Source organism: Sphingomonas gei (assembly GCF_004792685.1).
GTDB classification, from domain to species: domain Bacteria; phylum Pseudomonadota; class Alphaproteobacteria; order Sphingomonadales; family Sphingomonadaceae; genus Sphingomonas; species Sphingomonas gei.
Window position 1 is genome coordinate 1 of the sequence record NZ_SRXT01000003.1, and the last position, 230,686, is coordinate 230,686.

The following is a 230,686-nucleotide window of genomic DNA, read 5'->3' on the forward strand; positions in this document are numbered from 1 at the left end:
GGATGTGGAAGTACGGTAACGTATGGAGCTAACCAGTACTAATTGTCCTATTCGCGCTTGAGAGTTCCACCATCAATGACAATCCTGGGTAACCACCCGGCATTGCATATGGTCGGATGATTCAATCGCAGCTGATATTCATTCCGTGTGCACGGTATCGATTTGAACCCAAATTTAGCGCGTCGGGGTTCCCGCAAAGGTTTACTTTGTGGGGATCCCTTGCACGGGCTCCATTGCCTGGTGGCTATGGCGTCTGTGAACCACCCGATCCCATCCCGAACTCGGCCGTGAAACCAGACAGCGCCGATGGTACTATCGCTCAAGCGATGGAAGAGTAGGTCGCCGCCAGGCATTGCAGCCCGTGCAGCCGCGCTAAACACAAAGTTCCCAGGAAAAACCCATTCACAACGTCAGATTGACCAAACGGAGGCGCAAGCCTCCGCAAGGCCGAACGGCCGCCCGACCCCGGATCCAGTCCGGGGGAGGAAAGCCAAGGCAGCGGATGCTGCCGCCGGCACTTGAGGCCTACAGACATGTCGCGGGATGGAGCAGCCCGGTAGCTCGTCAGGCTCATAACCTGAAGGTCGTAGGTTCAAATCCTACTCCCGCAACCACAAAAGCCCGCAGGCAAAAGCCTGCGGGCTTTTTGCTGTCCAGGCCACATCGATCGTGCCCGCACGGGACCGCGCATCTCCATTCGTCGCACAAAACGTCCGATCCCGGCACAAGTCGGTTGAGCGGCGCAACTTGGCTGTCATGATCGCCGCCTAGCCAGAAGTCAGTACCAGAGTCTCCCGTATCGCGTTGCTTACGTCCGGTGTCCCCGGTTCCGCGATTGCCGACCAGCAGAGGATCGATCATGGCTGCCAATGTCTTCATCAACGAGATCCATTACGACAATGCCGGCGCCGACAGCGGCGAGTTCGTCGAGATCGCAGGCGCCGCAGGCACCGATCTCACCGGGTGGAAGATCATCCTCTACAACGGCGCGAACGGCCAGAGCTACAGCACCGTCACGCTGACCGGGGCCCTCGCCAACCAGCAGAACGGTTTCGGCACGCGCGGCATTACGTATCCCGTAGACGGGGTCCAGAACGGCTCCCCCGACGCGATCGCTCTGGTCGATCCCAACGGCGTGGTCGTGCAGTTCCTCAGCTATGAGGGCGTGTTCACCGCAACCAACGGCCCCGCTGCGGGCCTGACCAGCGTCGATATCGGCGTGTCGGAGGGCAGCACCGCCCCGGTCGGCGGCTCGCTCGGCCTCGTCGGCAGCGGCACGACCTATGCGGACTTCCATTGGGCTGCGATCGGCGATGACACCGTCGGCGGCGTCAATGTCGGCCAGACCTTCGGCAGCGCTGCGCCCCAGCCGGGCACGCTCAGCATCGCCGACGCAGCGGTCGCCGAGGGGAATGCCGGCACGCACGATATCGTCTTTACCGTTACCCGGGCCGATGGCAGCGCCGGCGCGGTCTCCGCCACCTGGACGGTTAGCCTGGGCAGCGCCACTGCCGGCGACTTCGGCGCCGCCTTCGCCGCCACCGGCACGGTGAGCTTTGCCGACGGGGCGACTACCGCCGAGGTGCGCCTGCCAGTGCAGGGCGATACCATCTTCGAGGCCGACGAGAGCTTCACCGTCACGCTCAGCGCGCCGCAGGGTGGGGTGGCGCTCGCCGATGCCGTCGCCATCGGCACGATCACCAATGACGATGCCGCGCCGCCCGCGCCCGTCGCCAACGTGTTCATCAACGAGATCCACTACGACAATGTCGGCACCGACGTCGGCGAGGCGATTGAGATCGCCGGCGCGGCAGGCACCGATCTCAGCGGCTACAAGCTTGTCCTCTACAATGGCAGCAACACCCCCGAAGCTGCCCCGACCTACACGACCACCAACCTCACCGGCGTGATCGACGACGAAGGTGCCGGCTTCGGCGCGGTGTCCTTCGCCTACCCTGTCAACGGTCTTCAGAACGGTGCCGCCGACGGCGTCGCGCTGATCGCCCCCGACGGCACGGTGATCCAGTTGCTGTCGTACGAGGGTATTTTCACTGCGGCAGCGGGCACCCCGGCGGCGGGGGTCACCAGCACCGACATTGGCGTCAGCGAAGAGCCGGCACCGGGCATCGGCCTGTCGCTCCAACTCACCGGCAACGGCTCGAGCGCGGCCGACTTCACTTGGTCGGCCGCGTCGGACGACAGCTTCGGCACGCTCAACAGCGGCCAGACCTTCCTTCCCGCCAACGGCCCGAGCCACATCCGCATCGGCGACGCGCAGGTCGCCGAAGGCAATAGCGGCGCCACCAACCTGGTCTTCACGGTCAATCGCGCCGGCGGCACTGCCAATTCCGCGAGTGTCGCCTACACCGTCAATCTCGACGGAACCGCCACCACGGACGACCTTGCCCCCGGCTCCGTCCTATCCGGCACGGTCAGCTTCGCGGCCGGCGAAACCTCGAAGCAGATCGTCGTCGCCGTGCAGGGCGATCTGGTCGGCGAAGCCAATGAGACGCTGTCGGTGAGCCTCGGCACCACCACCGGCAATGTCGTGATCGACGACGCCTCGGCGACCGGCACGATCACCAACGACGATCCGATCGCGCTGACGATCAGCCAGATCCAGGGCGAAGGCCATGTCTCGGCCTATGTCGGCCAGACCATCGCCACCACCGGCATCGTCACCGCGGTCGACACCAACGGCTTCTACGTCCAGTCGGCGGTCGGCGACGGCAATGCCCGCACTTCGGACGCGGTGTTCGTCTTCACCAGCAACGCGCCGGGCGTCGCGGTGGGCGACGGCGTGACGGTGCGCGGTTCGGTCGCCGAGTTCGCCGGCAGCACTGCCAGCCTCAGCGTCACCGAGATCACTGCGCCAATCGTCACCGTAGAGACGCACGGCAACGCACTTCCCAACGCAGTGCTGATCGGCGCGAATGGCGTGCTGCCGCCGGCCGAAGCGATCGATAATGACGGCCTCACCAGCTACGACCCCGCGCAGGACGGGATCGACTTCTGGGAATCGCTCGAGGGCATGCGCGTCACGATCGACACGCCGCAGGCAGTGTCGAACACCAACGAGTTCGGCGAGACCGACGTCGTCGCCTCGCACGGCACCGGTGCCACCGGGGTCAACGATCGCGGCGGCATCACCATCTCGCCGGGCAGCGAAGGCGTTCCCGACTATAATCCCGAAAAGATCCAGATCGACGACGATAGCGGCATCTTCGCCGGTTTCACCCCGGGCTATACGATCGGCGACCAATTGAGCAGCGTCACCGGCGTGGTGAACTATGCCTTCGATAATTACGAAGTGCTGGTCACCGAGGCTGTCACCACCACCAAGGACACGACGCTCGCGCGCGAGACCACGACGCTCCACGGCGACGCCAACAACCTCTCGATCGCGACCTACAACCTCGAAAATCTCGACGCGTCGGACAACAAGTTCGACATTCTCGCGCATGACATCGTCTACAATCTCGGCGCGCCCGACATCATCGCCGCGCAGGAGATCCAGGACGCCGATGGCGCCGGCTCGGGGGCGAACCTGTCGGGCACCGTCACCGCGCAGGGCCTGATCAACGCGATCTTCGCCACGTCGGGCAAGCATTATGCCTATGTCGAGATCGCGCCGACCACCGCGGGCTCGACCGGCGGCGAGCCTGGCGGCAATATCCGCAACGGCTATTTCTACAACATCGACCGCGTCTCTTATGTCGCCGGCAGCGCCGAGCTGATCGACGGTGCGGCCTATAACGGCACGCGCAAGCCGCTGGTCGCGCAATTCGCGTTCGCCGGGCAGACGATCACCACGATCAACGTCCATCTCACCTCGCGTCTCGGCAGCGAGCCTTTGTGGGGCGATCACCAGCCGGCCAGCGATGCCGGCGATGCCGCGCGCACTGCGCAGGCGGCGGGGGTCAAGGCGTGGGTGCAGGACCATCTCGCCGACGATCCGTCGCTCAACATCGCATTGCTCGGCGACTGGAACGGCTTCTATTTCGAGCAGGCGCAGACCCAGCTCACCGATCCGGCGCAGGGCGGGGTGTTCACCAATCTCAACACGCTGCTGCCCGAGCAGGAGCGCTACAGCTACATGTTTGGCGGCAACGCCCAGCAGATCGACAACATCCTCGTCACCGGCGGGCTGGTCACCAACGCGCAATATGACGCGGTGCATCTAAATGCCGAATTCGGCGGCAGCCGCCCGACCGATCATGACCCGCAAATCGCATTGCTCCGCCTCGGTGCGGCGCCGCACGATGTGTCGCTGAGCAATGCCAGCGTCGCCGAGAATCTGCCCGCAGGCACCGTGGTCGGCACCGTTTCGGCGAGCGACACTGCCGGAGATACGCTCAGCTACGCGCTGGTCGACAATGCCGGCGGGCTGTTCGCGATCGACGCCGCGACGGGGGTGATCACCACTACCGCGCCGCTCAACCACGAGGCCGTCGCGGCCTATTCGGTGACCGCCAAGGTTACCGACAGCGGCGGGCTCAGCGCGCAGCAGAATTTCTCGATCGCAGTCGGCGACGTCAACGAAGCGCCGGTTGCGGCCAATGACTCGGTCGCGGTCAACGAGGACGCCACCACCGCGAACCTGTGGTCGACCCTGCTCGGCAATGACAGCGATCCGGATGCCGGTCAGACGCCGACGATCAAGGCGGTGGACACCAGCGCCACGCTCGGCAGCGTGATCTTCGACGCTGACACCCAGACGCTCAAATATGTCGCCGACAACGATGCGTTCGATGCCCTGGCGCCGGGCGCCACCCAGGTCGATCACTTCAGCTACACGGTGACCGACGCCGCCGGGCTGACCAGCACGGCAACGGTGAGCGTGACTGTCACCGGCATCGCCGACGGAGTCGTCCGCAACGGCACCTTCTTCACCGAGACGATCAACGGCACTGCGGGCGAGGACCGGCTGTGGGGCGGCGGGCTCGGCAACGACACGCTGAACGGACTCGGTGGCCATGACTGGCTTTCGGGCGGGCTCGGCAACGATAAGCTCGACGGCGGCGACGGCAACGACGTGCTGTTCGCCAGCCTCGGCGACGACACTTTGCTCGGCGGCAACGGCAAGGATGTGCTGTTCGGCAGCTACGGCAACGACAAGCTCTGGGGTGGTGCCGGTGCCGACAGCTTCCACTTCGGCGCAAACTTCGGCGACGACATTGTCTACGACTTCAACACCGCCGAAGATCAGATCATCCTCGACGACGGCGTCAAGGTAACCCGCACCAAGGTGCAGGACGTCAATGGCGACGGCGCCAAGGATCTGGTCCTCACGCTGAGCGTCGGGAGCGTCACCTTGCTCGGGGTCAGCAATGCCGCCCAAGTCAAATATGCCGCGCCCGATTATTATTCGAACCACCAGCCCGGTCTCGACGGCGCGCTCGATGCCGTTGTCGACACCGTGGGCCGGCTGATCCATGAAGTGACGCTGGGCCACGGGTTCTGACTATTTGCCTAAGCTGAAGATCAACGCCAAAGTCGTGCCCCGTGACCTGATCGGTCGCGGGGCACTGCCCATTACGGAACCTCTCAATGCGCGTTGAACGCCCCCTGAGTACGTTGCGCGCCGCACTTGCCCTGTGCCGGCGGCACTTCATGTCTGCCGCCGTGTTCAGCGCGCTGATCAACCTGCTCTACATCGTTCCGACGCTCTACATGCTCCAGGTCTATGATCGCGTCGTGCCGACCCAGGGCGTCCAGACGCTCGTCTTCCTGACGATGGTATTGCTGTTCGCGCTGGCGACTTTGTCGCTGCTCGATCGCGTCCGCACCCGGCTGCTGGTGCGCGCCGGCGTACAGCTCGATGCCACGCTTGCGCCGCTGATTCTCGATGCCACCCTCGGCCGTCCCGATCTGCCTGGCGCGCGGCAGGCGCTTCGCGAATTCGACGTTATGCGCGGCACGCTGACCGGCGCCGGCATCCTCGCCTTGTTCGATGCGCCCTGGGTGCCGATCTACATCCTCGTCTGCTTCCTCGTGCATCCCTGGATCGGGGTGATCGCGATTGTCGGCTGCGCGATCCTGCCGCTCATCGCCTGGGCCAATGAGCGTGCGACCCGCAGCCGGCTCGATCGCGCGCAGATGATCGCGAGCACTTCCTATGCCAATCAGGACGCCTTGCTCGCTTCCAGCGACAGCATCCGCGCGCTCGGCATGCGCCGTGCGATGGTCGCGCGCCAGCTGCGCCAGCGCGAGGCGATGCTGGTCGCGCAGACCGAGGCGAGCTTCGCCGCCGGAAGCTATCTCACCGCCACCAAGTTCACCCGCCTCGCGCTCCAGTCGCTCGCTTTGGGGCTCGGCGCGCTGCTTGCGGTCGACAATCTGATTTCGGGGGGCGCGATCTTCGCTGCTTCGTTCCTGATCGCGCGCGCGCTGGCACCGATCGAGCAATTGATCGGCACGTGGAAGACGATCGTCCAGGCGCAGCAGAGCTATCAGAGCCTCAACACCTTGCTCGAAGGCAAGATCGCCCAGCCCGAACCGACTCGCCTGCCGCCGCCACAGGGCGCGATCCTGCTCGAAGGCGTGACCGTGCTCAACGAAGCGCGCGACGGCGCGATCCTGAGCGCGGTGTCGCTGCGGATCGAGCCCGGTGAAGTGGTCGCGATCGTCGGCCCCAGCGGCGCCGGCAAGTCGACCCTGGCACGCACGATCGCCGGTGCGCTGGCGCCCGATCGCGGCACGATCCGGTTGGACGGCGCCGACACGCGCGACTGGGATCCCGAGCAGCTCGCCCGCCATATCGGCTATCTGCCGCAGGATTCGGCGCTGTTCGCCGGATCGGTCGCCGAGAATATCGCGCGCTTCGCCGGCGAGATCGGCGAGGATCGCGCCACGATCGATGCAGGCGTGATCGCCGCGGCGGGCAAGGTCGGCGCCGACCCGCTGATCCGGGGACTGCCGAACGGCTATGATCATCAGCTCAAGCTCGGCGGGCGCGGCGTGTCGGCCGGGCAGGCACAGCGCATCGCGCTTGCCCGCGCAATCTATGGCGATCCGCGCATCCTGATCCTCGACGAACCCAACGCCCATCTCGATACCGATGGCGATGCAGCATTGGTCGCCGCGCTCGGCGTGCTCAAGGCCGAGGGACACACGATCCTGATCGTCTCGCACAAGCTCGGCATCCTCCCGGTGGTCGACAAGATGCTGGTGCTGCGCGAGGGCAGGGCAGAAATCTACGGACCGCGCGACGAAGTGCTGCCCAAGATCGCGCCGCCCAATCTTCGGCGAGTCACGCCCCCCACGGCAAAGGCGAGCGGATGAGCGCCCCCATTCTCCTGTCGCCCACGGGCGCTGCGCCGCTGGTCGTTCCGCCACCGGTCGCGGACCCACGCGGCGAAATCCGCACCGGTGCGATCATCGCCGCCTTGTTCTTTGTCGTGTTCCTCGGCTGGGCGGCGTTCGCCCGGCTCGACGCCGCCGCTTATGCGCCGGGCACGCTTGTCGTGTCCGGGCAGCGCCAGTCGGTCCAGCATCGCGACGGCGGGGTTGTCGGTCGGATCTATGTGCGCGAAGGTCAGCGTGTCGAGCGTGGGCAATTGCTCGTCCAGCTCGCCGCCGCCGAGGTGCAGGCGCAGGAACGCGCACTTGCCTCGCAGGCGATCCGATTGCTCGCCCAGCGCGCGCGGCTCGAGTCGGAGCAACTCGGCCGCAGCCAGATCGTCCAGCCGCGCGAGTTCGCCGCGCTTTCGCCCGAAGACAGCGCCGAGGCCGCCGCAGCCATGCGCGCCCAGCAGAACGAACTCCAGGTACGCAGCTCGGTGCTCGCCGCGCAACGCGGCGCGCTCGGCCAGCGCGTCGTCCAATCGGGCCAGCAGGGCCGGGGTTATGGCGAGCAAGTGGTCTCGTCCGCCGAGCAGCTCCGCCTGATCGAAGAACAGATCGACGCGCTCCGGCCAGTCGCCGAAAAAGGCTTCGTCTCGCAGACCCGGATGCGCGAGCTCGAGCGCGCCCGCGCCGAGCTGATCGGCCAGCGCGGCCAGTATAGCGCCAGCGTCGCGCAGACCCGCGGCGCCGCACGCGAGAGCGAGATCCAGGCGCTCGAAGCGGAACGCAGTTTCCACGAGCGCAGCGCCGCTGATCTGCGCGACGTCGACAACCGGCTCGGCGACATCCTGCCGCGGTGGACCGCCGCGCGCGACCAGCTCGAACGCACTGCGATCCGCGCGCCCGCCACTGGCGCGGTCGTCGGCGTCACGGTGTTCACGCCGGGCGGCGTCGTCGCGCCCGGCCAGAAGCTGATGGATATCGTCCCCGAGCGCACACCGCTGCGGATTCAGGCGCGGATTTCGCCCGAGGACGCCGACGATCTCGTCGTCGGCCAGCGCACGCTGGTAAAATTCTCTGGGCTCCACGAGCGCACTTTGCCCAATCTCGAAGGCAAGCTCACGCGCCTCTCGGCCGACAGCTTCACCGACGAGAAAAGCGGGATGAGCTATTTCACCGGGGAAATCACCGTCCCGCTAGACCAGCTCCGCCTGATCCAGGACGTGCGCGGCAGCGCCTTCGCGTTACGGGCCGGAATGCCGGTGCAGGTGCTGATCCCGCTGCGCAAGCGCACTGCGCTCGATTACGCGCTCGAACCCTTGCTCGGCAGCTTCTGGTCGTCGTTCCGTGAGCATTGAGCCGGTCAGCTGACCGCGCGCACCCGCCGTACCAGCGCGCGATGCGTGCGCACTTCGCGTGCGACCACGCCGGCGGTGAACCGCTCGATGATTCCGCGCGTGCGCTTCAGCGGCCCGGCCGAGTCGCTGCGCGATCCCGCGATCACGCCGCTGCCCCAGCCGTCCGCCAGGGCACGCACCCGCGATGCGACCAGCGAGCGCTTGTCGTCGCGGCCGAGCACGATCGAGGGAAAGGGCAGGTGCGTACGCGGCGAGGCGAAGGTGTCGAGCAGGTTCTCCACGCTCTCGCCTTCGTCCTCGATCGGATCGAAGAACAAGGCGCCTGCCACTCGCGAGACATAGGTCGCCGGCGAAAGCCGTGCCCACCACGCCGTCGCGAAACAGCCGGCGCCTTCGGCGACCAGCAGCACTGCACCTTCCGCGCGAGTCACCGCCGAATCGAGCCGTGCCCCCAACAAATTGCGTTCCGAAAGCGTGCCGGCGCGATAGGGAACATGCTCCTGCGCGGGCGCCGCGAACAGATCGCGCCACGGTGCCGAAGCAGCCGCCGAGATTTCGACGAGCGAGAGATTCGCAGGGAGAGTCAGCGCAGTCGCCACGGCGTACTCCTTCAGCTAACGAATCAGTCTACACCGCCGCCGAACCCCTCGCCAGCGGATTCCTATCCGCCGGGTGGAGATTCGACGCGAATGCCGCTCAGGCCAGCGTGTGGCTCAGCGTGACTTCGGCATTGAGCAGCTTCGACACCGGGCAATTGGCCTTGGCGCCGGCCGCGAGTTCGTCGAACTGCTGCGGGGAGATGCCGGGCACTTCGGCCTTGAGCGTCAGGTCCGAACGCGTGATCGCGAAGCCGTCGCCCTGCTGCTCGAGCTTGACTGCGGCGGTGGTCTCGAGACTGCCTTCGCTGAATCCGGCCTTGGCCAGCGCGAAGCTCAGTGCCATGGTGAAACAGCCGGCATGCGCCGCCGCGATCAGCTCTTCGGGGTTGGTGCCCTTCTCGTCGCCGAAGCGGGTATTGTAGCTATAGGGCGTTGCATCGAGCACGCCCGAGGGGCTGTCGAGCTTGCCCTTGCCGTCCTTGCCGAAGCCTTCGTAGCGGGCAGTCGCAATACGCGTGGTCATTCGATTTTCCCCTCGGTGGGTGCTGCACGATGCGGCGACAGCATGCCGCCGCATCGTGACAAGTCAACGGCAGCGAACGTCCTTGTTCGAGCCGCGATCCACCGCTGAGCCGGCCGCGGCACCCGCCGCCGCGCCGAGCACGGTGCCGAGGACTTCCGAACCGCCCGGTGCGATGATGTTGCCGAGGATCCCGCCGGCGACGCCGCCGACGATCAGCCCGGTGGTGCCGTCCGAACGGCGGCAATAATAGCGCCCGTCCTGCCCGCGATAGACGCGTTCGTCGCGCGCCAGCCGGCGCTCGCGGCGGCTCCGGTCCTCGCGATAATAGCGATCGGCATTATAGCCGCCGTACGACGGATCGGGCCGGTTCCAGTCATAGTTGCGATAGCCGTCGTTACCCGACATGCGCGACCCGTAGCCGGTGTCTGCACAACCCGAAACGGCAGTCGCCGCCAGCAATCCAATCAGGATGGCACGCATTTTCACTCTCCAATCAACGTCTGATGACAGGGGAATGCCCGGCGCAGGGGAAGGTTGCGTCAGGCGATCCACGGGCAGCGTCAGAAGCAACGCGTCCTAGCGCGCCTCGTCCTTGACGAGAGCCGGCGCCGACGCTCCGGCCAATGCCGGGCGGAACGCGTCGCGCTCGCTCGCGGGGATCGGCGCGGTCGGATCGGGGCGGAACGCTTCGATCGCACGATCCTCGGGGCCTGGATGCTCGTCGCCCATCAGGTCGGTAGGGACATGCTCAGCAGTAGCTGCAGCCTTGGCCGCCTCAGGAGCGTTCGCCGGCGTCAACGAAGAACCCGATAGCGGCTTGCCAGCCACATAGGTCTGCTTGCCGCCCTTGAGCAGGCCGAACGCCGCCGCGACGATCGCGCCGACCACGGCGCCGACCGACAACGTTCCGAGCGCCAGCGCCCGCTTGCTGCTGCCTTTGTCCGCGCTGCGCGCCTGATTCTTCGCCGGAGTCTTTATCTTGCCAGTGCTGTTTGCCATTCTGCTTCCCTTTCCAGGTTCGCGGCTTCAACGGGCATGGCCGAACGGTGTTCCTCAATCCTTGAGCGGGTCGTGCCCCCAGTTCATCAGCGAGGAGCGCCAGCGCGAGCCGGGAACCTTGTGCTCCTGGTGCGGCCCCTGCGCGAGATGCCGGCGCACGAAGCCGACGACCTTGCGCATATGCGCATAGTCGCCGCCATCCAGTTCCGCCTCGGGCGTGCGCAGGATCTGCACGATCCGCCGGCCCGAAGCATGGCCGACGCTCTCGCCGCCATCGCGCTTGAAGCCGACCGCGCGGCTTTCCGCCGTGTCGAGCCATTCCTCGATCTCGCTCGGGCTCATGTTCACTGCGTCGTGAAAGCGCGCATAGACATGCGCATGATCGTCCTGTTTCGCCATCAACGCCTCAGTGCCGCAGCGAGCGAAACGTTCCGCTTCAGCTGCCGTACAAGGCGGCCTCGGCAGCGCGGCGCTTGGTGAGCCCGGCAAGAACTTTGCCTGCCGCTTTGTTCCACCGTCCGAATTGCTGCTGTGCGCCGGCAAAGTCCTTCGCCTTGTGCAGCTTGAGCAAGGTGCTGCTGGAAAGATTGCCGACGCCGACATTATAGGCGAAGCTCACCAGCGCATCGAACTGGTGCTGGCTTGTCTGCGCCGCGCCGAGCACTGCCGATACCTTGGAGGCGAAGCTGGTGAGGTCTTTCGTCAGCCGATCGTCACATTGCTGTTGAGTCCAGACCACGCCCGGCTTGACGTCGGCGCCGGTGGTGCCCCAACCGATCGTCCATGGGTCGGCGCCCGTCCCCGGATCGGGATAGGCGATGAAGCTGCCATCTGTCTGTTTCTTCGCGCAACCTTCGAATTGCTGGATCAGTGCGACACATGCCGGACCTGGCGTCATGATTAACCTCCCCCGAAGTTGAGCGTGACTTGTGCCGCACTTGGCCGTTCTTGGCTATCGTCTTTATGTCCGGAGCGGTTGCAGCATCGGCAAAGCCACGCCAAAGCGGCGCGCATGGCCAAACAACGCGCCGATCAGATGCTCGTCGACCGGGGACTGGTCGAAAGCCGCACCCGCGCGCAGGCGCTGATCATGGCCGGACTGGTCTTTGCCGGCGATCGCAAGATCGACAAGCCCGGCCAGCAACTGCCCGAGGACGCGGCGCTCGACGTGAAAGGCCGCGATCATCCCTGGGTGTCGCGGGGCGGGGTCAAGCTCGCGCACGCGCTCGACCATTTCGGCTGGGACGTGATGGGCGCAGTGGCGATCGACGTCGGCTCCTCGACCGGCGGCTTCACCGACGTGCTGCTCAGCCGAGGCGCGGCGCGCGTCCATGCGGTCGACAGCGGCACCAACCAGCTTGCCTGGAAGCTCCGCCAGGACCCCCGCGTCATCGTCCACGAACAGACCAGCGCGCGCATCCTCACCGAGGCGCACATCCCCGAACCGATCGACCTGATCGTCTGCGACGCCAGCTTCATCGGCCTCGCCAAAGTGCTCGAAACCCCCTTACGCTTCGCCAAGCCGCACGCCCGGCTGGCCGCTTTGATCAAGCCGCAATTCGAGGCCGGGCGCGGTGAAGTCGGGAAGGGCGGGGTGGTGCGCGACTCGGAAGTGCATGACCGCGTCTGCCGCGAAGTCGCCGACTGGGTCGCCGCGCAAGGCTGGATGGTACTTGGCATCACCCGGAGCCCGATCACCGGGCCGGAGGGCAATGTCGAATTCCTGATCGGCGCGGAGCGGGGCGATGGCTGACCGGATTGGCGGACACCAAAGCCGCCAGTCCGCTGACGACCCGGCGCTTCGGGAAGCGTGAATGCAGCGCGCTGGCATATGGTGCCTCACTGCACCGATGGCGGCAATCGCTTCTCCCGCTTTGCTCCCTTGTCCGCCACCGCGGGCGGCAGCGCGAAATTCTCGCCGATTTTCCCGAGAAGTCCCGGATCCGAGCCGAAGATGTCGCAGTCGCTGTCCTTCTTGGAACCGCCGAATTTGGGCAGCCGGGGGAGCTTCAATCCGCGAGAGGATGTCTCGCCGGTGATGAGCAGTTCGCTGAACTTGCCGCCAAAGTCGCCGGCCAGCGCATAGGCATCGCCTACTTCCGAAACTCTGGCCGAGCTCATGATCGAGTCGGCACCGCGCGCCCAGATGAGTGCGGCGTCTTGCATGCCATCCCGGTCCAGAGCTTCGGCCTCGACGGTGAGACTTCCTAGACCAACGGGTACCCTGGGACTGAGCAGCGGGATGCTACTCAATGCAGAGGGAATGAAGCCGATGACCGCCGATGCTCCGGCCGCGATCCTGCTGGTGGTTCCCATATGGGTGATCGTGGTCTGCACGTTCAGATCGGCGGGCTCGCTGGTAGTGACGATGTCGAAGCGCTTGCTCAGCTTGCGGCAGAGCGAACGATCGAGCGCATTGGCTACCAGGTTTCGGTTCTTCTCCGTCACGTCGGCGCCGACGCCATCGGCGAACCGCGCCGGCAATATCCGCACCGTCTTTGCGGCAAGGACATCCTGTTTGCTGACCCGCGCCTGCGAGTCTGTGGTGCGCCCCTTGTGACGCACCAGATCGCCATAAGACGAAAGCGCGCCGCTTCGAGTCATCGGCGGTGTCGCGCACGCGGCCAACGAAGCCAGCGCGAGGCACGCCGCTGCGCGCGCCAGCGGCGATTCGGCTGCGCTGCGGCGGGCATTGATGAGGACGCCGGCGGATACCTCGCCAACGAACGGATAGACTGACACGGATGAGGCTCCCAATTCTCTGTTGCCCGAAAGCAGCGACGGGCGCCCACGAGGAGGTGAGCGCACGTCGAAATTGCCCTCTTTCCCTGGCGTTCGCGCGGAAGCGTTTCGCTTCTTTCATCCTCAGACACCGCGGCGGACGCGGACCCTCACCAGAAAAGCATCGGCAGCTTTTGGGATTCCCAGCACCGATCGCATCTTTGCGACCGCGCAGACTTTGGACTAGTGGATCGTTCCGGGGACGAGGCGTGTTTTCCACGCGTCGGCATGGGGAGAACCGGGTTGAGAGAGATCGCGTCCAAAGGTCAGTTGCGCCTCGCTTATTTTCGCTGGGCGATGGTGACGGTCCCGCTCATGCTGCTGCTCGGTTTCGCCTCGGGCAAGCTTGCCCCCAGCGGCGATGAGAATCCGTGGTTCGTCCAGCTCGCAAAGCCCGAGATCATGCCCCCCGGCTGGGCGTTTCCCGTCGCCTGGTCGATCCTCTACGTGATGATGGGCCTCGCGCTCGCGCTGGTGATCAACGCGCGCGGTTCGCGCGGCCGCGCGCTCGCTTTGCTCGCCTTCGTCGTCCAGCTCGCCGTCAATCTCGCCTGGACGCCGGTGTTCTTCGGGCTGCACAAGGTCGATACGGCATTGGTGATGATCGCCGCGTTGCTCGTGCTGGTGCTGATCACCATCCTGCTGTTCTGGCAGGTGCGCCGCGGCGCGGGCCTGTTGCTGGTGCCCTATCTCGCCTGGCTGAGCTTCGCCTTCGTTCTGCTCTGGCAGATCGATGCGCTCAATCCGAACGCCGAGTCCCTTGTACCTTCGCGCGCGGTTGACCAGATAGAGATTCGCTGAAGTTCGTTTAGGAAGCTCGAGATGCAGACCGACAACCGCCTGTTCGACGATTTCGTCAAGTTCATGAACGGCGCGGCGGGCACCGTCGCCGGCATGGCGCGCGAAGCCGAAGGCGCGACGCGTGAACGTGCCCGCGAGTGGATCGGCGGGCTCGACTTCGTTTCGCGCGACGAGTTCGAAGTGGTCAAGGCGATGGCCGTCGCCGCGCGGGACGAGAATGATGCGCTCAAGGGCCGTCTGGCCACACTGGAGGCGCAGCTCTCCGCGCAGGCCAGCCCGGCACCGATCGCACCGCAGGCTGCTTCTTGAGCGCACCGGTTAAGAACCGCTTGTCCACAGCTTTTAGACAGGGTTGCGCACCGCGCGCTTGTGCGCTCGGAACACGATTGGCAGGATTTTGTTCGGCCAATCACGGCGCGCGGAGTTAGGAATGTTGGACGAGGCCGAATTCGACCGCGACGACGCCGCGCCGATCGACATGCTCGAAAATTACTTCGCGGCGCATGGCTGGTCCTATGAGCGCGAGGACGACGAGATCGTCGCCAAGTTCAAGGGCAGCTGGACCGAATATGAGCTGCGCGCGATCTGGCGCGAGGATGACGGCGTGCTCCAGTTCCTCGGCTTCCCGGATATCCGCGTCGCCGACGATCGCCGCGCGGCGGTCTACGAGACGATCGGGCTGGTCAACGAGCAATTGTGGATCGGCCATTTCGAACTCTGGTCGGCCAGCGGCATCCTGCTGTTCCGTCACGCCGCGATGATCGATGGCGCGGGCGACAAGACGCTGACGCTCGATCAGGCCGAGTTGCTGGTCGAAAGCGCGATCGACGAGTGCGAGCGCTTCTATCCCGTATTCCAGTTCGTATTGTGGGGCGGCAAGACTCCGCAGGATGCGCTCGCCTCGGCACTGATCGAGACGCAGGGCGAAGCATGACCGGCGCCGCGCCGCCGCTGCAGCTATGGCTGCTGGGCTGCGGCAATATGGCGGGGGCGATGCTCCACCAGTGGATCGCCAGCGGCGTGGTCGCGCCGGAGAACGTCTTCGTCGTCAATCGCCACGATCGCGAACTCCCCGTCGGCGTGCGGCAGGGCAGGGCGTTCCCCGACGAGCCTGCCCCGGATTTCATCCAGCTCGGCATGAAGCCCCAGCAAATCCACGATGTCGCGCCCCTGATTCCCGCGAGCGGCACCCCGCTAATCTCGATCCTCGCCGGCGCCGAAGTCGCGACCCTCAGGGAACGCTTCCCTGGCCACCCGATCGTCCGCGCGATGCCCAATCTGCCGGTTGCGCTCGGCAAGGGCGTCGTCGGGCTCCACGGAGACCGCATTCCCGGCGTCGACGCGCTGATGGCACCGTTCGGCCTGGTCGAGTGGATCGACGACGAGAATCTTTTCGAAGCGGTCACCACGCTGTCGGGCTGCGGCCCGGCCTTCGTCTATCGCTTCATCGACGCGCTGGCCGAAGCGGGCGCGGCGCTCGGCCTGCAGCCGGATCAGGCGCAGCGGCTGGCGATCGCGACGGTAGAGGGTTCCGGCCTGCTCGCCGCGCGGGCCGATGTCGCCCCCGGCGTGCTCGCCGATCGCGTCGCCAGCCCAGGCGGCTCGACTCGCCAGGGCCTCAACGTGCTCGACCGCGGCGATGCACTCAACGCGTTGCTCCGCGAGACGCTCGCCGCCTCGCAGCGCCGCAACGCCGAAATGGCCGCCGAAGCGCGCCGCTAACTTCCCGGCAGGGACGGAACGCCCGCCGTCCAAAATTGTTGTGCTCCCGACTCATCTATCAACGGAGGCGGGAAATGGTAACGGACACGGCCACGCGCGACAGCAAGGGACGTTTCAAAGGATCGGCTTCGGCGAAAGGCGGCGAAGGCAAGTCGAGCAATTTCGGAATGGTCGCGGGTGCAGTCGCCGGCGGCGCCGCGCTCGGGATCCTCGCGATGTTCGGCCGCAAGGCGGCGGTGCAGGCGCCGACCGCGCTCGCCGGCAATTGGGACGAAGCGCTCGTCCTCGAGCATCAGGCGACGCTCAAGGTGTTCGACGCGATCGAGGCGACCGACGAGCACAACACCGTCAAGCGCTCGATGCTGCTCTCGCACCTCAAGCATGCGTTGCTCAAGCATGCGGTCGAGGAAGAGAATGTCATCTATCCGGCGCTGCGCGAAATCGGCCAGCGCGACGCTGCCGACGAGCTCACCAAAGAGCACGGCTATGTGAAGCAATATCTCTACGAGCTGGAGAATATTCCCAACGCCTCGCCGGCCTGGATCACCAAGGTTCGCGAATTCCGCGCCGACATCGAGAAGCACATGCAGGAGGAGGAGATGCAGCTTTTCCCGATGCTGCGCGCCCAGCTCTCCGAAGAGAAGAACAAGGCGCTGACGCTGACGATGAACAAGGAAGGCTTCAAGGTCGCCTGACGGAAGCGGGGAGAGGGCGACCTCTCCCCGTTCGTGCTGAGCTGGTCGAAGCACAGGCCCGCGCGCCACGGCCTTCGACAGGCTCAGGGCGAACGGTGCCGGATTACCGCCCCGAAACGCTGTTTCGCTCGCTCTCGGGCATCAGCCCTTCGAGTACCGCCCAGAACCCGCCGACCGCGCCCTGCCCGGCGCTCGAATAGGCGGTCGACATCTTCTCGCGCAGCGCTTCGAACAGCTCCGCCTCGAGCGCCGCGCCCGTGGGTGTGAGCCGCAGCAGCCGCTGTCGCCGGTCGCGCTCGCCCGTCCGCGTCTCGACCATCCCGCGCTCGGCCAGCTCGCCCAGCACCCGCCCGAGCGATTGCTTGGTGATTCCCAAGATCGCCAGCAGCGCGCTCACCGTCAAATCGGGTTCGCGCGCAATGAAATAGAGCGCACGATGGTGCGCGCGCCCCAGTCCCTGCTTGGCCAGCCCCGCGTCGATCGAGTGCGTGAGGTTGGCGTAACCGAAATAGAGCAGCTCGATGCCGCGGCGGATTTCGGGCTCGCGCAGGAACAAGGGGGACGCGGGAATTGGGGCAGCCATGTTGACCATTCTAGCCCCGCGGCCTAGTCCTCCGCAACCCGGTCAGGTGTACGGCCGGCACAGTCGGGAAGGGTGCAATGGCAGACGCGACGGTTCTTGATTTCGAGTTTGAGGCGCATGCCAGCCCGGTGGCCGATGCCGATCGCGCCGCGCTGCTCGCCAATCCAGGCTTCGGCAAGATCTTCACCGACCACATGGCGGTGATCCATTATACGGCGGACAGAGGCTGGCACGACGCCCGCATCGAACCGCGCCGCCCGATCCAGCTCGATCCCGCCTGCGCGGTGCTCCATTATGCGCAGGAGATTTTCGAGGGCCTCAAGGCCTATCGCATGCCCGACGGCGGCGCGACCTTGTTTCGCGCCGACGCCAATGCTGCGCGCTTCGCCGAATCGGCGCGCCGGATGGCCATGCCCGAGCTGCCGGAGGATTTGTTCCTCTCGTCGATCCGCGAACTGGTCAGCACCGACCGCGACTGGATCCCTGAGGGCGACGGCGCCTCGCTCTATCTGCGCCCCTTCATGTTCGCCAGCGAGACCTTCCTCGGGGTGCGACCGGCGCAGGAATATCTCTATCTGGTGATCGCTTCGCCGGCGGGTGCCTATTTCAAGGGCGGCGCGCCTTCGGTCACGCTCTGGGTTTCGGAGCATTACACCCGCGCCGCGCCCGGCGGAACCGGCGCCGCCAAATGTGGCGGCAATTACGCCGCCAGCCTCGTCGCTCAGGCCGAGGCGATCGGCCATGACTGCGACCAGGTCGTCTTCCTTGATGCGGCCGAGAACCGCTATGTCGAGGAATTGGGGGGGATGAACGTCTTCTTCGTGTTCGAAGACGGCTCGATCCGGACGCCGCCGCTGACCGGCACGATCCTGCCCGGAATCACCCGTGATTCGCTGCTGGCGCTGGCGCGTGCGGAGGGAATCACGGTGCGCGAGGAGCCCTACAGCCTCGACGAATGGAAAGCCGATGCCGCGAGCGGACACTTACGCGAAGCCTTCGCCTGCGGCACCGCCGCCGTCGTCACCCCGATCGGCCGGGTGAAGGGGCGCGGCTTCGACTTCACCATTGGAAACGGTGGTCCCGGCCTGCTCACCGAGCAGCTCCGTCAGCAACTCGTGTCGATTCAGCGGGGAACCGCGCCCGATCCGCACGGCTGGGTTGAACGTCTCTTCTGAGGCCCTATAAGCCCGCTTCCCGGTGGGGCGTCGCCAAGTGGTAAGGCAGCGGCTTTTGATGCCGCCATTCGCAGGTTCGAATCCTGCCGCCCCAGCCAGTTCTTGCTTAAGATACTGATTCTACACGTAGTCGTGATCCGGCCGCGATTTGCGTCGCACCCGAAACTAGTCGACTGTCGCCCTCGCCGATGAGAGCGCTTTTGCCGCCAGGTCCGCGGCGACGTCGAAGCGTAGTCCGGCGGCCCTCCGTTCGGAGTAGCGATCGACAAGCTGGCCGGCATGCGGACGCAGCAGCACGGTAAACCGCACCAGTTCCTCCATCACATCGACGATCCGGTCGTAATAGCTGGACGGTTTCATGCGTCCGGCCTCGTCGAACTCCTTGTACGCCATTGCTATCGAAGACTGATTCGGCACGGTGAACATCCGCATCCAGCGACCGAGCAGCCGCAGCGTGTTGACCGCGTTGAACGACTGCGATCCGCCGGACACCTGCATCACCGCGAGCGTACGGCCCTGTGTGGGGCGCATTCCGTTCATCTCCAGCGGCAGGTGATCGATCTGGGCCTTCATGATGCCGGAGATCTGGCCATGACGCTCGGGGCTGCACCAGACCTGGCCCTCCGACCACATCGAGAGCGTGCGAAGCGCGTGCACTGCCGGGTGATCGTCGTCCGCAATCTGGTCGGGAAGCGGGAGGTCCGAGGGATCGAAAATACGCGTCTCGGCGCCGAACAGCTGCAGCAGGCGCGCCGCTTCCTCGACGGCGAGACGGGAGAAAGAACGCTCGCGCAGCGAGCCGTACAGCAACAGGATCCGCGGCGGTGGCTGGTCGTCGCCGAGACCGGTTGCGGGTCGTCGACGCGCATAGGCCGGATCGAGCGCAGGAAGCACCTCCGGGTCGCCGAGAGTACGCAGGCGGCTCATACAATTTCCTCGGAGAAGCAGGTGGCGGAAACCATCATCCGCGTATTCCAGCCTCATACCAGAGACGGGTACGCTTCACGATCGACACGACCGACAACATGACGGGGACCTCGACGAGTACGCCGACGACGGTCGCGAGCGCGGCGCCAGACTTCAGTCCGAACAGCGAAATCGCGGCGGCTACGGCGAGCTCGAAGAAGTTTGACGCGCCGATCAGCGCGGAGGGTGCCGCAACGCACCATGCCACCCCGAACCGGCGGCTCAGCCAATAAGCCAGCCCGGCATTGCAATAGACCTGAATGAGGATCGGTACGGCAATCAGCGCGATCACTAGCGGGTGCGCGATGATGGCCTCCCCCTGGAACCCGAACAGCAGGACCAGCGTCGTCAGCAGCGCGAACAGCGACGTGGGCCCAAGCCGGCCGAGCAACCGATCGAGGCCGGGCTGCCCCACGGCCGACAAGACGGCGCGGCGGATGAACTGGGCGGCGATCACCGGCACCACGATGTACAGCGCGACCGAGATCAGGAGCGTGTCCCACGGAACCGCGATCGATGCGACGCCGAGCAGCATCGCGACCAACGGCGCAAACGCGAACACCATGATGATGTCGTTCAGCGCGACCTGGCTCAGCGTATAGGTAGGATCGCCGTCGCAGAGGTTGGACCAGACGAACACCATGGCAGTGCATGGAGCCGCGGCGAGCAGGATCAGGCCGGCGATGTAGGAGCTGATGTCGCTTTCCGGCAGGAGCGGCCGGAAGAGATAACCCAGTAAAAACGCTCCCAGCAGGGTCATCGAGAACGGCTTCACCGCCCAGTTGATGAAGAGCGTTACGCCGACGCCTTTCCAATGCTGCCGGACCGAGCCGAGGGCGGCCAGGTCGATCTTGAGCAGCATCGGGATGATCATCAGCCAGATCAGCACCGCGACGAACAGGTTGACCTTCGCGACCTCCACCGACGCGATCGCCGCAAACAGTCCGGGCAATGCGTAGCCGAGCCCGATCCCCGCGACGATGCACAGTGCAACCCAGACGCTGAGATAGCGTTCGAAGGTGGCCATCGCGGCCTTCTCGCCGGTGCTCAATGCGCTGCCGGGCTGGTGGAAGACCCGGCCCCCAGGGCGGTTTGCATATAGACGCTGTCCCGCCAGCGACCTGCCTTCCAGCCCATGGCAGGAAGACGGCCGGCATGCTCGAAGCCGAATGCCGAATGCAGCGCAATCGAGGCCGGTTCGGCGCCGCCGATCACGGCGACCATCTGCCGGAACCCCTGATCCGTCGCTGCAGTCAGCAGTGCGGCCAGCAGAGCACGGCCAATCCCCCGCCGCGCATGGTCGACAGACACATAGATGCTATCTTCGCACGAATACGCGTAAGCCGGGCGATCACGGAACTGGGTCGCGTAGCAATAGCCAACGAGCGCCTCACCCTCGCACGCGACGAGGAATGGCCAGTCCTTCGCGGTGATGTGCTCGATCTTCTCTCGCGTGGCTGCAACCGAAGGCGGCACCGTCTCATAGGTCGCCGTGCCATGCAGCACGTGGTGCGCGTATATGCCTGCGATAGCTGCTGCGTCTTCAAGCGCGACGGGGCGGATCGCGACGGTCATCGCGACGCCGGCTCCAACCTGGTCGTCTTCCTTGATGAATGGGGCGCGCTGCGGCGAGTCGAGCAAGTCCAGCACAGCCTCGGACGGACGGCAAAGTTTCACCCCCAGCGGTGAAACCACGATCGGGCGATTGATCAGGATCGGGTGTTCCATCATCGCGTCGATGAGTTGGTCGTTGCCGAGCAGGGGATTTCCAAGGCCGAGTTGGGCGAAGGGTGTATCCTTTTCGCGCAGCAACGCGCGAGGCGTGGTCCCCATGCGCTCGATAAGCGAGATGATCATTTGCCGCGACGGCGGGGTCTTCAGATATTCGACCACGTGCGGCTCGATCCCTGCATTGCGGATCATTGCCAGCGTGTTGCGCGACGTTCCGCACGCCGGGTTATGGTAGATCACGATGTCGCTCATTGAAGCGGACCCGGCTGGCAGCAGGCGGCCTGGGTCACGATATCCGCAAGCGGCGCACAGATCTCCGGCTTCCCCGCGCAGCAATCTTCCATGAGGAAGCCGAGCAGGCTGGTCATATGGTTGTACGCGGCGGTGTAGATGATCGAGCGGCCTTCGCGACGCGAAGTGACGAGGCCGGCGTGACCGAGGATCGTCAAATTGCCCGACAGGGTCTGGGGCACGTGCCCCGTCGCACGAGCGATCTCGCCGGAGGCCATGCCCTCTTCACCCGCGCGGACAAGCAGACGGAAGATGTCGAGACGTCCGGGATGGGCGAGCGCCGACAGCGCTATGACCGCGGCGTTGGCGTCCATCAGCAGAGCACGTCCGTGGCGGCGGTGTTGGCCGTAGCACAGCGGGCCTTGGCGGTCGGTGTCGTCGGAACCCCGCCTTCGTTCAGATGCGTGCGCTTCACGGCCCGTCCCCGGTGACTCTATGATATTACCGGTATATCCGTAATATCATAGAGTCAAGGTGCCCTGTGGATGATTTGATGGTGTCGAGCGCTATCGGTTACCGGGCGCCATCCGGCTTCCAGCCCCACGCCTGCATCATGACGTCGAACAAATAAGTGTTCGGGAAATAGCCGCGGACGCGCTCGGCTCCTGCGCCGATCGCCAGCGCGGGCACTTCCTCGCCGGTGTGCGTGTCGTTGACGAGTACGTTCTTCAGGCGAACCATCGGGTTTTTGCTGTTGGTCGCTTTCCAGGCATCATAGCCTTCCAGAAGTTCGCCGCCGCGGCGCCCGCCATCCACTTGAAGCCCGAAACTATGATCGGCGGTGAACAGCAACAGCGTGTCTTTCAGGTCGACGCGCTTCTCGACCTCGGCAACCAGTCTGTCGAAATCCACGACATGCTGCAGCCCCTCCTGAGGATCATCGGTGTGCGCGTCCCATTCGACGACCAGCAGATATCCCTTGGGTGAGCGTTGCAGGATGTCGAGTGCCTTGAGCGTCGCGGCGCGCGCATCCATGTCTTCCCCCACCACGACGGGGCGCTTCTCGGCAGCACCCACGTCGGCGAGCTTTTCGTGGATCGGGCGGCCGATGCTCCGGCCGATCTGCTCGAAACTGGTGCCCGCCGCGGTCAATTGCGCGCCGATCTTCTTGCGGCCGGCGCCGAAAAGCACGTCGACGCCATCGCCGAACCGTGGCGCAAACGCCTGCGGGAAAATCTCGCCCCATTTCTGGCGATCGTTGGAGTGGGCATAGGTTGCGGCCGGCGTGGCGTCCGCGATCGACTGGGTGGTGACCACGCCGGTGAGCAGCCCGTGTTCCTCGGCATATTCCAGCACGGTCTTGGTCGGCGCCCCGTCGCGCGTTCCGCGGGCGCCGTCGGCGGCCTGGCTGATCACGCCGTTGTGGGTCTTCACGCCCGTCACGATCGCCGACATGCCGTTGGCCGAATCGGAGACGAACGCATCCACCGGCGAGGTTTCGCTAAGCCCGAGATGGGGCCAATGCTGGATCCGCAGCCTGAGTGGCTCGCCATAGCCGTGCAGGCTGGCAGCGTTGATCACCGGCACGCCGCCAGCGTCGGCAAGGAACAGGATGACGTTCTTCGCTTTCCGCGAAGGCGGGGCCTGAACGTTCGCCTCGGGCGGCTGCGGTTGCGATCGCGCTTCCTCTCTGGCCGTGTCGGGCGCGGCGTGACCGGGAACCGCCGCGGCGGACGACGCCGCGAGCGACAGGCAAAGCAGGTGCAGCAGGGAATTTGCCATGGGTTCGTTTCCTTTGATCAAAACGTGAATTCGAGACCGAAGCGGTACTTGCGGCCGGTCAGGCTCGCATCCTCCACGAACTGGCGGTATCCCGAATAGGAGACCTGGGGCTCGTCGGTCAGGTTTGTAACCGAGGCGTAGGCGCGGACATTCCTGGTGACCGCATAAGCGGCGCGCACGTCCACGCGCTTCTCGGCGGCATAGAATTCGTCGGATTCGATGCTGTCGCCGAGCCCTTCCACATAGTCGTCGCGGAAGATGTAGTCGCCGCGCAGCTCGAAGCCGCGCCACGCCCATTCGAGCGAGGCGTTGAACAGGAACTTGGAGAATCCGGGCAACGGCAATTTGCGATCGTCGTCGCGGTTGGGATAGGAAGCCTCGCTGTCCGAGAAGGTTGCGCTGACGCTGGCGCTCAGTCCGCGCAGCGCGCCGGGCAGGAAGGTGAGACGCTGGCGCGCGATCAACTCGATGCCGTAATTCTTCGCGGCCGATCCATTCAGCGGGACCTCATATTCGAAATCGCCTTCGGGATCGAAGATCGGGACGCCGTTCGCGTCGAGATTGGTGAAGTTGTAGATCTGCGTATACGAGAAGTTGCGGACGTTCTTGTAGAACAGGGCGACGCTGTAGAGCCCGCCACTCTTGGTGTAATACTCGACCTGCGCGTCGAAATTGTCGGACAGCGCCGGCTTCAGTCGCGCATTGCCGTCCGCGATATCGCCGTCCTCGTTGACGAAGCGCCCCGCGGTGAGCTCGCTCAGCCGCGGCCGGCCGTAGCTGCGATTGTAGCTCTCGCGCATGATCAGGTTGGGGGCGAGCTCATGGCGGAAATGGAGGCTCGGCAGCCAATGGCCATAGGAATCGCCCTGCTCGGCCTTGGTGAAGCCGGCTTTCTCGTCGAGATAGCTTACCTGATAATTGGTGTTGTTCCATTTGACGTGCTCGTAGCGGACGCCGCCGAGGATGGTGTGGCTCCCGATGCGCCACGTCCCCATGACGTATCCCGCGGCGGTTTGCTCGGTCGCGTCGTAATCCTCGAAATAGCTGTCCTCGAGCGAGTCTGCCTCCTCATAGCGGAACAGGCCGGGATTGCTGCGCAACAGCCGGACACCAGCCGCCGGATTGACGTCGAAATACTTGGTTCCGCCGAGGATGACCTCGTTATTGGGCGTGACGACATCCGCGTAGGGGAAGGCGTCATCCATCGAATACACGTCCGCCACCTGATCGAAGCGCGGCTCGCTGCGATAATATTTCGCGCCGGTCTTGAGCGAGAAGACGCCCGATCCAAGGCTGAAGCTGCGTTCGAAATCGGCGCGGGCGCTGTAGACGTTCTCGGTGCGGACCGAATTGTTGAGGATCAGCTCGCCTTCGGTGACGGCCGACAGGTCGGTCGGGTTGCGGCCGCTCAACTCGTTGATGATCACTTCGCCGCGCGACACGTCGACGAGATGATATTCGAACTGCAGCCAGGGATCGTCGGGCTCCATCACGAAATTGAGCTCGTTGTCGTTGGTGGTGGTCTGCTTGTTCCGCGAATAGAACAGGTCGTAGGTCAGCAGGCTGTTGGGGCTTTCATGGCGGCCGCCCAGATTGATCGAGTAGAGATCGGTCTTGCGATCATCCTCGGTGCCGATCCAGCCGCGCGACCCGCGCGAACCGCTGCTGCCGGTCGTGCCGCGGCCATAGTCGGGAGTCAGCTCGGCATAGGTCTTGCGGCCGCCCACGGCATCCTGGAAGCGAGTGTCGATGTCGATGTCGGTCTCGTACTTCACGCCGTGGCGATTGGCGTTGCTGTAAAGGAAGCGGGTGTAGAAGGAATTGAACGGATCCGTCCGAAAATCCAGGTTCAGGTTCGCGGTGGTCGTCTTGGTGACGCGCGTATCATATTCCCAGTGCGACGCTTCCATGAACCAGACCGGTTTCGCATATTGGGCCAGATTGAGCTGCGGGTTGTTGGCGGGCGTGACCTGGACCCAGTCCATGTCGCGGTTGAGCGAATAGCGATCGGTCTGATAGCTGCTGATCGTTCCGCTGACGCCCAGATTCCGGTCGCCGCCGGCCACGCTGAAGATGTTCGAATATTGCGCGGTAAGCGCATGGCCGAACTTCTCGGGAAGGTCGCTATAGATCCCGCCGACATCGAGCTTGATCTGCTGGCCGCTGCGCTGGAAGGCGCTGCGCGTCACGACGTTGACGATGCCGCCGATCGCGTCGCCGTCGCGATCGGGGGTCGGCGCCTTGATCACTTCGATGTTGGTGATCCCGTCGCCCGAGAATTGTGTGAGCGCGATGCCGCGTCCGCCGCCCGAGGTCGGCACGCGGTTGCCGTCGACCTGGAACGAATTATAGTCCCCTTCGATGCCGCGGATGTTGATCCCGGTGGGCGAACCGTCCTGATCGGTGTCGACGCTCAGGCCCGGCAGGCGTTGAAGCGCGTAGCCGATATTGCCGTCCGGCATCGGCCCGAACGTCTCTTCGGACACGATGTTGACGATGCCGCTTGCCGTCTTCTGCTGGTTGATCGCCAGCGCCTGCCCTGTGGCGGCGGCGCGAATGACCACCGTCTCTCCGCTCAGCGCCTTGCTCGTCAGCGCGACATCCGCCTCGGCATTGCCGCCGCGCGGGATGCGGACGCTGACCGTGGCGGTATCGAGGCCGACATAATCGACCTCGAGCGTGACCGGCCCGGCAGGGGCGGCGACCTGGAAGCGTCCATCCTCGGCCGTATAGTCCTGCGCGTTGCTGCCGACCACGCGAACCACGGCTCCGCGCAGCGACTGCCCTGTCGCCTCGTCATAGACCCGGCCGGTAACGGTGCCATCGGCACGCTCCGCGCTGCTCGTCGCCGGCGTCGCTGTGCTTTGTGCGTGCGCGGTGCCGGCGGCCAGCGCGATGATTGCAGTAGAGGCCAGCATGGTGAGTGGTTTTGCGACCGAGATTGTCTTCATCTAACGTCCCCCAAAAATATCAATAGACGTCAATAAAACGCTCATCCGGAAAGATGAGCGCGCGCCTCCTCGCTCAGGATCGACATGAAGATCCAGAGTTTCTAAGATTAGCTCGAAAGTTTGATCACCTATTCGGTGATGTTATTCATGTATCGATCGTGAATTGCATCGAATCCAGAAGTGGATGCATTACAATCCAGTTATGTCCGATGGCGCTATCGGCCATTCGGCAATACTGTCTCCTGTGAAACGGGCAGCTAGGTTCCAACGGTGACAGAGGTGTTACGCACTCGGAGAATCGCCGGTTAAAAATTCTTAATGTTCGGCCTGTCACAGAAACGTCGTAGCCGGCCGATAGCTGGGGCCAGTGACAAGCAGGCTGGAGGTTGACGCGGCATCCGGATCGCCGAGTGGCGGTTTGGCCGGCGAAAGGCCGGACTGCGAGCACCGCTGGCGCAGGATACTCCTCGTCGAAGACGACGTCGCCACCGCCAGCTTCCTCGAGGCCGAACTCGCCGGCAACGGCTATGCCGTCGAATGGGCCTCGGACGGTCTGGCGGGACTTGCCCGGGCCCGCAGCGGTGACTTCGACGTCCTGGTGCTGGATCGGATGCTCCCGCGGATGGACGGGCTGACGCTGCTCGAGACGCTACGCGCGGAGGGTATCGGGACACCGGTGATCTTCCTGTCGGCGATAGGCTCTACCGACGAGCGCGTACGCGGGCTACGCGCCGGATCGGACGATTATCTGGTGAAGCCGTTCGCGATGAGCGAGTTGCTCGCGCGTCTCGAGGTCTCGCACCGCCGAAGCGCCGCCGCTTCCACGCCGGCCACGCGGCTCGAGTGCGGTGATCTCACGCTGGACTTGCTTGCTTCCCGCGCCGATCGGGCTGGGAAGCCGTTGCTGTTGCAGTCGCGCGCGCTCCAGTTGCTCGAGTTCCTGATGCGAAATCAGGGGCGGGTGGTCACCCGGTCGATGATCTTCGAAAAGGTCTGGAGCCTGGATTTCGATCCGGGCACGAACGTGATCGACGTTTATGTCAGCAATCTCCGGCGGGAGATCGACCGACCTGGACTGGCACCGCTGCTGCACACGGTCCGCGGCGCAGGCTATCGCCTCGGAACGTCGGCATGAATGCGTTCACGCGGTTTGCCGGGCCAGGCAGCGAAGCCGGCGGGCTCCAGCGCCAGACCGCGCTGAGTGCATTGTCGCCGCGACGGCGGTCGTTCTGGCGCTCCACCAGCGGGCGCTTCGCGCTGTTTCAATTCTTGCTCAGCCTGGTCTGCACCCTGCCGATCCTGTTCTATGTCTATTACAAGGTGGACGCGATCCTCGTCGCGGACTTCACCCGGCCGCTGGAGTTTCGGCAAAGCAACCTCGAGAAGCATTATCGCCACGGCGGTATCCGCGAATTGCGCGCCGCAGTGTCGAGCCGTGCCGAGCGCGCGCATCGCGACCAGACCGCCATCCTCTTGGTCGACGCGACCGGACGCAAACTCGCGGGCAACCTTGCCGCATGGCCAGATGGGCTTGCCGCCCCACAAGCCTGGACGCCAGAAACCTTGCATCGCGACGGCGTGGCGCATGCCGAGGCGTTCCTCGTCCGCAGCGTACGCCTGTCCTCCGGGCACCGGTTGTTGCTGGGCGGATTGCTCGACAATCGCAGCGATATGCACGCGGCGCTGCTGCTCGCGCTCGCCGCCGCGTTCGCGCTTGCCTTGCCGATCGGATTATTGGGCAGCTTCGCGATGGTGCGCGAGATGAACCGGATGGTCGCCGCGATCGCCGACATCGGTCATCATATCGGTGCCGGCGACCTTCGCCGACGCGCCGAAACCGATGGAAGCGGCGATCCGATGGATCGGCTGAAGATCACGCTCAACCTCATGCTCGATCGCATCGAGGCGCTGGTGCAGGAGCATCGCACCCTGACCGACGCGCTCGCCCATGATCTCCGGTCGCCGCTGGCCCGCATCCATATGCAGCTGGCCATGCTGGCGCACCCGCCCCAGGGCCGCGAACCCGCCGCGGGCGTCGCCGTCGTTTCGCGTGAACTCGATGGCGTGCTGCACATCCTCGAAAGCGCGCTCGAAATCAGCCGCGCGGAAGCGGGGATCGGGCGGGGCGGCTTCGAGACGGTCGATGTCGGGGCGATGCTGCGCGATCTGCTGGAGATATTTCAACCGCTGGCGACGACCGTCGGCGTGGAGATAGCGCTGCGATGCCCGCCCGGGATCTTCCTGCAGGGCGACCGCGTGCTGTTGGCGCGGGCGGTTTCCAACCTCATCGACAATGGCTTGAAATACGGTGCCGAGGGCGGTGCGATCCTGCTCGAGGCAAGCCGCCGGGGAGGCGACGTGGAGCTCTCGGTTTCCGATCGCGCGGGCGGGATTCCCGGGCACCGTCGACAGGATGCGCTTCGCAAGTTCGGCCGGCTCGACGATGCGCGCAGTACGCCGGGGAGCGGGTTGGGACTCACCCTGGTGAGCGCAGTCGCATCACTGCACGGCGGGAGCTTCGAATTGCAGGACAATGGCCCGGGCCTGCGAGCAACATTGATGCTTCCTATGCACCTCTGAGCTGACGGGCGCCTCCTGCCGGCCTCCCACCACTATTGCTGCCCGAATCGGACGGGCACAAACGGCCGCGTCACGCCTTTCAGCCCTCCTCAGTTTTGCGTCCAAGTTCATACTACTTACGCCAAGCCGTAACGCACGCGTCATGCAGCGCGCCTAGCCGCATGGCCGTCCGCAGGTCGGGTCGCCACAAACTCCATAGGGGTATTCATGAAGCTTCTGTTCGGCAGCGCGATGATCGCGCTGCAATTCGCGTGCATGCCTGTCGCCTGGGCGCAGACCGAGACGGTAAATACTCAGGAAAGCCAAGCTTCGGAGGATGAGGGGCCGATCGTCGTCACCGGCACGCGCGATCGCGCGCGCACTCAGTTCGATACCCTGGCCCCGGTCGATGTGCTCTCGAAGGCGGCGGTGGCATCCAGCGTCTCCGGCGACCTCGACGATGTGCTCGCCCAATTGCTGCCTTCGTTCAACGTCCAGCGCCTTCCGGCGGCCGACGGCCAGGCCTTTGTCCGTCCGGCGACGCTCCGCGGGCTCTCGGCCGATCAGACGCTCGTCCTGGTGAACGGCAAGCGCTATCATCGCTCGGCCCTGCTCGGCTCGCGGGGCGCGCAGGCCCCCGATCTCGCCAGCATCCCGACCGCCGGCATCGGCCGCGTCGAAGTGCTGCGCGACGGCGCCTCGGCGCAATATGGCTCGGACGCGATTGCCGGAGTGATCAACATCCTCCTCGATGAGGCACCGGGGATGGACGCCTACGGCCAGGTCTCGCGTTATTACGCCAAGGACGGCAGCGAATATCAGTGGGGCATGCATGCCGGGATCGCACTGGGGGACCGCGGCGCCATCGCCTTTACCGGCCAGTTCGATCGCCAGGAGGCGACCTCGCGCACGCGCCAGCGGCCCGACGCGATTGCGTTCCAGGCCGCCAATCCGCAGCTTCGCGTGCCCGATCCGGTACAACGCTGGGGTCAGCCGGACCAGGAGCGCATCAGCGGCGCGGTGAACGGTCATTACGACCTTGCCGATGCGGCGACCTTCTACGTGTTCGGCACGCTCCAGCAGGGCGACGGCGTAACCGACTTCAACTGGCGCAACCCGGCGGGGACCGCCAGCGTCTATGGCGCGAGTGCGGCGTTTCCGGGCTTCTCGTTCAATACGCTCTATCCCACCGGCTTCACGCCGCGCTTCGGCACCAAGTTCAACGACTATCAGACGGCAGGCGGGCTTCGCGGCGACCTCGGCGATCGCCTCCACTATGATCTCAGCGCCTCGCTCGGCCGCAGCCGGATCGAATATACGCTGGGCGAGAGCCTCAACGCGTCGCTCGGGCCGAACAGCCCGACGAGCTTCTATCTCGGCCGGCTCGAGCAGCGCGAATTCAACCTCAACGCCGATTTCGTCTATCGTCTGCCGGTGGGAACGGCCGAGCCGGTGAACGTCGCGTTCGGTGTCGAGCGCCGCGTCGAGACCTATGCAGTTTCGCCGGGCGATCCCGCCTCCTATGCCGTCGGCCCCGGTGCCGCGACCGGACTGGCGCCCAATTCGAATGGCTTTCCCGGCTTCGGGCCGGCCCAATCGGGCGAGTGGGACCAGCGCAGCTATGCCGGCTATATGGATCTCGAATGGAAGCCGGTGGAGATGCTGACGCTCGGCGCCGCTGGCCGCTACGAGGACTTCTCGGAGTTCGGCGACACCTTCATCTACAAGTTCGCCGGCCGCATCGAGCCGGTCCATGGCCTCGCCGCGCGCGTCACCTATTCCACCGGGTTCCGGGCCCCCACGCCCGCGCAGCTCAACACCCGCCAGGTCACGCAGGGGCTCGACACCCGCACGCTGCAGATCTTCAACCAGGGCCGCCTCTCGCCCAATGATCCGATCGCGATCGCACTGGGCGCCAAGCCGCTAACCCCCGAGGAATCGCGCACGCTCACCGCCGGCATGACCGCGCAGACCGGTTTCGGCCTCAGCGCCAGCGTCGATCTGTACCAGATCGACCTCACCGATCGCTTCGGCCAGTCGGCGACCTTCACCGTGCCGGCGGCGTTTCCGAACCCGGACCGCTTCACTTCGGTCAGCTATTTCACCAATGATTTCGACACCCGCACCCGCGGCATCGACGTGGTCCTCGGCTATGTCCGCCAGCTCGGCACCGGCCGCGCCAATCTGAGCCTCGCTTATAATTACAACCAGACCCGCGTCCGCAGCGGCAACACCGCCGCGATCCCCAACGTCACCCAGCGGCGCATCTTCGAGGAGCGGCTGCCGCAGCACAATGCCACCGGCACGTTGGGCTATGATATCGGTGCGGTCGGTCTGATGGTCCGCGGCCGCTATTACGGGTCGTGGACCGACGTCACCGGCAATGCCACCGGCGAGCTGTTCCAGCGCTTCGGCTCCACGGTGTTGTTCGATGCTTCGATCGCGTACAAGCTCAGCGAGAACCTGTCGCTGCGCGTGGGAGCCGAGAATATCTTCGACAGCTATCCCGCCGAAGCCACCAACCAGGCCAATCGCGGGCTGATCTATTCGCGCAATGCCCCCTACGATACCGATGGCGGGCAATATTATGCGCGGATCGGGCTGCGCTTCTGATGGCCGGCATCGATCGCCGGTCGGTGCTCGCGGGCGGCCTTGCGCTGCCCGCGGTCGCCGCCGCCCGTGCCGCGGTTCCGGCGGACGCGGAGGGCGAAGCCTATTGGCGATCGATCGCCGCCGAATATGGTCCGCCCGAGGGGGTGGTCCAGCTCGAGAACGGCAATTGGGGGATGATGCCCCGGCCGGTGCTCCAGGCCTATCAGGCGATGGTCGCGCGGGTGAACCGCGATACCAGTTTCTATGCTCGCCGCGGCATGACCCGTGACCTGATCGCGGCGCGCGACCAGGCCGCCGCGGCAATGGGCGTCAAGCCGCAGGAGCTCGCCTTTACCCGCAACGCGACCGAGGCGCTGGAAACGCTGATCCTCGGCTATAATCGGCTCCGGCCGGGTGACACGGTGCTCTATGCCGATCTCGATTATGACAGCATGCAGGATTGCATGGAGAGCCTGCGCGGGCGTCGCGGCGTTCAGGTCGTGCGGATCGCGTTGCCCGAGCCTGCCAGCCACGAGACACTGATCCAGGCCTATGCCGAGGCGATCGCCGCGAATCCGCGCCTGCGCCTGATCCTGCTCACCCATCTCAGCCACCGCACCGGGCTGGTGCTCCCGGTCCGCGAGATTGCCGCGCTGGCGCGGGCGAAAGGTATCGACGTCATCGTCGACGCGGCGCACAGCTGGTGCCAGCTCGACTTCGACCTGGCGGACCTCGATTGCGATTTTGTCGGCGTCAACGGCCATAAATGGCTCGGCGCGCCGCTCGGCGTGGGGTTCCTGCATATCCGCGAGGGCGCGCTGGACCGCATGGACCGACACCCGGCAAATCCAGCGACCGGCCGCGACGATATTTCGAGCCGCGTGCATCTCGGCACCTATGATTTCGCCGCCAGCCTCACCGTTCCCGCCGCGCTGGCCTTCCAGCAGGCGATCGGCAGCAGGCGGCGGGCAGACCGGCTGAGCGCGCTGCGCAACCGCTGGGTTGCGGCCGCGCGCCGCGTCGCCGGGATCGAGGTGCTGACGCCGGACGATTCGCGGTTGCACGGCGGCATCACCTCTTTTCGCGTGAAAGGCCTGACCGATGTCGCGGCCAATATGCGGATCGCGCAGCATCTGCTCGAGCGTCATCGCATCTTCACCGTCCATCGCGATGGAATCGCCGGCGGCGCCTGCGTGCGTGTCACCCCCGCGCTGTTCACGCGGCCGGAGGATGTGGATCGGCTGGCCCGGGCGTTACCGGACATTGTCTCGAGTGCCAGACGCGGATAAGGGATCGGCGAAGGCAGGCTGGCACCCGGTCACCATGCCGATGGGGAACAGCCTGCTAGGCAAATACCCCGACCACCGCCTTGACCTCGAGGAATTCGGCGAGCCCGAACTTGCCGTGCTCGCGGCCGTTGCCCGATTGCTTGTATCCGCCGAAGGGCAAATTGGGGTCGGGCTGGCCGCCATTGACATAGACCATACCCGCGCGCAGCCGCGGCGCGACGCGGCGGACGCTCTCGGCATCACCGAACACCACTGCCGACAGGCCGTAATCGGTGTCGTTGGCGATGCGGATCGCGTCTTCCTCATCGTCATAGGGAATGATCGTGACGACGGGGCCGAAAATCTCCTCGCGCGCGATCGTCATGTCGTTGCGAACGCTGGAGAACAAAGTCGGCTTGACGAAATAGCCGGTCTCGATGCCGTCGGGCCGGCCGGGACCGCCGGCCTCGAGCGTTGCGCCTTCCGCAAGCCCCTTGGCGATAAGTCCCTGGATCTTGTCCCACTGCGTCTTGTTGACCACCGGGCCGATATGGCGCCCCTCTTCCGATGGCTCGCCGCACTGCGTCGCCTTCATCATATCGGCGGCGATCGCCGCGACCTGCTCCTGCAGATGACGGGGCACCAGCAGACGGGCAGGGGCGATGCAGCTCTGCCCCGAATTCATCAGCACGCTGAACAAAGTCACCGGTATCGCCTTGGCGAGATCGGCGCTCTCCAGCACTACCGCAGGCGATTTGCCGCCGAGTTCCTGATGGACGCGCTTGACGGTGTCGGCGGCGTTCTTGGCGACGAGCACCCCGGCGCGGGTCGATCCGGTGAAGCTCACCATGTCGACGTCGCGATGCCTCGACAGCGCCGTACCGACGCCGGGGCCGTCGCCATTGACAAGGTTGAACACACCCGCAGGCACACCCGCCGCATCCATCACTTCGGCGAAGATCGCCGCGCAGCTCGGCGCTTCCTCGGAAGGCTTGAGTATCATCGTGCAGCCCGCGGCGAGCGCGGGAGCGACCTTGGAGACGATCTGGTTGAGCGGCCAGTTCCACGGCGTGATCAACGCGACCACCCCTACGGGCTCGTGGACAACCAGGCTGTTGCCGATCTGCTCTTCGAACTGGAACTCCCCGAGCGCGCGGATCGCCGACATCAGGTGACCGATCCCGGAGCCGACCTGCGCGGTCTTCGCGAGGCTCAGCGGCGCCCCCATTTCGAGGCTGATCGCCTCCGCCATATCGGCAGCACGCGCCTTATACGCCCCGATCACGCGCTCAATCAGAGCGATGCGTTCGCTGACTGTCGTTCTTGAGAAGCTTTCGAACGCCCGCTTTGCCGCGGCAACGGCCTTGTCGACGTCCGCCGCCGAGCCGAGGGTGATCTCGCTGACGGCCGCTTCGGTAGCGGGGTTGATCACTGCATGACGCGTGCCCCCGTCGCTCTCGACCCACGCGCCGTCGATATAATGCTTCAGACTGCTGCGCATCCCGCCTCTCCCGATTCGAACTTCCGGTATGGCGTTTAGATGGCGGCCCGCCGCGAGCGTTGCAAGCTTCGCATCGCCTATCTCACGTCAGCCCTGAGTGGACTGCCACCAAGCGCAGTCCGGGAAGTCGCGCTTGTCGAAGTTGATCATCAGCGGATCGGTGCGCAGCGCCAGTTCGCGACGGGCGAGCTCGACCAGCCGGTCATATCCGACATAGGCGCATTTCGAATTGCCGCGCTTGATCTGATCGGTGTGCAGCGCAGTGCGGATATCCTGTTGCAGGCCCCGATAGAGCCGGAAGAAGGTTCCCGAAAAATAGGAGCGATAAGCGTCGATGGTGCCATCGACCTTGTTGAGCCGATCGAGGATCGCCGCGCGTTCGGCGGCGTCCCCGGCTGCGTCGGACCCTTCTTCCTTGCGCTGGAGCGCGGCCATCCGGTGCAGCATGCCGTAGATTTCGGGCCCCACCTTGTCCCAGATCTCGATGCGCTTTTCGAGGATGCGCGAGAGGCGTGCCAGCTCGAGCGTCTCGCGCCGCGCGGCCACGTCGCGGGCCTCGGCGTCGCGGATGTGCGCTTCCTCGCGTGCGACGGCATCGCCGCGAAGGGCATCATCGCGGTCCTCGGCCGCCTCGCGCAGCCCGTCCTCGCGCTGGATGCCCGCCAGGCGCAGCGTCTCCTCGCGGTTCGCGGCGTCGTCCCGGGCTTGTTTCTGGGACCGCCATTCGCGGGCACGTTCCTGCCGTTCGCGTGCGGCCGCGACCTGACTCGCCTGACTGCTCAGGCCGTAGCCGACGAGCAACACCGCGAGGGGCGTCACCAGCGAGACCAGGATCTTGGCGACCTCGAGCGAATTCCAGACCGGCTTCGCCGGTACGGGCACCGTCGGGCCGTCCGCCGGCACCGCTGGTACGCTTACGCTTTTGGGATCACCCATCGCCGCCCCCTTCGCCCAGCGGGAGCGTGCAGCAAAAAGGGCGCCCGGCGCAATGCCGGACACCCTTCAAGCACCCATGGCCGGGAGAATTACGAGCTGTAGTACATGTCGTATTCGACTGGGCTCGGCGTCATCTCCCAGCGCGCGACTTCGCCGCGCTTGATCTCGACATAGGCCGCGATCTGATCGCGAGTGAACACGTCGCCCTTGAGCAGATAGTCCTGATCGGCCTCGAGGCTATCGAGCGCTTCGCGCAAGCTACCGCAGACGGTGGGAACCTGCTCGAGCTCCGCCGGCGGCAGGTCGTACAGGTTCTTATCCATCGGATCGCCCGGATGGATCTTGTTCTGGATGCCGTCGAGGCCGGCCATCAGCAGCGCGGCATACGCCAGATACGGGTTGGCCAGCGCGTCCGGGAAACGGAATTCGACGCGCTTGGCCTTGCTGCCGGCGCCGTAAGGGATGCGGCACGAAGCCGAGCGGTTGCGGCTCGAATATGCGAGCAGCACCGGCGCTTCATAGCCCGGGACCAGCCGCTTGTAGCTGTTGGTCGACGGATTGGTGAAGGCGTTGAGCGACTTGGCATGCTTGATCACGCCGCCGATGAAATAGAGGCACATGTCGCTCAGCCCCGCATAGCCGTTGCCGGCGAACAGCGGGTTGCCCTTGTCCCAGATCGAAATATGGGTGTGCATGCCGCTGCCATTATCTTCCTTGATCGGCTTGGGCATGAAGGTCGCGGTCTTGCCATAGGCATGCGCGACCTGGTGGACGACATACTTGTAGATCTGCATGCGGTCGGCGGTCTCGACCAGCGTGCCATAGGTCAGGCCGAGCTCGTGCTGTGCGGCGGCGACTTCGTGGTGATGCTTGTCGCACGGCAGGCCCATTTCGAGCATCGTCGCGACCATCTCGCCGCGGATGTCGACGGCGCTGTCGACCGGCGCGACGGGGAAATACCCCCCCTTGGCGCGGGGGCGGTGACCCAGGTTGCCGCCTTCATATTCCTTGCCCGAATTGCCGGGAAGCTCGATGTCGTCGATCGCGTAATAGCTGGTCGAATAGCTGTTCTCGAAGCGGACGTCGTCGAACATGAAGAATTCGGCCTCGGGGCCGACATAGACGGTGTCGCCGATGCCGAGTGTCTTGAGATAGGCCTCCGAACGCTTCGCGGTCGAGCGCGGGTCGCGGCTGTAGAGCTCGCCGGTCGAAGGTTCGACCACGTCGCACACGAGGATCAGCATCGGGGTCGCCGAGAACGGATCGATCCACACCGCGTCGAGATCGGGCTTGAGGATCATGTCGGATTCGTTGATCGCCTTCCATCCCTCGATCGACGAACCGTCGAACATCAGGCCGTCGGTCAGTTCGTCCTCGCCGAGGATCTTGGCGACCATGGTCAGGTGCTGCCACTTGCCCTTGGGATCGGTGAAGCGGAGGTCGATCCACTCGATCTCGTGCTCCTTCACCATCTTCAGGATGTCATTGGCTGAATTCGCCATCGTTATAGCCCTTTCGCTCTCGTTCGTGCGCCCGACGAATCGGGCAATTAAATTAGCAACCCGAAGGAAGCTTTGGCACAATGCTGCGCCGCGTCAAATGACCACTCGCGCGAAGCGCATTACTCGAAATGCCGTATCGACAAGCCGAGATCGTCCTCACCGAGCCATTGCAGCGGCGGGCGGCGCGTCGGCGTGCCGTCTCCGACATATTGGAGCGCCTGCATCGCGCCTGCGAAAGCGAGGAGCAGCGCCTGTATGCTGTCGATCCCGACGGAATAGCTCCGCTTCGTTTCGCCGTCGGGAAACGCGATCGTGTAGAAGCATCGCCAGGGCGGATCGTCGGGGTCGGCATCGAGCTCGGGGTCCGGGTAAGGCCCTGGCTTGTGGAACGACAGCGAGACCTTGCCGTCCTCCCGATCGAAAATCCTGCTGGCAACGATGTCGCCGACATCAGATGGCGTTTTCATTGCGCTCGCCGGTGCGGATGCGCAGCGCGGTCTCGACCGGGATGACGAAGATCTTGCCGTCGCCGATCCGCCCGGTCTGCGCCGCCGCAGCGATCGCCTCGACGACGCGGTCGGCGAGGCTGTCCTCGACCACCACTTCGAGCTTCACCTTGGGGAGGAAGTCCACGACATATTCGGCGCCGCGATAGAGTTCGGTATGGCCCTTCTGGCGGCCGAAGCCCTTGGCCTCGGTGACGGTGATCCCGCTGACGCCGACTTCGTGCAGCGCCTCCTTCACTTCATCGAGCTTGAACGGCTTGATGATCGCTTCGATCTTTTTCACGTGTTCCCCCAAAGGAGTGAGGCAGTTCCCCTAAGCGCGCGTCTGGCAACAACCGTGCCAGAGGCGGAGCCAAGGATGCCCCTCGGGTGGCACGCCGCGCAAGGGTTAACAAGTGCCTGTCAAACGGGCAGCGGACGAGCGCTGCCTTATTCGAGGGCAGGCGTCGGGGCGCCGCAGGTGTGTCAATAGTCGCAAAGCCTAATGGGGCGCCAAATCAGGGGCTCGCCACGAAACCGGATCCGTATTAGCGAATGCCACGCCGCGTCGGGGGGACTGCCGCGGATCCGCGAACAGATCGAGAGAGCTAAAGATGAAGATCCGCACGATTCTGGGCGCCGCGCTCGCGGCTGCGCTCGCGCTGGGCGCCACGCCCGCTGCGGCGCAGTTCGGGGGTCTCGGCAGCCTTGCCAAAAAGGCCGGGATCGGCCTGCCCAGCCTGCAGAAGGCGCCGATCAGCACCAGCCTGTCCGACGCCAAATGGAGCGCGCCCGACCAGGACGGTTTCACCCCACGCGACCCCAAGCGCAGCCTGGCCCAATTGCAGCGCACCCCCAATGGCGGGTTCGTTCTGCAGCCGGGCTATTACGAGTTTCACGATCAGAGCTATTGCCTGCATGCCGGCACGCATGGGCCGGGCGGCGGCGACGGCTATCTCTTCGGGCCGACCAAGGGCTCCGCCCAGGACGCCGTGATGTCGATCGTCCGCAATTCGGTGAGCCATCCCGAAATCGATCAGCACGACATCCAGACCCTGCTCTGGGCGATCGTCGCCCGCGCCAGGTTCGAGGATCTCTCGACCGAGCACAAGGCGATTGCCGCACGCCTGCTCACCCCGCGTCAGCTCGCGTCGCTCAACCGCAACGCGCTGGACCTGCTGACCACCGGGCCGCTCGCGAACAACCTGCCGAGCGGACTACGCCAGGTGCTCCAGGCCGAGGCGGATCTCCGCCGGATGCTGACCTCGCCCGGCACCAGCTTCGCCGAGCTCGAGCGGGTCGCCGTGCTCGCCGGCGCGGCGGGAATCGGCCCCGGCAGCCAGGACGTGCCTTCAGGCCGCTGGAGCCTGCATCCGGACGGCTATTACATCCGCTATCTGCCGCAGAGCTACAGCAACACCGTGGTCAACATCTGGGTGCCGCAGGGCAGCGCGGGGGTTGGCAAGGAATATGATCCCGCCACGCACATCGCGGTTCCGGGCAATACCAACCGCCAGCGGCTGATCCAGTCGGGGCGGGCGTATCGGAACCAGTGACGACGGCATTCCCTCTCCCGTCGGGAGAGGGTTGCGCAGACTTGGGGCCGCTTCTTCAGCGGGTCTAGTCGGAGCTGGGTGAGGGGATCGCGTTCTCGATCGCGGGGAAACCCTCACCTAGCGCCGCTAGAGGCAGCAAGCTGCCAAGCTCTGCTACCTCTCCCACAGGGAGAGGAAGATTTAGTAAGGCGGCCGGTCCAGCCCCTTGGGGCTCGTCGTGAAGATCTCGCAGCCGGTTTCGGTGATTCCGATCGAATGCTCGAACTGCGCCGAGAGCGAGCGGTCGCGGGTGACCGCGGTCCAGCCGTCGTCGAGCAGCTTCACGTCGGGGCGGCCGATGTTGATCATCGGCTCGACGGTGAAGAACATCCCCGGGCGCAGCTCGGGCCCGGTGCCGGGGCGGCCGACATGGACCACTTCAGGCGCGTCGTGGAAGATCTGGCCAAGCCCGTGCCCGCAGAAATCGCGCACCACGCCGTAGCGATGTTTCTCGGCATGCTGCTGGATCGCATGGCTGATATCGCCGAGATGGTTGCCCGGTCTGGCCTGTTCGAGCCCGAGCATCAGGCACTCATAGGTGATGTCGACCAGCCGGCGCGCCTTGATCGGCACGTCGCCGGCAAGGTACATCCGGCTGGTGTCGCCGTGCCAGCCGCCGAGCATCGGGGTGACGTCGATATTGACGATGTCGCCGTCCTTGAGCGTGCGATCCGACGGGATGCCGTGGCAGACGACATGGTTGATCGAGATGCAGCAGCTGTGCGTGTAGCCGCGATAGCCCAGCGTCGCGGGAACGCCGCCCGCGGCGATCGTCATGTCGCGGACGATATCGTCGAGCTCGTCGGTGCGCACGCCGGGGACGACATGCGGCACCAATGCGTCGAGGATCTCTGCGGCGAGGCGCCCGGCCCTGCGCATGCCTTCGAAGCCCGCGGGTCCGTGGAGCTTGATCGCGCCGTCGCGCGCCTGCGGCATGTCTTCGGTGACGGTGACATATTCGGTCATGCGCGGCGATATAGGCGTTTGCGTGCCGCTTTGCGAGGCTCTAGGCCGGGCAAATGAGCGAGCGCATCTGGACCGCGGCATTGGTGGTGATCGGCGACGAGATCCTCTCGGGCCGAACACAGGACAAGAATGTCGCCCAGCTCGCCAGCTGGCTCAACGTCCAGGGCATCCGGCTCGCCGAAGTGCGGATCGTCCCCGATGTCGAAGCCGCGATCGTCGAGGCGGTCAATGCGCTGCGGGTACGCAACGACTATCTGTTCACCACCGGCGGGATCGGCCCGACGCACGACGACATCACCGTCGACGCAATCGCCGCGGCGCTGGGCGTATCCGTGGTGGTGCATCCCGAAGCACGCGCGGTGCTCGAAGACCATTACCAAAGCCGCGGCGGGCTGACCGATTCTCGGCTGCGGATGGCGCGGGTGCCCGAGGGGGCCAGCCTGATTCCCAACCGGATGTCGGGCGCACCGGGGATCCGCTTCGGCAACGTCTTCATCCTCGCCGGGGTGCCGCACATCACCGCGGGGATGCTCGACGCGCTGACCGGCACGCTCGAAGGCGGGCTGCCGGTATTGTCGCGGACGGTCGGCGCGTGGGTCGCCGAAAGCGAGATCGCCGATCTGCTGCGCGAGACCGAGCGGGCGCATGCGGGCGTGTCGATCGGCAGCTATCCGTTCTTCCGCGACGGGCGAACCGGCGCCAATTTCGTCGTGCGGGCGACCGAGCAGGTGCTGGTGGATACCACGATCGCGGCGTTGGCGGAGGGGTTGCTGGCGGCGGGCAGGGAGGCCGTCGAGGGCGGGATATAGCGGACTACGCTTGCCGTTCGAGCAAGCCAGTTCCCCTGCGAAAGCAGCGGCCCAGAGCCCAGAACGCCCCGCCTGTGGGCCTGGACCCCTGCTTTCGCAGGGGAACGGGGCAAATCGAGGGAACTGACCCCGACCCTATTTCGCCAGCTCGGTGATCACCCGCTTGTAGAAGGTCACCGCCGGCGCGATCTCGCCGACCGGAATCCGCTCGTTCAGCCCGTGCGCGAAGCTGTCGGTCGATTTCATGAACAACGGGCTCACCCCATAGCTCGGCACGCCGCGCCCGCGGAACCACATACTGTCGGTCGCGCCGGCGGACATCACCGGTACCACGGGCACGTCGGGGAAGCGGGCGTGCACGGCCTTGGCGATCACCTTGATCAATTCGGGGCGCAACGGCGAGGCATCGCTCGGCACCGAGCCGCTCTCGACCTTGGTCGTCTTGACCGCGGGATCGGCGACCAAGGCGGCGAGCTTTGCCTGGACGTCGGCGATCGGCGTGCCGGGGAAGATCCGGCAATTGATGTTGGCGGTGGCGCGCTGGGGCAGCGCGTTGGTCGCGTGGCCGGCATTGGCCATCGTCGCGACGCAGGTCGTGCCGGTCTGGCCGACATAGCCGGGATCGGCGCGCAACGTGGCACGCGCCTCGAGATCCTCGGGGTTGGCGGCGAAGCGGCGCATCGCGTCGGCGAGCTTGGCGTCGGGCGTCCGCGTCGCAGTCGCCAGCCAGCTCGCCTTGGTGATCTCGTTGACCTGGCCGGGGAATTCATACGCCTCGATCTTCTGCAGCGCCGCGGCGAGCTGGTAGATCGCATTGGGCTTGCGGGGCGCGCTAGAATGGCCGCCCGCGCTGGTCACGCTGAGCTCGAAATCGGCATAGGTCTTCTCGGCGCCCTGCACCCCGAACATCACCGGCTTGCCGGCTTCGTCCATGTCGCCGCCGCCGCCGTCGATGTTGAGCAGCAATTCGGCGTCGTGATATTGCTCGGCAAGCGCCGCGGTGGTCTTCATGTTGGTCTCCTCGTCGCCCGAGAGGAGCAGGATCACGTCGCGGCCGGGCTTGAAGCCCTCGCGCTTCAACTGGATCAGCGACGCGACGAAGGTCGACACGTCGAACTTGTTGTCGCTCGATCCGCGGCCGAACAGATAGCCGTTCTCGACCACCGGAGTGAACGGATCGCGCTCCCAATCGGCGGGTTTGGCCTCGACCACGTCCATATGCCCCGAGATGAGGATCGGCTTGGCCTTGCCGGTTCCGCGATAGCGCGCGACCAGATAGGCAGTGTCGCCGAGCTTCTCGACGCGGACATCGGCATCGGAGAACCCGCCGGCGACGAGCTGCGCCTTGAGCCAGGTGGCATAATCGAAGGTCTGGTTGCCCGGTCCCGCCACGGTGCGGAAGGCGATTCCGCGCTTGAGCAGTTCGAGCGCCTGCGCCTCGCCGGGCGAGCCGGTCTGTGCCTGCGCCGGCATGGCGGCGAGCGCCCCTGCGAGAAGGATCGCTAGGTGGCGCATAAGGCGGGCTCCGTTTTGGAAGGGGAGTGGAGCGGGTGAAGGGAATCGAACCCTCGTCACTTGCTTGGGAAGCAAAAGCTCTACCATTGAGCTACACCCGCGTCGCAGCCCGGTTGCCACAGCGCGGGGGCGGCGGTCAATCGGCGAATCAGGTCGCCGCGCACAGGCCCGTGGCTTGACGGCGCCGGCTACGGCAGCGGATGAAGAGCCATGATCCGCTGGCTCGCTTCGCTCCTGCTGCTCGCCGCAGCCCCCGCCGCCGCGCAGATGCCGCATCTGAAGGGCGATCAGCTGATCGTCGACGGCAAGCCGTTTCTCGTGCTTGGCGGCGAGCTCGGCAATTCGAGCGCGTCGGACCGCGCATGGCTCGAGCCGCATTGGCCGCGGCTGCGGGCGATGCATCTCAATACCGTGCTCGCGCCGGTGAGCTGGGAGCTGATCGAGCCCGAGGAAGGCGGTTTCGACTTCGCGACCGTCGACTGGCTGATCGCAGATGCCCGCGCGAACGACTTGCGGCTGGTGCTGCTGTGGTTCGGCAGCTGGAAGAATTCGATGTCGACCTATGTGCCGGCCTGGGTGAAGCGCGACGCGCGGCGTTTCCCGCGGACGATCGGGCCCGACGGTAAGGCGCAGGAAATATTGTCGGCGTTCGGCGCGGCGACACGCGATGCCGATGCGGGGGCGTTCGCGGCGCTGATGCGCCACCTCAAACAGATCGATGGCGATCGGCATACCGTCATCATGATCCAGGTCGAGAACGAGATTGGCTTCCTGCCTACGGCGCGGGAGCATGGGCCGGTCGCCGATGCCGCCTTTGCGAAGTTCAAGGGTTCGGAAGAGGCATTCACCGCCGATGCCTATGCCCGGTTCACCGAGGCGGTGACGCGCGCGGGCAAGCGCGAATATCCGCTGCCGATGTACGTCAATGGCGCGCAGGGGCGGCCAGGCAAGCTGCCGGGCGAATATCCGAGCGGCGGGCCGCTCGCGCATCTGTTAGATATTTGGCGCAAGGCGGCGCCTTCGATCGATTTCCTCGCACCCGACATCTATTTCCCGAGCTTTGCCGGAATCGTCGCGGGCTATGCGCGGCCGGGCAATCCGCTGTTCGTGCCCGAGGCCAACAACGCCGGCGATCCGCGTGCGGCGGCAAATGCCTTCGGCGTGATCGCGCGCCATCGCGGCATCGGCTTCAGCCCGTTCTCGATCGAAGCGATCGATGGCGCGGACGCAACCAAGCTGGCCGCGCTATACGGACTGCTCGACAGCATGGCGCCGGAAATTCTTCGCGCACAGTCTAGTGACCGCATCCTCGGCTTCTCGCCGCCAGTGACATTCGAAGGCGCGGTGGACGACAAGCCGCAGGTTGAAACGCTCGGCGGCTATCGCTTCACGGTGAGCTTCGTCGACCCGTGGACCGCGAAGGACAAGCAGGTGCCCGCCGAACATGGCGGCATGATCCTGTGGCTGGGGGGCGAGGATTATCTGATCGCCGGGAGCGGGATCACCGTCACGGCCGAGTCCGCGGACGGAAAGGGGCAGGCGGGACTCGATCGAGTCGAGGAGGGCGCGTTCGTCGAAGGCCGCTGGATCCCCGGTCGCGTGCTCAACGGCGACCAGACGCATCAGGGGCGCCATGTCCGGCTGCCGCCCGACACGCAGGGTGTTCAACGCGTCCGGCTATATCGTTACGGCTGAGAAGCGACCAAACGCCCGTTCGCGCGTTGCGGGCGGCATGGAAAAACTCTGGTTCATCACCAATCCCGATTCCGGCACCACCAATCGCGCCAAATGCGAAGCGCTGGAGGCGGTTTTCCAAGAGAGCGGACTCGATCTCGCCGGCCGAACCGAGTTTCCGGCGCAGAAACTGCCCAAGCCCGAGGATCTGGACAAGGCGGGGGTCGACACCGTCGTGCTGTTCGCCGGCGACGGGACGATCAACGCGGCGCTTTCCACGCTGGAGAAATGGCAAGGCGCTTTCCTGATCCTGCCGGGCGGCACGATGAACCTGCTCGCCAAGGGGCTGCACAGCGAAACCGACCCGCACAAGATCCTCCACGCCGCGCGCCAGAGCGAGCGCCGCGTGGCGCTCCCTTATATTATCGCGGGCGAGCATCGTGCGTTTGTCGGGCTGATCCTCGGCCCGGCAGCGGCATGGGGCCGCGCGCGCGAGGCGGTGCGCAAGGCGAAGCTCGGGCGGTTCGTCGGGGCTGCCAAGGCGGCATGGCGCAAGACGTTTCACCAGAGCGGTATCCGCGTCGAAGGCGCGCCGGGGCTCGGCGATGCCTATCAGGCAGTGTTCGTCACGCCGGACCTGCACGGGCTCGAAGTCGCGGCGGTCGATGCGCGCGACTGGGGTGCTATCGCGCAGCTCGGCTGGGACTGGCTGACCGGCGACTGGGTTGCCGCGCACGCGGTGAGCGAGGGCTGGACGCAGGAGCTTCGCATCCGCGGCCGCAAGCCGGCAATGGCATTGTTCGACGGCGAGCCGGTGACGCTCCAGCCGTACGAAAAGATCCGCGCGGGCAAGAGCCTCGAGACGTTCATCGCCACGCGCACCGACGAGGAGGTACCCGCGACATGACTCGGCTGTTCCACGTCAGCGACGTCCATTTCGGCCGCGAGGATCGCGAGGCGATCGACTGGTTCGGGCGGAAAGTGCTGGAGGAGCAGCCCGATGCGGTGATCATGACCGGCGACCTGACGATGCGCGCGCGGGCCAGCGAATTCGCCGCGGCGGGCAAGTGGCTGGAGAGCCTCGGGCGGCCGGTGACGGTCGAGGTCGGCAATCACGATCTGCCTTATTTCAACCTGTGGGCGCGGTTCGTGACGCCGTACAAGCGCTACCAGGCGATCGAGCGGATGATCGAGAAGCCGCTCGACGTGAAGGGCGTCAGCGTGGTGCCGCTCAAGACCACCGCACGGTTCCAGTTCCGCACCAATTGGTCGAAGGGCTATGTCAGCACGCGCTCGCTGCAGGAATCGCTGGCATTGGTCGAGGCGGTGCCGAAGGACGACCTGATCTTCGTCGCCGCGCATCACCCGCTGATCGAGGCGGGTACCAAGGCGACGTCGCAGACCCGGCGGGGACGGGCGGCGCTCGATGCGCTGTCGACCGCCGGCGTCCACGCAGTGCTCACCGGCCATGTCCATGATCCGTTCGACGTTGCGCACGAGGTCGAGGGCCGGACGGTGCGGCTGATCGGGGCGGGCACGCTGTCCGAACGCGTGCGGAGCCAGCCACCTTCGTTCAACGAGATCCGGGTGAACGGCAGCAGCTTCGAGACGATAGCGCGCTTCAAAGGCGAGGGCAGCGTGGTGCTGTAAACCTCCGTTCGCCCTGAGCTTGTCGAAGGGCTGCGAGCCGCGAACGATGCGTCTGTAGAGAGTTGTGCTTCGACAAGCTCAGCACGAACGGTTCTGGATCGGCCGAGTGCTAACCCCGCGTCAGATCCTGCCCGAACACCAGCAAATTCCCATCCGGCGCCACGACCATCAATTCGCGCTGGCCGTAGATCTGGTCGATCGGGCCATAGATGTCGCCATCGTTGAGCAGCGACGCCTTGGGCGCTAGCTCCGCGGCGATCGCGGCGACGTCGCGAACATCGACATAATAACAGAAGCGGCGATTGCCGGGCGGGGCGCCATCGTCTCCGGAATTCTCGACCAGCCGGAACGCGGCGGCCTCGCGCTGGACATAGGCGTAGCTGCCTTGGCGATAGCGGCATTCGAAGCTGAGGATATCCGTGAAGAAATTCACCGCCGCCGCGATATCCGGTACGTGCATGAACGGCGTGACGCGATACAGGTTCGACACGGGGCCCGTTCCCGTATCCACCGTATCCGACGCCGCGAGGCCGCGATACTCCAGTTCCATGCCTTGCTCCCTCCATCACGCAATAGCTGCGCGATATGGAAGGACTATGGAAGAACGCCGTTAAGCGCGGAACAACCCTAACGGGCCGCGGCCGCCGGTGCTCCAGTTCGACCAATTTGGGAAGACATAGGGCATGTCGGCGTCGCTCACGCCGTGCCAGCGGGCGATCGCGCCGATATATTCCTCCTGCGCGACGGCGGGGACGAAGCGGCCCTCGTTGCTGACGTCGTTCGCGCCGCCGATCACAGGATCGGGATAGGCGCCGAAGATCCCGCCGGGGGCGACGTTGCCGCCGACGACGAGATGGTTGCTGCCCCAGGCATGGTCGGTGCCGTTCTGGGCATTGCCTTTGAAGGTGCGGCCAAAGTCGCTCATCGTGAACGCGGTCACGTTCTCGGCCATGCCCAGCGACTGCATCGCGCGGTGGAAAGCCGCGAGCGCCATCGCGAGTTCGCCGAGCAGATTGGCATGCGTGCCGCCATCGTTGTTGCCGCCGCCCACCTGGCCCGAATGATTGTCGAACCCGCCCTGGCTGACCATGAAGGTCTGGCGATCATGGCCGAGCGTCGAGCGCGCTGCGATCATTCGGGCGACCCGCATCAGCTGGCGCGCCACGTCGCTGGTAAGCGCGGCGCCGGTGGTCGGATTGACGAAATAACCGTCGAGCGCGCCGGTCGCGCTGATGATCGTATTGGCAGTGATTGCCTGGCCATAAGCGCCGGCGACGTCGCGCGCAGTCGCATCGGTCATCGCGCCATAGGCGCTGCCGCTGGCGAAGGCGTCGACACCGGCATTCTTGGCCTGGTTGGCAGCGCTGCCGCCGGCGCTGTAGCCGGTGCGGCCGAGCGTGCCGGTCGAAGGGAGCACCAGCGCCGAGCTGGTCCGGCCGATCGTCGCGAGGTTCGAGCCGGCGAGCGAGATCATCGACGGCGTCGAGGACGCGGCCATGCGATCGGTCATCCGGCCCATGAAGCCGTCGATGCTGACGTCGCGCGCGCGCAGCCCCTGCCAATGCGCCTGTTCGTCGGCGTGGCTCATCAGATTGGTCGGGCGCAGATCGGGGCGCGACTGATAGGTCGCCTTGGTCAGCGGCGCGAACAAGGTGCCCGCATTGAGCACCAGCGCCAAACTGCCTTCGTCCCACAGCGGGCGCAGCGCGGCCATCGACGGGTGGAGCGCATAAGCGGCGTTGGTCAACGGAGTCAGCGCCGGCGCCTTGATGCCGACCGAGCCGCGCGCGGCGAGGTAGGCGGCGTGACGCGCGTCGGTGGGGATCACCATGTTCCAGCCGTCATTGCCGCCGAACAGGAATATGCCGACCATCGCGCGGTAGGTCCCGCTGGGCGCGGCCATCGCGCTGGTGCGGCCGAGCTGGCCCATGGCGGCCACCGCACCGGTACCGGCGACGAGGCGAACGAAATCACGGCGGGACAAGGTCATCGGGTTTTCCCTTACCGGTCGACGAGGAAGAGCGGGCTCGATGCCGCGACATAGAGCATCATCTGGGCGCGTTTCCGCGCCTGGATCAGCGGATCGGCGTTGGTGACTGCCGTGGCCGCGGCCTTGAGCGCGTCTTTCTGCGCCGTCGTCAGCGTGTTGGCGAACATCAGCAGGTCGATGCGGGCGACCATCGAATCCAGGTCGGTGCCGAACGCCTCCCACCCGCTCCACAGCGGCTGGGTCAGCGACGAATTGGGCATGCCCGAAGCGACGCTGAATTCCGCGCGCGTGGCGTCGCCGCCGACGGTCCAGTCATAGACGAAATTGTGCCAGCGCAGCACATTCGAGGTGTTGAGCAGCTTCGATGCCGGGCTCTTGAGCGTGAGGCTGCCCGGCAGCGGATAATCAATCGGGTAGAAGTTGAACACCGACGGCGCGCGCATCACCGGCTGGCCCATGCCGGTGTCGCGATTGACAAAGGCATAGCCGTCGGTGGTGAAGCCGATCACGCGGGCCAGCCCGGCCATCAGCAGCACCGGCTCCTTGACCTTGCCCGAGGCGGCACCGGGCGCGGCGCGGGCCTCGCCGTCGGTCAGGATCGCGCGGACGACGGCCTTGAGGTCGCCGCGGACGCCGCTGCCATTGTTGGCGAACACCGCGGCGACGCGGCCGACATAGGCCGGCGCCGGGTTCGGAGTGACGAGATGGGTGATCAGGAACTTCGATACGAACGGCGCGGTCGAGGGATTGTTGAACGCCGCGTCGACGACGGCTGCGACGCTCGCTTCCTGCGTCGCGCCCGCGCCCACCGAAGTGCCGAGGAACGACTTGGCGGTCGCATCGTAGCGAGCGGCGTTGGCGATCATCGGCTGCGAGTAATCGCGCGCATTGCCGTCGGTGATCGCCGCGCCGCCGACTCGGGCATAGGTCCAGCCAGTGAGCGCGCGGGCGACGCCGCGAATGTCTTCGGGGGTGTAATTGGGCTGGCGCGCGCCGCTTGCGTCGAGCTTGGGCGTGCCGTCCATGTTGAGCTGGTCGGGACCCATCGAGAAGAGCTGGAGGAACTCGCGGGCGTAATTCTCCGACGGTGCCGACTTGTTGCTGTCGGCCATGTCGAGATAGTCGCCCATGAAGCCGAGCATCGTCGCGCGGGCGAGTATGTCGCGGAAATTGCCGAAGGCGTTGTCGACGAATATCTGATTGAGGGCGGCGATGCCCGCGGCCGAATTCACTTCCTGCTCCGACGCAACGATCATCTGGCCGAGCGCGAAGGCGACTCGCTGACGGAGCTGATCGGGCGCCATCACGGCGTCGGCATAGAAGCGCATCGCGACGGGGGTGCGCGAGAAATGCTGGCGGCTGCATACCGTGTCGCCGCTGGTGCAGAAGTCGCGGCGGACCTCGACGGCGAGGTCGGTATAGGTGCTGCCGGTCGCGGCGAACTGCTCGTCGAGCCACGCGTTGACGCCCACTTCCTTGATTCGCGAGACCAGAGCGGGCGTCGGGCCGAAGCTCGCTTGCTTGGCGAGGCGCGCGGCGTCGCCTTCGGTAAAGCTTGGTGTGGGGGTGGGTGCGGGCGTCACCGAGACGACCCCGCCCCCGGCAGGTGCGCCGGTGCCGCTGCTCCCGCCGCTGTCGCAGCCCGAAAGCACCGTGAGGATTGCTACGCCGAACGCAGCCGATACGCGTGGTCTGAACACTGGACGATCCCCCGGCCGCGCCCGCGCGCAACCTGCATTTCTATGCATAGAGGGGCCTCGTTAACCCTACAACATGTGGAAATCCCTAAGAAATTTGTAACTAAACTTTTACGATTTGCGGCATGGGCCGCGATTCTTCGGAGGCTCTTTCGCGCCCCCGGAGCCACTCGCCCAACTTCGTCATCCCCCGAAAGCGGGGGTGACGACATATGGTGTGCGCGTGAGGCGGGAAACGAAAAAGGGCGGCCCGTTGCCGGACCGCCCTCTCGTCGTTCTGCGTAGAAAGCTTAGCGCTTCGAGAACTGGAAGCTGCGGCGGGCCTTGGCCTTGCCGTACTTCTTGCGCTCGACCGTGCGGCTGTCGCGGGTCAGGAACCCGGCTGCCTTGACCGGCGCGCGGAGCACCGGCTCGTAGCGCGTCAGTGCCTGGCTGATGCCGTGCTTGACTGCGCCGGCCTGGCCCGAAAGCCCGCCGCCCTTGACGGTGCAGATCACGTCATACTGGCCGGTGCGCTCGGCGACGCCGAACGGCTGGTTGATGACGAGACGCAGCGTCGGACGCGCGAAATAGACTTCCTGATCGCGGCCGTTGATCGTGATCTTGCCGCTGCCGGGCTTGATCCAGACGCGGGCGACGGCGTCCTTGCGGCGGCCGGTCGCATAGGAACGGCCGAGGCTGTCGATGATCTTCTCGCGCAACGGCATGGTCGGCGCTGGCGGCGCCGGCGGTGCGTTCAGATACTCGTCGGCGCTTGCGGGCACGGCCGCAGGTGCTTCACCGGCGGCGATGGCGCCGAGATCGGAGAGGGACTGGCGGTTGTCGGACATTATGCGCCCACCTTGTTCTTGCGGTTCATCGACGCGATGTCGAGGACTTCGGGGTTCTGCGCGGCATGCGGATGCTCGGTGCCGGCGAAGATGCGCAGATTGCGCATCTGCTGGCGGCCGAGCGGGCCGCGCGGGATCATCCGCTCCACGGCCTTTTCGAGCACGCGCTCCGGGAAACGACCCTCGAGCACCTTGGCCGCGGTGATTTCCTTGATGCCGCCGGCATAGCCGGTGTGCTTGTAATAGACCTTGTTCGCCAGCTTCTTGCCGGTGAAACGGATCTTGTCGGCGTTGATCACGACGACATTGTCGCCGCAATCGACGTGCGGAGTGAAGCTCGTCTTGTGCTTGCCGCGCAGGACGTTGGCAATGATCGACGCCGCGCGACCGACCACCAGGCCGTCGGCATCGACGATATGCCACTTCTTTTCCACTTCGGCCGGCTTCACCGACTTGGTGGTCTTCATCAGCGCCTTCATGGCCTGTGACCTTTTTTCGAGTATGAAATGCAAGCGCGCCAGCCTCTCGGCCAGCGCGGTTGAGTGGGCGTTTGGCTGAGACACCCGCGAAAGTCAAGCAAATCGGCGCGTTTGCTGACGGGTACTATGATACCACGAGCTAATTCGGCCAATCGGATGGCCCGGCGCGTTCGACGCTGAGGCGCGTGACGAGCAGTGTTTCGCGGCCGGCCGGTCCGGACCTGGTCACGTGGCGCGTGGTGTCCAGGCCGGACGTGATCAAGCCCGTCCGCGGGTCGAAGGTGCGGACCCGCTCGAGCGAAACCGTGCCGGAGGTTCCGGGCGCATCGCCCTGGGCAAGCAGCGCAACCGTCGCTGAAGCAATCGTCGTCGTGCGCAGGAGGCCGTTTTCGGCAGCCACCGTGCGGCGTGTGCCGTCGAGGGTCACCGGCGCTCCGAAGGGCGAAGTCCCGGGGAGTTTGACCGATGTAACGGTCCCGACCGAGTCGAGCGGTTCGGTGGAGACGATCGCCGTCACCAGCGTCGCGAGCAGGGCGCGCTGGCGCTCGGGCGGCAATGCGCGCAGCGTTGCCGCCAGTTTCGCGGCGAGCCCCGTCCCCTCGGGTTGGGCGGCGGCGGCATCGGCCACGCCCCGGCAGACGCGCTCCCACAGTGCGGCCATGTCATCGATGGCGACTATCTGGGCCTTCGCATCGAGGTGAAACACGATGCGGCCGCCCTCCAGCGTGGCCAAGCCCCGCTCGACGAGATTGCCCAAAGCCTGCGGCGCGTCGCTGGTGCTGCCGAGCACCAGCACCTCCGCACGGTAGCCGGTGGCTTCGCGGCTGAAGCGCACCAGCCGCTGAAGGCGATAATGCCGCTTGTCGGCCGAGGTCTCGGTACGGTCGGTGACGATGCGCAACGGCGCGTCGGTGGGCGGCGCGAAGGTCGATGCGGCGAGGCTGGCCTGGAAGAGGACGGCCGCCAGCAGCATCAGCCGGTTTCCACCGCGACCCAGCGGCTCACCGCAGCGCCCGCCGCCACCGGCCAGGTTTCGACTACCGGCAGTTCATAGGGATGCAGCGCCTGAATGCGGGTACGAAGGCGCCCGCCAAGCTGAAGGCTCGTCTTGAACAGCGCGGGCACTTCTTCGCTGCGCTCGATCGCGCCTTGCCAACGATAGATCGACGTGCACGGCGCGAGGATATTGACGCAGGCGGCGAGCCGCTCGGACAATACCGTGTCCGCGATGCGTGCGGCTTCAGCCTGGCTCGGAAAAGTGGCGTAGAGCAACGCGATGTCGCTCACCGGCGACGACCAACCGTATGTGCGCCCCAGACTGTCGCGATGACGAGCAAGGCGCCGGTGAGCTGGTGGAGCGCGGCGAGGGTGATGTTCATCCCCGACATCACCGTGGCGATGCCGAGCAGGATCTGCAGCCCGAACGCGCTGTGGATCGCGACCGAAACGCGGCGATCCACGCCGCGGGCGGCGCGCGCCAGCACGATCAAGGCGACGACGACGACCCATGCCCACCAGCGATGGACGAAATGGACAATCGCCGGATCGTTGAACAAGGCGTCGAACAACGGGCGCCCCTCGACTGTCGCGCCAGGGAAGAAGCGGCCGTTCATCAGCGGCCATTGGTCGGTGACGAGTCCCGCATTGAGTCCGGCAACCAGGGCGCCGAACAGCAATTGCACGAACAGGATCGCGCCGGCGAACGCACCGAGTGCGGTCAGATGCGCTGGACGGCCCCGGGGCTTGCGGATCAGGGTGCGCAGGTCGAGCGCGGTCCAGACGATCCCGGCCAGCGTAAAGAGTGCGACGAGCAAGTGCACCGCGAGACGGATGTGGCTGACATCGGTGCGGACGGTGAGGCCGGACTTGACCATCCACCAGCCGATCGCCCCCTGCAGCGCGCCGAGCGCGAGCAAGGCGACCAGCCGCCAGCCATAGCCGCGCGGGATCTGCCGGCGCAGCGCGAACCAGAGCAGCGGCAGCGCGAAGGCGACGCCGATCAGGCGGCCGAGCAGCCGATGCAGATATTCCCAGAAGAAGATCGACTGGAACCCGGCGAGCGTCATGCCCTGGTTGAGCTGCTGATATTCGGGGATGCGCTTGTAGTTGGCGAACTCGGCCTGCCACTGTGCGTCCGTGAGCGGCGGGATGATCCCCGAGATCGGCTTCCACTGGGTGATCGACAGCCCGGATTCGGTGAGCCGGGTGATGCCGCCGATCACCACCATCAGCACGATCAGCGCGGCGACGAAGAACAGCCAGTTGGCGAGGGCGCGCGGACGCGTAGCGGAGGGGAAGAAGGTCTTCTGTAGCACGGGGCTGGGTTTAGGCGCTGCTCTGCCCAAAAGCTAGGCGCGCGTCCCTTCACTTGCGCGGTTGCAGCCGAGTCTGATTCACTCCTTGCAATGTAGGATTTCGTTTGCTGGAATGGATGTGCTGCCGTCCGGCGGCCGCTCTTTGACAATATGGATGCCGACCGGAACCCGAGGTGCGTATTGGCCGGACCTGGGTGAATCCCGGCATGGCCCGTCTGTCGCAGAACATGCGCGATAGTGTGACCCTGGTGTGACCTTCGGTCCGTGAGACGCACATGCGATCGCGCTCATCTTGATCGCGCGGCTTTCAATTGAGTCCCTGACCCTAGCTCTCGGGCAGCTGGAGCGGCGGCGGGGCGGGGCGGCGCTTCATGGCGATGTCGAGCAGCGTCTCGAGTTGGATCAGCCGTTCGCGCGTCTCCTGCGAGTCACGGCGCGCTTCCTCGGCGACCTTGAGTGCCTGCTCCACCTTGTACTGGAGCAACGTGACCTGCTGGAGCGCACGGAGCGCATCGCTCCAGAAACTCATGGGCGCGCATCAGCCGTCAGTGCCTCGCCGAGCGCGTTCCAGTCGATATCGGTGCGCGCCAGCAATTGCTCGCGGACCTGCGTGCGATAAGCGTCTTCGTCGAAATTGGCGGCGCGCGCCTGCTGCGTTTTGAGCGCGGCGAATGCCTTTTCGGTGCTGGTATTGGCCGCTTCGAGTTGGGTGAGCAACTCGCGCATCAGCATCTGCTCGGCTTCACTCGGTTCCGAATAGCGTTCGGCGGCGGTGCGCATATAGTCGCTGACCGTCATGTCGGCCGCGGCCGCACTGTCGGCAATGCGCTGCTTCTCGGCCGGGGAAACCAGGATGACGAGGCGACTCGAACGTGGGTGCTGAAGCTGCGTAGCCATGCACATGTACATGTCATGTGCATGTTCGATTTTCAAGTGGTCCGGTCAGGCGCGCGCGTCAACCGCCGCGGCTTCGTTGTAGCGCAGCGCCTTGAGCACCGTGTCGACGATGTGTTCGGCGTTGAGGCCGGCTTCGTCATATTGCTTGTCGGGCTTGTCCTGGTCCTGAAAGACATCGGGCAGGCGCATCGTGCGCAGCTTGAGCCCGCCGTCGAGCAGGCCCTGGTCGCTCGCCATCGTCAGGACGTGCGCGCCGAGGCCGCCGACCGCGCCTTCCTCGACCGTCACTGCGACTTCGTGGCTGGTGAGCAGCTTGCGGATCAGTGCCTCGTCGAGCGGCTTGGCGAAGCGCAGGTCGGCCACGGTGGTGGAGAGGCCGCGCGCCTCGAGTGCATCGGCCGCCTTGAGCGCTTCGCCGAGGCGCGTGCCGAGCGAGAGGATCGCTACGGTCTTGCCCTCGCGGACAATACGGCCCTTGCCGATCGCGAGGCGCTGCGGAACTTCGGGCAAATCGATGCCGACGCCGTTGCCGCGCGGATAGCGCAGCGCGATCGGCCCCGAATCGTGCTCGGCGGCGGTATAGGTCATGTGGACGAGTTCGGCTTCGTCGGCTGGCGCCATCACGACGAAGTTGGGAAGCGCCGCAAGATAGGTGACGTCGAAGCTGCCGGCATGCGTCGCCCCATCGGCGCCGACCAGCCCGGCGCGGTCGATCGCGAAGCGGACGGGGAGATTCTGGATCGCGACGTCGTGGACGACTTGGTCGTAGGCGCGTTGTAGAAATGTCGAATAGATCGCGCAGAACGGGCGCATGCCTTGCGCGGCGAGGCCGGCGGCGAAGGTGACCGCATGCTGCTCGGCGATGCCGACGTCGAACGCGCGAGCCGGATGCGCCTGGGCGAACTTGTCGACTCCGGTACCGCCGGGCATCGCCGCAGTGATCGCGACGATGCGCGGATCGGTCTCGGCGAGCTTCGCCAGCGTCTCGCCGAAGACGTTCTGGTACGAAGGCGGCCCCGGAGGTGCCTTGTCCTGGGTGCCGGTGATCACGTCGAACTTCTGGACGCCGTGATATTTGTCGTCGGATTCCTCGGCCGGGGCATAGCCCTTGCCCTTCTTGGTGACGACATGGACGAGGATCGGGCCATGCTCGCTGTCGCGGACATTTTCGAGCACCGGAATCAGATGATCGAGATTGTGCCCGTCGATCGGGCCGACATAATAGAAGCCGAGTTCCTCGAACAACGTGCCGCCGGTCGCCATGCCGCGGGCGAATTCCTCGGCCTTTTCGGCGGCGTTCGCGGCGCGCTTGGAGATACGGCGGATCGCGCGCTTGGCGAAGTTGCGCAGGCCGAGATAGTTGGACGAGGACACGGTGCGCGCCAGATAGGCCGAGAGCCCGCCGACCGGCGGCGCGATCGACATGTCATTGTCGTTGAGAATGACGACGAGGCGATTGCCCGCCGCCTCGGCATTGTTCATCGCCTCATAGGCCATGCCCGCGCTCATCGCGCCGTCGCCGATCACGGCGATCGCCATGCCCGGCCGGTCGTTGAGCTTGTTGGCGATCGCGAAGCCGAGCGCGGCAGAGATGGAGGTCGAGCTGTGCGCGGCGCCGAACGGATCGTATTCGCTCTCGCTGCGCTTGGTGAAGCCCGACAGCCCGCCGCCCTGGCGCAAGGTCCGGATCCGCGCGCGGCGGCCGGTGAGGATCTTGTGCGGATAGCATTGGTGCCCGACGTCCCAGATCAACCGGTCGCGCGGGGTATCGAAAACATAGTGGATCGCCGTGGTCAGCTCGACCACGCCGAGCCCCGAGCCGAGATGCCCGCCGGTGGTGCCCACTGCCGAAATCGTCTCGGCGCGCAGCTCGTCGGCGAGCTGGCGGAGGTCGGCAGGCTTGAGCTTGCGGAGGTCGGCGGGCGTGTCGACAGTGTCGAGCAACGGCGTGCTGGGAAGGTCGGCCATTGGAGCGCCTTACTCCAGCGCTTGTCGCAAGTCGAACGCTCGAATCATTGAAATGCCGTGGAGTTTCGGTGCAGGCCTAATCGCAGTCGGCACATTTCCCGCGCACTTCGATCACCGGGCGCACCGGCGAGAAGCCCGCTGTCTTCGCCGCGGACCTTACGTTCTTGGTGATCGTATCGTCGTCGAGATGCGTGGTCTGTCCGCAACTGTCGCAGACCAAAAAGATGCAGTCGTGCAGGCAATCGGGATGCGTGTTCGCCATATAGGCATTGGCGCTTTCGACTCGCCGGGCGAGGTTCGAGCCGACGAACAGATCGAGGATGCGATAGACGCTGTTGGCGGCGACGCGGCGGCCCTCGGCCTTCGAGACGGCTTCGGCGATGTCATAGGCCGAAGCAGGCTTGTCGAACCCGGCCAGTGCCTCGAACACGCGTTCGCGCATCGCGGTCCATTGCTCGCCCGATTTCTCGAGCGTCGCCTGCGCGGCCTGAGTCAGGTCGCGGCCGTGATGCTCGTGATGATCGTGGGTGGGCATGGCATCAATTTAGGGTGGCGGAGGCCCCCCGGCAAGCTGCGTCAATAGGTAGCGCGGCGGTTGAGGTCGTGGCCGAGCGCGACAAGGCTCACGCCGATCAGCGTCCAGAACATCTCGAAGCCGCCATGCGGCAGCGAAAGCGCGCCCGCCATGATGCCGATCCCGAACGCCCCGACCAGAGCCGGCGCCATATAACCGTGCGAGAGCACGCCCTTGCCCAGCGCGATGATGCCGAAGCCGATCGCGAGGGTGAGCCCGACTTCGTGGATCGCCGGGTGCACCAATGCCCCCGCCGACGACAAGATCGTCAGCAATACGGTCGTCGCGACGCAATGAACGAGGCACAGCCCGCTGAGCCCGATCGCGATCCGATCGAAGCTTGCGTCGATACCGCCCCAGAAGCGGGATATCGGGAGACTCACCTGCATGGGCGCCGATATAGGCCCGAAAGGATGAAGGTACAATATATCATCGTCGAGTCGTGAAGTGCTGCGACGAATCGAGTGGCGGCCCGCGAGTCGGAGATCAAGAGTGCGGACGTAGGCCGAGTGACGCTCTAGGGTACGTCACCCGGCCACGCCCGCTACAAACCTATCTGGGTGCGCCGCGGGTCGTTTTCCACCCCGGCTGCGCCGATGCGGATCGCCGCTGCGCCGAGGCGAACGGCGTCATGCGCGGGCGCCGTAATAATGTGCCTGTGCGGCTTCGGTGGCGCTAACGGCCAGAAGCGAGCGCGCTTCGTTGGCCGAGCGCACCTTGCCGGTGCCGTCGGATGCTGCGTCGAGCACGCGATCGAGCAGCGACTGGCCTTCCTCCCACCAGCCGATGCCGCTCGAGGCGTTGAGATGGCCCTGCGGCCCGGCGTCGACGAAGAAGCTGCCCCAGCTGCCAGCGAGCGCGCGCGCCTTTTCGGGATGGATCCAAGGATCGTCGCTGCTCGCGACGACGATCGAGGGGAAGGGTAGAGGCTTGGCCGGAGTCGGCCGGAAGGCGGCGAGTTCGGGGCGCACATCGTCGCGGTCGACATCGGCCGGGGCGACCAGCAATGCGCCGGCCACCGGCCAGCCAAAGGGTTGCCCGGCAAGCTCGGCCCACCAAGCGACGGCGAGGCACCCGAGGCTATGCGCGGCGAGCACGACCGGTGCCTGCGCGGTGCGGATCGCCTGGTCGAGTTTGGTCACCCAGGTGTTGCGGTGCGGCGAATCCCACATGCCGAGCTCGACTCGGTGGGTGTCGGGACGCGATTGCTCCCACAAGGTCTGCCAGTGCGAAGGCCCCGAGCCGCCGAGCCCGGGGACAGTGAGGATGATCGGCGAACTGTCGTCGAGAGGCGAAAAGATGGACATATTCCAACTCCACCCGGAGGAAGGCCGGAGCTCGGATATATATCCTATCTAATTAGGGGACAATAATGCTGCGCCGGATGGGCGTGGGCTTGCGGCGAGGCGATTTCGGTTATTTTTCCTCCCTCGCGCAGCGGGGGGGGTGGCACGCGCAGCGTGACGGAGGGGGCCTCTCCGCGAGTGTCGCTCGTGGAAACGCCCCTCCGTCGCCTTCGGCGCCACCTCCCCCGCTTCGCGAGGGAGGATTAAATCAGATCAGATATGCAGTGCCCGCCCATAGGCGCCGAGCACGCTCTCGTGCATCATCTCGCTCAGCGTCGGGTGCGGGAACACGGTTTCCATCAGCTCGGCCTCGGTGGTCTCTAGCGTCTTGCCGATCGTATAGCCCTGGATCAGCTCGGTGACTTCGGCGCCGATCATGTGCGCGCCGAGCAATTCGCCGGTCCTGGCGTCGAATACCGTCTTGATGAAGCCTTCGGCCTCGCCGAGCGCGATCGCCTTGCCGTTGCCGATGAAGGGGAAGTTGCCGACCTTGACCTCGTAGCCTGCTTCCTTGGCCTTCGCCTCGGTCAGGCCGACGCTGGCGATCTGGGGGTGGCAATAGGTGCAGCCCGGGATGTTGCGCGGGTCCATTGCGTGCGGATGATTTCCGGCGATTGCTTCCACGGCGATGACGCCCTCGTGGCTGGCCTTGTGCGCAAGCCAGGGCGGAGCGGTGATGTCGCCGATCGCGTAGACGCCGTCGACATTGGTCTTGCAGGCGGGGTCGGTCTTGAGGAAGCCGCGATCGTCCATGGCGACGCCGAGTTCCTTGAGGCCGATATTCTCGGTGTTCGGGACGATGCCGATCGCGACGATGACGTGGCTGAATTCGCCATCGGTCGCCTTGCCGTCCTTTCCGGTGATCCTGGCCTTCACGCCATTTGCATCAGCGGCGATCTTGTCGATCTTCGCGCCGGTCAGGATGTTCATGCCCTGCTTCTTGAGCGCCTTTTCGAGGAAGGCCGACACGTCGGCATCCTCGACGGGCACGATCCGGTCGAGCATCTCGACCACGGTCACTTCGGCGCCCATGTCGTTGTAGAAGCTGGCGAATTCGATGCCGATCGCGCCCGATCCGATCACCAGCAGCTTGGTCGGCATCTCCGGCGGCGTCATCGCATGGCGATAGGTCCACACACGCTTGCCGTCGGTCGGAAGATTGGGAAGGTCGCGCGCCCGTGCGCCAGTCGCGACGATGATGTTCTTCGCGGTCAACTCTTCGGTCTTGCCGTCCCTGGTGACGCTGAGCTTGCCTTGGCCGGTGAGCTTGCCGTCGCCGAAATGCACGGCGATCTTGTTCTTCTTCATCAGGTGCGTGACGCCCTGGTTGAGCTGCTTGGCGACGCCGCGCGAGCGCTTGACCACGGCTTCGATGTCGGCGCTGATCCCCTGCGCGACCAGGCCGTAATCCTTGGCGTGCTGCATATAGTGATAGATCTCGGCCGAGCGGAGCAATGCCTTGGTCGGGATGCAGCCCCAGTTGAGGCAGATGCCGCCGAGCAATTCGCGCTCGACGATCGCGACCTTGAGGCCGAGCTGCGCGCCGCGAATGGCAGCGACATAGCCGCCGGGTCCCGAGCCGAGGACGATGAGGTCGTAGGATTCAGCCATTTTGTGCGCCTTGCTTGGATCGTGGGCGAGATAGGAAGTTCAAGACGCCGTAACAGCGGGCGCCTCGACAGGGCGCGGGTGGCGATGTTCGTCGATCGCGACGAAGACGAACTGCGCCTGGGTGACCAGGCAGCTTTCCTCGGAATGGCGCGCGCGGCGCCAGGCCTGGACGTCGATCGTCATCGAGGTGCGGCCGACCTTGACCAGTTCGGCGAACACCGAGACTTCGTCGCCGACCGCGACCGGCGCATGAAACTTCATCCCCTCGACCGCGATCGTAACGGCGCGGCCGTGCGAATGGCGCGAGGCGACGAGGCCGGCGGCCATGTCCATCTGGCTCATCAGCCAGCCGCCGAATATGTCGCCATAGGGATTGGCGTCGGCGGGCATGGTGGTGACGCGGATCGCGGGCTGGCGATCGGGCGGGCTGTCAGCCATTGGCATTATCCTTGGGTTTGCCGCCGAGCCTGGCGCGGTCGATCGCATAAGCGCGGCGGATCGGGCCGATCCCCATCAGGATGACCAATATCATCGCGACGAAGGTGACCAGCCAGATGTCGTCGGTGGCGCGCGGATAGGACCATGCCGCGGCCGCGGCGATCAGCGCCGCGGCGATCAGTCCGATCACTATGTGGACCGTCTCGATGAGGACGCGCATCGCCCGGCCCCGGTCAGGCGATCATGCCCATCGGGGCTTCGACCAGTTCCTTGAAGGTCTTCATCAGCTGGGCGCCGTCGGCGCCGTCGATCGCGCGGTGATCGAAGCTGCCGGTGGCGCTCATGATCGTCGCGATCTGGAGCGAATCGTCGATCACGTACGGGCGCTTCTCACCCGCGCCGATCGCCATGATCATGCCCTGGGGCGGATTGATCACTGCCTCGAACTGCTTGATCCCGAACATCCCCATGTTGGACAGGCTGGCGGTGCCGCCCTGATATTCCTGCGGCTGGAGCTTGCCTTCCTTGGCACGGCCGGCGAGGTCCTTCATCTGCGTCGAGATCGACGAGACGCTGACATTCGCCGCGTCGCGGATGATCGGGGTGATCAGCCCGGTGGGCGTGGAGACCGCGACCGACACGTCGGCACGGCTGTATTTGACCAATTTGTCGCCGGTATAAGTGACGTTGCACTTGGGCGTCTGGATCAACGCCACACCCAATGCCTTGATCAGCAGATCGTTGACCGACAGCTTCACGCCGCGCGGCTCGAGCGCCTTGTTGAGCTCGCCGCGCAGCTTGAGCAGCGCATCGAGGCGGATGTCGAGCGTGAGATAGATGTGCGGGATCGTCTGCTTCGACTCGGTGAGGCGGCGGGCGATCGTCTTGCGGATGTTGGAGAGCTTCTCTTCCTCGTGCGGAATCGATTCATCCCACCAGACCGGCTTGTGCTCGGCGGGCGCGGCTGCCGGGGCAGGGGCCGAGGGAGTCGGCGTTGTCGCCGCAGGCTGCGCCGCCGGCGCGGTGCCGGGCTTGGCGCCTTCGAGGTCGGCCTTGACGATGCGGCCGTTCGGGCCCGAGCCGCTCAGCGAAGCGAGGTCGACGCCCTTCTCGGCGGCGAGGCGCCTGGCGAGCGGGCTGGCCTTGATCCGTTCTTCCCCTCTCCCACCGGGAGAGGGGGGAGCCGCGTCAGCGGCGACGGGTGAGGGTGCGGGGGTCGGAGTCGCGGTCTTTTCCCGCTCACCCTCACCCCGCGGCGCTGGCGCGCCTTGCCCCTCTCCCGGTGGGAGAGGGGTAGAAGCAGGCGCTGGAGTCGGGGCGGGCGCGGCGGCTGCGGAAACATCCTCGCCTTCGCCGGCCATTACGGCGATCACCGTGCCGACCTTCACATTGTCGGTGCCCTCGGGGACGGTGATCTTGCCGATCACGCCTTCGTCGACGGCTTCGAATTCCATCGTCGCCTTGTCGGTCTCGATCTCGGCGAGGAGATCGCCCGACTTTACCGTGTCGCCTTCCTTCACCAGCCATTTGGCGAGGGTGCCCTCCTCCATCGTGGGGGAAAGCGCAGGCATCTTGATTTCGATCGACATGGAGGTTCCCGTCGTTGGTCCCTGGGGTAGGCGCGTTCTCCCTTTGCCGCCGCTACGGCGCTGGTCAAGAGCTTGGGCTTGCGCGGCGCCGATTGAGCGGGCAGTCAACGCGCTGGGACGAGGAATGCAGCCATGCGCACCTATCTGGTGGTGATAGACGAAACGCCGGAGTCCGAGATTGCTCTGCGCTTCGCCGCGCGGCGCGCGGTGAAGACCGGCGGCAGCGTCGAGATCCTCGCGCTGACGCCGACGCCCGAGTTCGTCCAATGGGGCGGGGTGATGGCGACGATCGAGGAAGAGGCGCGGCAGCACGCCGAAGCGCTGGTCATGCGCGCGGCGGGGACCTTGTTCACCGAGTCGGGACTAAAGCCGTCGCTCACGGTGCGCGAGGGCGATGGCGCCAAGGTGGTGCGCGAGATGATCGCGGCGAATGCCGACATCGCCGCGCTGGTGCTCGGCGCCGCGGCGAGCGGGCCGCCGGGGACCCTGGTCAGCCACTTCACCGGGGCCGATGCGGGGACGCTCAGCGTGCCGGTGATGATCATTCCGGGATCGCTCGACGCGGCGGCGATCGATCGGCTGAGCTGAGGCTGCGCGAAGATCCTCCCCCTGGCGGGGGAGGATTGAAGGGCTTGAGCGGCAAGCTTTTTCCCGCCACGCTGCTCTGATGCGCATCCTCCCCCTGATCCCGCTCGCCCTCCTCACCACGCCCGCCGCGGCGCAGACCCAGCCCAGTCCGGCGCGGCTTAAGGCCGATGTCGAGAAGCTCGTCAGCTTCGGCACGCGCCATACCCTCTCGGATCCAGATCACCCGACCCGCGGGATCGGCGCGGCGCGACGCTGGTTCGCGGGCGAGCTGGGGCGGATCGGCGAGGCGTGCGGCGGCTGCATCGAAGTGGCGAATGTCGCGCGCACCTTCACCAACGATCGGGCGCCCAAGGGAGTCGAGATCGTCGACGTGCTCGGCTTCCAGCCGGGCCGCGACCCCAAGCGCGTGGTCATCGTGATGGGGCATATCGACAGCCGCGTCACCGACGTGATGAACGCGACGTCGGACGCGCCCGGCGCCAATGACGACGCCTCGGGGGTCGCTCTGGTGCTTGAGGCGGCGCGGATCCTTTCCAGGGAGAAGTTCGACGCGACGATCGTCTATGCCGCGCTGTCGGGCGAGGAGCAGGGGCTGTTCGGCGGAACCTTGCTCGCCGAGACCGCGAGGGAGCGCGGCTGGACGGTCAGTGCGGTGCTCAACAACGATATCGTCGGCAATACGGTCGGGCAGGACGGTCGACGAGTCGCCGATCGGGTGCGCGTGTTCTCCGAAGGGATCCGCGAAGTCGAGCCGCTGCCCGGCCAATTGGCGCGGCGTGCCGATGGCGGCGAGGATGACGGCCCGTCGCGGGCGCTGGCCAAGGCAGTCGACGGCGTCGCGGGCAAGCTGCCGCGCGGGCTCGACGTGTTCGTGGTGCGGCGCTTCGACCGGTTCGGGCGCGGCGGCGACCATTCGCCGTTCCTCAAGCTCGGCTATCCCGCGGTGCGGTTCAGCGTCGGCGTCGAGAATTACGACCAGCAGCACCAGGACCTGCGCAGCGCAGACGGCAAGGTCTATGGCGACACCGTCGACAAGATGGACTTCGCCTATCTGGCGAAGGTGACGGCGATCAACGTCGCGACTTTGCGCCGGCTGGCCACGGCACCGGCGGCGCCGGCGAGCGTGACGATCGGCGGCGCGCTGGCGACCGATACTTCCGTGAAATGGGCGCCGGTGCCGGGCGCTTCGGGCTATCGCGTGCACTGGCGGCGCGCGGATGCGCAGGACTGGCAGCAGCATGTCGACGTCAAGGACGCGCAGGCGACGATCGAGGGCGTGATCGTCGACGACACTTTCGTCGGCGTCTCGGCGCTGGCGGCGGATGGGACGGAGAGCCTCGTCACCTTCGGTGGGCGCGAGCGGCGGTAACGTCGCCGGGGCTCAGCGGCAGCCGCAGCTCGGCCGGTATTTCCGCATTAGCCGCTTGGTAGGTCGCCGCGCGTAGCTGCGTTCGACATATTCGGTGACCGTGGTGGTGGTCGTCGTCGCGGCGGGGATGACGACGACGGTGGTCGTGCCCCCCGCATAGGCGCCGTAGCTGCCGACCCATGCGCCGTTCTGCCACGCCATTCCCGCAGGATAAGGCGCGGGGCAGGCCTGGGGGCAGGGGGGTGGGGCGCCGTAGGTCACCGGCGGCGGCGGGCCGTAATTTTCCGGTGTACCGCGATAGGGGCCGGGCTCGTAGGGCGGCGGAGGGCCGTCGTCGCGATCGTCGCGATCGTAATAGTCGTTGGGGTCGACCGGTTCGATCCGCGGCGGGGGATAGCCGGCACCCGCGCGGCTGTCGGCATAAGCGACGCCAGCATCCGCGCTTGCCGCGGCAACCGCGCCGCCCCAGCCGATCCCGTCGATCGAATCCCAGACGCGGTCGTCGCGATCGACGAGCACGGCGTCGTCATAATAACGCACCCAGGAATAGCCCGGCTGCGGGGCGGCGAGGCCAAAGCTCAGATAGTCGTGCACCCGAAAATCGTTGCCGCGCCAATAGCCCGGCAGGCTGTTGCCGCGATGCAGCCGGCGGTAGCTGTTCCAGCCGCCCGGTGCGCGCCAGCCGCCTTCCCAGCGGCCGTCGCGCATTGCCCAGCGGTGCGGGTTGGTGCGCATCACGATGGGCGCCGAATGCCGCGGCATCACCACCCAGCGGTTGTTCTGCCACACACGCTGCGCCGTCGCGGGCGTCGCGCCTGCCACTCCGGCGATCACCGCCGCTGCCAACCAATAGCTGCGCACTTTTCGACTCCTCAGATGCAAGCCTCCGCTCGCGCTTGACCGAGAAATAACCGTTACGCCGCCCGCACGAAATCGCGGGTGCGGATCAAACCTGTCCCAATGCGGGGCAGCGTCTCATCCTGAGATTCTGGGGGCGAGGATGCGCATCAACGCCTCGCAGCCCGCGGCGTCGCCGGCGTCGAAGCGGCTGGCCAGCGGGCTGTCGAGATCGAGCACGCCGAGCAGTTCTCCCTGATAGAGGATCGGCACGACCAGTTCGGAGCGGCTGTCGGCGTCGCAGGCGATGTGGCCGGGAAACGCATGGACGTCGTCGACCAATTGCGTCTCGCGAGTCGCCGCCGCGGCGCCGCACACGCCTTTGCCGAACGGGATGCGAATGCACGCCGCCTTGCCCTGGAAGGGGCCGAGGACGAGTTCGCCGCCGACATTGCGGTAGAAGCCCGACCAGTTGAGATCGGGGAGATACTGGCCGATCAGCGCCGAGACATTGGCCATGTTGGCGATCGCGTCGGGCTCGGCGGCGGTAAGCGAGTCGAGCGCGGCGGCGAGGTCGCGATAGAGTTCGGACTTGGAGCCGGCGGCGATGTCGAAGGTGAACATGGGATCCATGTAGTGACTGACCGGCAGCGTGTGGAGGGGCAACCCTTGGCGCGGCGCCGCACGCCGGCTACATTGCCGGCATGAGCAAGGGACGCATCAATTCCGAAGGCTCGATGCTCACCGCGTCGCGGACCTTCCGCTTCGCCGGGTGCAGCTGGGCCGCAGTGGAGCGGGCGGCGCATCGCAACGAGGACGGCGTCTATGTCGTGCGCCTCAGCGAGCTGGCGCGCGAACGCAACGGGCACACCCACGCGCAGCCGCGCTGACCGGCCGATCCGATGGGGCTGACGCTCGTCGCGATCTTCACCGCTGCTGCTGCTTCCTGGAATCATCGCCGCCCGCGCATTCTATTTCGCCGGACAGACCCGCGAAGTCGAAGTGCCGATTCCCTCGCTTTCCACTCCCGAGGGGATTTTCCCGCTGTGACGTGGGCGCAAATATCAAATGGGATACCTTGTCCGTATTCACGGGGCATCCCGCCTATATTCCGTCGTTGAGCCGCTGGTGGATTTGATGGAGCAACGGTCCAAGGTCGACCTCGAAGAGCGCTTCGCTCGACGGCGATATTCACCCGATTGAGTTAGTAAAAACGGCCCTGTCGTGTGAGCACGCGAGGGAAATAGAGTGCTAGACGAGTTTCTTCGCCGGACGAGATAATCGCAGGCGAGGAGTCCTTTAAATCGTGCGAGCGTATTCCCGTCCTTCAGCAATCGCTGTCGGTGATTAACGTATCGTGCGCGCAAAGGACGTAACTGCGGCTGGAGTTTTTACTCGATTGCCGAGCTTAATATGGCGAGGCAAGTCATTGGTCGCTGATTGAAGCGTATGCATTTCGTTTTCAATTAACGCCTCGTTGGGGCTTTGATAAGGAGATTTTGCCATGCGTAATTTCGCACTGTTCATGGCGCTACTATATCTAGGTGTGTCCGCTGCACAAGCACAAGAACGCGACAGAATGATCACCGTTCAAAATCATGTCGGCGATACCATCGTCGAGCTTTACGGAAGCAGGGTCGCCACCGGAAGTTGGGAGAACGACCTCCTTGGAGACGGCGTGATGGACGACGCATCACATCGGCAAATAAACATGTATGACGGGACCGAAGCCTGCCGGTTTGACTTTAAAGCTGTTCTTGCAGACGGCTCAAAGCAATATCGCTGGGATCAGGATGTCTGCGTGATCTCCACGCTGACGTTCGGGCCCCTTCGCCACGGAGCGGAAAACTAGAAGCATTGACGCCGCCGCCGCGCCTTCCGATTGCTCCGATCTTTGCTTCGGACCTGGCGGGGATAGCCGTGCACAACTCTATCCGCTGTTCGCAATCGGAGCGTCGGACACGCGCGAAGTGTCTACTATTTCGGAACTTTCGTAACTGTAAGGCTAGGGCGCAACTCGCAATGGGACGGGCCCGGCTCTCTAAGCAATGTTCGCGCGCGGAGGGCGGGCGTTAACTTGAGCATCTTGGACGCTTCGCCGTGCCGCTGCTACCAAGCGATTAGAGGCCCTTGGCAATGCCGGGTGCCCATGTAGAATGCCGGGATGAGCATTCTCAAGTTTGTGCATCAGAAGAACTTGACGATCTTGATGAGGATCATCGGGTCGCATTCATGCAGATTGTCAATATAGCTCAGCGCCGACTTGACGAGCGAATGACCAGGATTGACCCTGAAGATCAGTATGGCTTGGCGGGCAATGAACACCCTCCAGAACAGCTTCATGAATGTGATTCTGGCCGCCGCAAAACGATATGAGGTTGAGCCGTTTTACTCGATGAGCGTGCCTCGCCGTGGCGACTTCAAGGACGACGAATACGATCAGTTCGTGTTCGATCTTGAGCACTACATAACGCAGCTTGTCCTCGATAACAGCTTGCGATCGCGGCGAGATTCGGTGGAAATCCTACCAAAATCCAAGGATGCGCTGCGGAGCTACGTGCACAGCCTTCGCAATTGCATCGAAACGTCGCAGCTTACCGACGCGAAGCGCGAAGCCCTTCTGAAAAAACTGGATTCCTTCGAAGCGGAGTTGGAGAAAAAGCGGCTTGGTCTGCTTTCGGTAGCCAAGGTGACATTCGAAGTCCTCGCAATCCCCGGCGCGCTGTGGGCCTCGGGGGACATGACTGTGAAGTTGGTCACGAACGTCATGCAGGTTGTCGCGGAAGCGCGGGCAGCCGAGCATGAAGCTAAGCCACTTCCGAGCACCGAACCATTCAAAGCGCTGATGCCGCCGCGCCCGACGAAAGCTGCGCCCCAATTTGGCGGCGGTTTCCCGGACGATCTTGATGACGATGTTCCCTTCTGAAGTGAAGCTGGGCAGCAAGGCTCCCGGTCGATAATGCGAGAGTATGGCAGCGATCCAAGTTACCCGCTCGATCTCAATCGATGACAGCGAGCTAATCGAGAGCACCACGCGGGCGGGTGGTCCGGGTGGTCAGCACGTCAACACGACTGATAGCGCAGTCATTCTGCGTTTCGATGTGGCGAACTCGCAGAGCCTCCCCGAAGCCGTAAAGAATCGTCTGGTAGCATTGGCAGGTTCGCGAATGACCCGAGAGGGCGTGCTCGTCCTTCGGTCGGATGGCTCGCGATCTCAGGTGATGAACCGCGAGGAAGTCCGCGCTCGGCTCATCGATCTCATTCACGAAGCCACTATCGTCCCGAAAAAGCGGCGACCGACTAAGCCGAGTAAGGCCGCGAAGGCGCGGCGCGTGGATAGCAAAGTGAAGCGATCAGCGGTGAAAGCGGGGCGCGGCAGAGTCCGAGAGTGACGGTTTTCCGTTGGGGGAGACTCTTGACACCTTGTTGACATTCTGCCCGCCGGGGCCCGAGGCGGCGAGGAACTTCTCCTCGACGATCGCCTCCTCCAGGTCAGTCACGGCCGAAACCGATATTGCCGAAGCGCGCCGGCAGCGGCGCCTCGGCCTCGATGTCGGGCTTGCCCTCGCGCGGGACGATCAGCGCGGCGGCGTGAAGCATCACTGCCGGGCCGCCTTTGCCATAGACCGGGTCGCCGAGGATCGGCAGGCCGAGCCCTTCGGCGGCGTGGACGCGGATCTGGTGGGTGCGGCCGGTCTCGGGGAAGAAAGCGAGCATCGCCTTGCCGCCGATGCGCTCGACGACTTCCCAGCGGGTGCGCGCGGATTTACCGCTCGGATCGCCGGTCATCCGCCAGCCGCTCTCCTCGGTCGAGACCTTGATCAGCGGCAAGTCGATCTCGCCGCTGTCTTCGGTCGGTTCGCCGTCGAGGATGGCAAGGTAGCGCTTGGTGACGGTGCCCGCCTCGAAAGCCTGGCCGAAGCGCTTGTGCGCCTTGGGGTTGCGCGCGAGCAGCAGGCAGCCGCTGGTGTCGCGGTCGAGCCGGTGAACGGGCAAGGGCAGCCGCTGGAAGCCGAAGGTGAGCTGGCCGAGCATGTCCTCGAGGCTTTCGGAGCGGTCGCGCGGGCGATCGACCGGCAGGCCCGCGGGCTTGTCGATCACGATCGCTTCGCCGTCGATGAAGAGTACGCGGTCCTTGAACATGCGGCTGCATATAGACGAGTACGCCCAAACGGAAAGCGGCGGCCGGGCTTTCGCCTGGCCGCCGCTCCGTCGAGACCGCGTGGAAGGGGGGTTACGCGGTCTCGGTCTCGCGGGCGGGGGCAGGCGCCGCGATCTTGTTGGCCAGTTCGGCGATGCGGCGGCCCTGGTAGCGGGCGCCGTCGAGCTCGACTGCGCTCGGCATACGGCTGCCGTCGCCGTCGGCGATCGTCGTCGCGCCGTAGGGCGAGCCGCCCTTGACTTCGTCGACCCCCATCTGCCCCTGGAAGCCGTAATCGAGCCCGACGATGGTCAGGCCGAAATGCAGCAAATTGGTGATGATCGAGAACAAGGTCGCTTCCTGACCGCCATGCTGCGAGGCGGTCGACGTGAACGCGCCGCCGACCTTGCCGTTTAGGGCGCCCTGGAACCAGATGCCGCCGGCGCGGTCCCAGAAGCTCGCCATCTGGCTCGACATCCGGCCGAAGCGCGTCGGCGCGCCGACGATGATGCCGTCGTAGTTGGCGAGATCGTTGACGTCCTTGAGCACCGGGTGGGTCGAGTCGGCGGCGAAGCCCGCGGCGGCGACGACTTCGGCGGGGGCGGTCTCCGGGACGCGGCGGACATCGACGTCGGCGCCGGCGCTGCGTGCGCCCTCGGCGACTGCGTCGGCCATCCTGGCGAGGTGGCCGTAGGACGAATAATAGAGGACGAGGATCTTGGACATGGAGACTTCCTTCTTGCTCCCCTCCCGCGAGCGGGAGGGGAGAGTTGCGGTTATTCGGCGTCGACCAGGACGATCTCCGAGTCTTCGAGCGCCTTGATCGTGACGGTCTGGCCGCCCGAGAGCGCCGCGCCGTCGCGTGCTTCGAAGCGTTGCCCGTCGATCTCGACTGCGCCGGCGGCGAGGACGAGATAGGCGTGGCGCCCGTCGCCGACGCTGTGGTCGACGCTCTCGCCGGCCTTGAGCGTCGCGCCCAGCACCCGGGCATCGGCGCGGATCGGCAGCGCTTCGTCGTCACCGGCGAAGCCCGATGCCAAGGTCACGAAGCGGCCCGAACGGTCGCCCTTGGGGAAGGGCTTGGCGCCCCAGCTCGGCTGGCCGCCGGTCGCGCGGGGCTGGATCCAGATCTGGAAGATCCGGCTGGTCTCGGGCTCGAGATTATATTCGGCATGCTGGACGCCGGTACCGGCGCTCATCACCTGGACGTCGCCGGCGCCGGTACGGCCCTTATTGCCCATCGAATCCTGATGAGTGATCGCGCCCTGGCGAACATAGGTGATGATCTCCATGTCCTTGTGCGGGTGCGCCGGGAAGCCCGAATTGGCGGCGATCTCGTCGTCGTTCCACACGCGGATCGCGCCCCAGCCCATCCGGGCAGGGTCGTAATAATTGGCGAAGCTGAAATGGTGCTTCGCATTGAGCCAGCCATGGTCGGCATGGCCGAGGCTTTCGAAGGAGCGTTTTTCGATCATCGCTGATCTCCCTATTTGTTGCTGCCAAGATAGGGAGTGCGATCATGCGGTAAATGGAAACGTTGGAAACGGATTGTTTCTAGGATATGCTTTGCTCCTCCCTCGCGAAGCGGGGGAGGGGGGCCAGCGAAGCTGGTGGAGGGGGCGAGGCCACAAGCGCGTCGCCTGCGGAGGCGCCCCTCCGTCAGGCTGCGCCTGCCACCTCCCCCGCTTCGCGAGGGAGGATTTATGAAGCTACCCGATTTCGAGGCCTGGGCGATCTTCGCGAGCGTCGTCGAGCATCGCTCGTTCAGTGGCGCCGCCGACGCGCTGGCGGTTTCCAAGGCGACCGTCTCGAAGGCGATCACCCGGCTGGAGGCGCGGCTCGGCACCTCTTTGTTCCACCGCACCTCGCGGCGGCTGACCTTGACCGACAGCGGCCGCGCGCTTGCCGACCACGCCCAGCGCATCCTTTCCGAAGGACAGACCGCCGAGGAGGCGGCGTTCGAATCGGCCAGCGCGCCGGTCGGGCTGGTGCGGCTCGCGGCGCCGCTGACCTTCGGGATCCGCCATCTCGCCCCGACGCTCGCCGAGTTCATGGCGCTCCATCCGGGGATCAAGATCGACCTGCGGCTGTCGGACGCGTTCGTCGACATCGTCGGCGAGGGGATCGACATCGCGATTCGCATCGCCGAATTGCCCGACAGCTCGCTGCGCGCCCGCCGCCTGGGGCCAGTCAATGTGCACATCGTCGCATCGCCGGCCTATTTCGACCGGGTCGGGCGGCCGCGCCACCCGGCCGATCTCGCGCACCATGCCTGCTTCGTCTACACCAACACCGCGACGCCCGACGTCTGGCGATTCCGCCGCCCGGGCGGGGAGGAAGCTGCGGTCCGCATCGACGGACCGATCCGCACCGACAATGGCGACGCGATGCTGCCGGCATTGCGGGCCGGGCTCGGCGTCGCCCGGCTGCCCGACTTTCTGGTGGCCGAGGAGCTGGCCGCCGGGCGGCTCGAATCGGTGCTCGACGATTGGGCGATCGGTGCGCCGGGGCTACATCTGCTCACGCCACCAGGCACATTGCGTCCCGCCCGCGTGGAAGCGCTGATCGATTTCCTCAGCGATCGGCTCAAGCGGATATGCGGAGAAGTGCATTTTTGACTCGACAGCGAAACGCGTTCGATTCCGCCGATACGTAGATTCCCTACGACTCGTGGAACAAGGCCGGTTAGGCGGAAATTAACCTTTTGCCTTCAGATGTGCTTAGGTTAATGAATTCGTCCAACGCGGCGGCCGTAGGGGTTCGTAGCGCGTGCTTGGGACAGGGGAACCGACGATGCGCGTGTTGCTGATCGAGGACGAGCCTTCGACTGCCAAGGCGATCGAGCTGATGCTCTCGACCGAAGGGTTCAACGTCTACACCACCGATCTCGGCGAAGAGGGCTTGGACCTCGCCAAGCTCTATGATTACGACATCATCCTGCTCGATCTCAACCTTCCCGACATGCACGGTTACGACGTGCTCAAGAAGGTCCGCGTCGCCCGCGTGCAGACGCCGGTGCTGATCCTGTCGGGCATCAACGAAATGGATTCGAAGGTGCGCAGCTTCGGCTTCGGCGCCGACGATTACGTCACCAAGCCGTTCCACCGCGAAGAGCTGGTCGCGCGCATTCACGCCGTCGTCCGCCGCTCGAAGGGCCACAGCCAGTCGGTGATCCGCACCGGCAAGCTCGCGGTCAATCTCGACGCCAAGACCGTCGAAGTCGATGGCAGCCGCGTGCATCTGACCGGCAAAGAATATGCGATGCTGGAGCTGCTCTCGCTCCGCAAGGGCACCACGCTCACCAAGGAAATGTTCCTCAACCACCTTTATGGCGGGATGGACGAGCCCGAGCTCAAGATCATCGACGTGTTCATCTGCAAGCTGCGCAAGAAGCTGAGCATGGCGTGCGAAGGCGAGAATTACATCGAGACCGTCTGGGGCCGCGGCTATGTGCTGCGCGAACCCGAGGGCGGCGAGGGGACCGAGGGCGCCGAAGCGATTTCCGCGGTCGCCTGATACGAGATACATGGGGTTACCGAAGCCGCGGTCCGCAAGGGCCGCGGCTTTTTGGTTGTGCCCGATCAGGACGAGCCGCTCGGATCGGTGACGGTGCCCAGTTCGCGCGGATCGGGCGCGCGAGAGGTGGGAAGCGAGCCGGTCTGGCGCTCGATCCGACGATGCACCACGGGCTCGCCGTCGCCGATGCGCAATTGCCGCAGTGCCTCGCTATTGGCGTCGTCGGCATGGGTGCGGCGGTGGTTGTGGCGGACATAATCGAGCCAGGTCGCGACATGGTAGCGCTCGATCCACAGCTCCGCATCGCCAAGGTCGCGCAGCAGCGCCCAGTGCTGCGCACCATCGCGGCGGCGAATGCGGCGGCGCTCGCTCATCGCCGCCAGGAACGCAGGGACGCTGGCTTCGGCGATGCGATGCTCGATGGTGATGACGATCGGGCCACTGCGCGGCTCGACCGGGACTGCGGTTTGCGGTTCCTGCCAGCTGTCGCGTGGATCCAAGTTGAGCTGGCTGATCGCCGGCAACCGCCATACCAGCCCGGCGACGACACTGAGCATCTGCAACGCCGCGGCGGCGAGCAGGGCAGTCTCCACCCCGCGCCCGTCGGCGATGATGCCGAATACCCAGCTGCCCCCGGCCATGCCGCCGAACGCGGCCATCTGGTAGAGCGCCAGCGCGCGCCCGACCACCCATCGCGGCGACGCCATCTGGACGCTCACGTTGAAGGTCGACAGCGCCACTACCCAGCCGGCGCCGCACAATGCCAGCGCGACGAGCGTCAGCGGCATCCAATTGGTCGCCGCAACCGCCGCCGCGCCCACGGCGAGCGCAGGCGCCGCGACGCGGACGAGGTTCTCGGTCGACAGCCGCTCGCGCAGCCAGTTGCTGCCGAGCGCGCCGCCCACCGCGCCGAGCCCGAACCCGCCGAGCAGCAGGCCGTAGGTGAGCGGACCGCCGCGAATGATGTCGCGCGCGACCAGCGGCATCAACGCGGGCACCGCGCTGGCGGCAAAGCCGAACAGCGCCGCGCGGATCAGGACCGTGCGGATCGGCGGCGAGAGCCGGACGTAGCGGATCCCCGCCGCCATCGCGACGCCGATCCGCTCGCGCGGCAGCCGCGCCGCGGGCAGATCGGGCTGCCAGCGCAGCAGCACCGCGATCAGCCCGACATAGCTGATGGCGTTGATCAGGAAAGCCGCCGCCGCGCCGGCCGCCGCGACGATGACGCCGCCGATCGCCGGGCCGAGGCTGCGCGCGACGTTGAACCCCATGCTGTTGAGCGCCACGGCATTGGGCAGCATCGTCCGCGGCACCATGTCGCCGACCGAGGCCTGCCACGCGGGCCCGTTGAGCGCGGTACCGCAGCCGATCAGGAAGGTGAAGGCAAGCAGCAGCCACGGCGTGAGCAGGCCGGCCCAGCCACCGATCGCGAGCAGCGCCGAGACGATCAGCATGAACGCCTGCGCCGCCAGCATCACCTTGCGGCGATCGAGATTGTCGGCAACCGCGCCGGCCCAGAGCGAGAGCAGCATGATCGGCAGGCTGACCGACGCCTGGACCAATGCGATCATCTGCGGCGAACCGCTGAGGCTGGTCATCATCCACGACGCGCCGACCGACTGGATCAGCCCGCCGAAGTTGGAGGCAAGGCTGGCGATCCACACGGCGCGGAACAGGGGAAGGTCGAAGGGGGAGCGCGATTCGCGGCGGACGTCCATCCTGCCTCAATCCCTCAATCCGCGCGGCGATCCAAGACGCATGCGATTGGCGGGGTAAGCCTCAGGATTGCTTGACGCGGAACGGGCACGCGGCACCGGAACGAACGCTGACGGGAGCCACGGCTCCCGTCAGCAGATGGGATAGCCCGCTCAGCGCAGGTTGAAGCGGATCCCGACGCGGAACTGCCGGCCGAGCATGTCCGAATAGGTGCTGTTCGCGGCGAGACCCGTCTCGGGCACCAGCAGCGGCCAGCGATTGAACAGGTTCGTCACGTTGAAGAACATCTCCGCCTGCGAGCTGCCACCGGAATTGATCTTCTGGGTGAAGTTCAGGTCGGCGTAAAACAGCCCCGAGACATGGTTGTTGTCATAGGTCGGGAACTGGGTGGTCGAGACCGGGCAGCCACTGGTGCATTCGATGCCGCTGGCGACGTACTTGCCCGCGCTGATGCCGCGGCCCACTACCGTCGCTGAGAAGCTCGGTGAATCGTATGTCAGGCTGCCGCGGAAGATCCAGGTAGGCGTGCTGGCTTGCCCGCCATTCGCGCCGACGGTGTCGACCGGCACGACCCCGGTGATGCCGGTGTTGATGGTGTTGTCGATATATCGCGAGGCTACGCCGCGCAGCAGGAAGCTGTCCTCGGCACCCAGTTGCAGCCGGTAGGAGGCATCCAAATCGACGCCGCGCACCAATTGGGTAGTGAAATTGTACGGCCGCGTCGTGAACAGCAGGCGCGTGGCGTTGTTCGGGTCCTGCTGGATCTGCGCGCAGAAATCCGCGGCCCCTTCAAAGCAGCGATTGATGATCTGCTGCGCGCTGAAGGTACCGATGGCGTCCTTCATCTCGATGCGGAAATAGTCCGCCGAGAAGTTGAAGCCCGGCAGGAACGTCGGCGAGAAGACTGCACCGATATTCCAGGAATCGGCACGCTCGGGAACCAGAGCCAAATTGCCCAAGGTCGTCCCCGTGTAGCCGACGCCGGTCGCGGCGTAGCTTCCTCCATTCGGTCCAGAGCCCGCACCAAAGGGATTGGTCACCGAGTCGCTGTTCTGCGCGACCTGATACAGGTCGGCGAGGTTTGGCGCGCGGATGTCGCGCGAGCGCGTGACACGCAGCCGGATGTCCTCGATCGGCGCCCAGGTGGCGCCCGCCTTCCAAGTGGTGACGTAGCCGGACGACGAATAGTCCGTCGCACGCACCGCGCCGTTGAACTCAAGGCCCAGCCCCAGCGGGATCACCGTTTCGAGATAGGCTTCCTTCACATCATATTGGCCCGCGGTCGGCACGTAATTGCCCACCGACCAGCGGGTGGTGACCAAGTTGTTCGCGACGATCGGCTGGAACTCGGCGGGCACCGTGCCGCGGATCTTTTCCTTGCGATACTCCGCGCCCACCGAAACACTGACGTCGCCAGCCCAGGTCGCGAACGGCGTCACCGCCAAGTTCACGCCGGCGACGTACTGTTCGACCGTCTCGTCGCGATACGGATTGCCAAGTGCGTAAGCGACTGCGGCCGGATCGGCCACGCCGACGCCGAGGCGGTTTAGCGGACGACAGGCAGGATCGTCGTTGGTAGTAGAAGCGTCGACGTTGATCGCGCACTGGATCGATCCCGCAGCATAGCCACCCGTATTACCCGCCGGTGCGAACACGGCGTTGGTCGCTGCCGCCAGGCGGGCGGTATTCTGGATGTTCTGCAGTTCTTCGTGCAGCTCGGCGCGGCCATATTGTGCGTAGACATCCCAGCGTGCCGGCTTCCCGAACGCCTCGAACTGCCCCTCGGCACCGACGAGATAGCGCTGCACCTTGCGCTCGTTTTCGACCGCGCGGAACGGCAAGTCGGCGCTCGTCGTCGCGACGGTTACAGTGCTCAGGTTGGGGGTGCTCAGGGCCGCAGCGCCAAGCGCGTTATAGAGGTAAGCGTTGCAGGTAATTGGCACCGGAGTGACATTGCAATTCTGCGCGGCAAGCTGAATCCCGGTCTGCAGGTTCGGCCCCGCGTTGAAGTATACGCGCTGCCGATTGTACGACCCTTCCGCAAACAATTCGATACCGTCGCCAATTTCGTAGCTCAGGCGCCCGAACACGCCCCACCGATCATCCTCCGGATCCAAGCCGATACGCCGACCTGAGTCGTTGACCTGCCAGCTTCCGCCTTGGGTCAGCGACGGAGCAGTGGTGCCAGTGATCGCCGGAAAGGTAAGCGCGCCATACTGATACTGAAGCACCTGGCCATTCTGCCCGAAATAGTTGCCACGCAGTCCGGTAGTTGTGACATTGGTCGGGACGCCATTGATCAGTACCCGATTCACCGAACCGGTAATCAGGCCTCCCGGGGTCGAGTTCGATGCGCCGATCTGGCGACGCGTGGTGATATATTGCGGGGTCGTGCTGGCCGCAGTCCAGGTTGGATCCTGGATACGGACGTACCCGGTGTGGTTCCACTTGCGATCGACGGCATCGACTTCGAATATGCCGTCGCGATGGGCGATCTCGGCGTTGAACAGCACGTGGCCGCGACCGCTTGCGAACGAAGTGCCGCCGGCGATGCTGCCCGAATAGTTGGAGCCGTCGCCATACGTGGTGATGCCGCTGTCGGCGGTGACGCGCAGGCCCTCGAACTTCTTGTTGAGCACGAAGTTGACGACCCCCGCGACGGCATCCGAACCGTAAGCCGACGAAGCGCCGCCGGTCGAGACTTCGACGCGCTCGATCAGCGCCTGCGGGATCGTATTGATGTCCACCACGCCGTTGACCGCCGAGCCGACCGAGCGGCGGCCATCGACCAGCACGAGCGTTCGTGTCTCGCCGAGATTGCGCAGGTTGAGCGCATTGATACCTGCCTGGCCGCTCGACAGGTTGAGCCGCGAATTGGCCGGCTTGGTCGAGCCGGCGAGCTGCGGCAGCTGGTTGACGAAATCGGCGATGTTGTTCGACGGCGAGCCGTTGTCGATGTCGTCGCGCGTCAGCACGGTCAGCGGCGTCGGCGCCTGGAAGCCGTCGCGGAGGATGCGCGTGCCGGTGACTACCACTTCGCCGTCCTCGGCCGCGGCCCGAGGTGTCTCCTCCTGCGCTACTGTTGGTTCAGACCCGGTGGTCTGCGCCGCAGCGGGCAGCGCCGCCAGGGTGGCGAGGGCCAGCGCGGCCATGCTCGAGAAACTTGCAAGATCCGATTGCCGGCGTGGATTCGTCATTAGACCCCCCTTTGGGATAAACCTTCGGGACCGGCGAACCGGCCTGCGCGAATGCCCTCCGCGGCAACGCACGGCACATTTGCTGCCGCCTCTAACGGGCTGGCATGCAATCATACTGTAACGAAGGTGCGCCGCGGTTTCGCTTAGCGTCAACCGGGCCTGGGCTTCTATGCGTTTATCACGCCATAGCCTCAGCCTATGGCTTCGCCCCATAGCCTGACTCTATGGGCGGCGCAGGCCTTGCCATGCGACGCCGCGGCACGCGGCGCTAGCCTTATGCGACTGCGACAACAGGAAGATTTGCCGATGCTCGACCGCCGTTCCTTCCTGCTCGGCTCCGCTGCGACCTTGGCGCTGGCGCCGGGCGCGGTGGCGCAAGTCGGGGCGGGCGCGCGTGCCGCCGTCCGTGGTGCGGATGCGCCGATCGAGATCGTCGACGATGCGTTCGGCGTGCCGCATATCCGCGCGGCGTCGATCTCCGACGCGTTCTTCGGGCAGGGCTATGTCGTCGCGCGCGACCGGCTGTTCCAGATCGACTTGTCGCACCGGCGCGAAATGGGGCGACTGGCCGAAATATTCGGCATGGATTTCGCCAAGCATGACGCGACGGCACGGCTGTTCCATTATCGCGGCAACCTCGATGCCGAGCTGCGCGCGGTGCCGCCCCACGTACTGGCCTGCGCGCGGGCCTATGTCGCCGGGATCAATGCCCGGATCGACGAAGTCCTCGCCGATCGGGCGCTGTTGCCGCTCGAATATGCCATCCTCGGCGTCGCCCCTTTGCGCTGGGACGTGCGCGACCTGGTGCTGGCGCGCGGCGCATCGATCGACAATGCCGATGACGAAGTGCGCCGCGCCCAGCTTGCCGCGCTCGGGCTGCTCGATCTCGACGCGATCATCGCGCCACTGCGCCCGAGCTTCACGATGCGCGTGCCCGAGGGGCTCGATGCGGCGGCGGTGTCGGAGGCCGATCTCGGGATGCTCCGGCTCGGAGGACTCCCGTTCGGGCCGGAGACGCCGGTCGCCGATCCGGCCGCGGGGCCGGAGGCGCGCGCGAATGCCGGCAGCAATGCCTGGACGGTGGCGCCGTCGCGCAGCGCGACCGGGCGGCCGATCCTCGCCAACGATCCGCATCTCGGCATCGGCGGCTTCGGCCCGCGCCACGTCGCGCATCTCAGCGCGCCCGGGCTCGACGTGATCGGCGGCGGATCGCCGGGGCTGCCGGGAATCATGCAGGGGCACACCGATCGCTTCGCCTTCGGGCGGACCAATTTCCATATCGACCAGCTCGACCTGTTCGTGCTCGAGCTGCATCCCGAGGACTCCGAACGCTATCGCCATGAAGGCGGCTGGAAGGCTTTCCGCCGCGTCGACACCGCGATCGCGGTCAAGGGCGGCGCGCCCACTGTCACGACGCTGCGCTATACCGTGCAGGGGCCGGTGGTGTCGCACGATCCGGCGCGGCGGCGCGCCACCGCGGTGGCGTCGATCGGGATGCAGCCGGGCGGGCATGGCGCATTCGCGATGATCGCGATCAATCTGGCCACGGACTGGAAGAGCCTTCGCAAAGCGTTCCCGCTCCATCCGTCGCCGACCAATTTCCATTATGCCGACATGGACGGGAATACCGGCTGGCAAGTGATCGGCTTCGCGCCGGTACGCAGGAAGGGCGAGGGGCTGCTCCCCGTCCCCGGCGATGGCCGTTACGATTGGACGGGGATGCGCGACTTCGCTTCGCTGCCGAGCGAATACAACCCCGCCAAGGGCTGGTTCGCCTCGGCCAACCAGAACAATCTGCCCGCCGACTGGCCGCGCGACCGCATCCCGGCTTTCTCGTTCCGCGATCCCTATCGCTACGAACGGATCGCCGACGTGCTGGCGGGACAGCCACGCCACAGCCTCGCCGACAGCGTCGCGTTGCAGCACGATACGCTGTCGACTCCGGCGCGGCAGTTGCTTGCGATCCTTCCCGAGCGCCCGTCACCCGGCGCGGCAGCCGCGGTTGCGATGCTGCGCGGCTGGGACGCGCGAATCGACGCAGGCAGCGGCGCAGCGGCGTTGTTCGAGATCCTGTGGCGCGACCTCGGCCAGCGTATGCTCGCGGCGATCGTGCCTGCCCGCGCAAGGCACCTCGTCAAAGAGATCGCGCCCTCGGTCCTGCTCGGGCTGCTCGCCAACCCTGACGATCGCCTAGGGGCGGACCCGATCGCGGCGCGCGACGCGATGCTCGACCGCGCGCTGACCGCCGCATGGGGAGCCGCGCGCGCCTTGCTCGATGCCGATCCCGCGAAATGGCGCTGGGACACGCTGCATGGCGTCCGCATCCAGCATCCGCTGTCGCGCATTCCGGCGATCGCCAGGGCATTTCCGCCGATCGAGGGCGAGGGATCGGGCGGCGATGGCTATACGGTGATGGCGCGGTGGCTGGGCAGCAGCGGCCCTGGCTGGCGTACCGGCGGCGGTGCCAGCTATCTCCAGGTGATCGACGTCGGCGCGTGGGACAATTCGCTGATGCTCAATCTGCCGGGCCAGTCGAACGACCCGCGCTCGCCGCATCACCGGGACCAATATGCGCCGTGGATCCATGGCGGGATGCAGCCGATGCTGTTCAGCCGGGCGGCGGTGGATGCGCGGGCGGAAGGGCGGACGGTGCTGGAGCCGAAATCTAGATAGGCCAGGTGCGATCCTTTCCTCTCCCGGTGGCAGAGGTAGCGCAGCTTGGCGGCTTGCCGCCTAGCGGAGCCAGGTGAGAGTTTCCTGCCATCGGGAGGGTGACCCCTCACCCAGCTCCGCCTAAGGTCCGCTGAAGAAGCGGACCCAAGTCTGCGCAACCCTCCCCCGACGGGAGAGGGAAGAAGCGGCTAGCCATGCAAGTTGAGCAGCGAATCCATCAGCCCGTCCTCGGCGCTCGAGCACACGCCGAGCACCACCGCCTCGTCGCAGCCGTCGCCAGTGACATAGGCATGGCCCATGTTCGAATCGATGTAGATCGATTCGCCCGCTTCCAGGGTCACCGGATCGTAGAATTCGGTGTGGACGACGATGCGGCCGCTGACGATGTAGATGAATTCCTCGCCCGAATGGTGGACGAGGTCGCCGAATTCCTCGACCGATTTGGCGCGCACGCGAGTGATCACCGGGATCATCCGCTTTCGGCGCAGCTCGGTGCAGAGGTAATAATAGTCGTAATTCGCCGTGTTCACCCGCACCGCGCGATCGAGATCGCCGATGCTCCGCCGCGCGGTGACCGGCGGCTCGGCGACCGAATCATTCTCGGCAAACAGCTCGGACATGCGGATGTTGAGCCGCTGGCTGAGCTGGAGTAATTTGTCGTAGGTCAGCGTCAGCCGGTCATGCTCGACTTTCGACAGGGTCGATATCGGAATGCCGCTGCGCAGGCTCATCTCCTTCAGCGTCCAGCTGTTCCGGGCCCGCAGTGCGCGGAGCAGCGCACCCAATGTCGGTTGCTCCGGTTTCAGCCGCGTGGCCATTTGGCACCCCAGTTTGACATTTCTCTGAACAGGCTCATTATGTCTCAATCAGGCGTAACAAGTTCGTATAGAGACACAGCCTAACCGCAGACGCAAACCGGCGCAATCGACATGGCCGGAGCAAGCGGGGACAAAGGGGAAAAGCGCGATGTGGAAACGTTCGCTCACGATGCTGGCAGCAGGATTGCTCGGCCTCGTAGTCGGTGTACCGGCCTTCACGCAGGCGCCCGCGCCACTGACGCCGGTGGCGCAGACCCCGCCGGCCGCACCCGCAACGCCGGCCGGTTCGGCCACGCTGACCAAGACCGATGCCGACGCCTGGCTCGACGGCTTCCTGCCCTATGCGCTCGCGCGCGGTGACATCGCCGGTGCGGTGGTGGTCGTGGTCAAGGATGGTCAGGTCGTGACTCAGCGCGGCTTCGGCTATGCCGATGTCGCCAAGCGCAAGCCGGTCGACCCCGCGACCACCCTGTTCCGCCCGGGCTCGACTTCCAAACTCTATACCTGGACATCGGTGATGCAGCTCGTCGAGGCGGGCAAGCTCGACCTCGACGCCGACGTCAACCGCTATCTCGACTTCAAGATCCCGCCCTATCAGGGCAAGCCGATCACGCTGCGCAACATCATGACGCACACCGCCGGCTTCGAGGAGATCATCAAGGGCCTGCTGACGTTCGACAAGCCCGTCCCCTCGCTTGGGGATGTCGTCAAGCATCGCATCCCCGAGCGGATCTACGCGCCCGGCACCACCCCGGCATATTCGAACTATGCCACTGCGCTGGCCGGCTACATCGTCGAGCGCGTCTCGGGGGTGCCGTTCGACGACTATGTCGAGAAGAACATCTTCGGCCGCCTCGGCATGCAATATGCCAGCTTCCGCCAGCCGCTGCCGGCACGGCTCAAGCCGTTCATGTCGCAGGGCTATCTGCTGGGCTCGGGTCCGGCGCAGAAATACGAGCTGATCGGCATGGCGCCCGCGGGTTCCTCGGCGATCAGCGGCGGCGACATGGCCAAGTTCATGATCGCGCACCTGGCTGAAGGCGGCCCACTGCTCAGCCCCGCCACCGCCAAGCTGATGCACGCCCCCCAGCCCAGCGCGATCCCTGCAGTCAACACGATGGCGCTCGGCTTCTACGAACAGCGCATCAATGGCCACCGCGCGATCGCGCATGGCGGCGACACGGTCTATTTCCACAGCGATCTGTGGATCTTCCCCGAAGACAATGTCGGGTTGTACATTTCGATGAACAGCGACGGCAAGGAAGGCGTCACGCGCGTCCTGCGCGGCGCGCTGTTCGACCAATTTGCCGACCGTTATCTGCCCGATCCGAACAAGGCCGCCCCGGTCGAGCTCCCCACCGCGAAGGAGCATGCCAAGCTGCTGGTCGGCACCTGGACCAACAGCCGCCGGATCGACTCGAGCTTCGCCAAGGTCATCGGGCTGATCGGCGACACCAAGGTGAGCCTCGACGCCGATGGCCGTCCGGTCATCCCGGCTCTGACCAGCCCCGGCGGCGCTCCGCGCAAGCTGATCGAAGTCGCGCCGTTCGTATGGCAGGACGCCTATGGCCATGAGCGGCTCGCCGCGCAGGTGGTCGACGGCAAGGTCGTGCGGTGGAGCTTCGGCGAAGTCTCGCCGTTCATGATCTGGTACCGCACGCCAGCCGCGCTCGACAGCGCTTGGCTGATGCCGGCCTTGCTGTTCGGGATCGGCGTGGTGTTCCTCACCGCACTCGCCTGGCCGATCGGCTGGTTCAACCGCCGCCGCTACGCAGCACAGCTCGCGCTGCAGGGCGAGAGCCTGCGCACCTTCCGCGCAGTCCGCGGCTTCGCCTGGCTGGTGCTGGCGGTGCTGGTCGGCTGGATGGTGGTGATCACCGGGCTCGAGAATTTCGAGAGCCACGGCTCGACCGACTGGCTGATCCTGCTGCTCCAGGTTGTCGGCACGCTCGCCTTCTTCGGGCTGTTCGGGCTGGCGATCTGGAACACCTGGCTGACCTGGAAGGAAAAGCGCGGCTGGTTCGGCCGGGTGTGGAGCGTGCTGCTGGTGCTCGGCGCTTTCTTCATCCTGTACACCGCTCTGGTCTACAAGCTGATCTCCTTCGGCACGGAGTTCTGAAGCCGATGGTGCAGCGACTCTCACTCGACGTGGCCGTGGAACGGCTTCCTTTCGCCAAGCCGTTCCACATCTCCGGCCATGTGTTCAGCGAGTCCGCGGTGGTGGTCGTCACCTTGAGTGACGGCCTCCACACCGGGCGCGGCGAGGCAAGCGGAGTCTATTATCTCGGCGATGACGAAGCCGCGATGACCGCCGCGCTGGAGACGATACGCGACGGCCTGAGCCAGGGCATGAGCCGCGCCGATCTCCAGCAGGCGCTGCCCGCTGGCGGCGCGCGCAACGCGGCGGATTGCGCATTGTGGGAGCTCGATGCCAAGCGCGCCGGCGTCCCAGTGTGGAAGCTGGCGGGCCTGCCCGAGCCGAAACCATTGCTCACCACGTTCACGCTCGGCGCCGACGATCCCGCAGTGATGGCCGAAGCCGCGCTGGCGCTTCCCGACGCGCGTGCGCTCAAGCTGAAGCTTACCGGCGATCTCGACCTCGACATTGCCCGGGTTCGCGCGGTGCGCGCCGCGCGCGGCGATTGCTGGATCGGCGTCGACGCCAATCAGGGTTTCCAAATCAACGAACTCGAAGCGCTCGTCGCGGTGCTGGTCGAAGCCAGGGTCGCGTTGCTCGAACAGCCGCTCGCCCGCGGACGCGAAGCCGATCTCGACGGATTCGATTCGCCCATCCCGATCGCCGCCGACGAGAGCGCGCTCGGCCTCGCCGATGTCGACGGCCTCGTCGGCCGCTTCGACACGGTCAACATCAAGCTCGACAAATGCGGCGGCCTCACCGAGGCGGTCGCGATCGCCAGGCGGGCGCGGCTGCTGGGGCTCGACGTGATGGTCGGCAACATGGTCGGCTCCAGCCTCGCAATGGCCCCGGCATATTTGCTCGGTCAGCTCTGCGACGTGGTCGACCTCGACGGCCCGACCTTTCTCGCTGCGGATCGACAGCCCGGCATTCGCTACGAGGACGGCTATATTCATTGCCCCGAAATCGTCTGGGGTCATCGCGGCCTCGCGACGGTGAGCGCGTGACGCATAGTTGCAATAATAGTTGACACTTCTCCAATCAGGATCATACCATCCTGATTAGATAATCGTATAGGGAGCGCGGCAATGCAGTCATTGCCCAGGGTCTCGCGTCGCCGTTTGCTCGGCGGCGCGACCGCCGTCGCGGCCACGGGGTTCCCGATGGTCAATAGCGGCCAGTTCCGGCTGTACGCTGCCTCGCCCGTCACCTATTCGCGCCGCGCGGTCGATCTGGTCCGCGGCTCGCTGGTCATCGACATGCTCGGCGCGCTCAAGATCAATGAGAGCCCGCAATTCTACGGCGACCCGCTGAGCGCGCAGGACGAAGCCGATTGGCGCGCCTGCGGGATCGCCGGCATCCATCACGCCAGCGGCATGGGCGGCCCCAATGCGCGCGAAGAAACGCTCGAATGGATCGCGCTGAGCCAGGGCTATATCGGCCGCGCGTCGCACCTGTTCTCTTTGGTCGACAAGGCTGCCGACCTCGATCGCGCGCGCAAGCAGGGCAAGATCGCAGTCATCCTCGGCCTGCAGAACAGCGAGCATTTCCGCACCGTCGCCGACGTCAAGCTGTTCCACCAGATCGGCCAGCGCTGCTCACAATTGACCTACAACACGCAGAACCTGCTCGGCTCGGGCTCGACCGAGCGCGTCGACGGTGGCGTCACCGATTTCGGCGCCGAGATCGTCAAGGCGATGAACGACGTGGGCATGCTGGTCGACGTCTCGCACAGCGGCGACCGCACCACGCTCGACGCGATCGAGATATCATCCAAGCCGATCGCCATCACCCACAGCAATTGCCGCGCGCTGGTCAACCACCCGCGGCTCAAGACCGACGAAGCGATCAAGGCGCTGGCGGCGAAAGGCGGGGTGATGGGCGTAACCGGCGTGCGCATGTTCGTGCGCGCCAGCGAGCCCACCGCGGTGCCGCACATCGTCGATCATATCGACCATATCGTGAAGCTGGTAGGCGTGGACCATGTCGGCATCGGCTCGGACTCCGATCTGAACGGCTATGACGACATGCCGCCCGCGCTGCTCGCCGAGATGAAGGCGGCGTACAAGGCGAGCTACGCCTTTCGCGACAAGGTCGACACCGACGGTTTCGATCATCCTCGCAAGGTCTACGACCTGACCGAGGAACTGATCCGGCGAAACTATTCCAACGAGAACATCGCGGCCATTCTGGGCGGCAATTTCCGCCGCCTGCTCGGCCAGGTCTGGGGCGGATAATCCGACATTCTAGGGGAAGAACATGAAGCGCTTTGCACCATCGGTTCGCACATTGCTCGGCTTCACTGCAGCCACGGGCGCATTGGCGGTCGCCGCGCCGGCGTTCGCGCAGGATAGCCAGTCCTCGATCGCGCCGAACGAGGAGATCGTGGTGACCGCGCAGAAGCGCGAGCAGACCTTGCTCGAAATCCCGCAGTCGATCTCGGTGGTCAGTGCCGAACGGCTTGAGCGCCAGCAGGCGACGAGCTTCGTCGATTACGCCGCGCTCGTGCCCGGGCTCAGCCTGCAGCAGGGCAACCCCGGCGAGACCCGCGTCGTGCTGCGCGGCATCAATACTGGCGGCGCCAGCCCGACCACGGCAATCTATATTGACGAAACGCCGTTCGGCGCGAGCACCGGCCAGGCCAATGGCGCGGTGCTGGCGGGCGATATCGACCCGTTCGATCTCGAGCGAGTCGAAGTGCTTCGCGGCCCGCAGGGCACGCTCTATGGTGCGAACTCGCTGGGCGGCGTGATCAAGTTCATCACCGTGGCGCCGCGCCTCGGCGAATTTGAAGGCAAGGTCCAGGCCGGCGTCGAGACCGTCACCGACGGCGACATGGGCTGGAACGGCAATGCCGTGATCAACGTGCCGATCGCCAGTATCGCCGCGCTGCGCGTCAGCGGCTTCTATCGCGAGCAGGGCGGGTTCATCGACACCCTGGGCATCGCCCGCGAAAAGGCCAACGACGTCACCAGTTATGGCGGGCGCGCCTCGCTGCTCGTCAAGCCGAGCGACAATTTCTCGGTACGCCTGACCGCGATCGCACAGAATATCCGCGCCAATTCGCGCGCCGCTTTCGATGCCGACCCGATCACGCTCAAGCCGCAGGCGACCGACCCGACGACCGGCGCCTCGACCGAGGGGCGGCTGACCCGCGCGCAATATTATCCCGACCAGAACGATGTCGATTATCGCAATTATAACGGCACGATCGACTGGGACCTGGGCTTCGCATCGCTCGTGTCCGCCACCAGCTACAGCAAGACCATCCAGCATGAAGTGACCGATGCCAGCTATCAGCTCGCCGGGATCGGCGACGCATTCTTCGGCGGGGTGGGTACGCCCGGCCCGCGCGGCATCACGCTGCCGGCGACGGTCTCCACCAAGAAGTTCACGCAGGAAGTCCGGCTGGCATCGCCGTCCAGCACGACCGTGGAATGGCTGGTCGGCGGCTATTATACGCGCGAGGAGGGCCGCATCTTCCAGCGTTATTTGCCCTTCGCGCTGGACAGCGGCGAAGCGGTCGATCCGACGCTGACGCTGCCGGTCGGCGCAGGCGGCGCCGACGTCACTTTCCCCGAGTTCCTGCGCGCCGAGCTCGATTCGGTCTATCGCGAATATGCCGGCTTCGGCAGCGTTACCGCGCATTTCGGGCCGCGTTTCGATATCACCGCCGGCGCGCGGTACAGTCATAACGAACAGCGCACGCGCCAGCTGCTCGACGGATCGCTGCTGGTGTTGTCCGGCTCGCCGGTCGGGCCCGACATCACCAACGGCAAATCGGACGAGAACGTGTTCACCTGGTCGGTGTCGCCGCGGTTCGAGCTCAGCGACCATGCCTCGCTCTATGCCCGCGTTGCCAAGGGCTATCGTCCCGGCGGCCCTAACGTCGTGCCGCCGGGGGCCGGGTCGGCGTTCCCGGGCTTTTTCGAAGCGGACACGCTGATCAGCTATGAGGCCGGCATCCGGGCCGAGACCGCCGACCGCAGCTTCGCCTTCGACGCCTCGCTTTATTATCTCGACTGGAGCAATATCCAGGTGCTGGTGACCTACCAGACCGGGATCGGGCCGATCGGCGCCGACGGCAATGGCGATTCGGCGCGCAGCCAGGGTGCCGAGATCACCGCCACGGTGCGCCCGACCAAGGGTTTCGACGTGGTGATGAACGTCGCCTATAACGACGCCGCGCTGCGGGACGATCTGCCCGCGGGCAATGGCGGCTTTGCCGGCGACCGCCTGCCTTATGCCCCCGAATGGACCGCCAATCTCTCCGCCGATTACGAATGGGGCATCGGCGGCGGCACGACGGCGTTCGTCGGCGGCAATGTGCGGCTGGTGAGCGACCAGCAGACCGATTTCGACGATGCCTATCAGACCCAGTTCGGGCGGCGGCTGGCGATCGACGGCTTCGCCACCGTCGACCTGCGCGTCGGCGCGCGCTTCGGCGCGTTCAACGTGACTGCCTTTGCCAAGAATCTCGGCAATTCGCGCGGGCTCACCAATGTCGGGAGCTTCGGCGCACGGCCGGGCACGCTGGTATCGGCCTCGCCGATCCGTCCGCGGACGCTGGGCGTCACGCTCGGCGCCGGGTTCTGAGCGCGCGCATGAGCCTCCACCAAAACCTGACTGCCGGCGCGCTTGCCCTGCCGCAGCCTTATCTGCTGTTCCTCGGCGACACCGTCGAACGCGGCTTCGCCAAGACCGCGCTCGGCCTGCGCGACTGGGCGCCCGAGAAATGCGTCGGGGAACTCGCGCTTCCCGGCGCCGCGGTGACCACCGGGCTGCCGCCGATGACCCCGGCACAGGCCTATGCCCAGGGCGCGCGGGCGCTGGTGATCGGGGTCGCCAATGCCGGCGGCGTGATCCCGCAGAGCTGGCGCGCTTCGCTGGTCGAGGCGCTCGAGGCAGGGCTCGATATCGTCGCGGGGATGCACACGCGGCTTTCCGACATTCCCGAATTGCGCGAGACCGCGGCATTGCTCGGCCGGCGGTTGATCGACATCCGGGTGCCGCCGGCGCAGATCCCGGTGGCGACCGGGCGCAAGCGCACTGGCAAGCGGCTGCTGACGGTGGGCACCGATTGCGCGCTCGGCAAGAAATACACTGCGCTGGCGCTGGCGCGTGCCTTTGCGCAGCGCGGCGTGGCGAGCGATTTCCGTGCTACCGGGCAGACCGGGATCATGATCGCCGGCGGGGGCATGCCGATGGACGCGGTGGTTTCCGATTTCGAAGCAGGCGCGGCCGAGATGCTCTCGCCCGACGCCGCGCCCGACCATTGGGATCTGATCGAAGGGCAGGGCTCGTTGGCGCATCCGGCTTATGCCGCAGTGTCGCTGGGGCTGCTCCACGGCAGCCAGCCTGACGTGTTCGTGGTATGCCATGAGCCAGGGAGGACCGACATGCTCGGCACCGCAGGCTATCAGGTCGCAACGGTCGAGGAGATCATCGATCTCACCTTGGCGCTTGGGCGGAGAACCAATCCGAACATCCGCTGTGGCGGGTTCAGCTTCAACACCTCGGCGCTCGAGGATGCAGAAGCGGCCGACGTGATGCGGCGCGAAAGCGAGCGGCTCGGACTCCCGGTCGCCGATCCGGTGCGCGGCGGGCCGGCGTTCGACGCGCTGGTCGAAAGCTGCCTCGCATGAGCGAAGCCGCCGCAGGATCGAGCTGGTTCCAGCGCTTCCTGTTGCCGGGTTTCGCGATGAAGGCAGTGATCATCGGCGGCGGCTATGCTACCGGGCGCGAACTGGCCGAATATTTCCTGCCCGCCGGTCCGTGGGGCGGGCTGGCCGGAATGCTGCTGGCGATGCTGCTGTGGAGCGTGATCGCCGCGACCACCTTCGCTTATGCCAGGCTGGCGGGGGCGCTCGACTATCGCGCCTTCTTCGCCGACCTGCTCGGCCCGGCCTGGATCGCGTTCGAAGTCGCCTATATCCTGTTCGTCGTGCTGATCCTCGCGGTGTTCGGCGCGAGCGCAGGGGCGATCGGCGCGGCGATGTTCGGCTGGCCGAGCTTCGTCGGGGCATTGCTGCTGGCGGGCGGCATCCTTGCCACCGTCTCGCTGGGCAATTCGGCGGTCGAGGGCGTGTTCAAATATGTCTCCTTCCTGCTCTATGGCGTCTATGCATTGTTCTTGATCCTCAGCCTGCTCAGCTTCGGCGACCGCATCGCCCTGGGCTTCGCGACGCCGGCGCCGTGGACTGGCTGGGCGTCGGGCGGGCTGACTTATGCCAGCTACAATATCATCGGCGCGGTGGTGATCCTGCCGGTGCTCCGCCATCTCACCAGCACGCGCGACGCCGTGGTGGCGGGGCTGATCGCTGGGCCGCTGGCGATGGCGCCGGCGATCCTGTTCTTCGTCTGCATGATCGCTTTCTATCCCGCGATCGGCGCAGAGACTTTGCCGTCGGACTTCCTGCTGCGGCAATTGAACGCCCCGGCATTCCACTTGCTTTTCCAGACGATGATCTTCGCCGCGCTGCTCGAGAGCGGTACCGGCGCAGTCCACGCGATCAACGAGCGCATCGCCGGGGTGGTCCGCCGCCGTCGCGGAACCGAGCTCGGGGCCCGCGCCCGCGCGGCGATCGCCGGGGTGCTGCTGCTGGTCTGCATGTTCGTCGCCGAGCGCGTCGGGCTGATCGCGCTGATCGCCAGCGGCTATCGGCTGCTCGCGTACCTGTTCCTCGCCGTGTTCGTGCTGCCGCTGATGACGATCGGGCTGACACGATTGCTCCGGCGCCGTCCCGTTCCCAAGGAGATCGTCGCATGAAGCCGCATTATCTGCTCGCTTTGCCGCTGCTTGCGCTCGCGGCGCCTGCGCTCGCCGATCCGCCGACCGGGCTCGACGCCAAGGTCGAGGCGCTTCGCAAAGCGACCGGCGCGCCGGGCATCGCGGTCGCGGTCGTCGAGCATGGCAAGACCACGCTCGCCAAGGGCTGGGGCGTCCGGAAACTCGGCGAGGCTGCTAAGGTCGACGCCGACACGATCTTCCAGACCGGCTCGACCGGCAAGGCATTCACCGCCGCCGCGATCGCGATCCTCGTCGACCAGGGCAAGCTCGGCTGGGACGACAAGGTGATCGATCACATCCCGTGGTTCCGCATGTACGATCCGTGGGTGACGCGCGAGATGACCGTCCGCGACTTGCTCGTCCATCATAGCGGGCTCGGGCTCGGGGCAGGGGATCTGCTATTCGTGCCCCGCGGTAGTCTCTCTCGCAAAGAGACGGTCAAGCGGCTCGCTTATATCAAGCCGGCGACCAGCTTCCGCTCGGGCTATGCCTATGACAACATCCTCTACACCGTGGCGGGCCAGCTGATCGAGGAAGTCAGCGGCAAGACGTGGGAGGAGTTCATGGCCCGCGAAGTGCTCAAGCGCGGCGGGATGAGCGATGCCACCGCCACCTATGAGGCGCGCTGGGCGACTCCCGACCGCGCCTTCGCGCATGCCCGGGTCGGCGGCGTGCTGCGCGGCGACGGGCCCAATTCGGTGCTCGACGAGCGCGAGGAGCTCGGCCGCGCGGCGATGCCCGCGGGCGGGCTGGCGCTCAGTGCCAAGGATCTCGCGCAATGGCTCAAGATCCAGCTCGGCCACGGCGCGCTGCCCGGCGGCGGGCGGCTGTTCAGCGAGGCGCAGGCGGCCGAGATGTGGAAGGGCGTCACCGTCCAGCCGATCACGCAATATCCCGGCGGCCTCGCACCGCTGACGCCCAAGTTCAGCACCTATGCGCTCGGCTGGGAAGTCGAGGATTATCGCGGCGCGCGGATCATCTCGCATGGCGGCGGGGTGTTCGGATCGATCACCCACATCATCCTGCTGCCGGATCAGGACGTCGGCATCGCCGTGGTGGTCAATTCGGAAGACGTCGCATTGCTGCGCGGTGTCGCGCACATGCTGGCCGATCATTATCTCGGACTCCCGGACCTCGATTGGCCCGCGCGCTTCGGCGCGTTCATGGAGCAGCGCATGGCCGGAGGGAAGGCGGCGCTGGCGACCGTCAAGGCGGCACCCGCCAAGGTCGGCCCGTCGCTGTCGCCCGAGCGCTATGCCGGCATCTATCGCGACCCCTGGTATGGCGACGTCGCGGTGACCAGCGGCGCCGACGGCCTGCGCATCGACTTCAAGACCACCCCGCGCATGGCGGGCAAGCTGGTCCATTGGCAGTACGACACTTTCGTCACCCGGTTCGACGACAAGGCAATCGAGCCGGCCTACGTGACCTTCGCGCTCGACGCCGAGGGCAAGGTGTCGCGGGTGTCGATGAAGCCGGAGAGCCCGATCGCCGACTTCAGCTACGATTATAAGGATCTGGATCTTCGCCCGGTCGCCGAGGTGGCGAAGTGAGCGGGGCAGATCGTCTCCCCTCCCTTTCAGGGACGGGAATGCTCGGGCTCGCCTTCCTTCTGGCCGGCTGCGCGACGACGCAAGCCGAGGCCCCCCGCAAGCCGCACCGCGACTTCCTCGTGCTCGACACGCATCTCGACACTCCGATCCACTTCGCCCGTCCCGGCTGGAGCTTCGCTGGGCACCACGATCCGGCGACCGACCTCATTCAGGTCGACATGGAGAGGATGGAGGCTGGTGCCCTGGATGGCGGATTCTTCGCGATCTACACCGAGCAGGGGCCGCTCAGCGCCAAGGGCTATGCCGATGCGTTGGCGTTTGCGCGCGGGCGATCGGACCTGATCGACGCCACGCTCGGCAAATTCCCCACCCGCATTGGCCGCGCGCTGACCGCCGCCGATGCGCGTCGGCTCGACGGTGCAGGCAAGCTGATTGCCTTCAAGAGCATGGAGAACAGCTATCCGATCGGCGAGGATCTCTCGCTATTGAAGGAATTTCACGATCGCGGTGTGCGGCTGGCCGGCCCGGTCCACGGCGCCAACAACCAGTTCGCCGATTCCTCCGGAGACACGCCGAAATGGAATGGTCTCTCTCCCCTCGGGCGCAAATGGGTGGAGGAAATGAATCGGCTGGGGATGGTGATCGACGCCAGCCATTCGTCGGACGCGACGTTCGATCAGATGCTGGAATTGTCGAGAACGCCGCTCTTGCTCTCGCATTCCAGCGGGCGCTGGGCGTTCGACCATCCCCGCAATCTCGACGATGGCCGTATCCGCAAGCTCGCCGCGAAGGGCGGGGCGATCTGCGTCAGCACGATCTTCCTGTCGAACATGAACATGACTCCCGAGCGCGCCGCTTTGTTCACCCAATATGAGCATATCGCCGATCTGACCCCAGAGCAGCAGGCCGATTTGACCCGCAAGTGGCGTGCGCTCGATGCCACCCAGCCGATGTGGGCCGCCGATTTCGAGCGCTACATGGCGATGGTGCTTCACGTCATCGAAGTCGCCGGGGTCGACCATGTCTGCTTCGGCGCCGACTGGGACGGTGGGGGCGGACTGCCGGGGATCGCGGATATCTCGGCGCTGCCCAAGGTCACCGAGCGGCTGCGCGCGGCGGGCTATTCGGACGTGGACCTCGCCAAGATGTGGGGCGGCAACATCCTGCGTGTCGTCGAGGCGGCGGAGGGTGCCGCCCGCTGAGGCTCAGGCGACTTCGTAGAGCAGGGCGATCTCGTCCAGCGGCAGCGTGAAGCAGATCGCGGCGCCGCCCAGCGGGCTGGTGCCGCTCCAGATCCGCCCGCCATAGGAATCGACGATCGTCCGGCAGATCGACAGCCCGATGCCGAGCCCGTTGCGATCCGCCGCCCCGAACGGTGCGAAGATGTCGTCGGCATGGCCGGGCAGGCCCTTGCCATTGTCGGCGACGCTGACCATCACCATGCCCGCCGCTTCGCGGTGGCTGGTGATGATCACTTGCGGCTTGTCGACATCGGCGACGGCCTGCGCGGCGTTGCGGATCAGGTTGAGCAGCACCTGCTGGATCTGCACCTTGTCCGCCGCGACATGACCGGTATCGGGCTCGAGCCGGACGCCGATCGTAACGCGGGCGACGGCCGGTTCGGCGACCTTGCTGATCGCGATCGCTTCCTCGACGATGTCGTCGAGCGACGCCACCTCGCCGGTCCGCCGATCGGAGACCATGTCGCGCGCGCGGGAGATGATCTTGCCGCTGAGACCGATCTGCCGGCTGGCCTGGCTCAGCAGCACCGCCATCCGTTCCTGCTCGACCAGCGAATACTTGCCCTGTTCGGCCAGATAGGTCGCCGCGCTGAGATAATTTCCTGCCGCGGTCAGCGGCTGCGACAGTTCGTGCGCGATCGTCGCTGCCATCACGTTGACCGCCTCGACTCGCGTGATGTGCGCGACTTCGGCGCGGAGCTGCTCGTGCCGCCGTTCGGTGGTGATGTCCTGTTCGGTGCCGAGCACGGTCCGCACCTTGCCGTCGGCATCGACCACCGGCGACACCCGAATCCGCAGATACGCGACGCGGCCGTCCGCCATCGTGCTGACCACGTCGCATTGCGCCGGCTGCTTCGAGCGGATCGCGGCGCGCAATGTCTGTTCGATATCGGCGCGGACTGCGGGATCGTGAAAGGCGAGCGCCTCTTCGCCGGTGATGATGTCGTGCGCCGGGTCGCGGCCGTGCATCCGGCAGGCCTCGTCCGAACAGGCGAGCAGGTTGCTCTCCAGATCGAGTTCCCAATCGCCCATCTTGCCGATCGCCTGCGCCTCGGAAAGGCGCTCGTTGGTCGCGGCGAGGCGCCGGATGATCGCCTCGCGGCGGCGCAGGCCGAGCCAGAAGGCGAGGGTGCCGCCCAGCAGGGCAAGCGTGAGCGCGGCAACGGTGAGATAGAATATGCGCGCACGGGCATAAGAGGAAGCGAGCACGTCGTCGGTGCCGATCCCGGCGCTGACGAACAGGCCGTAGCGCGGCAGCCGGCGCTGGCTGAAGACGCGCCTTATGCCGTCCACCGAACTTGGCCCGATATAAGTGCCCCAGGGCGCGGCGGCCTGGCGTCGCATGGCCAGCCTGCCCGCGAGGTTCTGCCCGAAGCTGATGGCGGCACCCTCGCGCCGCGCCAGTGTCAGCCCGTCGAGCCGAACCACCGAAATCAGGTCGTGCGGCCGGAAATCGGCACCTTCATAGAAATGAGTCAGCCGGTCGATCGGGATGTGCAGCGCGACGATCCCGCCAAAGCGCCCGTCCGGTCGGCGGATCGTGCGGGCGAAGACGATCGCCGGTGCGCTGGCGGCTGGCTGGATCGAAGGCGCGAGGAGCGGCTCCTGCAAGCCGCCGGCACGGAGACGGCCAAACGCGCCGCGGCTTTCTGCGCCGGCCGCCTGATCGGGCCGGCTCGACAAACGAACACGGCCTTCCGCGTCGATGACATCGACACGCGCGAACAGCGGATCGATCGCTGCGGAGTCGGTCACCATCCGAGGCGGGGAATTCGGGGGCGCCGGCGCCATGTCGGCATGCTGGCGGGCCAGTTGTACTGCGGCGCTGTCGGCGCGATCGAGCATCCCGGCGATGAAATGGTCATAGCCGATCGACCGGTTGCGGTTCTCGCGGATCGCGTTGGCCAGCACGTTGGCGCGCTGGACCTGCGCGACCTGGATCGCTGCCAGCCAGATTGCCACGCAGATCAGCACCGCCCCTGCCGGCAGCGCCAGCGACAGCCATCGTGGCGTGGGGTGCGTCGATCCACGCAGCGGATAACGGAATGCAGGCAAAGGAGGGGTGGTACGCTTCACACTAGAATCAGCCCGGACACGTCGACGCCGAGATGGCTAAAGTACCATCTTCACGGTTTGTTAACTAAGTACTTGTCCGCGGAAAGCCAGTGCGCCGGGGGGATTTTTGCATTATCGCGCAAGCTGCAGCGAGTGACTGTGGCGTTGCTTCGACAATAGCCGATTTCGCTTCGGGCAACGCCACCTGTTTGGCAAGTATGGCTGACAAATCGCTGAGGACTGGACAAGACTGGGCAGCGCCAGCGGTCCTTTGCGCCGTGCGTGCGGCAACGCCTCAGACGTTGAAGCGGAACAGCATCACGTCGCCGTCTTGGACGACATATTCCTTGCCTTCGGACCGCAGCTTGCCGTTGTCGCGGGCGCCACTCTCGCCCTTGAACTGGATGTAGTCGTCGAAGGCGATGGTCTCGGCACGGATGAAGCCGCGCTCGAAATCGGTGTGGATCTCGCCCGCCGCCTGCGGGGCCTTGGCGCCGACTTCGACGGTCCAGGCGCGCGCTTCCTTGGGTCCGACGGTGAAGAAGGTGAGCAGGTGGAGCAATTTATAGCCCGCGGTGATCACGCGGGCGAGCCCGGTCTCCTCGAGCCCGAGCTCGGCAAGGAACTCGCCGCGGTCTTCTGCCGGCATCGTCGCGATTTCGGCCTCGATCGCTGCGGACACCACCACGGCTTCGGCACCTTCGGTCTTGGCCTTTTCGAACACCCTGGCAGTGAGCGCATTGCCGTTGGCGGCGTCTTCCTCGTTGACGTTGCAGACATAGAGCACGGGCTTGCCGGTGAGCAATTGCGCCTGGGCGAAGACGCGGGCTTCCTCGACATCCTTGGGTTGCGTCAGGCGCGCAGGCTTGCCTTCGCGGAGCAAGTCGAGCGCCTGGCCGAGCACCGACGCGGCGACCTTGGCTTCCTTGTCGCCCTGCGTGGCTTTCTTGGCGAAGGCGGGGACGCGCTTCTCGAGGCTCTCCAGGTCGGCCAGCATCAGCTCGGTCTCGACGGTCTCGGCGTCGGCGATCGGGTCTACCTTGTTGTCGACATGTTGAATGTCGTCATTCTCGAAGCAGCGCAGCACATGGACGATCGCATCGACTTCGCGGATGTTGCCGAGGAACTGGTTGCCGAGGCCCTCGCCCTTGCTTGCGCCGCGGACGAGCCCGGCAATGTCGACGAAGCCGAGCTGGGTCTCGATGATCTTGGCCGATCCGGCGATCGCGGCGAGCTTGTCGAGCCGCGGATCGGGGACCGCGACGTTGCCGACATTGGGCTCGATCGTGCAGAAGGGATAGTTCGCCGCCTGCGCCGCGGCCGTCTCGGTCAGCGCATTGAAGAGCGTGGACTTGCCGACGTTCGGAAGCCCGACAATGCCGCAGCGGAAACCCATGAAGTTCGATCCTGTGTCTGGAGGGCCGGGCAGCGCCGGCGCGTTGCGCGCTCGATAGGCGCAAAGCCGACGGGTTTCCAGTGCGCGGAGCAAGCGGGCGGGGCGGCGCGTTGATCCGGCATGATATTCCAGCGTATCGACTCCGCCGCCGCGCGGCTGATGGGCCTCGACGGCAGCGATTTCCGCGAACCGGCGGGCGAGCCCGCGATGCTCCCGGCGGATTCGGTCTCGTGGCGCGTATTCCGCAATCCGATGACGATGTATGTCGGCGGGATCGCCGCGGTGCTGCTCGAACTGGGCGAGCCACGCGTCCGCCACGGCGTGTGGGACCATAGCAGCTTCAAGCGCGATCCGGCGACGCGGATGCGCCGCACCGCACGGGCGGCGATGATCACCGTCTATGGCGCACGCAGCCAGTTCGAGGCGCTCACCGCGCGAGTTAATCGCATGCACGCCCGCGTCCAGGGAACCACCGACGACGGCCGTATTTATGTCGCCGACGACCCCGATCTGCTGCTCTGGGTGCAGGCGACCGCGAGCTGGGCGTTTCTCGAAGCCTATCGCCGCTATGCCGAGCCGCTCGGCCAGGCCGACCGCGACACCTTCTATGCCGAAGCACAGCCCGGTGCGGCGCTGTACGGGGTCGAGGCGCCACCAGTGAGCGAGGCCGAAATGGACGCCCTGCTGGCGCGGATGCGGCCGCAGCTCGAGCCTTCGCCGGCGATCGAGGAATTCATCGCGATCCTGCGTACCGCCGACATCCTGCCCCGCGCGCTGCGCCCGTTGCAGAGACTCGGTGCCGGGGCCGCCATCGACTTGCTCCCGCCGGCGATGCGCAGCCAGTTGGGGCTGACCGGCTATCGGTTCAGTCGGCACGAGCGCATGTTGTTCGCGCTGCTCGCCAGGGCGGCGGGGCGCTTCGAGCTGCCGTCGAGCCCCGCACGGCAGGCAACGGCACGCCTTGCTGCGGTTGATCGATGCGGAGCTGTCGCTTTGGCTACGTCCTAGTATCGTATCGTTGCTTGACGGGCCCCCGTTCATCTAGAGTACAGGGGCGCCGGGCCTTGTCAGGCATCGAGTATTCAAGGAGCAGGGAATGATTCGCCGTCACATGATCATGAGCGCCGCCGCGGCGACTTTAGCGCTTGCGAGCTGCAGCGGCAGCAAGGATCCCACTCCTACGCCGTCTCCCACCCCGACGCCGACGCCGACGCCGACCGCGTCGCCCACCTACACGGCGTTCCCGCTCGCCGCGGCTGCCGAATTCGGCACGATCAACGCCGCGACCAGCTATACCGGGGATCCGGCGGGCACGCTGGTGCTGGGCGCTGCGAGCACCGAGATCGGGCTGTCGACGCGCTTGCGCCTTGCCACCAGCAACGCGATCGCCACCGCGACCTATGTGATCAACGAGAATGGCGAGGAATCGCGCTTCGTCAACGCGAACGTCACCACGGCCCCGGCGCCGGGCGTTACCGAATTCGTGTTCCGCACCACCGACACTGCGACGGCTGGCAAATTCTCGCAGCTTGCGTTCCTCAACAACACGATCCCGTCGCAGGTCACCAGCAACGCCGCGCTGCAGCTGACCAATGTCAGCTACGCCAATTGGTGGCGCGGCGATTCGACCACGGGTGCCAAGCGGATCACCACCTCGGTGTTCGGCTACCAGACGGTGCTGACCGACATGCCGAAGACGGGTACACAGGTCTATACGTCGAGCGTCGTCGGCCGGCTGGTCGGCGTCGAGGCCGGCGGCAACCAGATCGCCCGCGTCGGCGGGACCGTCACGGTGTCCGTCAATTTCTCGACCGGGCTGGTCGATCTGACCTTCAACCTGAACCGCACGCCTGAGAGCGGCGGCGCGACCGCCGCTTTCGGCACCTTCACCGCGCAGGGCGCGATCCCGGTGGGGCAGAACCAGTTCAACGGCAGCTTCACCAACAGCGCGACGCTGTCGGGCACGCTCAGCGGCGGGTTCTTCGGCTCGCAGGGTAAGGAAGTCGGCATCGCCTTCGCGGCTTCGGGCACCGTCGGCGGCGGCACCCAGCGCCTCGTCGGCGTGGTCGTCGGCAAGAAGTAACGCCGCAAGTTCGGACAGGAAGGGGGCTCCGGGAAACCGGGGCCCCTTTTCGTTGTGCTCAGTCCTGAAGCCTGAGCGCGACTTCGCTCATGAAGCGGGCATCATTGCCGCTCGCCAGCCACGGCGCTTCCGCCGCGATCGCGCCGAGCATGTCGGCGAGCGAGTCGATCTCGGCCTTGGCGTAATTGCCGAGCACATAGCCGGTTACCCGATCCTTGTGCCCGGGATGGCCGATGCCGATCCGCACCCGGCGGAAATCGGGGCCGAGATGCGCATCGGTCGAGCGCAGGCCATTATGCCCGGCAGTGCCCCCGCCGGTCTTCACCTTGACCTTGAACGGCAGCAGGTCGAGTTCATCGTGGAACAGCGTGACGTCGGGGGGCGCGAGCTTGTAGAAGTCCATCGCCGCGCGCACCGAGCGCCCGCTCTCGTTCATGAAGGTGCCCGGCTTGAGAAGGATCACCTTGTCGGGGCCGATCCGCCCTTCCTGGGTCCAGCCCTGGAATTGCTTCTTCGGCGCCGAGAAGCCGTGCACCTCGGCGATGGCGTCTACCGCCATGAAGCCGACATTGTGCCGGTGCATCGCATATTGCGGTCCCGGATTGCCGAGACCCACCCAGAGCTGCATCGTCAAATCCCAAAACAAAATCGCCCCCGCACCTAGGATGCGGAGGCGATTTTTTCATCCAAGAAGTTCGGTGGGGCGATTACTCGCCGCCAGCCTCGCCCTCGGTGGCTTCGTCCTGGCTATCGCCTTCGCTCGACTTGAGCGCCGACGGTGCCACGACCGTCGCGATGGTGAAGTCGCGGTCGGTGATCGCCGAAGTCGCGCCCTTGGGCAGCGTGACTGCCGAGATGTGGATCGAATCGCCGACTTCGACGCCCTTGAGCGAGATCTCGATCTGGTCGGGGATCTCGGAGGCGTCGACGATGAGCTCAAGCTCGTGACGGACGACGTTGAGCACGCCGCCGCGCTTGATCCCGGCCGATTCTTCCTCGTCGACGAACACGATCGGCACGTTGACGTGGACGCTGGCATGCTCGGAGATGCGCAGGAAGTCGACATGGATCGGACGGTCGCTGACCACGTCGAAGGCGACGTCCTTGGGCAGGGTGCGCTCGCCATTGACCATGACGACCGAGTTCATGAAGTGCCCGGTGTGGAGCAGCTTCATCAGCTCGCGCTCGCTGACATGGATGCTCGCGGGGTCTTGCTTGCTGCCGTAGATCACGGCGGGGACGCGGCCTTCACGACGAAGCAAACGGGAGGCTCCCTTGCCAACCTGTTCGCGCGTCTCGGCCGACAGCGTAAGCGATTCGCTCATGTGTCGATTCCAATGTGCTAAAGTGTTTCAGTTCATGCCGGGCAAGCCTCCAGGGATGACCCTGCCCGGGCAAGCGCGCGCCTCTAGCGGAAAGGGGCGCGAAGTGCAACCGGCTCCCCGCTAGATCAATTCGGGCAGCAGTGCATCGAGCTTGTCGAGGCTCTGGCTCCAGCCTTCTCGCATCCCGCCCAATGCCGGCAGCAGCGCATCGCTCACTTGCTTGACCACCGTCGTCATTCGGATCGTCGTGCCGCCGCCCGCGCCATCCTCGAAAGCGAACGTCGTGACATGCTCGATACCCCAGCTGCCGTCCGCTTCCTGGAAGCCGCGCAGCATCAGCACGAGCCGGTCGGGCCGCTCGACTTCGAGAAATTCGCCCGAAATCGGGTTGGTGCCGTACGGCTCGGGGCCGCGCATATCGATCCGGACCTTGCCGCCCGGCCGGGCGTCGCTCTCGCAAAACGGCACGTCGAAATGATGCGGCCCCCACCAGCGCGCGAGATGCTCGGCCTTGGTCAGGCAATCGAACACGAGCGCGCGGGGCGCGGCGAAATCGCGGACGATCGTCACTTCATAGCCCAGGCCAGGTTCGGTCACGGCGTCGTTCATTGCTGCTCTCCTTCTTCGTCCAGTCGCTTCAGATACGCATCGAGATCGTCGAACTTGGTTTCCCAGAAGCGGCGATAGGCATGCAGCCAGTCGCTCGCCGCGTGGAGCGCCGCCGCCTCGAGCTTCGCCGGGCGCAGCTGCGCATTGCGTCCGCGCGAGATCAGCCCGGCGCGTTCGAGCACCTTGAGGTGCTTGGTCACCGCGGGGCCGCTCATTGCGAAGGGCCGGGCAAGTTCGCCCGCGGAAGTCTCGCCCAGCGCGAGCCGGGCGAGAATCGCGCGGCGGGTCGGGTCGGCGAGCGCGGCGAAGGTGGCGCTCAGGGGATCGGGTGCGAGACTCATGTAACCTCCGGGTTAAATAACCTATCGGTTAAATTAGAAGGAGAGTCAAGCGCACCCGTTTGTCACCCCCGCGAAGGCGGGGCCCCATCTCGTATGGGCAGGAGCAAGTGTGCCGGTCGTGAGGCGGGGAGATCTTCGGAGATGGGCCCCGCTTTCGCGGGGGTGACGGTATTGAGCGGGCGCCGCTAATATGCGACCCGCACGGCCTTGAGCCCGCGCTTGGCCAGCTCGGCCTGGACCCCGGCATTGCCGGCGAGATGCCCCGCGCCGACCGCGACGAACACCGTCCCCGGCGCCTGCATCCGCCTGGCCAGCCAGTCCGCCCATTTGGCATTGCGCTGGGCAAGCAATGCGTCGGCCAGTTCAGGCGCGCGGGCGAGATCTTCGTTCATCAGCCGCGCAAGGCCGTCGGCATCGCCCTTGCTCCATGCCGCCACCATCCGGTCGATCGTCGCGCCCGCCTTGGGCAGATCGTCGAGCGTGTCGATCAGCAGCGCGCGCTGCGCCGGCATCGGCAGGCGGTCGAAATAGCCGAGCTGCTCGCGCGCAGTCTCGAGCCCCGATACGCGCTTGCCCGCCGCTTTCGCCGCAGCGCCGAGCACCGCCTCCGCCCCGTCCTTGTCGTCATAGCCGAGCTTGCGCAGCGGCGCCGACGACAGCATCGTCGCTGCCAGCCACGGCTCGGCGCGGTCGAGCGCGGTAGGCGCCAGGCCCATCTCGGGCAGCGCCGCGCGGAACTTGGCGGCCTCGGCGGGCGGCAATTGGTCGGGGAGGGCGGGGCCCGCCGGGGTCATGCCGAGCTCGCCGACCAGCGCCTGCATCTCGGCCTCGGGCGGCATCACCAGCTCGAGCACCAGTTCGTCGCTGGCATCGAACGCGGTCTTCACGCCGTCGTCGAACCAGCGCAGGCCGGGCTTCAGCATGTGCACCGTGCCGAATAGATAGATTGTCGTGTCGGCATCCTTGACCACCCACAGAGCCGGATCGGCGTCGTTGGTCGCCTGCTTCGCCTGGCACCCGCCCAGCGCGAGCAGCGCCACTCCGATCCACATCTTCCGCATCGCGCAACAGGAGGGGATCACTGCATCCTTGTCAATCTGGGCGTCGCGCGCCAAAGCATCGCAAAACTAGCCATATTGGGCATTTTGAGTGACCGAGCCTCTCAGCTTCCAGCGAATGATCCTGAAGCTCCACGATTACTGGAGCGAGCGCGGCTGCGTGATCCTCCAGCCTTACGACATGCGGATGGGCGCGGGGACCTTCCACCCGGCGACCACCTTGCGCGCGCTCGGCCCCGACCCGTGGAACGCCGCCTTCGTCCAGCCCTGCCGCCGCCCGACCGATGGCCGCTATGGCGAGAACCCCAATAGGCTCCAGCATTATTACCAGTACCAGGTGATCCTGAAACCCAGCCCGCCGGACCTGCAGGAGCTGTATCTCGGCAGCCTCGCGGCGATCGGGATCGACTTCACCCGCCACGACATCCGCTTCGTCGAGGACGATTGGGAGAGCCCGACGCTCGGCGCCTGGGGGCTCGGCTGGGAAGTCTGGTGCGACGGGATGGAAGTCACCCAGTTCACCTATTTCCAGCAGATGGGCGGGTTCGACTGCAAGCCGGTGGCGGGCGAGCTGACCTACGGGCTCGAGCGGCTGGCGATGTACATCCAGAACAAGGACAGCGTCTACGACCTCGCGTTCAACGATTCCGGCGTGAGCTATGGCGACGTGTTTCTCGAGAACGAGAAGCAGATGTCGAAATATAATTTCGAAGTGGCCGATACCGAGACGCTGTTCGAAGGATTCCGCAAGGCAGTCGCCGAATGCGAGAACTGCCTGGAGGCGAACGTCCCGATCGCCGCCTATGAGCAGGCGATCGAGGCGAGCCACACCTTCAACTTGCTCCAGGCCCGCGGTGTCATCTCGGTCGCCGAGCGGCAGGCCTATATCGGCCGGGTGCGGGACCTGGCGAAGGGCAGCTGCGAGGCGTGGATCGCGCATATGACGCCGGAATGGACCGCGAAATATCCGGAGTGGACGGTATGAGCGCGACCCTCCAAATCTCCCTCTCCCATTGGGAGAGGGAAGGGGCCCGCTCGGCGAAGCCGATTGGGAAGGGTGAGGGTAGTGTGTCGCCCGGCCCTACCCTCACCCTCCCGGCGCTCCGCGCCTCCTTCCCTCTCCCGATGGGAGAGGGACAGTGACCGAAGACTTCCTCCTCGAACTCCGCTCCGAGGAAATCCCGGCGCGGATGCAGGAGCGCGCACGCATCGATCTCGCGGCGTTGTTCGAAGCCCGGCTCAAGGCGCTCAACCTTGCCTTCGAAAGCATCGAGAGCTTCGCCACGCCGCGCCGCCTCGCATTGATCGTCCGCGGCGTCGCCGAAACCACCACCGCGGCGACCGAGGAGCGCAAGGGCCCCCGCGCCGACGCCCCCGATGCCGCGATCCAGGGCTTCCTCCGCTCGACCGGGCTCAATCGCGACCAACTCGTCGCGCGCGACGACGGCAAGGGCGGCCAGGTGCTGTTCGCGGTGATCGAGCGGCCGGGGATCGCCGCGGGATCGGTGCTCGCCAGCGCCACCACGCATGCGATCCACAATTTCGCCTGGCCCAAGTCGATGCGCTGGGGCGATGCGTCGTCCTCGACCGAGAGCCTGCGCTGGGTCCGCCCGCTGCAGGGCGTCGTCGCGCTTCTCGGCGACAAATTGGTGCCGATCGAAGTCGCGGGCCTCAAGAGCGGCGCGCAGACCGTCGGCCATCGCTTCCACCATCCCGGCGTGATCACGATCGGCTCGGCCAACGACTATGTCGAGAAGCTCCGCGCCTGCCACGTCGTGGTCGACGGCGCCGAGCGCCGCGCGATCATCGCGGTCGGTGCCAAGCTGGCCGCGCGCAAGGCCGGGCTGGAGCTGGTCGAGGACGAAGGCCTGCTGTTCGAGAATGCCGGGCTGACCGAATGGCCGGTGCCGCTGCTCGGGCGGTTCGATGCGGATTTCCTGAGCGTCCCGCCGGAGGTGATCCAGTTGACGGCGCGCGTGAACCAGAAATATTTCGTCTGCCGCGATGGCGACGGCAGGCTTGCCAACGCCTTTGTCTGCACCGCGAACGTGGACGCCAGCGACGGCGGCGCGAAGATCGTCGAGGGCAACCAGAAGGTCCTCGCCGCGCGGCTGAGCGACGCGCGCTTCTTCTACGACACCGATCTGAAGACGAAGCTCGACGATCTCCGGCCCAAGCTGGAGAAGATCGTGTTCCACGAGAAATTGGGCACGGTCGCCGACAAGGTCGACCGCGTCGCGAAGCTGGCGCGGTGGCTGGTGGAGGAGGGGATAATCCCTCTCCCATCGCGAGAGGGAAGGGGCCCGCTCGCGTCAGCGAGTGGGAAGGGTGAGGGCGACGCCTCACCCGCCGGTCACCCTCACCCTTCCGCGGCTTCGCCGCTCCCTCCCTCTCCCGATGGGAGAGGGAATTTGGCCGCCCTCGCCGAACGCGCCGCTCTTCTCGCCAAGGCCGATCTCGTCACCGGCATGGTCGGCGAGTTCCCCGAGCTCCAGGGCCTGATCGGCGGCTATTACGCCGCCGCGCAGGGCGAGGACCCCCAGGTCGCCGAAGCGATCCGCGACCATTACAAGCCGGTCGGGCAGGGGGATGACGTCCCGACTGCACCGGTAACGGTGGCGGTGAGCTTGGCGGACAAGCTGGATACGATCGTCAGCTTCTTCTCCCAAGATATGAAACCGACAGGGTCCAAGGATCCGTTTGCGCTACGTCGTGCGGCCCTGGCGATCTTGGCGCTCATCGTCGACAATCGAATTCGCCTGCCGCTTTCTATTGTCGTCGGCAGCGCAGAGACGCTGCTGGTGACACAATTGTTAGGCCAGCCTTCATCCGGGGGCGTTGAACGCGCGCGAGGCGAATTCCAGAATGTCGCAGGGGCGGAGCCGCCCGGTGTCGCGATTGTGACGCGGCGCGTGGCAGCCAATCCCGATACTTTGAAGGACACCCTCGATTTCTTCGCCGACCGCCTCAAGGTCCAGCAGCGCGAGGCCGGCGTCCGCCACGACCTGATCGACGCAGTATTCGCCCTCGGCGGCGAGGACGATCTCGTCCGCCTGCTCGCCCGCGTCCACGCGCTGCAGGCCTTCATCACCACCGAGGACGGCAGGAACCTCCTCGCCGGCTACAAGCGCGCCGCGAACATCCTCAAGAAAGAGGGCTTCGATGGCACCGACACGGACGTCGGCGGCAATATCTACGAAGCCGAGCCTGCCGAGTCCGCGCTCAAGGAAGCGCTCGACGCCGCCGAGCCGCGGGCCGAGGCGGCGATCGGCGCCGAGGATTTCGGGGCGGCGATGTCTGCGCTCGCCAGCTTGCGCGGGCCGATCGATGCGTTCTTCGAGCAAGTCATCGTCAACGATTCGGACCCGGACAAGCGTATCGCGCGCCTCGGCCTGCTCGCGCGGATGCGTGCTGCAGTGCATCAAGTTGCCGACTTTTCGAAGATCGAAGGCTGATTTATCTGACTTATTGCGCATCCGGAACGGGATGATTTCGCCTAAGCTTTACTAACTCTTGCCGTCTGCCCCGCTCCAGCAACCTGACAACGCAATCAGAGCTTCCGCCATGTTCGCAGGCGCGGTAGGCGCGTCGCGTGCCGGGGCTGTGCCTCCAGCAGAAGGACCAGGGATGACGCAGTACGTGTACCGCTTCGGCGGCGGGGTTTCGGACGGCGGTCAAGGCGACAAGAACCTGCTCGGGGGCAAGGGCGCCAATCTCGACGGCATGGCCGCGATCGGCTTACCGGTCCCGCCCGGCTTCACGATCTCCACCCCGGTCTGCGCACTCTATTACGACGAAGGCGAAAGCTTCCCCGACAGCCTCAAGACCGAAGTCGCCACAGGCGTGGCGCATATCGAGGGCATTACCGCCAAGAAGTTCGGCGATCCCGCCGATCCGTTGCTCGTCTCTGTCCGCTCCGGCGCGCGGGTGTCGATGCCCGGCATGATGGATACCGTGCTCAATCTCGGGCTCAACGACGCCACCGTCGTCGGCCTCGCCCAAATCAGCGGCGACGATCGCTTTGCGTGGGATAGCTATCGCCGCTTCATCCAGATGTATTCGGACGTGGTGCTCGGGCTCGATCACGATCGCTTCGAGGAAGCGCTCGAGATCGCCAAGGAAGACAATGGCTTCAGCCTCGATACCGAGCTGAGCGCGTCGCACTGGCAGAAGCTCGTCGCCGAGTACAAGGCGATCGTTCAGGAGCTGTGGGGCAAGCCCTTCCCGCAGGATGTCCACGATCAGCTCTGGGGCGCGATCGGCGCGGTGTTCGGATCGTGGCAGTCCGAGCGCGCCAAGGTCTATCGCCGCCTCAACGACATTCCCGGCGACTGGGGCACCGCAGTCAACGTCCAGGCGATGGTGTTCGGCAATATGGGCGAGACCAGCGCCACCGGCGTGGCCTTCACCCGCGATCCCGCCAAGGGCGACAATGCCTATTATGGCGAGTTCCTGATCAATGCGCAGGGCGAGGACGTCGTCGCCGGCATCCGCACCCCGCAATATCTGACCCGCGCGGCGCGCGAGGCGGCAGGGGCCAAGCCGCTGTCGATGGAAGAGGCGATGCCCGAGGTCTATGCCCAGCTCGCTTCGGTCTTCGAGACGCTCGAGACGCATTATCGCGACATGCAGGACATCGAATTCACCGTCGAGCGCGGCAAATTGTGGATGCTCCAGACCCGCAGCGGCAAGCGCACCGCCAAGGCGGCGCTCAAGATCGCAGTCGACATGGCCAATGAAGGACTGATCACGCAGGAAGAGGCGATCCTGCGCGTCGACCCGATGGCACTCGATCAATTGCTTCACCCGACGCTCGACCCCAAGGCGGTGCGCGACGTGCTTACCAAGGGGCTGCCGGCATCGCCGGGCGCGGCTTCGGGCTATGCGGTGTTCGACAGCGACACCGCCGAGAAGCGCGCCGCCGCGGGCGATTCGGTGATCCTCGTCCGTGTCGAGACGTCGCCCGAGGACATTCACGGCATGCACGCCGCCAGGGGCATCCTCACCGCACGCGGCGGGATGACCAGCCACGCCGCGGTGGTCGCGCGTGGCATGGGGCGTCCCTGCGTCTCGGGCGCAGGCACGCTGGCGATCGTCGCCAAGGAGAAGCTCTTCCGGGTCGGCGGGCGCGAGGTCCGCGAAGGCGATACGATCACCATCGACGGCACCACCGGCGAAGTGATGTTCGGGGCGGTCCCGACCGTCCAGCCCGAGCTGTCGGGCGATTTCGGCACGCTGATGCTGTGGGCGGACGCCAAGCGCCGGCTCAAGGTCCGCGCCAATGCCGAGACGCCGCTCGATTGCCGCACCGCGCGCGAGTTCGGCGCCGAGGGCATCGGCCTGTGCCGCACCGAGCACATGTTCTTCGAGCAGTCGCGGATCACTGCGGTGCGCCAGATGATCCTCGCCTCGGACGAGGCGGGGCGTCGCGCTGCGCTCGACAAATTGCTCCCCGAGCAGCGCAGCGATTTCGTCGAGATCTTCGAGGTCATGGCCGGACTGCCCTGCACGATCCGCCTGCTCGATCCGCCGCTCCACGAATTCCTGCCCCACGAGGAAGCCGAGTTCGAGGAAGTCGCCAAGGCTGCCGATATCGACGTGGATACGCTGCGCCGGCGCGCGGCGGAGCTCCACGAGTTCAACCCGATGCTCGGCCATCGCGGCTGCCGGCTCGGGGTGACCTATCCCGAGATCTACGAGATGCAGGCGCGCGCGATCTTCGAGGCGGCGATCGAAGTGGCCGAGCGATCGGGCGCGGCGCCGATCCCCGAAGTGATGATCCCGCTGGTCGCCACGCGCCGCGAGCTCGAGCTGATGAAGATCGTCGTCGACAAGGCGGCGCAGGCGGTGTTCGCCGAGAAGGGCCGGACGGTCGAGTATCTGGTCGGCACGATGATCGAGCTGCCGCGTGCGGCGCTGCGTGCGGGCGAGATCGCCGAAGTCGGCGAATTCTTCAGCTTCGGCACCAACGATCTGACCCAGACCACTCTGGGCGTCAGCCGCGACGACGCCGCGCGCTTCCTGACGACCTATGTCGAGAAGGGCATCTATGCCCGCGATCCGTTCGTCAGTCTCGATGTCGAGGGCGTCGGCGAGCTGATCAGCATCGCGGCGGAGCGGGGCAGGGCGACCCGGCCCGACATCAAGCTCGGCATTTGCGGCGAACATGGCGGCGATCCGGCGTCGATCGCGTTCTGCGAGGCGATCGGGCTCGATTACGTGTCGGCCTCGCCATATCGCGTGCCGATCGCGCGGCTGGCGGCAGCGCAGGCGGCGCTAAAGCGCGAATAACTCCAGTGCTCCTGCGAAAGCAGGAGCCTAGGGCGGCACGCGATCCGTCCGTGACCCTGGGCTCCTGCTTTCGCAGGAGCACTGGGAGGAATCAGTAGGGATCGACCGCGCGTGGCGGCGCGACGACAGGCGTGGTTGCGGCGCGGAGCCGGGCGTTCTCGGCCTCGAGCTCACGCAGCCGTCGCTGTGATTCGCGCAGTTCGGCGCCGGTTTCGTCGCGATAGGTGCGGTGGCGCAGTTCTTCGTCCTGATAGCGATCGCGCCACTTGCTGCGCCCGGACCGCGCGGCCAGCCCGAAGAAAAATCCCGCCACGAGCGTGATGCCCAGGGCGATGAGCTGCGTGACCGTGTCGAAAGGCAATCCCTGCATCGCGCGTCCTCCTGTGGCGGCGGGCGGGCCAGTCCGCCCGCACCGCCGATGCCACCGTAACGATCGACGGGCGAATTAGGTCATCAAGGCATCGTTGATCGAGCAGGCCGCGGGCCCGAGGATGACGATGAACAGCACCGGCAGGATGAACAGGATCAGCGGGATCGTCATGATCGCCGGCAGCCGCGCGGCCTTTTCCTCGGCGCGCATCATCCGCTCGTTGCGGAATTCGGCCGAGAGCACGCGCAGCGCCGAGGCGAGCGGGGTGCCGTATTTCTCGGTCTGGATCATCGTGGTGACCACGCCCTGGACCGCATCGAGATTGATGCGGTTCGAGAGATTCTCGAATGCCTGGCGGCGATCGGTGAGGAAGCCGAGCTCGATCCCGGTCAGCGAGAATTCCTCGCCGAGCTCGGGATAGGCCTTGCCCAATTCGCGCGAGACGCGGGCGAACGCGGCGTCGACGGTCAGGCCCGCCTCGGCGCAGATCACGAGCAAATCGAGCGCGTCGGGAAGCCCCTTGCGGATCGCGTTGCTGCGCTTGGTGATCTTGTTCTTGAGATAGAGGTCCGGCGCCTTGTAGCTCAGGATGAAGCTGACCGCGACGAGGCCGTATTTCTTGAACGCGCTCCAGTCTGCGAACACGTCGGTGCCGTAGACCAGATACAGGATCGGCCCGCCGATCACGATCGGCAGCACCAGCCGGCCGAAGATCACCGCGACGGCCCATTCCTTCGAGCGGATGCCCGCCTGGAGCAGCTTGGTCTGGGCGACCTTGATCTGGCTCTCCTGCAGCACCTTCATCGAGGAGAGCAGCGCGCGGATCCGGTCGGTGGTCTCGTTCTTGGTGACGAGCTTGGCGCGGCGCTTCGAGGTCGAGGCAGTGATGCCGGCCTTGAGCTGCTCGCGGCGGTCGTTGAGCGCCTTGACGCGCTTCGCCATCGGATCGCGCACCGTGGTGGCGGTGTAGATCGCGAACACCACCGCCGATGCGGCGACGGCGCTGAGAATCGTCGCGACCCAGAGGACGTCGACGCCGAGCAAAGTGGGGCCTGCGGAGGGTACCATCATCAGATCTCGAAATTGACCATCTTGGCCATGATGAAGGCGCCGAGCGCCATCCAGATCAGACCGCCGCCGCCGGCGACCATCAGCCGCTCGTCCTTGAAGAAGTTGAGCATGTAATTGTTGTTGATGAACCAGACGAGGCCGAACACGATGAACGGCAAGGAGCCGACGATCAGCGCCGACGCCTTGGATTCGGACGACATCGCCTTGATCTTGAGCTTCATCTGCGCGCGCTTGCGCAGCACGTCGGCGAGGTTGGCGAGCGTCTCGGCGAGATTGCCGCCGGTCTCGCGCTGGATCGCGATGGTGATCGTGAAGAACTGGAATTCAGGGGTGCCCAGCCGGTCCGCGGTATCCTGCAGCGCAGTGTCCAACGTGCGGCCGATCTTCATCTTGTCGGAGACGGAGCGGAACTCCTCGCCGACCGGACCGGGGACTTCCTGGCCGACGACGCCCATCGTCTCGGTGATCGGCAGGCCCGAGCGCAGGCCGCGCACCAGCAGATCGATCGCGTCGGGGAATTTGGCAGTGAACTTGGCGATGCGACGGTTGATGAAGAAGCTCACTGCCTTGTGCGGCAGCCCGACGCCGACGAACAGGCCGAGGAACAGCGCCAGCCAGATCGGCGCGCCCTTAAGATAGAGCAATGCGCCGGGAACCAGGATCAGGCCGAGCGTGACCATGCCATATTGGCTCAGCGACCAGTTCTTGCCGGTCATGTTCAGGCGCTTCTGGAGCAAAGCGGGGTTGGGCAGGAAGCGCGATGCGGCGAGGTCCATGCCGCTCGCGCTTTTGTTGGTGACCCGGCGGATCTGCGCTTCCATCGCCACGACGCCGGCTGTGCCCGAATGCCGCGCGCGCACGCCGGTCAGCCGCCGCGCGCTCGCGCGCGCCGTCGACGGCCCGGACAATGCGAGCACCATCAGCGAGAGCACCAGGAAGGTACCTCCAGCGAGCATCAAAACCGGCAGCAATTCCACGCCGAGGTGCCTCCGAATCGTTATCCCGTGCCCGTCATGGGCGCGGAATGATTACTTCTTTGCCTTTGACGGCATCTTGACCTTGATCTTGTCGAACAGCGAGCTGCCCTTCGATCCCTTGGCCGGCTTGGCGGATTTGTCGTCGCGCTCGCCCGAATCGGTGATCGCGATGATTCGGCTCGCCAGGTCGCCCAGCGGCGCCAGCGACTTGGCGGACTTGCCGACTTCGGCGAGCGGCTTGCCGAGCTTGGCCGCCTGCGCCGCGGCCTTCTGCTCGAACGGGATCAGCACGTCGATCTTGCGCTCGATCGAGCCTTCGAAGTCCTTGCGGCTGATCTCGAGGAACGCCTGGGGCTGAACCTTGTTGGCGACGACGATCACCTGCGTCTGCGGTGCGTTCGACTTGAACCAGCTGAGGATGCGGATCGCGTCGCGCGCGGCGGCGAGAGTCAGCTCGGTGACCAGCACCGCCACCTGAATGTCGGTGATCAGATGCGGGTGGTTGACCAGCATGATGCGCGGCAGATCGACGACGGTGCATTCATACGCACTGCGCATCTCTTCCTGCAATTGGTAGAAAGCGGCGCCGTCGGTCAGGACGGGCGCGTTGATCGGGGCCTCGGCCGACAGGACGGCGAGACGTTCCGAGGCCTTCACCATCGCGCGTTCGATGAACAGCCCGTCGATCCGGCTGGGATTCTCGATCGCATCGGTCAGGCCGCGGCCCGGCTCGAGATCGAGCGCGAGCGCGCCAGTGCCGAAATGCACGTCGAGGTCGAGCAGGGCGGTGGTCCGCACATGCTTGTCGCTCAGCAGCCAGGCCAGCGACGTCGCGATCGTCGAGGCGCCGCAGCCGCCGCGCGTACCGATGACGGCGACCGCGCAATGCGGAACGTCACTGCCGGTTTCGGTCTGCTTGGGCGCATTTAGCGAGGCCTGCGCCTGGGCGAAGGTGTCGCGCAGCGCGTCGGGATTGAGTGGCTTGAGCAGATAATCATGGATGCCGCTCGCGACGAGATCGCGGTAGAGGCGCACGTCGTTGACTTGCCCCGACGCGATCACGATCGTTCCGGGCTCGCAGACTTCGGCAAGCGCATTGATGTCGTTGAGCGGATCGCCCGATTCCGAAAGGTCGACGAACAGCACGTTGGGGCTCGCCGAGACCGACAGGGTCTGGACGGCGTTGCGCAGCCCGCCCTTGTTGACCTTTTCGGGCGACCAGCCGAGCTCGACGGCGATCGGGCGCAGCGCCTCCGCCGTCGTCTCGTCGCAGACGAAGGCGATGAAGGGTTCGCGATGCGAAGTGCGCGAGGGATTGAAGGGCGCGTTCACTTGTTGCCTCCGGACTTCACTTCGGTTCCGCCGTTGCCGCTCGGCTTTGCGACGCGGAAGGCATTGATCGCCTTCGCGCCGGTCGCCTGATCGGTCACCGAGGAGCCCGCGGCACCGCGGACGAGATCGGCCGGATCGGCGACCATCGCCGCAAGGTTGGTGTTGGTCGCGCAGCCGTAATTGGAACTGGTGCTCTGCGACCAATCGGGCGTGTAGACGCGCGAATAATCCGGGCAGTTCGGAACGCTGGCGCTCATCCGGGTAACCACGACGCGCACCGTGCCCGGTGCGATCTGGCCGACCGTCACCGGCGCCTGATCGGACAGCATGATGCCATATTCGTTGGCCTGTGCGGCGATCTCCGCGCGCCCGGCGCTGCCGGCCCCGCCATCGTCGATCGAGAGCTTGTCGCCATAGCGAAGCCCCATCGAGGCGAGCCAGCCGGCCAGCCGCTCGCCTTCACCGGGCGCCAGGGCATAGCCCGCGGTCTGGACGTCGAAGACATAGTCGTTGCGCTCGACGACCGGCTGGTAAACCGATTCGACGCCGCCATTATAGGTCCCGCACGCGCTCAGCAGCAGCGCGGGGGCGAGGAGGAGGGGAGTGAAGCGCGACAACATTGCGATCTCCTCAGGACATCAAAAGCCGAAGCCGGGGGCGGCAGTGCCACCTTTTTTCGGCTTGGACGGAGTGGCGGCCTTTGCGGGCTGCCGGGCGGAAGGCGTCGGCAAAGCCGGCCCGGGCGCGAAGGCGCCCACGGTCGGCGTCGCGCTGCCCGACGGGGCCATGGTCGGCTTGGGGCGTTCGCCGCCGGCCTTGTTGCCGACCAGGTCGCCGCCGATGATCCGCTCGAAATCGTCGGGCGCCTTGTAGCCGTCGGTCGGCAGCGCGATCTGGCTCGCGTTGACCGGCTTGACCAGATACGGCGTGATCACGATCACCAGCTCGGTCTCGTTGCGGCGGAAGCCGTTCGAGCGGAACAGCGCGCCGAGCACGGGGACGTCGCCGAGGCCCGGCGTCTTGTCGATCGAATTGTCGTGGCTGTTCTGCAGCAGTCCGCCGATCACCATGCTTTCGCCCGAGCCGAGCTCGACGGTGGTCTCGGCGCGCCGCGTGGTCAGCGCCGGAATCTGGGTTCCGGCGTTCGAGATCGCGCCGACCGTGGTGATCGTCGAGACCTCGGGCCGGACGCGCAGCGAGATGCGGCCGTCGGAAAGCACCGTCGGCGTGAAAGCGAGGCTGACGCCATACGGCTTGTACTCGACCGAAACCTGGCCGAGGCCCTGGCTCACCAGCATCGGAATCTCGCCGCCGGCCAGGAAGGTGCTGGTCTCGCCCGAAAGCGCGGTGAGGTTCGGATTGGTGAGCGTCGTCACCTGGCCGATCCGCTCGCCGAGGTCGAGCGCGCCGAGCACGTCGAGGCCGAGCAATTTGCCGGCCAGGCCGAGCGTGCTGAACTTCGAGCCGGCGGGGATATTGTAGGTCGAGCCGGTGCCCGGGAGCACGAAATCACCCTTTGCCGGATCGAACGGCAGGCTGATCGTGCCGGCGGGGAAGCCGAAGCGCGACGATGCATCGAGCAGCGGCAGATTCGCCAGGTTGGGCGTGCCGATCGAACTTGCAGGCAGCTGACGCGCGCCCGACGAGAGGCCGAACTGGAAGCCGCCCGTCTGGTCGCGGGTGAGCAGGTTGACGCCCACGTCCTTGACGAAGCTGCGGCTCACCTCGGCGAAACGGACCTGCAGATTGACCTGCAGCGGCGTCGCGGTCTTGAGCCGGTTGATCACCATGATCTTCAGCTGCGCTGCCGGATCCGAGATGTTGACCCCGGGATTGAGCGCGGCGAGCACGAGGTGCTGTGCCTGCTCGCTGTCGCTGGGCGAGGCGACGATGCCGGTGAGCACGGCCAGCTGCCCGACATGGGTGACCTTCACGTCCGCCTCAGGCATCGCGGCCTTCAGCATACGCTCCACCGACGTGATGTTCTGCGCGACGCGGACGTTGGTCGAATAGATCACGGTGCCGCCGGCGGTGGTGGCGTAGACCGTCGCTTCGCCGTTGGTCTTGCCGAACAAATGGATCTGGCGCGGGTTGGAGACATAGACGTCGGCCACCTCCGGGTTGGAGGTCCATACGTTGGTCACGCTGGCGGGGAGGGTGATAAGCTCGCCCTCGCCGATCGACAGCAGGACCTCGCGGGTCGGGCGCTGGGTGCCGACCGGAAGGTTGGCCACACGCGCCTTCTGGCGCGCTTGGGCCATCGCGTCGACCGGGAGGCTCATCGCCGCCGCCGCCATCACCGTGGCGGCAAGCGCCCGGTTCAGGTGAGTCTTGGTGCGCATCTTAGTGGTTTCCCCCGATCTCGACTTCGGTCACGGCGTTGCCCCGCGCGACGGTGACCACCGGACCCTTTTTCGGTGCTGCTGCGCCGGGAAAGGTTCCCGGGACGGCGCTTCGTGCGGCGCCGTCATCGGCCTTGCCGGGGACGGTGCTGCGTTGGAAGCGCGACACGTCGGCGCCGGTGGCGAAGCCGCCACGGCCTTCCATCGGACGCGCGGCTGCACGCGCCAGCATTTCCTTTTCCTTCTTCGGATCGCCGTCGGCGGGCACATCGACTTCGCCGCTGGCGATCGCTTCCTCGAGCTCGCCCTGATTATCGGCGATCGAGCGCAGCGAAATCGAAAGCGCACCGACGGTCTGTGCGACGGCGAGCTTCTCGGCGATCTTCGGAGTTGCTTCGACGGTGACCGTCGAGAATGTGGTGACGACGGTGTTGCCCTTGTCGTCGGTCTGCTTGTCGGTCTTCTGGTCGGTAGCGAGCACGCGCAGGTTGCGCAGGATCGTCTCCGATGCCTTGAGCGGCGGGCCATCGCCGCCGCCGGTGACCGTCTGGGTGAGCACCAGGTCGATGCGGTCGCCCGGGAAGACGAAGCCCGAAACATTGGCGCCCTGTGCGGACACGGGGACCGTGACGGCGCGCATGCCGGCTCCGAGCGCCGCGGCGAGGAAGCCGCGGTCGCCGGGCTTGACCAGCGCGCCCTGGGTGATCGGCTGACCCGCGGGAATCGCGAAACGGACGACGGTGCCCTGCAGCTTGGCCAGCTCGGTCTCGCTCTTGAGGTAATAGGCGCCCTCGATGAGTTCCTTGGGCCAGGCCACATATTTGAACGCAGTGGCGTCGAGAATCGTACCCACCGGCAGTGCGCGCGTCGCGACCATCACTTCGGTGGTGTTCTGCGGCGCCGCGGCGACGGGAATCGCTCCGGCGGTGGGCGTCGGCGCGCCGAGCACGAGGCTGCGCGCCATGAACGCGGTCACTGCGGCTACAACAAGTGCGCCGACGAGCAGAATGAGCTTGCGTGCATCCATTTCGCTTCAAGCCTTTTCAATAACATGGCCGGTCCAGTGCGCCCGGCGTTAAGCATCAAGTAAACTGGTTAAAAATCGGTTCGCGAAGAATGAGCAGTGTCGAAATCGCAATCGCCACGCCGTACGGCGTCTCGGGAACGATCCCTCCGCGCCGCGCCGCGCGCATCGTCCAGATCAGTCCGGCGCCGATCGCGGCAAGCGCCGCGATCACGCCGATTCCCCCGAACAGTGGCGCGGTCGCGACCAGCGCGAGGAACCGCGACCAGCCGGCAAAGGCGAGCGCAAGCAGGCCGGCGACGGCGAACGCGATCGGTGCGATCGTCCGCCACGGCAGCTTGGTCGGTCCGCCGCGAAGCTGCACCCAGCGCTCCCCCACCATCACGAGCGTGAGCGCGCCGCCGATGAGCGACATCAGCACCAGCATTCCGACAAGGGGTTGTACCGGTAGCCACAGCGCCAGAGCGCCGAGCAGTTTGACGTCGCCGCCGCCCATTTGCCCAATGGCAAAGGCGCCGACGAATACGCCGAAGACGAAGCCCGCAACGCCGAGCTGGATGGCCATATCGGGCCAAAGCGCCAGTCCGTTCGCCCACCACCAGAGCGGCGCGAGCAAAGCGATCGCCGCGTTTTTCCAATTGGCGATGTTGCGCGAACGTGCGTCCTCGACCCCGGCCGAGACCAGGAGCAGGCCGAGCGCGCTCAGCAGCAAGGTAAGAAAGACGTCCCCCATCCCGCCTGAGACCTAGACGGGATGGCTTATCAAAACGTAACCAAGCCCCATGGCAACTTCCCGTATAGACCGACGTTCGCTTCCAGCCGGCGCCCGCATCGACCGCTGGGCGGCACCCGACGGTTGGGAGCATCGGACTTTCGACTGGCCCGCCGAAGGCCCGGCGCGGGGTTCGATCCTGTTCCAGGGCGGGCGCGGCGATATCTTCGAGAAATATCTCGAGAGCTTCGCGCACTGGCATGCGGCGGGCTGGAACGTGACGTCGTTCGACTGGCGCGGGCAGGGGGGCTCGGGGCGCCTGACGCCCGCGAAGAATTGCGGGCATATCGACGACTATGCCGATTATGTGGACGATCTTCGTCACTTCTGGTCGCATTGGGTGAAGGCGAATCCTGGGCCGCACGTCGCGATGGGGCATTCGATGGGGGGCCATCTGGTGCTGCGCGGGCTCGTCGAAGGCGTCATCGCACCCGACGTCGCCGTGCTGGTGGCGCCGATGCTCGGGTTCAAGCCCGGCATCTTCGGCCGCTTCGCCGAGCGCGCCGCACGGTTCCTGGGCGGCCTCGGCAATCCCGCGCGTCCGGCGTGGAAGGGCAATGAGAAGCCCTATACCACCGAGACCCGCGCGTCGTTGCTCACCCATGATCCCGATCGCTATGCCGACGAGATCTGGTGGCAGACGCACGATCCCTCGATCCTCACCGGCCCGCCGAGCTGGCGCTGGGTGATCGAGGGCTTCCGCTCGATGCGCGAACTCGCCGCCGACCCGCGGCTCGCGCAGATGCGGGTGCCGGTATTGATGCTGATCGCCGAATATGACGGGCTGATCGACGGAAAAGCCGCGCTCGTTCTAGCGCCCAGCCTGCCCGACCTGCATCTCGTCACCTTCGGCAAAGAGAGCGCGCACGAGATCCTCCGAGAAGCCGACCCAGTCCGCGACCGCGCGCTCGGGGAGATCGATGCGTTTCTGGCGAAGCGAGCACCGCAGGCGTGAGCCGTTACGATATTGCGATCGTCGGCGCGGGGATTGCGGGCGCCAGCCTCGCCGCCGAGGTGGCGCCGCATGCGCGCGTGCTGTTGCTCGAAGCCGAAGACCGGCCCGGCTACCACGCCACCGGGCGCTCGGCGGCGTTCTGGTCGGAGACCTATGGCGGTCCGGACATCCAGCCGCTCACCACCGCGTCGGGGCCGTTGCTGGCGGCGGGGGGTTTTCTGGAGCCGCTCGGCTCGCTGCATATCGGCCGCGCCACGGAGCAGGGGCGAATCGAGACGTTCCTCCGAGAATTCGAGGGCTCGGGGGTGGCGCTGCAGGCAGTCGACCCGCGCGAGACGCTGCCGGGCCTCCGCCCCGAATGGACTCTCGGCGTGTACGAGCCCAGCTGCGAATATATCGATGTCGGCGGTCTCCACGCCGCCGGTCTTGCCGTAACGCGGCGCGCGGGTGGCGAACTCGTCGTGTCGGCAACACTCGAGGCCGCGGTTCGCGAGGGGGGGCGGTGGCTGCTCGATACCCGTGCGGGCCGGTTCGAGGCCGACATCCTCGTCAATGCCGCCGGCGCCTGGGCCGATTCCGTCGCGGCGATGGCGGGCGCACGGCCGCTTGGGATACAGCCCTACCGCCGCACGATGCTCCAGCTACGCACCGATCCGGCACCGCCGCCACGCTGCCCGCACGTTACGCATATCGGCGGCAGCTTCTACTTCAAGCCCGAGGCTGGCGGACGGCTGTGGCTCAGCCCGCACGATGAGACGCGTTGCGATCCGGGCGACGCCGCGCCGGAGGAACTGGACGTCGCAATCGCCATCGACCGTTTCGAGCACGTCGTCGACTGGCGCGTCGCTGCGCTGGAACATAAATGGGCCGGGCTCCGCAGCTTCGCGCCCGATCGGCTGCCGGTTTACGGCTTCGACTCGCAGATCGAGGGTCTGTTCTGGTGCGCCGGTCAGGGCGGCTTCGGCATCCAGACCGCGCCGGCAGCGGCGAAGCTCGCAGCGGCTGTGCTGCTGGCGCGCGCGCCCGATGTCGAAATTAGCGCTATCGACCCCGGCCGCTACTCGCCAGGCCGGTTCGCCGTCTAATTCGCCGCAATTCCTCGGCCGATTGGTTCAGGGCGGGACAGCAATCTACTTGTTGCGCGTCGGTAACCATCAGTCGCAAGCAAAACGGTGACTTTGATAAAGACGGAATTTGTGCGGTTGCGAAGAAATTCGTTCGCGACGAACCGCGGGCGGTGGTACTGCGCGACTCATGCAAGGCACCGCGCTTCCCTATGAATATCAGATCGATGTCGCTGATGACGACATCGACTTCATGGGCCATGTCAACAATGCGAGCTACCTGAAATGGGTGCAGGATGCGGTGATCAGCCATTGGCGGGGGCTCGCTCCCCCCGAGGCCGTAGCGCAGCATCTCTGGGTCGCGCTGAAGCACGAGATCACCTATCGGCGCCCTGCCTTTCTCGAAGACGACGTCGTCGCGACGGTCCTGCTCGAAAAGGTCCACGGCGCGCGCGTCTTCTATGAGACGATCATCAAGCGCGGCACCGACGTGCTCGCCGAGGTCAAATCGAGCTGGTGCTGCCTCGACGCCGAGACGCTGCGCCCCGCGCGGATCGCACAGAATGTGATCGACCACTTCTTCGCGAAGATCGACGACCAACCGTAAGACGTCGCAACGGAGTGTCTGCGATCAGGCGGGGAACCAGTCGCCTTGGACCAGGTTGGGGGAGTATGATGCTCCCATTCTCCCGAGAAGCAAATTGAACGAACAGATTTCGAAAGGGCCGGCTGGCCCTGTGTTTGTTACTGACGCGAGCGCAATGCCCACGGGCGCTCAGGGTTATGGGCCGAATCGCAAGGAGCGCCGCAGGATTGCAGCCAAGGCTCCCCGCGCTGCCGTCCCTCCCTGTTCCTGCTGTCACGGTCCTGTACCCGATTGATCGGGCGGGAAGCCTGTCAGCCGCGTATGAACAGGTTGCGCAACCAGAGGGGGCCGTTGCGTCCGGCACTGCGCCAATCCAGCTCATCGGAATCGCTCGGCTGATACCCGCGAGGATCGAACAGCTTTAGCCGGGCGCCCTTGAACGCGGCGGTGTTGAAGGTGACCAGGCTCAGGCCGTGCTCCAGCGCTGTGGCGGCGAACAGCGCGTCCCGGGTTTCGGCGAGCATGATCTGGCCGCGGCGGCGGGCGACCGCAGTGTCCAGCGGCAGGATATGCCCGTCGAACGCCGGCACCACTTGATCGTCGATCCAGTTTCGCAGAGTTGCCCCCGCCGCCTTGTCGCGCCCTGCCGTCGTGGCGACAGCCGCTTCGAGCTCGACCAGGCTGATTGCGGAGAGGAACAGCCGTTCGCGTGCCACGCCGGCAGCCCAGGCGGCGAGCCCGGCATCGCACTGCCCGGCGCGCGCCTTTCGAAGCTCGAATAATATCGGCGTGTCGAGCAGGTACATCAGTGCATCTCGGGCCCGTCCCAGCCTTCGCGCGGCACGCGCTCGGCGTTGGGAAGGCCGGGCATCGCGAGAAGGTCGACGATGCTTTCCCGCTTCCCGCTCAGCCGGCGGAAAGTGTCGATGCTCATCAGGACATGGGTCGGCTCGCCGCGGTCGGTAACGAACAGTGGTTCGAGTCGCGCAAGTCGCTTGGCGGCGCTCACGTCCTGGTTGAATTCGCGGCTTCCGATCACCTTCATTTGTACCTACGTCGCTATATTGTCCGCGTTGTCATGTAGGCACGTTACTACCCTGTGGGCCAGTTGCAACAGAAAGCGGATCTGAACCGGAAAAATGCACATCGGCCGATGAATTGCAGTTGCGTGCCCTCATAGAGCGGGGCTTGCTGATGCGGTGCGAGAGGCAGGCAAGCTGCCCCGCGGGGACAGATGGGGGAGGTTATATGCTCGATTTGATCGAAAATGCCTGGTTTACGCTTACCGATGTGCTGAGTCCGCACGGTCCGGCCGTGAACGCCGTGAAGAGCTACACGCCGGGCGATTTCAGCGTTCACTTCTTCCTGCAGCTGGCAGTGATCATTCTCGCCTGCCGCGTGGTGGGCTGGCTGGGGCAGAAGTTTCTCAAGCAGCCGCAGGTGGTCGGCGAGATGATCGCAGGAGTCGTGCTCGGGCCGTCGCTGCTGGGGCTGTTCTTCCCCGACCTCCAACTCGCGATCTTCCCCAAGGAAACGCGCAACGTCCTCTATGTCGGCGCGCAGCTTGGCGTCGGCCTCTACATGTTCATGGTAGGTCTCACGCTGCGACTCGATCACTTCCAGTCCAAGGCGAAGAGCGCCGCCACGGTCTCGGCTGCCGGCATCGCCGCGCCTTTCCTGCTCGCTGCGCTGATCACGCCGTTCCTGCTCACCGTGCCGGGGCTGTTCACGCCCGGGATCAGCCAGTCCAACGCCACGCTGTTCATGGGCGCCTGCATCGCCCTGACTGCCTTCCCGATGCTTGCCCGCATCATCAATGAGCGCGGTCTCGCCAATTCGTCGCTCGGCACGCTTTCGCTGACCGCCGGGGCATTCGACGACGCGGCTTCGTGGTGCGTGCTCGCGGTGGTGCTCGCCACCTTCGGTGCCGGACCGGGCGTCGCGGTGATCGCGATCGGTGGCGCGCTGCTCTATACCGGCTTCATGGTCGTGTTCGGGCGCAAACTGCTCGAGCCCCTGGGCCGCGCTGTCGAGAAGCGGGGAGAGATGAGCACTCAGGTGCTCGCGATCACCATGCTGCTCTTCTGCCTCTCGGCCTTCGTGATGGACGCGATCGGCATCCACGCCATCTTCGGAGGCTTCCTGATGGGCGTGTGCATGCCGCGCGGGCTGTTCGTCGAGGAGCTGAAACGCAAGGTGGAGCCGCTCGCAGTCGTCCTGCTGCTGCCGATGTTCTTCACCTATTCGGGTCTCAACACACGGATGGACATGGTCAATTCGGTGTCTCTGCTGCTGATCGCACTGGGCATCCTGCTGGTCTCGGTCCTCGCCAAGTTCGGCGCCTGCTACGCCGCGGCACGCCTCTCCGGCGAGGATAACCGCACCGCGCTCGGCATCGGCGCGCTGATGAACTCGCGCGGACTGATGGAGCTGATCATCATCAACATCGGCCTGCAAAAGGGCATCATCGGCCCCACGCTCTTCTCGATGCTGGTGCTGATGGCGATCATCACCACCGTGATGGCGACCCCGCTGTTCGAAGCGGTCTACGGCAAGAAGGCCCGCGAGACCGGCGAACTCGACCAGATCGACGGCAAGCTCGCCACCGCCTGAAGTTCCTCCTGTGCCCGCTCCGCGCGCGTCGCGGGGCGGGCCTTTTTCCGAGATAAATCCATGAGGCACACTCTCACCGCAGCGGGCCTGCTGGCGTGCGGCACGGCGCATGCGCAGGACGTGAAGCTCACGCCGAGCGTGGATGCGCGGTTGCGCTATGAGCATGTCGACCAGGCCGGATTGCCGCGTAATGCCGATGCCGTCACGCTGCGCGTGCGGCCCGGAGTGACGGCCAGTTGGAACGGCTGGTCGGCGCTGGTCGAAGGCGAGGGCGTGGTCGCGCTCGCCGATGATTACAACGACGGCACCAATGGCAAAACGGCATTTCCGCTGGTCGTCGATCCGGAGAATATCGAACTCAACCGCGCCCAGCTCCGTTACGCCGGCAAGGACGGGCTCGCCGTCACCGCCGGCCGTCAGCGAATCGCGCTCGTCGACGAACGCTTCGTCGGGCCCGCGGCATGGCGGCAGAGCGAGCAGACCTTCGACGCGGTCCGCTTCCAACTCGGCAAATCGGAGGGGCTGAGTGCGGACCTGAGCTATGTCCGCGGCGTGCGGACGATCAACGGCAGCAACGGCTCCGGCGCGCGACCCGTGGCGATCGGCGGCGACAATGTCTTCGCGCTGCTCAATTACGGCACGAAGTTCGGCACGCTCGCCGGATTCGCTTTCCTGGTCGATCAGGACCAGGCGGCGGTGCAGGGCTTTCGCCTGTCGAGCCAGACCTATGGGATACGCTTCGCGGGTGCCGCGCCGCTCGGGAGGCAGGTCAAGCTCGGCTATGTCGCGAGCTGGGCGCGCCAGAGCGACTGGCACCGCAACCCCAACGACTATGCCGCGACCTATTGGCTCGGCGAAGCGAACCTGATTGCCAAGGGCCTGACCGCGACGCTGGGTCAGGAAGTGCTGGGCGCTGCCCAGGGCACGCCCCTCACCAGCGTGCAGACTCCGCTCGCCTCCTATTTCAAGTTCAACGGCTGGGCCGGCAAATTCGGCACCACCCCGCCCAATGGTCTGCGCGATGTCTATGCCACGCTTGGCCATGGCTGGAAAAGGCCCGGCCCGTTCGACGCACTCAACCTCGCCGCCACCTGGCATCGCTTCGACAGCGACCGGCTGAATCTGCATTACGGCGACGAGCTTGACTTGCTCGCCAGCGTCAAGCGCGGCCATTACGCGCTGTCCGCGCGCTACGCCCACTACAAGGCCGACGCGTTCGCCACCGATACCGACAAATTCTGGCTGCAGGTGGATTGGTCGCTCTGACCGCCTGGCGGGCGCGGGACTTTAGAGCGACGCCCCTGCATTGATCTCGCGGATCAGCGCGCGGTGCGTCGGCAAATCCTCGACCGCGCGTTCGCCGAAGCTGCGTATCCGCGCGAACAGCTTCGCCGCCGCCTCGGCATCCGGGAAGTCCGCGCGTGCCGCGGACAGATCGGTGCGGAAGCCCATCCCATAGAGGATGTATTGATAGTTGAAAAAGGCGAAGCTCTCGACATCGAGCGTGAAGTCGAAGCGGCTGGGCGGGCGATGGCGCCACTGGCGGAGCAGTTGCTGCAGCGCTTCGGGGATCGAGGCCGGATCGGCATTGTCGCGCCAGAACGGCTCGTCGCGCATGCTCAGGCAGTAATGGAGCTTGAGGAAGTTGATGATGTTCTCGTAGCGCGCCGCCATCAGCTGGTTGAAGCGCGCGGCGGGTGCGTCGACGGGGCCGCTGTGCGGAAACAGGTCGGCGATCATCGCAACGGCGGCTTCGATGAGCACGACGCCGGTGGATTCGAGCGGCTCGAGAAACCCGCCGGACAGCCCGACCGCGACGCAGTTCTTCGCCCATTGCGTTTCGCGATAGCCCGGCTCGAACGGGATGATCCGCGCCTTGTAATCGTCATGGCCGATATAGGCGCGCAGGATCGCGGCGGCGTCCTCGTCGCGCATGTGCGCCGAGGAATAGACGCAGCCGATGCCGCGCGCGCTTTCGAGGCTGATGTCCCAGGTCCAGCCGGCCTCGTGCGCGGTGGCGATGGTGAGGCTCTCGATCGGGGCGTCCGGGTCGGCGTATGGGATCTTGCAGGCGAGCGCGCGGTCGGTGAACAGCTGATGCTTGGCGGACTTGAACGGAACGCCGAGCGCCTTGCCGATCAGTTCGGCGCGAAAGCCCGAGCAATCCAGATAGAGGTCTGCTTCCAGCGCTCCGTGCTCGGCAGTCCGGATGCGTGCGATGCTCCCATCTTCCGCCAGATCGACCCCGGTCAGCAGGCCCTTCAAGTGCCGGACGCCGAGATCCACTGCGCGCGCCTCGAGCGTCTGGGCGAGGCGCCGCGCATCGAAGTGATAGGCGTAATTGAGCGGCCCGGCATAGGCGCCCTCACGCCCTTGCTTCGGCGCGCAGCAGGCTTGGGCGACGCGATTCTGGATCGTCACCGCCTCGGCGAAGGACGCGCGGGTCGCCTCGTCCTGAAGCAGCCAATAAGGGATCAGGCTCGTGCTCTCGGTGTGAAAGGGTGCTTCAAACGGGTGCAGATACTGGTGTCGCGTCCCGTCTCGCGGCGCGTGCAGCCAGTCGTCGAAGCGGATGCCCTGCTTGAAGGTCGCCGAGGCTTCCCGGATGAAACGGGCCTCGTCGATTCCGAGAAACTGGAGCGTCGCGCGGATGGTCGGAAACGCACCTTCGCCGACACCGATGATGCCGATGTCCGGCGATTCCAGCAGCGTGATCGGAATCCGGCCCGCGAAGAAGCGCGCGAGATAGGCGGCGGCGAGCCAACCCGCCGTTCCTCCGCCAACCACCAATATCCCGCGATCTCTGGGCATCGCCGGTCACTAGCGCAGTAACGCTGCGGGGTGAACAGCTAACCCTGAATGAGGCCGTGAAGTCAGCCTTTACCTCGAAAGGCGAATCTGGCCGCCAGCGTGGATTCGCGCGTTGCCGTCGCGGTGCGCGCGCAAGGCATTGCCGATCAGTCCGAAGAAGGCGCCGCCCTCGGGGCGCCGGCGATAGTTCCATTCGGGGTGCCATTGCACCCCCACTACCGGCGCGCCGCAGGGGTGCGCGGTAAAGGCCTCCACCAGTCCGTCGTCGGTCGCGACGGCTTCGGCGACGAGATCGCTGCCAAGCCGGTCGATCGCCTGCTCGTGCACCGAATTGACTCGCAGCCGGGTTGCGCCGAGCGCGGCGGCGAGCATGCCTTCGGGCGCGAGCAGAACATCATGCTCGTGGTCGAACAGCGCTTCATAGGGCGAGTCCGGCTCGGCCCGCTTGTGCGTTTCTGGTGCGCAGGTCAGCGTGCCGCCGAACAGCACGTTGAGCTCCTGCAGGCCGCGGCAGATGCCGAACACCGGCCGACCGCGCTCGATCATCCGTGCGCTGAGCGCGAGCGCGACTTCATCACGGTTCTCGTCGAGCCGGTCGCGCCCGCAGGGCGGCCCGCCGTAACGGCTTCCGGCGACGTTCGATCGCGCGCCGGTGAGCAGCAGTCCGTCGAGCCGCTCCGCCAATTGGGCGATGTCCATCGCATTGGGGATGGCGGGCACCAGCAGCACCGTCGCGCCGGAGACATGCACCAGCGGCTCGATGAAGCGACTGGCAACCGCCTGGATCGGCCGTTCGGCAGTCTCGTTGCAGCACAGAACACCGATCAGCGGCTTCAGGGGTTCGACCGCAGGGCGCGCCACGAAGCGTGCGGTCACGATATCGTCAGCCCGAGTTCGGCGGCTACCAGCGTACCCGCGGCGGCATCCAGGATTCGCGCCTCGGGCTGGATGACGACGCTGTCGGGCGGCACGTCGCTGAGCAGCCAGACATTGCCCCCGATGGTCGATCCGCGCCCGATCGTCACCCGCCCGAGGATTGTCGCGCCGGCATAGATCGTCACATCGTCCTCGACGATCGGATGCCGCGCGAATCGCTCGCGCGGACCGACGCGGGTCAGGCCGAGCGGGGCGCGCGCGCCCAGCGTGACGTGCTGGTACAGACGGACATTGCGACCGATGATCGCCGTCTCGCCGATCACCACGCCGGTGCCGTGATCGATGAAGAAGCTGGGCCCGATCGTCGCGCCGGGATGGATGTCGATGCCGGTGCGTGCATTGGCGAGTTCGGAAATCGCGCGCGCGACGATCGGCGCGCCGAGCGCGAACAGCTGGTGCGCGATGCGATAGTGCAGCACCGCATGCGCGCCGGGATAGCTGACGAGGATCTCGTCGGCGGTGCGCGCGGCGGGATCGCCGACGAACGCCGCCTCGATGTCGCTGTCGATGAGCAGGCGAGTCTCGGCAAGGCCGGCTGCGAACAGGCGCACCACGGTGTCGGGCTGATCGGCGTCGAACGGCTGGTCGCACCAGCCGCCCCAATATTCCAGCTCCTTCGCCACCTGCGCCCGCAACGTCGCCAAAGCGCGGCGCAACGCCTCGGCGACGAAATCATCCTCGCGTGCCGCGCCGCCGCGAAAGCCGCCCAGCCGTACCGGGAACAGAGCCGCCGAGAGATCGCGCATCCCCTCGGCAAGTGCGTCGGGGCTCGGGAAGCTCGAGACCGGGTGGCGCCCGGCCTGACCTTCCCGCCAGGTCGAGCGCGCGGCGTCGAGCGCGGAAACCGCCTGGGCGACCTCCGCCGCATACGGCGAGGCGAGGAAGTTCGCCGTCACGGTCGCTCGTTCGCCGGGTGCGGCTGCGGCACGGTGCGCAGGTACGACGTGTGTTCGGTCCATCCTTTGGGAAAGAGCGCGCGCGCTTCGTCTTCGCCGAGCGACGGCAGGATGATCACGTCGTCGCCCTGCTTCCAGTCGGCCGGAGTCGCGACCTTGTGGCTGTCGGTCAGCTGGAGGCTGTCGATCGTGCGAAGTATTTCGTCGAAGTTTCGCCCGGTCGAGGCGGGGTAGGTGAGGGTGAGCCGCACGCGTTTGGCAGGATCGATCACATAGACGGTGCGCACCGTCGCAGTGTCCGAGGCGTTGGGATGGATCAGCCCGAGCAGGTGGGCGATGCGCTGGTCGACATCGGCGATCAGCGGGAAGTTGAGCGCGGCGCCCTGGGTGCGGGCGATATCGTTGGCCCAGTCGAGATGGCGGTCGACCGGATCGACCGAGAGGCCGATCACCTTGACGCCGCGCTTGTCGAACTCGGGCTTGAGCCTGGCGACAGCGCCCAGCTCGGTGGTGCAGACCGGCGTGAAATCCTTGGGGTGCGAGAAGAGCACCACCCAACTGCTTTCGGCCCAGTCATAGAAATTGAGCGTGCCGAAGGTCGATTCCTGAGTGAAATCGGGAACGGTGTCGAAGAGCTTGAGGGACATGGATGCCTCCGATGCTGCTTTGAGTTCAGGCCGGTTCGAGCACGGCGCCCGCATCCTATCGATCGAACGTCGCTTATCTGCGCCAAGATGGAGCTATAATTCCTAGCATCGTAGTAGGATTACTCTTTCCCGAGCTAAAGATTGTGTTTCCGCGCGCGGGTCGAGGTGCGCTGATGGCCGCTCAGAACTAAGATATTCACGCACACGATAGTGAATGTTGACATTGCCTCCGTGTTTGGACACCATTGCCGCGCACGCCGACAAACGATCGGCGGCATCAAGGAGAGGCAAATGAGGGCCATGCTGCTAGCGTCCGCCTGCGCGGTGACGCTGTTTTCGATTTCGTCGGCGCTGGCGCAGGATGCCGAGCCGAAATCCCGGTCCGACGAACAGGAAGCGCTTTCCGGTTCGCAGGACGTCGTCGTCACGGCCACGCGTCGCGAGGAGCGGATCCAGGATGTTCCGCTGAGCATCACTGCGTTCCAGCAGGAAGAGCTGAGCGAAAAGGGCATCGTCGGCTTCGAGGGCATTGCGCGCGAAACGCCGGGGGTGGTGCTCAACCGGCCCACGCAGAACTTCAACAATTTCACTGCGCGCGGCATCGCCACCAACGGCTACAACGCCAATCTCCAGAGCTCGGTCGCGGTCTATATCGACGAACTGCCGATCTCGACGATCGGCAACACCACGGTGGTCGATCCCAATCTGTTCGATGTCGAGCGCGTCGAGTTCCTGCGCGGGCCGCAGGGCACCTTGTTCGGCTCGGGCTCGCTGTCGGGGGCGATGCGCATCCTGAACAAGAGCCCGGATCTCAACGATTTCGATGTGTCCGCGCTCGCGGATATCGGGCTCACCGGATCGGACAGCCTGCGCCAGCGCTACAATCTGATGATCAACGTTCCCATCGCGACCGACAAGCTCGCGGTGCGCGCGGTCGGCTTCTATCGCAACGAAGAAGGCTATCTCGACAATGTCGGGACCGGCGTTCGCAATTCGAACAGCTTGATCGACTGGGGCGGCCGCGCGATCGTGCTGTGGAAACCCACCGACAGGCTGTCGATCAAGCTCCTCGGGTCGTACGAGAACAGCGATCCCAAGGATTCGTCGCTGACCAGCCCGTCGCTGGGACGCGAGAAGCGCGTCTCCGACCAGCCGGACCGTTTCACTGGCAAGCAGACGATCTTCAACGCCACGCTCGATTACGAGTTCGATTTCGCCCGGCTGACCAGCTCGTCGACCTATTCGGATTTCGACCAGAAATTCTATGTCGACCTTGCCGGCACATTCCCGCCGGGATCGTTCCCGCGCGCGCCGATCGCGTTCGGTCTCGATGCCGATGCCTATGACAAAGTGTTCGTGCAGGAGACGCGGCTGGTATCGTCGCTCGGCGGGCCGCTCGAATTCGTACTCGGCGGCTTCTACATGCACCGGCGCCGCGACGTCGATTATTTCTACCGCTCGAGCCTCCCGTTCCTCCAGGCGCGGGGGCTCACCGGGCTGCCCGACCAATATTATCAGAAGCAATATACCCACCAGATCAGCGAGGAACTCGCCGGCTTCGGCGAACTGACCTATCGCTTCTCCGACAAGTTCTGGCTGACCGGCGGGATGCGCTACGGCCGCACCTCGGCGCAGGCGTTCACCGAGGCCGGCGGCTATCTCGCCACGGCGTTCGGCCAGAATTACTTTACCTACGCGCTGCTGGGCATCCCGGTGAACTTCAACACCTTGACCCCGTATGCAGCGGCCGAAGGCGTGAAGGCGACCGGGTCGAAGCCGTCATGGAAGGCGAGTGCGAGCTTCAAGCCCAACGAGACGGTGACGACCTATGCCACTTTCTCGACGGGCTTCCGCGCGCCGATCGTCAATGCCTTTGGGGGCCGCGCGAGTCTGGTCAATCCGAACGACATCGTCATCCCATTCGGCGCCTCGTCGGACGATTTGAAGAGCTACGAGGTCGGTGCCAAGACCCGCTTCCTCAACGGCTTGGTGACGATCAACGCCGCGGCCTATCTGATCGACTGGAGCAACATCCAGGCACAGGCCAATCGCGTCTCCGATTCGGTGCAGTTCGCGACCAATATCGGTGCCGCGCGCAGCAAGGGTATCGAAGTCGAGATGGGCCTCGTTCCGGCCCGCGACGTCTTTCTCGGCCTGAACGCCGCGTATAACGACTCGAAGATCACCAAGCTCAGTCCGACCGAGGCGGCGATCTCGGGCGCGGTGCTCGGCCACCGGCTCTCGGCACCGCGGCTGCAGGGCGCGATCTATTTGTCGTACGGTGTCGACCTCGGTCAGGATACCAAGGGGACATTCGCCGTGAACGCGCAATATGTCGGGTCGTACAACAGCTCGTTCCCGAACACGCCGGGCAATCCCAACCTGCGCCTCGCCACATACGGCGAGACCGACGAATATGTGAACACCAACCTCAGCTTCGGCATCAAACGTCGGGCGTTCTCGGCGCAACTCTATGTCGAGAACGTCTTCGACGATCACTCGATCGTCTACATCCACCCTGAAGCCTTCCTGGTCAGCCGCTTCGGCACGCTGCGCCCGCGGACCTTGGGCATCCGTCTAGGCTACGGGCTCTGATGGCGGCCGGTTCCGTCTCTTCCGATGTGGCGGAGCCGGCGGCCGCGGCGGGGCGCTCATGGTTCGTGCTGGCCGCGCTGACCTTCGTCTATATCCTCAACTTCCTGGATCGGCAGCTGATCGGCATCCTCGCCAAGCCGATCCAGGATTCGCTGGGGGTGACCGACGGTGAGTTGGGCCTGATCGGCGGGCTGTATTTCGCGATGTTCTATTGCTTCATCGCGATCCCCGTCGGCTGGTTCGCCGACCGCACCAATCGCGTCAACGTGCTCGCGCTGGCCTGCGCGATCTGGAGCGGCGCGACCACCGCCTGCGGGCTTGCGGGGAGCTATAGCCAGCTCGTCGTGGCGCGCATGGCGGTCGGCTTCGGCGAGGCCGGCGGCGTGCCGCCCTCTTATGCGATCATCACCGACACCTATCCGCCCGGCAGGCGCGCCGCCGCGCTCGGCATCTTCAATCTGGGGCCGGCGATCGGCGCCGCGATCGGCGTTGCGTTCGGCGCCACGATCGCCGCCCGGTTCGACTGGCGAATGCCGTTCATCGTCATCGGCATCATCGGCATCGTCACGGCGTTGCTGGTCTGGCTGTTCATCCGCGAGCCCGAGCGGGGCGCGCTCGATCCGGTGCAGACCGGCGACGGGGCGGGCAAGGCGGCGTTCTGGCCGACGGTGCGGATGTTCCTGACGCACCCGGTGTTGATGCTCGCGGCATTGGGCAGCGGCGCGACGCAGTTCGTCACCTACGGTCTCGGCAATTTCGCAGTGCTGTTCCTGATGCGCGAAAAGGGCATGGTGCTGGGCGACGTCGCGGTCTGGTATGCGCTGGTGCTGTTGCTCGGCATGGGCGGCGGGATGGTCCTGTCGGGGCGCGTGATCGATCGGATGACGCGCAAGTCGCGCACCGGCTATGCCATGGCGCCGGCGATATCGCTTGCGATTGCGATGCCCTTCAACATCGCCTTCGTCTGGGCGCCGAGCTGGCCGCTCGCGCTGATGCTGCTCGCGGTGGTGATGGTGTTCAACTATTTCTACCTGTCCGCCTCGGTGGCGCTCGTCCAGGACGAGGTTAAGCCCAACCAGCGCGTGCTCTCGGGCGCGCTGCTGCTGCTGGTGATGAACTTCATCGGCCTCGGCCTCGGCCCGACCTGGGTTGGACAGGCAAGCGACTGGTTCAAGGCGCATGGCGATCCGCACGGTCTCCAGTCGGCGCTCTACACGCTGACGCCTTTCTATCTGATCGCGATCGCGCTCTTCCTCTGGCTCGCGCGGCTGCTGCGCCGCGAGACCGCCATATCCCGGATGCCTGCATGAACCAGCTCTTCAGCGCCGCGCTTGCGGCATGCCTCCTCGCGGCGCCCGCAATTGCCCAGTCGGTCCAGGCACCCGCCGGAACCGTGCAAGGCAGCGGCGGCGATGTCCGCATCTTCAAGGGCATCCCCTACGCCCAGCCGCCGGTCGGCACGATGCGGTGGAAGCCCCCGGCGGAGCTGCCGCCATGGCAAGGCGTGCGGAAAGCCACCAGCTTCGGCCCGGCCTGCGTCCAGCCGCGCCCACGCACCCCCGGCATCTACACCAATCCGCCCGAGCGGACGAGCGAGGATTGCCTGACGCTCAACATCTGGGCGCCGCAGAATGCCAAAGCCGCGCCGGTGTTCGTCTGGATTCACGGCGGCGCGCTCGTCGGCGGCTACAGCCATGAACCGATGTACGACGGTGCCCGGATGGCGGCGCGCGGGGGCGCCGTCGTGGTGTCGATCAACTATCGTCTGGGCATTCTCGGCTATCTCGCCCATCCGGAGCTCAGCAAGGAATCCGCCGAGGGCGTTTCCGGCAATTACGGGCTGCTCGATCAGATCGCGGCGCTTCGCTGGGTCCAGCGCAACATTGCTGCGTTCGGCGGCGATCCCGGCAACGTGACCATCGCCGGTGAGTCCGCTGGCGCGCTCAGCGTGATGTATCTGATGGCGAGCCCACTTGCCCGCGGGCTATTCCACAAGGCGATCGCGCAGAGCGCGTACATGATCACCACCCCCGAGTTGAAGCAGGGCCGCTTCGGCCTGCCTTCGGCCGAGGCGGCGGGCACCCAGGTCATGACGGCGCTCGGCGCCAGGGACCTTGCCGGACTGCGCGCGATGAATGCCGAGGAACTGACGGCAACTGCCGCCGGCAAAGGCTACGGGCCCTGGGCGGCGATCGACGGCAAGGTGCTCACCCGCCAGCTTGTCGAGACGTGGGACCGGGGCGAGCAGGCGCCGGTGCCGATGATCGCCGGGTTCAATTCGGGGGAGATTCGCTCGCTGCGTATCCTGCTCCCGCCGGCGCCGGCGGACGCCGCGACCTATGCGCAAGCGATCCGCCTCCGCTACGGCGATCTCTCCGAGCATTTCCTGCGGCTCTATCCGCCCGGCAACGTCGCCGAGTCGATGCTCGCGGCCACCCGCGACGCACTGTACGGCTGGACGTCGACGCGGCTGGCGATCGGGCAGACGGCGATCGGCCAGCCTGGCTATCTCTATCTGTTCGATCACGGCTATCCGGCGGCGAACGAGGCCGGGCTGCATGCCTTCCACGCTTCCGAGCTTCCCTATGTCTTCGGTACGGCGGACGCGCTTCCGGCCTATTGGCCGAAAATCCCCGGCAGCGTGGCCGAGCGGCGGCTTTCCACCGCGATGATGGACTATTGGCTCGCTTTCGCGCGGACCGGCACACCCGCGGCCGAAGGTGCGCCCGTGTGGCAGCCCTATGGCCCGGAGGCGAACTATATGGCGTTCGCACAGGCGCCAAAGCCCGGGACCAAACTGTTTCCGGGCATGTTCGCGCTGCACGAGGCCGCCGTCTGCCGCCGCCGCGCGGCGGGGGATCAGCCGTGGAACTGGAATACGGGAATCATCTCGCCGGTGCTGGCGAAGTCGGCGGGGTGCCGATGATCGACGGCAGCATGCAGGATTATTCGCTCACGCTCGACAAGTTCCTGCTCCACGCGGCTAAATGGCATCCCGACGCCGAGGTGGTTACCGCGGGGGAGGGCGGCGTAACTCGAGTCGGTTATGCGAAGCTCAAGGATCGCGCGCTCGGCATATCCGCGGTGCTCGCGGAATTCAGCGTGCGGTTCGGCGATCGCGTCGCGACGCTCGCCTGGAACAGCCAGGCGCATGTCGAGGCGTGGTACGCGATCATGGGGATGGGCGCGGTGTGCCACACGCTGAACCCGCGCCTGACCAGCACCCAGCTCGCGTCGATGGCGGCGCAATCCGAGGCGAAGCTGCTGGTGACGAGCGCCGATTTGCTAGGGCTTGCGCTTCAGGTGGCGGAACGCGCGACCGGCATCCACCGCATCCTCGTGATCGACGGCGACATCGGCCGGGATGTGCCGGCCGACACCCCGACGGTGATGTTGCTCGAGCCGTTGATCGCGGACGCGCCACGCGACGTCTCCTGGGGCGCATTTCCCGAAACCGCGCCTTCCGGACTTTGCTTCACCTCGGGCACCACCGGCGCGCCCAAGGGCGTGACCTACACCCACCGATCGAGCTTCCTGCACACGCTGCGCGTGCTGCAGGCCGACGTGATGGCGATCTCCGGTTCGGACGCGGTGCTGACGGTGGTGCCGATGTTCCATGCCAACGCCTGGGGCCTGCCCTTCGCGGTGCCGGCGGCAGGCGGCAAACTGGTGCTGCCGGGCCGCCACAATGACGGGGCGAGCCTCGCGCGGTTGATCGCCTCCGAAGGCGTCACCGTCGGCGTCGGCGTGCCGACGGTCTGGCTCGGGCTGGTCGAGCATCTCGAGGCGAGCGGCGAGACGCTGCCGAGCCTCAAGCGCATCATCGTCGGCGGCACGCCGCTCGCCCCGGCGCTGATGCGGCGGATCGAGGATCGGCTCGGCGTCGCCGTCCAGACCAGCTGGGGGATGACCGAGCTATCACCGTCGGGCACCGTCGACCCGCCATCCAATCCTGCGCGCCATGCCGCGCTTTCGGGCAAGCCGGCGATCGGCGTCGATCTGCTGATCACCGACGCCCAAGGGCGGCCACTGCCGGAGCAGCGCGAGACCGAAGGCCATTTGCGCGTGCGTGGTGCCGCGGTGATCGAGCGCTATTTCGGCGAGAACGCGCCCGCCACCGACGCGGACGGCTGGTTTGCCACCGGCGACCTCGCCCGCATCGACAAAGCCGGCAATCTGGTCATCACCGGGCGGGCCAAGGATCTGATCAAATCGGGCGGCGAATGGATCAACCCCGCCGAGATCGAAGCGGTGGTCGGCGCGCTGCCGGGAGTATCGCTCGCCGCGGTGATCGGGCGCGTGGATGCCAAATGGGGCGAGCGGCCCGTGTTGCTGGTCGAGATGCACGACGATCGCGTCAGCGACGAGCAGTTGCTCGCGCCGCTGCGCGGCCGTGTCGCGCCGTGGTGGATCCCCGATGCCGTGGTCCGGCTCGCCAGCATGCCGCTCGCGCCGACGGGCAAGATCGACAAGATTCACTTGCGGGCTCACTATGGAAGCGCTTGAGAGAGGCGAGTGGTTCGACCCGATCGAACGGGTCGACCCTGCGCCAGGAGACAGCGTGACCGCCGAAGTGAAACCGATCCGTCGCCGCAACACCAAGGCCGAACAGCGTGCCGACACGATCGAGCAGATCCTCGACGAGGCGGAATATCTCTTTTCGAAGCACGGCCTGCACGGCGTCACGCTGAAGGACGTCGCCAAAAGGGTCGGCGTGCACCACACGCTGCTGAACTATTATTTCGAGGACAAGAAGAAGCTGTTCGACGCGGTCTTCGCCCGCCGCGCCGTCGTCACTACAGAGCGCCGGATGCGCGCGCTGGACGATTACGACGCCGCCACTGCGGGTAAGCCGACCATCGAAGGCGCGCTCCACGCCTTTCTCGACACCGATCTCGACCTCTATATCGAGGGCGGCGAGGGCTGGAAGAATTACGGCGCGCTCGGCGCGCTGGTCGCCAACACCCCCGAATGGGGCGCCGAAATGATGGACGCGCATTTCGACCCGGTCGTGCTGCGGCTGATCGGCCTGCTCAAAAAGGCACTGCCCGATTGCCCGGAGGAAGACATCTTCTGGGGGTATCACTTCGTCACCGGCGCGCTGATGGTGACGCTTGCCCGTACCGGGCGCATCGACAAGCTGTCCGGCGGCGTGTGTAGCTCCGCCGACTTCGCCGCAGTGAAGGCGCGCATGGCGTCGTTCATGGCAGCGGGCTTCCTGCAGATCTGCAAGCCGGCGGGAAAGTAGATGGCCCACACCGCCTTGCTGCTCCACGCGCATAACATTCACTCACTAGAGAGCTAATATAATGGAGAACATCATGTCGCTCGCAGGTCGCGTCGCCATCGTCACCGGCGCAGGAGGCGGGCTTGGCCGCGCGCACGCACTCTATCTGGCGAGCAAGGGCGCCAGGGTGGTCGTCAACGATCTGGGAGACGCGGCCGAGCGCGTTGCCGCGGAAATCGTTGCGCACGGCGGCGAGGCATTGCCGCTGACCGGCTCGGTCTCGGACGAGGGGGCCATTGCCGAAACGGTCTCGGCGGTGATGGCTGCCTGGGGGCGGATCGACATCCTGGTAAACAATGCCGGAATCCTGCGCGACAAGAGTTTCGCCAAGATGACCATCGAGGACTTTCGACTGGTCGTAGACGTCCACCTTATGGGCGCGGCGATCTGCAGCAAGGCAGTGTGGGAAGTAATGCGCGCGCAGCAATATGGCCGCATCGTCATGACGACGTCCTCGTCGGGTCTCTACGGCAATTTCGGCCAGGCCAATTACGGCGCGGCGAAGATGGCTTTGGTGGGTCTGATGCAGACGCTCGCGATCGAGGGGGAGAAATACGGCATCCGCGTCAATTGCCTCGCTCCGACCGCGGCGACCCAGATGACCTCGGGCGTGCTCTCCGAAACCAGCCTGGCCGCGCTCGATCCCGCACTCGTCAGCCCGGGACTGCTCGCGCTCGTCGGGGATGACGCCCCGACGCGCGCGGTGCTGTGCGCCGGCGCGGGGCATTTCGCCACGGCGAACGTCACACTGACCGAAGGCGTCCATATCGGCGCAGGTGAGGGAGCGGGCGAAGAGCTGGTCGCGCGTTGGACCGAGATCGCCGATCGGGAGGGCGAAATCGTACCCCGCTACGGCTTCACCCAGGCCGAGCGCGAACTGGCCAAGGCTGGCCTCGCCGAGCCGGTGACGGCAACAGCGGAGCGAGTCGCTCAGTCCGGATAATTGAGCGCCGTCACGACCTTCGTCAGGTTCGGGGTGCCGGCTGCGGTCAGCAGCAGATCGCCTCCGGCTTTCGCCGCACTCGGCCCGAAATCGCGGATCAGGTGCTGGCGCATCGCTTGGGAAACGATGGCGTCGTCCTGAACGAACTGGGGCCGGGTCATCAGCGAGGCGGCCTGGGCATCGTCCGCTTCCCTGTCGCCGGTCAGGTCGCCGATCCGCTCCATCACGATCGGATAGGCGGAGGGGTTTCGCATCGCGTTCCCCGCGGTCAGCAGGATGCCGTCCATCAGTACGATCTTGGGCGTCGTGACGATATTGAAGATCATGTAGCAGGGGAGGTGCCGCACGGTGTCCGTGGCGATCACGAACACCTGGCCTTCGATCGGCAATATCGATCCGACATAGCGCACATCGGGGCCGCCCAGCTCGAACCGCAGCAGCCCCGCGTCACCGAGTCGGATCATTCCGTGTTCGTGGAAATACCGGCCGGGCGCGATCACCGCAGGATGCGTCGCCCGCCAGAACCCTTCATAACCTTCGCCGCGCAGCCGGGTCGAGCCCAAGGCGGCGTCCAGCGTTTCCGCCGGAAGCTCGAGACCTGACGGACGCTCGCCGGGCGGGGTGATGAAGTCGACGCCGAACAGCGCCGCGAAGTCTGAGGGCGCGCGCTCCCAATCCAGCAAGGTCAGCCCGGGTAGCTTCTCGGCGAGCAGGCGAGTCAGACGCTCGAGATTATGGGCCGAGGGACGGACCGTCCCGGACGCCCATCGCCCGACCAGCGACTTGTCGACTTCGAGCTCGGCGGCGAGTCTTCCCCGGCTCATCGACAGCGCCTTCAGCGCCAGCGTGAGCCTGTCCCCAAAGCCGTTCGACATCGCCTGCCCCTCCGATCCGGAGCCTGACCATGGATCGGGCGAAATGCAACCCGTTGCATTTTGGAGCAGCGTCCGGCGACGGAAGGTGCACCTGATCGCGAACCGCGCCCTGCTCCATCGAGCCGCGGTCCGGCTTCGGCTGCCACATCCGCCACCTGGCGATGTCGGCCACCGGTGCCGGGCGCCCAATCAGGAACAGGGATCCCGCATCATGAACGTCCAGAAGACTCTCGCCCCTCCCGGCGCGCGCCGCCAGACCTCGCGGCTGGCCGCGCTGGCCGCCTCGGTCAGCTTCGCGGCGATCGCGTCGCCGGCTTTTGCGCAGTGCGTCGAAGGGCCGCCGGCCAACTTCACCTGCGCGGGCCAGACCGACGTGTCGCAGGTCATCACCGTCGATGATGCGAAAGTGACTGCGACGCCGGCATTTGAAGTCGACACCAGCGGCAACGGCAACGGCCTCGCGCTCGACGTTAGCGGCGACGGCCTGATCAGCTATGAGGGCGGCGAAGCCTTTTCCGGCGCGGGCGTACGCTTCGCGACGACGGGGAGCAGCGGGCTGTCGGGCGGCGAACTCAGCATCTTCTCCAACGCAGATATTTTTGCCAATGGCACGCGCGGGCTTCGCCTCGAGAATAGCGGCGGCGGCGACACCGTGGCCAGCTGGCTCGGAACGATCTCGAACATCGGCGGCGACGGCGTCTTTTCCAGCAGCGATTTCGGCGGCGGCGATCTCAGCCTGATCGTCAAGGACGTCAGCGCGCGCGACGACGGGATCCGCATCGCCTATGGCGCGAACGGATCGGTGGTCGTCACTGCGGTCGATGCGGTGTCCGGCCAGACCGGCGCGGGCGTGCGCATCATCGCGGGCGACGCCTCCGACGATGTCGACCTCACCGTCGGCGAGGTCACCGGCGGCACTTTCGGCATCATCGTCGACAGTACGGGCACCGATGTGGTCAAGGTCGACGCGGGCGGGACGGTAACGGGGCTGAGCGCCGACGGGATCCGCGTCTCCGCTGGTGCCGATACGCTCGGAATCGATATTCGCGCCGCGCAGGTGAACGGGGCGACCAGCGGCATCACCGCCAGCAGCCTGGGCAGCGGAAACCTGTCCATCGTCGCGACCGGGCTGGTGACCGGGGCGACCGAGAACGGCATCTTCGCCTCGAGCCAAGGCCCCGTCGGCGACCTGTCGGTCACCGCCACCGACGTGATCGGAGATACGGGCATCCGCACCTATAATAGCGGCGTCGGCGCCACCACGGTCATCGCGACCGGCACCGTAAGCGGCTTCGGCAATGACGGGATCAACGTCCTCGGAGACGTCGCCACCACCGACATGCTGGTCGATGTGCATGACGTCGTGGGTGCGACCCAGGGCATTCGCGCCGAGAATCTTGGATCGGGCGACACGGTTGTGCGCGCCAGCGGGCTGGTGACGTCGGCATCGACCGGCATTTCGATCCTCACGACCGCCGCGAGCCAGAGCGCATCGATCGAGGCCGTCGACGTGACCAGCGACACCACCGCCATCACCTTGACGCACGAAGGCATCGGGCTTGCGCAGGTGAACGCGACCGGAAACCTCGTCGGCACCCTGGGCAGCGGCATCTCGGTCGCCGCCGGCATGGGGGCGACCGATATCCGGGTCACCGCCGTCAATGTGACCGGCGGCAATTTCGGCATCTACACCCGCAACGAAGGCACCGGCGAGACCTTCATCGCCGTCACCGGGCTCGTCGTGGCCAGCGGATCCAGCCCCTATGGCTATGGCATCCTCGCGCAGAATCGCGAGGGAACGACGACCGACCTCCTCCTGCGCGCAGCCGAGGTCCAGTCAAGCCGATATGGCATCGTTGCGGAGAGTGACGGGTCGGGGACGATGACCGTGCTCGCCGACAAGGTGACCGGCCAGACCGCGGCTGCCGTGCGGGTCTATGCCGAAGAGGCGGTCAGCGCCGTCAATGTCAGCATCGGCGAGGCGACCGGCGGCACCACTGGCATCGAAGTCTTCAACCTGGCGAGCGGGTTCGCCAGCATCCAGGCGACCGGGACCGTCACCGGGCTGACCGAGTTCGGCATCTCGGTCACCGCCGGCGACAATTCCACAGGCGTCGATGTCCGCGCGAACCAGGTCAACGGCGCCACTGCCGGGATCGCGGTGGTCAACAACGGCGGCGGCGACACCTCCATCACCGCCACCGGGACGGTCGCGAGCAGCGCGGGCTATGGCATCGTCGCGACCAACGATTCCTCCGCGAACGCGATCTCGATCACTGCGACCGACGTCATCGGCCAGTACGGCATCCTCGCGAGCAATTTCGGCAGCGGAGCGACCAGCGCCACTTCGACCGGCGATGTGGTCGGCTATGCCTTTGACGGCATCCGCCTCGGCAACGCAGGCACGGGGACCGACCTGTTCGTCGACGTCAACAATGTCGAAGGGCAGGATCGCGGGATCAACCTCCTCAATGACGGGACTGGCTTCACCGCGGTGCGCGCCAGCGGCTCGGTCACCGGCACCGTCGGCAGCGGCATCGCGATCGACACCGGCGTCGCGGCGCAGGACGTCACCGTCGGGGTGGTGGACGTGTCCGGCATCTCGGGCATCGTCGTCGGCAATCATGGTCTGGGCTCGACCCGCATCGCCGCAGCGGGCACCGTCACCGGCGTTTCCGGCAACGCGATCGAGGTGCTGGCCGACACGCTGGCAGGCGAAGTCGAAATCGACGTGGCGGAGGTTACCGGCTCCACCGGCGGCGTGATAGTCACCAATTTCGGCACCGGATCGACCAACGTCACGGCGACCGGGACGGTCAGCGCGCTCGCGGCCGACGGCTTCGGGATCAGCGTGGTCGGCGGCACCGGCTCGACCGATATCCGCATCGCCGCGGCCGATGTCATCGGCAATGCGCGCGGCGTGCATGCCGAGAATGACGGCAGCGGCGGCACCGTCATCGCAAGCACCGGGCTGGTAACGGGCGGCAATGATTTCGGCATCTTCGCCCGCAATGGCGGCGGCGCCACCGACCTGACGATTCTCGCCAACGCGGTGCAAGGCGCGGAGGACGGAATCGCCACCCAGCATACCGGTCTCGGCGCGACCAGCATCACCGCCGCCAAGGTAACCGGCCAGACCGGCGCCGGCGTGCGCACCGATGCGAGCGGGACTGCCGGCGATGTCGTCCTCGCGCTCGGCGAGGTGAGCGGCGGCACCTATGGCGTGCTGCTCACCAATTACGGCATGGGCAACACTGCAGTGGAGACGACCGGATCGGTCACCGCGCTGGTCGATGCGGGCCTCGCGATCGAGAACGGTCCGACAGCCACCGGCATAGATCTGCGCGCGGCGCAGGTGACCGGCGCGACCTATGGCATCCAGGTCGACAATCTCGGCACCGGCAACACTGCGATTGCCGCCACCGGGCCGGTCGCAGCGACGGCGGGCTGGGGCGTGATCGCCTATAATGCCGCCACCGCGAACGACCTGTCGATCGCCACCGCCGCCGTCACCGGCCAGCTCGGCATCTTCGCGTTCAACGAGGGGCTGGGATCGACCGCGGTCGTATCGACCGGCACCGTGACCGGCACGGCCGCGACCGGGATCGACGTCCGCGCCGGTACGGTCGCGCAGGATGTGCGGGTAGAGGCGGTCAACGTCACCGGTACCTCGGGCATCACCGTCCAGAATTTCGGACAGGGCGCGGCGAGCATCGGCGCCGGCGGAACCGTCACCAGCACTGCCGCGACGGGCACTGGCATCGGCGTGGCAAGCGGGACCGGATCGACCGACATCCGCGTGGCGGCAGTGGCGGTGGCAGGCGGCGAGCGTGGCATCGACACGGTCAACAACGGCACCGGCGAGACGCTGATCGCCGCGACCGGTCTGGTCTCGGGCAGCCAGTTCGGCATCCGCGCCGAGAACAATGCGGGCGCGACCAACCTGACCATCCGCGCGGCGGCAATCAACAGCGGCGGCAGCGGCATCGTCGCCGAGAATGACGGCAGCGGGCGCACGACTGTCCTCGCCGGCGGCACGGTCAGCGCGCTTGGTGAGGCGGGCATCGGCGCTTCCGCCGGCGCCACGGCCGGCGATGTATCGGTCGAGGCGGGGGCCGTCTCCGGGGGTCTCGTCGGCATCTTCGTCAACAATGGCGGCACCGGCACGACGTCGATCGTCGGCACCGGGCCAGTCACTGGAGGCGATCTGGGCATCCGTGCGTCTGCCGGTGCCACCGCGGGCGACATCGTCATCGAAGCCGGCAACGCGTCGGGCGGGTCCAGCGGCATCTCCGCCGTGAATTTCGGGCTGGGCGACACCCGGATCACCATCGGCGGCATCGTGCAGGGCGGAACGCGGGGGATCGAGGCATTCTCCGAGGGCAACCAGCAGGTTGTGATCGTCAACAACGGCACGATCCGCAACACCTCGGGGCTGGGATCCGCACGGGCGATCAGCGCGAGCGGCGGGGGCGTCGCGATCGGCAATTCCGGCACCTTGCTCGGCACCGTCGAGCTCGCCGGCGACTCCAGTTTGCTGCTCAATTCCGGCAGCTGGCGGAGCACCGGCGGCACCAGCAATTTCGCGACGCTCGACGATACGCTGCTCAACACCAGCACGGGCACGATCGTCGGCGGCGTGTTGGCGGCGACGGCGGAAACCAGCGTCTGGCAGGGGCTCGAACGCTTCCAGCAAAATGGCGTGCTCAGGCTGCAGGACGGCGGCGCCGGCGATATGATCCAGACCTCGGCAGCCACGACCTTCGCCAACGGCTCGTTGCTGTCGGTGGACATTGCCGGGCTGAACGCAGCGGACAGTTTCCACACCACCGGCAAGGTCACGATCGAGGCGGGCAGCAGGCTGCAGGCCGTCACCAACCAGCCGCTCATGCTGCACGGCAAGCATGTCGTGGTCCAGGCCGATGGCGGGCTCACCGGCCAGTTCGTCTTCGAGGACCAATTGATCACCGCCTTTGCCGGGCTTCGCGATGGCTATACTGCGACGTCGGCATTCCTCGAATTCGCCCAGATGAAGGCGCTGGCAAGTGCAGGGCTCACGCCCAACCAGAAGGCGGCCGCCGGGGGTGCCGACAGTCTGCCGGACGGCAATGCGGTCAAGGACGCGCTGCTGCTGCTGCCGACCGACGCGGCGGCGCAGGCGGCCTTCGACCAGCTCTCGGGCGAAATCCATCCGTCCGCGCGCAACGCGATGGTCGAGGATAGCCGGCTGATCCGGACTGCAATCCTGGACCGCCTCGGCGATGGCGAGCCGGGCTCGGCACTCTGGGGCCGCCTGTTCGCCACTTCCGGCGTCAGCGACGGCGACTATAACGCCGCCGAACTCGACCGCGACACCAAGGGTGGCATGATCGGACTGGACCGCAGCTTCGGCTCGGTGACCGTCGGCGTGGCGGGGGGCTGGTCCGACACCAAGCTCCGCATCGCGCGCCGCGACAGCAACGGCTCGATCGAGAGCATTCAGGGCATGGTCTATGCCGGGGGCCGCTTCGGCGGGTTCGGACTGCGGGGCGGGGTGGGCTATGCCAGGACCTCGACCGAGACGACGCGGCGCATCGCGTTCCAGGGGTTCAGTGCGTCGCCGACTGCCGACTATGACGGCTCGGTGCTTCAGGGCTTTGTCGAGACGGGCTATCGGCTGTCGGTGGGCGGCGGATATTTCGAGCCATTCGCAGGCCTGTCCGCCATTCGCGCCAAGACCGATGCCTTTACCGAAGCCGGCGGGCCCGCCGCGCTTTCGGGCGGGGCGATAAGCGAAAGGACGATGCGCTCGACGCTGGGCGCGCGGTTCGAAACCAGCGCGGCGGGGGCCTTGTCGCTGCGCGGCACGGCCGGGTGGAGCCATGGCTGGGGCGATCTGGATCCGGTCGGCCGTCACGCCTTTGCCGGCGGAACGCCCTTCGATATTCTGGGCACCGCCGGATCGAAGGACGCCGGCGTGCTCGACGCGGAGGCGCGGTATCGGCTCTCCCCGAACGTTACACTGAGCATCGGCTATAACGGCGTCCTAGGCGCCGGAAATGCCGATCATGCTATCACCGGAGCCTTTAAAATCGTCTTCTGACGGTCGGCACCGGCGGGCAGGTCCGTTCCTGAACCTGTCCGGCCCTCCGGGCGGCATCCGGTGCCGCCCGGAGGATTGATATGGCGGCTGTTTTGCCTACATGTTCGCGGCGGTCGGGCGCACGATGATTTCGTTGACGTCGACGCCCTCGGGCTGTTCGAGTGCGAAGCGGATCGCGCGGGCGATCGCGTCCGGCGTCAGCGACTTCTTGCGCCATTCCTTGAGGCCAGCCGCTATCGCCGGGTCGGTGATGTCGTTCCCCAGTTCGGTCGCGACGACGCCGGGCGAGATGATCGTCGCGCGGATCTCGTCATGCTCCAGTCGCAACCCCTCGGTTATCGCCCACACCGCATATTTGGTCGCGCAATAGACCGCGGCCGACGGCAGCACGAGATGCGCGCCAATCGACGCGACGTTGACGACATGCCCGCTTTGCTGCGCCACGAAGCGCGGTAGCACTGCCGCGATGCCGTTCAGCACGCCGTGCACGTTGACGTCGATCATCCGGGTCCATTCGTCGCGCTTGAGCGCGGCGAGCGGCGAGAGCGGCATCACACCGGCATTGTTGATCAGCACGTCCACGCGCCCGAACCGCGCCTCCGCAGCGGCGACGAAAGCCTCGAAGTTCGCCGCATCGGTGACGTCAAGTTCTTGCCACGCAACGTCTCCGCCCAGCTCCGCCGCCAGTGCCGCCAGCCGCTCGCCGCGCCGCGCGCCGATGAACAGTCTTGCGCCCGTCGCAGCCAGCTCGCGCACCGTCGCCTCGCCGATGCCGCTCGATGCGCCGCTGATCAATACGGTCTTGTCGATGATGCCAGTCATGGTCGTTCCTTCTTGTTGGGCCCCCAACATGCGCCGACCGGGCTTGAGCAGTTAGAGCGATCCGGCGAAGAGTTTGCACGATCCTCTGAATCGGCGGTTGCGGCTTGCCTGCTTGCCTGGTCTGGTGAACATGGCGCGGATGGAGATGATTGCCGAACTCGCAACGCGCATTGCGTGGCATGCCCGAAATCCTGGGATAACCGGGACAGCGATGCCTGGCGTGTCGCTGATCCGCGCCGATCGGCCGACCGTTCCGGTGCCGGCGGTTTACGAGGCATCGCTTTGCCTGATCGCGCAGGGCGCCAAGCGCGTATCGCTCGGCGACCACAGCGTGATCTACGATGCGGCGCACTATCTCCTCGTCTCGGTCGACTTGCCGCTGGTCGGCCACGTCACCGAGGCGAGCCCCGATGCGCCCTACCTCTGCTGCAAGATCGACCTCGACCAGGCGGTGCTCGCCGATCTGGTGCTCGCCGATGCCGCCCCGCTGCGATCCCCGGACCTGTCCGCGCTCGCAGTCTATCCCGGCGACCCCGAACTGATCGATGCCGCGTGCCGGCTGGTCAAGCTGCTCGACCGGCCGGAGACGATCCCGGTCCTCGCCCCGCTGATCGAGCGGGAGATCCTGTACCGGCTGCTCACCGGTCCGCACGGCGCGATGCTGCGGCACATCGCCGCCGCCGACAGTCGGCTGAACCAGGTGACCCGCGCGATCGCCCGGATCCGCGCCCGTTTCCACGAGCAATTGCGCATCGACGAGATCGCCGTGGAGGCGGGGATGAGCCCGTCGTCGCTCCACGCGCATTTCAAGGCAGTCACGCGGATGACGCCGCTCGAATATCAAAAGCAGCTTCGCCTTCAGGAAGCGCGCCGGCTGATGCTCGCGGAGGGCGTCAGCGCCGGAGCCGCCGGCTTCGCGGTAGGCTATGACAGCCAGTCGCAGTTCAGCAGGGAGTATCACCGCCTGTTCGGCGCGCCGCCCCGGCGGGACATCGATCGCCTGCAGGCTGCGCCCGAGGCACTGGTGGCGGCCTGACCCGCGCTCGCTCGCTTGACAGTGCCGTGCTTGCCCCGCCAAGCCCGCATCCGATGGGGTCACATTCCAAAACCGGGCGTGGCGACGCGGGGAAGCTCCTCGATCCCGCCAAAATGGGCCAGCCCACGATGGACGACGTCGCGGCGCTCGCCGGCGTGGCGCGCGCCACCGTCTCGCGGGTGCTCAGCAACCATGCCAATGTGCGCGCGGTGGTGCGCGAGCGCGTCATGCAGGCGGTGTCCGCGCTCGACTATCGAGTCAATCCGCAGGCGCGGGGCCTTGCCAGCAAGGTCGGCAAGACGCTGATCCTCGTCCACTGCACCAACCCCGATGCCGAGCCCAATTCCTATTATGATTCCGCGCTCGAACTCGGGGCGCTGCGCGCCGCCGCCACCGCGGGGTTCGAACTCTCCACGCTCAGCCTGTTCACCGACGATCCGCGTCGTTCGGACAGACTGATCGAATTGCTCGCCTCGGGTCGCTGCGCCGGGGCGATCCTCACGCCGCCGATGTCGGACGACGTCGCGCTGGCCAAGCGACTGGTCGAGTTGGGCTATCCCGCGATCTGCGTCGCCCCCGGGGACGAGGTGCGCGGGCTGCTGGCCGGCGTCGGGCTCGACGAGGAGGCGGCCGGGCACGAGATGGGGACCTATGTCGTGGCGCTCGGCCACCGCCGCTTCGGCTATGTGCTCGGGATCGAAGGGCATCGCTCGGCCGAGCTGCGTTATGCGGGCTTCGCGCGCGCGCTGGGCGAGGCGGGGATATCCGAAAACGCGGTCGTCACCGCGCGGGGCGACTTCACGTTTCGCGCCGGCGTGATCTGCACGCAGCAGCTGCTCGATTCGGGCAGAGAGGTCAGCGCCGTGATCTGCGCGAACGACGACATGGCGGTCGGAGCGTTGTTCGCGGCGCATCGAATGCGGCTCGCGGTGCCGGCCGAACTGTCGATCGTCGGTTTCGACGATGCCCCGATCTCGGCGCACACCTGGCCGCCGCTCACTACGATCCACCAGCCGGTCCGGACGATCGCTGCCCGCGCAGTCGAGCTTCTGGTCGAGGCGATCGGCCGCGGATCTCCGCTCTTGCCGGCATTCGAGGCCGTCGAGCACCGCCTCGTCCTTCGCGAGTCAGCCACCGCGCCACGCGGCTGAACGATCCAGATCAATGCCATTGACGCGGCCCTGCTTCTGCCGATAGACAATTGGAAGCGCTTCCAAAACGTTGGCAACGTTGTCGGATGCAGCTGCGATAAATGCAGGGCGATCAACCGCCCGCACCTAGGGGAGAGATGAGATGGGGCAGAAGCCTGGCGCACGCCGCACCGATTCGGCATCGTGGAAACTCGGCTTGACGGCGTCATCGCTTGCGTTGGTCGCGGGGCTCCCGGCGGCAGCTTGGGCGCAGGAAGCAGCGGCGCAGGATGAGGCGCCGCCTGAAGAGGTCGTAGTCACTGGCCTTCGCGCCAGCCTCGCAAGCTCGATCAACATCAAGCGCAACGAGACTTCGATCGTCGAAGCGGTCTCGGCCGAGGATATCGGCAAGCTGCCCGACGTCTCGATCGCCGAATCGATCGCGCGCTTGCCTGGCCTCGCCGCACAGCGCGTCAACGGCCGCGCGCAGGTGATCTCGATCCGCGGTCTCGCCCCTGATTTCACCACCACTTTGCTCAACGGCCGTCAGCAAGCGAGCTCGGGCGACAACCGTGCGGTCGAGTTCGACCAATATCCGTCCGAATTGCTGTCGAGCGTCGTCGTCTACAAGACCCCCGACGCCAGCATCGCCGGGATGGGCCTGTCGGGCAGTGCGGATCTGCGTACGGTACGGCCGCTGACCTTCGGCAAGCGCGTGATCGCGCTCAACCTGCGCGGCGAGCTCGATGCCGATGGCGGCAAGAATGCGGACATTTCGCGGCGCGGCTGGCGCGGGACGGTGAGCTATATCGACCAGAACGCCAGCGGCACGCTCGGCTGGTCGATCGGCTATGCCCATCTCGATTCACCGAGCCACGTCCAGCATTATAAAGCGTTCGGCTATGAATCGTTCGGCGGCGTCTGCGAGCCGGGCACCGCGCTCCCGCCCTCGTGCACACCCGATACGGTCCAGCCCGATTCGGCCGATGCGGCGCTCCAGCTCAACGGGCAGGAGATCTGGCAGACCAGCCGGCGCAACCGCCGCGACGGCGTGATGGGCGCGCTCGAATGGAAGCCCAGCGATAGCGTCCACAGCGTCCTCGACCTCTATTATTCGCGCTTCAAGCAGAAGGAAGTGATCCGCGGTGCGCAGTGGTTCTCGAACGGCTTTGCGGACAGTGCGACCTTCACCAATGTCGGGGTCACCGACATCGGCGGGTCTCCGGTCGGCACCTCGGGTCACGTTACCAATGCCGTGCCGATCCTCCGCAACGACATGAACACGCGCGAGGACGAGCTGTTCTCGGCGGGGCTCAACAATGAATTCCAGCTCGACGACCGCACACGCTTCGTCGCCGATCTGAGCTATTCGAGCAACAAGCGCGACGAGACCTATATCGAGACCTATTCGGGCTATGGCGCGGGGCCTTTCCAGACCCGCACGCTGGACAGCTACGATTTCTCCTTCCCGGCCGATGGCGCGTTCCCGACCTATGATTTCGGGCTCGATTATGCCGATGCAGGCCAGATCTCGCTCGGCGACCGCGCACCCTGGGGCGGCTGGGGGCATGACGGCCTGCTCAAGTCGCCGCACGTCAAGGAGGATCTCGGCGCGATCGATCTCGAGCTGAGCCACGATCTCGGCGGGTTCCTCAGCAGCATCGAGCTCGGCGTGAACTACACCCGCCGCGTCAAGCGCAAGACCGTCGACGAGCTCGACCTCAACCTCAAGAACGGCCGCCAGCAGGTGCCGATCGGATCGCAATATCTGCTCGATCCGACTTCGCTCGATTTCGCCGGCTTCGGTGACGTGATCGCGTGGGACCTCGCAGCCGCGCTGGACAATTATTACGACAAGACTCCGCTCGAGGATGCCAACCACTTCGACAAGACGTGGAAGATCAAGGAGGACATTGTCACCTGGAAGGCCAAGGCGAACATCGAATGGGGGCGGCTGCGCGGCAATGTCGGCCTGCAAATAGTCAGTCAGTTCCAGGCCTCGTCGGGACTGCGCATCAACCAGACGCTGACGCCGATTGCGTTGACTCAGGTCTACGAGACCTCGGACTATACCGACGTGCTGCCGAGCGCGAACCTGATCTACGATCTCGGCGGCGGGCATCGCTTCCGCCTCGCCGCCGCCAAGGTGCTCGCGCGGCCCCGGATGGACGACATGCGCGCCAATTTCACGCCGAGCTTCAACGCCAATCCATGCGGCGGGAGCCCGCCCTGTGCGCCGGGAAGCACGGTCAATCCATGGTCGGCGACCGGTGGCAATCCCGATCTCCAGCCTTGGCGCGCCAAGGCACTCGACGTCGCCTATGAATGGTATATCGGCAAGGCGACCTACATCAGCATCGCCGGCTTTTACAAATGGCTCGATAACTACATCTACAACCGCAACTTCGCGCTCGACTTTTCGGGCCTGCCGATCCCCACCAACCAGATCCCGGCGGGCATCGTCATCAGTCCGATCGGCCAGGTGACGATGCCGGCCAACGGCCCTGGCGGCAATCTCAAGGGGATCGAGCTGAGCGGCGCGTTCGAGCTCGGCCGGCTATTGCCGGCGCTCGACGGCTTCGGCTTCACCGGCAGCTACTCCTATACCGAATCGAGCCTCAGCCCGACCGACAACAACGATGTCGTGCGCATCCCCGGCCTGTCGGGAACGGTGTACAACGTCACCGGCTATTTCGAGAAATGGGGCTTCCAGGCGCGCGCGAGCTATCGCTTCCGCTCGGCGTTCAAGGGCGAGACGGTGCAATTGTTTACCAATCGCGGCTATACCGAGATCCTCGCGGACAAGCAGCTCGACACTCAGATCGGCTACACCTTCGCCGAAGGGTCACCTCTGCGCGGGCTCGGGGTCCTGCTCCAGGTGAGCAACGTCACCGACTCGCCCTATCGCACACGGCTCGGACTGGACAATGGCGGCACCCATACCAGCGACGGAACGCCGCTTCCCGAGACCTATGAGAAATACGGCCGCCAGTTCCTGCTCGGCTTCAACTACCGGTTCTGACCCCTCCTTGGGGGAAACCCTCGGGAGCTGGGGAGGCGACGGGCGTGCCTGCGCCTCCCCTTTTTTCAGGAATGATGCCGACGGCGCGGCCTTGCCAACCACCGGCCGGTTGCGAGACCATCGCGCGACAGGGAGAGGAAGCGATGGAGCAGATCAGGCGGATCTTGATCGTCGGCGGCGGGTCGGCCGGCTGGATGGCCGCGGCCTTGCTCGCCAAGCTCTTCCAGGGCCTGTATCAGATCACTCTGATCGAATCCGAGGAGATCGGTACGATCGGCGTGGGCGAGGCGACGATCCCGGCGATCAAGAAGTATAACGACTTGCTAGGCCTCGACGAGAACGACTTCCTTCGCCGTACCCAGGGGACGTTCAAGCTCGGCATCCAGTTCGTCGACTGGCTGCGGCAGGGATCGAGCTATATCCACGGCTTCGGAGTGATCGGGCAGGATCTGGGCTGGCTGCGCTGCCATCAATATTGGCTCAAGATGCATGGGCTCGGCCGCGCCTCGGACTTCGCCGCATATTCGATCAACACCGCTGCGGCACTGGAGGACAAGTTTCGCCGCGCCGATCCCAAGATGGCGGAATCGCCGATCGGCCACATCGCCAACGCCTTCCATTTCGATGCCAGCCTCTACGCAAAGTTCCTGCGCGGATTCGCCGAGGAGCGCGGGGTTATCCGCCGCGAAGGCAAGGTCGTCGACGTCGCGCTGCGCACCGACGGCTTCGTCGAGTCAGTCACGATGGCAGACGGCGAAGCGCTCGAAGCCGATCTGTTCGTCGACTGCTCGGGGTTTCGCGGGCTGCTCATCGAGCAGGCGATGGCGACCGGCTATGAGGAATGGACGCAGTGGCTGCCGTGCGATCGCGCGATCGCGGTGCCGTGCGCGCGCAGCGCGGCGTTCACGCCCTACACCCGCGCTACCGCGCGCAGCGCAGGCTGGCAATGGCGCATCCCGCTCCAGCACCGCACCGGCAACGGCCATGTCTATTCCAGCCGATATGTGGACGATGCCGAGGCCGAGCGCGTGCTGCTCGCCGATCTCGACGGCGAGCAGCTTGCCGAGCCCAACCGCATCCGCTTCGTCACCGGCAAGCGGCGCCGGACCTGGAACCGCAACTGCGTCGCGATCGGCCTCGCCGCGGGATTTCTCGAGCCGCTCGAATCGACCAGCCTGCACCTCATCCAGTCGGCGATCATCCGGATGGTGCGGCTGTTGCCCGATGCGCGCTTCGATCCCGCGACGATCGCCGAGTTCAATCGCCAGACCGATTTCGAATATGAGCGCGTCCGCGACTTCATCATCCTCCACTACAAGGCCACCGAACGTAGTGACACGCCGTTCTGGCGCTATTGCCGCGACATGGAGGTGCCCGACACGCTCCGCCGCAAGATCGACCTGTTCGCCGCCAACGGCCGTATCTTCCGCGAGGATGAGGAATTGTTCGCCGAGGAGAGCTGGATCCAGGTCCTGCTCGGCCAGGGGGTGATCCCGCGCGGTTACGATCCGCTGGTCGACATCAAGAGCGAGGCGCAGATCGGGCAGTATCTCGGCAATATCGAGCGGGTGATCCGCAAATGCGTCGATCTGATGCCGACCCATGCCGACTATGTGGCCAGGACATGCCCGGCCTAAGACCCCTGCAGCCTTGCGAGCAGCGCACGGCGCATTTGCGCGATGTCGCGCGGCGAAGTCGCGCCCAGAATCCCCCGCGCTTCAGCGGGCAGATGCGCGCCCGGATCGCCATCGGTCAGGAAGACATAGTAGTCGAACATCGCCCGCCACGCGCGGCGCTGGTCGGCGGGCAGGGTGCGCAGGCTCATCATCCCGGCCATCATCGCGTCGAGCGGCGAGCCGATATCGATGCGCGCCGGATTCCACCAATAATTCACCAGCACATTGAACGCATCGAGCGCCTCGACATGATGATACCATTGATAGGGGATGTAGAGCGCGTCGCCGGGATCGAGCTCGGCTACCAGCGCCGCGTCGAGTGCCTGAGCAAAGCGTGGAAAGCGGACGAGATCGGGGGCAGTGACATGCACCATGCTCACCTGCACCCCCGCGGGGGTGGGATCGAACGGACCCATATAGAGATTGCCGACCTGCTCGGGCGGAAACAAAGTGAAGCGCCGCCGCCCCGCGGCAACGCATGCGAGGTTCTCGGACGGATCGTGATGCGTCGCGACCTTGGCGGCGTTGCCGATCCACAGCCGCGGCCCGATCTCCGGCGGCAGAAGCGGCATCGGGTTGCGCTCGGCGAATCCCGGGAGATGGGTGGCGGCGGGCAAACCCTGCAGCGCGAGCGTCTCGGGCCGGACGGAATCGGCCGCTTCGCCGAGCAGGTCGAGGAAGCCGGCAAGCGTCGCCGCCTCGCGTTCGAAATTCAGCCCGGCAGCGTTCGCGCCGTAATGCAGTCGGCCCTCGATTTCGGGCGGCGCGCGCATGAACTGCACGGGTTTCGCGGTTGCCGGTCCGCGCAGCCATGTGGCCGCGTCGTCGGTGCGAACGATCGGCCAGTCGGCGACCAGTCCTTTGAGTATGACGGGCTTCGCCGAGGCGCGTATCTCGTGGAAGATCGCCGGGGAAACGTCGTGCAAGGCCGGGATCGGACGCATCGCTACAGCCTATCAGTGGCGCGGTGCGACGAGCAACCGCGGATGGGGAGGATGTCATGAGAAGGCTCGCTTTGCTGCTGGCACTGGCCATCACCGCCTGCGCGCCGATAGGCCGGCCGAGCGCCACTCCTGGGGCGGTGGAGGTCTGGCTCACCACCCCCGACAAGGCGGCTTTGCTCGCGCAGCAAGTCTCGCTTCCCTTCGAGATCGGCGCACCGCCGCCCGATGCCATCGCAGTGGATCCGGCGCAGCGTTATCAGCGCATGGTCGGCTTCGGCGCCTCGATCACCGATGCCTCGGCGTGGCTGATCCAGAAGCGAATGAATGCGGCCCAGCGCAAGGCGCTGCTCGCCGAACTGTTCGGGCCCGCGCCAGGGCTCAATTTCTCGTTCACGCGGCTGACCGTCGGCGCCTCCGATTTTTCGCGCAGCCACTATAGCTACGACGATGTGCCGAAGGGGCAGACCGATCCGGGGCTCGCGCATTTCTCGATCGCGGCCGCAAGCGTAGACGTGTTGCCTACCGCCAAGGCCGCACGCGCGGTCAATCCGCGGCTCGCCGTGATGATCTCGCCGTGGAGCGCGCCGGGCTGGATGAAGACGACCGACTCGCTGATCAAGGGCAGCCTGCGCGAACGGGCCTATGCGCCTTTCGCCACCTATTTGCGCCGCACGGTGCAGGGCTTCGCTTCCACGATCGGCCCGATCGACTATCTCAGCATCCAGAACGAGCCCGATTTCGAACCGGACAATTATCCCGGCATGCGATTGAGCGCCGCGCAACGCGCGCGCATCATCGGCGATCATCTCGGCCCCGAGCTCGAACGCGCCGGGCTGAAGACCCGCATCCTCGACTGGGACCATAATTGGGACCAACCCAAACAGCCGCTCGCCGTGCTCGCCGATCCGCAGGCCGCGCGTCATGTCGCGGGCGTGGCCTGGCATTGCTATGGGGGCAATGTCAGGGCGCAAAGCGAGGTTCGCGACCGGCATCCCGACAAGGACGTGTTCTTCACCGAATGCTCGGGCGGCGAATGGTCCACGGCCTGGCCCGACAGCTGGGCATGGACGATGCGCAATCTCGTGATCGGCAGCACCCGCAACTGGGCGCGCGGCGTGCTGATGTGGAACCTCGCGCTCGACGAGAATTTCGGCCCGCATCTCGGCGGCTGCGGCAATTGCCGCGGCGTCGTGACCATCGACAGCCGGACCGGCGCGGTCACCCGCAATCTCGAATATTACGCGCTCGGCCATGCCAGCCGCTTCGTCGCAGTGGGCGCGTGGCGGATCGCGTCGGACAGCCGCTCGGGCGAAGTCGAAACCGTTGCCTTCGCCAATCCAGACGGATCGAATGTGCTGCTTGCCTTCAATGCAGCCAAGGACGCGACAGCGTTCACCGTCGTCAACGATGGTCGCCATTTCGCCTATAGCCTGGCACCCGGCGCCGCCGCCACCTTCCGCTGGCGGGGCCGCCGCTGAACCGTTCCGCGCCCGCCTTCGCCTCGGTCACGGCATTGTTCTTCGCATGGGGATTCATCTGCGCGAACAACGATCCGCTGGTCGCGGCGCTGCGCCGCGTCTTCGACCTGTCCTATACCGAGGCGCTGCTCACCCATATCGTGTTCTTCGCCGCGTTCGGCATCGTGTCGCTCCCCGCGGCAGCGCTGCTCGGCCGCATCGGCGCGATTCCGACGATGATGATCGCACTCGCCGGCATGATCGCCGGTTGCCTCATCGTTCAGACGACCGTCTGGGCACCGCATTTCCTGCTGCTGCTCGGCGGCCTGTTCGTTCTCGCCGCTGGGATCGTGACGCTGCAAGTCGGCGCCAATCCGCTCGCCGCCGCGCTGGGATCGCCCGAGCGCAGTCATTTTCGCCTGACGCTGGCGCAGTCGTTCAATGCGCTCGGCGTCGTCGCCGGGGTGCAATTCGGCGCCCGGCTGATTCTCGGCGAACCGGTCTTTGCGGGTTCGGAACCGCTCTCGGAGGCAGCGCGCGCGGCAGGGCTGTTCGCGGTCCAGCGCGCGTTCCTGACGATCGCGATGATGGTGGCCGTGTTGATGGTGACGCTCTGGCTGGTCCGCCGCCCGATCGCCCGCGCCGCCCCGCCCGCCCAGCGGTCGCCCGACATCGCCGGCGCCTTCCGCTCGCGCTGGGCAGTGTTCGGCGCGGTAGCCCTCGCGCTCTATGTCGGCGCCGAAGTTGCGATCGGCAGCATGATGATCAATTTCCTCGCGGACGCGCGCACGCTCGGGCTGTCGATGGCCGAAGCCGGCGCATGGCTGGCGACTTTCTATTGGGGCGGCGCGCTCGTCGGGCGCTTCGCGGGGAGCTGGCTGCTGACGCGAGTCGCTGCCCCGCGCCTGCTGCTCGCCGCGGCGTTGGCGGCGGTGCTGCTCTGTGGCGCGGCATTGCTCGCACCCGGGCCGATCGCCGCGGGCTGCGCGCTCGGGATCGGCCTGTTCAATTCGATCATGTTCCCGACGATCTTTTCGCTGACTCTCGAGCGCTCGGCGGCATCGCCGGCGGCGACATCCGGCCTGCTCTGCGTCGCGATCTCCGGCGGTGCAATGGTCCCGCTGCTGGCCGGGCAGGTCGCCGATCGCGCCGGGCTCGGCTGGATATTCGTCGTGCCGCTCGCCGCTTACCTTGTCGTCGCGCTGTTCGCGGGCTCGGCGGGTCGGGCGTCGCCGCGCACTTCGATGCGCTTGCCGCTGAAGCTCTAGGTTCGCGATGGCCTTCCCGTCGCGATGCGCCGCGTCGCAGCGTGCCGTTCGGCGCGGTCGAGCAACGCTTCGAGATCCTCGCGGCTGACGTCGAAGGTCTCGCCCGATTGCTCGAGCGCGGCGTCGATGTCCTCCATCAGCAATCGCGGCCGATCGGCGACCTTCATCGGACGGTGCGGATAGCTGTGGCCGGAGAGGCGATGAAACGCGACTCCGATCGCCGCGAGCGCGACGGCATTCAGCCCGATCGGCAACAGCGCGAAGCCATAGCCTTGCGCGAGAACCGCGGGCGCGAGCACCGGCAGCAGCACTGTGCCGCCGCCGGGCGGATGCAGGCAGCGCAGTACCGACATGAGCAGGATCGCGGCGCCTACCGCTACGCCCGCCGCCAGCGCGCCATGCCCCAGCAGTTGCGCGGTCGCTATCCCCACCAGAGCCGAGACGATGTTTCCGCCGACGATCGGCCAGGGCTGGGCGAGCGGGCTCGAAGGCACTGCGAACAGCAACACCGCCGACGCGCCGAGCGGCGCCGCCAGCAACAGGCCGTGATTCGGCGCGACGAGCGACGAGATCGCGGCACACAGCCCGACACCGATCACCGCGCCTATTCCGGCGATCAGCCGTTCGCGCCAGTTCGCCCCCGCCAGCAGCAGGGCGAAGCGCCGATCCCCGAGACTCATCCTATTTGCGCTGCCAGGCGCGGTCGCCGCCGACCCAGGTCTCGATCACCTTGGTCGCGCGCAAGTCGCCCGGCGCGGCGAGCAGCGGATCGCGGTCGAGGATCAGGAAGTCGGCGCGCATGCCCACTGCGATCCGGCCGATCTTGTCCTCGGCAAACCCGGCATAGGCCGCGCCGGTGGTGAAGCCGGCCCAGCCCTGTTCGCGAGTCACTGCCTCCTGCGGGCGCCAGCCGCCGAACGGCTGGCCGCTCGCGTCCTGCCTCGTGAAGCTCGCTGCCCAGCCGGCCCAGGGATCGGGACTTTCGACCGGGAAGTCCGACCCGAACGCCAGGCGCGAACCGTTCTGCAGCATCGAGCGCCAGGCATAGGCGCCGGCGAGCCGCGCTTCGCCCAGCCGTGCCTCGGCCATGTGCATGTCGCTGGTCTGGTGGACCGGCTGCATCGACGCGATCGTGCCGAACTTGCCGAAACGCGGCAGATCGTTGGGATCGACGATCTGGGCATGCTCGATCCGCCAGCGGCGGTCGCCCTTATAGGTTTCGGACAGGACTTCGATCGCGTCGAGCACCTGCTGGTTGGCGCGGTCGCCGATCGCGTGGACGGCGATCTGGAAGCCGTCCATCGCGCCGCGGATCATGTTGTTGAGCAATTGATCGTCGGTGAGGAAGGGTAGCCCCTTGTTGCCCGGCGCATCGGCATAGTCGGCTTTGAGCCATGCCCCGCGCGAGCCGAGCGCGCCATCGTCGTACAGCTTGATCCCGCCCATTCGCAGCCGTTCGGCATAGAGCCATGGCGTCGGGCCTTGGCCCGCCACGGCGAGTGCGGTGTCGACGCCGCTCGCATAGCTGAGGATGCGGAACTTGAGCAGGCCGAGATCGCCCATCCGCCGATAGGTCAGCCAATCCGGCTGGGTCGTGCCCATGTCGGCCGCGGCGGTAACGCCGAGCGAGAGCAGCTTTTCCTGCGCGGCGAGGAAGGCCGCGTTCTGCTCGCGCGGCGTGAGGCCGGGGATGGTCTTGGCGACGAGGCCCATCGCCGCGTCGACGAAGACGCCTGCGGGTCTTCCGCCGGTGCCGCGTTCGATCCGCCCGCCATTCGGGTCCTTGGTCGCCGCAGTGACGCTGGCAGCCGCGATGGCGCGGCTATTGGCCCAGGCGGCGTGGCCGTCGACTCGCTCGAACCACGCCGGGCGATCGCCGACGGCGGAGTCGAGTTCGGCGGCCGTGGGGAAGCGGCCGAGCTTCCAGCGTTCCTGGTTCCAGCCCCCGCCGAGAATCCATTTGGTCGGGTTCGCGGCGGCATAAATGCGGATCTTGGCCAGCGCTTCGTCGAGCGAATTGGTGTCGGACAAATCGAGGCGGAGCAGCTGCGCGCCGAGCCCCATTACGTGGCCGTGCCCGTCGATCATGCCGGGCACCATCGTCTTGCCGCCCATGTCGATCTTCCAGTCGACCTTTTTGGGCCGCCGCTCCCCGCTCTTGAGCACATAGGTGATCTTGCCGTCGCGGTTCATCATCAGTCCGGTGAAGCGAGTGACCTGCCCCTTGTCGTCGAGCGTCATGCCGTTGACGTTGTCGATGAGCGCGTCCGCCCGCGCGGTGACGGGGGGGGCGAGCGCGAGGAGCGGGGCCATCAGGCGCGCGAGCAGGGGCAGCTTGGACATAGGCTTCCGCGCATAGGACCTGTTCCCCCGCCGCGCCAGATGGTCTAGGCGGAAGCCATCATGGCCACCAAAGCAGCACCGGCGCAGACGCCGCTCCCCGTATCGATCACCGATGTTCGTGCGGCTGCGCAACGGATTATGGGCTCGGTCGTTCGAACGCCGACCCTGGTGAGCAAGACCCTGTCCGATCTCACCGGCGCGACGGTCTATCTAAAGTTCGAGAATCTCCAGTTCACCGCCGCCTACAAGGAGCGCGGCGCGCTCAACACCTTGCTCCAGCTCGACGAGACCGCGCGGTCCAAGGGCGTGATCGCGGCCTCGGCCGGCAACCATGCGCAGGGGCTGGCGTATCACGCGACCCGGCTCGGCATCCCGAGCACGATCGTGATGCCGCTCAACACCCCGACGGTGAAGATCACTCAGACCGAGGGGCACGGCGCCAACGTCATCCTTCACGGCGAAACCTTCGACGCCGCCTATGCGCATTCCCGCGAGCTGGAGGCGGAGCGGGGGTTCACCTTCGTCCACCCGTTCGACGATGTCCGGATCATCGCGGGGCAGGGGACCGCTGCGCTCGAGATGCTTGAGGACGTGCCGGAAATCGACACCCTGGTGATCCCGATCGGCGGCGGCGGGCTGATCTCTGGCTCGGCGGTGGTCGCGAAGTCCGAGGGCCGCATGCTCGATGTCGTAGGGGTCGAGGCCGAGCTCTACCCATCGATGTACAACCGCATCCATCATACCGACATGCCGTGCGCGGGCGATACGCTCGCCGAGGGTATCGCGGTCAAGGAGCCCGGCGGGATCACGTCGAAGATGGTCGAGGCGCTGGTCGACGACATCGTTCTCGTCAGCGAACGCCGGCTGGAAGAGGCCGTCAGCCTGCTCCTCCAGATCGAGAAGACGGTGGTCGAGGGCGCTGGCGCCGCCGGGCTCGCGGCATTGATGGCCGAGCCCGAGCGGTTCCGCGGCAAGACCGTCGGCACCATCCTGTGCGGCGGGAATATCGACACGCGGCTGCTCGCCAACGTGCTGCTGCGCGACCTCGCCCGCTCGGGGCGCCTCGCGCGCCTCCGCATCCGCCTCCAGGACCGCCCGGGCGCGCTGTTCAACGTGGCGCGGATCTTCCACGAACAGGGCGTCAACATCATCGAGGTCTATCATCAGCGCGTATTCACGACGCTCCCTGCCAAGGGCCTGATCACCGACATCGAATGCGAGACGCGCGATCGCGACCATCTCGACCGGCTGATGACCGCGCTGCGCCGGGCGCAATATGAAGTGAGCCCAGTCGAGCTGGCTTAGCCTTCCGGCAGGTCCTGCGCCCAACCGAATCGCCCATACGGCGAACCGAGTCGCCGCGGGATTCACTTGAGATTCCAGTACGGATATAGCGTTTCGGCAGCGTTGCGGCGGCTTACCCCGCACAACGCCGCTATAGTTAACGAAGCCCGTACGCGTGCCAGCGCGGTACGGCGCAACCCTTTGGTTTCGATAGGTTGCACAGAGTTTAAACGTTAACTCTCTTTCTTGGTGAATCGGCTTTTCATCATCCGCTTCCCGCTTCATAGTCGTCCTACAGGCCCGTTCGCAGGGCCGAAGCAAAGGCTTGAGCGGTGACTGCACTCTCCCGTTTCCCGCGGTTCTTCGTGACGAGTCCCTCGCCATGCCCGTATCTGCCGGGCCGGCAGGAGCGGAAGATCTTCACCGAACTGACCGGCCAGCATGCCGGCGAGCTCAACGATGCGCTCGGCCGGATCGGCTTTCGCCGCAGCCAGTCGGTCGCCTACCGGCCGAGCTGCGCGGGCTGCACCGCATGCGTCTCGGTGCGCGTCGTCGCCGATCAGTTCCAGCCCAACGCCACCCAGCGCAAATTGCTCAAGCGGCTCGGCGATCTCGAGGTCACTGCCTGCAAGCCATGGGCGACGGAGGAGCAGTTCGAGCTGCTCCACCGCTATCTGACGTCGCGGCATCCGGGCGGCGGCATGGCAGCGATGGACGAGAACGACTATGCCGACATGGTCGAACAGTCGCCGGTCAGCTCCTACGTCATCGAATATCGCGAGCCTTCGGTGGAAGGCGTGCGCGGCCGGCTGATCGGCGCGTGCATCACCGACCAGCAGGCCGACGGCCTGTCGATGATCTACAGCTTCTTCGAGGCCGACAGCGAAACCCGCCCCGGCCTCGGCAATTTCATCATCATGGATCACATCCTGCGCGCGCGCTCGGCCAGCCTGCCTTATGTCTATCTCGGCTATTGGGTGAAGGGCTCGGAGCGGATGGCGTACAAGACGCGCTATCGGCCGATCGAAGTCCTCGGTCCCAATGGCTGGTCGGTGCTCACCGACGAGGATCTGGCCGTGTCGATGCCCGTCCCGGCGCGGGTGCGCGAACTGGCCTGATCATTCCTGCGAGACGCGAAGCGCGACGTCGAGCTCCTCGTCGCCGGCGCCGATCCGGGTGCCGGCGATCGATGCCGCGCCGAGCGCGTCGAGACCGACCGCTACCCGGACATAGCCGTCATCGGGGGACAGCCCCGTCGCCGGATCGAAGCCGACCCAACCCAGTCGCTCAACATGCGCCTCCGCCCATGCGTGCGGGGCAGACTGGGCGTTGCCGTCGATCCGATATCCCGAGACGTAGCGCGCCGGCACTTCGAAGCTGCGCGCCGCCGCGATGAACATCTGCGCGGCGTCGCGCGAAGTGGCACGTCCGCGTGCAAAGGCTTCCGCCGCAGTCAGCCCGGTGTCCGCCGCGTCGGGGACGTGCGGGAAGCGGATGTGGAGTGCGGCGTTGAATGCGTGGAGGCGGTCCAGCGGATCGCCGGCAAGCGCCATGCTGTCCGCCGCAAATGCCCGAAGATCGTCACCCAATGTCGTGCGTTCCGTCGTGCGCAGATAGATCATCGGCGGCAGCGGCTCGATCGAGCCGTGCACCACGCCGCTGCTGTCGACGGTCAGCACCTCGCCGGTCACGGCGATGTCGATCTCCTCGATCGGCCCCTCGGCGTAGAGCATCGTCACGGCGTTGCCGAGGCCGTCGGTCGCATCGCGCAGCCGCGCGTCGCAATCGACCCCGACCATCCAGCTCACCACGGTCTGATCCTGGGTGTCGCACGGCGTCAGCCGCAGCATCTGCACGATCCGCGCCTGCGGCTTGGTGAAGCGATAGCGCGTGCGATGGTCGATCGTTATTCTCATATGAACCTGAACTGCCGCGCCACGGCGGCATTGAGCATCGAATTCTCGTGGATGAACGCCTCGAGATATTCGTGAAGCCCACTGACGATCACTTCGGAGGTTCGCGTCTTCTGCATCCGCGCCATCCGCGCGCGCGCCATGCGGTCGGCCTCGCCCTGCAGCCCGGTGCGCCGCGCGAGCTGGCTGAGCAGCTGCACCGCTTCCTCGACGCACGCCGCCAGGCTGCGCGGCAGTTCGAAGCGGCTGATCAGCAGGTCGATGACATTGGCGGGCTGGAGCCCGTCGCTGTACAGCCAGCGATAGGCAGTCACTGCCGACACGGTCTGGAGGATCGTCGTCCACTGGTCGCGATCGACTACCCCGCCGACGGCCTCGTCCTCGGGCAGCAACAGATGATATTTGACGTCGACTAGCCGCGCGGTGTTGTCGGCGCGCTCGATCGCCGCGCCGAGCTGGATCAGCCACGTCGCTTCGTTGCGCATCATCCGGTGGATCGAGCCCTCGAAACCGCGCGTCTCGCCCTTGACCTGCTCGACCAGGTTGAGCGTCGCGGTGGCGCCGCCGGTCGAGGCGCGGTTCTGGAACAGCCACCAAGCGCGATTGATCGCGGTCCAGGCGTCGCGGGTGAGCGCGGTGCGCACGGCGCGGGCGTTGTTGCGCGCCATTTCCAGGCAGCGGACGATCGAGCCGGGATGGCTGGGATCGAGCGTCAGGAAGCGCGCGACGTTGCTCTGGGTATAGCTCTGCCCGGTCGCCGCGAAGGCGTCGTCGGTATCGGTGACGGCCAGCGCGCTCTGCCACGCCGCTTCGCCCGCGGGCCGCGCCGAAAGCGCATCGAGCCGGACGGTGGCTTCGACCAGCCGCGCGATGAAGTCGGCACGCTCGACATAGCGGCCAAGCCAGTAGAGCGCCGCCGCGGTGCGCGACAACATCAGCATATCGTCGTCACCCCCGCGAAAGCGGGGGCCCATCTCGGAGAGATGCAGCGGGCGCCGACGGCGGTTTTGGGCGAGCCGGGGGCGGGAGATGGGGCCCCGCCTTCGCGGGGGTGACGAAGCGGGGCGATCATTGCGATTGCCTCTGAGACTGGGATTGGCCGGCCGGGCCATCCTCGAGCAGCACGAAGCTGTCCTTCGTTCCGCCGCCCTGGCTCGAATTGACCACCAGCGATCCCTCGCGCAGCGCTACCCGGGTGAGCCCGCCGGGCACCACGCGGACCCCGTCGCTGCCGGTCAGCACGAACGGACGGAAATCGACGTGCCGCGGCGCGAGGCCTGAATCACTCATCGTCGGCACGGTCGACAGTGCGAGCGTCGGCTGCGCGATATAGCGGTGCGGTTCGGCGGTCAGTGCCGCGCGGAAGTCGGCGATCTGCGCCTTGGTCGCGGTGGGGCCGACGAGCATCCCGTAGCCGCCCGAACCGTCGACCAGTTTCACTACCAGTTCGCCCAGATTGTCGAGCACATAGCTGAGCGCCTGCGGTTCGCGACAGCGGAAGGTCTCGACATTGGGCAGCTTGGCCTCGCCGCCGGAATAGAATTTCACGATCTCGGGCATGTAGCTGTAGATCGCCTTGTCGTCGGCAATGCCGTTTCCGGGCGCGTTGATCAGCGCGACATTGCCCGCGCGATAGGCGCCGATCAGCCCGGGTACGCCGAGCAGCGAGTCCGCGCGAAAGGTGAGCGGGTCGAGATAATCGTCGTCGATCCGGCGATAGATCACGTCGACCTTCACGCGGCCGGCGATGGTCTGCACCCAGACGAAATCGTCGTCGACGACCAGATCGGCCGCCTCGACCAGCTCGATCCCCATCGAATCGGCGAGGAAGCTGTGTTCGTAATAAGCCGAGTTGAAATGGCCGGGAGTGAGCACGACGCAGACCGGGTGGCGATTGTTGCCGGGCGCGACCGAGCGCATCGTCTCGAGCAGCATGTCGGGATAGGAATCGACCGGCGCGACGCGGAAATCGCGGAACAGTTCGGGGCAGAGCCGCAGCATCGCCTCACGATTTTCGAGCATGTACGAGACGCCGGAGGGGGTCCGGGCATTATCCTCGAGCACATAGAATTCGTCGGGCCCGACGCGGACCAGATCGATCCCGCAAATGTGCGCCCATACGCCGTGCGGCGGGCGGATGCCGGCCACTTCGGGGCGGAACTGCTCGTTGCGATAGATCAATTCGGGCGGGATCAGCCCTTCCTTGAGGATGCGGCGTTCGCCGTAAATGTCCTCGAGGAAGGCGTTGATCGCCTCGACCCGCTGGACCAGCCCCTCGCACAGCCGCGTCCATTCCTGCTGGAGGAAGACGCGCGGCACGATATCGAACGGGATGATCCGCTCGGCCGCGTCGCTGTCGCCATAGACTGCAAAGGTGATGCCCAATTGGCGGAACGCGGCCTCGGCGGATTGTTGGCGGCGCTGGAGTTCTGTAGCCGGGGTGTCGGCCACCCACTGCGACAGCGCAGCGAATTCGGGCCGCGGGTCTTCGGGCCCGCCATGCCCCCAGATCTCGTCAAACGCCCCGCGTGTCGCCATCAACGCTCCCAAGTGCAGCAGGCCGCCGCAAGTTCCATCGCAAGTTCCATGCTGCAATGCTTTGTTGCGTTGCACAAGGGGGCGTTATCGGGCGGCAGCACGCTCGGTCAGCAGCGACTTGCTGAGGATCTGGGGCAGGATTTCGGGCTCGACGGTGCCCGGCGCGTACCAGAGATACAGCGGCACACCGGCGCGGTTGTGTCGCTCGATGAAGCGGCCGAGTTCGGGATCGCCATTGGTCCAGTCGCCGACCAGTACCGCAACCTTGCCTTTGGCGAGCGCGCGGATGACCGGCGCGGTCTCGATCACTGCCTTTTCGTTGACCTTGCAGGTCAGGCACCAGTCGGCAGTGAAATAGGCGAAGACCGGGCGGCCCTGCGCGCGAAGCGCGGCGAGGCGCGCCTCGCTGAAGCGCTCGCCATGCGCGAACTTCTGCTCGAGCGCGACCGGGCGGACGAAGGCCGCGGGAGCGATCGCGAGGACCAGCGCCGGCAGCGCGAACAGCCAGGCAAAGCTGCGGCCCTTGTGCTGACGAACCCCGACCGTCCACAGCCCCAGCGCGACGATCAGGACCGACCCGAGGCCAAGGATCAGGCCCAGACTGCCCGCTTGCCGCCACAGCACCCAAAGCAGCGCCAGTGCGGTCAGGAACATCGGGATCGAAAGGATATGGCGCAGCCGGATCATCCACGCGCCGGGTTTGGGCAGGCGTCGCCGCAGCGCGGGGATGAAGCCGAGCAGCAGGAAGGGAAGCGCGATGCCGAGCCCGAGCCCGGCGAAGATCGCCAGCGCCGCGGGCCAGGGCAGGATCAATGCCGCGCCGAGCGCTGACGCCATGAACGGGCCGCTGCACGGAGTCGCCACGAAGGCGGCGAGCGCGCCGGTGGCGAAGGCGCCGCCATGGCCGCGCGCGGCGGCGCGGTTGACGAAGCCCGGGGCGCCGATTTCGAACAGGCCGGCAAGGTTGAGCGCGATGCCGGTCATCAGCAGCAGCAGGATCAGGATGATCCGCGGATCCTGCAGCTGGAACGCCCAGCCCACCGTGGCGCCGGCTGCGCGGATCGCGAGCAATGCGCCGCCGAGCGCAAGGCATACCGCGATCACCCCGGCGGTATAAGCGAGTGCTTCGCCGCGCGGCTTCGCATTGGCGTCATTGGACTTGGCGAGGCTCAGCGCCTTGAGGCTCAGGATCGGGAAGACGCACGGCATGATGTTGAGGATCAGCCCGCCCGTTACCGCGCCGAGAAAGGCGAGGAGCGTCGCGCCGAGCCAGCCGCCGCTGGCCGCGGCGGGAGGCACCGTGCCGGGGATGGCCTGGACGATGAAGCCCCGGTCGCCGAACGCCAGCACGCCGTTGACCGCACCCGAAGGCGCTTTGGCGGCCGCTTCGACTACGACCCGGTCGCCTTCGCGGATCACGCGCTGCGGGGCGGCATAGTCGATCGCATTCTGAGTCAGCGGGTAGAAATAGCCTTCGCCCGCAAGCGAAGCCGCGGCGGGAAAGGGTATTCCCAGCCGGAACATGGCGCCGTCCCGCTGATAGGTCGCCTGCGCGCCCAGCGGCTTGGGCAATGCGGCGCGCCAGCCGTCGAAGCGGGCCCGGCGGTCGGCGGGGATGGCGCCGTCGCCGATGGTCAGCGTGGTCGCGAGCTCGGCCTTCTCGGGAACGCATATCTGGTCGGTGCAGACGAGATAGTCGAGCTTCACGCGGACGGGAAACGGATCGCCGGGCTTCGCTTCGGCGGGAACGTGCAGCGTCACCAGCGGCGCGAACGGCGCCTCGTAGACATAGTTCATCAGCCCGGCGATGGTCAGCCGCTGCGGCACGGGGTAGCGGATCGGATCGGTGGTCGCGCCCGTCGGCAGCGTCCATTGCGCCCTGACCGGAAGCCCCGCGTCGCCGGGATTTTCCCAATAGGCATGCCAGCCGCGCTCGGGGGTCGAGGCAAAAGCGAGCGTGACTTCGCTGCCGGCGGCCGGACGATCGGTCTCGGCGATCAATTCGATGCGGACATGCGGGCCCTTGCCCGGCGGCTGCGCCGATGCGGGGGCGGTCGCCAGCCAGAGCGCGAGCGACATCAAGACGAAACGAAGCAGGGCCATGGCATTTCCTTGCCCAAGAAAGTCCGATGGACAATAGCTGGGCAAAATTCCCTCACGCTTCGGAGACGGGTTCCCGATGAAGTTTGTTCTTCCCGCTGCGCTGGCGTTGCTCGCCGCCATTCCGGCCGCTGCCCAACAGGCGCCCGCGTCCGCTGCTTCTGCGGCGCCGGCCGCGCCTCCGAAGCTGCTGGTGGTGATCTCGGTCGACCAGTTCTCGGCGGACTTGTTCGCCGAATATCGCGGCCAGTTCCGTGAAGGATTCGCCCGGCTGCTGTCGGGTGCGGTGTTCCCCTCGGGGTATCAGAGCCACGCCGCGACCGAGACCTGTCCCGGCCACTCGACGATCCTCAGCGGCGCACGACCGGCGCGAACAGGGATCATCGCCAATGACTGGACCGATTTCGGTGCACCGCGCGAAGACAAGACCGTCTATTGCGCCGAGGACGAGAGCGTCCCCGGCAGCACTTCGACCAAATACACCGTCTCGGACAAGCATCTGAAGGTGCCGACGCTCGGCGAGTGGATGAAGCTCGCAGATCCCGCCAGCCGCGTCGTCTCGGTCGCGGGCAAGGACCGCGCCGCGGTGATGATGGGCGGGCACAAGGTCGACGAACTCTGGTGGTGGGACGGCAAGGGCTTCGTCTCCTATGCCGGCCGCGCCGAGCCCGCGATGGTCGGGCGGGTCAATACCAGCGTCGCCGAGCGACTCGCCCAGGCGCAGGAGCCGATCGCGCTGACTCCGTTCTGCCGGGCGCGAAGCCGGGCGGTGCCGGTGACGCCGACCTTCTCGGTCGGGGACGGGCGGTTCGCCCGCGCCGCCGGCGACGTCAAGGCCTTCCGCGCCTCGCCCGAGTTCGACGAGGCGATCCTCGCGCTCGGCGCAGGTCTCGCGACCGACATGAAGCTGGGACAGGGGCCGCATACCGATCTGCTGATCCTCGGCGCGTCCGCTACCGATTATGTCGGCCATAGCCTCGGCACCGAGGGCAGCGAGATGTGTCTCCAGCTGCAGGCGCTCGACCAGACGCTCGGCAAGCTGTTCGCGGTGCTCGACAAGACCGGCGTCGACTATGCCGTGGTGCTGACCGCCGATCACGGCGGCCACGATTTGCCCGAACGCAACCGCGACCATGCCGCGCCCACGGCGGCGCGCGTCGATCCGGCGCTGTCGGCGATCGCGATCGGCAAGCAGATCGCGGCGAAGCTGGCGATTGCGGGTCCGACGCTGGTCGGCGGCGCGGCGGGCGACGTCTATTTCGATCCGAAGCTGACCAAGGCGCAGCGCGCCGCGGTGCAGGCGGAAGCGATCCGGCTCTATTCGGCGCACCCGCAGGTCCAGGCAGTGCTGACCCGCGCCCAGATCGCGGCGACCGCCGCGCCGAAGGGGCCGCCCGAGACCTGGACCCTGCTCGAGCGCGCGCGGCAGTCGTACGAGCCTTCGCGTTCGGGCGACCTCGTTATCGCCCTCAAGCCGCGCGTGACTCCGATCGCGACGCCAGGACCCGGTTATGTCGCGACGCATGGCAGTTTCTGGGACTATGACCGGCGCGTGCCGATCCTGTTCTGGCGCAAGGGGATGGTCGGTTTCGAGCAGCCGCTGTCGGTGGAGACGGTCGACATCGCGCCGACGCTCGCGTCGCTGATCGGCGTGCCGGTGCCGGTGCAGATCGACGGGCGGTGTCTCGATCTGGATGCGGGGGCAGGAACGACCTGCCCGTGAGCTAAACGCTTTCGTCCTTTAACCCGGACTTGCGGCGACATGCCCGCTCGCATCGCGCGAGCAGAGCAGCGCACTTGCCAAAGCGAGACCAGCTATCGCCGCAACGTTCCTCGAACGATTGGGGCACTCGAGGTCTGGCCGGTCAGTAACGGATGCGCGGTTATTGGCGGTCGTCAGGATCAGGTGCGCGGGTTATGCTCGCTTTTCTAGCCGATTCGCGCCGGATCGGAAATGGAATGGGCGGGCACACTCCATTACATGACGTTTCAGTCCGATGCCCCACCATCCGCCGTTGCCCAACAGTCGCTCGACCCGGCGCTGGCCTGCTTCCTGTTGCTGTCGCGGTTCCTCGGCGTGGCCGCCGATCCGGGCCAGATCGTCCATGAACGCGGCAAGGGCGACGATCCGTTCACCCTGGAAGATCTGTCGCGCATCTCGAAGCGACTGGGCCTGATCGCGCGTATTCGATCGGCGCGGGAGTCCGAACTCGCCGGACTTCCGCTTCCCGCGATCGCGACCTTGCGCGACGGCAGCGCGATCCTTGTCCTGAAGGTCGAGGAGGCGAAGGAAGCTTCGCGGTTGCTCGTCCAGCCGGCCGGTGCCGATCGGCCGGAGGTCTGGACCACGGAAGAATTCGTCGGGCGCGCCACCGGACGGCTGCTCCTGCTGACGTCGCGCGATCGTTTCGCCGGGGCCACGCGTCCCTTCGACATCAGCTGGTTCATCCCAGCGCTGGTCCGCTACAGAAAGCCGTTGCGCGACGTGCTCATCGCCTCCTTCTTCCTGCAAGTGATGGGGCTGGTCTCGCCGATCTTCTTCCAGCTGGTGATCGACAAGGTGCTCGTCCATCAATCCATGTCGACGCTGGATGTCCTCGCGATCGGCCTCGCGGTGGTGCTGCTCTGGGAAACCGCCTTATCGGGGCTGCGCAACTGGCTGTTCGCGCACAGCACCAATCGAGTCGATGCGGAGCTGTCCGCCCGGATGTTCCGGCACCTGCTCAATCTGCCGCTCAGCTATTTCGAAGCCCGGCGCGTCGGCGACAGCGTCGCGCGCGTCCGCGAGCTCGAGCGCATCCGCGAGTTCCTGACGTCCAATTCGGTGACCGTGGTGCTCGACCTGTTCTTCACCATTGTGTTCTTCGCGGTGATGTACCTGTACAGCCCGATGCTCAGCCTGATCGTGGCTTTGTCGATTCCGGTCTATGCCGCGATCTCGATCCTGATCACGCCGCCCTTGCGCGCGATGCTCGACGAGAAGTTCCGCCGCGGCGCCGAGAGCCAGGCCTTCCTGGTCGAGAGCGTCACGGGCATCGGCACGCTCAAGGCGATGGCGGTCGAGCCGCAGATGCGCGACAAATGGGAGAAGCTGTTCGCCGGCTATACCAGCATCGGCTTCTCGGTGATCAGGCTCGCCAATTGGGGTAGCCATCTGATCCAGCTCGTGTCGAAGCTGACGACGGTGCTGATCCTGTATTTCGGTGCGAAGGCGGTGATCGCGGGCGATCTGACGATCGGATCGCTGGTCGCGTTCAACATGCTTGCGGGACGCGTCGCCCAGCCGATCCTGCGCCTGTCGCAGTTGTGGCAGGATTTCCAGCAAGCGCGCATCTCGGTCGATCGGCTCGGCGACGTGCTCAATGCGCCGGCCGAGCCCGAGCACAATCCCAACCGCGCCACGCTGCCGCCGATCGAGGGCCGCATCGTCTTCGATCGGGTCCGCTTCCGCTACCGTGCCGAGCTGCCCGAGGCGCTGCGCGGAGTCTCGCTCGAGGTCGGCGCGGGCGAGATGCTCGGCATCGTCGGTCCGTCGGGTTCGGGCAAGTCGACGCTGACCAAACTCGTCCAGCGGCTTTATGTGCCCGAGCAGGGCAGGGTCTTGGTCGACGGGACCGATCTCGCGCTCGTCGACCCGGCTTGGCTGCGCCGCCAGATCGGCGTGGTGCTGCAGGAAAATATCCTGTTCAACCGCTCGGTCCGCGAGAATATCGCGCTCGGCGACCCGACGCTGCCGATGGAGGCAGTGATCGCCGCCGCCGAGCTGGCGGGCGCGAACGAGTTCATCCTGGCGATGCCGCAGGGCTATGACACCGTGATCGAGGAGCGCGGCGCCAATCTTTCGGGCGGGCAGCGCCAGCGGATCGCGATCGCCCGCGCCCTGATCGGCAACCCGCGCATCCTGATCCTCGACGAGGCGACTTCGGCGCTCGACGCGGAAAGCGAGGAAATCATCCAGACCAACCTTCGCCGGATGGCGCAGGGCCGGACCGTGCTGATCATCGCGCACCGGCTCTCCGCGGTCCGGCAATGCCACCGGATCGTCACGGTCGAGGATGGCGCGATCACCGAGGAAGGGGATCACGCCGCGTTGCTGGCTGCCGGCGGACGCTATTCCCAACTGCACCGCAAGCAGATGGGCCCTGCGCTATGAGCCCGGCCGAGCGTTTCCCCACCCTTGCCCGGCATTGGCAGGTGCTTCGCGAATCCTGGCGCGCGCAGAACCGCGCCGATGCCGCTGCGCGCCCGCAGAGCGATCACCAATTCCTGCCCGCCGCGCTCGAGATCATGGAGACCCCGCCCAGCCCCGGGCTGCGCTGGCTGATGCTCACTTTGTGCGGGCTGTTCGGAGTCGCATTGCTGTGGGCGATCTTCGCGCATGTCGACGTAGTGGCGGTGGCGCGCGGCAAGGTTATTCCGTCCGCCAACGTCAAGCTGATCCAGCCGATCGAGATCGGCGCGATCCGCGCCATCCATGTCCGCAACGGCCAGCACGTCGTCAAGGGCCAGCTGCTGATCGAGCTCGATCCGACGCTCGCCGGGGCCGACGAAGCGCAAGCCACCCAGGGCCTGGCGTCGGCCAATGTGCTCAAGGCGCGCAACGATGCCCTGCTCGATTATCTCGGCGGAGGCCGTGGCGGGTTCGTCGCGCCGGCGGGAGTGCCGGCGGTGATCGCCGAGACGCAGCGCCGCTATGTCGCCATCGCGATCGCCGAATATGAAGCGCAGCGCGCCAGCCTTGCCCAGCAACGCGCACAGAGCGCGGCCGAGCTCGCCTCGTCCACTGCCGAGATCGCCAAGCTCGACCAGACGCTGCCGCTGGTCGAGCGCCAGCTCGCCGCGCGCAAGGAGCTTACCGAAAAGGGATATTTCTCCCAGATCCGGCTGCTCGAATATGAGCAGCAGCGCATCGAGCATCTGCGCAACATCGACGTCCAGCACGCTGCGGCCGCCAAGGCCCGCGCGTCGATGGCGACTCTCGACGCCGAGATGGCAAAGCTTCGCGATACCTTCGCCAAGGGCGCGTTCGCCGATCTTACCGAGGCGACCGACAAATCGACCATGGCCACCGAAGAACTGCGCAAGTCGGCTCGCCGTCGCGCATTCCAGCAGCTCCGCGCGCCGGTGAGCGGCACCGTCCAGCAGCTCGCGGTCACGACGATCGGGGGGGTGGTCCAGCCTGCCCAGGCGCTGATGGTGATCGTCCCAGACGAAAGCGCAGTCGAGATCGAGGCGGAGATCCTCAACAAGGACATCGGCTTCGTCCGCGAGGGGCAGGAAGTTCGCGTCAAGCTCGATGCCTATCCCTTCACCGATTTCGGGCTGATCGATGGTGTGGTCGAGACAATAAGCCGCGATGCGATCGAGCAGGCGCAGACCCCCTCGAACACCGCGAAGGGCGAAAGGCCGCAACCGGGTGGTGGCCTGATCTACGCCGCGCGAATTCGCCTGAAGCGGCGCACGATCCGGATCGCCGGCCGTGACCAGCTGATCGGCCCCGGACTTGCGGTCCAGGCGGAGATCAAGACCGGCGAAAGACGCGTCATTCAATATCTTCTGTCACCAATTGCCCAGACCGTGGACGAGGCTGGACGCGAGCGATGAATTTTTACGATTTGCCAACCGATCTGTTGACGCACAACTCGGCGCGATCAATAAAATCAATTGGGTCTTTCCGAATCGCCAGAAGGTAATTGCCTCGGCGCTCGATCTCACTGCTCCCGGGGGGGAAGGGAATTGTGCCGCGCCTCATGCCTTCGAGAACGCGATGCCCGGCCTGGCGCCGGGCCGTGGTGCGTGGCGTCGGGTGCGGCGCGGTCCTGCTCGCTGCGGGGTGCGCTACCGGAACTGCCGGATCGGGTCGGCGGGACATGACGCGCTCCGAGGATTTGCAGGACGCTCCGGTGATCGGATGGCGCTGCTCCGAAACCGCTTATTTGCCGGGCAGGGTGAGAGTCGCGCTGCACGCCCCCGTGATAGAGGCGCCTCTGGGCGCGGGGCCGTTCGATCCGCCTGCCGGTTTTCAATTCCATTTGTATCGCGACAAAGCAGACCGCACCATTCAAGCGGCGATAAGCTGGAGCCATGTCCACGAGGACCTCCGCCTCGGCACCCCGTACAACCTGTATTTCGAAGTGCCGCGCCGCCTCGTCCGCGGTGAATCCCTGCGTCTGGCGGCGCCCGACGGGAGCGTGACTCGCATTGCGTCGAACTCCGGGAACATTCACTTCGCCGATCCGGGTGCCGGGTACGTCAACACGATGAATCGCGACCTGATCGAAGCGTTGCTGCGCAGCGCGGAATACGACGTCGCGGTCGAAGGCTCGGGCGTCACCGGCAATGTCGGCACGATCAAGCTTTTCTCTCATGACGAAGCCGCGTCGCTTTATCGAGCGATGCTTGGAAAGATCAAATCAAAGGCGCGCGACCCGCAGAAATATTGTGAGGCGGTCCATGCGCCGGAGGTTACCGACGAATCCATAGTCTAGCCGCTTGGGGCGCCATCGAGACCATAGGAAGTCAATCTTATGCCCACTCCGACTCCTGCTCCCGGCACTGCGGTCCCAGGCTCGACGGCAAAGTACAATGTTAGGACGATCCAGTTCGTCATCGATCGTTTCAACAGACGGACCGGGGCGGCGATCGGTCCGAACGGCAAACCGATCTCGGTCGCAAATCATGCCGCTTACGTTGCTTGGTTCGCCCAGGCCGCTACCTTTGCCAGCGCGAACGCAGGCAACGTTTCCACCATCGAGATTCCCGCCGCGACGGGCCGCCCCGCAGTCGTGATCTTCGGCGATTTCGGCTCGGCCAACGATCGCGCCATTGGCGAATATGTCGCTTCGATTTTCACGTCGGCCGATCCCTCGGTCAGCGCGATACTCGCGCCCTTTGTCCAGACCACCACTGCAATAGTGAATGGCCAGACGGTCCAGGTTCAGCCGCAATCGATCTACATTGCGTTGACGGACCTCGCGATGAAGCTTCCGGGCGGCCAGGTTCAAGGAGCGGGGGATCTCTATTCTACGAACGACGGCGAATTCGAAGTTGTCCTGAATAAATCGTGGTTCGGCCCAGGCGGATTTGCCGGGGCCTCCGATATAGACAAAGCACAATTTCTGTATTTCCTGGTCCATGAGCTCAATCACCGGACCGGCGGGCATCCCGGTCTCGGCTGGAGCAGCACCACGACGCCGATAAACAGTCTGCAGGATTTCAATGCATGGCGGACGTCGGGTACGGGGACGGTGTGGGACCCGACAACCATCATGGGAGGCGACGGCAAAGGCGGGTTTAAAAGGCAGGATCCGTATTACGGTGTCCCGTTTCAGGCGTGGGATAAATTGATCGGTGCCCTGCACCTCAACATATCGGCAGCGGACAAAGCGAGTATCGTCGGTAATAACGACGCGAATTATAACGCAAACGTGTTGAACCAATACAGGCATGCTGTCTGGCTGATCGTCGAAGATCAGAAAAAGAAATTCGGAACGCCGCAATATTTTCTGACCGACGCCCTTATCGACCAATTCGTTGCCGAAGGGGCGATCGAGCGTACGAAAACGGCGGCGACCACGTCGCACAATCTCGCCGACTTCGTCGAATCGGCCAGTTCCTCCGCGGCGTTTGCGAAGGCGCAGGCCGCGTATCAAGTCATTGCCAAGGACAAAGCGAACCAGCTCAATCAGCTCAAGCAGCTTCTCCAGACCTATTATAAGGGCCTGAATCTCACCGATGCGGAAATAAAGGCGAAGCTCGACGACATATCCGTGCTGTTCGAAAACGTAGCTCCCGGCGAAGATCCGCAGGAACGACGCGAACGAATTCTCCGGGATATCGAAGCTGCCCGGATAGACGAAGAGGCAGTGCAGAAACTCAAGCAGGATGCCGGCATCGGCTACGTGCTGGGTTCGGTGCTGGGAAAATTCATCGGCGGCAACAATGCAGTACTGTCGACCGGATCTTCGGCGTTGTTCGGCACGATCGGTCAGAACGTGCTCGAGGCGGTCCTCAACGGCGGCGCGGTCATCACTCTGCCGAGCGGCGCCCGGCGATCGGTGTTCGCGGATATCGGCAGCGATCTGGTCGGAAACCTGGAATCGGAGGGGATCGGCGCGGTTTCCTCGTTCATCACCGCGCAGCTGGTCAAGTCGCTGGGCATTTCCGGTTTTGCGGGGGAGTTCGCCAATTCCGTCGGCGGGGCGGTGATCAATCAGATCCTGACCAACCTCACCCGGCTCGGCGATGCCTATACCGTGGTCGAGAACGGCGTCACGGTGACCAAGCACGTCGAGGTCTTCACCCAAATCGGGCCGCAACTCGTGCTCACCGCCGCCACTACGTTCCTGGCAAATAAGCTGGCGCACGCCATTTATTCGCCAGAAAGCCTGGGGGGGCAGATCGGATCGGCCGTCGGAGCGGCGGTCGCCGGATTCCTCGATGCTCCCATGCTGATCGCCGCGTTCGCGACCGGAAATCCGGTGATCATCGGCGTCGCGTTGCTGGCGAGCTTCATCGACACCGTCGTCTTCAGCGTGATCGGCGGGCTTATCGGATCGATATTCGGCGGGACGCCCGTGGCGGGTGCCGATTCGGTATACGACGCCAACAAGCGCCAGTTCGTGACGGCCAACGTCTATTCGAAGCATGGCGGCTCGAAGTCGGCCGCTGCGTCGCTCACCGATGCCGTCAACAACATCTACAACAGCGTGATCCAGGCGAGCGGCGGGGATCTGATCCATGCCGAGCAGGTGCAGTCCGGCAACTACGGGATGCGCGGCAAAAGCTATGTGTATCGGCCCACGTCCAGCCGCGACAAGGGTACCATAACCAAATCGTTCAAGGGCGCGAGCGGTGGCGAGGACCTCGTCAAGTTCGGTGCCTTCACCGGGCTGGCCGATCCCGACTTCAAGATCGTCGGCGGCAATATCTTCGCCAAGCGCGGGCTCCAGGGGGCTGTCTCGCTGGTCGGCAGCTGGGACAATTTCAATCCGAATGCGCTGCTGCTCGATATGCAGATCGCGAAGGATTACGGCGAATATCTCAATTCGCGCGACGATATCGACCTGATGCTCGGCGTGTCGCCCAACTCGTCCTTCTCGCTGGGGTGGTTGCAGACGCTCGTGCGCGCCGAGGAGCTCGGCGTCACCCGGCGCAACGAGTCGGACTGGGAGGGCGGGTTCGGCTATTTCCTCCAGTCGCTGGGCGAGATGTCGCCGGGCGCGGTCAATCTCAGCCTGATCCCGACCTATCAGAATAGCCTCGAGCGCACCTTCAGCTTCTTCGACGCGGACGGCACCTTCCTGGCCATGGCCGGCGACTCGGTCGACGTACGCCGGATCGACACGATCGTGGCCGGCGCGGGCGCGGACACGATCGACTTGCGGTCGGGCAGGCTCGCCAATCAGATCGGCTACACTGTCAACGGCCATCTGAACGACGACATCGCGGTTTCGGGGACCGACTTCACGGCGCAGGCCGCCACCGGCGTGAGCTTCGCGACGGGTGACCTGCGCAAGACCGTCTCGGTGGCCGTTGCCAATGACGGCGTCGCCGAAGCCACCGAGAAATTTCTCGGCCAATTGTCGAGCGGCAATGGGGTTTCGATCATCGGTGGCGCGGCCGAGGCGGTCATCGTCGACGGCACCGCCGCCAAGCCGACGCTGGTGGTCGGGCGGAGCTATGCCGGCGAGAATGACGGCTATGCGGTGTTCCGCGTATCGCTGTCGAAGGCGGCGTCGGGCGTCGTTACCGCAGCGCTCACCACGGCGGCGAACGGCGCCTCCATCGGCATCGATTTCGGAGCGGGGATCGAAGTTTCCGACAACGGCCTTACGGGCTGGACCACCGCGACCGCGCTCAGCTTCGCCGCCGGGCAGACCCAGAAGTTCGTGCGCGTCGCGGTACTTGCCGACAACGGAGTCGACGGGGCGGGCAAGCCCACCAATGTCGAGGGCAATGAGCGCTTCGCGCTCACCGCGACGGTAACCGCCGGCGCCACCCTGATCGCCAACGCCCCGGACACCACCGGCGTGGTCGCGGCTGCTGGCACCGCGACGATCGTGGACGCTTCGATGGGGACGACGCCGCTCGCGTGGATCGACAGCGTCACGCTGGACGAAGCGACGGGGCAGGCGATCTTCTCGATCGCGCGCTCGCGCTCGGGAACGACGGCGAGCCTGACCTTTGCCACTGCCGATCGCCGCGAGCTGGCGATCGATGTCGCGGCGGCGGTCGATGCCGGCGACGGCAACGACATCGTCCATGCCTCCGATCGCGGCGACACTCTGTCGGGCGGCGCGGGCAACGACACGCTTTACGGCGGGCGGCTCGACGATTGGCTGCTCGGCGGGGATGGCGACGATGTGCTCAATGCCGGCGGCGCGGCGGCGGGCACGATCGGCGGCAACGGCAATTTCCTCGATGGCGGCGCGGGGAACGACATTCTGATCGGCCGTGAAGGCTCGGACTGGCTCGAAGGGGGCGCCGGCATCGACACGCTCGAAGGCGGGGACGGCGACGACATATTGTCCGGAGGCGGCGGCAAAGGCGACAGCATCCGCGGCGGACGCGGCGACGACCATTATATCTTCCGCACCGGCGATGCCGATGGTTCGGCCAATCTCGCCGATGCCGACATCGTCCGCGACGAGAGCGGGTTGACCGTTCTCCAGCTCTATCAGGCGGCGAATCCGGGCACGACGGTGACCACCCAGGCCAGCTTCATGAGCGCCGCAGTGCAGGCGGCCTTCCGCCGGTTCGGGCTCAGGGACTGGAGTGGCGAGCATGTCGGCAGCATCGCCACGGGGGCGAGCACGCTGGACGGCCGCGCCGGGCTCGGTGGCGGCGAGGATACGCTCGCGTTCGCGACCGGCATCACCATCGACGATGTCCGAATCAGCGCCAACGCGGCCAAGACCGACCTGATCGTCGAGATCACTCTCACCGGCGAGAAGATCGTCCTGCAGGACTGGTTCAACCCTCTCAACCAGATCGAGAATATCCAATTCGCCGACGGCCAGGTATTGCGAATCGCCGATTTCGACACGTTCACGCTGGGCACGGACGGCGGTGAGTTCATTTACGGCACCAACGGCGACGACTTCGTCCACGCCGGCGGCGGCGACGACGTCGTCTACCTGCTGTTCGGCAACGATTTCGGCAATGGCGGCAAAGGCAACGACTTCGTGTCGGGCGATCCGGGCAACGATATCGTCCTCGGCATGGACGGCGACGACGTGGTGCTCGGCGGCCAGGGCAGCGACAATGTCTCGGGCGGCGCGGGGCGCGACGAGGTCCGCGGCGGCACTGGCAACGACATCGTATCGGGGGGCACCGGCAACGACTTCGTCGCCGGCGGCACCGGCAATGACGTTTTCAAGTTCACGCGCGGCGACGGCCAGGATGTCCTGGTCGACGATTTGAGCAACGAGTGGGAATTGGTCTGGGTCTCGGGCGTAGGTTACCAGGCCGGTTACGCGTCGGGCGTGGGCGCAGACTCGGCTTCGATCTTCTATAATGGCGTCAAGATCTATGACGGCAGCAACACGCTGTCGCGAATGGAATATGATATCACGACGGGCCGGCTCTATCGCCACAAGCCCGCCGATCCGGCGCGCATCGCCGCCAACAGCGGCGTCGATACGCTCGAATTCGGGTTCGGGATCGATGTCGGCGATATCCAGTTCCGCCTGTCGGGTGACGATATCGTCGTTGGCATCGAGCCGAAAGGCGCGGTCGACGCCGACTTCGCCAGCCTTTCGGATCGCATCGTATTGAAAGAATGGGCGGCGAGCAGCGTCGCGCGCGGCTCGATCGAGCAGTTCGCCTTTTTCGCCTCGGGAACGATCGACGTCAGCCGCACCGGAATCATTGGCGGCACCGACAGCGATGACTGGGGCGCGTCCAAGATCAGCGCGGCGAGCGACAAGGGGTATTGGGTTACCGGCGGGGCGGGCGCCGACGAGATCGTCGGCGGAACCTATAACGACTTGCTGTCGGGCAATGGCGGCGGCGACTGGCTCAAGGGCGGCGCGGGCGCGGACATCCTGCTCGGCGGCGCCGGCAACGACATTCTCGACGGCGGCGCCGGCGGGCAATTCTACGAAGGTACCGGCACCGACGCGCTCGGCAATCTGGTATCGGGCGCTACTGCCGCCGCCGCGGGCGACACGCTGGTCGGCGGCGACGGCTTCGACGTGGCGAGCTATGCCTCGGCGGCTGCGGGCGTAACCGCGTCGCTGCTCAATTCGGCGCTGAACACCGGAGATGCCGCGCTCGACAGATTTTCGGACATCGAAGGCCTGGTCGGATCGAGCTTTAGCGACGTGCTAGCCGGCGACTATGACGCCAACGAACTCACCGGCGGCGCGGGCGCCGACCAGCTTTCGGGCAATCTCGGCGACGACGTCTATGTTTTCGGCCGCGGCGATGGCGCGGACATCGTCACCGACGAATATGCTGCGAGCACCGAGACGATCGCCACCGCGACCGGCGCGCTCACCGAGCCGTGGACCGAGCGGGTCCAGATGGTCGGCCGCACCGGTACGGCCTATAATTTCGTCCACCTGATCGAGAATGCCGATACCGGGGAGGTCGCGTATAGCCGCGCCTTCACCAGCACGAGCGCGACTCCGGGGATACCGGCCCGCGTCGCCGCCAATTGGCTGGCCGACGAGAATGGTGTCGTCCAATTCGCAGTGAGCGGATCGCTGGTTACCCGCACGGCGCCCGCCGGGGCCGCGGGTGACGACACGCTGTTCTTCGACGACATCGTTGGACGTACCGGCTCCACGGCAACCGGCGTTCAGTCGATCGGGCTCGCGAACCTGGATTTTGCTTTTTCGGGCGCGGACCTGGTCATCTCGATCGCCGGCACCAGCGACAGTATCAAGCTGCGCAATTTCCGCGCAGCGGGAGCCGCGACTTTCGACGCCGATCACGGCGTCGAGACATTGCTTCTGTCCGACGGGGAATCCGCCTCGCTCAAGGGGCTGGTTTTCGGCTCCAACGGCGTGCTCGGCACGGCGGGCACCGCGAATGACGACTTGCTCGTCGACATGATCGCGGGCGCGCATACGCTCACCGGCGGTGCCGGCAACGACACGCTGAGCGGCCGCGACGGCAACGACATTCTCGATGGCGGCGACGGCAACGACCTGCTCGCGGGCGGCGCGGGCTCGGACACGCTGATTGGCGGACTCGGCGTCGATACGGTGACCTATTTCGGCGCCGCCACCGGCGCGCACGTCAATCTCCAGACCGCCGTCGCGGCGGGGGATGCTGCCGGCGACACCTTCTCGGGCGTCGAAAACTTGATCGGGTCCGATTATGACGACGTTCTGAAAGGCGACGAAGGCGACAATGCGCTTTATGGCAATGCCGGGAACGACTTGCTGGTCGGGGGCGACGCCGGCAACGACATGCTGGCGGGCGGCAGCGGCACCGATACGCTGATCGGCGCGGCCGGCGACGACAAGCTCGACGGGGGCGACGACAATGACACGCTTACCGGTAGCGAGGACAATGATGTCCTGTCCGGCGGCGCGGGCAACGACATTCTCTACGGCGATTTGGACGCGACCGAGGGCAGCGGCACCGGCTTCGTCAGCCTGGTCAACCGCATTGCCAATGGCAGCTTCGAGAATCTGGGTGATCCCGCCAACGACGCAGTGGTGAGCGGTGGCACGACCACCTCCGATCTGCCCGGCTGGCAAACGGCGCCGGGGACCGGCTTCAAGGTCACGGGCCCCGCCGGCAATCGCCGGCTCGCGCTCGATGGCGGAAGCAGCAACCTGACCGTGTCGCAAACGATCGAGGGCCTCAGCGCCGGCCAGGCCGTCACGATCGGCTTCGACGCCTATAACCCGGTGGAAACGTCGGTAGCGTTCGAAGTCTGGTGGAACGGCACGCTGGTCGATTCGATCGCCGGGACGAACACCTATACCTATTCGGTCGTCGGCTCGGCCACCGGCAGCAACACGCTGACCTTCGTTGGACTGGGCACGGCGGACGGCATCGGCGCCACGCTGGATGCGATCAGCGTGGTCGGCACCGGTGGCGGCCGGGACACGCTGTCGGGCGGCGACGGCAACGACCAGCTCTACGGCGGCGAAGGCGCCGACATGCTGGTCGGCGAGGAAGGAGACGACCTGCTCCGCAGCGGTACCGGCAACGACTCGCTCGTTGGCGGGCATGGCAACGATCAGCTGTACGGCGGCGCCGGCAGCGACAGCTATCTCGTCACCGGCGACGGCGGCGTCGATACCATCACCACAGGCGGCGGCTACGACAATGTGGTTTTCGGGGCCACCGTCGAGGGCGGAGCGACCGCTCTCGCCGCCACGAATCTCTGGATGTCGCGCTCGGGCGCGGACCTTGTGATCGCTGTCCGGGGAACGAGCACCAGCGTCACCGTCAAGAACTGGTTCACTTCCGCCACCGCGACGACTGCCTCCGCCGACGCTGCGCGCCGGATCCTCGTCGGCGACAAGGCGATCACGCGCTCCGACGTCGAGGCGCTGTTCGTCGAGATGCAGCGGATCGGCGCGAACCCGTGGGATGCGCAGTTCCAGGCGGCGTTCGATACCGCCTGGCAGCCGCTAGCGACCTTCACCGATCGTTTCGTGATCACCGGCTCGGCCGGAAACGACAGCTTGGCGCCCGATGCTTTGCTGGTCGGCGGTGGCCGCTTCGAAGGCCTTGCCGGCAACGACACGCTCAACGGAACCGGATTTGCCGATGTGCTGGTCGGCGGCGCGGGTAACGACACGATCCTGGCCGGTGCCGGCGACGACGTCCTCCAATATCTTGCCGAAGCCGGTTTCGATGCCGTCGATGGCGGCGCCGGCGCCGACACGCTGCTCGCGACCGCCGACAATGCAGTGATCGGACTTGGCTCGCTGGCGAACGTCGAGGCGATCGACGGCAATGGCAAGGCGAACGTCCAGATCCAGCTGGCAGCCGGATCCACGCTCAACCTCACCGGGGTCGCGGTGACCGGCATCGCCAAGATCCTCGGCTCGACGGGCAACGAGACGATCACCGGCACCGCCAACGCCGATGTGATCGAGGGCGGGGCAGGCAACGACACGCTGCGCGGCGGTGACGGCAACGACCGCCTCAGCGGCGGCACCGGAGTCGACACGCTCGACGGAGGCGCCGGCGTGGATACCGCGGACTTCTCGTCGCTTTCGGCCGGCCTCACCGCCGATCTCACGACCAACCTCGTCACAGGTGGCACCCAGCTCGCCGGGATCGAGAATCTGGTCGGCACCAGCGGCAACGACGTCTTGCGCGGATCGAGCGGGGGCAACCGGCTCGAGGGCGGCGCGGGCAACGATACGCTGCAGGGCAATGATGGCGACGACACGCTCCAGGGCGGCCTAGGGATCGACAGCTTCGACGGCGGCCTCGGCTTCGATCTCGTCGATTATTCGGACAAGACGAGCGCATTGGTCCTGGCCATGACCGGGGGCACGATCGACGGCGGGACCGAGACCTTCACTGGGATCGAAGGCATTATCGGCGGCTCGGCGGCCGACTCCTTCACCGGTTCGGCAAATGCCGATTATCTCGCCGGCGGCGCGGGCAATGATTCGCTCGACGGCGGCAACGGCGACGACAGGCTGACGGGCGGAACCGGCAACGATTTGCTGACCGGCGGCGCGGGCAGCGACACCGCCATTTTCACAGGCAAGCGCGCCGATTATTCGATCAACACGGGAACCTTCAAGGTCACCGACACCAACGCCGCTGACGGCGATGAAGGTACGGACACGTATAGCGGCGTCGAATATCTCCAGTTCGCCGACGGGATCGTCAGCCTGGGGGTGGATACCAATAATGCGCCGATGCTGGGCCTGCCTGGGCTCACCGCGCAGGTCGGTCAGGACAATCAGGGCTTCTCGTACACGATCCCGGCAACCGCGTTCTTCGATCTCGACTTGACCGACACCTTGACCTTCACCGCGACGCTGGCCGATGGATCGGCGCTGCCCGCCTGGATCAGCTTCACCGGCTCGACCTTCTCCTACCTTGCGGCCAATGTTCCGGCGGCGGCGGTGGGGCAGGTCTTCACGATCCGCGTCACTGCCAAGGACGGGCCGGGCACGGGTGCTGCCAGCGTCGCTTCGGACTTCACCCTGTCGATCCAGAGCGGACCGGGCGCGACGATCACCGGCACTGCCGGCGCCGACGTGCTGAACGGCACCGCGCGGGGCGAGACCATCAACGCCAATGGCGGCAACGACATCATCAACGGATCGGGCGGCGCCGATCTCATCGACGGTGGCACCGAACTCGATCGGGTCGCTTATACCGCCTCCGCCGCGGCAGTGACGGTCGACCTCGATAGCGGGATCGGCAAGGGGGGCGACGCCGAAGGGGATCGGCTCACCAATATCGAGCAGGTGTTCGGCAGCGGCTTCAACGATGTCCTGCTCGGCAACGCGCTCGACAATACGCTGCTCGGCGGCGGGGGCGACGACCTCCTTGCGGGTGGCGCGGGCAACGATACGCTCATGGGCGAGGCAGGCGTCGATACGATGCTCGGCGGCGACGGCATCGACCAGATTTACGCCGGCAAGACCGCTGCAGGCGCAGTCGAAGATGTGATCGATGGCGGATCGGGCATCGACACCTTGTGGCTCAACCAGGGCGCCTATAACGGCGTGGTTGATCTCGGCACCGCCACCAACATCGCCAGCATCGAGAATCTGCGCGGCTCTACGCTCGATGACGCGCTCACCGGTAACGAGTTCGCGAACCAGATCTGGGGCGACGCCGGCAATGACGCGCTCGCCGGCGGCTCGGGCGGCGATACACTCAATGGCGATGCCGGCAGCGACACGCTCGACGGCGGCACGGGCAACGATTTCCTCTATGGCGGTGCCGACGACGACCGGCTGATGGGCAGCGCCGACGCCGACACCTATGACGGCGGCGCCGGCATCGACACGCTCGACTTCGGGCTGTCCGCCGCTGCGGTGAAGGTCAATCTGTCCGGCGGCGCGGTCAACGGCGTGGCCGCCGGCCGCGGCGCGGGGGGCGACGCCGAAGGCGACACGTTCGCCGCGGGCACGATCGAGAACGTCACCGGCTCGGCATTCGCCGATGAGATTTCGGGCAGCTCTGCCGCCAATGTCCTTCGCGGCGGCGCCGGTGCCGACGTCATCACCGGCGACGCCGGAAACGACGATCTCAAGGGCGAAGCCGGAGCCGACCAGCTTTATGGCGGCGCGGGCAGCGACGTTCTTTCCGGCGGGACCGAGAACGACACGCTCTATGGCGGCGTCGACAACGATACTCTCAATGGCGATGACGGCGTCGACACGCTCTACGGCGATGATGGCGCGGACACGCTGAACGGCGGCGGCGGCAACGACATACTGACCGGCGGCCTGGGTGCCGACATCGTCAATGGCGGCAGCGAGGACGACACGATCATCCTCACGCTCGTCGGCGAGGACACGGTCGACGGCGGCACCGGGACCGACACCGCCAGCTTCATTACGGTCGGCACTGCGCTCGCGATCGACCTCAACAATGCCGCGCACAAGCTGACCAATGTCGAGAATGTGCTCAGCGGATCGGGCAATGATATTCTCTACGGCTCGGCGGCGGCGAACCGGATCGACGGCGGCTCGGGCGACGACACGATCGAGGGCCGCGGCGGCGCCGATCAGATCATCGGCGGCGCCGGCATCGACACGGTGACCTATGCCTCGTCCGCCGCAGGCACTGCGGTCAATTCGGCGGCGGTGGGTGGCATGGTGGTGGGCGCGACCACCGTCGCCACCGCGCGCGTCATCTCGCTGAACGGCGTGCGGGTCGATCTGGTCGCCAACAATTCGTCGAGCACCACGGCATTGGTCGGCGCTGTCGCCGCCGCAGGCGCGGATGCCGAGGGCGACTGGTTCAACGGCGTCGAGAACCTCACCGGCTCAGGCTATAACGACCAATTGCGCGGCACCAACGGCAGCAGCGTCGTGCGCGGCGGTGGTGGCGACGACCTGATCTATGGTGGTGCCGGCAATGACACCCTGTACGGCGATGCCGGCGACGACGTCATCTTCGGCGAAGCGGGGGTGGACACGTTGTGGGGCGGCGATGGCATCGACCGGCTGTTCGGCGGCGGCGAATCCGACACGCTCTACGGGGAGGCGGGCAACGACTTTCTCGACGCGGGCGATGCGGGCGACGCACTCGACGGCGGCCTCGGCAATGATACCATGGCGGGCGGCGCCGGCGGCGACGTCTACAAATTCGCCCGCGGCGGTGGCCAGGACATCATCTACAATTACGATTCGGACGTGCCGGCGTCGCGCGACGCAGTCGATTTCTTCTACGATTCGGCCAATCTCGCGGCATCGATCCAATATTCGGATCTGTGGTTCGCCAAGTCGGGCAAGGACTTGATCGTCAAGGTGCTCGGCGCCACCGATCAGGTGACGGTGAAGGACTGGTTCACCAACACCACCGCAGGCGACTGGACCGCGGCGGACGGCTTCTACGTCGACATCTTCATCGCGGGGACTCGCGTGAACGATCGGCTCGTCAACATGCCCACCCTGTTGTCGATCATGGCCGGCACTGCCCAACCGGCGAGCTTCGCGGCACTCGCGCAAAGCGTGCGGGGGCAGATCGACAACGCCTGGGGCCTCAACACCCCCCCGACGGTGACTGCGGCGGCGGGCAATCCCGTTTCGACTTCCGAAGACACGGCCGTCCAGCTCAAGTTCGTGCTCGACGACGCGCAGACCCCGGGTGCCGGCCTGACGCTCTCCGCCACTGCGTCCGGCGGCATCTTTCAGGCGATCCAGGCCGCCGACATCACCATCGACGGCAGCGACGCGACCGGCCGCACCCGGATCCTGACGCTTCGCCCGACCGGCAATTTGCACGGCAGCGCGACCGTGACTCTGACCAGCTCGGACGGCGTCCTCAGCTCGGCCCCGCTCAACGTCAACCTCAACGTGCTCGCGGTCGCCGACAATCCCACAAAGAGCGCCAATCTCGCGGTGAGCGGCAATGGCGGCGCGACGATCCTGCTTCCCGGCACGCTTGCAGGAAGCAAGCTCGCTTTGCTCGCCGATACGGATGGATCCGAAGTCTTCGACTATGTGAAGGTCGAGAATATTCCGGTGGGGGTGGTGTTGTCCGACGGCACCAACAGCTTCACCTCGGCCGCGGGTTCGACGACGGCAACGATTACCGGCTGGAACCTCGCCACGCTACGGATCACCCCGCCGGCGGGGTCGTCGGCCGATTTCACGGTAGTGCTCAAGGCGCGCTCGCGCGAAAATCTGGCGGCCGGCTTGATCGCCGCGGGCGGGCAATATTCGAGCGAAATAGCGGTCAACATCGCGGTCAGCGTCAACGGCGCACCCACTGCGGTGACCTTCACGCCGGTGGCGGGCGGGTTCAACGAGAATGTGGCGGGCGTCCTTGTCGGTACGCTTGGCGTCACCGATCCCGATGGCAGCGGCACCTATACGTACAAGATCGTCGGCGGCGCCGATGCCGCCAAGTTCGTCGACCCGAACGATGCTGCGGGAGTGAACCAGCTCAGCCTCGCGCCTGGCCAGTCGCTCAATTATGAGGCCGGGCCGGCGCAGGTCATCGTCCGCGTGACCGATCGCACCAACGCTGCAAGCCCGGTCACCTATCAGCAGACCATCGGCATTGCGCCGAACAACGTACCTGAAGCGCCGAGCGCGCCGAATGCGGTCAGCGGGGCGACCATCCTCGACGGCGCAACTTCGGGCGCGGTGAGTGGACTTGCGCTCTCCGCCAGCGATCCCGAGGGTGGCACGCTCTATTATGACATCGTCAGCCAGACCAGAAACTGGTTTCAGGTCAATGGCAACCAGCTTTCCCTTATCGGCGGCGCGGTAGCCGACGCCGATGTGGCGACGGGGGGAACGGGCACGGTCACCGTAGTGGTGCGCACCCGCGACGCAGGGGGCCTGGTCTCGGCCGCGAACACCAGCTTCGTCATCACGGTCACGCCGGTTGACGAACTGCCGGTTCTGAGCTTGCTGCAGCCTTTGGCGGTCACCGAAACGACAAGCGGCTCCTGGACGGGCGTGACGCTGAACGGCAGCGACCCCGAAGGTGCCGCCGTGACGTATGAGATCGATCCCTCGACCGGCGCCGCTGCGGCGTTCCAGATCATCGGTTCGACGCTCAAGCTGGTCGGCGCGCTCGATTATGAGAACCGCCCCAGCGGCTTCGGCGCGCCGGTCGGTGGCATCTCGACCACTACGATCAACGTCCGCGCCAAGGTTGGGGCGCAGGTCGGCGGATGGCAGGCGGTCAATTTCCAGCTCGTCAATGTCGACGAGGCGCCGAGCGCCCCGGGCGACTTCTCGACCAGCATCACCGAGTGGACCGCGGGAGATCCGGCAAATCTGATTATCGGCACCATCGGCGGTGCCACCGATCCCGAAGGCGGCGCGATAACCTATAGCTTTGCGCAAACCACGCAGGGCGACGCGATCAACGGCAATCCGAACGGTTGGTTCGAGCTCGTCGGCAATCAGCTGCGCTTGCGCGCGGATATTGGACAGTTTCCCAATGGCTTCAATTACGAATGGTTTGCTGCCAACGGCGTCAGCCCGGCGATCTCGGTCGGCATCGTCGCGATAGACCCTTCGGGCAAGCGCACGCTGCGCACCGCGACGATCACCGTCGCCAACAAGAACGAGGCGCCGGTCCCTTCGGGGAGCTACCTGCTGAGCGGCGTGAGCGAGGATTCAGGCGGCGTCAACGTCGACCTCCAGGCGCTGTTCGGGAGCATCCTGGATCCCGAGGGCAATCCGCTGCACATCGTCTCCGTCACCCCCGGCACGCCGCGAGGCAGCAGCGTCACCTACAATGCCCCCAGCCAGACGCTGACCTATTGGGTCGGGTCGGGATTCCAGGGCCTTGCTGCGGGGGCAATTGATACGGACACGATCACCTATGTGGTCGCGGACAATGCGGGGCTTCAGGCGACCGGCACGATCCAAGTGAACATAACCGGGGCGAACGATGCGCCGGTGATCACCGGAATCACCTGGCTCGGAAGCTTCGGCAACGGGATCATCGAGAACGTGCCGCTCGGCACCGTCGTCGCCACGGTGAACGTGAGCGACCCGGACAAGGCGGCCAACCTGCTCAGCCTGAGCAGCTCGGCATCGAACCTCGCCGTCAATTGGGCCAATAACCGTTGGGAGATTTCGGTCGTCAATCCGGGCATCGACTATGAATCGAGCGCGCTTCAGGTCGGCGGCGCTACCGGAAAATATCTGCCCGTCACGATCTCCGCGAGCGACGGTGCCCTGTCGAGCTCTTACGGGTTCAACGCAAACATCGTGGATATCGTCCAGCAGGTTTGGATCCCTTCCAGCACCTATCCTTATTACCCGACGCTGAGTTCCAATTTCCACGTGGAAGCGCATGCCACGCAGGACAGCGAACTCCAGTGGGGGGGGGGCTATGAAACATGGTTCAATGAGTGGGCACTGGTCGAAAATGGTACCAATCGAGTGGTGGGCTACTATTCGGAATATTACAGATACGAAAATACGACTACGAGGCGTCCTGAGACCAACGCTTTCTATGCGGACGGGTATACGGTGGTTAACGGCGGTACCAACAGTCTGGCCAATTTCGCGGTGTACTCGTCTGATGAAAATAATCAGAACTCGGTCTGGTGGTACGCTTGGCCGATCGTATTCGACCTGGGCGGCAACGGTTTCGATTTTACGTCGACCTGGGGCGGCAACATCTTCTTCGATCAGAACGCCGATGGACGACGCGATCGCACCGGATGGGTCGGCGCCGCAGATGGGATCCTGGTATTCGATCGGAACCGCAACGGTCTGATCGAGAACGGCGTCGAAATTTCTTTCGTAGGCGACAAGCCTGGTGCCACTACCGACCTGGAAGGGCTCGCGGGGCTCGACACCAACGGCGATGGAACGCTCGACGCTGCCGATTCGCGATTCGGCGAGCTCCAGGTCTGGCAGGATCTCAACCAGGATGGAGTCAGCCAGGCCGGCGAGCTGCGCTTCCTTGCCGAAATCGGCATCGCGGCAATCGACCTGCACGGCCAGCCGACCGGCCACACCGTCGAAGACGGTCTGGAGAATGTCGTGCTCAACACGACGCGCTTCGTTCGCACGGATGGAAGCGAAGGCAGGGCCGGCGACGTGGCTCTCACTTATTTCGCCGCACCCCCGCTTCCCGCGGACGCGGGCACGGGCATGGCGCCGGCCGGCAGCGAGCCTGTCTTTACCCCGACGGTTGGCGTCTCGGCGTCGGTACCTGTTGCAATTCCTCCGGCAGCACCTGCCGGGCCAAGCGTGCCCGGCGATACGATATCTCTGCCCCCGCCGCAGCAATCCGGCACTGTGGAGCCATCCCCGCCGCGCAGGGCAGGCGTGTCGAGACGCGGCACGTCCCGGTATACCGACGGGCTCGGGCGGGGCGACGTCCCTGCCGCTGCCGGCGGGATCGACGGGGTACAGTCCTCGCGCGAGGGTGATTTCTATGGGTCTGCCCACCGCCCCCGCAACGTTGATGAAGAAAGCGGGGATGAGCGCATGTGGCGGCTGAGCGGATGGGTGCCATCGAAGCGGATGTTCGACGGGGTCGCACCGGCGCTGGTCGACGTGGTCGAGGGCGCTGGGTCGACCGGCAAAGCCGGCGGCGGCCCGGATCTCGATCGCCGTGCCCTACTGATGACTCAATATATGGCGTCGTTCGGTGTGCTGGCAGGGGAGGGCGGTTCGCTGCGAAGGGACCAGCCGCAGCTTGCGTCCTTTGATTATTTTGCCTCCGGCCACTAGGACCTAGCGATGTCCGACATCGATTCCATCGGGTTCAAACCCGCGCATCAGCCGGCCGCGCCGACGGTGAGCCATCTACTGGGCGAAATGACATGGCTTCTCACCCAGTCGCCGCTGCATCGAGCGCTGGCGATCGGAGATCTCGAGTGGCTCGTGATGCCTGCGCTGATCCACCAGCAATTCTACCTCTTCCGGAACGGCGATCAGCCGGTGGGGCTCGCGCTCTGGGCCAAATGCAACGCCGAGGCCGAGCGCAAGCTGGAAGGCGGTATGATCAGCCCGGAGAACCAGTTGACGCTCGAGGAGTGGATTTCGGGCAGCGCCGTCTGGCTGGTCGATTTCATCGCGCCGTTCGCGACCACCGCCAACCGGCAACGCGAGATCATGATGGCGGACCTGATCTCCGGCCCGTTAAGTAACCAGGCGTTCAAATTCCATCAGACCGATCCTGTGACCGGCACCCGTAGCGTCCAGCAGGTCGCCGCCGACGCCGGCGAAAAGCTCAAGGCCGCCATCGAAGCAGGGGTTCGCGGTCAGGGCTGACCCCGGCTGCCGCCCGTTGGCTCGGCAGAGAGCAGAAATCTGGTCACAGATCGATCTCGCCCGCGCGGATCTTGCGGTTGCGCTCCTCGAGCTCGGCTTCGTCCGCAGGGAACAGCGTCGACATGCCGGCAGTTGCCGCACGCTCCTGGACTTGCTCGACAAAGGGGCGAAGCTCGGCTTCATATTCCTGAAACGCGGCGGTGTGATCGTCCGGATGGCGCTGAAGCGCATCGGCCAGGCGCGCCGCGCCGATGAGAGCGATCGAGCCTCCCAGGCCGGCCACCGGGGATACGCAATATCCCGCGTCGCCGACCAGCGCGATGCGCCCCTTCGACCATGCCCGCATTCGGATCTGGTTAGCCCGGTCAAAGTAGAAGTCTCCGTCGGCATCGACGTGCGCGAGCATCTCCGGTACTTTCCAACCGAGCCCATCGAAGTGATCGTGGACGAGGCGGCGCTGCTGCGCCTTGTCGCGGAAGTCGTAGTCGATCTGCTGATCGGAACGGAACGCGAGCGCGATGTCCGTGCGGTCGTCATAGCCGTTCAGCATCGCCGTCCGGCCGGGCACGCTGAAGAGTTGCGTGCTGTTTGCCGGAAGCAGGCCGGTCTTCGGCACCACTCGCAGGTAGAAATAGCCGCCCATATAATAAGACGCGGCATCGGAATCGGCGAACACCAGCGACCGGGTATTGGAGCGGTTGCCGTCGCATCCGAGAACCAATGCATAGTCGCCCTGCGAGCCATCGTCGAACGCGACGGACACGCGCTCCGGCCCGTCGTCCAGCTGGGCGATCGAGCGCCCGAAGTGCAGTTCGACAGCGCCGTCGACCGACGCGAACAGGATGTCGAGCAGGTCGTCCCGGTGGATCTCGTAGCGGGCCGCGGACGGATCATCCGGTCTGGACGCGGCCGTCAGCCCACCAAGGGTCGTGTCCTCTTCATCCTTGAACTCGAAGTCTCGCGGAGGGAGGGCCTTCGCCCGCACGGCTTCGATCATCTCCATGCGCGTGAGAATCCCGATCGTTTCCCCCTCGATGTCGACCGGGGTGCCGCCCCGGCGCAGGCCGCCGCTGGTCTCGATGATCGTTACCCGATAGCCGAGCCTCGTCATCCAGAAGGCGGTGGCCAGGCCTGCGAAGCCTGCGCCGCTGATCAGGACGGGGATTTTGGGGGCCGACACGGCCCCGGAATCGGAGGTTGACGGATCGATCATGGAGACCTCAACTGGAATGATATGAAAGTGGACTCAGTCCATAAATATACTGCGTATAGAAAGCAAGCTATGTCAGGGCCAGTTGCCGAACGCCGAACACGCAAGCGGCTGCTAACCCGTCAGGCCATCTCCGACGTGGCGACCCGCTTGTTTTTCGAACGCGGCTTCGATGCGGTGACGATCGACGAGATTGCGGAGGCCGCCGACGTTGGGCGGATGACAGTGTTCAACCATTTCCCCCGCAAGGAGGACATGTTCTTCGACCGAGAGCACGAGATCCGCGACGTCGCCTTCGCGGCCATTCGGGAGCGCGACGCGGGCACTTCGCCGGTCCAGGCGCTGCGTTCGCTGGCGCGTCGATTGATCGAGCAGCCGCATCCATCCTTTCCGCTCTTTCGCGGCACCTATCTCTTCGTCGAGACGGCGCTCGCGAGCGAAACCCTCAAGGCGCGGGGGCGCCAGATGCGCGATGACTTCGTGCGCGCGCTAGCCGTTGGCTTGGCCGACGCTGTCGGGCGCCCGCACGACGATCCAAACGCGCATCTCGCTGCGGGATTGATCGCCGCGGTGTGGAGCGTGGCGTTCACCCAGGCGCATGAAGCTTTCGGGCGGACGCAGGATCCGAGCGAGGCGAACGGCACTTTCCTGGCGCTGATCGAAAGGGGCACCGCTGGCGTCGAGGCGGCGCTGGCCGATACGGCCTACGCTTCACCAGGAGTCGCAGTCCATTCGTCCACACCGTGACGACGGCAGCGGGATAGCGTTACGGGAGCATCCGGTAAGGCACTATTCTTCGGGCGGACAACTTATCGCCATCACCTAACGTTGCGCGAGCGCGGCATCGCTGGCCAATTTGTCGGCGCGATCATTGTCCGGGTGGCCGGCATGACCCTTGACCCACACCCATTCGACGCGGTGGGGTTTCGATGCGGCGAGCAGTTCCTGCCACAGATCGGCGTTCTTGACCGGCTTCTTGTCAGACGTCCGCCAGCCATTCTTGAGCCAGCCATGGATCCACTTGGTGAGACCGTCCATCACATAGCGGCTATCGGTCGACAGCGTGACCCGGCACGGGCGCTTGAGCGCGTTGAGCCCCTGGATCGCCGCCATCAGCTCCATGCGGTTGTTGGTGGTGTGCGGCTCGCCGCCCGACAATTCCTTCTCGACCCCGCCCATCCGCAGCAGCACGCCCCAGCCGCCGCGCCCGGGATTGCCCTTGCACGCGCCATCGGTGGCGATTTCGACATGCTCGAGTTCGGTCATGCGAAGAGCGCGTCGCCGTTCTCCGCATAGAAGTCCAGCCGCCGCAGATAGGCGAGTGGATCTTTCCTGGTGACGAGTGCGTCGGCGGGGGTGTTGAGCCAGTCCCAGGCGCGGCTGAGCAGAAAGCGCAGCGCCGCGCCCTCGGCGAGTATCGGCAGTGCGGCGCGCTCGTCCTCGGCAAGCAGGTGCGATTGCTGATAGCCGCGGAGCAATGCGTCGCCGATCGCGGGATCGTAGTGATGGCCAGTCGCGTCGAACGCCCAGGCGCCATGCGTCACTGCAAGGTCGAAGGCGCGGACATCGGTGCAGGCAAAGTAGAAGTCGATCAGACCGGTGACCTCTTCGCCGAGCATCAGCACGTTGTCGGGGAACAGATCGGCGTGGATGGCGCTGGGAGGCAAATGGCGCGGCCAGCGCGTGAGGATGCGTTCCAGCGCGCGCGAAACGCTGTCGAACAAGCCGGGGTGGATGCTGTTCAGGTCGGGCCCGCAGCGGTCGAGCTGGGCTTGCCAGGTATCGACCCCCATGGTGTTGGGGCGCTCGAGCGCGAAGTCCTCGAGTGCCCGATGCATCTGGCTGAGCGCGGCACCTGTCGCCTGGGCCTGTATCTGGGTCGGCGTGGTCACCGACACGCCGGGCAAAAACTTGATGAGGCAGGCCGGGCGACCTTCGAGCTCGTGGATCTCGCGGCCGTCGCGGTCTTTGATCGCCGGCGGGACCGGCAGGCCCTTATCCGCGAGATGATCGAGCAACGCCATGAAATAGGGCAGGTCGTCCGCCGCCACGCGCTTTTCGTAGAGCGTCAGGATGAAGCGGCCCTGGGTCGTATCGACGAGGTAATTTGAGTTCTCGACGCCCTCGGCAATGCCCTTGGCGGACATGAGCTCGCCCACGTCGAAGCGCTTGAGGAAAGCGCTCAGCGCTTCAGCCGAGACCTGTGTGTAGACCGCCAATCCCACCCTCCGTTCGCCCTGAGCTTGTCGAAGGGCCGTTCTTGTGACGGGTTAGGGAAAGGGCAGTGCTTCGACAAGCTCAGCACGAACGGTTAGTGGTTCGACGCGTTCGAAAGTGGGTTACGCCGCCTCGAGGCCGCGGGGGAGCTTGAACGCGATGTTCTCGGCAACCGTCTCGACTTCGCGCTCGGTGACTTCGAAGCGCGTGCCGAGCAGCTCGACGACTTCGCGCACCAGCAGCTCGGGGGCCGAAGCGCCGGCAGTGAGCCCGACCCGGGTGACGCCGTCGAACCAGGCGAAGTCGATGTCGTCGGCGCGCTGGATCAGGGTCGAGCAGGTGCCGCTGCGTACTGCGACTTCGACCAGGCGCAGCGAATTGGACGATTTGGGCGAACCGATGACCAGCACCAGATCGACTTGCGTGGCGAGCGCCTTGACTGCGCCCTGGCGGTTCGACGTGGCATAGCAGATGTCGTCGACCCCCGGCGCGAGGATCGTCGGGAAGCGTCGCTTGAGCACCGCGAGCACTGCCGCGGTATCGTCGACCGACAGCGTGGTCTGGGTCAGAAAGGCGAGGTTGTCGGGGTCGGCGGCAATCAGTGTTTCGGCGTCCGCCTCGGTCTCGATCAGCGTCATCGCGCCGGCAGGGACCTGACCGAAGGTGCCGATCACTTCGGGGTGGCCGGCATGGCCGATGAACAGGATGTGCCGCCCCGCCGCGACCAGCCGCTCGGCCTGGCGATGCACCTTGGAGACGAGCGGGCAGGTGGCGTCGAGATAAGAGAGGCCGCGCTCGGCTGCCTTGGCCGGCACTGCCTTGGGCACGCCGTGCGCCGAAAACACCACCGGCACGCCGTCGGGCACCTGATCGAGCTCCTCGACGAAGATCGCGCCCTGGGCCTTGAGCGTGTCGACGACATATTTATTGTGGACGATCTCGTGCCGCACATAGACCGGCGCGCCGTATTTCTCGATCGCCAGCTCGACGATGCGGATCGCGCGGTCGACGCCGGCGCAGAAGCCGCGCGGCGCGGCGATGAGCAGTTCGAGCGGCGGTTTGGTGATCGCGTCCATGGCAAGCGGCTCCTACGCGATTGCTTGCACGCGCGAAAGCCGGTTCCTATGGTGCCGCCATTATCCGGGCCGCGCGTGCGTGGCCCGTTGTTCCGTCTGAAAGGTGTACCGCCCGTGTCGCTCGCCAAGCTCGCCGTCCCCGCCCTGATCCTGCTGGCCGCCGGCGGCTGCTCCAAGACCGGCGACATCGCCGAGGGCGGCATCACCGCGGTGCGCTCGGCGTGCCCGCATATCGGCGTCCCCGCCGGTACCGGCGACGTCACTTTGTTCAACCCGGCGAACAGCCGCGAAGCGAGCGCGATCGACGTGACCGCGGTGCTCACCAACGTCCAGTCGACCTGCGACGAGACCGGCCCGCAGATCCTGGCCAATTTGACCTTCGACGTGCTGGCGCGGCGCAACCAGCCGGGCCCGGCGCGCGACGTGACCTTGCCCTATTTCATCACCGTGGTGCGCGGCGGCACCAACGTCACCGCCAAGCGCATCGGCCAGGTCACCGTCCGCTTCGCCGATGGCCAGCTGCGCGCACAGACGACCGGCCAGGCGCACGCCAGCATCGATCGTGCCGCGGCAACTCTGCCGGAAGAAGTGCGCAAGCGCCTCACCGAGAAGCGCAAGGCCGGCGATCAGGCAGCGGCGATGGATCCGCTCGCCGATCCGGCGATCCGCTCGGCGGTGCTCGCGTCGACCTTCGAGGCGCTGGTCGGCTTCCAGCTCACCGAAGACCAGCTTAAGTACAACGTCACCCGCTGAACCGGATTGACTCGCTTCGGCCGCGCAGCCAAGGCTGCGCAGGTCGATGGTGGGCAACCGGCATAGGCACGCGCGGGAGAGTGGTGGTCGCAAGGCTACCCGCCGAAGGAGCAACCGCCCCGGAATCTCTCAGGCACCAGGGACCGCGCGCGCTACGACACTCTGGAAAGCGTCGTCCAACAGGCGACCACCGAAGGGGTAACCCCGGATTTGCTCCGGGGGAAAGCTCTCAGGTTCCGTGACAGAGGGGGCGAGGGACTTGCGCGCACCGATGTGCGTTGGGACTCTCGTTCTATCCTATGTGCGGAGTGCCCCGATGAGCCGAGAAAACCACAACGGCCCCACCGACGAATTTACCCAGGCACGCGGCACGGCGTACAGCCATGATTCCGATGCGGGCGAGGAAGTGGTGGAGGTCCAGCAGCTTCCGCTCGACAGCTGGCACCGCGCGCGCGGCGGCCGCATGGTCGCGTTCGCCGGATATGAGATGCCGGTCCAGTATGAAGGCATCATGGCGGAGCATCTCTGGACGCGCGCGCATGCCGGGCTGTTCGACGTCAGCCACATGGGACAATTGCTGTTCTCGGGGCCGGACGTCGATGCCGAACTCGAGACCTTGCTGCCCGGCGACATCAAGGGGCTGGGCGAAGGGCGCATGCGCTATTCGCTGCTGCTCGCCGACAATGGCGGTATCCACGACGATCTGATGATCACCCGTCTGGGCCAGGAAAACCCCTTCGAAATCGAGCGCGGCGCCTTTTACATGGTCGTCAACGGCGCGACCAAATGGGACGATCTCGGCGTGCTGCGCGAGCATCTGCCCGATGAAGTCTCGATCAACCATCTCGACGAACAGGCGCTGCTCGCGCTGCAGGGGCCGGAGGCCGTCACTGCGCTCGAGCGCGTCGTACCCGGAGTTGCCAGCCTCGTATTCATGACCGCCGCGGCATTCGAGTATAACGGCAATCCGCTCTGGGTGAGCCGCTCGGGCTATACCGGCGAGGACGGGTTCGAGATCTCGCTGCCCGGCGAAGCTGCCGAGTCGTTCGCCGAGGCGCTGTGCGCACAGCCCGAGGTCAAGCCCATCGGGCTCGGCGCGCGCGACTCGCTGCGGCTCGAGGCCGGACTGCCGCTTTATGGGCACGATCTCGATCTCGAAACCACGCCGGTCGCCGCCGACCTCGGCTTCGCGCTGTCGAAGCGCCGCCGCGAGGAAGGCGGTTTCCCCGGCCATGCGCGAATCCTGCTCGAGCGCGAGCAGGGCCCGATCGTCAAGCGCGTCGGGCTGATCGTCGAAGGCCGCCAGCCGGTGCGCGAAGGCGCAGCCGTGGTCGGCGCAGACGGCAGCGACGTCGGCAAGGTCACCAGCGGCGGGTTCGCGCCCACGGTCGAGAAGCCGATCGCGATGGCCTATGTGCCCGTCGCGCTCGCCACGCCCGGCACGCGCATCACGCTAGCCCAGCGCGGCAAGGTTCATCACGCGGAGGTCGTGGCAATGCCCTTCGTCCCGCATCGCTACGTCAGAAAGGGGTAATATGAGCCGCTATTTCACTGAAGATCACGAGTGGATCCAGGTCGACGGCGACACCGCGACCGTCGGCATCACCGCCTATGCGCAGAGCCAGCTCGGCGACATCGTGTTCGTCGAGACGCCCGAAGCGGGCAAGACCGTCAGCAAGGGCGACGATGCCGCGGTTGTCGAGAGCGTCAAGGCCGCGTCGGACGTCTACGCCCCGGTCGCCGGCACGGTGATCGAAGGCAATGCCGCGCTCGCCGACAATCCGGCTCTGGTCAACGACGATCCCGAAGGCGAGGGCTGGTTCTTCAAGCTGACGCTCGCCGATGCCGGCGAGCTCGACGCGCTGATGGACGAAGCCGCGTACCAGGATTTCGTGAGCAAGCTCTAGTTCCTGCTCCCCTCCCTGCAAGGGAGGGGTTGGGGGTGGGTGCGAGCGAAGCGAGCCCTTCCTGCGCCATCCCCGAAAAGCGCCGCCGGAGGCATCGAGCCTCCGCCGTCGCTACTCACCCCCAACCCCTCCCTAAAAGCGAGGGGGGAGAGACGTGTCCAATGCGCTATCTGCCCCTTACCCCGACCGACCGCGCGGCGATGCTCGCCACGATCGGCGCCGGCTCGATCGACGACCTGTTCGTCGACGTGCCCGAAGCCGCGCGCCTCGATGGCCCGGTCCACGGCCTGCCCAACCATGCCAGCGAACTCGCGGTCGAGCGCCACATGTCGGCGCTGGCCAGGAAGAACCTCGCGGCGGGCGACGTGCCGTTCTTCCTCGGCTGCGGGGCGTACCGGCATCATGTCCCGGCATCGGTCGACCACATCATCCAGCGCGGCGAGTTCCTCACCGCCTACACGCCGTACCAGCCCGAGATCGCGCAGGGCACCTTGCAGGTGATGTTCGAATTCCAGACGCAGGTCGCGCGGCTGCTCGGCTGCGACGTGGCGAATGCGTCGATGTACGACGGCTCGACTGCGTGCTGGGAAGCAATCACGATGGCGCGGCGCGTGACCAGGCGCGGCAAGGCGATCCTCTCGGGCGGGCTGCATCCGCATTACGTCTCGGTCGCCAACACGATGGCGAAATTTACCGGCGATCGGCTCGTCACCTCGCTGCCAACCTTCTCGCCCGAGCCGGACACGCTCGACCTGATCGACCAGATCGACGACGACACTAGCTGCGTCGTCGTCCAATACCCCGACATCTTCGGCCGGATAGAAGACATGAGCGCGCTCGCCGAAGCCTGCCACGCCAGGAAGGCACTGCTGATCGCAGTAGTCACCGAGCCGGTGGCATTGGGCGCGATCAAGTCGCCGGGTGAGATGGGCGCGGACATCGTCGTCGGCGAAGGCCAGTCGCTCGGCGTCGGCCTCCAGTTCGGCGGGCCCTATGTCGGGCTGTTCGCCTGCTCCGAGAAGCTGGTCCGCCAGATGCCCGGACGGCTCTGCGGCGAGACCAAGGATGCCGAGGGCAAGCGCGGCTTCGTGCTGACACTGTCCACCCGCGAGCAGCATATCCGCCGCGAAAAGGCGACCTCGAACATCTGCACCAGCTCGGTGCTCTGCGCGCTTGCGATGTCGGCGCACATGACCTTGCTGGGCGAAGCGGGCCTGCGCCGTCTCGCCGAGCTCAACCATGTCTCCGCCAGCGCCGCTGCCGACCGGCTGGCCGAAATCGACGGCGTCGAACTGGTCACCGATCGTTTCTTCAACGAATTCACGCTGAAGCTGTCGAAGGAAGCCCGCCCCGTGGTCCGCGCGCTCGCCGACAAGGGCATCCTCGCCGGCGTGTCGCTGGGCCGGCTCTACCCCGACGCGCCCGAGCTCGCGAACGGCCTCGTCGTCGCAGTCACCGAAACCACCACTGGGGAGGACGTCGAAACGCTCGCCTCCGCGCTCGAGGAGGCGCTGGCATGACGTTCCTCTCTGTCGTTCGCCCTGAGCTTGTCGAAGGGCCGTTTTTCTCTGTCTGCCCCCTCCCAAAAGAAGGACGGGCCTTCGACAGGCTCAGGCCGAACGGGGTTGGCGCAGCCTGCAATCACGAGGTGGCAGCATGACGATCAACCAGAGCGGCTGGCGCCCCACCACGCCGCAGGCCGGCGAAGCCGCGGGCGCGACTTCCACCGGCAACCGCGCGCTGATGCTCGAAGAGCCCTTGATCTTCGAGATCGGCTCGACCGAGACCACGGGCGTCGATTTCGCCGAGGCGCCTTCGGGCAAGTCGCGCCTCGCCGGCCTGGACCGTTCGAAGCCCATCGGCCTCCCCGGCCTGTCCGAACCCGAGGCGGTGCGCCATTATACCCGGCTCAGCCGCCAGAATTACGCGATCGACCTTGGCCTGTTCCCGCTCGGCTCGTGCACGATGAAGCACAATCCGCGACTCAACGAGCGGATGGCGCGGCTCCCCGGCTTCGCCGATCTCCACCCGCTGACTCCGGTCGATTCGTGCCAGGGCGCGTTCGAAGTGATCCACCAGCTCGCGCATTGGCTGGTGACGCTGACCGGCATGCACTCGGTCGCGATGAGCCCCAAGGCCGGCGCGCATGGCGAGCTGTGCGGCGTGCTCGCGATCCGCGCGGCGCTCGACGCCAAGGGCGAGCAGGCCCGGAAAGTGCTGCTGGTCCCCGAAAGCGCGCACGGCACCAATCCCGCCACCGCGGCGTTCGCCGGCTTCTCGGTCGAGGACATTCCCGCGACCGAGGCGGGCCGGGTCAATCTCGAAGCATTGAAGGCGCGGCTCGGCCCCGACGTGGCGGGGGTGATGATCACCAACCCCAACACCTGCGGCCTGTTCGAGCCCGACATGCGCGCGATCTCGGATGCGGTCCACGCCGCGGGGGGCTTCGTCTATTGCGACGGCGCCAATTTCAACGCGATCGTCGGCCGCGTCCGTCCGGGCGATCTCGGCATCGATGCGATGCACATCAACCTCCACAAGACCTTCTCGACTCCGCATGGCGGCGGCGGGCCGGGGTCGGGGCCGGTGGTGTTCTCCGAAGCGCTGACGCCGTATGCGCCGCTGCCGTTCGTCGAGAAGCAGGGCGATCAGTTCATCTTGGTCGAGGAAGAGACCGCGGGCGAGCATCATGCGTCGAGCTTCGGCCGGATGGTCGCCTTCCACGGCCAGATGGGCATGTTCACCCGGGCACTCACCTACATCCTCAGCCACGGTGCCGATGGCCTCCGCCAGGTCGCCGAGGATTCGGTGCTCAACGCCAACTATATCCTGCGTTCGATGGAGGATGTGCTCGACGCGCCGTTCGCCAAATCGGGTCCGTGCATGCACGAAGCGATCTTCAGCGATAAGGGCCTGCCCGAGGGATTCTCGACGATCGATATCGCCAAGGGACTGATCGACGAGGGTTTCCACCCGATGACGGTCTATTTTCCTTTGGTCGTGCACGGGGCGATGCTGGTCGAGCCGACCGAGACCGAAAGCAAGGCCACGCTCGATCAATTCATCCACGCCTTCCGTTTCGTCGCCGAAAAGGCTAAGGGCGGCGATCTCGCGATCAAGACCGCGCCGCATTACGCACCGCGGCGGCGACTCGACGAGACGCTCGCCGCGCGCAAGCCGGTGCTGGTCTACAAGGAGCCCGAACGGGCACAGGCGGCGGAATAGCCGCCGCTCAGGAGCAAGAATACCGAATGACGTACAACGATACTTTCAGCGACCGCGCCGGACGCTCGGCGGATGCCAAGAAGGCATTGCTCGAAAAGCTCAAGGCCGCGCCCAAGCTGAGCGAGGCCGAACTGGCCGAGCGCAAGGCAGCACGCCTCGCCCGCGAACAGGCGGTCGAAGACGAGCGCGCGGCGAAGCTGGCCGCGATCGAGGCCGAAAAGGCTGCGATCGAGCAGGCCAAGCTCGATGCCGAAGCCGCCCGTGTCGAAGCGAAGCGCGTGGCCGAGGAGCAGGCCGCGGCCAAGGCTGCCGACAAGGCCGAAGCCGCCAGGGCTGCCAAGGAGAAGCTCGCCGCTTCGTTCATGCTCCCGAGCAAGGGCAGCGAGAGCCGCTACCCGGCGCGCAAGGGCAAGAAGTAAGCCGTTTCGGCGGTGCGCCGGAAATGAGCGCCCGCCGCCACGCCCCGGCCACCGAGCGCAACCGCGATTCGATCGCGGCGGTGCTCGAGGCCGAACTGCCGGCGAGCGGACTGGTGCTGGAAATCGCGAGCGGTAGCGGCGAGCATTGCGCATATTTCGCCGTACGATTCCCGGCGCTGCAATGGCAGCCGAGCGATCCCGAGCAAGCCGCGCGCGCATCGATCGCCGACTGGTGCGCCGGCCTGCCCAACGTCCTGCCACCGCTCGGGCTCGACGCGGCGGCGGAGACTTGGCCGATTGCTGCTGCCGACGCGATCCTGTGCGTCAACATGGTCCATATCAGCCCGTGGGAAGCCACTTTGGGGCTGATGGCGGGCGCGGGGCGGCTGCTCGCACCGGGCGCCGCGCTCATTCTCTACGGACCCTATCGTCAGCGCGACGTGCAAACCGCCGAGTCGAACGAGGCGTTCGACGTATCGCTCAAGGCACGCGACTCGCGCTGGGGGCTGCGCCAGGTCGAGGACGTGTCCACCGCCGCCGCGGCGCGCGGACTGGCGCTCCAGCGGATCGTGCCGATGCCGGCCAACAATCTCGGCTTGGTGTTTCGGCGGGGCTGAAAGGTGGCGACCTGCGGTTCCTCTCGCGTCGAGGGAGGGGTTAGGTCGCAACAAAATACCGTCATCCCGGAAGCCGGTTTTCTTCAAATCTCTGATTTGACAAGAAAATCGATCTGTCCGGGATCCACCGTGCAGCAAGCCTCCGATGGAGAGGTGGATCCCGGACTGAAGGCTCTCCAGCGGAAAACCTGCGGTTTTCCGGGAAAGCGTAACATCCGGGATGACGAAAACGGCCGATTGAATCCGGGTCCTGGGGCTCATCGCCATCCGTCTCGTCCCCGGCCCCCCGCCGATTGCTCAAAGCTTGCAATGTAGGATTTCGCCTGCTTGGCTAGCGCGGTCGGCTGGTCGCCGGCCGCTCTTTCAATTGTTCGGAAACTCGATCCTGCGAAATGCGCGCAAGAATATTGCGAGATCGATCGCGCTTCGCAAACCCAGCCAACTTAACGCCCGTCAAACCCCGATTTCGGCCGCTTGTATCGGCGCGATCGAGTCGCGCTCTGCGAAGGCAGGGGCGGGAGTTGCAGCTTACGAAGCAGCGGCGTCGCTGGCGCCTTCGGTGTTGCGCACATGCAGCACCCGCTCGCGCCAGACGATGTAGAGCCCGCTGGCGATGATGATCGGCGCGCCGAGCCAGGTCCACGGCGTCGGCCAGGCGCCGAAGATCAGCCAGCCGTAGAACGTCCCCCAGATCAGGCTCGAATAGTCCATCGGGATCACTGTCGAGACCGGCGCAAAGCGAACCGACGCGGTGAGCGCGAGCTGGGCGACTCCGCCGACGATGCCGATCGCGATCAAATTCGCCCAGGTCAGCCAGTCGTGCGACTGCAGCTGGAAGGCATAGGCCACCCCGAGCGGGGGCAGCGACAGCACCGAAAACCAGAACACCGTGGTGCCGGCGCTTTCGGTCTTGCCGATCTGGCGCAGCGTGATCGCGACGATCGCCACGAACAGCGCCGCGAGCAATCCCACCACCGCGCCGAACAGTGGAAACTGGCCGCTGCCGGGCTGGGCGACGATCAGCACGCCCGCGAAGCCGATCACCACCGCGCCCCAGCGGTGCCAGCCGGTCTTCTCGCGCAGCACCAGCGCGCCGAGCAGAGTCGCGAAGATCGGCACGGTGAACTGGAGCGTCGTCGCCTCGGCGAGCGGCAGCAGCAGCACCGCGCCGAAGGTGAAGACCATGCCGGTGAGCCCGATCGCCGTGCGCGTCAGATGCGCGCCGAAGCGTGCGGTGCGGATCGAACCCAGGCCGGGCCCCATCAGGATCCAGGCAGTGACGATCGGCACCGCCCAGAGCTGGCGGTGAAACATCGTCTCGACCAGAGTCGCGCCGCGCGTCTCGGCGAGCTTGATCAGCGCCGACATCGTCGACAGGCACAGGATCGCCACGAGGCGCAAGGCCAGGCCCTTGAAGACGCTTTCGGTTCTCGCCACCGCCACATCGTGCGGTTAGGCGGCGGTGCTGCGGCGCACAACCCTCTCTGTCAGCCGGGACGCCAAGCCAACCATCTGGTTGGCTCGATCCAGGCGGTCAAGCCCGCCTAGAAACGTCTAAATATCTGACAACGAAAGCGTTATTCTGAAATAGGGTCGGGGGCGGGCAGGCATTCAAACACGCGATTCGAGTCAAGCGGAGTCAATTGACTCGCCTTGCCGGCGCGGCCGCCATTGCGGGCGTTGCCCACGCGCCTTAGAGGCACGGCCATGATCAAGCACGCGCTCAACGTCACCCGCGAAAAGGATTTCGCCGCCTGGTATCAAGCCGTCATCTCGGAGGCCGATCTGGCCGAGGAGAGCGGGGTGCGCGGATGCATGGTCATCCGGCCGTGGGGCTATGGCATCTGGGAGCGCATCCAGCGGCTGCTCGACGATCGCATCAAGGCGACCGGCCACGAGAATTGCTATTTCCCCTTGTTCATCCCGCTCTCTTATTTCGAGAAGGAGGCCGAGCATGTCGACGGCTTCGCCAAGGAAATGGCGGTGGTCACGCATCACCGGCTGATCCAGAAGGACGGCAGGCTCGTCCCCGATCCCGATGCGAAGCTCGAGGAGCCGCTGGTCGTGCGGCCGACGTCAGAGACGGTGATCGGCGCGGCCTTCTCGCGCTGGATCCAGTCGTGGCGCGACTTGCCCGTGCTGATCAACCAATGGGCCAATGTGGTGCGCTGGGAGATGCGCACCCGGATGTTCCTGCGCACCAGCGAGTTCCTATGGCAGGAAGGCCATACCGCGCACGCCAGCGAAGCCGAGGCGCGCGAAGAGACGCTCAAGATGCTGGAAGTCTATCGGTCGTTCGCCGAGGACTGCCTCGCAATGCCGGTGGTCGCCGGCGAAAAGCCCGAGAATGAGCGCTTCCCCGGCGCGGTCTCGACCTACAGCATCGAAGCGATGATGCAGGACGGCAAGGCGCTCCAGGCGGGCACCAGCCATTTCCTCGGCACGACCTTCTCGACCGCGCAGAACATCCGCTTCCAAAATGCCGAGGGCGAGCTCGAGCTGGCGCAGACGACCAGCTGGGGCGTCTCGACCCGGATGATCGGCGGCGTGATCATGGTGCATGGCGATGACGACGGGCTGCGCGTGCCGCCGCGCGTCGCGCCGTGGCAGATCGTCATCGTGCCGATGCTGCGCGATCAGCCCGAGGATGCTGCGATCGTCGATTATTGCAAGACGCTCCAGCAGGAACTGGCAGTGTTCAGCGCGTTCGGCGAGCCGGTGCGCGCATTGCTCGATTTGCGCCCTGCCAAGGCGGCGACCAAGCGCTGGGGCTGGGTCAAGAAGGGCGCGCCGATCGTGGTCGAAGTCGGCGGGCGCGACGTTGCCGGGGCGAACGTCTCGGTGATCCGCCGCGACCGGCTGTACCGCGAGGACGGCAAGCTCGACAGCGCAGTGGTGCCGCGCGCGCAGCTCGTCGACGAGGCCACCGCGATGTTGGAGAGCATCCAGCAGGCGCTCCACTCCCAGGCACGCGAGCGGATGGACACCAATATCCGCCGCGACGTGACCGACTATGCCGGGCTCGAAGCGGCGTTCGAAGGCACGAAGCCGGGCTGGGTCGAAGTCAGCTGGTCGAAGCCCAGCGGAGCGGAGTTGGACAAGGTGGTCGAGCGGCTCAAGGCGCTCAAGCTCACCTTCCGCAACGTACCCGAGGGCGCCGCGCCAGCGGAGGGGAATTGCATCTTCACTGGCGCGCCCGCGGTCGAACGCATCCTGGTCGCGCGGGCTTACTGAGCCGATGGCGGTGCGGTCGCTCTTCGCCTCCTTGCTCTATCAGGAGGCATTGGGCGACGACGCGCTGATTGCCGAGTTGGAAGGCTCTTGCCTCCAGCTCGCCGAGGACGACCGGGCCGGTCGCGGCTGGGCGAAGGAGCATGGCTATCGGGGCTATACCTCCTATGCCTCGCTCAACGACTTGCCCGTGCGTGACCCCGCCTTCGCCGATTTGAAGCGGCTGCTCGACAGGCACGTTGCCAGATTCGCCGATGCCTGCGGGTTCGATCTCGGCGGCAAGAAGCTCAAGCTCGATAGCCTCTGGGTCAATGTCCTCGATGGCGGCGGCGCGCATAGCGGGCACATCCACCCGCACAGCGTGGTCTCCGGGACGGTCTATGTCGTGCTGCCGGCGGGATCGCGTGGGCTGCGGCTCGAAGATCCGCGGCTGGCGATGATGATGGCCGCGCCGCCGCGCCGCGCCGATGTCGCCGAGGCGCTGCGCGGCTTCGTCGAGGTAGTGCCGGAGCCCGGGACGGTGCTGCTCTGGGAAAGCTGGCTGCGGCACGAGGTTCCGGCGGGTTCGGGCAAGGGCAAGAGGATCAGCGTGAGCTTCAACTATCGCTGGTAGCGGGGGGACGGAGATGGTCGATCGACGGACGGTGCTGGCGGGTGCGCTGATGCTTCCCGTGGCAGCGCGCGCCGAGCGATGGGACGCGATCGTCGATCCGCGCACCGGAACGCTCGGCAAGGCGCTCGAACAGGCGGCGCAAGCTGGAGGTCGCCCGTTCCGGATCCTGGTGCGGGCCGGTATCCTGGTCGAGAAACTGACGGTCACGGTTCCCAACGTGACCATCGCCGGCGATGGCTATGGCGCGATCCTGAGCTACGGTACCTATGCTGGCATGCAGCATGCCGATGGCGGCATCTGGGGCACGGGCCGGACCGCGACACTGACGATAGCCGCACCGGGCGTGACGCTGCGCAATCTCACGATCCGCAACAGCTTCGACTTCATCGGTGCGAAGCGCGACGGCGCGGGGAATGGCGCCCAGGCGGTGGCGTTGATGATCCGCGCCGAGGCCGACCGGACCCGCGTCGCGGACTGCCAGATCGAAGGCTATCAGGACACGCTCTACATCCAGTCGCGAAGCTGGCTGAGCGGCTGCCGGATCCTGGGCGGCGTGGATTTCATCTTCGGCGGCGGGGCCGCGTGGATCGAGGGATGCGAGATCGTCACGCGCTTCGTCCCGGGCGCCGATACTTCAGGCTATATCGCCGCGCCGAGCACACCCGCGGCACAGCCTTTCGGCCTGGTGTTCCATGTCTGCCGGCTCAACCGCGAGCCGGGCGTGCCGAAGCGCTCGACCTGGCTCGGGCGGCCGTGGCGCGCCGGGGGCAACATGGCGCTGACCGGGCAGGCAGTGTTCGTGCAATGCGTGATGGACGCGCACATCAAGCGCGAGGGCTGGACCTGGATGGGGTATAAGGGCCCGGATGGCGAGCAGCGGCGGCTAACGCCACAGGAGGCACGACTGTTCGAGATCGGCAGCCGCGGGCCGGGCGCCGGGCCCACCTCGCCGACACGGCGCATGCTGAGCGCAGGCGAGGTCGCGAACTTCACGCGGACCAACGTACTCGACGACTGGGACGGGCTGGCCGGCTGAGGCTCAGCAGATGACGAGCGTGAGCGAGCGCATCAGGCTCCGGTCGATCGGCGCGTCGAAGCGGCAGCCGATATGGTCGCCATTGTTCCAGATGACCGTGGCGGAGACGGGCAGGCTGTCCTGGAGGCGCAGCCAGACGCGGTCGCCCTCGGGATGCTCGCTGGTGCAGGCGAGGCGGCACCCATAGACCGAGAGGTCGCGCAGGATCGCTTCGGTCGACGCATTGCCTTGCTTGCGCACGGTGGCGCGCGTCACGGTGATGCGATGCCGCGGCTCGCTGCGCTGTTCCACCAGCGCAGGCCCCACCGTCCGGAATTGCGATAGCCTGGTAGCCATAACTCTCCTGCCCCCCGGCAGAAGTGCTAACGGCGGAGTTATCAACAACTCGTTAAGCGAATCTTGCGGTCCACCACGTAGTAAACGCTTCACGCTCGACTGCCGACAGGTGCAGCCCGAGCTTCGAGCGGCGGAACAGCGCATCATCTGGCGTGCGCGCCCATTCGCGTTCGTGCATCCAGCGCGCTTCGATCTCGGTGAGCCCAGCGCCGAGCGCGGCGCCCATGCCGGCTTCGTCCTGCACCCCGTCGAGCATCTCAAAGAGCAAGGTGCCGTAAGCATGCGCCATCCGCCGCGCGCGCTGCTCGCCGAGGAAGGGCCAGCGCGTGCGGACATGGTCGAGATGAAGGTCGAAGCCGGCGATCATCCCGCCCGGAAAGGCGCGGGCACGGGTGCGGCAGCGCGGTTCTACGCCGAGCGGCGGGCCGATCTTTTCCATCGCCTCTTCGGCAAGCGCGCGCGCCGTGGTGATCTTGCCTCCGAAGATCGACAGCAAAAGCGGGCCGTCGGTGTCGAGCTCGAGGACATAATCGCGCGTGACCGCCTGCGCCTTGGCGGCACCATCGTCGTGGAGCGGGCGGACGCCCGACCAGCTCCACCGCACGTCGGCAGGAGACACCTGCCGCGTGAAATAGCGGTTCACCGCGTCGCACAGGTACTGCGTTTCTTCGTGCGAACAGATCGCATCCTCGGCCCGCTCGACGGGAATGTCGGTGGTGCCGATCTCGGTAAAATCGCCTTCATAGGGGATGGCGAAGACGATCCGCCGGTCGGGCTGCTGGAGGATATAGGCATGGTCGCCTTCGGACAGGCGGGGGACGACGATGTGGCTGCCCTTGACCAGCCGAACCTGCGAACCGGTCTCAACAGGCAGCTTATTGATTATCGTTCGCACCCACGGGCCGGCGGCGTTGACCAGTCCGCGTGCCTCGATCGTGCGGCCGTCGGACAGGCTGACCTGCCACCGGTCTGCGGCGCGGGTGGCCGAGACGAACTCGGTGCGCGTGGCGATCTCGGCGCCCTGCGCGGCGGCATCGAGCGCGTTCGCGAGCGTCAGGCGCGAATCGTCGACCCAAGCATCCGAATAGACGAAACCCCGATGCTCGCCGGCGAGGGGTTCGGTGAAGGTCCGGTCGCCTGCGTTTAGACTGCGCGCGCGGGGCAGCGAGGATTTGCCGGCGAGCAGATCGTAGAGCCACAGCCCGGCACGGACCATCCACCACGGGCGCACGGCATGCGCATGCGGCAGCACGAACGCCATCGGGCGGATCAGGTGCGGCGCGGCAGCGAGCAGGCGTTCGCGCTCGTGGAGCGCCTCACGGACCAGCCGGAACTCCCGGGTCTCGAGGTAGCGCAGCCCGCCGTGGATCAGCTTGGTCGAAGCCGACGAGGTGTGGCTGGCGATATCGTCCTTCTCGACGAGCAGCACCTTGAGCCCGGCAAGCGATGCCTCGCGGGCGATCGCACAGCCATTGATCCCGCCGCCGATGATGAGAAGATCGTAGGGCACGTGGACTGCGTTACGGTGTTGGTACAAAGCCCGCGAGTCCCTATCTTGGTGTCCAATGGCAAGAAAAATTACAAAAGCGGGGCTGCCCACACGCGAGCAGATCCTGAACTTCATTTCCACGTCCGACACCGCCGCCGGCAAGCGCGAGATCGCCAAGGCGTTCGGGCTGTCGGCGCAGGACAAGATCGCGCTCAAGGCGCTGCTCAAGGACATGGCCGACGAGGGGCTGATCGACAGCGCCCCGGGCCGCGCCTTCCACAAGATGGGCGGACTGCCCAAGGTCACCGTGCTGCGGATCACCGATGCCGATGGCGACACGGTCTGGGCCGTGCCCGAGCGCTGGGAGGTCGAGGGCATTCCGGTACCGCGGCTGCGCGTCCGCGAGCAGCGCGGCAAGCGATCGGCGCTGGGACCCGGCGACCGCATCCTCGCGCGCACCGAGGAGGCCGGCAACGGCTGGATCGCGCATCCGATGAAGAAGCTCGCCGGCGGCGAAGAGCAGATCCTCGGCGTGGTCCACGAGGAAGGCGGGCGGCTCTATCTGCAGGGCGTCGAGAAGAAGGATCGCCACAGCTATCCGATCTCCGAACGCAACGGCGCCGAGCCGGGCGATCTCGTGCTCGCGAACAAGGCGGGGAAGCCGCCGCGGATCTTCGCGCACGTCGTCGAACGCCTGGGCGATCCGTTCGCGCCACGCAGCTTCTCGCTGATCGCGATCCACCGCCACGGTATCCCCAATGTCTTCTCGGACGAGTTGCTGGCCGAGGCCGAGCGCGTCTCGAAGCAGGCGCTGGGCGAGCGCGAGGACCTGCGGGATTTGCCGATCGTCGCGATCGATCCGGCCGATGCGCGCGATCATGACGATGCGGTGTGGGCGGCGCTCGACGACGATCCGAAGAACGAGGGCGGCTGGAAGGCGGTGGTCGCGATCGCCGATGTCAGCTTCTATGTCCGGCCGGGCTCACAGCTCGACCGCGAGGCGCGCAAGCGCGGCAATTCGGTCTATTTCCCCGACCGCGTCGTGCCGATGCTGCCCGAGATTCTCTCGGCCGAAATCTGCTCGCTCAAGGAAGGCGAGGACCGTGCGGCGCTGGCGTGCCACCTGCAGGTCGGCAAGAATGGCGAGCTCAGGAGCTGGCGCTTCACCCGCGCGGTGGTCAGCCTCGCGGCGAACATTGCCTATGACGATGCCCAGACGATCATCGACGGCGCGGGCAGTGCGCGCGCCTTGCTGGACGAACGCTTTGCGCCGGGCGCGGAGCGGCGCGAGGCGATCGAGCCGGCGCTGCGCCATTTGTGGGATTGCTGGCGCGCGCTCAACGCCGCGCGCGAGAAGCGCGAGCCGCTCGACCTGGATCTGCCCGAGCGGCGGATCGTGCTCGACGAGATGGGGCGGATCCTCTCGGTGGCGCCCCGCGAGCGGCTCGACGCGCACAAATTGATCGAGGACTATATGATCGCGGCCAACGTCGCCGCGGCGAAGGCGCTCGAGGCGAAGAAGGCGCCGGTAATGTACCGCGTCCACGAGCCGCCGGCGCGCGAGAAGCTGGTCGCGCTCAAGGAATATCTCAAGACCTACGACATGGAATTCGCGCTGGGGCAGGTGATCAAGCCGGCGACCTTCAACCATATCCTCGAGCGGGTGGGCGAAGCCGATTTTCGCGACGAAGTGATGCAGCAGGTGCTGCGCACCCAGACCCAGGCCTATTATGGTCCACAGAATGCCGGGCATTTCGGCCTCTCGCTCGGCAGCTACGGGCACTTCACCTCGCCGATCCGCCGCTATGCCGATCTGATCGTCCACCGCTCGCTGGTCGAAGCGTACAAGCTCGGGCCGGGCGGGCTGACTTCGGAAGAAGCCGGGTCGATGGACAAGATCGGCGAGAGCATCTCGAACCTCGAGCGCCGCGCGATGGAAGCCGAGCGCGAGACGGTCGACCGCTATGTCGCCGCCTATCTTTCGGCGCATGTCGGCGAAGTGATGGATGCGCGGATCACCGGGGTACAGAATTTCGGCTTCTTCGCGACGATCGACGGCATCGGCGGCGACGGGCTGGTTCCGGTGCGCGACCTGGGCTCCGAATATTTCCGCTACGACGAAGCGAGCCAGCGCCTGATCGGCGAGGACACTGGCGAATTCTTCGCGCTGGGCCAGCGGCTCAAGCTGCGGCTCGCCGAAGCGAACCCGATTTCAGGTGCGCTGCGCTTCGAACTGCCTGACGGCAAGGGCTCGGCGTCGAGCGGCGGCGGGCGCGAGGAGCGGGGCAGGGGCCCGAAGCGCGTGATCAAGCATCGCGGCCGCCCCGCGAACATCCGGCACCAGGGGCGCAAGCGATAGGCTGAGCCGCCGCCGACGAAAGGTCACACCAAGGTCACACTATGCCGCACTTCCAGCGGCGGTGGGGCCGGTGTGACCGGTGTGGAAGTGTCGACAGTGCAGCTCAAACGCGATTTGCGTTCCGGCCGGTATCAACACTTTGAAAGAGCGGTCGCGGACGGCCCGTGACACACCATTGCAGCACTCGAAATCCTACATTGCAAGCGGGTTCATTCGATCGCGAAAGTCAGCCCGGCATGCGCCTCGAGCCGCTTCTTGAGCGGCTCGGCCATCAGCGCGCCCGGGGTCCAGATCCCGCCTTCGCCCTGCACATCGCGGATCAGGCAGAGCGCGCTTTCGGCGATCATCTTGCTGGTCGAGCCGTACCCCGGATCCCTGTCGCCCGTGACGGTGGCGGTGAGGCGCTCGCCCGAGGGCATCTCGGCGATGAAGGCGATGTCGTAATAGCCGGTCTCGCGTTCTTCCTTGCTCGGGCCTTCGCCGGGGGCGGGCCCCTTGTCCGAGTTCATCGGGTTCATCTTGGCGATCGCCTCGGCCGCGGCCTTGCCGATGTCGCCGAGGCCCGGGGCGACCATCATCTCGTCGTAGCGGAAATCCGCGCCATAGAGATGGCCGGCGAGGAAATTGGTGCGGTGGACGTTCTTGGTGTTGATCACTGCCATCATGAACGGCGCGACCCACCCGCCGACGGCGTCGTCATATTCGGGCAGTACGCCCTTGGGCTGGCTCGGCCCGACAAAGCCGGGAGTGAGCGCGAACGGGTCGATCAGCGCCTTGAGCACTGCCGGGTCCTTGGCGGCGGCCATCGCCGTCGCCTTGCCGCTGGCAAAGGTGCCGCCCGAGAAAGTGCCCTTCATCGCGCGGACGCGGCCCTTCACGCGCGGCGCGGGCTTGCCGAAGCGGCGAATGGCTTCCTGCTCGACGGTCCAAACCCCGAGATCGAACGGGATCGAATCGAAGCCGCACGAGAAGACGATCCGCGCGCCGCTCGCCTTGGCGGCATCGTGATATTTGCCGATCATTTCCTGCATGAAATTGGGCTCGCCGCAGAGGTCGACATAAGCGGTGCCGGTCTCGACGCAGGCGGCGAGCAGCGGCTCGCCATAGAGCTGGTACGGGCCGACGGTGGTGACCACGACCTGCGCGCGGGCAGTCAGCGCGGTCAGCGCCGCGGGATCGTCGGCATTGGCGGTGAGCAGCGGCGTATCGGCCGGCGCGCAGATCTCGCTGCGGACTTGCTCGAGCTTGGTCAGCGAGCGGCCGGCCATCGCCCATTTCACGTCGGCATAGTTGGCCGCGAGATATTCGGCGACGAGACGGCCGGTGAAGCCGGTGGCGCCATAGACGACGATCTCGAATTCGCGGTCGGCCATTGCTCTCTCCTCGTCGTTCTGCGCCTTGCGCGATCGTCATCGGTGCCCGTTCGGCATACATACCCATTATTCTGAAATGAAGAACGGGCAAATCCTGACGGACCCGAATGGCGGGGCTGCCGATCGACGCGACAGGTTTTTAGCCCCGGAAGAGGTCAGGTCGTGCCGTCAGCGCATATAATTGATGGTAAATGCGGCAAGGATCGCCGCTCTTGCGGAGACTCACATGACTTTCGGCACTTTCATCGAGCCCTATGAGCAGGCGCACGAAGTGGACGCGCTCGCGGCGGGGCTGAGCGCCAGCATCGCCTCCGGCTATCGCGCGGTCGGTCAGATTGGCGCATTGCTGGGCCAGAGCCGCATTTTCGACCGTATCGTCGCGAAGCTCCAGGCGCTCGGCCTCGACTATGAGGACCAGTGCTCGGCGCAATATTATTTCGATCTCGTGCGCACGCTTCGCGACTTCAACGGCGAGTTCGATCGGGTGGTCGAAGTCGGCGTGTTCATGGGAGGTTCGTCGACCTTCCTCGCCGGCTGCATCGAGCCGTTCGATTTCGATCTCGACATGGTCGACATAGATCCCAACTTCCTCCGCTTCGCCTATGAGCGGGTGCGGCGGATGTACCCGGAAGCGGCCAAGCGCATCCGGCTCTTTCACGGCGACCTGCCGAGCTATGTACGCCACGTCATGCTGGGCGAGCCTGACCATCGGACGATCGTGCACCATGACGGCTCGCACGAGTTCAATCAGGTCGTGAAAGACATGTCTTCGCTTTATTATGTCCGCGAGCAACTGTTCGCGATCATCGCCCAGGACACGCATCTCCGCGGAACGATCCAGAACATGAACTTCGTCGACCTCGCGCTTTACGCGGTCTTCGGCACCGATCTGAAATATGCGTCCATCGGCGCCGCATATGACCGGTTTGACTCGCTCACCCAGCCCAATGCATTCCAGGGCAATTACTTCCTGCCGGGTGTCGCCGAGGGTGTGGTGCTGCCGATGGCGGCAAACCATTTCCAGTACCCGCACCCCGAGCTCAGCATCGACGATTTCCTGCCCCCCGCGCACGCGTGTGAAGTCTCGCTGGCGGCCTGAGGGGCCGCGAACCGACCCTGCGCTGCATGCGGCCTGCGCAGGCGTTCAGGCGTGGCGCGCGATCTACCGGGGCAATCCAAAAAGCCGTCGATCCGCACCCGATGCGCGCAACCCTTCTACAATGGTAACCAACAGGTTGATGGAGCCAGAGATGAACGTTGCTGTCGGCACGCTCGGTGAAGATGCCGTGGCACGGGCCAACCCGGTGCCATTGACCGAGCACCCCTATTTTCCCGTCGTCGAGAGCGTGGTTCAACAGCTCGCGGACGGCGCCGACCATCCCGAGGTCTGGGCGGCGCTGGCCGCCGCGGCCGAGCACGACGTGACCGATCTGCGCGATCTGCTGGATGCGCTGCGGCCCGGCCAGAGCGGCGCGATCCTGAAGGGAGTCAACGTCATCGGCGGTGTCCTTCATGCGCTGACGGTGGACCGCCTCGAAGGCATTGCCTTCCTCAACCGGCTGGCGAGCGAACAAGCGAGTTGCCCGCAGATCGCCGGCGCGACGTTCTTCGTACAGCGCCACGGCCAGCCGGGTCTCTCCGCCGACCTATCGGACCGGTTCTGCGAATCCCCCTTCGTCAAGTTCGAGACTCTGATGGACGGCTCGGTAGCGCCGTGCTGCTCGATCTGGACCGAGCAGCGCCTCGGCAACCTCGACGGGCAGACCTTCGAGCAGATATGGAACAGCCCGGCGGCGCAGGACATGCGCGGCAGCATCCTCGACGGCAGCTATCGGCATTGCCACAAGCAACGCTGCGACTTCATCGTCGACGGCACGCTGCCGAAGCGCGACGAGGTGGTCGATCCCGAGTTCCGCGCCATCATCGACGAAGGCCGCACTGAGCTGAGCAGCGGGCCGCGCTGGCTGTTCCTGGCGCACGACGTGACGTGCAATCTGGCCTGCCCGTCTTGCCGCGATGGAATCCTCGTTGCCGATGATGCCCAGGAGCAGCGTTTCGAAGTCATCGAGCGTGACGTGTTCCGGCCGCTGCTCAACGCAGAGGGCGAACCGCTGATCTCGGTTTCGGGGCAGGGCGATCCATGGTCGAGCCCGCATTATCGTTCGATCCTGCGCTACATGTCCGATCATGACGTGAAGGCGAAGCTGGCGATCCACACCAACGCCCTGCTGATGGGCGAAGGGCGCTGGGCGCAGTATCCTGGGCTCGAAAAGTATCGCGCGGCGGTGATCGTCTCGATCGATGCCTGCACGCCCTGGGTCTATCAGGTCGTCCGGCGGCCGGGTAAATGGGAAAAGCTGTACCCGAACCTCGAATTCATCTCCGCCAAGCGCGCGCGGGGAGAATTCAGCGAATATTCGCTGAATACGACTGTCCAGCTCGACAATTATCACGAGATGGCGGGACTGGTCGAACTGACCGAGCGCCTGGGGGCGGATTCGGTGCTGATGTACATGATCCAGAATACCGGCGGGCACCTCGCCAAGGACTTTGCCCGCAAGAATGTCGCGGCTTCGACGCACCCGCTGCATCTGGCGTTTCTCGAGACGCTACGCGACGAGCGGCTGGCCGCGCCGGTCGTACAGCTTTACGATGTGGCGAATTGGCGCGCGCGTGCGTTCGAGGTCGAACTGCCCTCGGACAGCCTGCCCAAGGGCTATAGCCGCGCCGAGCTACAGGACGCGCTGATCGCGGCGCGGGGCAATGCGGAACGCGTCGTGGCGCTGTGCGCCGCCGGCCGGACGCACTTCCGCACCGATCTCGACCTGCTCCTGCTCGAGGCCCAGGCGCTCGCCGCGCTCGGCTTTGCCGAGCAGGGGGCCTATCGGCTCAAGGAGCGCGAGGCGCTGGGCGGCGAGGCGATCGTGCCCGCCACCCTCGGCTGGCAGAACGCCGCTTAAGCTTCCTGGAACTGCAGCGCCGCGAGCCGGGCGTAGAGCCCGCCGGCGCCGACCAGCTCGCCATGCGTACCCGTTTCGACGATGCGCCCTTCGTCCATTACGATGATCCGGTCGGCGGCGCGGACGGTGGCGAGGCGGTGGGCGATCACCAACGTGGTGCGGTTTTCCATCAGGCGGTCGAGTGCGTCCTGCACGAGCCGCTCGCTTTCGGCATCGAGCGCGGAGGTGGCTTCGTCGAGCAACAGGATCGGCGCGTCGCGCAGCAAGGCGCGGGCGATTGCGATGCGCTGGCGCTGGCCGCCCGATAGGCGGGCGCCTGCCTCGCCAAGGAACGTATCGAGGCCCTGGGGCAGCTCGCGCAGGAAATCGCCGGCATTGGCGGCCTCGGCCGCGGCCCAGATCGCGTCGTCGCCGGCATCCCAAGCCCCGTAGCGCAAATTGTCGCGCGCCGAGGCGCCGAAGATCACGGTGTCCTGCGGGACGATCGCCATGCGGCCGCGGATGTCGGCAGGGTCGACCTGGCGGACATCGACGCCATCGACTCGGACCACGCCGCTTTCGGGATCGTAGAAGCGCTGGAGCAGCTGGAACAAGGTCGACTTGCCCGCGCCCGAAGGGCCGACGACCGCGACGGTCTCGCCAGGGCGGACGTCGAGCGTGAAGCCAGTCAGCGCCGAGACTTCGGGGCGGGTGGGATAGCGGAACGTGACGTTGTCGAATTCAACCGCGCCAAGCGGGGGCTGGGGCAGCGGCAACGGGTTGGCGGGGGGAGCGATGTCGGGCTCTTCGCGCAACAGCTCGGCGAGGCGGCTGGCGGCGCCCGAGCCGCGAAGCAATTCGCCATAGACTTCGGTCAGCGCGCCGAACGATCCGGTGACGAGGCCGGCGGTGATCACGAACGCGGTGATCGAGCCACCGGAAATGCGGCCTTCGGCGACGCCGTAAACTGCGTCCCACATGATCAGCGTGATGGCGGTGAAGAGCAGGCCGATCACGGCCGCGGTCATCACCGCGCGCAAGGCGAAGCGGCGCTTAGCGGCCACGAAGCTGCGGGTGACGGCGCCTTCGAAGCGTTCGGCCTCGCGCTGTTCCTGCCCGAAGGCCTGGACGATGCGCATCGCACCCAGGGTTTCGGACGCGATCGAGCCGATATCGGCGACGCGATCCTGGCTCGAGCGCGACAGATTGCGGACCCGGCCGCCGAGCCAGACGATCGGCAGGACGATCACCGGTATGCCGACGAGCAGATAGGCAGCGATCGCCGGGGCGAGCGTGAACAGATAGATGATTCCGCCGGTGCCGGTCAGCAGGTTGCGCAGCGCGGTCGAGACGGTGTTGCCGACGACCATCTCGACGATCGCGGTGTCCGAGGTGAGTCGCGAGGCGATCTCGGACGGGCGGTTCTCCTCGAACCATTTGGGCGGCAGGCGCAGCAGATTGCGGTGCACCGCCATGCGTATGTCCGCGACGGTGCGCTCGCCGACCCACGAAACGAAGTAGAAGCGCACTGCCGTCGCCACCGCGAGCGCGACGACGACGAGCAGGAGGCCCTGGAAATAGACGCCGATCTTGCTGGTGTCGGCGCCTGCGGCGAAGCCGTTGTCGACGATCTGCTTGAAGGTGCGCGGGATCCACAGGGTCGCGACCGACGAAGCGACCAGCGCGAGCGTCGCGGCTGCCAATTGCAGCGGATAACGGCGCGTGAAACGCCACACGACGAGCAGGTTGCTGAGCTTGCGCTGGGATGGAGGAGCGGGCGCAGGGGCGGGTTCGGACATGCGGCGCGGACTAGCGTGAATGCGAGGGGAGGGGAACACTCTCTTGCTCCCATCCCGATGAGAGAGGGAATCGGGAACACCTTCCCGTATTGGAACATTTGGTATGACGACGTTGCACCGCAACACGGCACAGCCTATTAGTAAGATAAGTCGCCACCGTTCCTACGGGTGGACGGTGGAAGGAATTGAATGCTCTACGACGCTTACGAGATTCAGCGCTCGCTCCTCGCCGGGGCCAGCGCATGGGCTAATTTCTCCGCCGGCCTGCTCAACAACCCGGCCAACCCCTTCTCCTATTTCGGCGGCGGCCCGGTGCTCGCTTCCGCGCTGGAGGTGTTCGCGCACGCTTCGGCGCCGCGCGGCAAGCCCGATTTCGGGCTCGACTCGACTACCATAGAAGGCCGTGAAGTCGCGGTGCGCGAAGAGATCGTGCTGCGCAAACCGTTCGGGCAGCTCAAGCGCTTCGTGCGCGAAGGCGTCGAAGGTGGGCCCAAGCTGCTGATCGTCGCCCCGATGTCCGGCCATTATGCCACGCTGCTGCGCGGTACGGTCGAGCGGATGCTGCCGTTCGCCGATGTCTACATCACCGACTGGCGCGACGCCAAGCTGGTGCCGCAGAGCGAAGGCCGCTTCGATCTCGACGATTATATCGATTATCTGGTGGCGTTCCTCGCCCATATCGGCGCCGAGGGAAATGCCCGGCCGCACATGCTCGCTGTCTGCCAGCCCTCGGTGCCCGCGTTCGCCGCGGCGGCGCTGATGAGCGCGGACAAGCATCCCAACCGGCCCAAGACGCTGACCATGATGGGCGGCCCGATCGACACGCGTGAGGCGCCAACCGCAGTCAACACGCTGGCGACCGAGCGTCCGCACAGCTGGTTCGCCAAGAACGTGATCGCCACGATTCCCGTCACCTATCCCGGCGCGGGGCGCAAGGTGTATCCCGGCTTCCTGCAGCTCGCGGGGTTCATGACGATGAACCTCGGCAGCCATATGGTCAGCCATTGGGAGATGTTCCGCCACTTGGTCGACGGCGACGGCGAGAGTGCCGACTCGACGATGTCGTTCTATGAGGAATATCGCTCGGTCTGCGACATGACCGCCGAATTCTATCTCCAGACGATCGACGTGGTGTTCCAGGCGCACGCGCTTCCCAAGGGCGAGATGCTGCATCGCGGGCGGCGGGTGGATCCCTCGGCGATCACCGATGTCGCGATTCTCGCGATCGAAGGCGAGCGCGACGACATTTCCGGGCTGGGACAGACCAAGGCGGCGCTGACCATCGCGGACAAATTGCCGGCGAAGCTGAAAAAGTATCACATGGCGCCCGAAGTCGGCCATTACGGCATCTTCAACGGCTCGAAGTGGCGGACGAAGATCGCGCCGGTGCTCGAGCAATGGATCGCGCAGCACGACTGATCAGTCGTAGGCGGTGACCAAAGCGCTCCACGCGAGGAGCGCGAGCAGTCCCCAGATCGTCACTACGATCAGCACGCCGCCCCAGCTGACCGGGCGGCGGGTGGCGATCTCTGCCTTGGCGCGATGCTCGGCGAACTGGTCGGGCGCGATCATCTTCTCGAACAGCCACACGCCGAGCGGGATCAGGATAGCGTCGTCGAGCAGTCCGAGCACCGGAATGAAATCGGGAATCAGGTCGATCGGCGACAGCGCATATGCCGCGACGAGCAAACCAAACAGCTTGGCATAGAGCGGCGTTCGCGGATCGCGAACGGCGAACCAGATGGCGTGCGCTTCGGTGCGGAGGCGGTGCGCGAGCGAGGGCCCCGTGGTCACGGGACCGCGCTCCGCATCCGCCGGGTCCGCATCAGCTCTCCGCCGTGGTGCTCACCACCGCGTGGCTGCCTTCCTCGCCGCTCTTGATCTTGCCGCCGAACAGCATCTTGAGCTTGCCCGACACCGACATGTCGGTCTCCCAAAGCTCGGCGCTATCGATGTCGAAGCGGAGCAAGGCGAGGTTCGGATCGCTCTTGCCGCCGGGAAACCACGCCTCGACCTGGCTGTTCCACAATTTGTCGATCATCGCGAAGTCGTTGTCGATGCGGGCGACGCCGTCGAGGCAGGCGAAGAAATCGTGCCCCTTGGAGATGAAATGCGCCATCGCGCGGCCGCCGGGGGCTAGGCGATTGTCCTTGCCAATGAAAAAGAACAGAGTGTCGACCTGATCCTCGTCGAGCTGCGCAGTGAGCGGGATGTGATGCTCGGGACTGTCGGTGAGTCCGATCATCACGAACGGGCTGGTCGCCAGCTTCGCCCACAGGTCTTTCTTGAGTTGAATGGTATCGGCCACGATGTGCTCCCGGATTGCGTTCGGGAGAGTAACGATGTGCCGGTTCAGGCGTTCCCGAGCGATGCGGCGGCGCCGAGCAGTTCGAGGTCGGTGCGGTTGACCAATGCGACCGGAACTTCGGAAAGCTGGCGGCGGAACGCAGCCTTGCCCTCCATGCGGCGGCGGAAACCCGGATCCATCAGCTGGGGCTGGAGCGCGCGGGCGATCGCGCCGGTGAGGAACACGCCGTCCCACGCGCCATAGGCCAGCGCGAGATCGCCGGCGAAACTGCCGAGATGCTCGACGAACATGCGCACCACGGCGGTGCTCACCGGATCGCGGCCGATGCCGCGGGTGACGTCCTCCGGCTTTTCCAGCTTCTTGCCGCCCGACAATGCCTCGTAGGCGAGCAGCAGCCCGGGTGCCCCGAGCAGGGTCTCGATGTCGAAGACGATGCCCTTCGACGTGCAATATTGCGCGAAGGTGCGTTCGTCGGCGCTGCTTGCCGCGAACGACATGTGCCCCGCCTCGGTCTGGAGCGCGCTGAGCTTGCCGCCGGCAGTGATGAGAGCGGCGACGCCGAGGCCGGTGCCGGTGCCGATCACGACATAATTGCCGCCGGCCTCGACCGGCTTTGGCGCGGGCCCCTGCAGCGGGGTGAAGGCGGCTACCGGAAGCATGGTCAGCGCGAGCGCGTTGGCGGCGCATTCGTTGAGCGCCTGCGGTCGGACCCGCAGCACCGCTTCGACGCCCGAAAGCGAGATGTACCAGCGGCTGCCGGTCAGGTTGATCAGATCGCCGCGCACCGCGCCTGCCACGGCGAGCACGCTCGGCAGCCGGGCTTCCTGCAGGCCGACTCCGTTCAGATAGGCGACCAGCGCGCTGGTGAAAGTGGGATGCTCGGCAGTCATGAACTTGCGAATGTCGCGCGGCATCAACCCGGCGTCCCCGCCGGTCAGTCCGAACCGAACCGATTGGCGGCCGATATCGGCCACCAAAGCCACGTCTCCTGCCATTTGCGGCCCCTCCTCATGGCCTCCTTCCGCGGAGGCTCGACGCTGGTATCGCTAACACTTGTTACAGAAACAACAACAAGGTGCGGTGCAAGGCCGTCGACGGCCAGAAGAGGCTATGTTGCGCGGCGGGTGTCCGGACGCAAGATGGTGGTTCTCCGTAGCGGGGTGCCCCTAGGCACCCCGCTCGACATCACAGAACTTCGAACAGCCCCGCCGCGCCCATGCCGCCGCCGATGCACATCGTCACGACGACGTACTTCGCCCCGCGACGCTTGCCTTCGATCAGCGCGTGTCCGGTCATGCGTGCGCCCGACATGCCGTACGGATGGCCGATCGAGATCGCGCCGCCGTTGACGTTGAGCAGCTCGCCCGGGATGCCGAGCTTGTCCTGGCAATAGAGCACCTGGACCGCGAAAGCCTCGTTGAGCTCCCACAGGCCGATATCGTCCATCTTCAAGTTGAAGCGCTCGAGCAATTTGGGGATCGCATAGACCGGGCCAATGCCCATCTCGTCGGGCTTGGTGCCAGCGACCGCCATGCCGACATAGCGGCCGAGCGGGGTGAGGCCGCGCTTCGAGGCTAGCGATTCCTCCATCAGCACGCTGGCCGAGCTGCCGTCCGAAAGCTGCGAGGCATTGCCTGCGGTGACGGTGCCGTTGGGGAGTACCGGGTTGAGGCCCTTGAGGCCTTCCAGCGTGGTGTCGGCGCGGTTGCCTTCGTCCTTGGAGAGCGTGACTTCCTTTTGCGAGACTTCCTTGGTCTCCTTGTTGACGACGTTCATCGTCGCGGTGACCGGGACGATCTCGTCGTCGAACTTGCCCGCGGCCTGCGCGGCGGCGGTGCGCTGCTGCGACTGGAGCGCATATTCGTCGCAGCGATCGCGCCCGATGCCGTAGCGCATGGCGACGACTTCGGCGGTCTGGAGCATCGGCATGTAGATGTCGTTGTGGATCGCCAGCAATTCGCGATCGGGCTCGACGCGCATCTGCGGGGTCTGGACGAGGCTGATCGATTCCACGCCGCCGCCGATGGCGATGTCCATATTGTCGACGATGATCTCCTTGGCCGCAGTGGCGATCGCCATCAGCCCCGAGGCGCATTGCCGATCGACCGACATGCCCGCGACGGTGACGGGCAGGCCCGCGCGGAGGAGAGCGGTGCGCGCGATGTTGCCGGCCTGGCTGCCCTGCTGGAGCGCGGCGCCGAAGATCACGTCCTGGACTTCGGCGGGATCGATGCCGGCGCGCTCGACCGCGGCCTTGATCGAATGGCTGCCGAGGGTGGGGGCGGGAAGCGCGTTGAACGCGCCGCGATAGGCGCGGCCGATCGGCGTGCGGGCGGTGGAGACGATGACTGCGGAGCGAGACATGGGTTCTTCTCTCTTCTGCTCCCCTCCCTGAAAAGGGAGGGGGCTGGGGGTGGGTGCCGACGCAGCAGCGTCGGCCTTTTCTTTGGCGGAGAGAGGCTCGCTTATGGCTCGCCCACCCCCGACCCCTCCCTTGCAGGGAGGGGAAATTCTCAGTTCAGACGTAAATCAGCGCGATCCATTCGGCGATCAGCGCGGGTTTGTCTTCGCCCTCGATCTCGAGAGTGTATTCCTGGACCTGCTCCCAGACGTCGGGCTTGCGCTCGGCGAATTTGAGCAATTTGAACCGGCCGCGAACGCGCTTGCCCGAGCGAACGGGCGTCAGGAAGCGGACTTTGTTGCCGCCGTAATTCACTCCCATCTTCATGCCCGCGATCTTCGGCGTGCCGGCCTTGGCGGCGAGCATCGGCATCAGCGAGAGCGACAGGAAGCCATGCGCGATCGTGCCGCCGAACGGCGTCTGCGCGGCGCGTTCGGGATCCACATGGATGAACTGGTGGTCGCCGGTCGCCTCGGCGAACTGGTCGATCATCGCCTGGGTGACCACGACCCAATCGGACACACGTTCGGTGCCGATGCTCTCGGCCATCTGCTGAACGGTGATCGATGCCGTCGTCACTGGGCTTCTCCCCCACCACGTTTCCGCGCGGCGCAGCCCCATCTAGTGAATCCGGGGGGGCTATCGCAAGCCTCACCCGACCGAGAATTTGAAAATGCCGACTGACGTAGCGTCGCGTTCGCTTGGCAGGCAGGGTCTGGTGGCCAAGCGAGCGAACCCGATGTTCTAAAATATTCGATTCGTCAGTTTTCGTCTGGACCCTTGTCGGTGCGCGTGGCCGGCTGCACTTCGGGATAGGGCATGATCAGCGTGCCGTCGGGCGCAGCGGTGTAGCTGGCCTGGGCAGGGTAGGGCAGGTTGATCCCTTCCTGCGCGAAGCGGCGCAGGATCGTGGTCGCGAGCTTGTTGCGGACTTGGTGCGCAATGGTCCAGTCGCTGCCGTCGAGCTCGACGATGAACTCATAGTCGAGCGTGCTGGCGCTGAAATTGGCAAAGCCGTTGCGCACTGCGCGGGCACCGCATTGTTCGGCGATCTCCGTCAGGATCTGCGGCAAGCGGTCCAGCACGTCGGGCGGCGTCTCATAGGCGACGCCGAGCATCCAGTTGAACCGGATCAGCCGGCGGTCGCTGAGGTTCTGGATCTCCTTGTCGAGCAATTGGCGGTTGGAGATTATCCGCAATTCGCCGGTGACCGAGCGCAGGCGCGTCGACTTGAGCCCGATCTCCTCGATCGTCCCGTCGCTGCCGTCATATTTGATGTGCTGGCCGACCCGAAACGGGCGGTCGAAGATGATCGACAGCGCGGCGATGAGGTCGCCGAAAATGCCTTGCGCCGCCAGACCGATCGCGATGCCGCCGATGCCGAGACCCGCAACCAGGCCAGTGACGTTGACGCCGACATTGCTGAGCACCATCACCGTGGCGATCGCGAACAGCACGATCGAGACGAGCAGCCGGATGATCCCGATCGCGCTGGCCAGGCCTTCGCCGCTATAATTCTCGGAAGTGGTGCGGTGCTCGATCGCGCCGAAGATCAGCTCGCGCACCCAGATCGCGACCTGGAACACCGATGCGATGGTGAACAGGAAGCCGATCGTCGTCGACACCATAACCGGGGGATTGGCATATCCGGAGACCAGCCGCAGTGCGGTCATGATGATGAAGAAATTGCCGGTCTTCGACAAGGCGCGTCCGACTACCGAATACCAGTTCGCAATGCCCGAACCCCGCTGGCACAGGCGCATCGCCCAGGCGCGCACGGCATGAAGCGAGACGACGATGATCGCGGCGACGCCGGCGGCGATGGCGATGTTGAGCCAGTGGCTCTCAACCCACACCAGCGAGTCGTGAAAGAGCGTGGTTGCCTGCGCCTGCAGGTCCGGACCCGCGGGGATGAGCGGCTTATTGGCGGTCGTATTGGTCATGAAGGTCGTCAGGCTGCCTTGGCTTGCGGCGTGGCGCTCTCTTCGAGGAAGAAGATCAGGCCGCGCTCGTAACGATTGAGGTAGCGGGTCGCGCGTGGCAGGCGCAAGCGCTCGCGGAAGTCGCCCTGCGCCGCCTTGTCCTTGGCCAGCTCGATCAGCCGCGGATGGACATAGGATTTGCGCGCGATCGAGGGCGTGTTGCCGAGCGCCTCGGTCACCGGCTCAAGCACCGATTTGATGCCGATATAGAAATCGGCGGTGGCGAGCGCGCGGAAGGCGATGACGCTGGCGCCCCAGGTGCGGAAGTTCTTGGCGGTGAAATCGTCCGCCATCGCTTCGCGAAGATAGGCATTGACGTCGGTCGACGTGACGGGATGGGCCTCGCCTGCCTCGTCGACCCAACGGAACAGGTTCTGGCCTGGCAGGTCCTGACAGCGCTTGACGAAGCTGCTGAGCGTCCGGTCGGTGATCGTCATCACCCGCAATTTACCCGATTTGGCGCGGAACTGCAGCTTGAGCGTCTGGCCCCTCACCTTGACGTGGCGCTTGCGCAGCGTCGTCGCGCCGAAGCTCTTATTCTCCTGCGCATAGGATTCGTTACCGACGCGGATGCTGCCGAGATCGAGCAGGCGGACCACGGCGGCGACGGCCTTCTGCTTGCACATGCCGCGCAGCTTGAGGTCGGCCTCGACGCGCTCGCGCAGCTTGGGCAGGCGATGGCCGAAGCCGGCGCAGCGATCATATTTCGCCGCCTCCTGCGCCTCGCGGAAGCCGGTGTGATAGCGATATTGCTTGCGGCCCTTATCGTCCCAGCCGACCGCCTGGATATGGCCGTTCGGGTCCGGGCAGAACCAGGCGTCGGTATAGGCAGGGGGGAGGCCGACCTTGTTCAGCCGGTCGATCTCGTCGCGATCGGTGATCCGATTGCCGTCCGGGGCCCAATAGCCCCAGCCGTGGCGAACCTTGCGCCGCGTGATTCCCGGTTCATGATCGTCGACATAGACGATGGCGTCGAGCGTCATCGGGCCTCCTCAATTGTCGCGTTGAATGCGCGGCCCGTCGCTTCGTTCCGGAACCTGCGGCAGGGTGCAGAAGTTTGGCCCGCAACTCCCCCGGAAAAAGAGGAACTCCTCATGGCCGATTTGTCCCAGGCGCGCGTGCTGATGCTCGCCACCGATGGTTTCGAACAATCCGAGCTGTTCGAGCCGCGAAAGGCGCTGCTCGATGCCGGCGCGCACGTGACCCTCGCGTCGCTCAAACTCGATCCGATCACCGGCGAGAAAGGCGGCGAAAAGGGCGAGAGCATCACCCCCGACACCACGATCGAGCAAGTCGAGACCCAGGGCTATGACGCGCTGGTGCTTCCCGGCGGCGTGGCCAATCCGGACAAATTGCGCATGAACAAGCGCGTAGTGGAGATCGTCCGCGAGTTCGTCGAGGCCGACAAGATCGTCGCGGCGATCTGCCATGCGCCCTGGCTGCTGATCGAGGCCGACGTCGTCGACGGCCGCCGGGCGACCAGCTGGCCGTCGCTGCGGACCGACCTGGCCAATGCCGGCGCGAGCGTGCTCGACGAGCCGGTGGTGGTCGACGGCAAGCTGATCACCAGCCGCAAGCCCGACGACATCCCGGCGTTCAACCGCGCGGTGATCGAGGGGCTGGAAGAGCTGCTGGTGACAGCCTGAAGCGATTGATCCAGCGTTGCGCCGGGCGCTCTACCCCATGGTAGAGCGCCACCGACGCGCCCAGCAACAGCAGCAGATACAGCGCGATGAGCGGCCAGGCGACGGCCTGCGGATCGCTGACCAAGGCGAGCTTGAAGGTCTTCCACAGCAGCGAGTGGCTGAGATAGGTCGCGAAGCTGATCTCGCCGAGATAATGTAGCGGGCGCAGATCGAGCGGGTTGCCGCGCATCCCGCTGGTCAGCGCGAAGCCGAGCAGGGCGCCGGCAAAGATGGCGGGCACCGCGAACGGCTGCGGCAATGCGCCTGCGTGGAAGGCCGCGGCGACGGCCAGGGCAGTCAATGCCGCGCCGATTGCCGGCAGCAATGGCCGCACCTGCCACCGCCACCACAAGGCGCCGACGATCGTCCCGGTGACGAACTCGACGACGCAGCGGATCAGCCCCATTTGCGGGATGAAGTCGCCAAGATCGGGAACGCCGCGGACATGCCAGATTGCCGCGAGCCCGAGTAGCAGCACCGCGATCATGCCGATCAGCGCAGCGCTGGACCAGCGGCGCCAATCGACGCACATCACCAGCAGCGGAAAGACGAGATAGGCGAAGAGCTCGGTGGAGATCGACCAGGCCGGATCGTTCCACGACAGCGTCTCCGCGCCGAGCCCCCAGGCCTGGACCAGCAGAAGATGTGCGGGAAACTCGGCGAAGGGAAAATGCGGGTCGGGCCGTCCGCGCAGCCAGAACAGCAGCGCGAGGAGGCCGGCATAAGCGAGCATCGTGGCGTGGAGCGGCCAGATCCGGGCGATGCGCTTGCGCAGGAATCCCGGCACCTGTTGCCACCCTCCCGCGAGCCGGCCGTGCCACGTCATCCAGATGACGACTCCGGAGAGCAGGAAGAAGAAGTCGACCGCCAGATAGCCGTGGGCGACCAATCGCATCGCGCCGCCGGGCAGTCCAATCGAATGCCGGATATGGAAAAGGACCACCGCCCAGGCGGCGATCCCGCGCAGCGAGGTGAGCGCGCGGAGCTCGGCGGCCGGCTTCATGCCGTCGCGGCGCGGGGGGGCAGCAATGGGCGCCACGCGCTTTCGGCGCGTTTGCGGGCGCAATAGGTGTCGAGCCCGATCTGCGCGCCGATCAGCATGTAGACGAACGGCTGGAAGGCGATCGCGATGAACACGGCGCCGAGCAGATAGATGAAATGCGCGCTCTGCAGCGCCGAGGCGAGCGGGGCGATCCATTCCTGCCCGGGCTCGGGCTTGCGATAGCGGCGGCGGAGCAATTCCATGCGGAACAGCCCGGCCAGATTGATCATCAGCCAGATCGACAGGCCGGGCCAGCCCTGCTCGCCGAGCATCTCGAAATAGGCGCTGTGATAGGCGCGCGCCTTGTCGACCTCGAGGCTGCGGTCGACCTTGGCAGTGCTCCCGTCTTCCTTCTGGATCGCGACCTTCTCGTAGCGGATCTGGTTCTGGCGATAGGCTTCGAAGCCCCCGCCCATCGGGTGGGTCTTCACATAGTCCATCGTCCACTGCCACACGGCGATCCGAGTCGAGGCCGAGGCATCGGCCTGATAGGATTTGATCGTCTCCATCCGCTCGGTGAACGCCGAGGGGAGGAAGGGGACGACCGCAAGCCCGAGCGCGCCGAGCGCCCCCAGATAGACGAACTTGCGCCTGGTATCGCGGATCATCAGCAGCGCGAGCAGGCCGATGCACAGCAAGCCCGTACGCGTCGACGTGCCGACCGGGATCAGCAGGCAGGCGAAGATCAGCGCGTAGCTGAACGTCTTCACCTTCCAGTCGGGTGCGAAGATCGTGCCGTGGCGCGTGAACCAGACGATCAGCGGGATGATCGCGATCGCCACGGTCGAGATCGTCGAGCCTTCGTAGAGCCCCGAATTGTTGGTCACCATCAGGTTGAGCTCGCCATAGCCGCCGCCCGAGCCGACTGTCTTGATCCCGCCGACGATGATGATCGAAGCCGCGGAGAGGATCATGAACAGCAGCAGCGACTCGATGCGCAGCCGGGTGCGCAGGGTCAGCGGCAGGAAGGCGGCGAAGACCAGTGCCTTCCACACCCATTCCCATTTGTCCTTGGCCTCGAGCGGGAAATCGGCGTGGAGCGTGGTGTAGAAGCAATAGCCGAGCAGCAGCAGGATCAGGAACTGGCGCGGGGCGACGCGAACATCCTTCTTGTCGTCGAACGCCAGCCAGCCGAGCACTGCCAGCGCCACCGCCATCATCGAGATCGGGACCGAATTGAGCAGCAGATAGGTCAGCCGCTGCGGCGAGACGATGTCGATATAGGCATAAGCCAGCACGAACAGAAACGGCCGGCGAAATCCGGTTCCGAGCAGCGCCGCCAGAAATGCAATGAAGGCGAGATCACGCACCGGGCTTGCCCCAGCGGCTTTTCTTCGGATTGGCGGGCTGGTCGTTCGGCCCGGGCTCGCGATCGAGGTCGGGCCGGCGCAGCAGCAGGAATGCCGCGAGCAGCATCAGCCCGTGGGAGAGCCCGAGCGATAGATTGTCGATCATGTGTGCTCGCGGCGCTCCTTTGGGAAGGGGGTGTAGCGAGGTTGGGTTGACGCGGCGTAAACTAGGGGGGCCGGTGGGTAACGCAGGCTTGGCCCAGCGTGCGGCGCCGACGACGGCGGCCGACTTGATTGACTCCCCTGAGTCGCTGGCATTTGGCGGGTTGAAAGCCAACCGTTCGGTTGGCTATCCGGACGGCGGCGCGAAATTTTCCGCGTGATGAAATCGCATTACCTGCAAGTAGTTGTGCCGGCTGACATGCGCTCGATCCGCGCCGGGTGCCGCCGCTTGATTGACTCGTGCTTGACGGGTCTGCGTGTTTTTGGGCGGTGCGAGTCAAGCGCGATCGTGGTGGTTCGGTGTCACGAAGTCAAAGAGCGGACGGCACTGCCGACCGCCTGAGGCAAGCACGCGAAATCCTACATTGCAAGCGCCACGAGAAATGGCTTGAAAGCTGCCATTCGTATCCTTCAATCCCGAATCAGTCCGTTGATAACGAGCGCTACGCGCGTCTCCCGAGCGCCGTGCCTGATCCGGCCGGAGCGCTCCAGCTCGGCAAGCCCGTGCAAGGCAGCCCAAAGCGCCTCGGTTACGGTCTCGACGTCGCCGGCTCGGGGCGTGACGACCGCCGCCAGCGCCGAAAAGGCGTCCTTCAGCTCTGCTTTGGTGTCGTCTTCCGCAAAGCGAAGGCCGATGGGCAAAGCGAACATCGCTTCGTAGAGTGCCGGCTGCTCGCCCGCGAAGTCCAGATACGCCATCGCGACGTTCCGAGACGCATCGCGGCCATCGATCGATCCGTCGGCGGCTTTTCGAAGCGCAATTGCGAGATCCCGAAAACCCTCGACCGCGACCGCCGCCACGATCGCGTCCCGGTTCGCGAAGTGCGAGTACAGGACCGGCTGACTATATTCGATTTCTTCCGCGAGACGACGGACCGTTACCGCGTCCCAGCCATCGCTCGCTGCGATCAGCCGGGCGGCGGCAGTGATGCGTTGCTCGCGCTCCCTGCGTTCCCTGCGCTTCCTCTCTGCAATGCCCATGGTCCACTTCCTCCTGCCCATGCGTGGTCACGTCATCTAACTATGCTTGAATATCTAGCGATGCTAGAATATATACCGTAGCATGAAGGAGACGGCGATGCATTGGTTTTCAATCGGAGTGGCGCTGCTGGCAGCGGTCGGAATCATCCTGGTAGGCGGCATGTACCTGTTCAATCCGAGGGCCGCGACGCAGAGCTTTGGCCTGCCGCTTCCGGAAGCCGGAGCGAACATTGCCTGGTGGCTTCGCCTCAAGGGCGTCCGCGACGTCGTTTCCGGGCTGGTAGTGCTGGCGCTCGTAATATGGGGAACCCCGCGGCTGCTCGGCATCGTCCTGATGATCGAGGCGATGATACCCGCCGGCGACATGTCGCTCGTCCTGACTGCGAAAGGCTCGACGGCGACCGCCCTCGGCGTGCACGGCCTGACGGCCGGGTTGATGATCCTGGCCGCCATCCCGCTGATCATGGGTCTGGCCTGATGCTGCACACAGCTTCGAGCTGGCTCCTGGTCGCCGCGTTTTGCGGGGCGGGCCTGTTCAACGCGATCGGCACGCCCGCGACGCAGAGCAGCTTCATCCGCTGGGGTTACCCGGCGTGGTGGTGCCGCGTCACTGGCGGGTTGGAGATATTCACCGCCGCCCTGATCGCGCTTCCGGTAACGCGCGGGGCCGGCCTGATCCTCGGTGCCGTCATCGTCGTCGCCGCGATTTTGACCGTCCTGAGACATCGCGACTTGTCCCACCTTGCGCCTCTGGGCTTGTTCGCCGCCTTGCTAATACTAGTCACCGTAGCGGCCTGAACCGCGATTTTTGCGCCGGGCGATTGGCAGGCCTGGAATCGCGTGCCCCCGCATCTCGCTTCGGAGTGCGGTTGACCCGCCATTAACTGCTCGCGTGGCAGAGCGGCGCCATGCGGATTCTCCATATCCTCGATCACGGGCTGCCGCTGCACAGCGGATACACGTTCCGCACTCGGGCGATCCTCAAGGCGCAGATGGCGCGGGGCTGGGAAGTGGCGGCGGTGACCGGGCCGCGGCACGGCAAGTTCGACGCCGATGAAGAGACCATCGACGGCATCCGCTTTCACCGCACCCCGCGGGTGAATTCGGGGCCGCCGGTGCTGGGCGAGATGCGCGAAGTCGCGGCGTTCGCGCGGCGCATCGAAGCGGTGGCGCGCAAATGGCGACCCGATCTGCTCCACGCCCATTCGCCGGTGCTCGACGCGATGGCGGCGCAACGCGTCGCCGACCGGCTTGGGCTGAAGCTGGTCTATGAGATCCGGGCGTTCTGGGAAGACGCCGCGGTCGGCAACGGCACCGGGCGCGAGGGCAGCCTGAAATATCGCGCGACTCGCGCGCTCGAGACGCGGGCGGTGCGCAAGGCCGACGCGGTCGCGGTGATCTGCGAGGGGCTCAAGGACGATCTGGTCGGGCGCGGGATCAATCCCGCCAAGATATTCGTCTCGCCCAATGGCGTCGATCTCGCGATGTTCGGAGCACCACTGCCTTACGATCGAAAGCTGGCGGAGGAACTCGCAGTCGAGGGCGCCGAGACGATCGGCTTCATCGGCAGCTTCTACGATTATGAAGGGCTCGACATATTGATCGAGGCGATGCCGGCGCTGGTTGCGGTGCGCCCGTCGATGCACCTCATCCTCGTCGGCGGCGGGCCGATGGAAGCTGCGTTGCGGGCGCAGGCCGAGGCCTCGCCCGTCGCAGAGCGGATCCGTTTCGTCGGCCGCGTGCCACACCAGGAAGTCGAGCGCTACTACAGCGTGATCGACGTGCTGGTATATCCGCGCAAGCATATGCGGCTCACCGATCTGGTGACGCCGCTCAAGCCGCTCGAGGCGATGGCACAGCTGCGGCTGGTCGCGGCCTCCAATGTCGGCGGGCACCGCGAACTGATCCGCGAGGGCGACACCGGTACCTTGTTCGCGCCCGACGATCCGGCGGCGCTCGCGACTGCGGTCGGGGCGCTGTTCGCCGAACGCGACCAATGGGATGCCCGCCGGGCACGGGCGCGCGCTTTCGTCGAGGAAGAGCGTAACTGGGCAGTCAATGTCGCGCGCTATCAATCTGTTTACCAAAATCTTGCAAGGTCGCTTCCCATGAACGACTCGCGGTCGCACGCTTCTCCGGTGAACGCATGAACCTCCCCGTCGCACCCCTTGTGGCCGGTGTGCTCGGCGGGATCGTCGCGCTTGTCGCCCTCGCGGTGCCGACTGCGACGCTCGAAGCGCTGGTGATGGGCAGCGGGCTAGCCGCGATCCTCGGCGCGGCCGAGCCGCCGCTCGGCTTCACTGCACGTGCCATTCTCGCATTAGGCTCGGGCGGCTTCGTCGCTTCGTGCAGCTGGTTCGGCCTCTCGATCCTGTTGGGCGCGCGCTCGGTGTCCTGGGGCGCCGACGAGCCCGACACGTTCGGAGACGTCGCGACGCCGGTGCTCCGCCGTGCCGATGCGCATCCCGACGCGCCGCCGCGCCCGCCGCTGCTGGCGACGCGCGATCTCGGCAGGCCGTTTCTCGAGCCGCGGGCCGCCACCAAGCCGAAGCCGGCTGCTATCGAATTGCCGGCTGCGACGCTTGCCGAACCCGTCGAGCAGCCCTTGCCCAAGGATCTCGATCAGCCGCTTTCGGCCTTCGATCCTGCCGCGGTGCCCGAAGTGCCGATCCCCGCTCCGGTGACACCGCCGCCGCTGCGGCGCATGGCGCAGCCGCCGGTGTTCGACGAGAGCGAGCGTTTCGAAACCTTCGAACTCACTCCCTCCGTCCGGCCCAAGCCTTCGCTCGTCGTGGACGACCCTGCGCCGGCACCGCGCGAAGAGGCGATCGCGCGTCCCGAGACCGACGCTACCATTCATGCCTTGCTCGAGCGCCTCGAGCGCGGCGTGGTGCGCAAGGCCAGGACCATCACTCCCCCCGCAATGCCCGCCCCGCGGGTCGAGCGCCGCGCCAAGCCGCGCGGGATCGAGGACACGCTCGTCACGCTGCGCAACCTGGCCCAGCGCGCCTAGCGCTCCTCCACGGTCAGCGCCTCGAGCGCGATCGTCACCGTTGTGCCGTGGCGCGTCACGTGGATGACGGTGATGTCGGCTACCAGATAGCCGCGCAGCGCGAACTCGGCTTCATCGAGGCCGACCAGCCAATAGTCGAGCATCGGGCTCGCGCCGGCCCTCAGCGTCAAGGCGTGCCGCGCGCCGGTGAACGTCGCGCTCGCCCAGCGCGTCCAGTCACTGGTGGTGATCGCGATCGGGCAGCCGGCCGCCGCGGCGGCGGCAACGAGTGCGCGCTCTAGCTGAGTCGCTGCATCGGGGCCCCGGCTCATTGCTGTATCTCCTGTGCGGCGAGGAAGGCCTCGAGCCGCGCGACCGTGGGTGGGCGCGGCTCGCGGCCGTTGCGCAGGTCGTGCACGAGGCGCGGGTCGCCGATCGCCAGCCGGCCGAATTTGGTCGCGGGCATTGCCGTCCGCCCCAGGAATTTCTCGATCTTACGATGCACCGACATGGCCCTTCTCCTACGCGAGTCGCTGTACTATGATCTTGTTTTGTTCTTCATTTCCTACTTGTCTAGGAAAAATCCTATGCGTATGAGGTGAGCATGGAACCGGCCGCGCAACGCGCCGCGCTGGAAGCGCTGATGACGGAGCAGGGCGCCAGCTTCTCCGAGCTGTCGCGCGTGATCGGGCGCAACCCTGCCTATCTCCAGCAATATGTTCGCCGCGGCTCGCCCCGCGAACTCGCCGAGCGCGACCGCGCGTTGCTCGCGCGCTTCTTCGGCGTCGCCGAGTCGCGGCTGGGCGGGCGCGAAGCCGAGGGGCTGACCGAGATTGCTCGGCTCGACGTGCGCGCCTCTGCCGGTCCGGGGCGGCTGGCGGAAGAAGAAGCTGCGCGGCGCCCGGGGGCACTGTCCCAGGCGCTGTTGCGCGAGCTCGGAGTGCGCCCCGCCGCGGCCTCGATGATCCGAGTCGAGGGCGATTCGATGGAGCCGACGCTTTCCGACGGCGACGAGATCCTCGTCGATCGCGACCGCCGCGAGGTCCGCGGCAAAGGCGGGATTTTCGTGATCAGGCTGGACGGGGTGCTGATGGTCAAGCGCCTGCGGCTGGCGGTCGGCGGGCTGGAAGTGGTCAGCGACAATCCGGCCTGGCCGGCGCGGCTGGTGCGCGGCGCGGATATCGAAGTGATCGGCCGCGTCGCGTGGCTGGGGCGGGCGCTGGTCTAATCGAAGCGGTTATGGCCGATCGTCCGACACGGCAGTAACGATTGCCGGATAGTGATGGGAGTAGCGAAATGCTCGCGATCGATGGCGGCGGCTCGGTCAATGCCGCTTATGCCCGCGGACCCGCCCCGGTAACCGGCGGCCCCGACCCGAAGCAAGTCGAGCGCAATTATCAGGTGCCCGACGACAAGGTGATCGAATGGAGTCCGAGCCTGTTCGGCGCGATCCCGCTGGGCGGCCTGGGCGGGACGCGGACGATCACGCAGACCGAAGGCACATTGCTCGACAATCTGACGCGGGACCGCGGCTTTGTCGGGCTCAACACCTTCAAGAACATCGCCGACGAGGCCTTCTCGGTCTCCGAGCAGCGCGTGCCGCCGGCGACGACGATCCCCGCCGATGCCCAGCGCCAGATCGCCGCGCTGCCGCCCGAGGAACAGGCGCTGGCGGCGCGGGCCTATCCGAAGAATGACGGGCACACCGACGCCTTCCGCCATGCCTATTGGAACGCCCGCCTGACGTCCGAGTTCGGCGAGAACTGGACGAAGCAGTTCACGACGGCGCATGAAGGGCTGCCGGGCAACGGCGCGGTGCGGGAGGCGATGGATTTGTACAATAATGAAGTCGGTCGCCGGATCGCGGTCGAGAATCCGAATGCCTCGCCCGACGAACTGGCCGATCTCGTCCAGAAGGCGCTCGACGATGGCGAGTTGATGGTGGTGGATCGCGGCGGCCATCTCGCGGCCAGCGACGATGTCGCGCGCGGGCAGCACGGAATGGCCGATCCGACGCCCGCCAATGGTGTCATCGACACGCCCAAGGGCGATGCGAGCGCCGGCGGCTCGTGAAGATGCTGCTGGGCCTGGCGCTAGCGCTGGCCGGCTGTGGGGGAGCGCAGATGAACTTCGACAGAGCGGGCTGGGCCGCCGAGCGCGGCAATTATGATGGCGAGAGCCGGCGGGGCGGGATGGTGGCACAGCTCGACGATGCCGGGATCACCGTCGGCGCGGCGCGCGAGACGGTGCGGTCGCTGCTCGGCGAACCCGATTCGACCGGACCCGCGGCGGACATCTATTTCCTCGGCCGCAGCGCGACCGGGCCGAGTTTCGAGACCTACCGGATCGACTATGATTCGGCTGGCAAGGTGCGCGCGGCGCGAGTCCAGCGCAGCTAGGTTCGGCTTCCGGGCGGTCGCGTCCAGCCACGCCAAGTCGGGCCGGCGCGAAATCCGACATGGATAGCGGCACCCGCGAGCGCCGCTATCACCCCCACGACCAGGCTGTCGAACAGCATCAACGGCCAGATGAGCGCGGCGGACTGGCCTAGTGCGACCTTGTGGTTGACTCCGTGGAGCGCCTGCGCGGGGAGCATCGCGGCGAAGAACAGCAACAGCACCAGGACCGCGGTCGGCAGATACAGCGTCACTGCCCTCCACAGCGACATCGATCGATCTTCGACCAGCTCGGCGATCGCCCAGACCATCACCCCCGCCGAGACGATATCCCCCACGATCGAGATCGCCTCGCGCGGGATCGGCGGAAACCGGCCGCTCAGCCAGGCCAGCGCGGCGCTGACGGCGATCATCACGGCAAGCGCGAAGCCGGTGCGCAGCAGCACGCGCGGCGGGATCCGCAACGCCCGGCGCACCGACCCGTCAAACGCCCAGAGCCTTGCGGTCAGCAAGATCGCGAAGGCGAAGCCGGCGAGCTTCACATAGCCGAATCCCCAGCGCAGCGGACTGTCGGCGAGGGCGTGTGCCGCTTCGCGACTGTCGAACATGCCGAGGTTGATCTCGACGACATGCTGGGCGAATTCGGGAATCACTGCGATCGCGACGATGATGGGGGCGACGAGAAGCGTCCTGCCCCCAAGGCGATAGGTCTCGTACAGGGCGCGGACCACGCCCTTGCCTGCACTCCAGATCGCTTGCGTGACCTGGCGCATGCCGGGGCTAACGAGTCCGGAGGCGATCGATGAGCCAGACCGCGATCAGCAGCGCCAGCCCCACGCCGAGGCCCGCAACGAACCCGATCGAGGCCTGGCCCCGGATCGCGCCGATTACCGACCCGGCGATGAGGCTGATCGCCAGAAGAAAGCCGCCGGCCATCGGGGTGCGAGAGGAAGATCGTGTCATGCGGATGCCTTACCCGGTCCGGCTCCGCCGCGC

At 65.9% G+C, this 230,686-nt stretch carries 190 protein-coding genes, 3 tRNA genes, 1 rRNA gene, 2 pseudogenes and 1 riboswitch; of the genes and pseudogenes, 93 read left to right on the plus strand and 103 right to left on the minus strand.

Translation table 11 applies throughout. From position 1 onward, the window contains the following. Positions 1 to 236: 236 nt before the first annotated feature. From rrf to E5A73_RS07310, 5 genes are all read left to right on the plus strand, one after another. A 5S ribosomal RNA gene (gene rrf, locus E5A73_RS07290) occupies positions 237 to 351 on the plus strand. 186 nt (positions 352 to 537) lie between these two features. Further along, positions 538 to 614 (plus strand) — tRNA-Met (locus tag E5A73_RS07295). 245 nt (positions 615 to 859) lie between these two features. Further along, positions 860 to 5,464, plus strand: a complete 4,605-nt coding sequence (locus E5A73_RS07300; RefSeq protein WP_135963172.1) for an Ig-like domain-containing protein — start codon at positions 860 to 862, stop codon at positions 5,462 to 5,464. A gap of 86 nt (positions 5,465 to 5,550) precedes the next feature. Then, positions 5,551 to 7,284: a type I secretion system permease/ATPase gene (locus tag E5A73_RS07305; RefSeq protein ID WP_135963173.1), complete on the plus strand. Its 1,734-nt coding sequence runs from the start codon at positions 5,551 to 5,553 to the stop codon at positions 7,282 to 7,284. Beyond that, positions 7,281 to 8,645 (plus strand): HlyD family type I secretion periplasmic adaptor subunit, encoded by a 1,365-nt coding sequence (locus E5A73_RS07310; protein WP_135963174.1) that lies wholly within the window; start codon positions 7,281 to 7,283, stop codon positions 8,643 to 8,645. The genes E5A73_RS07305 and E5A73_RS07310 overlap by 4 nt, the downstream gene beginning before the upstream one ends. 5 nt (positions 8,646 to 8,650) lie before the next feature. Here E5A73_RS07310 and E5A73_RS07315 read toward each other — a convergent pair whose 3' ends face one another. From E5A73_RS07315 to E5A73_RS07340, 6 genes are all read right to left on the minus strand, one after another. After that, positions 8,651 to 9,244 (minus strand): alpha/beta hydrolase, encoded by a 594-nt coding sequence (locus tag E5A73_RS07315; protein ID WP_168355849.1) that lies wholly within the window; start codon positions 9,242 to 9,244, stop codon positions 8,651 to 8,653. A 97-nt stretch (positions 9,245 to 9,341) separates the two neighbouring features. Then, a complete protein-coding gene (locus tag E5A73_RS07320; RefSeq protein WP_135963176.1) occupies positions 9,342 to 9,767 on the minus strand; it encodes an OsmC family protein in 426 nt (141 codons plus the stop codon). A gap of 63 nt (positions 9,768 to 9,830) precedes the next feature. Beyond that, the gene (locus tag E5A73_RS07325; RefSeq protein WP_135963177.1) at positions 9,831 to 10,247 is read right to left on the minus strand and encodes a glycine zipper 2TM domain-containing protein; all 417 of its coding nucleotides are present in this window, start codon (positions 10,245 to 10,247) and stop codon (positions 9,831 to 9,833) included. Between the two features lie 96 nt (positions 10,248 to 10,343). Then, complete coding sequence (locus E5A73_RS07330) at positions 10,344 to 10,766, minus strand: hypothetical protein (protein ID WP_135963178.1); 423 nt, start codon at positions 10,764 to 10,766, stop codon at positions 10,344 to 10,346. A 54-nt stretch (positions 10,767 to 10,820) separates the two neighbouring features. Next, entirely contained in the window at positions 10,821 to 11,165 is a 345-nt protein-coding gene (locus tag E5A73_RS07335; RefSeq protein ID WP_135963179.1) for a DUF3140 domain-containing protein, read from the minus strand. Positions 11,166 to 11,202: 37 nt separating this feature from the next. Then, positions 11,203 to 11,664 carry a lysozyme gene (locus tag E5A73_RS07340; RefSeq protein ID WP_135963180.1) on the minus strand — a complete coding sequence of 154 codons (462 nt, stop codon included), beginning with the start codon at positions 11,662 to 11,664 and terminating at the stop codon, positions 11,203 to 11,205. Between the two features lie 114 nt (positions 11,665 to 11,778). Between E5A73_RS07340 and E5A73_RS07345 the strand changes: the two genes are divergently transcribed. Then, complete coding sequence (locus E5A73_RS07345) at positions 11,779 to 12,519, plus strand: TlyA family RNA methyltransferase (RefSeq protein ID WP_206366419.1); 741 nt, start codon at positions 11,779 to 11,781, stop codon at positions 12,517 to 12,519. Between the two features lie 86 nt (positions 12,520 to 12,605). On the opposite strand, the gene E5A73_RS07350 is transcribed toward E5A73_RS07345, so the two are convergent. Beyond that, complete coding sequence (locus E5A73_RS07350) at positions 12,606 to 13,370, minus strand: DUF3313 domain-containing protein (protein WP_168355850.1); 765 nt, start codon at positions 13,368 to 13,370, stop codon at positions 12,606 to 12,608. Positions 13,371 to 13,790: 420 nt separating this feature from the next. On the opposite strand from E5A73_RS07350, the gene E5A73_RS07355 reads away from it, so the two are divergent. The 5 genes from E5A73_RS07355 (at position 13,791) to E5A73_RS07375 (ending at position 16,765) form a co-directional block, all read left to right on the plus strand. Next, the gene (locus E5A73_RS07355; RefSeq protein ID WP_135963182.1) at positions 13,791 to 14,348 is read left to right on the plus strand and encodes a TspO/MBR family protein; all 558 of its coding nucleotides are present in this window, start codon (positions 13,791 to 13,793) and stop codon (positions 14,346 to 14,348) included. A gap of 21 nt (positions 14,349 to 14,369) precedes the next feature. Next, complete coding sequence (locus tag E5A73_RS07360) at positions 14,370 to 14,657, plus strand: accessory factor UbiK family protein (RefSeq protein ID WP_135963183.1); 288 nt, start codon at positions 14,370 to 14,372, stop codon at positions 14,655 to 14,657. A gap of 121 nt (positions 14,658 to 14,778) precedes the next feature. After that, positions 14,779 to 15,282 carry a type III secretion system chaperone family protein gene (locus E5A73_RS07365; RefSeq protein WP_135963184.1) on the plus strand — a complete coding sequence of 168 codons (504 nt, stop codon included), beginning with the start codon at positions 14,779 to 14,781 and terminating at the stop codon, positions 15,280 to 15,282. Next, positions 15,279 to 16,070, plus strand: coding sequence for a pyrroline-5-carboxylate reductase family protein (locus E5A73_RS07370; RefSeq protein ID WP_135963185.1), 792 nt, complete (start codon positions 15,279 to 15,281; stop codon positions 16,068 to 16,070). The genes E5A73_RS07365 and E5A73_RS07370 overlap by 4 nt, the downstream gene beginning before the upstream one ends. Before the next feature lie 74 nt (positions 16,071 to 16,144). Further along, entirely contained in the window at positions 16,145 to 16,765 is a 621-nt protein-coding gene (locus E5A73_RS07375) for a hemerythrin domain-containing protein (protein ID WP_135963186.1), read from the plus strand. Positions 16,766 to 16,868: 103 nt separating this feature from the next. On the opposite strand, the gene E5A73_RS07380 is transcribed toward E5A73_RS07375, so the two are convergent. Then, positions 16,869 to 17,348, minus strand: coding sequence for a MarR family transcriptional regulator (locus E5A73_RS07380; protein ID WP_135963187.1), 480 nt, complete (start codon positions 17,346 to 17,348; stop codon positions 16,869 to 16,871). Positions 17,349 to 17,425: 77 nt separating this feature from the next. Between E5A73_RS07380 and E5A73_RS07385 the strand changes: the two genes are divergently transcribed. Next, complete coding sequence (locus E5A73_RS07385; RefSeq protein WP_135963188.1) at positions 17,426 to 18,523, plus strand: branched-chain amino acid aminotransferase; 1,098 nt, start codon at positions 17,426 to 17,428, stop codon at positions 18,521 to 18,523. A 23-nt stretch (positions 18,524 to 18,546) separates the two neighbouring features. After that, positions 18,547 to 18,621 (plus strand) — tRNA-Gln (locus tag E5A73_RS07390). Between the two features lie 67 nt (positions 18,622 to 18,688). Here the strand turns inward: E5A73_RS07390 and arsH are convergent. From arsH to E5A73_RS07425, 7 genes and pseudogenes are all read right to left on the minus strand, one after another. Further along, positions 18,689 to 19,450, minus strand: a complete 762-nt coding sequence (gene arsH, locus E5A73_RS07395; protein WP_135963189.1) for an arsenical resistance protein ArsH — start codon at positions 19,448 to 19,450, stop codon at positions 18,689 to 18,691. 34 nt (positions 19,451 to 19,484) lie between these two features. Then, positions 19,485 to 20,516 carry an ACR3 family arsenite efflux transporter gene (arsB, locus tag E5A73_RS07400; RefSeq protein ID WP_135963190.1) on the minus strand — a complete coding sequence of 344 codons (1,032 nt, stop codon included), beginning with the start codon at positions 20,514 to 20,516 and terminating at the stop codon, positions 19,485 to 19,487. Positions 20,517 to 20,536: 20 nt separating this feature from the next. Further along, entirely contained in the window at positions 20,537 to 21,064 is a 528-nt protein-coding gene (locus E5A73_RS07405) for a GNAT family N-acetyltransferase (RefSeq protein WP_135963622.1), read from the minus strand. 18 nt (positions 21,065 to 21,082) lie between these two features. Further along, positions 21,083 to 21,472 (minus strand): annotated as a pseudogene (gene arsC, locus E5A73_RS07410) (arsenate reductase (glutaredoxin)); the annotation flags it as partial. Then, positions 21,469 to 21,825, minus strand: a complete 357-nt coding sequence (locus E5A73_RS07415) for an ArsR/SmtB family transcription factor (RefSeq protein WP_135963191.1) — start codon at positions 21,823 to 21,825, stop codon at positions 21,469 to 21,471. The pseudogene arsC and the gene E5A73_RS07415, both read right to left, overlap by 4 nt. Before the next feature lie 199 nt (positions 21,826 to 22,024). After that, positions 22,025 to 23,233, minus strand: coding sequence for an alkaline phosphatase (locus E5A73_RS07420; protein ID WP_135963192.1), 1,209 nt, complete (start codon positions 23,231 to 23,233; stop codon positions 22,025 to 22,027). Positions 23,234 to 23,250: 17 nt separating this feature from the next. Further along, positions 23,251 to 26,151 carry a TonB-dependent receptor gene (locus E5A73_RS07425; RefSeq protein WP_168355851.1) on the minus strand — a complete coding sequence of 967 codons (2,901 nt, stop codon included), beginning with the start codon at positions 26,149 to 26,151 and terminating at the stop codon, positions 23,251 to 23,253. Between the two features lie 451 nt (positions 26,152 to 26,602). On the opposite strand from E5A73_RS07425, the gene E5A73_RS07430 reads away from it, so the two are divergent. The 4 genes from E5A73_RS07430 (at position 26,603) to E5A73_RS07445 (ending at position 32,624) form a co-directional block, all read left to right on the plus strand. Further along, the gene (locus tag E5A73_RS07430) at positions 26,603 to 27,319 is read left to right on the plus strand and encodes a response regulator transcription factor (RefSeq protein ID WP_135963194.1); all 717 of its coding nucleotides are present in this window, start codon (positions 26,603 to 26,605) and stop codon (positions 27,317 to 27,319) included. Continuing rightward, positions 27,316 to 28,764, plus strand: a complete 1,449-nt coding sequence (locus E5A73_RS07435; protein WP_135963195.1) for a sensor histidine kinase — start codon at positions 27,316 to 27,318, stop codon at positions 28,762 to 28,764. Before E5A73_RS07430 ends, E5A73_RS07435 begins: the two co-directional genes overlap by 4 nt. 207 nt (positions 28,765 to 28,971) lie before the next feature. After that, positions 28,972 to 31,356 (plus strand): TonB-dependent receptor plug domain-containing protein, encoded by a 2,385-nt coding sequence (locus E5A73_RS07440; RefSeq protein WP_135963196.1) that lies wholly within the window; start codon positions 28,972 to 28,974, stop codon positions 31,354 to 31,356. Further along, on the plus strand, positions 31,356 to 32,624 hold the full coding sequence (locus E5A73_RS07445) for an aminotransferase class V-fold PLP-dependent enzyme (protein WP_135963197.1): 1,269 nt from the start codon (positions 31,356 to 31,358) through the stop codon (positions 32,622 to 32,624). The genes E5A73_RS07440 and E5A73_RS07445 overlap by 1 nt, the downstream gene beginning before the upstream one ends. A gap of 55 nt (positions 32,625 to 32,679) precedes the next feature. On the opposite strand, the gene E5A73_RS07450 is transcribed toward E5A73_RS07445, so the two are convergent. The 5 genes from E5A73_RS07450 to E5A73_RS07470 form a co-directional block, all read right to left on the minus strand. Continuing rightward, the gene (locus E5A73_RS07450) at positions 32,680 to 34,104 is read right to left on the minus strand and encodes an aldehyde dehydrogenase family protein (protein ID WP_135963198.1); all 1,425 of its coding nucleotides are present in this window, start codon (positions 34,102 to 34,104) and stop codon (positions 32,680 to 32,682) included. A gap of 87 nt (positions 34,105 to 34,191) precedes the next feature. Continuing rightward, positions 34,192 to 35,040: a hypothetical protein gene (locus E5A73_RS07455; RefSeq protein ID WP_135963199.1), complete on the minus strand. Its 849-nt coding sequence runs from the start codon at positions 35,038 to 35,040 to the stop codon at positions 34,192 to 34,194. A gap of 89 nt (positions 35,041 to 35,129) precedes the next feature. Beyond that, positions 35,130 to 36,542 (minus strand): type I glutamate--ammonia ligase, encoded by a 1,413-nt coding sequence (glnA, locus tag E5A73_RS07460; protein ID WP_135963200.1) that lies wholly within the window; start codon positions 36,540 to 36,542, stop codon positions 35,130 to 35,132. Between the two features lie 119 nt (positions 36,543 to 36,661). Further along, positions 36,662 to 37,009 carry a DUF6968 family protein gene (locus E5A73_RS07465; RefSeq protein WP_135963201.1) on the minus strand — a complete coding sequence of 116 codons (348 nt, stop codon included), beginning with the start codon at positions 37,007 to 37,009 and terminating at the stop codon, positions 36,662 to 36,664. After that, the gene (locus E5A73_RS07470) at positions 36,993 to 37,331 is read right to left on the minus strand and encodes a P-II family nitrogen regulator (RefSeq protein ID WP_135963202.1); all 339 of its coding nucleotides are present in this window, start codon (positions 37,329 to 37,331) and stop codon (positions 36,993 to 36,995) included. The genes E5A73_RS07465 and E5A73_RS07470 overlap by 17 nt, the downstream gene beginning before the upstream one ends. A 310-nt stretch (positions 37,332 to 37,641) precedes the next feature. Between E5A73_RS07470 and E5A73_RS07475 the strand changes: the two genes are divergently transcribed. Further along, entirely contained in the window at positions 37,642 to 38,583 is a 942-nt protein-coding gene (locus E5A73_RS07475; RefSeq protein WP_135963203.1) for a hypothetical protein, read from the plus strand. Between the two features lie 180 nt (positions 38,584 to 38,763). Here the strand turns inward: E5A73_RS07475 and map are convergent, their stop codons facing one another. Continuing rightward, the gene (map, locus tag E5A73_RS07480) at positions 38,764 to 39,588 is read right to left on the minus strand and encodes a type I methionyl aminopeptidase (protein WP_135963204.1); all 825 of its coding nucleotides are present in this window, start codon (positions 39,586 to 39,588) and stop codon (positions 38,764 to 38,766) included. Between the two features lie 53 nt (positions 39,589 to 39,641). Here map and E5A73_RS07485 point away from each other — a divergent pair, with 53 nt between their 5' ends. Then, on the plus strand, positions 39,642 to 40,397 hold the full coding sequence (locus tag E5A73_RS07485) for a competence/damage-inducible protein A (protein WP_135963205.1): 756 nt from the start codon (positions 39,642 to 39,644) through the stop codon (positions 40,395 to 40,397). A gap of 135 nt (positions 40,398 to 40,532) precedes the next feature. On the opposite strand, the gene E5A73_RS07490 is transcribed toward E5A73_RS07485, so the two are convergent. Together E5A73_RS07490 and E5A73_RS07495 are read right to left on the minus strand one after the other, a co-directional pair. Next, a complete protein-coding gene (locus tag E5A73_RS07490; RefSeq protein ID WP_135963206.1) occupies positions 40,533 to 41,912 on the minus strand; it encodes a M20/M25/M40 family metallo-hydrolase in 1,380 nt (459 codons plus the stop codon). A gap of 27 nt (positions 41,913 to 41,939) precedes the next feature. Continuing rightward, positions 41,940 to 42,013 (minus strand) — tRNA-Gly (locus E5A73_RS07495). A 109-nt stretch (positions 42,014 to 42,122) separates the two neighbouring features. On the opposite strand from E5A73_RS07495, the gene E5A73_RS07500 reads away from it, so the two are divergent. From E5A73_RS07500 to E5A73_RS07510, 3 genes are read left to right on the plus strand one after another with little or no spacing between them, the layout of a single operon-like run. Then, on the plus strand, positions 42,123 to 43,607 hold the full coding sequence (locus E5A73_RS07500) for a DUF5597 domain-containing protein (protein ID WP_135963207.1): 1,485 nt from the start codon (positions 42,123 to 42,125) through the stop codon (positions 43,605 to 43,607). Between the two features lie 37 nt (positions 43,608 to 43,644). Beyond that, the gene (locus tag E5A73_RS07505; protein ID WP_135963208.1) at positions 43,645 to 44,493 is read left to right on the plus strand and encodes a diacylglycerol/lipid kinase family protein; all 849 of its coding nucleotides are present in this window, start codon (positions 43,645 to 43,647) and stop codon (positions 44,491 to 44,493) included. After that, positions 44,490 to 45,236: a metallophosphoesterase family protein gene (locus tag E5A73_RS07510; RefSeq protein ID WP_135963209.1), complete on the plus strand. Its 747-nt coding sequence runs from the start codon at positions 44,490 to 44,492 to the stop codon at positions 45,234 to 45,236. Before E5A73_RS07505 ends, E5A73_RS07510 begins: the two co-directional genes overlap by 4 nt. A 109-nt stretch (positions 45,237 to 45,345) precedes the next feature. Here E5A73_RS07510 and E5A73_RS07515 read toward each other — a convergent pair whose 3' ends face one another. From E5A73_RS07515 to E5A73_RS07600, 18 genes are all read right to left on the minus strand, one after another. Beyond that, positions 45,346 to 45,786 (minus strand): bleomycin resistance protein, encoded by a 441-nt coding sequence (locus tag E5A73_RS07515; protein ID WP_135963210.1) that lies wholly within the window; start codon positions 45,784 to 45,786, stop codon positions 45,346 to 45,348. 60 nt (positions 45,787 to 45,846) lie between these two features. Next, on the minus strand, positions 45,847 to 47,226 hold the full coding sequence (locus tag E5A73_RS07520) for a DUF1501 domain-containing protein (RefSeq protein ID WP_135963211.1): 1,380 nt from the start codon (positions 47,224 to 47,226) through the stop codon (positions 45,847 to 45,849). Positions 47,227 to 47,237: 11 nt separating this feature from the next. Continuing rightward, entirely contained in the window at positions 47,238 to 48,926 is a 1,689-nt protein-coding gene (locus E5A73_RS07525; protein WP_168355852.1) for a DUF1800 family protein, read from the minus strand. 287 nt (positions 48,927 to 49,213) lie between these two features. Continuing rightward, complete coding sequence (gene rpsI / locus E5A73_RS07530; protein ID WP_135963213.1) at positions 49,214 to 49,753, minus strand: 30S ribosomal protein S9; 540 nt, start codon at positions 49,751 to 49,753, stop codon at positions 49,214 to 49,216. After that, positions 49,753 to 50,232 (minus strand): 50S ribosomal protein L13, encoded by a 480-nt coding sequence (gene rplM / locus E5A73_RS07535; RefSeq protein WP_135963214.1) that lies wholly within the window; start codon positions 50,230 to 50,232, stop codon positions 49,753 to 49,755. The genes rpsI and rplM overlap by 1 nt, the downstream gene beginning before the upstream one ends. Before the next feature lie 139 nt (positions 50,233 to 50,371). Then, positions 50,372 to 51,205, minus strand: a complete 834-nt coding sequence (locus E5A73_RS07540; RefSeq protein ID WP_135963215.1) for a hypothetical protein — start codon at positions 51,203 to 51,205, stop codon at positions 50,372 to 50,374. Further along, on the minus strand, positions 51,205 to 51,519 hold the full coding sequence (cutA, locus tag E5A73_RS07545; RefSeq protein WP_135963216.1) for a divalent-cation tolerance protein CutA: 315 nt from the start codon (positions 51,517 to 51,519) through the stop codon (positions 51,205 to 51,207). The genes E5A73_RS07540 and cutA overlap by 1 nt, the downstream gene beginning before the upstream one ends. Then, complete coding sequence (locus E5A73_RS07550; RefSeq protein ID WP_420822563.1) at positions 51,516 to 52,547, minus strand: COX15/CtaA family protein; 1,032 nt, start codon at positions 52,545 to 52,547, stop codon at positions 51,516 to 51,518. Before E5A73_RS07550 ends, cutA begins: the two co-directional genes overlap by 4 nt. 325 nt (positions 52,548 to 52,872) lie before the next feature. After that, positions 52,873 to 53,076, minus strand: a complete 204-nt coding sequence (locus E5A73_RS07555; RefSeq protein ID WP_135963217.1) for a hypothetical protein — start codon at positions 53,074 to 53,076, stop codon at positions 52,873 to 52,875. Beyond that, a complete protein-coding gene (locus E5A73_RS07560; protein ID WP_135963218.1) occupies positions 53,073 to 53,444 on the minus strand; it encodes a plasmid mobilization protein in 372 nt (123 codons plus the stop codon). Before E5A73_RS07560 ends, E5A73_RS07555 begins: the two co-directional genes overlap by 4 nt. A gap of 45 nt (positions 53,445 to 53,489) precedes the next feature. Continuing rightward, on the minus strand, positions 53,490 to 55,412 hold the full coding sequence (gene dxs, locus E5A73_RS07565) for a 1-deoxy-D-xylulose-5-phosphate synthase (protein WP_135963219.1): 1,923 nt from the start codon (positions 55,410 to 55,412) through the stop codon (positions 53,490 to 53,492). Between the two features lie 76 nt (positions 55,413 to 55,488). Then, a complete protein-coding gene (locus E5A73_RS07570) occupies positions 55,489 to 55,947 on the minus strand; it encodes a Fur family transcriptional regulator (RefSeq protein ID WP_135963220.1) in 459 nt (152 codons plus the stop codon). A gap of 41 nt (positions 55,948 to 55,988) precedes the next feature. Continuing rightward, positions 55,989 to 56,375 (minus strand): MerC domain-containing protein, encoded by a 387-nt coding sequence (locus E5A73_RS07575; protein ID WP_135963221.1) that lies wholly within the window; start codon positions 56,373 to 56,375, stop codon positions 55,989 to 55,991. A 240-nt stretch (positions 56,376 to 56,615) separates the two neighbouring features. Beyond that, on the minus strand, positions 56,616 to 57,293 hold the full coding sequence (locus tag E5A73_RS07580; protein ID WP_135963222.1) for an RBBP9/YdeN family alpha/beta hydrolase: 678 nt from the start codon (positions 57,291 to 57,293) through the stop codon (positions 56,616 to 56,618). Between the two features lie 252 nt (positions 57,294 to 57,545). Further along, a complete protein-coding gene (gene lpdA, locus E5A73_RS07585; protein ID WP_135963223.1) occupies positions 57,546 to 58,943 on the minus strand; it encodes a dihydrolipoyl dehydrogenase in 1,398 nt (465 codons plus the stop codon). A 39-nt stretch (positions 58,944 to 58,982) separates the two neighbouring features. Next, the gene (locus E5A73_RS07590) at positions 58,983 to 59,381 is read right to left on the minus strand and encodes an acyl-CoA thioesterase (RefSeq protein ID WP_240700080.1); all 399 of its coding nucleotides are present in this window, start codon (positions 59,379 to 59,381) and stop codon (positions 58,983 to 58,985) included. Next, positions 59,374 to 59,601 (minus strand): hypothetical protein, encoded by a 228-nt coding sequence (locus E5A73_RS07595; RefSeq protein ID WP_135963225.1) that lies wholly within the window; start codon positions 59,599 to 59,601, stop codon positions 59,374 to 59,376. The genes E5A73_RS07590 and E5A73_RS07595 overlap by 8 nt, the downstream gene beginning before the upstream one ends. A gap of 13 nt (positions 59,602 to 59,614) precedes the next feature. Beyond that, positions 59,615 to 60,970 carry a pyruvate dehydrogenase complex dihydrolipoamide acetyltransferase gene (locus tag E5A73_RS07600; RefSeq protein ID WP_135963226.1) on the minus strand — a complete coding sequence of 452 codons (1,356 nt, stop codon included), beginning with the start codon at positions 60,968 to 60,970 and terminating at the stop codon, positions 59,615 to 59,617. A gap of 132 nt (positions 60,971 to 61,102) precedes the next feature. Here E5A73_RS07600 and E5A73_RS07605 point away from each other — a divergent pair, with 132 nt between their 5' ends. Then, a complete protein-coding gene (locus E5A73_RS07605; protein WP_135963227.1) occupies positions 61,103 to 61,558 on the plus strand; it encodes a universal stress protein in 456 nt (151 codons plus the stop codon). 79 nt (positions 61,559 to 61,637) lie between these two features. After that, on the plus strand, positions 61,638 to 62,927 hold the full coding sequence (locus tag E5A73_RS07610; RefSeq protein ID WP_206366420.1) for a M20/M25/M40 family metallo-hydrolase: 1,290 nt from the start codon (positions 61,638 to 61,640) through the stop codon (positions 62,925 to 62,927). A gap of 12 nt (positions 62,928 to 62,939) precedes the next feature. On the opposite strand, the gene E5A73_RS21725 is transcribed toward E5A73_RS07610, so the two are convergent. Further along, complete coding sequence (locus E5A73_RS21725) at positions 62,940 to 63,788, minus strand: RcnB family protein (RefSeq protein WP_240700081.1); 849 nt, start codon at positions 63,786 to 63,788, stop codon at positions 62,940 to 62,942. A 114-nt stretch (positions 63,789 to 63,902) separates the two neighbouring features. After that, positions 63,903 to 64,388 carry a GAF domain-containing protein gene (locus tag E5A73_RS07620; protein WP_135963624.1) on the minus strand — a complete coding sequence of 162 codons (486 nt, stop codon included), beginning with the start codon at positions 64,386 to 64,388 and terminating at the stop codon, positions 63,903 to 63,905. Between the two features lie 80 nt (positions 64,389 to 64,468). On the opposite strand from E5A73_RS07620, the gene E5A73_RS07625 reads away from it, so the two are divergent. The 4 genes from E5A73_RS07625 to arfB all read left to right on the plus strand — a co-directional run bounded on the left by E5A73_RS07625 (position 64,469) and on the right by arfB (position 67,156). Beyond that, the gene (locus tag E5A73_RS07625) at positions 64,469 to 64,654 is read left to right on the plus strand and encodes a hypothetical protein (RefSeq protein ID WP_135963229.1); all 186 of its coding nucleotides are present in this window, start codon (positions 64,469 to 64,471) and stop codon (positions 64,652 to 64,654) included. A 614-nt stretch (positions 64,655 to 65,268) separates the two neighbouring features. Continuing rightward, entirely contained in the window at positions 65,269 to 65,616 is a 348-nt protein-coding gene (locus tag E5A73_RS07630; RefSeq protein ID WP_135963230.1) for a hypothetical protein, read from the plus strand. A gap of 432 nt (positions 65,617 to 66,048) precedes the next feature. Then, on the plus strand, positions 66,049 to 66,690 hold the full coding sequence (locus E5A73_RS07635) for a DNA ligase-like domain-containing protein (protein ID WP_206366421.1): 642 nt from the start codon (positions 66,049 to 66,051) through the stop codon (positions 66,688 to 66,690). Between the two features lie 43 nt (positions 66,691 to 66,733). Then, on the plus strand, positions 66,734 to 67,156 hold the full coding sequence (gene arfB, locus E5A73_RS07640; protein WP_135963231.1) for an alternative ribosome rescue aminoacyl-tRNA hydrolase ArfB: 423 nt from the start codon (positions 66,734 to 66,736) through the stop codon (positions 67,154 to 67,156). 100 nt (positions 67,157 to 67,256) lie between these two features. Here the strand turns inward: arfB and E5A73_RS07650 are convergent, their stop codons facing one another. From E5A73_RS07650 to E5A73_RS07660, 3 genes are all read right to left on the minus strand, one after another. Then, positions 67,257 to 67,907 (minus strand): RluA family pseudouridine synthase, encoded by a 651-nt coding sequence (locus E5A73_RS07650; protein WP_135963232.1) that lies wholly within the window; start codon positions 67,905 to 67,907, stop codon positions 67,257 to 67,259. 91 nt (positions 67,908 to 67,998) lie between these two features. Next, entirely contained in the window at positions 67,999 to 68,631 is a 633-nt protein-coding gene (gene wrbA / locus E5A73_RS07655; RefSeq protein ID WP_135963233.1) for an NAD(P)H:quinone oxidoreductase, read from the minus strand. 50 nt (positions 68,632 to 68,681) lie between these two features. Continuing rightward, positions 68,682 to 69,380 carry a pirin family protein gene (locus tag E5A73_RS07660; protein WP_135963234.1) on the minus strand — a complete coding sequence of 233 codons (699 nt, stop codon included), beginning with the start codon at positions 69,378 to 69,380 and terminating at the stop codon, positions 68,682 to 68,684. 228 nt (positions 69,381 to 69,608) lie between these two features. Between E5A73_RS07660 and E5A73_RS07665 the strand changes: the two genes are divergently transcribed. Both E5A73_RS07665 and ctrA read left to right on the plus strand, forming a co-directional pair. Further along, positions 69,609 to 70,523, plus strand: coding sequence for a LysR family transcriptional regulator (locus E5A73_RS07665; protein ID WP_135963235.1), 915 nt, complete (start codon positions 69,609 to 69,611; stop codon positions 70,521 to 70,523). 175 nt (positions 70,524 to 70,698) lie between these two features. Then, positions 70,699 to 71,421, plus strand: a complete 723-nt coding sequence (gene ctrA, locus E5A73_RS07670; RefSeq protein ID WP_135963236.1) for a response regulator transcription factor CtrA — start codon at positions 70,699 to 70,701, stop codon at positions 71,419 to 71,421. Positions 71,422 to 71,486: 65 nt separating this feature from the next. Here ctrA and E5A73_RS07675 read toward each other — a convergent pair whose 3' ends face one another. Next, complete coding sequence (locus tag E5A73_RS07675; RefSeq protein ID WP_135963237.1) at positions 71,487 to 73,139, minus strand: MFS transporter; 1,653 nt, start codon at positions 73,137 to 73,139, stop codon at positions 71,487 to 71,489. A 150-nt stretch (positions 73,140 to 73,289) separates the two neighbouring features. After that, positions 73,290 to 76,289, minus strand: coding sequence for a TonB-dependent receptor plug domain-containing protein (locus E5A73_RS07680; protein ID WP_240700082.1), 3,000 nt, complete (start codon positions 76,287 to 76,289; stop codon positions 73,290 to 73,292). 321 nt (positions 76,290 to 76,610) lie between these two features. On the opposite strand from E5A73_RS07680, the gene E5A73_RS07685 reads away from it, so the two are divergent. After that, positions 76,611 to 79,007 carry a penicillin acylase family protein gene (locus E5A73_RS07685; protein ID WP_476712828.1) on the plus strand — a complete coding sequence of 799 codons (2,397 nt, stop codon included), beginning with the start codon at positions 76,611 to 76,613 and terminating at the stop codon, positions 79,005 to 79,007. A gap of 188 nt (positions 79,008 to 79,195) precedes the next feature. On the opposite strand, the gene E5A73_RS07690 is transcribed toward E5A73_RS07685, so the two are convergent. Then, positions 79,196 to 79,825 carry a helix-turn-helix domain-containing protein gene (locus E5A73_RS07690; protein WP_135963240.1) on the minus strand — a complete coding sequence of 210 codons (630 nt, stop codon included), beginning with the start codon at positions 79,823 to 79,825 and terminating at the stop codon, positions 79,196 to 79,198. Between the two features lie 148 nt (positions 79,826 to 79,973). Here E5A73_RS07690 and E5A73_RS07695 point away from each other — a divergent pair, with 148 nt between their 5' ends. The 8 genes from E5A73_RS07695 (at position 79,974) to E5A73_RS07730 (ending at position 91,507) form a co-directional block, all read left to right on the plus strand. After that, on the plus strand, positions 79,974 to 81,944 hold the full coding sequence (locus tag E5A73_RS07695) for a serine hydrolase domain-containing protein (protein WP_135963241.1): 1,971 nt from the start codon (positions 79,974 to 79,976) through the stop codon (positions 81,942 to 81,944). A 5-nt stretch (positions 81,945 to 81,949) separates the two neighbouring features. Next, positions 81,950 to 82,969 carry a dipeptide epimerase gene (locus tag E5A73_RS07700; RefSeq protein ID WP_135963242.1) on the plus strand — a complete coding sequence of 340 codons (1,020 nt, stop codon included), beginning with the start codon at positions 81,950 to 81,952 and terminating at the stop codon, positions 82,967 to 82,969. An 81-nt stretch (positions 82,970 to 83,050) separates the two neighbouring features. Continuing rightward, a complete protein-coding gene (locus E5A73_RS07705; RefSeq protein WP_135963243.1) occupies positions 83,051 to 84,199 on the plus strand; it encodes a dipeptidase in 1,149 nt (382 codons plus the stop codon). Between the two features lie 22 nt (positions 84,200 to 84,221). Next, positions 84,222 to 86,558, plus strand: a complete 2,337-nt coding sequence (locus E5A73_RS07710; protein ID WP_135963244.1) for a TonB-dependent receptor — start codon at positions 84,222 to 84,224, stop codon at positions 86,556 to 86,558. 8 nt (positions 86,559 to 86,566) lie between these two features. After that, positions 86,567 to 87,607, plus strand: a complete 1,041-nt coding sequence (locus E5A73_RS07715) for an N-acetyltransferase DgcN family protein (RefSeq protein WP_135963245.1) — start codon at positions 86,567 to 86,569, stop codon at positions 87,605 to 87,607. After that, positions 87,604 to 88,731, plus strand: a complete 1,128-nt coding sequence (locus E5A73_RS07720; RefSeq protein ID WP_135963246.1) for a YkvI family membrane protein — start codon at positions 87,604 to 87,606, stop codon at positions 88,729 to 88,731. Before E5A73_RS07715 ends, E5A73_RS07720 begins: the two co-directional genes overlap by 4 nt. Beyond that, on the plus strand, positions 88,728 to 90,305 hold the full coding sequence (locus E5A73_RS07725) for a serine hydrolase (protein ID WP_135963247.1): 1,578 nt from the start codon (positions 88,728 to 88,730) through the stop codon (positions 90,303 to 90,305). Before E5A73_RS07720 ends, E5A73_RS07725 begins: the two co-directional genes overlap by 4 nt. Positions 90,306 to 90,343: 38 nt before the next feature. Continuing rightward, a complete protein-coding gene (locus E5A73_RS07730; protein WP_135963248.1) occupies positions 90,344 to 91,507 on the plus strand; it encodes a dipeptidase in 1,164 nt (387 codons plus the stop codon). Between the two features lie 3 nt (positions 91,508 to 91,510). Here E5A73_RS07730 and E5A73_RS07735 read toward each other — a convergent pair whose 3' ends face one another. Together E5A73_RS07735 and ychF are read right to left on the minus strand one after the other, a co-directional pair. Then, positions 91,511 to 93,601: an ATP-binding protein gene (locus E5A73_RS07735; RefSeq protein ID WP_135963249.1), complete on the minus strand. Its 2,091-nt coding sequence runs from the start codon at positions 93,599 to 93,601 to the stop codon at positions 91,511 to 91,513. A gap of 295 nt (positions 93,602 to 93,896) precedes the next feature. Further along, on the minus strand, positions 93,897 to 94,997 hold the full coding sequence (gene ychF, locus E5A73_RS07740) for a redox-regulated ATPase YchF (RefSeq protein WP_135963250.1): 1,101 nt from the start codon (positions 94,995 to 94,997) through the stop codon (positions 93,897 to 93,899). A 120-nt stretch (positions 94,998 to 95,117) separates the two neighbouring features. Here ychF and E5A73_RS07745 point away from each other — a divergent pair, with 120 nt between their 5' ends. Then, positions 95,118 to 96,005, plus strand: coding sequence for an oxygenase MpaB family protein (locus E5A73_RS07745; protein ID WP_135963251.1), 888 nt, complete (start codon positions 95,118 to 95,120; stop codon positions 96,003 to 96,005). Positions 96,006 to 96,093: 88 nt separating this feature from the next. Beyond that, the gene (locus E5A73_RS07750) at positions 96,094 to 97,080 is read left to right on the plus strand and encodes a hypothetical protein (protein ID WP_168355853.1); all 987 of its coding nucleotides are present in this window, start codon (positions 96,094 to 96,096) and stop codon (positions 97,078 to 97,080) included. A 58-nt stretch (positions 97,081 to 97,138) separates the two neighbouring features. On the opposite strand, the gene pth is transcribed toward E5A73_RS07750, so the two are convergent. The 5 genes from pth to E5A73_RS07775 form a co-directional block, all read right to left on the minus strand. Further along, positions 97,139 to 97,708 (minus strand): aminoacyl-tRNA hydrolase, encoded by a 570-nt coding sequence (gene pth / locus E5A73_RS07755; RefSeq protein WP_135963253.1) that lies wholly within the window; start codon positions 97,706 to 97,708, stop codon positions 97,139 to 97,141. A 79-nt stretch (positions 97,709 to 97,787) separates the two neighbouring features. Further along, positions 97,788 to 98,405 carry a 50S ribosomal protein L25/general stress protein Ctc gene (locus tag E5A73_RS07760; protein WP_135963254.1) on the minus strand — a complete coding sequence of 206 codons (618 nt, stop codon included), beginning with the start codon at positions 98,403 to 98,405 and terminating at the stop codon, positions 97,788 to 97,790. Positions 98,406 to 98,525: 120 nt separating this feature from the next. After that, on the minus strand, positions 98,526 to 99,014 hold the full coding sequence (locus E5A73_RS07765; RefSeq protein WP_135963255.1) for an SRPBCC domain-containing protein: 489 nt from the start codon (positions 99,012 to 99,014) through the stop codon (positions 98,526 to 98,528). Next, complete coding sequence (locus tag E5A73_RS07770) at positions 99,011 to 99,355, minus strand: ArsR/SmtB family transcription factor (protein WP_135963256.1); 345 nt, start codon at positions 99,353 to 99,355, stop codon at positions 99,011 to 99,013. The genes E5A73_RS07765 and E5A73_RS07770 overlap by 4 nt, the downstream gene beginning before the upstream one ends. Positions 99,356 to 99,540: 185 nt before the next feature. Continuing rightward, a complete protein-coding gene (locus E5A73_RS07775; protein ID WP_135963257.1) occupies positions 99,541 to 100,416 on the minus strand; it encodes a TraB/GumN family protein in 876 nt (291 codons plus the stop codon). A 115-nt stretch (positions 100,417 to 100,531) separates the two neighbouring features. Here E5A73_RS07775 and E5A73_RS07780 point away from each other — a divergent pair, with 115 nt between their 5' ends. The 3 genes from E5A73_RS07780 to ppdK all read left to right on the plus strand — a co-directional run bounded on the left by E5A73_RS07780 (position 100,532) and on the right by ppdK (position 106,704). Next, complete coding sequence (locus E5A73_RS07780) at positions 100,532 to 101,398, plus strand: glycine--tRNA ligase subunit alpha (RefSeq protein WP_135963626.1); 867 nt, start codon at positions 100,532 to 100,534, stop codon at positions 101,396 to 101,398. Positions 101,399 to 101,603: 205 nt separating this feature from the next. After that, positions 101,604 to 103,868 carry a glycine--tRNA ligase subunit beta gene (gene glyS, locus E5A73_RS07785; protein ID WP_240700116.1) on the plus strand — a complete coding sequence of 755 codons (2,265 nt, stop codon included), beginning with the start codon at positions 101,604 to 101,606 and terminating at the stop codon, positions 103,866 to 103,868. 172 nt (positions 103,869 to 104,040) lie between these two features. Further along, the gene (gene ppdK, locus E5A73_RS07790; protein WP_135963259.1) at positions 104,041 to 106,704 is read left to right on the plus strand and encodes a pyruvate, phosphate dikinase; all 2,664 of its coding nucleotides are present in this window, start codon (positions 104,041 to 104,043) and stop codon (positions 106,702 to 106,704) included. A gap of 91 nt (positions 106,705 to 106,795) precedes the next feature. Here the strand turns inward: ppdK and E5A73_RS07795 are convergent, their stop codons facing one another. The 8 genes and pseudogenes from E5A73_RS07795 to E5A73_RS22010 form a co-directional block, all read right to left on the minus strand. After that, the gene (locus E5A73_RS07795) at positions 106,796 to 107,074 is read right to left on the minus strand and encodes a hypothetical protein (protein ID WP_135963260.1); all 279 of its coding nucleotides are present in this window, start codon (positions 107,072 to 107,074) and stop codon (positions 106,796 to 106,798) included. Positions 107,075 to 107,149: 75 nt separating this feature from the next. Beyond that, positions 107,150 to 108,145 carry a type II secretion system F family protein gene (locus E5A73_RS07800; protein WP_168355854.1) on the minus strand — a complete coding sequence of 332 codons (996 nt, stop codon included), beginning with the start codon at positions 108,143 to 108,145 and terminating at the stop codon, positions 107,150 to 107,152. Then, a complete protein-coding gene (locus E5A73_RS07805; protein ID WP_135963261.1) occupies positions 108,145 to 109,122 on the minus strand; it encodes a type II secretion system F family protein in 978 nt (325 codons plus the stop codon). The genes E5A73_RS07800 and E5A73_RS07805 overlap by 1 nt, the downstream gene beginning before the upstream one ends. Positions 109,123 to 109,173: 51 nt before the next feature. Next, a complete protein-coding gene (locus E5A73_RS07810) occupies positions 109,174 to 110,454 on the minus strand; it encodes a CpaE/TadZ family protein (protein WP_135963262.1) in 1,281 nt (426 codons plus the stop codon). Further along, complete coding sequence (locus E5A73_RS07815; protein ID WP_135963263.1) at positions 110,451 to 111,074, minus strand: CpaD family pilus assembly lipoprotein; 624 nt, start codon at positions 111,072 to 111,074, stop codon at positions 110,451 to 110,453. The genes E5A73_RS07810 and E5A73_RS07815 overlap by 4 nt, the downstream gene beginning before the upstream one ends. Before the next feature lie 18 nt (positions 111,075 to 111,092). Further along, positions 111,093 to 112,796: a type II and III secretion system protein family protein gene (locus tag E5A73_RS07820; RefSeq protein ID WP_135963264.1), complete on the minus strand. Its 1,704-nt coding sequence runs from the start codon at positions 112,794 to 112,796 to the stop codon at positions 111,093 to 111,095. A 1-nt stretch (position 112,797) separates the two neighbouring features. Then, on the minus strand, positions 112,798 to 113,823 hold the full coding sequence (gene cpaB / locus E5A73_RS07825; RefSeq protein WP_135963265.1) for a Flp pilus assembly protein CpaB: 1,026 nt from the start codon (positions 113,821 to 113,823) through the stop codon (positions 112,798 to 112,800). Positions 113,824 to 114,201: 378 nt separating this feature from the next. Then, positions 114,202 to 114,553 (minus strand): annotated as a pseudogene (locus tag E5A73_RS22010) (A24 family peptidase); the annotation flags it as partial. Positions 114,554 to 114,602: 49 nt separating this feature from the next. On the opposite strand from E5A73_RS22010, the gene E5A73_RS07835 reads away from it, so the two are divergent. From E5A73_RS07835 to E5A73_RS07845, 3 genes are all read left to right on the plus strand, one after another. After that, entirely contained in the window at positions 114,603 to 115,547 is a 945-nt protein-coding gene (locus E5A73_RS07835; RefSeq protein WP_135963267.1) for an alpha/beta fold hydrolase, read from the plus strand. Continuing rightward, the gene (locus E5A73_RS07840) at positions 115,544 to 116,632 is read left to right on the plus strand and encodes an NAD(P)/FAD-dependent oxidoreductase (RefSeq protein ID WP_135963268.1); all 1,089 of its coding nucleotides are present in this window, start codon (positions 115,544 to 115,546) and stop codon (positions 116,630 to 116,632) included. Before E5A73_RS07835 ends, E5A73_RS07840 begins: the two co-directional genes overlap by 4 nt. A gap of 169 nt (positions 116,633 to 116,801) precedes the next feature. Beyond that, entirely contained in the window at positions 116,802 to 117,218 is a 417-nt protein-coding gene (locus tag E5A73_RS07845; RefSeq protein WP_135963269.1) for an acyl-CoA thioesterase, read from the plus strand. 290 nt (positions 117,219 to 117,508) lie between these two features. Here E5A73_RS07845 and E5A73_RS07850 read toward each other — a convergent pair whose 3' ends face one another. Beyond that, complete coding sequence (locus E5A73_RS07850; RefSeq protein WP_135963270.1) at positions 117,509 to 118,003, minus strand: PIN domain-containing protein; 495 nt, start codon at positions 118,001 to 118,003, stop codon at positions 117,509 to 117,511. After that, positions 118,003 to 118,242 (minus strand): type II toxin-antitoxin system Phd/YefM family antitoxin, encoded by a 240-nt coding sequence (locus E5A73_RS07855; RefSeq protein WP_135963271.1) that lies wholly within the window; start codon positions 118,240 to 118,242, stop codon positions 118,003 to 118,005. Before E5A73_RS07855 ends, E5A73_RS07850 begins: the two co-directional genes overlap by 1 nt. A gap of 203 nt (positions 118,243 to 118,445) precedes the next feature. Between E5A73_RS07855 and E5A73_RS07860 the strand changes: the two genes are divergently transcribed. Together E5A73_RS07860 and E5A73_RS07865 are read left to right on the plus strand one after the other, a co-directional pair. Then, positions 118,446 to 119,810, plus strand: a complete 1,365-nt coding sequence (locus tag E5A73_RS07860) for a cation:proton antiporter (protein WP_135963272.1) — start codon at positions 118,446 to 118,448, stop codon at positions 119,808 to 119,810. Between the two features lie 60 nt (positions 119,811 to 119,870). Continuing rightward, on the plus strand, positions 119,871 to 121,076 hold the full coding sequence (locus E5A73_RS07865) for an alginate export family protein (protein WP_135963273.1): 1,206 nt from the start codon (positions 119,871 to 119,873) through the stop codon (positions 121,074 to 121,076). A gap of 21 nt (positions 121,077 to 121,097) precedes the next feature. Here the strand turns inward: E5A73_RS07865 and E5A73_RS07870 are convergent, their stop codons facing one another. From E5A73_RS07870 to E5A73_RS07885, 4 genes are all read right to left on the minus strand, one after another. Continuing rightward, the gene (locus E5A73_RS07870; RefSeq protein WP_135963274.1) at positions 121,098 to 122,621 is read right to left on the minus strand and encodes a tryptophan halogenase family protein; all 1,524 of its coding nucleotides are present in this window, start codon (positions 122,619 to 122,621) and stop codon (positions 121,098 to 121,100) included. 69 nt (positions 122,622 to 122,690) lie between these two features. Then, entirely contained in the window at positions 122,691 to 123,497 is an 807-nt protein-coding gene (locus E5A73_RS07875; protein WP_240700084.1) for a gamma-glutamyl-gamma-aminobutyrate hydrolase family protein, read from the minus strand. Continuing rightward, on the minus strand, positions 123,494 to 124,453 hold the full coding sequence (epsC, locus tag E5A73_RS07880) for a serine O-acetyltransferase EpsC (protein ID WP_240700085.1): 960 nt from the start codon (positions 124,451 to 124,453) through the stop codon (positions 123,494 to 123,496). Before epsC ends, E5A73_RS07875 begins: the two co-directional genes overlap by 4 nt. Continuing rightward, entirely contained in the window at positions 124,450 to 125,100 is a 651-nt protein-coding gene (locus tag E5A73_RS07885) for a peroxiredoxin (protein ID WP_135963276.1), read from the minus strand. Before E5A73_RS07885 ends, epsC begins: the two co-directional genes overlap by 4 nt. A 291-nt stretch (positions 125,101 to 125,391) precedes the next feature. Between E5A73_RS07885 and E5A73_RS07890 the strand changes: the two genes are divergently transcribed. The 6 genes from E5A73_RS07890 (at position 125,392) to E5A73_RS07915 (ending at position 133,925) form a co-directional block, all read left to right on the plus strand. Next, complete coding sequence (locus E5A73_RS07890) at positions 125,392 to 127,695, plus strand: TonB-dependent receptor (protein WP_135963277.1); 2,304 nt, start codon at positions 125,392 to 125,394, stop codon at positions 127,693 to 127,695. Further along, positions 127,695 to 129,005, plus strand: a complete 1,311-nt coding sequence (locus E5A73_RS07895) for a spinster family MFS transporter (RefSeq protein WP_135963278.1) — start codon at positions 127,695 to 127,697, stop codon at positions 129,003 to 129,005. Before E5A73_RS07890 ends, E5A73_RS07895 begins: the two co-directional genes overlap by 1 nt. Next, entirely contained in the window at positions 129,002 to 130,621 is a 1,620-nt protein-coding gene (locus E5A73_RS07900) for a carboxylesterase/lipase family protein (protein ID WP_135963279.1), read from the plus strand. Before E5A73_RS07895 ends, E5A73_RS07900 begins: the two co-directional genes overlap by 4 nt. Next, positions 130,561 to 132,201, plus strand: coding sequence for an AMP-binding protein (locus E5A73_RS07905; protein ID WP_338112856.1), 1,641 nt, complete (start codon positions 130,561 to 130,563; stop codon positions 132,199 to 132,201). Before E5A73_RS07900 ends, E5A73_RS07905 begins: the two co-directional genes overlap by 61 nt. A 118-nt stretch (positions 132,202 to 132,319) precedes the next feature. Next, on the plus strand, positions 132,320 to 132,943 hold the full coding sequence (locus tag E5A73_RS07910) for a TetR/AcrR family transcriptional regulator (protein ID WP_420822567.1): 624 nt from the start codon (positions 132,320 to 132,322) through the stop codon (positions 132,941 to 132,943). Positions 132,944 to 133,016: 73 nt separating this feature from the next. Beyond that, on the plus strand, positions 133,017 to 133,925 hold the full coding sequence (locus E5A73_RS07915) for an SDR family NAD(P)-dependent oxidoreductase (RefSeq protein WP_135963281.1): 909 nt from the start codon (positions 133,017 to 133,019) through the stop codon (positions 133,923 to 133,925). On the opposite strand, the gene E5A73_RS07920 is transcribed toward E5A73_RS07915, so the two are convergent. Beyond that, a complete protein-coding gene (locus tag E5A73_RS07920) occupies positions 133,913 to 134,800 on the minus strand; it encodes a helix-turn-helix domain-containing protein (RefSeq protein WP_168355855.1) in 888 nt (295 codons plus the stop codon). The two genes, E5A73_RS07915 and E5A73_RS07920, sit on opposite strands and share 13 nt — an antisense overlap. 211 nt (positions 134,801 to 135,011) lie before the next feature. Between E5A73_RS07920 and E5A73_RS07925 the strand changes: the two genes are divergently transcribed. Beyond that, entirely contained in the window at positions 135,012 to 140,882 is a 5,871-nt protein-coding gene (locus tag E5A73_RS07925) for an autotransporter domain-containing protein (RefSeq protein ID WP_168355856.1), read from the plus strand. A 96-nt stretch (positions 140,883 to 140,978) separates the two neighbouring features. Here the strand turns inward: E5A73_RS07925 and E5A73_RS07930 are convergent, their stop codons facing one another. Next, entirely contained in the window at positions 140,979 to 141,704 is a 726-nt protein-coding gene (locus E5A73_RS07930) for an SDR family oxidoreductase (RefSeq protein WP_135963284.1), read from the minus strand. Positions 141,705 to 141,843: 139 nt separating this feature from the next. Here E5A73_RS07930 and E5A73_RS07935 point away from each other — a divergent pair, with 139 nt between their 5' ends. The 4 genes from E5A73_RS07935 to E5A73_RS07950 all read left to right on the plus strand — a co-directional run bounded on the left by E5A73_RS07935 (position 141,844) and on the right by E5A73_RS07950 (position 148,529). Further along, the gene (locus E5A73_RS07935) at positions 141,844 to 142,740 is read left to right on the plus strand and encodes an AraC family transcriptional regulator (protein ID WP_135963630.1); all 897 of its coding nucleotides are present in this window, start codon (positions 141,844 to 141,846) and stop codon (positions 142,738 to 142,740) included. A 53-nt stretch (positions 142,741 to 142,793) separates the two neighbouring features. Then, positions 142,794 to 143,891: a LacI family DNA-binding transcriptional regulator gene (locus tag E5A73_RS07940; RefSeq protein ID WP_206366422.1), complete on the plus strand. Its 1,098-nt coding sequence runs from the start codon at positions 142,794 to 142,796 to the stop codon at positions 143,889 to 143,891. A gap of 142 nt (positions 143,892 to 144,033) precedes the next feature. Continuing rightward, positions 144,034 to 146,892: a TonB-dependent receptor gene (locus E5A73_RS07945; protein ID WP_135963286.1), complete on the plus strand. Its 2,859-nt coding sequence runs from the start codon at positions 144,034 to 144,036 to the stop codon at positions 146,890 to 146,892. A 143-nt stretch (positions 146,893 to 147,035) separates the two neighbouring features. Further along, the gene (locus E5A73_RS07950) at positions 147,036 to 148,529 is read left to right on the plus strand and encodes a tryptophan halogenase family protein (protein WP_135963287.1); all 1,494 of its coding nucleotides are present in this window, start codon (positions 147,036 to 147,038) and stop codon (positions 148,527 to 148,529) included. Here E5A73_RS07950 and E5A73_RS07955 read toward each other — a convergent pair. Beyond that, on the minus strand, positions 148,526 to 149,512 hold the full coding sequence (locus tag E5A73_RS07955) for a cupin-like domain-containing protein (RefSeq protein WP_135963288.1): 987 nt from the start codon (positions 149,510 to 149,512) through the stop codon (positions 148,526 to 148,528). The two genes, E5A73_RS07950 and E5A73_RS07955, sit on opposite strands and share 4 nt — an antisense overlap. Before the next feature lie 56 nt (positions 149,513 to 149,568). On the opposite strand from E5A73_RS07955, the gene E5A73_RS07960 reads away from it, so the two are divergent. Together E5A73_RS07960 and E5A73_RS07965 are read left to right on the plus strand one after the other, a co-directional pair. Continuing rightward, positions 149,569 to 150,990: a glycoside hydrolase family 30 protein gene (locus E5A73_RS07960; protein WP_135963289.1), complete on the plus strand. Its 1,422-nt coding sequence runs from the start codon at positions 149,569 to 149,571 to the stop codon at positions 150,988 to 150,990. 35 nt (positions 150,991 to 151,025) lie between these two features. Further along, entirely contained in the window at positions 151,026 to 152,237 is a 1,212-nt protein-coding gene (locus tag E5A73_RS07965) for an MFS transporter (RefSeq protein ID WP_240700087.1), read from the plus strand. Here E5A73_RS07965 and E5A73_RS07970 read toward each other — a convergent pair. Both E5A73_RS07970 and E5A73_RS07975 read right to left on the minus strand, forming a co-directional pair. Continuing rightward, positions 152,234 to 152,917, minus strand: coding sequence for an HPP family protein (locus E5A73_RS07970; protein ID WP_135963291.1), 684 nt, complete (start codon positions 152,915 to 152,917; stop codon positions 152,234 to 152,236). The genes E5A73_RS07965 and E5A73_RS07970 overlap by 4 nt on opposite strands. Position 152,918: 1 nt before the next feature. Continuing rightward, positions 152,919 to 154,580: an amidohydrolase gene (locus E5A73_RS07975; RefSeq protein ID WP_240700088.1), complete on the minus strand. Its 1,662-nt coding sequence runs from the start codon at positions 154,578 to 154,580 to the stop codon at positions 152,919 to 152,921. 60 nt (positions 154,581 to 154,640) lie between these two features. Here E5A73_RS07975 and E5A73_RS07980 point away from each other — a divergent pair, with 60 nt between their 5' ends. After that, a complete protein-coding gene (locus E5A73_RS07980) occupies positions 154,641 to 155,885 on the plus strand; it encodes a threonine ammonia-lyase (protein ID WP_135963292.1) in 1,245 nt (414 codons plus the stop codon). 311 nt (positions 155,886 to 156,196) lie between these two features. Then, positions 156,197 to 156,982 (plus strand): arginyltransferase, encoded by a 786-nt coding sequence (locus E5A73_RS07985; protein WP_135963293.1) that lies wholly within the window; start codon positions 156,197 to 156,199, stop codon positions 156,980 to 156,982. Here E5A73_RS07985 and E5A73_RS07990 read toward each other — a convergent pair whose 3' ends face one another. The 4 genes from E5A73_RS07990 to E5A73_RS08005 form a co-directional block, all read right to left on the minus strand. Then, the gene (locus E5A73_RS07990; RefSeq protein WP_135963294.1) at positions 156,983 to 157,780 is read right to left on the minus strand and encodes a transglutaminase family protein; all 798 of its coding nucleotides are present in this window, start codon (positions 157,778 to 157,780) and stop codon (positions 156,983 to 156,985) included. It lies immediately after the preceding gene. After that, complete coding sequence (locus E5A73_RS07995; RefSeq protein ID WP_206366448.1) at positions 157,777 to 158,712, minus strand: alpha-E domain-containing protein; 936 nt, start codon at positions 158,710 to 158,712, stop codon at positions 157,777 to 157,779. Before E5A73_RS07995 ends, E5A73_RS07990 begins: the two co-directional genes overlap by 4 nt. 133 nt (positions 158,713 to 158,845) lie before the next feature. Beyond that, positions 158,846 to 160,315 carry a circularly permuted type 2 ATP-grasp protein gene (locus E5A73_RS08000; protein ID WP_135963296.1) on the minus strand — a complete coding sequence of 490 codons (1,470 nt, stop codon included), beginning with the start codon at positions 160,313 to 160,315 and terminating at the stop codon, positions 158,846 to 158,848. 84 nt (positions 160,316 to 160,399) lie between these two features. Beyond that, positions 160,400 to 162,418: a protein-disulfide reductase DsbD family protein gene (locus E5A73_RS08005; RefSeq protein ID WP_135963297.1), complete on the minus strand. Its 2,019-nt coding sequence runs from the start codon at positions 162,416 to 162,418 to the stop codon at positions 160,400 to 160,402. A 76-nt stretch (positions 162,419 to 162,494) separates the two neighbouring features. Between E5A73_RS08005 and E5A73_RS08010 the strand changes: the two genes are divergently transcribed. The 6 genes from E5A73_RS08010 (at position 162,495) to E5A73_RS08035 (ending at position 185,793) form a co-directional block, all read left to right on the plus strand. Beyond that, positions 162,495 to 164,138 (plus strand): alkaline phosphatase family protein, encoded by a 1,644-nt coding sequence (locus E5A73_RS08010; RefSeq protein ID WP_135963298.1) that lies wholly within the window; start codon positions 162,495 to 162,497, stop codon positions 164,136 to 164,138. A gap of 231 nt (positions 164,139 to 164,369) precedes the next feature. Next, the gene (locus E5A73_RS08015; RefSeq protein ID WP_240700089.1) at positions 164,370 to 166,568 is read left to right on the plus strand and encodes a type I secretion system permease/ATPase; all 2,199 of its coding nucleotides are present in this window, start codon (positions 164,370 to 164,372) and stop codon (positions 166,566 to 166,568) included. Then, positions 166,565 to 168,019, plus strand: coding sequence for an HlyD family type I secretion periplasmic adaptor subunit (locus tag E5A73_RS08020; protein WP_168355857.1), 1,455 nt, complete (start codon positions 166,565 to 166,567; stop codon positions 168,017 to 168,019). The genes E5A73_RS08015 and E5A73_RS08020 overlap by 4 nt, the downstream gene beginning before the upstream one ends. A gap of 266 nt (positions 168,020 to 168,285) precedes the next feature. Next, a complete protein-coding gene (locus tag E5A73_RS08025; protein WP_135963301.1) occupies positions 168,286 to 168,903 on the plus strand; it encodes a hypothetical protein in 618 nt (205 codons plus the stop codon). Positions 168,904 to 168,942: 39 nt separating this feature from the next. Then, positions 168,943 to 185,250: a beta strand repeat-containing protein gene (locus E5A73_RS21590; protein ID WP_135963302.1), complete on the plus strand. Its 16,308-nt coding sequence runs from the start codon at positions 168,943 to 168,945 to the stop codon at positions 185,248 to 185,250. A gap of 9 nt (positions 185,251 to 185,259) precedes the next feature. Next, complete coding sequence (locus E5A73_RS08035) at positions 185,260 to 185,793, plus strand: toxin-activating lysine-acyltransferase (RefSeq protein ID WP_135963303.1); 534 nt, start codon at positions 185,260 to 185,262, stop codon at positions 185,791 to 185,793. Between the two features lie 43 nt (positions 185,794 to 185,836). Here E5A73_RS08035 and E5A73_RS08040 read toward each other — a convergent pair whose 3' ends face one another. Further along, the gene (locus E5A73_RS08040; protein WP_135963304.1) at positions 185,837 to 187,006 is read right to left on the minus strand and encodes an FAD-dependent monooxygenase; all 1,170 of its coding nucleotides are present in this window, start codon (positions 187,004 to 187,006) and stop codon (positions 185,837 to 185,839) included. Positions 187,007 to 187,075: 69 nt separating this feature from the next. Here E5A73_RS08040 and E5A73_RS08045 point away from each other — a divergent pair, with 69 nt between their 5' ends. Then, positions 187,076 to 187,750 carry a TetR/AcrR family transcriptional regulator gene (locus tag E5A73_RS08045; protein WP_135963305.1) on the plus strand — a complete coding sequence of 225 codons (675 nt, stop codon included), beginning with the start codon at positions 187,076 to 187,078 and terminating at the stop codon, positions 187,748 to 187,750. Positions 187,751 to 187,825: 75 nt separating this feature from the next. Here the strand turns inward: E5A73_RS08045 and rnhA are convergent, their stop codons facing one another. The 3 genes from rnhA to ispH form a co-directional block, all read right to left on the minus strand. Further along, on the minus strand, positions 187,826 to 188,269 hold the full coding sequence (rnhA, locus tag E5A73_RS08050) for a ribonuclease HI (RefSeq protein WP_135963306.1): 444 nt from the start codon (positions 188,267 to 188,269) through the stop codon (positions 187,826 to 187,828). Then, a complete protein-coding gene (gene thrB, locus E5A73_RS08055) occupies positions 188,266 to 189,222 on the minus strand; it encodes a homoserine kinase (protein ID WP_135963307.1) in 957 nt (318 codons plus the stop codon). Before thrB ends, rnhA begins: the two co-directional genes overlap by 4 nt. Positions 189,223 to 189,342: 120 nt before the next feature. Next, positions 189,343 to 190,296 carry a 4-hydroxy-3-methylbut-2-enyl diphosphate reductase gene (gene ispH / locus E5A73_RS08060; RefSeq protein ID WP_135963308.1) on the minus strand — a complete coding sequence of 318 codons (954 nt, stop codon included), beginning with the start codon at positions 190,294 to 190,296 and terminating at the stop codon, positions 189,343 to 189,345. Positions 190,297 to 190,410: 114 nt separating this feature from the next. On the opposite strand from ispH, the gene E5A73_RS08065 reads away from it, so the two are divergent. The 7 genes from E5A73_RS08065 to E5A73_RS08095 all read left to right on the plus strand — a co-directional run bounded on the left by E5A73_RS08065 (position 190,411) and on the right by E5A73_RS08095 (position 197,217). After that, entirely contained in the window at positions 190,411 to 191,049 is a 639-nt protein-coding gene (locus E5A73_RS08065; protein ID WP_206366424.1) for a hypothetical protein, read from the plus strand. A gap of 63 nt (positions 191,050 to 191,112) precedes the next feature. Then, a riboswitch (glycine riboswitch) is annotated at positions 191,113 to 191,205 on the plus strand. Between the two features lie 160 nt (positions 191,206 to 191,365). Then, complete coding sequence (gene gcvT, locus E5A73_RS08070; RefSeq protein ID WP_135963309.1) at positions 191,366 to 192,583, plus strand: glycine cleavage system aminomethyltransferase GcvT; 1,218 nt, start codon at positions 191,366 to 191,368, stop codon at positions 192,581 to 192,583. A 1-nt stretch (position 192,584) separates the two neighbouring features. Beyond that, positions 192,585 to 192,956: a glycine cleavage system protein GcvH gene (gcvH, locus tag E5A73_RS08075; protein ID WP_135963310.1), complete on the plus strand. Its 372-nt coding sequence runs from the start codon at positions 192,585 to 192,587 to the stop codon at positions 192,954 to 192,956. Positions 192,957 to 193,117: 161 nt separating this feature from the next. Beyond that, complete coding sequence (gene gcvPA, locus E5A73_RS08080) at positions 193,118 to 194,476, plus strand: aminomethyl-transferring glycine dehydrogenase subunit GcvPA (RefSeq protein WP_135963311.1); 1,359 nt, start codon at positions 193,118 to 193,120, stop codon at positions 194,474 to 194,476. Positions 194,477 to 194,612: 136 nt separating this feature from the next. Then, entirely contained in the window at positions 194,613 to 196,181 is a 1,569-nt protein-coding gene (gcvPB, locus tag E5A73_RS08085; protein ID WP_135963312.1) for an aminomethyl-transferring glycine dehydrogenase subunit GcvPB, read from the plus strand. 26 nt (positions 196,182 to 196,207) lie between these two features. After that, positions 196,208 to 196,600, plus strand: a complete 393-nt coding sequence (locus tag E5A73_RS08090) for a DUF6481 family protein (protein WP_206366425.1) — start codon at positions 196,208 to 196,210, stop codon at positions 196,598 to 196,600. 23 nt (positions 196,601 to 196,623) lie between these two features. Next, entirely contained in the window at positions 196,624 to 197,217 is a 594-nt protein-coding gene (locus E5A73_RS08095) for a DUF938 domain-containing protein (RefSeq protein WP_135963313.1), read from the plus strand. A 528-nt stretch (positions 197,218 to 197,745) separates the two neighbouring features. Here the strand turns inward: E5A73_RS08095 and E5A73_RS08100 are convergent. After that, the gene (locus E5A73_RS08100) at positions 197,746 to 198,660 is read right to left on the minus strand and encodes a DMT family transporter (RefSeq protein ID WP_135963314.1); all 915 of its coding nucleotides are present in this window, start codon (positions 198,658 to 198,660) and stop codon (positions 197,746 to 197,748) included. Positions 198,661 to 198,924: 264 nt separating this feature from the next. Here E5A73_RS08100 and proS point away from each other — a divergent pair, with 264 nt between their 5' ends. From proS to E5A73_RS08115, 3 genes are read left to right on the plus strand one after another with little or no spacing between them, the layout of a single operon-like run. After that, complete coding sequence (proS, locus tag E5A73_RS08105; RefSeq protein ID WP_135963315.1) at positions 198,925 to 200,451, plus strand: proline--tRNA ligase; 1,527 nt, start codon at positions 198,925 to 198,927, stop codon at positions 200,449 to 200,451. Between the two features lie 4 nt (positions 200,452 to 200,455). Then, the gene (locus E5A73_RS08110) at positions 200,456 to 201,061 is read left to right on the plus strand and encodes a TIGR02466 family protein (protein ID WP_135963316.1); all 606 of its coding nucleotides are present in this window, start codon (positions 200,456 to 200,458) and stop codon (positions 201,059 to 201,061) included. A 13-nt stretch (positions 201,062 to 201,074) separates the two neighbouring features. Then, entirely contained in the window at positions 201,075 to 202,097 is a 1,023-nt protein-coding gene (locus E5A73_RS08115) for a pectinesterase family protein (RefSeq protein ID WP_135963317.1), read from the plus strand. Positions 202,098 to 202,100: 3 nt separating this feature from the next. Here E5A73_RS08115 and E5A73_RS08120 read toward each other — a convergent pair whose 3' ends face one another. Together E5A73_RS08120 and glpD are read right to left on the minus strand one after the other, a co-directional pair. Continuing rightward, on the minus strand, positions 202,101 to 202,433 hold the full coding sequence (locus tag E5A73_RS08120; RefSeq protein WP_168355858.1) for a PilZ domain-containing protein: 333 nt from the start codon (positions 202,431 to 202,433) through the stop codon (positions 202,101 to 202,103). A gap of 52 nt (positions 202,434 to 202,485) precedes the next feature. Then, a complete protein-coding gene (gene glpD / locus E5A73_RS08125; protein ID WP_240700090.1) occupies positions 202,486 to 203,970 on the minus strand; it encodes a glycerol-3-phosphate dehydrogenase in 1,485 nt (494 codons plus the stop codon). Between the two features lie 28 nt (positions 203,971 to 203,998). Here glpD and rnr point away from each other — a divergent pair, with 28 nt between their 5' ends. Beyond that, the gene (gene rnr, locus E5A73_RS08130; protein WP_135963320.1) at positions 203,999 to 206,281 is read left to right on the plus strand and encodes a ribonuclease R; all 2,283 of its coding nucleotides are present in this window, start codon (positions 203,999 to 204,001) and stop codon (positions 206,279 to 206,281) included. A 209-nt stretch (positions 206,282 to 206,490) separates the two neighbouring features. On the opposite strand, the gene E5A73_RS08135 is transcribed toward rnr, so the two are convergent. Further along, a complete protein-coding gene (locus tag E5A73_RS08135; RefSeq protein ID WP_135963321.1) occupies positions 206,491 to 207,654 on the minus strand; it encodes a saccharopine dehydrogenase family protein in 1,164 nt (387 codons plus the stop codon). A 226-nt stretch (positions 207,655 to 207,880) separates the two neighbouring features. Here E5A73_RS08135 and E5A73_RS08140 point away from each other — a divergent pair, with 226 nt between their 5' ends. Both E5A73_RS08140 and E5A73_RS08145 read left to right on the plus strand, forming a co-directional pair. Then, positions 207,881 to 208,753 carry a class I SAM-dependent methyltransferase gene (locus E5A73_RS08140; protein ID WP_135963322.1) on the plus strand — a complete coding sequence of 291 codons (873 nt, stop codon included), beginning with the start codon at positions 207,881 to 207,883 and terminating at the stop codon, positions 208,751 to 208,753. Positions 208,754 to 208,904: 151 nt separating this feature from the next. Beyond that, positions 208,905 to 210,614 carry an SPASM domain-containing protein gene (locus E5A73_RS08145; protein ID WP_135963323.1) on the plus strand — a complete coding sequence of 570 codons (1,710 nt, stop codon included), beginning with the start codon at positions 208,905 to 208,907 and terminating at the stop codon, positions 210,612 to 210,614. On the opposite strand, the gene E5A73_RS08150 is transcribed toward E5A73_RS08145, so the two are convergent. Next, complete coding sequence (locus E5A73_RS08150; protein WP_135963324.1) at positions 210,611 to 212,392, minus strand: ABC transporter transmembrane domain-containing protein; 1,782 nt, start codon at positions 212,390 to 212,392, stop codon at positions 210,611 to 210,613. The genes E5A73_RS08145 and E5A73_RS08150 overlap by 4 nt on opposite strands. Positions 212,393 to 212,581: 189 nt before the next feature. On the opposite strand from E5A73_RS08150, the gene E5A73_RS08155 reads away from it, so the two are divergent. Further along, on the plus strand, positions 212,582 to 213,811 hold the full coding sequence (locus tag E5A73_RS08155; RefSeq protein ID WP_135963325.1) for a polyhydroxyalkanoate depolymerase: 1,230 nt from the start codon (positions 212,582 to 212,584) through the stop codon (positions 213,809 to 213,811). Here the strand turns inward: E5A73_RS08155 and E5A73_RS08160 are convergent, their stop codons facing one another. From E5A73_RS08160 to E5A73_RS08190, 7 genes are all read right to left on the minus strand, one after another. Further along, the gene (locus E5A73_RS08160) at positions 213,812 to 214,186 is read right to left on the minus strand and encodes a YkvA family protein (RefSeq protein ID WP_135963326.1); all 375 of its coding nucleotides are present in this window, start codon (positions 214,184 to 214,186) and stop codon (positions 213,812 to 213,814) included. It lies immediately after the preceding gene. A gap of 31 nt (positions 214,187 to 214,217) precedes the next feature. Continuing rightward, a complete protein-coding gene (locus tag E5A73_RS08165) occupies positions 214,218 to 214,700 on the minus strand; it encodes a pyridoxamine 5'-phosphate oxidase family protein (RefSeq protein ID WP_135963327.1) in 483 nt (160 codons plus the stop codon). Positions 214,701 to 214,744: 44 nt separating this feature from the next. Beyond that, positions 214,745 to 215,695: a glucokinase gene (locus E5A73_RS08170; protein WP_135963328.1), complete on the minus strand. Its 951-nt coding sequence runs from the start codon at positions 215,693 to 215,695 to the stop codon at positions 214,745 to 214,747. Between the two features lie 190 nt (positions 215,696 to 215,885). Beyond that, a complete protein-coding gene (locus E5A73_RS08175; protein WP_135963329.1) occupies positions 215,886 to 217,064 on the minus strand; it encodes an acetyl-CoA C-acyltransferase in 1,179 nt (392 codons plus the stop codon). A gap of 154 nt (positions 217,065 to 217,218) precedes the next feature. Next, positions 217,219 to 217,650 (minus strand): MaoC family dehydratase, encoded by a 432-nt coding sequence (locus E5A73_RS08180; protein ID WP_206366449.1) that lies wholly within the window; start codon positions 217,648 to 217,650, stop codon positions 217,219 to 217,221. Positions 217,651 to 217,862: 212 nt separating this feature from the next. Next, positions 217,863 to 219,044, minus strand: coding sequence for a mechanosensitive ion channel family protein (locus E5A73_RS08185; RefSeq protein ID WP_135963331.1), 1,182 nt, complete (start codon positions 219,042 to 219,044; stop codon positions 217,863 to 217,865). 8 nt (positions 219,045 to 219,052) lie between these two features. Then, positions 219,053 to 220,066, minus strand: coding sequence for a DNA topoisomerase IB (locus E5A73_RS08190; protein WP_135963332.1), 1,014 nt, complete (start codon positions 220,064 to 220,066; stop codon positions 219,053 to 219,055). A 111-nt stretch (positions 220,067 to 220,177) separates the two neighbouring features. On the opposite strand from E5A73_RS08190, the gene E5A73_RS08195 reads away from it, so the two are divergent. Continuing rightward, positions 220,178 to 220,729 (plus strand): type 1 glutamine amidotransferase domain-containing protein, encoded by a 552-nt coding sequence (locus E5A73_RS08195; protein ID WP_135963333.1) that lies wholly within the window; start codon positions 220,178 to 220,180, stop codon positions 220,727 to 220,729. On the opposite strand, the gene E5A73_RS08200 is transcribed toward E5A73_RS08195, so the two are convergent. The 4 genes from E5A73_RS08200 to E5A73_RS08210 all read right to left on the minus strand — a co-directional run bounded on the left by E5A73_RS08200 (position 220,680) and on the right by E5A73_RS08210 (position 224,302). Next, positions 220,680 to 221,771, minus strand: a complete 1,092-nt coding sequence (locus tag E5A73_RS08200; protein WP_135963334.1) for an acyltransferase family protein — start codon at positions 221,769 to 221,771, stop codon at positions 220,680 to 220,682. The two genes, E5A73_RS08195 and E5A73_RS08200, sit on opposite strands and share 50 nt — an antisense overlap. Beyond that, positions 221,768 to 223,120 (minus strand): putative O-glycosylation ligase, exosortase A system-associated, encoded by a 1,353-nt coding sequence (locus tag E5A73_RS08205; RefSeq protein ID WP_135963335.1) that lies wholly within the window; start codon positions 223,118 to 223,120, stop codon positions 221,768 to 221,770. The genes E5A73_RS08200 and E5A73_RS08205 overlap by 4 nt, the downstream gene beginning before the upstream one ends. Beyond that, a complete protein-coding gene (locus tag E5A73_RS21345) occupies positions 223,113 to 223,265 on the minus strand; it encodes a hypothetical protein (protein ID WP_168355859.1) in 153 nt (50 codons plus the stop codon). Before E5A73_RS21345 ends, E5A73_RS08205 begins: the two co-directional genes overlap by 8 nt. A 467-nt stretch (positions 223,266 to 223,732) precedes the next feature. Beyond that, positions 223,733 to 224,302 (minus strand): TetR/AcrR family transcriptional regulator, encoded by a 570-nt coding sequence (locus tag E5A73_RS08210; protein ID WP_135963336.1) that lies wholly within the window; start codon positions 224,300 to 224,302, stop codon positions 223,733 to 223,735. Between the two features lie 82 nt (positions 224,303 to 224,384). Between E5A73_RS08210 and E5A73_RS08215 the strand changes: the two genes are divergently transcribed. The 4 genes from E5A73_RS08215 (at position 224,385) to E5A73_RS08230 (ending at position 227,315) form a co-directional block, all read left to right on the plus strand. Further along, complete coding sequence (locus E5A73_RS08215) at positions 224,385 to 224,780, plus strand: DUF4267 domain-containing protein (RefSeq protein WP_206366426.1); 396 nt, start codon at positions 224,385 to 224,387, stop codon at positions 224,778 to 224,780. After that, positions 224,780 to 225,100 carry a DoxX family protein gene (locus E5A73_RS08220; protein ID WP_135963337.1) on the plus strand — a complete coding sequence of 107 codons (321 nt, stop codon included), beginning with the start codon at positions 224,780 to 224,782 and terminating at the stop codon, positions 225,098 to 225,100. Before E5A73_RS08215 ends, E5A73_RS08220 begins: the two co-directional genes overlap by 1 nt. Before the next feature lie 110 nt (positions 225,101 to 225,210). Continuing rightward, positions 225,211 to 226,452 (plus strand): TIGR04063 family PEP-CTERM/XrtA system glycosyltransferase, encoded by a 1,242-nt coding sequence (locus E5A73_RS08225; protein ID WP_135963338.1) that lies wholly within the window; start codon positions 225,211 to 225,213, stop codon positions 226,450 to 226,452. Continuing rightward, positions 226,449 to 227,315, plus strand: a complete 867-nt coding sequence (locus tag E5A73_RS08230; RefSeq protein WP_135963339.1) for a hypothetical protein — start codon at positions 226,449 to 226,451, stop codon at positions 227,313 to 227,315. Before E5A73_RS08225 ends, E5A73_RS08230 begins: the two co-directional genes overlap by 4 nt. Here the strand turns inward: E5A73_RS08230 and E5A73_RS08235 are convergent. Both E5A73_RS08235 and E5A73_RS08240 read right to left on the minus strand, forming a co-directional pair. Continuing rightward, positions 227,312 to 227,626, minus strand: coding sequence for a hypothetical protein (locus tag E5A73_RS08235; RefSeq protein ID WP_135963340.1), 315 nt, complete (start codon positions 227,624 to 227,626; stop codon positions 227,312 to 227,314). The two genes, E5A73_RS08230 and E5A73_RS08235, sit on opposite strands and share 4 nt — an antisense overlap. Next, the gene (locus E5A73_RS08240) at positions 227,623 to 227,805 is read right to left on the minus strand and encodes a hypothetical protein (RefSeq protein WP_135963341.1); all 183 of its coding nucleotides are present in this window, start codon (positions 227,803 to 227,805) and stop codon (positions 227,623 to 227,625) included. Before E5A73_RS08240 ends, E5A73_RS08235 begins: the two co-directional genes overlap by 4 nt. Before the next feature lie 93 nt (positions 227,806 to 227,898). Here E5A73_RS08240 and E5A73_RS08245 point away from each other — a divergent pair, with 93 nt between their 5' ends. The 3 genes from E5A73_RS08245 (at position 227,899) to E5A73_RS08255 (ending at position 229,693) form a co-directional block, all read left to right on the plus strand. Further along, positions 227,899 to 228,522 (plus strand): S24 family peptidase, encoded by a 624-nt coding sequence (locus tag E5A73_RS08245; protein WP_135963342.1) that lies wholly within the window; start codon positions 227,899 to 227,901, stop codon positions 228,520 to 228,522. Positions 228,523 to 228,590: 68 nt separating this feature from the next. After that, positions 228,591 to 229,367 carry a wnt family protein gene (locus E5A73_RS08250; RefSeq protein WP_135963343.1) on the plus strand — a complete coding sequence of 259 codons (777 nt, stop codon included), beginning with the start codon at positions 228,591 to 228,593 and terminating at the stop codon, positions 229,365 to 229,367. Positions 229,368 to 229,417: 50 nt separating this feature from the next. Next, positions 229,418 to 229,693, plus strand: a complete 276-nt coding sequence (locus E5A73_RS08255) for a hypothetical protein (RefSeq protein ID WP_135963344.1) — start codon at positions 229,418 to 229,420, stop codon at positions 229,691 to 229,693. Here E5A73_RS08255 and E5A73_RS08260 read toward each other — a convergent pair. Next, positions 229,690 to 230,463 carry a hypothetical protein gene (locus tag E5A73_RS08260; protein WP_135963345.1) on the minus strand — a complete coding sequence of 258 codons (774 nt, stop codon included), beginning with the start codon at positions 230,461 to 230,463 and terminating at the stop codon, positions 229,690 to 229,692. The genes E5A73_RS08255 and E5A73_RS08260 overlap by 4 nt on opposite strands. 7 nt (positions 230,464 to 230,470) lie before the next feature. Continuing rightward, on the minus strand, positions 230,471 to 230,653 hold the full coding sequence (locus E5A73_RS08265; RefSeq protein ID WP_135963346.1) for a hypothetical protein: 183 nt from the start codon (positions 230,651 to 230,653) through the stop codon (positions 230,471 to 230,473). Positions 230,654 to 230,686 lie beyond the last annotated feature (33 nt).

Coding starts and splice junctions, on each gene's coding strand:
- E5A73_RS07300 (WP_135963172.1), top strand. CDS start 860: ATGGCTGCCAATGTCTTCATCAACGAGATCCATTACGACAATGCCGGC.
- E5A73_RS07305 (WP_135963173.1), top strand. CDS start 5,551: ATGCGCGTTGAACGCCCCCTGAGTACGTTGCGCGCCGCACTTGCCCTG.
- E5A73_RS07310 (WP_135963174.1), top strand. CDS start 7,281: ATGAGCGCCCCCATTCTCCTGTCGCCCACGGGCGCTGCGCCGCTGGTC.
- E5A73_RS07320 (WP_135963176.1), bottom strand. CDS start 9,767: ATGACCACGCGTATTGCGACTGCCCGCTACGAAGGCTTCGGCAAGGAC.
- E5A73_RS07325 (WP_135963177.1), bottom strand. CDS start 10,247: ATGCGTGCCATCCTGATTGGATTGCTGGCGGCGACTGCCGTTTCGGGT.
- E5A73_RS07330 (WP_135963178.1), bottom strand. CDS start 10,766: ATGGCAAACAGCACTGGCAAGATAAAGACTCCGGCGAAGAATCAGGCG.
- E5A73_RS07335 (WP_135963179.1), bottom strand. CDS start 11,165: ATGGCGAAACAGGACGATCATGCGCATGTCTATGCGCGCTTTCACGAC.
- E5A73_RS07340 (WP_135963180.1), bottom strand. CDS start 11,664: ATGACGCCAGGTCCGGCATGTGTCGCACTGATCCAGCAATTCGAAGGT.
- E5A73_RS07345 (WP_206366419.1), top strand. CDS start 11,779: ATGGCCAAACAACGCGCCGATCAGATGCTCGTCGACCGGGGACTGGTC.
- E5A73_RS07350 (WP_168355850.1), bottom strand. CDS start 13,370: ATGACTCGAAGCGGCGCGCTTTCGTCTTATGGCGATCTGGTGCGTCAC.
- E5A73_RS07360 (WP_135963183.1), top strand. CDS start 14,370: ATGCAGACCGACAACCGCCTGTTCGACGATTTCGTCAAGTTCATGAAC.
- E5A73_RS07365 (WP_135963184.1), top strand. CDS start 14,779: ATGTTGGACGAGGCCGAATTCGACCGCGACGACGCCGCGCCGATCGAC.
- E5A73_RS07370 (WP_135963185.1), top strand. CDS start 15,279: ATGACCGGCGCCGCGCCGCCGCTGCAGCTATGGCTGCTGGGCTGCGGC.
- E5A73_RS07375 (WP_135963186.1), top strand. CDS start 16,145: ATGGTAACGGACACGGCCACGCGCGACAGCAAGGGACGTTTCAAAGGA.
- E5A73_RS07380 (WP_135963187.1), bottom strand. CDS start 17,348: ATGGCTGCCCCAATTCCCGCGTCCCCCTTGTTCCTGCGCGAGCCCGAA.
- E5A73_RS07385 (WP_135963188.1), top strand. CDS start 17,426: ATGGCAGACGCGACGGTTCTTGATTTCGAGTTTGAGGCGCATGCCAGC.
- arsH (WP_135963189.1), bottom strand. CDS start 19,450: ATGAGCCGCCTGCGTACTCTCGGCGACCCGGAGGTGCTTCCTGCGCTC.
- arsB (WP_135963190.1), bottom strand. CDS start 20,516: ATGGCCACCTTCGAACGCTATCTCAGCGTCTGGGTTGCACTGTGCATC.
- E5A73_RS07405 (WP_135963622.1), bottom strand. CDS start 21,064: ATGACCGTCGCGATCCGCCCCGTCGCGCTTGAAGACGCAGCAGCTATC.
- E5A73_RS07415 (WP_135963191.1), bottom strand. CDS start 21,825: ATGGACGCCAACGCCGCGGTCATAGCGCTGTCGGCGCTCGCCCATCCC.
- E5A73_RS07420 (WP_135963192.1), bottom strand. CDS start 23,233: ATGGCAAATTCCCTGCTGCACCTGCTTTGCCTGTCGCTCGCGGCGTCG.
- E5A73_RS07425 (WP_168355851.1), bottom strand. CDS start 26,151: ATGCTGGCCTCTACTGCAATCATCGCGCTGGCCGCCGGCACCGCGCAC.
- E5A73_RS07435 (WP_135963195.1), top strand. CDS start 27,316: ATGAATGCGTTCACGCGGTTTGCCGGGCCAGGCAGCGAAGCCGGCGGG.
- E5A73_RS07440 (WP_135963196.1), top strand. CDS start 28,972: ATGAAGCTTCTGTTCGGCAGCGCGATGATCGCGCTGCAATTCGCGTGC.
- E5A73_RS07445 (WP_135963197.1), top strand. CDS start 31,356: ATGGCCGGCATCGATCGCCGGTCGGTGCTCGCGGGCGGCCTTGCGCTG.
- E5A73_RS07450 (WP_135963198.1), bottom strand. CDS start 34,104: ATGCGCAGCAGTCTGAAGCATTATATCGACGGCGCGTGGGTCGAGAGC.
- E5A73_RS07455 (WP_135963199.1), bottom strand. CDS start 35,040: ATGGGTGATCCCAAAAGCGTAAGCGTACCAGCGGTGCCGGCGGACGGC.
- glnA (WP_135963200.1), bottom strand. CDS start 36,542: ATGGCGAATTCAGCCAATGACATCCTGAAGATGGTGAAGGAGCACGAG.
- E5A73_RS07465 (WP_135963201.1), bottom strand. CDS start 37,009: ATGAAAACGCCATCTGATGTCGGCGACATCGTTGCCAGCAGGATTTTC.
- E5A73_RS07475 (WP_135963203.1), top strand. CDS start 37,642: ATGAAGATCCGCACGATTCTGGGCGCCGCGCTCGCGGCTGCGCTCGCG.
- map (WP_135963204.1), bottom strand. CDS start 39,588: ATGACCGAATATGTCACCGTCACCGAAGACATGCCGCAGGCGCGCGAC.
- E5A73_RS07485 (WP_135963205.1), top strand. CDS start 39,642: ATGAGCGAGCGCATCTGGACCGCGGCATTGGTGGTGATCGGCGACGAG.
- E5A73_RS07490 (WP_135963206.1), bottom strand. CDS start 41,912: ATGCGCCACCTAGCGATCCTTCTCGCAGGGGCGCTCGCCGCCATGCCG.
- E5A73_RS07500 (WP_135963207.1), top strand. CDS start 42,123: ATGATCCGCTGGCTCGCTTCGCTCCTGCTGCTCGCCGCAGCCCCCGCC.
- E5A73_RS07505 (WP_135963208.1), top strand. CDS start 43,645: ATGGAAAAACTCTGGTTCATCACCAATCCCGATTCCGGCACCACCAAT.
- E5A73_RS07510 (WP_135963209.1), top strand. CDS start 44,490: ATGACTCGGCTGTTCCACGTCAGCGACGTCCATTTCGGCCGCGAGGAT.
- E5A73_RS07515 (WP_135963210.1), bottom strand. CDS start 45,786: ATGGAACTGGAGTATCGCGGCCTCGCGGCGTCGGATACGGTGGATACG.
- E5A73_RS07520 (WP_135963211.1), bottom strand. CDS start 47,226: ATGACCTTGTCCCGCCGTGATTTCGTTCGCCTCGTCGCCGGTACCGGT.
- rpsI (WP_135963213.1), bottom strand. CDS start 49,753: ATGTCCGACAACCGCCAGTCCCTCTCCGATCTCGGCGCCATCGCCGCC.
- rplM (WP_135963214.1), bottom strand. CDS start 50,232: ATGAAGGCGCTGATGAAGACCACCAAGTCGGTGAAGCCGGCCGAAGTG.
- E5A73_RS07540 (WP_135963215.1), bottom strand. CDS start 51,205: ATGCTGCTGGCGGCCGTCCTCTTCCAGGCCAGCCTCGCCGCATCGACC.
- E5A73_RS07555 (WP_135963217.1), bottom strand. CDS start 53,076: ATGAGTTTCTGGAGCGATGCGCTCCGTGCGCTCCAGCAGGTCACGTTG.
- E5A73_RS07560 (WP_135963218.1), bottom strand. CDS start 53,444: ATGGCTACGCAGCTTCAGCACCCACGTTCGAGTCGCCTCGTCATCCTG.
- dxs (WP_135963219.1), bottom strand. CDS start 55,412: ATGGCCGACCTTCCCAGCACGCCGTTGCTCGACACTGTCGACACGCCC.
- E5A73_RS07570 (WP_135963220.1), bottom strand. CDS start 55,947: ATGCCCACCCACGATCATCACGAGCATCACGGCCGCGACCTGACTCAG.
- E5A73_RS07575 (WP_135963221.1), bottom strand. CDS start 56,375: ATGCAGGTGAGTCTCCCGATATCCCGCTTCTGGGGCGGTATCGACGCA.
- E5A73_RS07580 (WP_135963222.1), bottom strand. CDS start 57,293: ATGTCCATCTTTTCGCCTCTCGACGACAGTTCGCCGATCATCCTCACT.
- lpdA (WP_135963223.1), bottom strand. CDS start 58,943: ATGGCTGAATCCTACGACCTCATCGTCCTCGGCTCGGGACCCGGCGGC.
- E5A73_RS07590 (WP_240700080.1), bottom strand. CDS start 59,381: ATGGCTGACAGCCCGCCCGATCGCCAGCCCGCGATCCGCGTCACCACC.
- E5A73_RS07595 (WP_135963225.1), bottom strand. CDS start 59,601: ATGCGCGTCCTCATCGAGACGGTCCACATAGTGATCGGACTGATCGCC.
- E5A73_RS07600 (WP_135963226.1), bottom strand. CDS start 60,970: ATGTCGATCGAAATCAAGATGCCTGCGCTTTCCCCCACGATGGAGGAG.
- E5A73_RS07605 (WP_135963227.1), top strand. CDS start 61,103: ATGCGCACCTATCTGGTGGTGATAGACGAAACGCCGGAGTCCGAGATT.
- E5A73_RS07610 (WP_206366420.1), top strand. CDS start 61,638: ATGCGCATCCTCCCCCTGATCCCGCTCGCCCTCCTCACCACGCCCGCC.
- E5A73_RS07620 (WP_135963624.1), bottom strand. CDS start 64,388: ATGTTCACCTTCGACATCGCCGCCGGCTCCAAGTCCGAACTCTATCGC.
- E5A73_RS07625 (WP_135963229.1), top strand. CDS start 64,469: ATGAGCAAGGGACGCATCAATTCCGAAGGCTCGATGCTCACCGCGTCG.
- E5A73_RS07630 (WP_135963230.1), top strand. CDS start 65,269: ATGCGTAATTTCGCACTGTTCATGGCGCTACTATATCTAGGTGTGTCC.
- arfB (WP_135963231.1), top strand. CDS start 66,734: ATGGCAGCGATCCAAGTTACCCGCTCGATCTCAATCGATGACAGCGAG.
- E5A73_RS07650 (WP_135963232.1), bottom strand. CDS start 67,907: ATGTTCAAGGACCGCGTACTCTTCATCGACGGCGAAGCGATCGTGATC.
- wrbA (WP_135963233.1), bottom strand. CDS start 68,631: ATGTCCAAGATCCTCGTCCTCTATTATTCGTCCTACGGCCACCTCGCC.
- E5A73_RS07660 (WP_135963234.1), bottom strand. CDS start 69,380: ATGATCGAAAAACGCTCCTTCGAAAGCCTCGGCCATGCCGACCATGGC.
- E5A73_RS07665 (WP_135963235.1), top strand. CDS start 69,609: ATGAAGCTACCCGATTTCGAGGCCTGGGCGATCTTCGCGAGCGTCGTC.
- ctrA (WP_135963236.1), top strand. CDS start 70,699: ATGCGCGTGTTGCTGATCGAGGACGAGCCTTCGACTGCCAAGGCGATC.
- E5A73_RS07675 (WP_135963237.1), bottom strand. CDS start 73,139: ATGGACGTCCGCCGCGAATCGCGCTCCCCCTTCGACCTTCCCCTGTTC.
- E5A73_RS07680 (WP_240700082.1), bottom strand. CDS start 76,289: ATGGCCGCGCTGGCCCTCGCCACCCTGGCGGCGCTGCCCGCTGCGGCG.
- E5A73_RS07685 (WP_476712828.1), top strand. CDS start 76,611: ATGCGACTGCGACAACAGGAAGATTTGCCGATGCTCGACCGCCGTTCC.
- E5A73_RS07690 (WP_135963240.1), bottom strand. CDS start 79,825: ATGGCCACGCGGCTGAAACCGGAGCAACCGACATTGGGTGCGCTGCTC.
- E5A73_RS07695 (WP_135963241.1), top strand. CDS start 79,974: ATGTGGAAACGTTCGCTCACGATGCTGGCAGCAGGATTGCTCGGCCTC.
- E5A73_RS07700 (WP_135963242.1), top strand. CDS start 81,950: ATGGTGCAGCGACTCTCACTCGACGTGGCCGTGGAACGGCTTCCTTTC.
- E5A73_RS07705 (WP_135963243.1), top strand. CDS start 83,051: ATGCAGTCATTGCCCAGGGTCTCGCGTCGCCGTTTGCTCGGCGGCGCG.
- E5A73_RS07710 (WP_135963244.1), top strand. CDS start 84,222: ATGAAGCGCTTTGCACCATCGGTTCGCACATTGCTCGGCTTCACTGCA.
- E5A73_RS07715 (WP_135963245.1), top strand. CDS start 86,567: ATGAGCCTCCACCAAAACCTGACTGCCGGCGCGCTTGCCCTGCCGCAG.
- E5A73_RS07720 (WP_135963246.1), top strand. CDS start 87,604: ATGAGCGAAGCCGCCGCAGGATCGAGCTGGTTCCAGCGCTTCCTGTTG.
- E5A73_RS07725 (WP_135963247.1), top strand. CDS start 88,728: ATGAAGCCGCATTATCTGCTCGCTTTGCCGCTGCTTGCGCTCGCGGCG.
- E5A73_RS07730 (WP_135963248.1), top strand. CDS start 90,344: ATGCTCGGGCTCGCCTTCCTTCTGGCCGGCTGCGCGACGACGCAAGCC.
- ychF (WP_135963250.1), bottom strand. CDS start 94,997: ATGGGTTTCCGCTGCGGCATTGTCGGGCTTCCGAACGTCGGCAAGTCC.
- E5A73_RS07745 (WP_135963251.1), top strand. CDS start 95,118: ATGATATTCCAGCGTATCGACTCCGCCGCCGCGCGGCTGATGGGCCTC.
- E5A73_RS07750 (WP_168355853.1), top strand. CDS start 96,094: ATGATTCGCCGTCACATGATCATGAGCGCCGCCGCGGCGACTTTAGCG.
- pth (WP_135963253.1), bottom strand. CDS start 97,708: ATGCAGCTCTGGGTGGGTCTCGGCAATCCGGGACCGCAATATGCGATG.
- E5A73_RS07760 (WP_135963254.1), bottom strand. CDS start 98,405: ATGAGCGAATCGCTTACGCTGTCGGCCGAGACGCGCGAACAGGTTGGC.
- E5A73_RS07765 (WP_135963255.1), bottom strand. CDS start 99,014: ATGAACGACGCCGTGACCGAACCTGGCCTGGGCTATGAAGTGACGATC.
- E5A73_RS07770 (WP_135963256.1), bottom strand. CDS start 99,355: ATGAGTCTCGCACCCGATCCCCTGAGCGCCACCTTCGCCGCGCTCGCC.
- E5A73_RS07775 (WP_135963257.1), bottom strand. CDS start 100,416: ATGCGGAAGATGTGGATCGGAGTGGCGCTGCTCGCGCTGGGCGGGTGC.
- E5A73_RS07780 (WP_135963626.1), top strand. CDS start 100,532: ATGATCCTGAAGCTCCACGATTACTGGAGCGAGCGCGGCTGCGTGATC.
- glyS (WP_240700116.1), top strand. CDS start 101,604: ATGCAGGAGCGCGCACGCATCGATCTCGCGGCGTTGTTCGAAGCCCGG.
- ppdK (WP_135963259.1), top strand. CDS start 104,041: ATGACGCAGTACGTGTACCGCTTCGGCGGCGGGGTTTCGGACGGCGGT.
- E5A73_RS07795 (WP_135963260.1), bottom strand. CDS start 107,074: ATGCAGGGATTGCCTTTCGACACGGTCACGCAGCTCATCGCCCTGGGC.
- E5A73_RS07800 (WP_168355854.1), bottom strand. CDS start 108,145: ATGATGGTACCCTCCGCAGGCCCCACTTTGCTCGGCGTCGACGTCCTC.
- E5A73_RS07815 (WP_135963263.1), bottom strand. CDS start 111,074: ATGTTGTCGCGCTTCACTCCCCTCCTCCTCGCCCCCGCGCTGCTGCTG.
- E5A73_RS07820 (WP_135963264.1), bottom strand. CDS start 112,796: ATGCGCACCAAGACTCACCTGAACCGGGCGCTTGCCGCCACGGTGATG.
- cpaB (WP_135963265.1), bottom strand. CDS start 113,823: ATGGATGCACGCAAGCTCATTCTGCTCGTCGGCGCACTTGTTGTAGCC.
- E5A73_RS07835 (WP_135963267.1), top strand. CDS start 114,603: ATGGCAACTTCCCGTATAGACCGACGTTCGCTTCCAGCCGGCGCCCGC.
- E5A73_RS07845 (WP_135963269.1), top strand. CDS start 116,802: ATGCAAGGCACCGCGCTTCCCTATGAATATCAGATCGATGTCGCTGAT.
- E5A73_RS07850 (WP_135963270.1), bottom strand. CDS start 118,003: ATGTACCTGCTCGACACGCCGATATTATTCGAGCTTCGAAAGGCGCGC.
- E5A73_RS07855 (WP_135963271.1), bottom strand. CDS start 118,242: ATGAAGGTGATCGGAAGCCGCGAATTCAACCAGGACGTGAGCGCCGCC.
- E5A73_RS07860 (WP_135963272.1), top strand. CDS start 118,446: ATGCTCGATTTGATCGAAAATGCCTGGTTTACGCTTACCGATGTGCTG.
- E5A73_RS07865 (WP_135963273.1), top strand. CDS start 119,871: ATGAGGCACACTCTCACCGCAGCGGGCCTGCTGGCGTGCGGCACGGCG.
- E5A73_RS07870 (WP_135963274.1), bottom strand. CDS start 122,621: ATGCCCAGAGATCGCGGGATATTGGTGGTTGGCGGAGGAACGGCGGGT.
- E5A73_RS07885 (WP_135963276.1), bottom strand. CDS start 125,100: ATGTCCCTCAAGCTCTTCGACACCGTTCCCGATTTCACTCAGGAATCG.
- E5A73_RS07890 (WP_135963277.1), top strand. CDS start 125,392: ATGAGGGCCATGCTGCTAGCGTCCGCCTGCGCGGTGACGCTGTTTTCG.
- E5A73_RS07895 (WP_135963278.1), top strand. CDS start 127,695: ATGGCGGCCGGTTCCGTCTCTTCCGATGTGGCGGAGCCGGCGGCCGCG.
- E5A73_RS07900 (WP_135963279.1), top strand. CDS start 129,002: ATGAACCAGCTCTTCAGCGCCGCGCTTGCGGCATGCCTCCTCGCGGCG.
- E5A73_RS07915 (WP_135963281.1), top strand. CDS start 133,017: ATGTCGCTCGCAGGTCGCGTCGCCATCGTCACCGGCGCAGGAGGCGGG.
- E5A73_RS07920 (WP_168355855.1), bottom strand. CDS start 134,800: ATGTCGAACGGCTTTGGGGACAGGCTCACGCTGGCGCTGAAGGCGCTG.
- E5A73_RS07925 (WP_168355856.1), top strand. CDS start 135,012: ATGAACGTCCAGAAGACTCTCGCCCCTCCCGGCGCGCGCCGCCAGACC.
- E5A73_RS07930 (WP_135963284.1), bottom strand. CDS start 141,704: ATGACTGGCATCATCGACAAGACCGTATTGATCAGCGGCGCATCGAGC.
- E5A73_RS07935 (WP_135963630.1), top strand. CDS start 141,844: ATGGAGATGATTGCCGAACTCGCAACGCGCATTGCGTGGCATGCCCGA.
- E5A73_RS07940 (WP_206366422.1), top strand. CDS start 142,794: ATGGGGTCACATTCCAAAACCGGGCGTGGCGACGCGGGGAAGCTCCTC.
- E5A73_RS07945 (WP_135963286.1), top strand. CDS start 144,034: ATGGGGCAGAAGCCTGGCGCACGCCGCACCGATTCGGCATCGTGGAAA.
- E5A73_RS07950 (WP_135963287.1), top strand. CDS start 147,036: ATGGAGCAGATCAGGCGGATCTTGATCGTCGGCGGCGGGTCGGCCGGC.
- E5A73_RS07955 (WP_135963288.1), bottom strand. CDS start 149,512: ATGCGTCCGATCCCGGCCTTGCACGACGTTTCCCCGGCGATCTTCCAC.
- E5A73_RS07960 (WP_135963289.1), top strand. CDS start 149,569: ATGAGAAGGCTCGCTTTGCTGCTGGCACTGGCCATCACCGCCTGCGCG.
- E5A73_RS07970 (WP_135963291.1), bottom strand. CDS start 152,917: ATGAGTCTCGGGGATCGGCGCTTCGCCCTGCTGCTGGCGGGGGCGAAC.
- E5A73_RS07975 (WP_240700088.1), bottom strand. CDS start 154,580: ATGTCCAAGCTGCCCCTGCTCGCGCGCCTGATGGCCCCGCTCCTCGCG.
- E5A73_RS07980 (WP_135963292.1), top strand. CDS start 154,641: ATGGCCACCAAAGCAGCACCGGCGCAGACGCCGCTCCCCGTATCGATC.
- E5A73_RS07990 (WP_135963294.1), bottom strand. CDS start 157,780: ATGAGAATAACGATCGACCATCGCACGCGCTATCGCTTCACCAAGCCG.
- E5A73_RS07995 (WP_206366448.1), bottom strand. CDS start 158,712: ATGTTGTCGCGCACCGCGGCGGCGCTCTACTGGCTTGGCCGCTATGTC.
- E5A73_RS08000 (WP_135963296.1), bottom strand. CDS start 160,315: ATGGCGACACGCGGGGCGTTTGACGAGATCTGGGGGCATGGCGGGCCC.
- E5A73_RS08005 (WP_135963297.1), bottom strand. CDS start 162,418: ATGGCCCTGCTTCGTTTCGTCTTGATGTCGCTCGCGCTCTGGCTGGCG.
- E5A73_RS08010 (WP_135963298.1), top strand. CDS start 162,495: ATGAAGTTTGTTCTTCCCGCTGCGCTGGCGTTGCTCGCCGCCATTCCG.
- E5A73_RS08015 (WP_240700089.1), top strand. CDS start 164,370: ATGGAATGGGCGGGCACACTCCATTACATGACGTTTCAGTCCGATGCC.
- E5A73_RS08020 (WP_168355857.1), top strand. CDS start 166,565: ATGAGCCCGGCCGAGCGTTTCCCCACCCTTGCCCGGCATTGGCAGGTG.
- E5A73_RS08025 (WP_135963301.1), top strand. CDS start 168,286: ATGACGCGCTCCGAGGATTTGCAGGACGCTCCGGTGATCGGATGGCGC.
- E5A73_RS21590 (WP_135963302.1), top strand. CDS start 168,943: ATGCCCACTCCGACTCCTGCTCCCGGCACTGCGGTCCCAGGCTCGACG.
- E5A73_RS08035 (WP_135963303.1), top strand. CDS start 185,260: ATGTCCGACATCGATTCCATCGGGTTCAAACCCGCGCATCAGCCGGCC.
- E5A73_RS08040 (WP_135963304.1), bottom strand. CDS start 187,006: ATGATCGATCCGTCAACCTCCGATTCCGGGGCCGTGTCGGCCCCCAAA.
- E5A73_RS08045 (WP_135963305.1), top strand. CDS start 187,076: ATGTCAGGGCCAGTTGCCGAACGCCGAACACGCAAGCGGCTGCTAACC.
- rnhA (WP_135963306.1), bottom strand. CDS start 188,269: ATGACCGAACTCGAGCATGTCGAAATCGCCACCGATGGCGCGTGCAAG.
- ispH (WP_135963308.1), bottom strand. CDS start 190,296: ATGGACGCGATCACCAAACCGCCGCTCGAACTGCTCATCGCCGCGCCG.
- gcvT (WP_135963309.1), top strand. CDS start 191,366: ATGAGCCGAGAAAACCACAACGGCCCCACCGACGAATTTACCCAGGCA.
- gcvH (WP_135963310.1), top strand. CDS start 192,585: ATGAGCCGCTATTTCACTGAAGATCACGAGTGGATCCAGGTCGACGGC.
- gcvPA (WP_135963311.1), top strand. CDS start 193,118: ATGCGCTATCTGCCCCTTACCCCGACCGACCGCGCGGCGATGCTCGCC.
- gcvPB (WP_135963312.1), top strand. CDS start 194,613: ATGACGATCAACCAGAGCGGCTGGCGCCCCACCACGCCGCAGGCCGGC.
- E5A73_RS08090 (WP_206366425.1), top strand. CDS start 196,208: ATGACGTACAACGATACTTTCAGCGACCGCGCCGGACGCTCGGCGGAT.
- E5A73_RS08095 (WP_135963313.1), top strand. CDS start 196,624: ATGAGCGCCCGCCGCCACGCCCCGGCCACCGAGCGCAACCGCGATTCG.
- proS (WP_135963315.1), top strand. CDS start 198,925: ATGATCAAGCACGCGCTCAACGTCACCCGCGAAAAGGATTTCGCCGCC.
- E5A73_RS08110 (WP_135963316.1), top strand. CDS start 200,456: ATGGCGGTGCGGTCGCTCTTCGCCTCCTTGCTCTATCAGGAGGCATTG.
- E5A73_RS08115 (WP_135963317.1), top strand. CDS start 201,075: ATGGTCGATCGACGGACGGTGCTGGCGGGTGCGCTGATGCTTCCCGTG.
- E5A73_RS08120 (WP_168355858.1), bottom strand. CDS start 202,433: ATGGCTACCAGGCTATCGCAATTCCGGACGGTGGGGCCTGCGCTGGTG.
- rnr (WP_135963320.1), top strand. CDS start 203,999: ATGGCAAGAAAAATTACAAAAGCGGGGCTGCCCACACGCGAGCAGATC.
- E5A73_RS08135 (WP_135963321.1), bottom strand. CDS start 207,654: ATGGCCGACCGCGAATTCGAGATCGTCGTCTATGGCGCCACCGGCTTC.
- E5A73_RS08140 (WP_135963322.1), top strand. CDS start 207,881: ATGACTTTCGGCACTTTCATCGAGCCCTATGAGCAGGCGCACGAAGTG.
- E5A73_RS08145 (WP_135963323.1), top strand. CDS start 208,905: ATGAACGTTGCTGTCGGCACGCTCGGTGAAGATGCCGTGGCACGGGCC.
- E5A73_RS08150 (WP_135963324.1), bottom strand. CDS start 212,392: ATGTCCGAACCCGCCCCTGCGCCCGCTCCTCCATCCCAGCGCAAGCTC.
- E5A73_RS08155 (WP_135963325.1), top strand. CDS start 212,582: ATGCTCTACGACGCTTACGAGATTCAGCGCTCGCTCCTCGCCGGGGCC.
- E5A73_RS08170 (WP_135963328.1), bottom strand. CDS start 215,695: ATGGCAGGAGACGTGGCTTTGGTGGCCGATATCGGCCGCCAATCGGTT.
- E5A73_RS08175 (WP_135963329.1), bottom strand. CDS start 217,064: ATGTCTCGCTCCGCAGTCATCGTCTCCACCGCCCGCACGCCGATCGGC.
- E5A73_RS08180 (WP_206366449.1), bottom strand. CDS start 217,650: ATGGCCGAGAGCATCGGCACCGAACGTGTGTCCGATTGGGTCGTGGTC.
- E5A73_RS08185 (WP_135963331.1), bottom strand. CDS start 219,044: ATGACCAATACGACCGCCAATAAGCCGCTCATCCCCGCGGGTCCGGAC.
- E5A73_RS08190 (WP_135963332.1), bottom strand. CDS start 220,066: ATGACGCTCGACGCCATCGTCTATGTCGACGATCATGAACCGGGAATC.
- E5A73_RS08195 (WP_135963333.1), top strand. CDS start 220,178: ATGGCCGATTTGTCCCAGGCGCGCGTGCTGATGCTCGCCACCGATGGT.
- E5A73_RS08200 (WP_135963334.1), bottom strand. CDS start 221,771: ATGAAGCCGGCCGCCGAGCTCCGCGCGCTCACCTCGCTGCGCGGGATC.
- E5A73_RS21345 (WP_168355859.1), bottom strand. CDS start 223,265: ATGATCGACAATCTATCGCTCGGGCTCTCCCACGGGCTGATGCTGCTC.
- E5A73_RS08210 (WP_135963336.1), bottom strand. CDS start 224,302: ATGGGCATTGCAGAGAGGAAGCGCAGGGAACGCAGGGAGCGCGAGCAA.
- E5A73_RS08215 (WP_206366426.1), top strand. CDS start 224,385: ATGAAGGAGACGGCGATGCATTGGTTTTCAATCGGAGTGGCGCTGCTG.
- E5A73_RS08220 (WP_135963337.1), top strand. CDS start 224,780: ATGCTGCACACAGCTTCGAGCTGGCTCCTGGTCGCCGCGTTTTGCGGG.
- E5A73_RS08225 (WP_135963338.1), top strand. CDS start 225,211: ATGCGGATTCTCCATATCCTCGATCACGGGCTGCCGCTGCACAGCGGA.
- E5A73_RS08230 (WP_135963339.1), top strand. CDS start 226,449: ATGAACCTCCCCGTCGCACCCCTTGTGGCCGGTGTGCTCGGCGGGATC.
- E5A73_RS08235 (WP_135963340.1), bottom strand. CDS start 227,626: ATGAGCCGGGGCCCCGATGCAGCGACTCAGCTAGAGCGCGCACTCGTT.
- E5A73_RS08240 (WP_135963341.1), bottom strand. CDS start 227,805: ATGTCGGTGCATCGTAAGATCGAGAAATTCCTGGGGCGGACGGCAATG.
- E5A73_RS08245 (WP_135963342.1), top strand. CDS start 227,899: ATGGAACCGGCCGCGCAACGCGCCGCGCTGGAAGCGCTGATGACGGAG.
- E5A73_RS08250 (WP_135963343.1), top strand. CDS start 228,591: ATGCTCGCGATCGATGGCGGCGGCTCGGTCAATGCCGCTTATGCCCGC.
- E5A73_RS08255 (WP_135963344.1), top strand. CDS start 229,418: ATGAACTTCGACAGAGCGGGCTGGGCCGCCGAGCGCGGCAATTATGAT.
- E5A73_RS08260 (WP_135963345.1), bottom strand. CDS start 230,463: ATGCGCCAGGTCACGCAAGCGATCTGGAGTGCAGGCAAGGGCGTGGTC.
- E5A73_RS08265 (WP_135963346.1), bottom strand. CDS start 230,653: ATGACACGATCTTCCTCTCGCACCCCGATGGCCGGCGGCTTTCTTCTG.